211 protein-coding genes, 5 tRNA genes and 1 other RNA gene (2 of these 217 running past the window's edge) are annotated in these 230686 nt (G+C 56.3%); 127 read left to right on the forward strand and 90 right to left on the reverse strand.

The genetic code is table 11. The features are described 5' to 3' along the window. The 3 genes from NQ230_RS03910 to zupT all read right to left on the reverse strand — a co-directional run. Positions 1 to 1192: the start of a fimbria/pilus outer membrane usher protein gene (locus NQ230_RS03910; protein ID WP_257260076.1), read on the reverse strand. It extends 1247 nt beyond the left edge of the window; only the first 1192 of its 2439 coding nucleotides appear in the window; the start codon lies at positions 1190 to 1192; its stop codon lies beyond the left edge, outside the window. 74 nt (positions 1193 to 1266) lie between these two features. Next, positions 1267 to 1827 carry a fimbrial protein gene (locus tag NQ230_RS03915; protein ID WP_121424688.1) on the reverse strand — a complete coding sequence of 187 codons (561 nt, stop codon included), beginning with the start codon at positions 1825 to 1827 and terminating at the stop codon, positions 1267 to 1269. Between the two features lie 273 nt (positions 1828 to 2100). Further along, complete coding sequence (gene zupT / locus NQ230_RS03920) at positions 2101 to 2874, reverse strand: zinc transporter ZupT (RefSeq protein ID WP_257260078.1); 774 nt, start codon at positions 2872 to 2874, stop codon at positions 2101 to 2103. Positions 2875 to 3070: 196 nt separating this feature from the next. Here zupT and ygiD point away from each other — a divergent pair, with 196 nt between their 5' ends. Further along, complete coding sequence (ygiD, locus tag NQ230_RS03925) at positions 3071 to 3859, forward strand: 4,5-DOPA-extradiol-dioxygenase (protein ID WP_257260079.1); 789 nt, start codon at positions 3071 to 3073, stop codon at positions 3857 to 3859. A 79-nt stretch (positions 3860 to 3938) separates the two neighbouring features. Here ygiD and NQ230_RS03930 read toward each other — a convergent pair whose 3' ends face one another. From NQ230_RS03930 to tolC, 3 genes are all read right to left on the reverse strand, one after another. Then, positions 3939 to 5099: a glutathionylspermidine synthase family protein gene (locus tag NQ230_RS03930; RefSeq protein ID WP_257260080.1), complete on the reverse strand. Its 1161-nt coding sequence runs from the start codon at positions 5097 to 5099 to the stop codon at positions 3939 to 3941. 2 nt (positions 5100 to 5101) lie between these two features. After that, on the reverse strand, positions 5102 to 5770 hold the full coding sequence (locus NQ230_RS03935; RefSeq protein WP_023309204.1) for a DUF1190 family protein: 669 nt from the start codon (positions 5768 to 5770) through the stop codon (positions 5102 to 5104). A gap of 194 nt (positions 5771 to 5964) precedes the next feature. Next, positions 5965 to 7443, reverse strand: a complete 1479-nt coding sequence (tolC, locus tag NQ230_RS03940) for an outer membrane channel protein TolC (protein ID WP_121424684.1) — start codon at positions 7441 to 7443, stop codon at positions 5965 to 5967. A gap of 204 nt (positions 7444 to 7647) precedes the next feature. Here tolC and nudF point away from each other — a divergent pair, with 204 nt between their 5' ends. Genes nudF through parE form a run of 5 tightly spaced genes read left to right on the forward strand, consistent with a single transcriptional unit; the run spans position 7648 to position 12056 of the window. Then, positions 7648 to 8280, forward strand: coding sequence for an ADP-ribose diphosphatase (nudF, locus tag NQ230_RS03945; protein WP_023333429.1), 633 nt, complete (start codon positions 7648 to 7650; stop codon positions 8278 to 8280). Beyond that, positions 8277 to 8699, forward strand: a complete 423-nt coding sequence (locus NQ230_RS03950) for a DUF1249 family protein (RefSeq protein ID WP_003862516.1) — start codon at positions 8277 to 8279, stop codon at positions 8697 to 8699. The genes nudF and NQ230_RS03950 overlap by 4 nt, the downstream gene beginning before the upstream one ends. A 27-nt stretch (positions 8700 to 8726) precedes the next feature. Beyond that, a complete protein-coding gene (cpdA, locus tag NQ230_RS03955; RefSeq protein ID WP_029740697.1) occupies positions 8727 to 9554 on the forward strand; it encodes a 3',5'-cyclic-AMP phosphodiesterase in 828 nt (275 codons plus the stop codon). After that, a complete protein-coding gene (gene yqiA / locus NQ230_RS03960; protein ID WP_008502976.1) occupies positions 9554 to 10135 on the forward strand; it encodes an esterase YqiA in 582 nt (193 codons plus the stop codon). The genes cpdA and yqiA overlap by 1 nt, the downstream gene beginning before the upstream one ends. 28 nt (positions 10136 to 10163) lie before the next feature. Then, on the forward strand, positions 10164 to 12056 hold the full coding sequence (gene parE / locus NQ230_RS03965) for a DNA topoisomerase IV subunit B (RefSeq protein ID WP_257260091.1): 1893 nt from the start codon (positions 10164 to 10166) through the stop codon (positions 12054 to 12056). 49 nt (positions 12057 to 12105) lie between these two features. Here the strand turns inward: parE and NQ230_RS03970 are convergent, their stop codons facing one another. Next, positions 12106 to 13311 carry a ComEC/Rec2 family competence protein gene (locus NQ230_RS03970; RefSeq protein WP_257260092.1) on the reverse strand — a complete coding sequence of 402 codons (1206 nt, stop codon included), beginning with the start codon at positions 13309 to 13311 and terminating at the stop codon, positions 12106 to 12108. Positions 13312 to 13499: 188 nt separating this feature from the next. After that, positions 13500 to 15641 carry a TonB-dependent siderophore receptor gene (locus tag NQ230_RS03975; RefSeq protein ID WP_257260093.1) on the reverse strand — a complete coding sequence of 714 codons (2142 nt, stop codon included), beginning with the start codon at positions 15639 to 15641 and terminating at the stop codon, positions 13500 to 13502. Positions 15642 to 16028: 387 nt separating this feature from the next. Here NQ230_RS03975 and NQ230_RS03980 point away from each other — a divergent pair, with 387 nt between their 5' ends. The 5 genes from NQ230_RS03980 to NQ230_RS04000 are packed head-to-tail and all read left to right on the forward strand — an operon-like array spanning position 16029 to position 20702. Continuing rightward, positions 16029 to 16841 (forward strand): ABC transporter ATP-binding protein, encoded by an 813-nt coding sequence (locus tag NQ230_RS03980; protein WP_257260094.1) that lies wholly within the window; start codon positions 16029 to 16031, stop codon positions 16839 to 16841. Beyond that, the gene (locus NQ230_RS03985; RefSeq protein ID WP_121424681.1) at positions 16838 to 17821 is read left to right on the forward strand and encodes a FecCD family ABC transporter permease; all 984 of its coding nucleotides are present in this window, start codon (positions 16838 to 16840) and stop codon (positions 17819 to 17821) included. Before NQ230_RS03980 ends, NQ230_RS03985 begins: the two co-directional genes overlap by 4 nt. Next, on the forward strand, positions 17818 to 18858 hold the full coding sequence (locus tag NQ230_RS03990) for a FecCD family ABC transporter permease (protein ID WP_257260095.1): 1041 nt from the start codon (positions 17818 to 17820) through the stop codon (positions 18856 to 18858). The genes NQ230_RS03985 and NQ230_RS03990 overlap by 4 nt, the downstream gene beginning before the upstream one ends. Positions 18859 to 18867: 9 nt before the next feature. Then, a complete protein-coding gene (locus tag NQ230_RS03995) occupies positions 18868 to 19818 on the forward strand; it encodes an iron-siderophore ABC transporter substrate-binding protein (RefSeq protein ID WP_257260097.1) in 951 nt (316 codons plus the stop codon). Beyond that, on the forward strand, positions 19815 to 20702 hold the full coding sequence (locus NQ230_RS04000; RefSeq protein ID WP_257260099.1) for a MurR/RpiR family transcriptional regulator: 888 nt from the start codon (positions 19815 to 19817) through the stop codon (positions 20700 to 20702). Before NQ230_RS03995 ends, NQ230_RS04000 begins: the two co-directional genes overlap by 4 nt. 92 nt (positions 20703 to 20794) lie before the next feature. Here the strand turns inward: NQ230_RS04000 and NQ230_RS04005 are convergent, their stop codons facing one another. From NQ230_RS04005 to qseB, 4 genes are all read right to left on the reverse strand, one after another. Then, entirely contained in the window at positions 20795 to 21109 is a 315-nt protein-coding gene (locus NQ230_RS04005) for a putative quinol monooxygenase (RefSeq protein WP_032640570.1), read from the reverse strand. A gap of 31 nt (positions 21110 to 21140) precedes the next feature. Further along, the gene (locus tag NQ230_RS04010; RefSeq protein WP_047650114.1) at positions 21141 to 21722 is read right to left on the reverse strand and encodes an NAD(P)H-dependent oxidoreductase; all 582 of its coding nucleotides are present in this window, start codon (positions 21720 to 21722) and stop codon (positions 21141 to 21143) included. 105 nt (positions 21723 to 21827) lie between these two features. Next, positions 21828 to 23177 carry a quorum sensing histidine kinase QseC gene (gene qseC / locus NQ230_RS04015; RefSeq protein WP_257260101.1) on the reverse strand — a complete coding sequence of 450 codons (1350 nt, stop codon included), beginning with the start codon at positions 23175 to 23177 and terminating at the stop codon, positions 21828 to 21830. After that, positions 23174 to 23833, reverse strand: coding sequence for a quorum sensing response regulator transcription factor QseB (qseB, locus tag NQ230_RS04020; RefSeq protein WP_121424677.1), 660 nt, complete (start codon positions 23831 to 23833; stop codon positions 23174 to 23176). The genes qseC and qseB overlap by 4 nt, the downstream gene beginning before the upstream one ends. Positions 23834 to 23972: 139 nt before the next feature. On the opposite strand from qseB, the gene NQ230_RS04025 reads away from it, so the two are divergent. The 5 genes from NQ230_RS04025 (at position 23973) to NQ230_RS04045 (ending at position 31448) form a co-directional block, all read left to right on the forward strand. Further along, a complete protein-coding gene (locus tag NQ230_RS04025; RefSeq protein ID WP_023309189.1) occupies positions 23973 to 24374 on the forward strand; it encodes a YgiW/YdeI family stress tolerance OB fold protein in 402 nt (133 codons plus the stop codon). Positions 24375 to 24492: 118 nt separating this feature from the next. After that, complete coding sequence (gene parC / locus NQ230_RS04030; RefSeq protein WP_023333414.1) at positions 24493 to 26751, forward strand: DNA topoisomerase IV subunit A; 2259 nt, start codon at positions 24493 to 24495, stop codon at positions 26749 to 26751. Between the two features lie 165 nt (positions 26752 to 26916). Continuing rightward, positions 26917 to 27654, forward strand: coding sequence for a 1-acylglycerol-3-phosphate O-acyltransferase (plsC, locus tag NQ230_RS04035; protein ID WP_121424676.1), 738 nt, complete (start codon positions 26917 to 26919; stop codon positions 27652 to 27654). 58 nt (positions 27655 to 27712) lie between these two features. After that, on the forward strand, positions 27713 to 29125 hold the full coding sequence (ftsP, locus tag NQ230_RS04040; RefSeq protein WP_032659948.1) for a cell division protein FtsP: 1413 nt from the start codon (positions 27713 to 27715) through the stop codon (positions 29123 to 29125). Positions 29126 to 29276: 151 nt separating this feature from the next. After that, positions 29277 to 31448: a YgiQ family radical SAM protein gene (locus NQ230_RS04045; protein ID WP_063145582.1), complete on the forward strand. Its 2172-nt coding sequence runs from the start codon at positions 29277 to 29279 to the stop codon at positions 31446 to 31448. Positions 31449 to 31532: 84 nt separating this feature from the next. On the opposite strand, the gene dkgA is transcribed toward NQ230_RS04045, so the two are convergent. After that, positions 31533 to 32360: a 2,5-didehydrogluconate reductase DkgA gene (gene dkgA / locus NQ230_RS04050; protein WP_063145581.1), complete on the reverse strand. Its 828-nt coding sequence runs from the start codon at positions 32358 to 32360 to the stop codon at positions 31533 to 31535. A 105-nt stretch (positions 32361 to 32465) separates the two neighbouring features. Further along, positions 32466 to 33629, reverse strand: a complete 1164-nt coding sequence (gene yqhD / locus NQ230_RS04055) for an alcohol dehydrogenase (RefSeq protein WP_121424674.1) — start codon at positions 33627 to 33629, stop codon at positions 32466 to 32468. 195 nt (positions 33630 to 33824) lie between these two features. On the opposite strand from yqhD, the gene NQ230_RS04060 reads away from it, so the two are divergent. Further along, the gene (locus NQ230_RS04060; protein WP_159514909.1) at positions 33825 to 34724 is read left to right on the forward strand and encodes an AraC family transcriptional regulator; all 900 of its coding nucleotides are present in this window, start codon (positions 33825 to 33827) and stop codon (positions 34722 to 34724) included. Positions 34725 to 34772: 48 nt separating this feature from the next. Here the strand turns inward: NQ230_RS04060 and yghB are convergent, their stop codons facing one another. Then, a complete protein-coding gene (gene yghB / locus NQ230_RS04065) occupies positions 34773 to 35432 on the reverse strand; it encodes a DedA family general envelope maintenance protein YghB (RefSeq protein WP_159514908.1) in 660 nt (219 codons plus the stop codon). 143 nt (positions 35433 to 35575) lie between these two features. Further along, the gene (gene metC, locus NQ230_RS04070; protein ID WP_257260109.1) at positions 35576 to 36763 is read right to left on the reverse strand and encodes a cystathionine beta-lyase; all 1188 of its coding nucleotides are present in this window, start codon (positions 36761 to 36763) and stop codon (positions 35576 to 35578) included. Positions 36764 to 37014: 251 nt separating this feature from the next. Between metC and exbB the strand changes: the two genes are divergently transcribed. Together exbB and exbD are read left to right on the forward strand one after the other, a co-directional pair. After that, positions 37015 to 37746 (forward strand): tol-pal system-associated acyl-CoA thioesterase, encoded by a 732-nt coding sequence (exbB, locus tag NQ230_RS04075; protein ID WP_100166417.1) that lies wholly within the window; start codon positions 37015 to 37017, stop codon positions 37744 to 37746. A gap of 4 nt (positions 37747 to 37750) precedes the next feature. Further along, positions 37751 to 38176: a TonB system transport protein ExbD gene (gene exbD, locus NQ230_RS04080; protein WP_159514905.1), complete on the forward strand. Its 426-nt coding sequence runs from the start codon at positions 37751 to 37753 to the stop codon at positions 38174 to 38176. A gap of 37 nt (positions 38177 to 38213) precedes the next feature. Here the strand turns inward: exbD and NQ230_RS04085 are convergent, their stop codons facing one another. Next, positions 38214 to 38435, reverse strand: a complete 222-nt coding sequence (locus NQ230_RS04085; RefSeq protein ID WP_147430008.1) for a hypothetical protein — start codon at positions 38433 to 38435, stop codon at positions 38214 to 38216. Between the two features lie 15 nt (positions 38436 to 38450). Between NQ230_RS04085 and NQ230_RS04090 the strand changes: the two genes are divergently transcribed. Next, positions 38451 to 39902 (forward strand): methyl-accepting chemotaxis protein, encoded by a 1452-nt coding sequence (locus tag NQ230_RS04090; RefSeq protein ID WP_193940467.1) that lies wholly within the window; start codon positions 38451 to 38453, stop codon positions 39900 to 39902. Here the strand turns inward: NQ230_RS04090 and NQ230_RS04095 are convergent. Then, positions 39899 to 40348, reverse strand: a complete 450-nt coding sequence (locus NQ230_RS04095; RefSeq protein WP_257260118.1) for a cytoplasmic protein — start codon at positions 40346 to 40348, stop codon at positions 39899 to 39901. The genes NQ230_RS04090 and NQ230_RS04095 overlap by 4 nt on opposite strands. A gap of 1 nt (position 40349) precedes the next feature. Then, complete coding sequence (locus NQ230_RS04100; RefSeq protein ID WP_032659974.1) at positions 40350 to 40754, reverse strand: hypothetical protein; 405 nt, start codon at positions 40752 to 40754, stop codon at positions 40350 to 40352. Positions 40755 to 40857: 103 nt separating this feature from the next. On the opposite strand from NQ230_RS04100, the gene NQ230_RS04105 reads away from it, so the two are divergent. Further along, a complete protein-coding gene (locus tag NQ230_RS04105; protein ID WP_023309170.1) occupies positions 40858 to 41361 on the forward strand; it encodes an ESA_00282 family adhesion-associated protein in 504 nt (167 codons plus the stop codon). An 81-nt stretch (positions 41362 to 41442) separates the two neighbouring features. Beyond that, positions 41443 to 41931, forward strand: a complete 489-nt coding sequence (locus NQ230_RS04110) for a TIGR00645 family protein (RefSeq protein WP_047347852.1) — start codon at positions 41443 to 41445, stop codon at positions 41929 to 41931. Between the two features lie 121 nt (positions 41932 to 42052). Here the strand turns inward: NQ230_RS04110 and NQ230_RS04115 are convergent, their stop codons facing one another. Continuing rightward, the gene (locus tag NQ230_RS04115) at positions 42053 to 43093 is read right to left on the reverse strand and encodes an aldo/keto reductase (RefSeq protein ID WP_257260121.1); all 1041 of its coding nucleotides are present in this window, start codon (positions 43091 to 43093) and stop codon (positions 42053 to 42055) included. Between the two features lie 219 nt (positions 43094 to 43312). On the opposite strand from NQ230_RS04115, the gene NQ230_RS04120 reads away from it, so the two are divergent. The 3 genes from NQ230_RS04120 (at position 43313) to NQ230_RS04130 (ending at position 46238) form a co-directional block, all read left to right on the forward strand. Further along, positions 43313 to 44860, forward strand: a complete 1548-nt coding sequence (locus NQ230_RS04120; protein ID WP_121424666.1) for a methyl-accepting chemotaxis protein — start codon at positions 43313 to 43315, stop codon at positions 44858 to 44860. Between the two features lie 138 nt (positions 44861 to 44998). After that, positions 44999 to 45601: a helix-turn-helix transcriptional regulator gene (locus NQ230_RS04125; protein WP_257260124.1), complete on the forward strand. Its 603-nt coding sequence runs from the start codon at positions 44999 to 45001 to the stop codon at positions 45599 to 45601. Positions 45602 to 45608: 7 nt separating this feature from the next. Beyond that, positions 45609 to 46238, forward strand: coding sequence for a helix-turn-helix domain-containing protein (locus NQ230_RS04130; RefSeq protein WP_257260126.1), 630 nt, complete (start codon positions 45609 to 45611; stop codon positions 46236 to 46238). Positions 46239 to 46298: 60 nt separating this feature from the next. Here the strand turns inward: NQ230_RS04130 and NQ230_RS04135 are convergent, their stop codons facing one another. Then, a complete protein-coding gene (locus NQ230_RS04135) occupies positions 46299 to 46631 on the reverse strand; it encodes a glycine zipper domain-containing protein (RefSeq protein WP_257260128.1) in 333 nt (110 codons plus the stop codon). Between the two features lie 160 nt (positions 46632 to 46791). Then, on the reverse strand, positions 46792 to 47658 hold the full coding sequence (gene yghU / locus NQ230_RS04140; RefSeq protein WP_159514896.1) for a glutathione-dependent disulfide-bond oxidoreductase: 867 nt from the start codon (positions 47656 to 47658) through the stop codon (positions 46792 to 46794). 245 nt (positions 47659 to 47903) lie between these two features. On the opposite strand from yghU, the gene NQ230_RS04145 reads away from it, so the two are divergent. The 6 genes from NQ230_RS04145 (at position 47904) to gss (ending at position 55333) form a co-directional block, all read left to right on the forward strand. Then, positions 47904 to 49493, forward strand: coding sequence for an ABC transporter substrate-binding protein (locus NQ230_RS04145; RefSeq protein ID WP_193940463.1), 1590 nt, complete (start codon positions 47904 to 47906; stop codon positions 49491 to 49493). 45 nt (positions 49494 to 49538) lie between these two features. Next, positions 49539 to 50492: an ABC transporter permease gene (locus tag NQ230_RS04150; RefSeq protein ID WP_010435561.1), complete on the forward strand. Its 954-nt coding sequence runs from the start codon at positions 49539 to 49541 to the stop codon at positions 50490 to 50492. A gap of 5 nt (positions 50493 to 50497) precedes the next feature. Continuing rightward, positions 50498 to 51343: an ABC transporter permease gene (locus NQ230_RS04155; protein ID WP_029740724.1), complete on the forward strand. Its 846-nt coding sequence runs from the start codon at positions 50498 to 50500 to the stop codon at positions 51341 to 51343. After that, positions 51336 to 52313, forward strand: coding sequence for an ABC transporter ATP-binding protein (locus NQ230_RS04160; protein WP_257260131.1), 978 nt, complete (start codon positions 51336 to 51338; stop codon positions 52311 to 52313). The genes NQ230_RS04155 and NQ230_RS04160 overlap by 8 nt, the downstream gene beginning before the upstream one ends. Then, positions 52310 to 53287 carry an ABC transporter ATP-binding protein gene (locus NQ230_RS04165; RefSeq protein ID WP_257260132.1) on the forward strand — a complete coding sequence of 326 codons (978 nt, stop codon included), beginning with the start codon at positions 52310 to 52312 and terminating at the stop codon, positions 53285 to 53287. The genes NQ230_RS04160 and NQ230_RS04165 overlap by 4 nt, the downstream gene beginning before the upstream one ends. Before the next feature lie 183 nt (positions 53288 to 53470). Beyond that, positions 53471 to 55333, forward strand: a complete 1863-nt coding sequence (gene gss / locus NQ230_RS04170; RefSeq protein ID WP_257260134.1) for a bifunctional glutathionylspermidine amidase/synthase — start codon at positions 53471 to 53473, stop codon at positions 55331 to 55333. 52 nt (positions 55334 to 55385) lie between these two features. Here gss and pgaD read toward each other — a convergent pair whose 3' ends face one another. Genes pgaD through pgaA form a run of 4 tightly spaced genes read right to left on the reverse strand, consistent with a single transcriptional unit; the run spans position 55386 to position 61525 of the window. Then, entirely contained in the window at positions 55386 to 55820 is a 435-nt protein-coding gene (gene pgaD, locus NQ230_RS04175) for a poly-beta-1,6-N-acetyl-D-glucosamine biosynthesis protein PgaD (RefSeq protein ID WP_063930486.1), read from the reverse strand. Beyond that, positions 55817 to 57148 carry a poly-beta-1,6-N-acetyl-D-glucosamine synthase gene (gene pgaC, locus NQ230_RS04180; protein WP_257260135.1) on the reverse strand — a complete coding sequence of 444 codons (1332 nt, stop codon included), beginning with the start codon at positions 57146 to 57148 and terminating at the stop codon, positions 55817 to 55819. Before pgaC ends, pgaD begins: the two co-directional genes overlap by 4 nt. Next, positions 57141 to 59078 carry a poly-beta-1,6-N-acetyl-D-glucosamine N-deacetylase PgaB gene (gene pgaB / locus NQ230_RS04185; RefSeq protein ID WP_257260136.1) on the reverse strand — a complete coding sequence of 646 codons (1938 nt, stop codon included), beginning with the start codon at positions 59076 to 59078 and terminating at the stop codon, positions 57141 to 57143. Before pgaB ends, pgaC begins: the two co-directional genes overlap by 8 nt. 8 nt (positions 59079 to 59086) lie before the next feature. Continuing rightward, complete coding sequence (pgaA, locus tag NQ230_RS04190) at positions 59087 to 61525, reverse strand: poly-beta-1,6 N-acetyl-D-glucosamine export porin PgaA (RefSeq protein WP_257260137.1); 2439 nt, start codon at positions 61523 to 61525, stop codon at positions 59087 to 59089. A gap of 673 nt (positions 61526 to 62198) precedes the next feature. Between pgaA and NQ230_RS04195 the strand changes: the two genes are divergently transcribed. Beyond that, positions 62199 to 62726 (forward strand): helix-turn-helix domain-containing protein, encoded by a 528-nt coding sequence (locus tag NQ230_RS04195; RefSeq protein ID WP_045403948.1) that lies wholly within the window; start codon positions 62199 to 62201, stop codon positions 62724 to 62726. A gap of 333 nt (positions 62727 to 63059) precedes the next feature. Further along, on the forward strand, positions 63060 to 63473 hold the full coding sequence (locus NQ230_RS04200; protein ID WP_257260138.1) for a hypothetical protein: 414 nt from the start codon (positions 63060 to 63062) through the stop codon (positions 63471 to 63473). 140 nt (positions 63474 to 63613) lie between these two features. Here NQ230_RS04200 and NQ230_RS04205 read toward each other — a convergent pair. Both NQ230_RS04205 and NQ230_RS04210 read right to left on the reverse strand, forming a co-directional pair. Beyond that, a tRNA-Phe gene (locus NQ230_RS04205) sits at positions 63614 to 63689 on the reverse strand. 95 nt (positions 63690 to 63784) lie between these two features. After that, on the reverse strand, positions 63785 to 64501 hold the full coding sequence (locus NQ230_RS04210; protein WP_023309150.1) for a DUF554 domain-containing protein: 717 nt from the start codon (positions 64499 to 64501) through the stop codon (positions 63785 to 63787). A 181-nt stretch (positions 64502 to 64682) separates the two neighbouring features. Here NQ230_RS04210 and NQ230_RS04215 point away from each other — a divergent pair, with 181 nt between their 5' ends. After that, positions 64683 to 66818, forward strand: a complete 2136-nt coding sequence (locus NQ230_RS04215; RefSeq protein ID WP_257260140.1) for an ornithine decarboxylase — start codon at positions 64683 to 64685, stop codon at positions 66816 to 66818. 107 nt (positions 66819 to 66925) lie between these two features. Here the strand turns inward: NQ230_RS04215 and NQ230_RS04220 are convergent, their stop codons facing one another. Together NQ230_RS04220 and NQ230_RS04225 are read right to left on the reverse strand one after the other, a co-directional pair. After that, on the reverse strand, positions 66926 to 67618 hold the full coding sequence (locus NQ230_RS04220; RefSeq protein ID WP_213822002.1) for a response regulator: 693 nt from the start codon (positions 67616 to 67618) through the stop codon (positions 66926 to 66928). Continuing rightward, positions 67608 to 69233, reverse strand: a complete 1626-nt coding sequence (locus NQ230_RS04225) for an ATP-binding protein (RefSeq protein WP_257260141.1) — start codon at positions 69231 to 69233, stop codon at positions 67608 to 67610. Before NQ230_RS04225 ends, NQ230_RS04220 begins: the two co-directional genes overlap by 11 nt. A gap of 345 nt (positions 69234 to 69578) precedes the next feature. Between NQ230_RS04225 and NQ230_RS04230 the strand changes: the two genes are divergently transcribed. From NQ230_RS04230 to citG, 8 genes are read left to right on the forward strand one after another with little or no spacing between them, the layout of a single operon-like run. Next, positions 69579 to 70940 carry a 2-hydroxycarboxylate transporter family protein gene (locus tag NQ230_RS04230; protein WP_014885210.1) on the forward strand — a complete coding sequence of 454 codons (1362 nt, stop codon included), beginning with the start codon at positions 69579 to 69581 and terminating at the stop codon, positions 70938 to 70940. Positions 70941 to 70957: 17 nt separating this feature from the next. Beyond that, on the forward strand, positions 70958 to 71821 hold the full coding sequence (locus tag NQ230_RS04235) for a fumarylacetoacetate hydrolase family protein (RefSeq protein WP_257260142.1): 864 nt from the start codon (positions 70958 to 70960) through the stop codon (positions 71819 to 71821). A gap of 10 nt (positions 71822 to 71831) precedes the next feature. Further along, on the forward strand, positions 71832 to 72854 hold the full coding sequence (gene citC, locus NQ230_RS04240) for a [citrate (pro-3S)-lyase] ligase (RefSeq protein ID WP_217480278.1): 1023 nt from the start codon (positions 71832 to 71834) through the stop codon (positions 72852 to 72854). A 16-nt stretch (positions 72855 to 72870) separates the two neighbouring features. Continuing rightward, complete coding sequence (gene citD, locus NQ230_RS04245) at positions 72871 to 73164, forward strand: citrate lyase acyl carrier protein (protein WP_159514873.1); 294 nt, start codon at positions 72871 to 72873, stop codon at positions 73162 to 73164. After that, positions 73161 to 74036: a citrate (pro-3S)-lyase subunit beta gene (gene citE / locus NQ230_RS04250; protein WP_029740740.1), complete on the forward strand. Its 876-nt coding sequence runs from the start codon at positions 73161 to 73163 to the stop codon at positions 74034 to 74036. The genes citD and citE overlap by 4 nt, the downstream gene beginning before the upstream one ends. Positions 74037 to 74046: 10 nt before the next feature. Next, complete coding sequence (citF, locus tag NQ230_RS04255; protein WP_257261312.1) at positions 74047 to 75564, forward strand: citrate lyase subunit alpha; 1518 nt, start codon at positions 74047 to 74049, stop codon at positions 75562 to 75564. A gap of 2 nt (positions 75565 to 75566) precedes the next feature. Beyond that, the gene (citX, locus tag NQ230_RS04260) at positions 75567 to 76106 is read left to right on the forward strand and encodes a citrate lyase holo-[acyl-carrier protein] synthase (protein ID WP_159514872.1); all 540 of its coding nucleotides are present in this window, start codon (positions 75567 to 75569) and stop codon (positions 76104 to 76106) included. Then, positions 76084 to 76887, forward strand: coding sequence for a triphosphoribosyl-dephospho-CoA synthase CitG (gene citG, locus NQ230_RS04265; RefSeq protein WP_257260146.1), 804 nt, complete (start codon positions 76084 to 76086; stop codon positions 76885 to 76887). Before citX ends, citG begins: the two co-directional genes overlap by 23 nt. Before the next feature lie 79 nt (positions 76888 to 76966). Here citG and NQ230_RS04270 read toward each other — a convergent pair whose 3' ends face one another. From NQ230_RS04270 to mutY, 4 genes are all read right to left on the reverse strand, one after another. Continuing rightward, positions 76967 to 78223, reverse strand: coding sequence for a nucleoside permease (locus NQ230_RS04270; RefSeq protein WP_121424617.1), 1257 nt, complete (start codon positions 78221 to 78223; stop codon positions 76967 to 76969). Between the two features lie 289 nt (positions 78224 to 78512). Next, positions 78513 to 79589 carry a membrane-bound lytic murein transglycosylase MltC gene (mltC, locus tag NQ230_RS04275; protein WP_047646327.1) on the reverse strand — a complete coding sequence of 359 codons (1077 nt, stop codon included), beginning with the start codon at positions 79587 to 79589 and terminating at the stop codon, positions 78513 to 78515. 56 nt (positions 79590 to 79645) lie between these two features. Continuing rightward, the gene (locus NQ230_RS04280; RefSeq protein WP_023309138.1) at positions 79646 to 79918 is read right to left on the reverse strand and encodes an oxidative damage protection protein; all 273 of its coding nucleotides are present in this window, start codon (positions 79916 to 79918) and stop codon (positions 79646 to 79648) included. Between the two features lie 26 nt (positions 79919 to 79944). Beyond that, a complete protein-coding gene (gene mutY / locus NQ230_RS04285) occupies positions 79945 to 80997 on the reverse strand; it encodes an A/G-specific adenine glycosylase (RefSeq protein ID WP_213822015.1) in 1053 nt (350 codons plus the stop codon). 144 nt (positions 80998 to 81141) lie between these two features. Between mutY and trmB the strand changes: the two genes are divergently transcribed. From trmB to NQ230_RS04300, 3 genes are read left to right on the forward strand one after another with little or no spacing between them, the layout of a single operon-like run. After that, entirely contained in the window at positions 81142 to 81861 is a 720-nt protein-coding gene (trmB, locus tag NQ230_RS04290) for a tRNA (guanosine(46)-N7)-methyltransferase TrmB (protein WP_023333355.1), read from the forward strand. Continuing rightward, a complete protein-coding gene (locus NQ230_RS04295) occupies positions 81861 to 82187 on the forward strand; it encodes a YggL family protein (RefSeq protein WP_014885198.1) in 327 nt (108 codons plus the stop codon). Before trmB ends, NQ230_RS04295 begins: the two co-directional genes overlap by 1 nt. Positions 82188 to 82243: 56 nt before the next feature. Then, positions 82244 to 82960: a YggN family protein gene (locus NQ230_RS04300; protein WP_257260149.1), complete on the forward strand. Its 717-nt coding sequence runs from the start codon at positions 82244 to 82246 to the stop codon at positions 82958 to 82960. 75 nt (positions 82961 to 83035) lie between these two features. Here NQ230_RS04300 and NQ230_RS04305 read toward each other — a convergent pair whose 3' ends face one another. The 6 genes from NQ230_RS04305 to NQ230_RS04330 form a co-directional block, all read right to left on the reverse strand. Beyond that, complete coding sequence (locus NQ230_RS04305; protein ID WP_193940432.1) at positions 83036 to 83398, reverse strand: endonuclease domain-containing protein; 363 nt, start codon at positions 83396 to 83398, stop codon at positions 83036 to 83038. A gap of 63 nt (positions 83399 to 83461) precedes the next feature. Then, positions 83462 to 84604: a radical SAM family heme chaperone HemW gene (gene hemW, locus NQ230_RS04310; protein ID WP_121424614.1), complete on the reverse strand. Its 1143-nt coding sequence runs from the start codon at positions 84602 to 84604 to the stop codon at positions 83462 to 83464. Further along, positions 84597 to 85190, reverse strand: a complete 594-nt coding sequence (locus tag NQ230_RS04315) for an XTP/dITP diphosphatase (protein ID WP_048979374.1) — start codon at positions 85188 to 85190, stop codon at positions 84597 to 84599. The genes hemW and NQ230_RS04315 overlap by 8 nt, the downstream gene beginning before the upstream one ends. A gap of 3 nt (positions 85191 to 85193) precedes the next feature. Next, a complete protein-coding gene (yggU, locus tag NQ230_RS04320) occupies positions 85194 to 85490 on the reverse strand; it encodes a DUF167 family protein YggU (RefSeq protein ID WP_257260151.1) in 297 nt (98 codons plus the stop codon). Beyond that, positions 85487 to 86053 (reverse strand): YggT family protein, encoded by a 567-nt coding sequence (locus tag NQ230_RS04325; RefSeq protein ID WP_121424612.1) that lies wholly within the window; start codon positions 86051 to 86053, stop codon positions 85487 to 85489. The genes yggU and NQ230_RS04325 overlap by 4 nt, the downstream gene beginning before the upstream one ends. Positions 86054 to 86074: 21 nt before the next feature. Further along, positions 86075 to 86776, reverse strand: a complete 702-nt coding sequence (locus NQ230_RS04330) for a YggS family pyridoxal phosphate-dependent enzyme (RefSeq protein WP_257260154.1) — start codon at positions 86774 to 86776, stop codon at positions 86075 to 86077. A 17-nt stretch (positions 86777 to 86793) separates the two neighbouring features. Here NQ230_RS04330 and NQ230_RS04335 point away from each other — a divergent pair, with 17 nt between their 5' ends. Next, positions 86794 to 87774 (forward strand): type IV pilus twitching motility protein PilT, encoded by a 981-nt coding sequence (locus NQ230_RS04335; protein ID WP_121424610.1) that lies wholly within the window; start codon positions 86794 to 86796, stop codon positions 87772 to 87774. 10 nt (positions 87775 to 87784) lie between these two features. Here the strand turns inward: NQ230_RS04335 and ruvX are convergent, their stop codons facing one another. The 8 genes from ruvX to metK form a co-directional block, all read right to left on the reverse strand. Continuing rightward, complete coding sequence (gene ruvX, locus NQ230_RS04340) at positions 87785 to 88201, reverse strand: Holliday junction resolvase RuvX (RefSeq protein ID WP_029739223.1); 417 nt, start codon at positions 88199 to 88201, stop codon at positions 87785 to 87787. Then, positions 88201 to 88761, reverse strand: coding sequence for a YqgE/AlgH family protein (locus NQ230_RS04345; RefSeq protein ID WP_008499752.1), 561 nt, complete (start codon positions 88759 to 88761; stop codon positions 88201 to 88203). Before NQ230_RS04345 ends, ruvX begins: the two co-directional genes overlap by 1 nt. An 87-nt stretch (positions 88762 to 88848) precedes the next feature. Further along, positions 88849 to 89796: a glutathione synthase gene (gene gshB, locus NQ230_RS04350; RefSeq protein ID WP_159514863.1), complete on the reverse strand. Its 948-nt coding sequence runs from the start codon at positions 89794 to 89796 to the stop codon at positions 88849 to 88851. A 19-nt stretch (positions 89797 to 89815) separates the two neighbouring features. Continuing rightward, positions 89816 to 90547, reverse strand: a complete 732-nt coding sequence (gene rsmE, locus NQ230_RS04355; RefSeq protein WP_257261313.1) for a 16S rRNA (uracil(1498)-N(3))-methyltransferase — start codon at positions 90545 to 90547, stop codon at positions 89816 to 89818. A 51-nt stretch (positions 90548 to 90598) separates the two neighbouring features. Next, positions 90599 to 91306, reverse strand: a complete 708-nt coding sequence (gene endA, locus NQ230_RS04360; RefSeq protein ID WP_121424609.1) for a deoxyribonuclease I — start codon at positions 91304 to 91306, stop codon at positions 90599 to 90601. A gap of 94 nt (positions 91307 to 91400) precedes the next feature. Next, the gene (locus NQ230_RS04365; RefSeq protein ID WP_045888327.1) at positions 91401 to 91898 is read right to left on the reverse strand and encodes a SprT family zinc-dependent metalloprotease; all 498 of its coding nucleotides are present in this window, start codon (positions 91896 to 91898) and stop codon (positions 91401 to 91403) included. Between the two features lie 58 nt (positions 91899 to 91956). Continuing rightward, on the reverse strand, positions 91957 to 93354 hold the full coding sequence (galP, locus tag NQ230_RS04370) for a galactose/proton symporter (protein WP_023309123.1): 1398 nt from the start codon (positions 93352 to 93354) through the stop codon (positions 91957 to 91959). A 415-nt stretch (positions 93355 to 93769) separates the two neighbouring features. Further along, positions 93770 to 94924: a methionine adenosyltransferase gene (gene metK / locus NQ230_RS04375; RefSeq protein WP_010435443.1), complete on the reverse strand. Its 1155-nt coding sequence runs from the start codon at positions 94922 to 94924 to the stop codon at positions 93770 to 93772. 425 nt (positions 94925 to 95349) lie between these two features. Between metK and yqgG the strand changes: the two genes are divergently transcribed. The 4 genes from yqgG to speB all read left to right on the forward strand — a co-directional run bounded on the left by yqgG (position 95350) and on the right by speB (position 98855). Then, positions 95350 to 95493, forward strand: coding sequence for a small protein YqgG (gene yqgG, locus NQ230_RS23030; protein ID WP_420095149.1), 144 nt, complete (start codon positions 95350 to 95352; stop codon positions 95491 to 95493). Between the two features lie 94 nt (positions 95494 to 95587). Then, on the forward strand, positions 95588 to 95719 hold the full coding sequence (gene yqgB, locus NQ230_RS04380) for an acid stress response protein YqgB (RefSeq protein ID WP_127312443.1): 132 nt from the start codon (positions 95588 to 95590) through the stop codon (positions 95717 to 95719). A gap of 8 nt (positions 95720 to 95727) precedes the next feature. After that, positions 95728 to 97704: a biosynthetic arginine decarboxylase gene (speA, locus tag NQ230_RS04385; protein WP_047650174.1), complete on the forward strand. Its 1977-nt coding sequence runs from the start codon at positions 95728 to 95730 to the stop codon at positions 97702 to 97704. 230 nt (positions 97705 to 97934) lie between these two features. Continuing rightward, positions 97935 to 98855 (forward strand): agmatinase, encoded by a 921-nt coding sequence (gene speB / locus NQ230_RS04390; protein WP_014071686.1) that lies wholly within the window; start codon positions 97935 to 97937, stop codon positions 98853 to 98855. Between the two features lie 52 nt (positions 98856 to 98907). On the opposite strand, the gene NQ230_RS04395 is transcribed toward speB, so the two are convergent. Then, positions 98908 to 100176 (reverse strand): OprD family outer membrane porin, encoded by a 1269-nt coding sequence (locus tag NQ230_RS04395; protein ID WP_257260162.1) that lies wholly within the window; start codon positions 100174 to 100176, stop codon positions 98908 to 98910. A gap of 209 nt (positions 100177 to 100385) precedes the next feature. Then, positions 100386 to 101144, reverse strand: coding sequence for a metalloprotease LoiP (gene loiP, locus NQ230_RS04400; protein ID WP_021242066.1), 759 nt, complete (start codon positions 101142 to 101144; stop codon positions 100386 to 100388). Positions 101145 to 101416: 272 nt separating this feature from the next. Here loiP and tkt point away from each other — a divergent pair, with 272 nt between their 5' ends. The 7 genes from tkt to NQ230_RS04435 all read left to right on the forward strand — a co-directional run bounded on the left by tkt (position 101417) and on the right by NQ230_RS04435 (position 109786). Further along, positions 101417 to 103408: a transketolase gene (tkt, locus tag NQ230_RS04405; RefSeq protein WP_159514860.1), complete on the forward strand. Its 1992-nt coding sequence runs from the start codon at positions 101417 to 101419 to the stop codon at positions 103406 to 103408. Between the two features lie 328 nt (positions 103409 to 103736). Beyond that, a complete protein-coding gene (gene epd, locus NQ230_RS04410) occupies positions 103737 to 104756 on the forward strand; it encodes an erythrose-4-phosphate dehydrogenase (protein ID WP_121424607.1) in 1020 nt (339 codons plus the stop codon). Positions 104757 to 104805: 49 nt separating this feature from the next. After that, entirely contained in the window at positions 104806 to 105969 is a 1164-nt protein-coding gene (gene pgk, locus NQ230_RS04415; RefSeq protein WP_121424606.1) for a phosphoglycerate kinase, read from the forward strand. Between the two features lie 92 nt (positions 105970 to 106061). Further along, a complete protein-coding gene (gene fbaA / locus NQ230_RS04420) occupies positions 106062 to 107141 on the forward strand; it encodes a class II fructose-bisphosphate aldolase (RefSeq protein WP_029739216.1) in 1080 nt (359 codons plus the stop codon). A gap of 186 nt (positions 107142 to 107327) precedes the next feature. After that, positions 107328 to 108182 (forward strand): small-conductance mechanosensitive channel MscS, encoded by an 855-nt coding sequence (gene mscS, locus NQ230_RS04425; RefSeq protein WP_024906566.1) that lies wholly within the window; start codon positions 107328 to 107330, stop codon positions 108180 to 108182. Between the two features lie 145 nt (positions 108183 to 108327). Continuing rightward, the gene (argO, locus tag NQ230_RS04430; RefSeq protein WP_021242063.1) at positions 108328 to 108963 is read left to right on the forward strand and encodes an arginine exporter ArgO; all 636 of its coding nucleotides are present in this window, start codon (positions 108328 to 108330) and stop codon (positions 108961 to 108963) included. Positions 108964 to 109054: 91 nt separating this feature from the next. Further along, the gene (locus NQ230_RS04435) at positions 109055 to 109786 is read left to right on the forward strand and encodes an oxidative stress defense protein (protein ID WP_008499728.1); all 732 of its coding nucleotides are present in this window, start codon (positions 109055 to 109057) and stop codon (positions 109784 to 109786) included. 42 nt (positions 109787 to 109828) lie between these two features. Here NQ230_RS04435 and argP read toward each other — a convergent pair whose 3' ends face one another. Then, positions 109829 to 110722 (reverse strand): DNA-binding transcriptional regulator ArgP, encoded by an 894-nt coding sequence (gene argP / locus NQ230_RS04440; RefSeq protein ID WP_003860089.1) that lies wholly within the window; start codon positions 110720 to 110722, stop codon positions 109829 to 109831. Between the two features lie 127 nt (positions 110723 to 110849). Between argP and rpiA the strand changes: the two genes are divergently transcribed. Further along, complete coding sequence (gene rpiA / locus NQ230_RS04445; RefSeq protein WP_014885151.1) at positions 110850 to 111509, forward strand: ribose-5-phosphate isomerase RpiA; 660 nt, start codon at positions 110850 to 110852, stop codon at positions 111507 to 111509. A gap of 266 nt (positions 111510 to 111775) precedes the next feature. Beyond that, the gene (gene serA, locus NQ230_RS04450) at positions 111776 to 113008 is read left to right on the forward strand and encodes a phosphoglycerate dehydrogenase (protein WP_211446504.1); all 1233 of its coding nucleotides are present in this window, start codon (positions 111776 to 111778) and stop codon (positions 113006 to 113008) included. A gap of 96 nt (positions 113009 to 113104) precedes the next feature. Here serA and NQ230_RS04455 read toward each other — a convergent pair whose 3' ends face one another. The 3 genes from NQ230_RS04455 to zapA form a co-directional block, all read right to left on the reverse strand. Beyond that, complete coding sequence (locus NQ230_RS04455) at positions 113105 to 113701, reverse strand: 5-formyltetrahydrofolate cyclo-ligase (protein ID WP_257260168.1); 597 nt, start codon at positions 113699 to 113701, stop codon at positions 113105 to 113107. Between the two features lie 24 nt (positions 113702 to 113725). Next, positions 113726 to 113909, reverse strand: a non-coding RNA gene (gene ssrS, locus NQ230_RS04460) — 6S RNA. 41 nt (positions 113910 to 113950) lie between these two features. Next, positions 113951 to 114280, reverse strand: coding sequence for a cell division protein ZapA (gene zapA / locus NQ230_RS04465; protein WP_006811891.1), 330 nt, complete (start codon positions 114278 to 114280; stop codon positions 113951 to 113953). A gap of 168 nt (positions 114281 to 114448) precedes the next feature. On the opposite strand from zapA, the gene NQ230_RS04470 reads away from it, so the two are divergent. The 8 genes from NQ230_RS04470 to NQ230_RS04505 all read left to right on the forward strand — a co-directional run bounded on the left by NQ230_RS04470 (position 114449) and on the right by NQ230_RS04505 (position 124481). Further along, positions 114449 to 115027 carry a YecA/YgfB family protein gene (locus tag NQ230_RS04470; protein ID WP_257260170.1) on the forward strand — a complete coding sequence of 193 codons (579 nt, stop codon included), beginning with the start codon at positions 114449 to 114451 and terminating at the stop codon, positions 115025 to 115027. Positions 115028 to 115058: 31 nt separating this feature from the next. After that, positions 115059 to 116372, forward strand: coding sequence for a Xaa-Pro aminopeptidase (pepP, locus tag NQ230_RS04475; RefSeq protein ID WP_257261314.1), 1314 nt, complete (start codon positions 115059 to 115061; stop codon positions 116370 to 116372). After that, positions 116369 to 117547, forward strand: coding sequence for a 2-octaprenyl-6-methoxyphenyl hydroxylase (gene ubiH, locus NQ230_RS04480; RefSeq protein ID WP_257260177.1), 1179 nt, complete (start codon positions 116369 to 116371; stop codon positions 117545 to 117547). The genes pepP and ubiH overlap by 4 nt, the downstream gene beginning before the upstream one ends. 12 nt (positions 117548 to 117559) lie before the next feature. Beyond that, a complete protein-coding gene (gene ubiI, locus NQ230_RS04485; protein ID WP_257260178.1) occupies positions 117560 to 118762 on the forward strand; it encodes an FAD-dependent 2-octaprenylphenol hydroxylase in 1203 nt (400 codons plus the stop codon). 397 nt (positions 118763 to 119159) lie between these two features. Then, positions 119160 to 120254 (forward strand): glycine cleavage system aminomethyltransferase GcvT, encoded by a 1095-nt coding sequence (gcvT, locus tag NQ230_RS04490; RefSeq protein WP_159514856.1) that lies wholly within the window; start codon positions 119160 to 119162, stop codon positions 120252 to 120254. A gap of 23 nt (positions 120255 to 120277) precedes the next feature. Further along, a complete protein-coding gene (gene gcvH, locus NQ230_RS04495; protein ID WP_257260180.1) occupies positions 120278 to 120667 on the forward strand; it encodes a glycine cleavage system protein GcvH in 390 nt (129 codons plus the stop codon). A gap of 126 nt (positions 120668 to 120793) precedes the next feature. Then, positions 120794 to 123667, forward strand: coding sequence for an aminomethyl-transferring glycine dehydrogenase (gene gcvP / locus NQ230_RS04500; protein WP_257260181.1), 2874 nt, complete (start codon positions 120794 to 120796; stop codon positions 123665 to 123667). A 70-nt stretch (positions 123668 to 123737) separates the two neighbouring features. Continuing rightward, the gene (locus NQ230_RS04505) at positions 123738 to 124481 is read left to right on the forward strand and encodes an SDR family oxidoreductase (protein ID WP_257260182.1); all 744 of its coding nucleotides are present in this window, start codon (positions 123738 to 123740) and stop codon (positions 124479 to 124481) included. 74 nt (positions 124482 to 124555) lie between these two features. On the opposite strand, the gene bglA is transcribed toward NQ230_RS04505, so the two are convergent. Next, the gene (gene bglA, locus NQ230_RS04510) at positions 124556 to 125989 is read right to left on the reverse strand and encodes a 6-phospho-beta-glucosidase BglA (RefSeq protein ID WP_252033567.1); all 1434 of its coding nucleotides are present in this window, start codon (positions 125987 to 125989) and stop codon (positions 124556 to 124558) included. Between the two features lie 116 nt (positions 125990 to 126105). Continuing rightward, positions 126106 to 126837 carry a MurR/RpiR family transcriptional regulator gene (locus NQ230_RS04515; protein ID WP_121424592.1) on the reverse strand — a complete coding sequence of 244 codons (732 nt, stop codon included), beginning with the start codon at positions 126835 to 126837 and terminating at the stop codon, positions 126106 to 126108. Between the two features lie 265 nt (positions 126838 to 127102). Between NQ230_RS04515 and trhA the strand changes: the two genes are divergently transcribed. After that, positions 127103 to 127762, forward strand: coding sequence for a PAQR family membrane homeostasis protein TrhA (gene trhA / locus NQ230_RS04520; protein WP_023333307.1), 660 nt, complete (start codon positions 127103 to 127105; stop codon positions 127760 to 127762). 74 nt (positions 127763 to 127836) lie between these two features. Here the strand turns inward: trhA and ygfZ are convergent, their stop codons facing one another. After that, positions 127837 to 128817 carry a tRNA-modifying protein YgfZ gene (ygfZ, locus tag NQ230_RS04525; RefSeq protein ID WP_121424591.1) on the reverse strand — a complete coding sequence of 327 codons (981 nt, stop codon included), beginning with the start codon at positions 128815 to 128817 and terminating at the stop codon, positions 127837 to 127839. A gap of 294 nt (positions 128818 to 129111) precedes the next feature. On the opposite strand from ygfZ, the gene sdhE reads away from it, so the two are divergent. Beyond that, positions 129112 to 129378, forward strand: coding sequence for an FAD assembly factor SdhE (gene sdhE, locus NQ230_RS04530; RefSeq protein WP_010435322.1), 267 nt, complete (start codon positions 129112 to 129114; stop codon positions 129376 to 129378). Further along, the gene (locus NQ230_RS04535; protein ID WP_021242050.1) at positions 129359 to 129769 is read left to right on the forward strand and encodes a protein YgfX; all 411 of its coding nucleotides are present in this window, start codon (positions 129359 to 129361) and stop codon (positions 129767 to 129769) included. The genes sdhE and NQ230_RS04535 overlap by 20 nt, the downstream gene beginning before the upstream one ends. A 6-nt stretch (positions 129770 to 129775) precedes the next feature. Here NQ230_RS04535 and fldB read toward each other — a convergent pair whose 3' ends face one another. Further along, complete coding sequence (gene fldB / locus NQ230_RS04540; RefSeq protein ID WP_023333304.1) at positions 129776 to 130297, reverse strand: flavodoxin FldB; 522 nt, start codon at positions 130295 to 130297, stop codon at positions 129776 to 129778. Between the two features lie 101 nt (positions 130298 to 130398). Here fldB and xerD point away from each other — a divergent pair, with 101 nt between their 5' ends. The 5 genes from xerD to lysS all read left to right on the forward strand — a co-directional run bounded on the left by xerD (position 130399) and on the right by lysS (position 136492). Continuing rightward, a complete protein-coding gene (xerD, locus tag NQ230_RS04545) occupies positions 130399 to 131295 on the forward strand; it encodes a site-specific tyrosine recombinase XerD (RefSeq protein ID WP_023309098.1) in 897 nt (298 codons plus the stop codon). Positions 131296 to 131323: 28 nt separating this feature from the next. Then, positions 131324 to 132037 (forward strand): bifunctional protein-disulfide isomerase/oxidoreductase DsbC, encoded by a 714-nt coding sequence (gene dsbC, locus NQ230_RS04550; protein WP_029740340.1) that lies wholly within the window; start codon positions 131324 to 131326, stop codon positions 132035 to 132037. 5 nt (positions 132038 to 132042) lie between these two features. After that, positions 132043 to 133776, forward strand: coding sequence for a single-stranded-DNA-specific exonuclease RecJ (gene recJ / locus NQ230_RS04555; RefSeq protein WP_121424590.1), 1734 nt, complete (start codon positions 132043 to 132045; stop codon positions 133774 to 133776). Positions 133777 to 133866: 90 nt separating this feature from the next. After that, positions 133867 to 134965 (forward strand): peptide chain release factor 2 gene (prfB, locus tag NQ230_RS04560; protein WP_096151315.1). Its coding sequence is split into 2 segments (ribosomal slippage): positions 133867 to 133941 and positions 133943 to 134965, totalling 1098 coding nucleotides; the frame shifts between segments, so codons are not numbered across the junction. Positions 134966 to 134974: 9 nt separating this feature from the next. Then, positions 134975 to 136492, forward strand: a complete 1518-nt coding sequence (gene lysS / locus NQ230_RS04565; RefSeq protein WP_096151316.1) for a lysine--tRNA ligase — start codon at positions 134975 to 134977, stop codon at positions 136490 to 136492. A gap of 38 nt (positions 136493 to 136530) precedes the next feature. On the opposite strand, the gene idi is transcribed toward lysS, so the two are convergent. Then, complete coding sequence (idi, locus tag NQ230_RS04570) at positions 136531 to 137073, reverse strand: isopentenyl-diphosphate Delta-isomerase (RefSeq protein ID WP_257260191.1); 543 nt, start codon at positions 137071 to 137073, stop codon at positions 136531 to 136533. Between the two features lie 163 nt (positions 137074 to 137236). On the opposite strand from idi, the gene actS reads away from it, so the two are divergent. The 3 genes from actS to NQ230_RS04585 all read left to right on the forward strand — a co-directional run bounded on the left by actS (position 137237) and on the right by NQ230_RS04585 (position 139044). Continuing rightward, the gene (actS, locus tag NQ230_RS04575) at positions 137237 to 137980 is read left to right on the forward strand and encodes an amidase activator ActS (protein ID WP_121424589.1); all 744 of its coding nucleotides are present in this window, start codon (positions 137237 to 137239) and stop codon (positions 137978 to 137980) included. A gap of 80 nt (positions 137981 to 138060) precedes the next feature. Beyond that, positions 138061 to 138134: transfer RNA gene (locus tag NQ230_RS04580), tRNA-Gly, on the forward strand. Positions 138135 to 138729: 595 nt separating this feature from the next. After that, positions 138730 to 139044 carry a hypothetical protein gene (locus NQ230_RS04585; protein ID WP_015673660.1) on the forward strand — a complete coding sequence of 105 codons (315 nt, stop codon included), beginning with the start codon at positions 138730 to 138732 and terminating at the stop codon, positions 139042 to 139044. Here NQ230_RS04585 and NQ230_RS04590 read toward each other — a convergent pair. The 9 genes from NQ230_RS04590 to NQ230_RS04630 form a co-directional block, all read right to left on the reverse strand. Further along, on the reverse strand, positions 139041 to 139847 hold the full coding sequence (locus NQ230_RS04590; RefSeq protein WP_257260195.1) for a DUF4225 domain-containing protein: 807 nt from the start codon (positions 139845 to 139847) through the stop codon (positions 139041 to 139043). The genes NQ230_RS04585 and NQ230_RS04590 overlap by 4 nt on opposite strands. Positions 139848 to 140031: 184 nt before the next feature. Beyond that, on the reverse strand, positions 140032 to 140457 hold the full coding sequence (locus NQ230_RS04595; protein WP_023617774.1) for a hypothetical protein: 426 nt from the start codon (positions 140455 to 140457) through the stop codon (positions 140032 to 140034). Then, a complete protein-coding gene (locus tag NQ230_RS04600; protein ID WP_228117537.1) occupies positions 140435 to 140779 on the reverse strand; it encodes a polymorphic toxin type 44 domain-containing protein in 345 nt (114 codons plus the stop codon). Before NQ230_RS04600 ends, NQ230_RS04595 begins: the two co-directional genes overlap by 23 nt. A 65-nt stretch (positions 140780 to 140844) precedes the next feature. Then, positions 140845 to 141336: an Hcp family type VI secretion system effector gene (locus tag NQ230_RS04605; RefSeq protein ID WP_088204235.1), complete on the reverse strand. Its 492-nt coding sequence runs from the start codon at positions 141334 to 141336 to the stop codon at positions 140845 to 140847. Between the two features lie 177 nt (positions 141337 to 141513). Beyond that, on the reverse strand, positions 141514 to 142584 hold the full coding sequence (locus NQ230_RS04610; RefSeq protein ID WP_257260197.1) for an ABC transporter ATP-binding protein: 1071 nt from the start codon (positions 142582 to 142584) through the stop codon (positions 141514 to 141516). Beyond that, complete coding sequence (locus NQ230_RS04615; RefSeq protein WP_023309073.1) at positions 142577 to 144346, reverse strand: ABC transporter permease; 1770 nt, start codon at positions 144344 to 144346, stop codon at positions 142577 to 142579. Before NQ230_RS04615 ends, NQ230_RS04610 begins: the two co-directional genes overlap by 8 nt. An 80-nt stretch (positions 144347 to 144426) precedes the next feature. Then, entirely contained in the window at positions 144427 to 145515 is a 1089-nt protein-coding gene (locus NQ230_RS04620) for an ABC transporter substrate-binding protein (RefSeq protein WP_023309072.1), read from the reverse strand. A gap of 168 nt (positions 145516 to 145683) precedes the next feature. Then, positions 145684 to 146379 (reverse strand): response regulator, encoded by a 696-nt coding sequence (locus NQ230_RS04625; protein ID WP_257260198.1) that lies wholly within the window; start codon positions 146377 to 146379, stop codon positions 145684 to 145686. Next, positions 146363 to 148003, reverse strand: a complete 1641-nt coding sequence (locus NQ230_RS04630) for an ATP-binding protein (RefSeq protein WP_257260199.1) — start codon at positions 148001 to 148003, stop codon at positions 146363 to 146365. The genes NQ230_RS04625 and NQ230_RS04630 overlap by 17 nt, the downstream gene beginning before the upstream one ends. 176 nt (positions 148004 to 148179) lie before the next feature. Here NQ230_RS04630 and yjdI point away from each other — a divergent pair, with 176 nt between their 5' ends. Both yjdI and NQ230_RS04640 read left to right on the forward strand, forming a co-directional pair. Beyond that, a complete protein-coding gene (gene yjdI / locus NQ230_RS04635) occupies positions 148180 to 148410 on the forward strand; it encodes a 4Fe-4S mono-cluster protein YjdI (protein WP_008499689.1) in 231 nt (76 codons plus the stop codon). Between the two features lie 10 nt (positions 148411 to 148420). Next, positions 148421 to 148693 (forward strand): GNAT family N-acetyltransferase, encoded by a 273-nt coding sequence (locus NQ230_RS04640; RefSeq protein WP_008499687.1) that lies wholly within the window; start codon positions 148421 to 148423, stop codon positions 148691 to 148693. 27 nt (positions 148694 to 148720) lie between these two features. Here the strand turns inward: NQ230_RS04640 and NQ230_RS04645 are convergent, their stop codons facing one another. Continuing rightward, positions 148721 to 149332 carry a LysE family translocator gene (locus NQ230_RS04645; protein ID WP_252033541.1) on the reverse strand — a complete coding sequence of 204 codons (612 nt, stop codon included), beginning with the start codon at positions 149330 to 149332 and terminating at the stop codon, positions 148721 to 148723. 115 nt (positions 149333 to 149447) lie between these two features. Between NQ230_RS04645 and NQ230_RS04650 the strand changes: the two genes are divergently transcribed. After that, the gene (locus NQ230_RS04650; protein ID WP_029742214.1) at positions 149448 to 149900 is read left to right on the forward strand and encodes an Lrp/AsnC family transcriptional regulator; all 453 of its coding nucleotides are present in this window, start codon (positions 149448 to 149450) and stop codon (positions 149898 to 149900) included. A gap of 55 nt (positions 149901 to 149955) precedes the next feature. Here the strand turns inward: NQ230_RS04650 and NQ230_RS04655 are convergent, their stop codons facing one another. Beyond that, positions 149956 to 151185 (reverse strand): amino acid permease, encoded by a 1230-nt coding sequence (locus NQ230_RS04655; RefSeq protein WP_257260201.1) that lies wholly within the window; start codon positions 151183 to 151185, stop codon positions 149956 to 149958. A 119-nt stretch (positions 151186 to 151304) separates the two neighbouring features. Then, a complete protein-coding gene (locus tag NQ230_RS04660) occupies positions 151305 to 151766 on the reverse strand; it encodes a multidrug/biocide efflux PACE transporter (RefSeq protein WP_023333288.1) in 462 nt (153 codons plus the stop codon). A gap of 105 nt (positions 151767 to 151871) precedes the next feature. Between NQ230_RS04660 and NQ230_RS04665 the strand changes: the two genes are divergently transcribed. From NQ230_RS04665 to NQ230_RS04695, 7 genes are all read left to right on the forward strand, one after another. Then, positions 151872 to 152738, forward strand: coding sequence for a LysR family transcriptional regulator (locus NQ230_RS04665; protein WP_159514843.1), 867 nt, complete (start codon positions 151872 to 151874; stop codon positions 152736 to 152738). A gap of 93 nt (positions 152739 to 152831) precedes the next feature. Beyond that, positions 152832 to 154010 (forward strand): acetyl-CoA C-acetyltransferase, encoded by a 1179-nt coding sequence (locus NQ230_RS04670; protein WP_257260203.1) that lies wholly within the window; start codon positions 152832 to 152834, stop codon positions 154008 to 154010. A gap of 235 nt (positions 154011 to 154245) precedes the next feature. After that, complete coding sequence (kduI, locus tag NQ230_RS04675) at positions 154246 to 155082, forward strand: 5-dehydro-4-deoxy-D-glucuronate isomerase (protein WP_063144683.1); 837 nt, start codon at positions 154246 to 154248, stop codon at positions 155080 to 155082. 63 nt (positions 155083 to 155145) lie between these two features. Beyond that, a complete protein-coding gene (gene kduD, locus NQ230_RS04680) occupies positions 155146 to 155907 on the forward strand; it encodes a 2-dehydro-3-deoxy-D-gluconate 5-dehydrogenase KduD (protein ID WP_193940405.1) in 762 nt (253 codons plus the stop codon). A gap of 313 nt (positions 155908 to 156220) precedes the next feature. Further along, positions 156221 to 157636 carry an arabinose-proton symporter AraE gene (araE, locus tag NQ230_RS04685; protein WP_193940404.1) on the forward strand — a complete coding sequence of 472 codons (1416 nt, stop codon included), beginning with the start codon at positions 156221 to 156223 and terminating at the stop codon, positions 157634 to 157636. A gap of 217 nt (positions 157637 to 157853) precedes the next feature. Further along, positions 157854 to 158978: an LPS O-antigen length regulator Wzz(fepE) gene (gene wzz(fepE), locus NQ230_RS04690; protein WP_257260206.1), complete on the forward strand. Its 1125-nt coding sequence runs from the start codon at positions 157854 to 157856 to the stop codon at positions 158976 to 158978. 90 nt (positions 158979 to 159068) lie between these two features. After that, complete coding sequence (locus NQ230_RS04695) at positions 159069 to 159761, forward strand: aspartate/glutamate racemase (RefSeq protein WP_257261315.1); 693 nt, start codon at positions 159069 to 159071, stop codon at positions 159759 to 159761. Here NQ230_RS04695 and NQ230_RS04700 read toward each other — a convergent pair. Continuing rightward, on the reverse strand, positions 159756 to 160682 hold the full coding sequence (locus NQ230_RS04700; protein WP_257260207.1) for a LysR family transcriptional regulator: 927 nt from the start codon (positions 160680 to 160682) through the stop codon (positions 159756 to 159758). The genes NQ230_RS04695 and NQ230_RS04700 overlap by 6 nt on opposite strands. Before the next feature lie 121 nt (positions 160683 to 160803). Between NQ230_RS04700 and lysA the strand changes: the two genes are divergently transcribed. Then, positions 160804 to 162066 carry a diaminopimelate decarboxylase gene (lysA, locus tag NQ230_RS04705; RefSeq protein WP_257260208.1) on the forward strand — a complete coding sequence of 421 codons (1263 nt, stop codon included), beginning with the start codon at positions 160804 to 160806 and terminating at the stop codon, positions 162064 to 162066. Here lysA and NQ230_RS04710 read toward each other — a convergent pair. Next, the gene (locus NQ230_RS04710; protein ID WP_159514837.1) at positions 162036 to 163073 is read right to left on the reverse strand and encodes a LacI family DNA-binding transcriptional regulator; all 1038 of its coding nucleotides are present in this window, start codon (positions 163071 to 163073) and stop codon (positions 162036 to 162038) included. The genes lysA and NQ230_RS04710 overlap by 31 nt on opposite strands. A gap of 300 nt (positions 163074 to 163373) precedes the next feature. Between NQ230_RS04710 and NQ230_RS04715 the strand changes: the two genes are divergently transcribed. From NQ230_RS04715 to NQ230_RS04730, 4 genes are all read left to right on the forward strand, one after another. Further along, complete coding sequence (locus NQ230_RS04715) at positions 163374 to 164699, forward strand: PTS sugar transporter subunit IIC (protein WP_193940401.1); 1326 nt, start codon at positions 163374 to 163376, stop codon at positions 164697 to 164699. A 7-nt stretch (positions 164700 to 164706) separates the two neighbouring features. Further along, positions 164707 to 166134 carry a glycoside hydrolase family 1 protein gene (locus NQ230_RS04720; protein WP_257261316.1) on the forward strand — a complete coding sequence of 476 codons (1428 nt, stop codon included), beginning with the start codon at positions 164707 to 164709 and terminating at the stop codon, positions 166132 to 166134. Between the two features lie 77 nt (positions 166135 to 166211). Continuing rightward, entirely contained in the window at positions 166212 to 166985 is a 774-nt protein-coding gene (locus tag NQ230_RS04725; RefSeq protein ID WP_024909303.1) for a GntR family transcriptional regulator, read from the forward strand. After that, a complete protein-coding gene (locus NQ230_RS04730; protein WP_193940399.1) occupies positions 166982 to 167458 on the forward strand; it encodes a GNAT family N-acetyltransferase in 477 nt (158 codons plus the stop codon). Before NQ230_RS04725 ends, NQ230_RS04730 begins: the two co-directional genes overlap by 4 nt. Here the strand turns inward: NQ230_RS04730 and galR are convergent. Next, positions 167419 to 168435: an HTH-type transcriptional regulator GalR gene (galR, locus tag NQ230_RS04735; protein WP_193940398.1), complete on the reverse strand. Its 1017-nt coding sequence runs from the start codon at positions 168433 to 168435 to the stop codon at positions 167419 to 167421. The two genes, NQ230_RS04730 and galR, sit on opposite strands and share 40 nt — an antisense overlap. 625 nt (positions 168436 to 169060) lie before the next feature. Between galR and aas the strand changes: the two genes are divergently transcribed. Together aas and lplT are read left to right on the forward strand one after the other, a co-directional pair. Next, positions 169061 to 171220, forward strand: coding sequence for a bifunctional acyl-ACP--phospholipid O-acyltransferase/long-chain-fatty-acid--ACP ligase (aas, locus tag NQ230_RS04740; RefSeq protein WP_257260211.1), 2160 nt, complete (start codon positions 169061 to 169063; stop codon positions 171218 to 171220). Further along, positions 171213 to 172406 (forward strand): lysophospholipid transporter LplT, encoded by a 1194-nt coding sequence (gene lplT, locus NQ230_RS04745; protein WP_257260213.1) that lies wholly within the window; start codon positions 171213 to 171215, stop codon positions 172404 to 172406. Before aas ends, lplT begins: the two co-directional genes overlap by 8 nt. Positions 172407 to 172500: 94 nt before the next feature. Here the strand turns inward: lplT and NQ230_RS04750 are convergent, their stop codons facing one another. The 3 genes from NQ230_RS04750 to mutH all read right to left on the reverse strand — a co-directional run bounded on the left by NQ230_RS04750 (position 172501) and on the right by mutH (position 174712). Further along, complete coding sequence (locus NQ230_RS04750; protein ID WP_038417288.1) at positions 172501 to 173541, reverse strand: NADP(H)-dependent aldo-keto reductase; 1041 nt, start codon at positions 173539 to 173541, stop codon at positions 172501 to 172503. Positions 173542 to 173672: 131 nt separating this feature from the next. After that, complete coding sequence (locus tag NQ230_RS04755) at positions 173673 to 173891, reverse strand: YgdI/YgdR family lipoprotein (RefSeq protein ID WP_008499668.1); 219 nt, start codon at positions 173889 to 173891, stop codon at positions 173673 to 173675. 128 nt (positions 173892 to 174019) lie between these two features. Further along, complete coding sequence (mutH, locus tag NQ230_RS04760; RefSeq protein WP_121424569.1) at positions 174020 to 174712, reverse strand: DNA mismatch repair endonuclease MutH; 693 nt, start codon at positions 174710 to 174712, stop codon at positions 174020 to 174022. A gap of 683 nt (positions 174713 to 175395) precedes the next feature. Between mutH and rppH the strand changes: the two genes are divergently transcribed. The 12 genes from rppH (at position 175396) to recD (ending at position 193725) form a co-directional block, all read left to right on the forward strand. Then, positions 175396 to 175926, forward strand: a complete 531-nt coding sequence (gene rppH / locus NQ230_RS04765) for an RNA pyrophosphohydrolase (RefSeq protein ID WP_013098553.1) — start codon at positions 175396 to 175398, stop codon at positions 175924 to 175926. 12 nt (positions 175927 to 175938) lie between these two features. Beyond that, positions 175939 to 178185: a phosphoenolpyruvate--protein phosphotransferase gene (gene ptsP / locus NQ230_RS04770; RefSeq protein ID WP_257260217.1), complete on the forward strand. Its 2247-nt coding sequence runs from the start codon at positions 175939 to 175941 to the stop codon at positions 178183 to 178185. Positions 178186 to 178378: 193 nt separating this feature from the next. Next, positions 178379 to 179254, forward strand: coding sequence for a prolipoprotein diacylglyceryl transferase (gene lgt / locus NQ230_RS04775; RefSeq protein WP_023309046.1), 876 nt, complete (start codon positions 178379 to 178381; stop codon positions 179252 to 179254). 6 nt (positions 179255 to 179260) lie between these two features. Continuing rightward, a complete protein-coding gene (gene thyA / locus NQ230_RS04780; protein ID WP_014885081.1) occupies positions 179261 to 180055 on the forward strand; it encodes a thymidylate synthase in 795 nt (264 codons plus the stop codon). Positions 180056 to 180239: 184 nt separating this feature from the next. Further along, positions 180240 to 180701 (forward strand): prepilin peptidase-dependent protein, encoded by a 462-nt coding sequence (locus NQ230_RS04785; protein WP_121424567.1) that lies wholly within the window; start codon positions 180240 to 180242, stop codon positions 180699 to 180701. Then, positions 180695 to 181255, forward strand: coding sequence for a prepilin peptidase-dependent protein (locus NQ230_RS04790; protein WP_159514831.1), 561 nt, complete (start codon positions 180695 to 180697; stop codon positions 181253 to 181255). The genes NQ230_RS04785 and NQ230_RS04790 overlap by 7 nt, the downstream gene beginning before the upstream one ends. Continuing rightward, positions 181252 to 181653, forward strand: coding sequence for a DUF2509 family protein (locus tag NQ230_RS04795; protein ID WP_159514830.1), 402 nt, complete (start codon positions 181252 to 181254; stop codon positions 181651 to 181653). Before NQ230_RS04790 ends, NQ230_RS04795 begins: the two co-directional genes overlap by 4 nt. Then, a complete protein-coding gene (locus tag NQ230_RS04800) occupies positions 181638 to 181961 on the forward strand; it encodes a prepilin-type N-terminal cleavage/methylation domain-containing protein (RefSeq protein WP_159514829.1) in 324 nt (107 codons plus the stop codon). The genes NQ230_RS04795 and NQ230_RS04800 overlap by 16 nt, the downstream gene beginning before the upstream one ends. A 12-nt stretch (positions 181962 to 181973) precedes the next feature. Next, positions 181974 to 185348, forward strand: a complete 3375-nt coding sequence (recC, locus tag NQ230_RS04805; RefSeq protein ID WP_257260223.1) for an exodeoxyribonuclease V subunit gamma — start codon at positions 181974 to 181976, stop codon at positions 185346 to 185348. Positions 185349 to 185486: 138 nt separating this feature from the next. Continuing rightward, positions 185487 to 188369, forward strand: a complete 2883-nt coding sequence (gene ptrA, locus NQ230_RS04810) for a pitrilysin (protein ID WP_257260225.1) — start codon at positions 185487 to 185489, stop codon at positions 188367 to 188369. Further along, on the forward strand, positions 188366 to 191908 hold the full coding sequence (gene recB / locus NQ230_RS04815) for an exodeoxyribonuclease V subunit beta (RefSeq protein ID WP_257260227.1): 3543 nt from the start codon (positions 188366 to 188368) through the stop codon (positions 191906 to 191908). The genes ptrA and recB overlap by 4 nt, the downstream gene beginning before the upstream one ends. Next, positions 191905 to 193725, forward strand: coding sequence for an exodeoxyribonuclease V subunit alpha (recD, locus tag NQ230_RS04820; protein WP_213822076.1), 1821 nt, complete (start codon positions 191905 to 191907; stop codon positions 193723 to 193725). The genes recB and recD overlap by 4 nt, the downstream gene beginning before the upstream one ends. A gap of 34 nt (positions 193726 to 193759) precedes the next feature. On the opposite strand, the gene argA is transcribed toward recD, so the two are convergent. Then, the gene (gene argA / locus NQ230_RS04825; protein WP_063144705.1) at positions 193760 to 195091 is read right to left on the reverse strand and encodes an amino-acid N-acetyltransferase; all 1332 of its coding nucleotides are present in this window, start codon (positions 195089 to 195091) and stop codon (positions 193760 to 193762) included. 227 nt (positions 195092 to 195318) lie between these two features. Here argA and amiC point away from each other — a divergent pair, with 227 nt between their 5' ends. Further along, a complete protein-coding gene (gene amiC, locus NQ230_RS04830; protein ID WP_029740496.1) occupies positions 195319 to 196572 on the forward strand; it encodes an N-acetylmuramoyl-L-alanine amidase AmiC in 1254 nt (417 codons plus the stop codon). An 88-nt stretch (positions 196573 to 196660) separates the two neighbouring features. On the opposite strand, the gene NQ230_RS04835 is transcribed toward amiC, so the two are convergent. From NQ230_RS04835 to NQ230_RS04845, 3 genes are all read right to left on the reverse strand, one after another. Beyond that, positions 196661 to 196737: transfer RNA gene (locus NQ230_RS04835), tRNA-Met, on the reverse strand. 44 nt (positions 196738 to 196781) lie between these two features. Further along, a tRNA-Met gene (locus NQ230_RS04840) sits at positions 196782 to 196858 on the reverse strand. Positions 196859 to 196892: 34 nt separating this feature from the next. Then, positions 196893 to 196969, reverse strand: a tRNA-Met gene (locus NQ230_RS04845). 208 nt (positions 196970 to 197177) lie between these two features. On the opposite strand from NQ230_RS04845, the gene mltA reads away from it, so the two are divergent. Both mltA and tcdA read left to right on the forward strand, forming a co-directional pair. Further along, positions 197178 to 198275, forward strand: a complete 1098-nt coding sequence (gene mltA, locus NQ230_RS04850; RefSeq protein WP_121424558.1) for a murein transglycosylase A — start codon at positions 197178 to 197180, stop codon at positions 198273 to 198275. A gap of 75 nt (positions 198276 to 198350) precedes the next feature. Then, the gene (gene tcdA, locus NQ230_RS04855) at positions 198351 to 199157 is read left to right on the forward strand and encodes a tRNA cyclic N6-threonylcarbamoyladenosine(37) synthase TcdA (protein WP_257260229.1); all 807 of its coding nucleotides are present in this window, start codon (positions 198351 to 198353) and stop codon (positions 199155 to 199157) included. On the opposite strand, the gene csdE is transcribed toward tcdA, so the two are convergent. After that, entirely contained in the window at positions 199148 to 199594 is a 447-nt protein-coding gene (gene csdE, locus NQ230_RS04860) for a cysteine desulfurase sulfur acceptor subunit CsdE (RefSeq protein WP_257260230.1), read from the reverse strand. The two genes, tcdA and csdE, sit on opposite strands and share 10 nt — an antisense overlap. Next, positions 199594 to 200799 carry a cysteine desulfurase CsdA gene (gene csdA / locus NQ230_RS04865; protein ID WP_257260234.1) on the reverse strand — a complete coding sequence of 402 codons (1206 nt, stop codon included), beginning with the start codon at positions 200797 to 200799 and terminating at the stop codon, positions 199594 to 199596. Before csdA ends, csdE begins: the two co-directional genes overlap by 1 nt. Before the next feature lie 192 nt (positions 200800 to 200991). Here csdA and NQ230_RS04870 point away from each other — a divergent pair, with 192 nt between their 5' ends. The 4 genes from NQ230_RS04870 (at position 200992) to rlmM (ending at position 204014) form a co-directional block, all read left to right on the forward strand. After that, positions 200992 to 201219: a YgdI/YgdR family lipoprotein gene (locus tag NQ230_RS04870; protein WP_008499648.1), complete on the forward strand. Its 228-nt coding sequence runs from the start codon at positions 200992 to 200994 to the stop codon at positions 201217 to 201219. Between the two features lie 349 nt (positions 201220 to 201568). Further along, complete coding sequence (gene gcvA / locus NQ230_RS04875) at positions 201569 to 202486, forward strand: glycine cleavage system transcriptional regulator GcvA (protein ID WP_023309032.1); 918 nt, start codon at positions 201569 to 201571, stop codon at positions 202484 to 202486. A 39-nt stretch (positions 202487 to 202525) separates the two neighbouring features. Beyond that, a complete protein-coding gene (locus tag NQ230_RS04880; RefSeq protein WP_023309031.1) occupies positions 202526 to 202921 on the forward strand; it encodes a DUF423 domain-containing protein in 396 nt (131 codons plus the stop codon). Beyond that, positions 202914 to 204014 carry a 23S rRNA (cytidine(2498)-2'-O)-methyltransferase RlmM gene (rlmM, locus tag NQ230_RS04885; RefSeq protein WP_121424556.1) on the forward strand — a complete coding sequence of 367 codons (1101 nt, stop codon included), beginning with the start codon at positions 202914 to 202916 and terminating at the stop codon, positions 204012 to 204014. Before NQ230_RS04880 ends, rlmM begins: the two co-directional genes overlap by 8 nt. A 109-nt stretch (positions 204015 to 204123) precedes the next feature. On the opposite strand, the gene xni is transcribed toward rlmM, so the two are convergent. From xni to queF, 5 genes are all read right to left on the reverse strand, one after another. After that, positions 204124 to 204879, reverse strand: coding sequence for a flap endonuclease Xni (xni, locus tag NQ230_RS04890; RefSeq protein WP_159514822.1), 756 nt, complete (start codon positions 204877 to 204879; stop codon positions 204124 to 204126). A gap of 112 nt (positions 204880 to 204991) precedes the next feature. Continuing rightward, on the reverse strand, positions 204992 to 206359 hold the full coding sequence (sdaB, locus tag NQ230_RS04895) for an L-serine ammonia-lyase II (RefSeq protein WP_023333255.1): 1368 nt from the start codon (positions 206357 to 206359) through the stop codon (positions 204992 to 204994). 65 nt (positions 206360 to 206424) lie between these two features. Continuing rightward, a complete protein-coding gene (locus tag NQ230_RS04900) occupies positions 206425 to 207720 on the reverse strand; it encodes an HAAAP family serine/threonine permease (protein WP_024909280.1) in 1296 nt (431 codons plus the stop codon). Positions 207721 to 208234: 514 nt separating this feature from the next. Next, entirely contained in the window at positions 208235 to 209599 is a 1365-nt protein-coding gene (ppnN, locus tag NQ230_RS04905; protein ID WP_023309027.1) for a nucleotide 5'-monophosphate nucleosidase PpnN, read from the reverse strand. A gap of 116 nt (positions 209600 to 209715) precedes the next feature. Further along, the gene (queF, locus tag NQ230_RS04910) at positions 209716 to 210558 is read right to left on the reverse strand and encodes an NADPH-dependent 7-cyano-7-deazaguanine reductase QueF (protein WP_159514819.1); all 843 of its coding nucleotides are present in this window, start codon (positions 210556 to 210558) and stop codon (positions 209716 to 209718) included. A gap of 69 nt (positions 210559 to 210627) precedes the next feature. On the opposite strand from queF, the gene syd reads away from it, so the two are divergent. The 8 genes from syd (at position 210628) to NQ230_RS04950 (ending at position 218982) form a co-directional block, all read left to right on the forward strand. After that, the gene (syd, locus tag NQ230_RS04915) at positions 210628 to 211173 is read left to right on the forward strand and encodes a SecY-interacting protein (RefSeq protein WP_148768935.1); all 546 of its coding nucleotides are present in this window, start codon (positions 210628 to 210630) and stop codon (positions 211171 to 211173) included. A 631-nt stretch (positions 211174 to 211804) separates the two neighbouring features. Further along, entirely contained in the window at positions 211805 to 212134 is a 330-nt protein-coding gene (locus NQ230_RS04920) for a YqcC family protein (protein ID WP_121424820.1), read from the forward strand. After that, entirely contained in the window at positions 212131 to 212907 is a 777-nt protein-coding gene (truC, locus tag NQ230_RS04925; RefSeq protein ID WP_023309023.1) for a tRNA pseudouridine(65) synthase TruC, read from the forward strand. The genes NQ230_RS04920 and truC overlap by 4 nt, the downstream gene beginning before the upstream one ends. 24 nt (positions 212908 to 212931) lie before the next feature. Next, positions 212932 to 213381 (forward strand): flavodoxin, encoded by a 450-nt coding sequence (locus NQ230_RS04930; RefSeq protein ID WP_121424550.1) that lies wholly within the window; start codon positions 212932 to 212934, stop codon positions 213379 to 213381. 335 nt (positions 213382 to 213716) lie between these two features. After that, positions 213717 to 215072 carry a galactarate/glucarate/glycerate transporter GudP gene (gudP, locus tag NQ230_RS04935; protein WP_257260244.1) on the forward strand — a complete coding sequence of 452 codons (1356 nt, stop codon included), beginning with the start codon at positions 213717 to 213719 and terminating at the stop codon, positions 215070 to 215072. Next, positions 215072 to 216412: an enolase C-terminal domain-like protein gene (locus NQ230_RS04940; RefSeq protein WP_257261317.1), complete on the forward strand. Its 1341-nt coding sequence runs from the start codon at positions 215072 to 215074 to the stop codon at positions 216410 to 216412. The genes gudP and NQ230_RS04940 overlap by 1 nt, the downstream gene beginning before the upstream one ends. A 15-nt stretch (positions 216413 to 216427) precedes the next feature. Next, positions 216428 to 217765 carry a glucarate dehydratase gene (gudD, locus tag NQ230_RS04945; RefSeq protein ID WP_257260245.1) on the forward strand — a complete coding sequence of 446 codons (1338 nt, stop codon included), beginning with the start codon at positions 216428 to 216430 and terminating at the stop codon, positions 217763 to 217765. A gap of 77 nt (positions 217766 to 217842) precedes the next feature. Further along, complete coding sequence (locus NQ230_RS04950) at positions 217843 to 218982, forward strand: glycerate kinase (protein ID WP_121424548.1); 1140 nt, start codon at positions 217843 to 217845, stop codon at positions 218980 to 218982. Positions 218983 to 219071: 89 nt separating this feature from the next. Here NQ230_RS04950 and barA read toward each other — a convergent pair whose 3' ends face one another. Beyond that, positions 219072 to 221831, reverse strand: coding sequence for a two-component sensor histidine kinase BarA (barA, locus tag NQ230_RS04955; RefSeq protein ID WP_121424547.1), 2760 nt, complete (start codon positions 221829 to 221831; stop codon positions 219072 to 219074). A 57-nt stretch (positions 221832 to 221888) separates the two neighbouring features. Here barA and rlmD point away from each other — a divergent pair, with 57 nt between their 5' ends. The 5 genes from rlmD to eno all read left to right on the forward strand — a co-directional run bounded on the left by rlmD (position 221889) and on the right by eno (position 229573). After that, on the forward strand, positions 221889 to 223187 hold the full coding sequence (gene rlmD / locus NQ230_RS04960) for a 23S rRNA (uracil(1939)-C(5))-methyltransferase RlmD (protein ID WP_121424546.1): 1299 nt from the start codon (positions 221889 to 221891) through the stop codon (positions 223185 to 223187). Between the two features lie 51 nt (positions 223188 to 223238). Then, positions 223239 to 225470 (forward strand): GTP diphosphokinase, encoded by a 2232-nt coding sequence (gene relA / locus NQ230_RS04965; protein WP_023309015.1) that lies wholly within the window; start codon positions 223239 to 223241, stop codon positions 225468 to 225470. A gap of 69 nt (positions 225471 to 225539) precedes the next feature. After that, the gene (gene mazG, locus NQ230_RS04970) at positions 225540 to 226331 is read left to right on the forward strand and encodes a nucleoside triphosphate pyrophosphohydrolase (protein WP_193940377.1); all 792 of its coding nucleotides are present in this window, start codon (positions 225540 to 225542) and stop codon (positions 226329 to 226331) included. Between the two features lie 223 nt (positions 226332 to 226554). Continuing rightward, positions 226555 to 228192, forward strand: a complete 1638-nt coding sequence (pyrG, locus tag NQ230_RS04975) for a glutamine hydrolyzing CTP synthase (RefSeq protein WP_257260250.1) — start codon at positions 226555 to 226557, stop codon at positions 228190 to 228192. A gap of 82 nt (positions 228193 to 228274) precedes the next feature. Next, complete coding sequence (gene eno / locus NQ230_RS04980; protein WP_023309012.1) at positions 228275 to 229573, forward strand: phosphopyruvate hydratase; 1299 nt, start codon at positions 228275 to 228277, stop codon at positions 229571 to 229573. Between the two features lie 53 nt (positions 229574 to 229626). Here eno and NQ230_RS04985 read toward each other — a convergent pair whose 3' ends face one another. Next, positions 229627 to 230686, reverse strand: the 3' portion of a protein-coding gene (locus NQ230_RS04985; protein ID WP_257260254.1) for an SDR family oxidoreductase. 50 nt of this gene lie beyond the right edge of the window; only the last 1060 of its 1110 coding nucleotides appear in the window; its start codon lies off the right edge, out of view; its stop codon occupies positions 229627 to 229629.

Consider the following 230686-nt stretch of genomic DNA (forward strand, 5'->3'; position numbering starts at 1 on the left):
TCCCGGCGGCGACGGACCGATAATGATCGCCATCGGCGAGCGTACCGCCATAGAGGGAGGTTTGTGACAGCATCCCCCAGGAGAATTCCCCGCTCAGAAACGCGTTATCTTCAACGTCATGCGAGGCGTCCTTGCGCGCTTTCCCGGTCGCCAGCTTGTAACGAACCTGACCTTTGCGGGTTAAAAACGGCACCGATTCTGCAGAGACCTGGAAGGTGCTAACGCGCCCATCTTCTTCCGTCACCTTAACGTCCAGCGTACCCTGGACAGACTGGTTAAGATCCTGAATCACAAAGGGACCAGGCGGGACTTTGCTCTGGTAAATCACGCGATCGGCAAGGCTGACGGTAACCGTGGCGTTGGTTTGCGCGATGCCGGTAATTTGCGGCGCGTAACCGCGTAGCGACCACGGCAGCATACGCTCATCGCTAATCAGGGATGCACCGGTATAGGTGAAAGCATCAAAAATGGCAGACTGGAAATCCGTTTCGCCAAGGGTTAATTTCGCCCCAAGCGACGGCAGGGGACGGAACATATAAACGCGTGAAAAGCGTCCATCATGTTCGGAACCGGCACTGGTATGCGTTTGCGTGTACTGATAATCGCTGCGCAACCGCCACGCGCCCATATTTGCACCCGCGGTGCCGTAGGTGTTGGCGTTGTCCGTGCCAGAGCCATTATTGGGCTGGTAATGACTGGCGAACAGGTTGTAATCCAGCAATACGCCAGGCACGCCGTTGTCCCAGGTGGATGGCGGCATCCAGTCTGCGGCACGGTACTGTAGCCATGCCTGCGGGACGGTCACCTTGAGCGTCTGGCTGGCCTGGTCAAAGGTAAACTTAATATCGGGTCTGGATGAAAAATCAATGCATCCCTCTTTTTCTGGCAGGGCGCTGCGAATGGAGTCCTGCAGAGCAAAGGTATCGGCCAGTTCAGGTGGAATACAGACCTGTACCTGATCATTCATTTCTCGCCAGCGAAGCTGCCAGCCGTTTGCCAGCGGAATATCATTAATAGAAACCGTAACAAAATAGTTACCTGGCGTAACGGCGATTTGATCTTTGAAAAGAGATAAGTCAACGCTACCGCGATGATCTTTATCAATTGCATTAATGTTAAATTCAGTCGCGGAAGCAGTTTTCGTCATTAACAGGGACGTAATAATGATTATCCATTGTAATTTGTATGTCATCGTCCTGTTACTCGAAAAATATAGAATGCCGGCTGCATTACATGCCAGCCGGTTTATACCGTGATGCGAAGTTATTATTTATACGCCAGAACGTAGTTAGCGGTGGCTTCAACCTGACCCGCCGTAGCGGTTTTGCCTGACAGTACTTCCATTAACGCTTTGAAGTGCAGCGTTTGCGTGGTGGAACCAGCCAGCAGATCCACTTCGTTTGCCGCACCCAGCGTAATGTTGGCTTCGGCGTTATCCAGAAGACGAACACCCACGTTCTGTGCGCCACTTGCGTAGGTGTTGGTCATCAGGCTGGTATCCGTCGCGTCTGTTGCTGAGCTGGTGAAGGTGACATCGACTTTGGTAATTGGCGTGTCCGTTTCATCCGCCGGATCGTCAAGCTGGCAGTTTTCCAGGTTGATATCAACCGGAACAGCGGTAGACTTTTTGTTGGCGTTGATGACGGCAGTGGTCACTTCACCGAGATCGACTTCTTTATCAACGCTGTCTGGTGCAATACTGCAAGGCGCATCAATAACAACGCCTTTGAATTTGATTTTGCCCGAACCCTGGTCGTCAGCAAAGGCAGAACCCGATACAATCGCAGCCATAGCAACGGCTAACAGAACTTTTTTACCCATATACATGAAAATATCCTTTTTCAAATGAATTCATAAACTGAATATTAAATTTCAGAATACTCGTAAAGTATACGGTCTAAAGAGGAGGGAATGCGATTAAATTGGCTAAAACTCATTTTAAGGGAATATTAAATTATAAGCCTGGATTATTCTAAGCAGCGCATATGATTACTGTTTTATTCTGAGATAGTCTAAATAATTAAACAGAATAAAAATAGTGTAGATTATCTTCGACAAAATAAAGAAATAATGCCTCCGCGTTTAACGGAGGCAAAATGCTCAACCGATACCTGCTGTTTGCAGCAACACCAGGCTCAGGCCCATCACCGACATCCCGCACAGTACGCCATAGCTGGGGTTATTGTTCGGGTCGATCTCTTTTGCCAGCGGCATCAGTTCATCCACAGAGAGGGCGACCATAATCCCCGCGACCGCCGCCATAATGGCTGCCATCACCACCGGAGATACCAGACTTCCGAGGATCAACCACGCCAGCACGCCTCCAAGGATTTCAGCCATCCCGGAAATACCCGCCCAGAACACCGCGGTGCGTTTTGAGCCCGTGGCGGCATACACCGGTCCGGCGACGGCCAGTCCTTCAGGAATATTGTGTAAGGCGACCGCCAGCGCGATGCCAAAGCCCATCTCAAGATTGCTGCTGGCCGTTACGTAGGTCGCGACCCCCTCCGGGAAGTTATGCAGGCTGATGCCAAGCGTTAACAGCACGGCGGTACGCTTGATATTGCGCGGCATCGGCACCACGTTTTTCTGCATTAAATCCTGCGGATGCGCGTGCGGTAGCATGCGATCGAGGGCAAAGTATCCCAGCAGGCCAAAGACAAACATGCCGTAACCCAGCAGCGGAGACATGCCTTCTGTGCCCAGTGCGGCAGGCAGCATCTCCATCAGCGAGATGAGCAGCATGATCCCGGCGGCAAAACCCAGTGAGAAGGCCAGTACGCGGTTAGAGGGCTTTTGGCCGAGCACGCCGAGGATCGCACCGATAAAGGTCGCGGCGCCCGCCAGTATGGTCAGGATCAAGGGGACTGACATGCATTGCTCCTTATGATAATGATTCTCATTAATATAAATGATTCATTTCTGGCAAAGCGAGGGGGGAACCCCGGCTTTACACATTCCTTACATTCAAATTTCCTGATGATGATCTTCACGCTTATCTGCGTTCATCTTTGCCTGATTGCGCGTAATGTAGCACCATTAAATTGACACCTTCTGTAAGGATATCACCATGACTTCTTCCCGTATGCCAGCCCTGTTTTTAGGCCACGGTAGCCCAATGAACGTTCTGGAAGACAACGTCTATACCCGAGCCTGGCGTCATCTGGGCGAGACGCTGCCGCGTCCGAAAGCGATCGTGGTGGTGTCTGCACACTGGTTTACCCGTGGTACGGGCGTGACCGCCATGGACGCGCCAAAAACCATTCATGATTTTGGCGGCTTCCCGCAGGCGCTGTACGATACGCATTACCCGGCACCCGGCTCGCCTGAGCTGGCTCAAAAGCTGGTTGATTTGCTGGCACCTGTCCCCGTCACGCTGGATAAAGAAGCCTGGGGCTTTGACCATGGCTCATGGGGCGTGCTGATCAAAATGTATCCTGATGCGGATATCCCGATGGTGCAGTTGAGCATCGACAGTACCAAACCGGCCGCCTGGCATCTGGAGATGGGCCGCAAGCTGGCAACCCTGCGTGATGAAGGCATCATGCTGGTGGCAAGCGGTAACGTGGTGCATAACCTGCGCACGGCACGCTGGCACGGTGAGAACACGCCGTACCCGTGGGCGACCTCGTTTAACGACTACGTCAAAGCGAACCTGACGTGGCAAGGTCCGGCTGAGGAGCATCCGTTAGTGAACTATCTGGATCACGAAGGCGGTTCGCTCTCTAACCCGACGGCGGAACACTTCCTGCCGCTGCTTTATGTATTAGGCGCATGGGACGGTCAGGAGCCAATTACCATTCCGGTTGATGGTATTGAGATGGGCAGTTTGAGTATGTTGTCGGTGCAGGTAGGGTGAAAACATGCCCGGTGGCGCTACGCTTACCGGGCCTACAAAACCGTAGGCCGGGTCAGGCGAAGCCGCCACCCGGCAGATCTTACTCCACAAAGATGTGCGGATAGAACCGTGACAGATCCTGCGTGATCAGCGCGCGATCTTCGCGAATGCCAATCCCGGCCGGCAGATCGTTGATGAGCCAGCTGCCAATCAGCGTATAGCTGTCGCCAAACTTCGGCAGCTGATAGAACTCCTGTACGATCATCCCCTCCTCGCCGTACGGTCCTTCAACCGCTTCCAGCGTCTTACCGTTCTCGATAATCGAGACGTTTGCGCCTTCGCGGGAGAAAATCGGCTTCACGACGTACTTATCCAGCTGCGGATGGTCATCTTCCGCAAAGTACGCCGCCAGCAGGTTCGGATGGTTCGGGAACATCTCCCACAGCATCGGCAGCAGGGCTTTGTTAGAGATAATGCTCTTCCATGCCGGCTCCAGCCAGCGCACGCCAGCATCTTCCAGCTTGGTGGAGAACATCTCGCGCAGCATGTATTCCCACGGGTAGAGCTTGAACAGGTTGCTGATCACCTGGTCCTGCATATCCGTAAACTGACCTTTTTCACCCAGGCCGATATCCTCGATATAGAGGAACTCGGTCGCCACTTCCGCTTCGGCGGCGCAGTCCTGCAGATACTGAACCGTGCCACGGTCTTCTTCCGTGTCGCGGCAGCAGGCGAGATGCAGCAGGTTGAAGCCATGCTGTTCGCGCAGCTCGGCAAAACGCTCAATCAGCTTTTCCTGCAGGCTGTTAAACTGGTCGCTGCCTTCCGGCAGGTTTCCAGCATTGGCCTGGTCTTCCAGCCAGATCCACTGGAAAAACGCCGCTTCGTACAGAGAGGTTGGCGTATCGGCGTTGTTTTCCAGAAGCTTCGGTTCACCTTTGCCGTCCCACGCCAGATCCAGGCGAGAGTAAAGCGAAGGTTGATTCGTTTTCCACGACTGACGCACAAAGCCCCAGGTGTGCTTCGGAATGCGGAACTTTGCCATCAGCTCGTCGCTGTCGATGACCTTTTCCACGACCTTCAGGCACATCTGGTGCAGCTCGGCGGTCACCTCTTCCAGTTTTTCCACCTGGGCCAGCGTGAGCTTGTAATAGGCGTCTTCACACCAGTACGGCTCGCCGTACATGGTGTGGAAGTTAAAACCGTACTCGGTGGCTTTTTCACGCCAGTCCGGGCGCTCGGTGATACTGACTCGTTCCATGATCAGCCGCCCATTGAGCGAGTAGAGGAGGTACCTGTCGCACTGCGCTGCATGCTGGTCTGCTTCGCCACAGATTCACCAAACCCGCCGCGGGTGATGGTGCTGGTCGTCGCGGGCTTCGGCGCCATCGCCGTTTTCGGTACCGTCACGGTGCGGCCAGGGGTCGCTGCGCCGTAGCCTTTGCCGCTGGCATCGGTATATTGACCGTAAGCCGGGCTGGCCGGGTTTTTCGAGCTAAACAGCGGCTGCTGCTGGTAGCCTGCACCGCCGCCCATCAGACGACCCATCATGTAGCCTGCCATCAGCGGCATCCAGAAGCTGCCGCTGGACTGAGCCTGCGCCTGATTTTCAGGGGCGGTGCCTGCCTGCGCCGGTGCCTGCTGGCACTGACCTTCACCAAACTCCGCCACGCAGTCTTCGCGTGAGGCATATTTCGGTGCGGTACGTTCCGCTTCTTTCAGCGCGCTCGTATAAGCGGTTTTACATTCGGCGGCTTTGCCGGTTGCGGCGGAGCAGTCGTCTGCGTTTTGATACAGCGAAACCGTTTCGTCATTTTTCTCACAGCCTGCCAGCATAAAGACAGCCGTGACCGCCAGCGCAACAGGGGTGAGGTGACGCGCGTTCCAGCTTTTGCGGAACGAAGCGTGATTTATAGATTTTGTCCGTTTCATCTTTGTCTTCCAGGACCCAGTGGTAATAACGCTCAGGATAGAGGATGAGTGGTTGAAAATGAAGCGAAGAGGGGCGGAATCAGGGGGATCTTTACGTTGGCTTACGTTCGGGTGTGATTTTGCGCCGGGTGGCGCTGCGCTTACCCGGCCTACGATTAAGTAGGCCCGATAAGCGAAGCGCCATCAGGCAATGCTTAGTTACGGAACGGATTATTGCCTTTGCTGGCAGGCGCGGTGGTACGCGCGGCGGCAGGCTGTGCAGCAGGGGTATTGCCGTTAGCGTTGAAGTTATCAACCGCGGCAACCTGCTCCGGGTTCTCAGGTGCAACGCTGTCCGGTGAGGTGGAGACCGGTTTGCCCAGCGCGCTGTTCAGCATCTGCAGGTCTTGCTCGTTCAGCGTACCCAGAGCCTGCTTAATGTTCAGCTGGTTAATCAGGTACTGGTAACGTGCGCTGGAGAGCTGCTGCTTCGCGTTGTACAGCGTGGTGGTCGCATCGAGCACGTCAACGATAGTACGTGTACCGACCGAGTAGCCCGCTTCCATCGCGTCCAGAGAGCTCTGGGCAGACACAACGGCCTGTTTATAGGCGTTGATGCTGCTGATCGAGGCGTTCACGTTGTTGAAGGAGGAACGCACGGTCTGCACCACGTTGCGGTGGGCGCTTTCCAGCTGCTCGCTCGCGCCAACAAAGTTGTACTGCGCCTGTTTCACCTGAGAGTTGACCTGACCGCCCTGGTACAGCGGCAGGGAGAAGCTCAGACCCACTTTGTTCTGGCCCATATTGCTGTCGTCGTACTGGGACGTATTGGTTTTAGAGCCGCTATAGGTCGTATCAGAGACACCGGTAGACGCGCTCAGGCTCAGAGTTGGCAGATGGCCATCCTGCGCCTGACGAATTTGCTCGCGGGCCAGGTCCTGGCTCAGACGCGCCTGCAGTAAACTCAGGTTGCGGTTTTCCGCCTCTTTCAGCAGGGCGTTAACGGCCTGCGGTTTATCCGTTTTAAAGCTGTCCACGTTCAGCGACGCCAGCTCAGGATAGTAATTCCCGGTGACCTGACGCAGGGATTCCAGCGCGTTATCAAGGTTGTTACGCGCGGTCACTTCGTTGGCCAGCACGGTGTCGTACTGTGAACGGGCGTTCTGCACGTCGGTGATCGCGACCAGGCCCACGTTGAAGCGCTGGGTGGTCTGATCTAACTGGCGGTAAATCGCCTGTTTCTGCGCTTCGGTGTAGGAGAGCGCGTCAATGGCGCTCAGCACGTTGAAGTACGCCGTGGCGGTGTTCAGGATCAGCGTCTGCTGGTCGGTCTGATAGGTCACATCCTGGATACCCGCGCTCTTTTCCTGCAGGGTCAGGGCGCGCCATTTGGACATATCAAACAGCGTCTGTGTCAATTGCAGTGAGGCGCTGGTAGCATTGGAGTTAACGCCGTTAGCGTCGCGGAAACCGTTGCTGTAGGTATAATCTGCACCTAACCCTAACTGTGGCAGCAAGGGGCTACGCGCTTCGTTAATCTTTTCAAACGCAGCATCACGATCGGCCGCTGATTTACGTAAATCAGGGTTGCCCAGACGTGCCTGCTGGTAGACCTGTAACAGGTTTTCCGCCTGGCTCATTGCACTGAAGCCCGTCAGGCTCAGGCCGATAAGGATGGGGAGCAATTTCTTCATTTGCATTCCTTGTTGTGAAGCAGTATTAGCGCTGATCTAATTAAAAAATAATTGCCGATTCTAACAGAATCTTCCATACCAAAAGGTTGGCGTTACGTGCCATCTGGCGGTAATTTGCACCAATCTACCATATAGCCTTGCAAACGGCAGCCAAACAGCCTTGAAATTCACACTTTCATCACCATTGCTACCAGGACTCGACTCATGCAGAAACCAGAAAAGTTGCCCGTGACATTCGCCAAAAACGATGTAGAAATTATTGCACGAGAAACGCTTTATAGCGGTTTTTTTTCAATGGATCTTTACCGTTTCAGGCATCGTCTGTTTAACGGGGAAATGAGCGGTGAAATCAGACGCGAAATTTTTGAACGCGGGCATGCGGCAGTCTTGCTACCCTTTGACCCAGTGCGTGACGAAGTTGTGCTGGTGGAGCAGATCCGCATTGCCGCTTATGACGTGAGTGAGAGCCCGTGGCTGTTGGAAATGGTGGCCGGGATGATCGAAGAAGGTGAGTCGGTTGAAGACGTCGCCCGGCGCGAGGCGCTGGAGGAGGCGGGGCTGGTGGTAGGCCGCACCAAACCGGTGCTGAGCTATCTGGCAAGCCCGGGGGGCACCAGCGAGCGCTTGTCCATTATGGTGGGCGAAGTGGACGCCACGACGGCGGAAGGGATCCACGGTCTGGCAGATGAAAACGAAGATATTCGGGTTCATGTGGTGAGCCGGGAACAGGCTTATCAGTGGGTAGAAGAGGGGAAAATCGACAACGCAGCGTCTGTCATCGCCCTGCAATGGCTACAGCTGCATTATCAGACATTACGAAACGAGTGGAAAAAATGAAGCGCTATACGCCTGACTTCCCAGAAATGATGCGCCTGTGCGAAACCAATTTCGCACAGTTGCGCCGCCTGCTGCCGCGTAACGACGCACCCGGCGAAACGGTAAGCTATCAGGTGAGCAACGCGCAGTATCGGTTAACGATAACGGAATCAACGCGCTACACTACGCTGGTGGAGATTGAGCAAACGGCCCCGAGCATTAGCTACTGGAGCCTGCCGTCGATGACGGTGCGCCTCTATCACGACGCGATGGTCGCTGAAGTGTGTTCAAGCCAGCAGATCTTTCGCTTCAAAGCGCGTTATGATTACCCGAATAAAAAGTTGCATCAACGCGACGAAAAGCATCAAATTAACCAGTTTTTAGCCGACTGGCTAAGATATTGTTTAGCACATGGAGCAATGGCGATTCCGGTTTGTTAGCGTCATAAACCTACCTAAGGACACCATTTGGAAAGCCTGTTGAACCTGACTGTTGCTGGTGGGGCGCCAGTCAGGATATTACAAATCACCGATACCCACCTTTTTGCCGAAAAGCATGAGACGCTACTGGGGGTCAACACCTGGGAGAGTTATCAGGCGGTGCTTAGCGCCATTCACGCTGAAAACCGTGCATGCGATCTGATTGTCGCAACGGGCGATCTGGCGCAGGATCAGTCCTCCGCGGCCTACCAGCATTTTGCTGAAGGCATCGCGAGCTTTAGCGTGCCTTGCGTCTGGCTGCCGGGAAACCATGACTTCCAGCCTGCCATGTTCAGTTCTCTTCAGGATGCGGGGATTTCTCCGGCGAAATGTGTTTTTGCGGGTGAACAGTGGCAGATCCTGCTGCTGGACAGCCAGGTATTTGGCGTCCCGCACGGTGAGTTAAGCGAATTTCAGCTCGACTGGCTTGAGACCAAACTGGCTGCTGAACCTGAACGCCACACGCTGCTGTTGCTTCATCATCACCCTCTGCCGGCGGGCTGCAGCTGGCTCGATCAGCACAGCCTGCGCAACTCCGCGGCGCTGGACCGCGTGCTGGCGAAGTTCCCCCGGGTGAAAAATCTGCTATGTGGGCATATTCACCAGGAGCAGGATCTCGACTGGAACGGACGCCGCATGCTGGCGACGCCGTCGACCTGCGTTCAGTTTAAGCCGCACTGCGCCAACTTTACGCTGGATACCATCGCGCCAGGCTGGCGCTGGCTGGAACTGCATGCCGACGGCACGCTGACCACGGAAGTCTGCCGTTTGACCGGTGCAAAATTCCGCCCGGATACCGCTTCAGAAGGCTATTGATGTCTACGCTCCTTTATCTGCACGGATTCAACAGCTCGCCGCGCTCCGCAAAAGCGACACAGTTTCGCCAGTGGCTGAGCGAGCATCACCCCGACGTTGAGATGATTATCCCGCAGCTGCCGCCTTACCCGGCAGAGGCCGCGGAGATGCTGGAATCTATCGTGCTTGCGCACGGCGGCGAAACCTTCGGCGTCGTCGGTTCATCCCTGGGCGGGTACTACGCCACCTGGCTTTCACAATGCTTCATGCTGCCCGCCGTTGTGGTTAATCCGGCGGTTCGGCCATTTGAGCTGCTGAGGGACTTTCTTGGCGAAAACGAGAACCCCTACACCGGCCAGCAATATGTGCTAGAGTCACGCCATATTTACGATCTCAAAGTTATGCAGGTCGACCCGCTTGAGGCGCCGGATCTCATCTGGCTGCTGCAACAGACGGGTGATGAAGTGCTGGATTACCGCCAGGCAGTGGCGTATTACGCCTCCTGCCGCCAGACTATAGAAGAGGGCGGAAACCATGCTTTCACGGGCTTTGAGAATCATTTCACCCAGATTGTCGATTTTCTTGGACTGCACAGCCACTGACAATCAATGCGAATTGCTAGTTTAAATCATGACGCAAACCTATAACGCTGATGCCATTGAGGTCCTCACCGGGCTTGAGCCGGTTCGCCGCCGCCCGGGGATGTACACCGATACGACGCGCCCAAACCATCTGGGCCAGGAAGTTATTGATAACAGTGTTGACGAAGCGCTGGCGGGGCATGCCAAACGCGTTGACGTTATCCTGCACGCCGATCAGTCGCTGGAAGTCATCGACGACGGGCGCGGCATGCCGGTGGATATCCACCCGGAAGAGGGCGTGCCTGCCGTTGAACTGATCCTCTGTCGTCTGCACGCGGGCGGTAAGTTCTCCAACAAGAACTACCAGTTCTCCGGCGGTCTGCACGGCGTGGGCATTTCCGTCGTGAACGCCCTGTCCAAACGCGTGGAAGTCAACGTTCGTCGCGACGGTCAGGTCTATAACATCGCGTTTGAAAACGGCGATAAGGTGCAGGATCTGCAGGTTGTCGGCACGTGCGGCAAACGCAACACCGGCACCAGCGTCCACTTCTGGCCTGACGAAAGCTTCTTCGACAGCCCACGCTTTTCCGTTTCTCGCCTGACGCACCTGCTGAAAGCCAAAGCGGTGCTGTGTCCGGGCGTGGAAATCACCTTTACCGATCACGTTAACAATACCGCACAAACCTGGTGCTACGCCGATGGTCTGAACGACTACCTGTGCGAAGCGGTAAACGGCCTGCCAACGCTGCCGGAAAAACCGTTTGTCGGTAACTTTAGCGGCGATACCGAAGCCGTGGACTGGGCGCTGCTGTGGCTGCCGGAAGGTGGCGAGCTGCTGACGGAAAGCTACGTTAACCTGATCCCGACCATGCTCGGCGGTACCCACGTCAACGGCCTGCGTCAGGGGCTGCTGGACGCGATGCGCGAGTTCTGCGAATACCGCAACATTCTGCCGCGCGGCGTGAAGCTGTCGGCGGAAGATATCTGGGATCGCTGCGCCTACGTGCTCTCCGTGAAGATGCAGGATCCGCAGTTTGCCGGTCAGACCAAAGAGCGTCTGTCGTCACGTCAGTGCGCGGCATTCGTCTCCGGCGTGGTGAAAGATGCCTTTACCCTGTGGCTGAACCAGAACGTTCAGGCGGCAGAGATGCTGGCTGAAATGGCCATTTCCAGCGCCCAGCGTCGTCTGCGCGCCGCGAAGAAGGTGGTGCGTAAAAAGCTGACCAGCGGCCCCGCGCTGCCGGGCAAGCTGGCAGACTGTACCGCGCAGGATCTCAACCGTACCGAGCTGTTCCTTGTGGAAGGGGACTCGGCGGGTGGATCGGCCAAGCAGGCGCGCGATCGTGAATATCAGGCGATCATGCCGCTCAAGGGTAAGATCCTGAACACGTGGGAGGTCTCTTCTGATGAAGTGCTGGCCTCGCAGGAAGTGCACGATATCTCGGTGGCGATCGGCATCGATCCGGACAGCGACGATCTGAGCCAGCTGCGCTACGGCAAGATCTGTATCCTCGCGGATGCGGACTCCGACGGTCTGCACATCGCCACGCTCCTGTGCGCGCTGTTTGTGAAGCACTTCAAAACGCTGGTGAAAAACGGTCACGTCCACGTGGCGCTGCCGCCGCTGTACCGTATCGACCTCGGCAAAGAGGTTTACTACGCGCTGACGGAAGAAGAGAAAGTGGGCGTGCTGGAACAGCTGAAGCGCAAGAAGGGCAAACCGAACGTGCAGCGCTTTAAAGGGCTGGGCGAGATGAACCCGATGCAGCTGCGTGAAACGACGCTGGATCCGAACACGCGCCGCCTGGTGCAGCTGACGATCAGCGACGAAGACGAACAGCAAACCAATGCCATGATGGATATGCTCCTTGCCAAGAAGCGTTCGGAAGACCGACGTAACTGGCTGCAGGAGAAAGGCGATATGGCGGATATTGAAGCATAAGTGCACCACCAAATAAGGTGTTTCTTAGGGTAAGTAGAAACACCTTATTTTAATATTTCACACAGTAACACCAACTCAGCCTGGCCTTTTCTTCAGGTACCCATTCTCCATTAAAAGAGGTCAGCTTAATTGTCTGGCCGCCTTTCTTGTCAGGGTGTCGGCAATTTGTACACAAACGTCTTGCTTTTGGAATGTCTAAAAAATCTGTACATGGACGTGATGATTGACTTCCGTATTGGTTATAATCACTTCTTACGAATATCGTTTTAGCATCAAAGTTAATATACTCCCGAAGAACTTCATAAACTTCCTTGTTGTTTCCAGAACCATGATGAGGGGCGGTAATTAGGTAAGTGGTATCCAGGAAAATTAATGATTTTTTATATTGATTAAAACTGAAGTTAGAATCAGCGCAAAATAAAACACCAGCACCATCATCTTCCTTTGGAGAATAAAAAACGAGGCTTTCTTTATTAATCGTGCTCAAGTATAAGAATTTTAATGGGGGGATTTTTTGTGCCTTGATTGTGTATATTTCTTGGCTATTTACGGGGAGTAGAAATGGTTCGCCACCCCGAGTCAGTCCATTTGCAGAATATTCAAATAAGCGAATCATAACACCTTTATTAAATGCTGCAATTGCAAGGTTACGAATGGATTCTGCTGTTTTGAATGCCTGTCGTGAAAGGCTCATCAAATGATGATTAGCAAAGAATAATCGATTATAAATGTTTATCACATGTTGCTGGTATTTTGGTTTTTTTACTTCGAAATGATTGAAATAGTTGTCCCTTAATTCTTCAAAGAAGGATGATGCTGCAATTTCTTCATCTGCCATGTCTTTATCATTCTCAGAATAAATAGGCTCTTCTTGATTATTCTGAAAGTATGGCTCCAGATCCTCCAGATAAGAATATTCACCTTCTAAATTCTGGAGGTCATTAATTAATTCATAATAAAACTCATCAGGAAAAAACACGAGTTTTTTTATATTCGAGGTTAAGCCGGCAGGGACCCACAATTGATTACAAGTGGTGACGGGGTCTTTCAGAAACTCTGATAGCCCGTTGACATGATCAGCATCCCCGTGTGAGCAAACCATAATGTCAACATGGCTACCCCCTGTTTCCCTTATAAAGTTTGATGTAAAATGATTATGTTTTAGCCCCCCATCAAAGAGTATTTTTGTATTCTCATTTATTTCAAGATAAAAGCTGTCACCTACGCCGACATTAAAGGCAATAAATTTTTTCACATTTTAGTCCTCTGTTTTTTATTATCACTTTTGCTATTATCGGCATAGATGGCACATCTCTTTAATGGATTAGTTAAGGTTGTTTTAATTATAGTGTCTTGATAAGAAGCAACTGCACCTTAATGAGTTGGGGGTTCAACTTTTGGGGCGCAGTCCAGATGCAAGGCTGTTTATACCTGATGATGAAATCAAAACTCCATCTTCACCGTAAACTGCATTTCGCGCGGATCGCCAATCTGGTTGCCCAGGTTGTTGGTCGCAATGGACGATGTGTAGTAGGTCTTATCAAACAGGTTTTTCACGTTCACCTGCAGCGTCACCGGATACTGCAGCTTCATCTTATACGCCGCAAACGCATCCGCCACGAAATAGCCCGGCAGATAATAATCCGCACCGTTGGTTGCGGAACGACGGCTTACGCCGTGCCCGCCGCCGCCCAGCGTCAGGGTATTCCCGGCAAACGCATTGTGAATATCGTAGGTCAGGAACAGGGAGCCGGTATGGCGCGGCACGTTCGGCAGCGGTTTACCTGCATAGTCCGGGTCTTCCAAAACCTTCGCGTCGGTATAGCCGTAGCTGGCGATAATGTTGGTGTTCTCGGTCAACGATCCGGCAAGATCCACTTCCACGCCCTGAGAGCGCACGCGGCCCGCGGTTTTGGCGACGGTTTCATCTCCAATGCTCTCGGTGTACAGCACGTTGCGCTTGTGGATATCAAACAGCGCGATATTGGCGGTAATGCCGTCGAACAGGTCAAACTTAGCGCCGATTTCATACGCGTTCGACGTTTCCGGCGGCAGGTCGCCGATGTAGCTCGCAATGGACGACTGCGGCATAAACGTCTGGGAGTAGTTGGCAAACAGCGAGACCGCCGGGGTGAGCTTATAAACAAGACCCAGCTTCGGCGTCCACTGGTCGTCGCGGCTGTCGGTGTTCACGTTAAACGGACGTCCTTTCCCCGCGTACTGGGTGTAATACTGGTAGCGCAGTCCGGCAACGGCGATCCACTTATCGGTCAGATACAGCGCGTCCTGCGCGTAGGCGGAGTAGCTCTCCTGCTTGATGGTTTGATCGCTGTCGGATGCCGAGACGGTGGTGCACTTGCCGAGGCTGCCGTAGCTCGGGTTGTAAATATTGAAATCCTTAACGTTCTTACAACGGATCATGTCCGTACGCAGCAGATCGTAATTCTCATACGACACGCCGGTCAGGATCTCATTGTAAAAGCCCGCGATGTCCACGTTCCCCTGCAGATCCGCTCGCGTCGTGTGCATACGCTGGGTCGAGCCCTGGGTCGCATCCACGCGGCGGGTCAGGTTGCCGGTTTTTGAATCGTAGGCCATCACGCGGGCCTGGTTATCGCTGTACTTATCCTGGCTGTAGCTGTAGTCAAACTTCGCGGTCCACTGGCTGTTGAGCCGATACTCCGCGTTGAGCTGAGCGAGATCGGACTGCCCGTCGGTCACGTTAAACGGCTCATCGAAGCGGGTTTTGCGATTCACGTCGACGGCTTTTTTAGTGTTGAGATCGAAGATCGTTCCGCGATCGAACGGTGTTTTATAGTCGCGATGCGAATAGAGCACGGTCACGGTGGCATCATCGCCAAACCAGGTGAGCGACGGAGCGATAAAGGTGCTGCGTTCGGTGCCGAAATTACGCCAGTAATCCTCGTCCTGATATTCGCCCGTCAGGCGATACGCCAGGCGCGTGCCGTCAATCGGGCCGGTAACATCGATCTGTCCGGTGCCGCCGCCAAAGCTGGAAGAGGTGGCAGAAATTGAACCGCCGAAGGTCTTCTCCGGGCGTTTGGTGACGACGTTAATCAGGCCGCCCGGATCGAGAATGCCATAGAGCGTTGAGGCCGGGCCTTTCAGCACCTCCACGCGCTCGGTTGCGGCATTAAAGCTGCGCGGCAGGACGGTGCGCAGGCCGTTGGTCATGATCGAGCCGTCGCGGTTCGCGCCAAATCCGCGGCGCACGAAGGCATCCTGCGTACCGCCCAGGGTATTGGTCTGCACCACGTTGCTGACGTTATAAAGCGCTTCATCCAGCGTGGTGGCGTGCTGATCCGCCAGCACTTTATCGCTGACGGTATTGACCACCTGCGGGATGTCCAGCATCGGCATGTTGGTTAACGTAGCGGTGGAAGTATTCAACGGCTGATAGCCATTTGTGGCCTCCGCCGCAGTAGTTGGATCGGCGGTGACGGTAAGCGTTTCGCCGTCTTTAGCCGCGGTGGTGCCTGCTGCCTGCACCAGCGGCGCCATAAACAGCAGTGAAAAGAGCGCGCGCCCTTTTACCCCAGAGAGTGAAGGTGTGAACGTAGCCATTACATCTGTTATCCCGAAATATCCCGCGAATGACGTTTCGCGGAAAAATGTGTGAGTCATTGCCCTTTTACGGTCTGTCCGTTAGCCACGGCGGGCATCGAACATGTAATTGAGAATCATTCAATCATGCGGGAATGTAGTAGTAAATGGAAAAAAGAAAAAATCAGCTACAGCGTATAACCGGGCGTATAAGCGCAGCGGGATAATCATTAACTTCTTGAAATAAATGTTTTTGAAAGCCGTTCTGTGTTCATTTTCTCTCAGGCTTACCCCTGGTTTTATCAGGGTGTTTCTTCTCTTGACTACTACATGGCGCAGCGTCAAACTCTCAAAAGAGAATGATTTTTATTTATATTTGTTGCGTTTTTTTATTACGTTGGCATTCACGTGGCACACAACACAAAACAACCGGGACTGGTTCTGGAGAACCTCTCTGCGGGCTATCAGAAAAAAATCATCGTTGATGATATCTCCCTTGCTATCCCACAGCAGAAAATAACCGTTCTGGTGGGTGCGAACGGCTGCGGAAAATCCACGCTGCTAAGCACCATTGCGCGTTTGCTCCAGCCGCTTGGCGGCGCGGCAGTTCTCGACGGCAAGGCGATCCACGAGCAGCCGACCAAAGCCGTCGCCCGCAAGCTGGGTATCCTGCCGCAGTCTCCGCTGCTGCCGGAAGGGTTAACCGTCTTTGAACTGGTCTCGCGCGGGCGTTTTCCCTGGCAGAACTTTATGCGCCAGTGGAGCGACGAGGACGAACTGGCGGTGGAAGAGGCCCTGCGCCTGACCGGCACGGCGGAGTTTGCCCATATGCCGGTGGAAAGCTTGTCCGGCGGCCAGCGTCAGCGCTGCTGGATCGCCATGGCGCTGGCGCAGCAAACGCCGTATATCCTGCTTGACGAGCCCACGACGTTTCTCGATCTCCGCTATCAGGTGGAGATCCTGGAACTGCTGCACACCCTGACCCGCCAGCACGGGCGTACCGTGGTGGTGGTGCTGCACGATCTCAACTTTGCCGTGAACTACGGCGATTCGCTGGTCTTTTTACGCCAGGGAAAAGTTGAAGGCGTATTGCATGAGGGCGATGCCTGCACGCCGGAGCTGATCAAAGCGGTGTTTGATGTGGACGTGCATATGTCCATAAACCCGTTGACCGGCAAGCCGTTCTTTATGCCGTTTCGCCAGGGCACGGTTCAGCCATGATGCGCTCCTCTCTGGCCTTCCCGATCTTCGCATTGCTGCTGGTACTGGGGGCGATTATGCACCTGGGCATCGGCGCACGCTTTATCGCCCCGCAGACGGTGGTGGAGGCATTCTTCCATTTCGACCCGCGCAATTTCGACCATAGCGTCATTATCAAATTACGACTGCTGCGCCTCTGCGCCGCGATGGTGACGGGCGCCGCGCTCGGCGTGGCGGGCGTGCTGCTGCAGTCCGTGATCCGCAACCCGCTCGGCGAGCCGCATATTCTGGGGCTCAACGCCGGGGCCGCGCTGGCGGTGGTGATCGCCAGCGCGCTTGGGCTGTCGCTGCCGTTTGGTCGCCCGCTCGTTGCCGCCGCCGGTGCCGCCGCGCTGTTTTTGCTGGTGCTGATGTTTTCCTCGTCCGGTCGCACCGGGCTTACGCCGATGAAGATCACGCTGTGCGGCGTGGCGATGTCGGCGTTTGCCTCGTCGATTACCGCCGCGGTGTTAATTCTTGATGAACAGACGCTGCTCGCCATGCGCACCTGGCTGGCAGGAGACCTGGCAGGGGTCAGCGTGCAGACGCTCCAGAGCGCCCTTTGGGCGGCGGCAGCCGGTTTTGTTCTCGCTATCGGACTGTCGCCCTCGCTCAACATGCTGGCGCTGGGAGACCGGATGGCGCAGGGGCTCGGCGTGTCGCTGCTGAAAACTCGCCTGCTCGCCCTGCTGGCCATCGCGCTGCTCTGCGGTGCGGCCGTGTCTATCGCCGGGCCGATTGGCTTTATCGGCCTGGTCGTGCCGCAGCTCATTCGCCGTCTGGCGTCGGTCGATTTACGCGTGATGGTGCCGCTGTCTGCCCTGTGTGGCGCGCTGGTTCTGCTGCTGGCGGATATCGCCGCCCGCACGCTGTTTACGCCCTGGGAGCTGGCAACCGGCATTATGACGGCCCTGGTCGGCGCGCCCGTGTTCATCTTTATGGCATCGAGGATGTTCAAATGAACCGGGCCGGATTCCGCGCGATCCGAATTGGCCGTGTATCGGCGCTGGTTCGCCCGCGGGCGCTGGCGTGCCTGACGCTTTTAGCGCTGGTGGCGCTAAGCCTGCTGGGCTTTGGCCTGACGCACGGTTCTCTGCCCATTCCCACCTCCGCCATCGGGCGGGCGCTGTTTTCTCCTGAGAGTCTGACGGCTGAGACGCGCTACATCGTGATGGATATCCGCCTGCCGCGCCTGCTGATGGCGGTGCTGTGCGGGGCGATGCTCGGTATGGCGGGGGCGGCGATGCAGTCCATCACCCGCAATGGCCTGGCTGACCCCGGGCTTATCGGCGTGAAGGAGGGCTGTAGCGCGGCGGTACTGCTGCTGATTTTTCAGTTCCCGGCGCTGGGCCTGGCCTGGCGTCCGCTGGTCGGTATGGCCGGTGGGCTGCTTACCGCGCTGCTGGTCATCGCCCTGGCGCGCGATATCTCGCGCCCGCGATTCATCCTGATCGGCATCGGCGTGTCATGGGCCTTTACCGCGGCAATGGGCGTCTTTATGACCACGGCGGACGTGCGGGACGTGCAGACGGCGATGCTGTGGCTGGCGGGAAGCCTGCATGCGGCGAACTGGACGCTGGTGGGGTTAGCCGCGCTCTGGGCTGCCCCCGCGTTTGCGCTGCTGCTGTTTACCGTGCGGGCAGCGGACGTGGCGTTGCTCGGCAATCATGCCGCAGCGGGCCTTGGCGTACGCACAACCCGGCTGGCGCTGCTGCGGGTTCTTGCCCCGGTGGTGCTGACGGCGGCCTGCGTCTCCTGCGTGGGGAGTATTGGTTTCGTGGGGCTGATTGCCCCGCATATGGCTCGCCTGCTGCTGCGCGGTGGGCAAACCGCGCTCCTGACGGGAAGCGCCGCGCTGGGCGCGCTGCTGGTGCTGCTGGCGGATAACGTCGGACGTCTGGCATTCCTCCCGCTGCAGCTGCCGGCGGGAATTGTGATTTCATTGATTGGCGGACCGTTTTTCCTGCTGCTGCTCTGGCAGCGTCGGGACAGATTTTAGGGGACTATAATGCGCGTAGTGTTTTCAATGCTGTTGCTGGTAGGGTTCGCGGTGAGTGCGGCGGAGCCTACGCAGACGTTTACTGACGATCTGAACCGAAAAGTGGTGGTGCCGGTTCATCCGAAACGGATTGTCTCCTTACACGATCTGGATATCACCATTCCGCTGATTGAGCTAGGCGTGCCGCCGGTGGCAAGCCATGGCCGCACGCGGCCGGACGGCAGCCACTTTCTGCGCTCCAGCGGCATGTTGACCGGCGTCGACTTCGATAATTCCGACATTAAATTTATCGGCACGGCCGATATCGACATTGAAGCCATTGCCGCCGCAAAGCCTGACCTGATCATTACCGAGCCGACCCGCAACACGCCGGTGGAACAATTAGCCAAAATTGCTCCGACGGTGAGCATCGATCATCTCGACGGCGGCGCGCCGGAAATCTACCGCAAGCTGGCGCAGCTTACGGGCACGCAGGCAAGGCTAAACATTCTTGAACGCCGCTATCAGGAGCAAATCAAGGCGCTGAAGGCGACCATCGACACGCGCAAAATCACCGTGTCGGTGATTCAGGCTAATCAGGGGAAAATCAACGCCATGCACAGCTACCACTCGCTGGGCCGCGTGCTGCGTGATGCCGGGTTTACCTTCCCGCCGCTGATTGAGTCTATTCCGGAAGGGGGGCGGATTGACGTCAGCGCCGAGCGTCTGCCTGATCTGGATGCCGATTTCGTCTTTGCCACCTGGCGCGGGGATACGGGCGGTAAACCGCAGGACGAGCTGGCGGCGATGGATGCGGTCATGCCGGGCTGGTGTCAGTTCCTGAATGCCTGTCGAACCGGGCACTACGTGCTGATCTCGCGTGAAGAGGCCATCTCGAATTCGTTCGCGTCTTTAGGGCTGATGGCCGCGCAGGTGCAGTCGCAGATTGCCGGGCGTCCGCTGCCGGAGGCGACACGGTGATCCGCAAAGAGAAAGGGCGCGTGGATGTCTACGGCGACCGCTTTCGCGCGCGCGCGCATCAGCTGACGCCGCGTCTGCTGCAGGTTGCACGCTATATCCATGACAACCGCGAAGCGGTGATGGAACAGACCGCAATGGAGATTGCGGTGGGGTTGAAAACCTCGGATGCCACGGTAGTTCGCGCCATTCAGGCGCTGGGTTTCGCCGGGCTGCGCGATCTCAAGCAGACGCTGGAGCAGTGGTTTGGTCCGGTGGTCACCTCCAGCGAAAAGATGTCCACCACGGTGAATACGCTCGCCAGCGACGTCAACGCGAGCATTGATTTCGTGCTGGAGGGGCATCAACACACCTGCGAAGTGTTATCCGAGCCCCACAACCGCTACGCGATGGCGCAGGCGGTCTCTCTGCTGGCGCAGGCGAGGCAGGTCGCCATATTTGGCATTGGCGCCTCCGGCATTCTGGCCGAGTACACCGCCAGGCTGTTCAGCCGTATGGGGTTACCCGCCACGCCGCTTAACCGTACCGGGATAGGGCTTGCCGAGCAGCTGATTGCGCTTCAGCGCGGCGACGTGCTGGTGATGATGGCGCAGAAATCCGCGCACCGGGAGGGGCAAACCACGCTGCGTGAAGCAAAACGTCTGGGCATTCCAACTATCCTGCTGACCAACGCCCTCGATTCGCGCTTCAGCAAGGAGGCCAGCGTGGTGATCCACGTTCCGCGCGGCGGCGAAAAAGGCAAAATCCCGCTCCACGGCACGGTGCTGCTGTGTCTTGAGATGATTATTTTATCCGTGGCCTCCACCGAGCCGCAGCGCACCATCAAGTCGATGAAGCGCATCAACGAGTTACATCGTGGGTTAAAACCGGGGAAGAAAAGCAGCTAAAACAAAGCCCGGTGGCGCTAGCGCTTACCGGGCCTACGGTTCAGGTTTTGTAGGCCGGGTAAACGCAGTGCCACCCGGCAAATGCCACGAACTTAAACCCCTTGCTCCAGAATACGGATGTGGGTTTCCAGCACGTCACCCTTCACCGCGTCGCTCCACGCTTTCATGTGCGGAGTCTGCAGGTGCGCTTCAAGATGCGCGACGGTTTCCCACTGCTCAACCATGATGATCGAGTCTGGCGCGGTCGCCTGGAAGCTGGCGTCAGTGGCGGCATCGACCATCGGCGCGTAGCCGTGGCAGCCTTCTTCTTTCAGTACGGTCGGGATAATTTTCGCGAACTGATCCAGCACCGCCTGACGGTGATGTTGACCTGGACGAGTACGGATTTCTGCGATAACGGTAAGCATGTTTACTACTCCTTTAATTCCAGGCTACCAGTTAAGCAAAAATTTCCGCGAGATGCTTGCGATATTCTGCGATATAGCTCGGGACGTCAGGCATTTTAATCACGTCGTTGACGATAAAGGTCGGCAGCGGATCCATGCCCAGGAACTGGTTAGCCTTGTGGAACGGCAGGTAAGCGCCGTCAACGCCAACGCCTTCGAAGAACTGATCTTTCTCGGTGAAGGCTTCCAGCGGGGCGTTCCAGGTCAGCGAGAGCATATATTTTTTGCCCTGAATCAGGCCGCCCGAGCCGTATTTTTTGGAGGCGTCAGAGCGGGTGCGGCCATCGCTGGCATACAGTGAGCCATGACCTTCGGTGAACACGTCGTCCATGTATTTTTTCACGGTCCACGGCGCGCCCATCCACCAGCCTGGCATCTGCCAGATCACCACGTCTGCCCACAGGAAGTTCTGCACTTCGGCTTTCACGTCGTAGTTGCTGTCCGCGCGCACGACCTTAACATCATGCCCGGCGTCGCGCAGGAAACCGTCCGCGACCTCGGTCAGGGTGTCATTCAGCTGGCCTTTAGAGTGCGCAAATTCTTTTGCACCGTTGATAATCAGAATGTTGCTCATTATTTGTCCTCGATGATGAGAGTATGGCGAGTATTCTACGCGCGAGGACGGTGCGGTAAAATGAGCAAAATGTGCAAAGTCTTTTGCATTAAACGCAATAATCCCTTACCAGCTGACCTTCGCTTCAAAACCGCCTTCAGGGGCATTGCTCAGCGAAACGCGCATCCCGTGCAGGGTGGCGACGCGTTTGACGATGGATAATCCCAGCCCGCTGCCCGTGGCATCCTGGCCCGGCGGACGGTAAAAGCGCTCGCCGATGCGCGCCAGCGCGTCCGGTGAAATGCCGGGACCGTTGTCGCGCACGGTAAAGCTACGCGCGTCCAGCGTCACGTCCACCACGCTGCCGCGCGGGCTGTAGCGAATCGCATTATCCAGCAGGTTGCGCACCAGCAGGCTCAGGAGCAGCTGCTGGCCCGTGCGAGTAACCTCTGGTGCAGGGATGTTCAGACGAACATCAATGCCCGCCTGCTGCGCCGGATGATAAATATCCATCACCGCGGACTGCAGTAAATCGGCCATAACAATCGGCTCGACGCCTTCCAGGTTATCCAGCGAATCCAGGCGCGACAGCGTGAGGAGCTGATCCACCAACCGGGAAGCGCGGTCAATGCCCGCATGCAGCTGCGTCAGCGCCTTTTCCCGCGCCTGAGGATCGTCATGAGAGAGCTGCGCCACGTCAGTTTGCACCTTCAGAGCCGCCAGCGGGCTGCGTAACTCGTGGGCGGCATCGGACGTAAAGCGGCGCTCGCGGGTCATCATCGCCTGGGTGCGTGCAAAGAGATGATTCAGCGCGTCGAGCAGGGGGCGCACTTCCGTAGGGACACCCTCCGTCGGCAGGTTATCGGTGGCATCCGGCGAGCGCGAGCGCAGGGTCTGCGCCAGCTTTTTCAGCGGCTTCAGTTCACGGCTCAACAGCAGGATCAGCAACAGCAGCATTACGGGTAGCGCCACCAGCCACGGCGTAAGCTGTGAGCTGACCACGTCCAGCGCCATCTCCTGACGGTACTCCCACTCCTGGCCGACCACCACGCGGTATTTCCCGTCGGGTGAGGTCAGCCATAAAAAACGCCATTCGTCGTTGTCGCCCTGCAGCTGCCCGTTATCGAACCCGTCGCGGCGATAGTGGTACGGGATATCACGCCCGTTTTCGCCGTCGTTGAGGATCATTTTGCCGTCGACGGCGTAAATGGCGAAGGCCAGCGCGTCATCGTCCAGACGACCATGCTTCACTTTTTTCGGGATCTCGCGCATCCGCTCGGGAGCGCGGATCTCGTCCAGATCCATCGTCAGCAGCCGTTTCGCAAACAGCATCTGCTGGGTATCGAACAGCTTGTCGAGCTTGTGGGTCGTTTGCTGCCAGGCGACAACACTGGCGGCAAACCAGGCTGCCAGAGAGAGCACCAGGAAAACCAGCGTCAGGCGCAGCTTAAGGCTCAGGCGTTGCGTCAGCTTCATGCGTCACCCAGGGTATAGCCGATGCCGTGCACGGTGCGGATAAACTCGCTGCCAAGCTTGCGGCGCAAATGATGGACGTGAACCTCGATGGCGTTGCTGGAGACGTCGTCGTCCCAGGTATAAAGCTTTTCCTCGATCAGCTTTCGCGGCAGCACCCGGCCCGCGTTACGCATTAACAGCTCCAGCAGCGCGAATTCTTTCGGCTTGAGCGTCAGCGGCTCACCCTCCAGCGTGGCGACGAGACGGGTCGGATCGAGCGTGACCTTCCCGTGACGTAGCTCGCTACGCGCCTGCCCGTGGCTGCGGCGGACCAGCGCTTCGAGGCGGGCACCCACTTCAATCAGCGCGAACGGCTTACAGAGATAATCATCCGCGCCCAGACGCAGCCCCTCGACGCGCTGGTTAAGCGCATCCCGCGCCGTCAGAATCAGTACCGGCTCGCTGCGCCCGCTTTCGCGCCACGCGCGAAGGATCTCCAGACCGTCAATTTCCGGCAGCGTCAGATCCAGCACCACGGCATCATAGGGTGCAGAAAAGAGCGCGGCCTGACCGGTTTTACCGTCGGTAAACCAGTCCACGCTAAAGCCCATTTTGCTTAACCCCGCCTTGATACCGTCGCCGATTAACCTGTCGTCTTCTACCAGTAAAATGCGCATGTTCCCTCCTTGATGCCGTCAGTAAACCCTCTGCAAGCGCCTGCTGTACAGCAATAATAAATAAATTTTTCCCTTAAGAAGTTGTTAAGGATTACCCTGTTAAATGGATTGCGAAACGACATTAAAGGGAGAGATGAAGATGAAAAAATTCGCTGCTATTGCTGCCATCATGATGATGACCACCGCGCCGGTCTTTGCTGCTCAGGGCGGTTTTACTGGCCCATCGGCCACACAGACCCAGACGCAAACTCAGCAGGGCGGTTTTGTCGATAACAACGCCAACCTCACCACCGCGGCAAAAGTGAAAGACCTGAAGGACGATGCCTGGGTGAAGCTGCGCGGGAACATTACCGAGCGCCTGTCCGATGACCGCTACACCTTCCGCGATGAGTCCGGCACGGTGGTCGTTGAGATTGACCACAAGCGCTGGAACGGCGTGACCGTCACTCCGCAGGATAAAGTTGAACTGCAGGGTAAAGTCGATAAAGACTGGAACGAGTTTGAAATCGACGTGAAGCAGGTTATTAAGCTGAACAAATAACCCGAAAAGGGCCGCCTGTGCGGCCCTTTTTCTTTGTGACTCAATTCATCAGATGAGGTAGTATCTGCGGCAATATTGCCTGAAACCCTTCGGTTTCTGAGTTGAGGAATCACACATAATGAGCGATATGGCAGAGCGCCTCGCGCTACATGAATTCACGGAAAACGCCTACCTGAACTACTCCATGTACGTCATCATGGACAGGGCGTTGCCGTTTATCGGGGATGGCCTGAAGCCCGTTCAGCGCCGCATCGTCTATGCGATGTCCGAACTGGGGCTGAACGCCACCGCCAAGTTCAAGAAATCCGCCCGTACCGTCGGCGACGTACTGGGTAAATACCATCCGCACGGCGACAGCGCCTGTTATGAAGCGATGGTGCTGATGGCGCAGCCGTTCTCTTACCGCTACCCGCTGGTGGACGGGCAGGGGAACTGGGGGGCGCCGGACGATCCAAAATCCTTCGCGGCGATGCGTTACACCGAATCCCGTCTCTCTAAATACGCCGAAGTGCTGCTCGGCGAGCTGGGTCAGGGAACCGTTGACTGGGTGCCAAACTTCGACGGTACGATGCAGGAGCCGAAAATGCTGCCTGCGCGTCTGCCGAACATCCTGCTGAACGGCACCACCGGTATCGCGGTCGGTATGGCGACGGACATTCCGCCGCACAACCTGCGTGAGGTGGCGAAAGCCGCCATTACCCTGATCGAGCAGCCGAAAACCTCGCTGGACGAGCTGCTGGATATCGTGCAGGGGCCGGACTACCCGACCGAAGCCGAAATCATCACCTCGCGCGCGGAAATCCGCAAAATCTACCAGAACGGTCGCGGCTCCGTGCGCATGCGCGCGGTGTGGAACAAAGAGGACGGCGCAGTGGTGATCACCGCGCTGCCGCATCAGGTTTCCGGTGCCAAAGTGCTGGAGCAGATTGCCTCCCAGATGCGCAATAAAAAGCTGCCGATGGTGGACGACCTGCGCGACGAATCGGATCACGAGAACCCGACCCGTCTGGTGATTGTGCCGCGCTCGAACCGCGTGGACATGGAGCAGGTGATGAACCATCTGTTCGCCACCACCGATCTGGAAAAAAGCTACCGCATCAACCTGAACATGATTGGCCTCGACGGACGCCCGGCGGTGAAAAACCTGCTGGAGATCCTCACCGAATGGCTGACGTTCCGCCGCGATACGGTACGCCGCCGTCTGAATTACCGTCTGGAGAAAGTGCTTAAGCGCCTGCATATTCTCGAAGGTTTGCTGGTAGCGTTCCTCAACATCGACGAAGTGATTGAGATCATTCGTACTGAGGACGAGCCGAAGCCGGCGCTGATGTCGCGCTTTGGCATCAGCGAAACCCAGGCCGAAGCGATCCTCGAACTGAAGCTGCGCCATCTCGCCAAACTGGAAGAGATGAAGATCCGCGGCGAGCAGAACGAGCTGGAAAAAGAGCGCGATCAGCTGCAGGCGATCCTCGCGTCCGAGCGCAAGATGAACACCCTGCTGAAGAAAGAGCTGCAGGCCGATGCAGACGCCTTCGGCGACGACCGTCGTTCTCCGCTGCACGAGCGCGAAGAAGCGAAGGCGATGAACGAGCACGACATGCAGCCGTCCGAGCCGGTGACCATTGTCCTGTCGCAGAGCGGCTGGGTGCGTAGCGCCAAAGGCCACGATATCGACGCGCCGGGGCTGAGCTACAAAGCGGGCGACAGCTTCAAAGCGGCGGTGAAAGGCAAGAGCAACCAGCCGGTGGCGTTTATCGATTCCACCGGCCGCAGCTACGCCATCGACCCGATCACGCTGCCTTCCGCGCGCGGGCAGGGCGAGCCGCTCACCGGCAAGCTGACGCTGCCGCCGGGCGCGACGGTTGACCATATGCTGATGGAAGCCGATGACCAGAAGCTGCTGCTGGCGTCCGATGCGGGCTACGGCTTTATCTGTACCTTTAACGACCTGGTCTCCCGTAACCGTGCCGGTAAGGCGCTGATTAGCCTGCCGGACAACGCCCACGTAATGGCGCCGCTGGTGATTGAGAACGAAAGCGACATGCTGCTGGCGATCACTACCGCCGGACGTATGCTGATGTTCCCGGTCAGCGATCTGCCGGAGCTGTCGAAAGGCAAGGGCAACAAGATCATCAACATCCCGTCGGCGGAAGCCGCGAAAGGCGAAGATGGCCTGGCGCACCTCTTCCTCCTGCCGCCGCAGAGCACGCTGACCATTCACGTCGGCAAGCGTAAGATCAAGCTGCGTCCGGAAGAGCTGCAGAAGGTGGTGGGTGAGCGCGGTCGCCGTGGCTCGCTGATGCGCGGCCTGCAGCGCATCGACCGCGTGGAGATTGACTCTCCTGCACGCAGCGCTGCGGGTGACAGCGAAGAGTAATGTCGTGATATCCCCCCCTCTGCCCGGAGGGGGAATTTCAATAAAATTTCCCGTAAAATCGTTGTTAATTCGTGCGTTGCGATTAACAATACGCGCTCGTAATAAAGTCCTTACCTGGCCACAGGTGAAGTATAATTGTCAGCTGTTGGGGCTTCAGAGGTCGCTATGCTATATATTGTTCGTCTTATTCTTACCGTTATCTACTGCATTCTGGTCTGTATTTTCGGCTGCATCTATTGCCTGTTCAGTCCGCGAAATCCTAAGCATGTTGCCACCTTCGGCCATATGTTCGGTCGCCTTGCGCCGCTGTTTGGCCTGAAGGTTGAGAAACGTCTGCCTGAAGGGGCGGAGAATTTCGGTAACGCCATTTATATCGCTAACCATCAGAACAATTACGATATGGTGACCGCCGCAAATATCGTTTTACCGCCGACCGTGACGGTAGGGAAAAAAAGCCTGCTGTGGATCCCGTTTTTTGGCCAGCTGTACTGGCTGACCGGTAACCTGCTGATCGACCGTAACAACCGCGCAAAAGCGCACAGCACCATTGCGGAAGTGGTGAACCATTTTAAAAAGCGCAGAATCTCAATCTGGATGTTCCCGGAAGGAACGCGCAGCCGCGGCCGCGGCCTGCTGCCGTTTAAAACCGGTGCGTTTCATGCCGCAATTGCGGCAGGTGTTCCAATTATTCCTGTGTGCGTTTCCAATACTTCGAATAAGATTAATCTTAACCGCCTGAACAACGGGCTGGTGATTGTCGAAATGCTGCCACCCGTCGATACCAGCAAATACGGTAAAGACCAGGTGCGCGAGCTGGCAGCGCACTGCCGTGATTTGATGGCTGAGCATATTGCGCTGCTCGACAAAGAAGTCGCAGAGAGAGAAGCCGCCGGTAAGATTTAATCCGGCGTTGAAGGGAAAACGAATTCCCGCGTTGTTAGTCGTTTCAGATGGAGCTTATATGTCACTCAGTCGGCGTCAGTTTATTCAGGCTTCCGGGATCGCCCTTTGTGCGGGTGCGATGCCGCTGACAGCCAGCGCCGCCGGGCAGCAACAGCCGCTGCCTATTCCGCCATTAATTGAATCTCGTCGCGGTCAGCCGCTTTTCCTGACGCTGCAGCGCAGCCACTGGTCCTTCACCCAGGGGACGCGTGCGCCGGTCTGGGGTATTAACGGACGTTATCTTGGGCCGACCATACGCGTGTGGAATGGCGATGACGTTAAGCTCATCTACAGTAACCGCACCCCTGAAAATGTCGCCATGACCATCAGCGGCCTACAGGTGCCTGGCCCATTGATTGGCGGCGCGGCGCGAATGATGTCACCCAGCGCCGACTGGGCGCCCGTTCTGCCGATTCGCCAGAGCGCAGCAACCCTGTGGTATCACGCCAACACGCCTAACCGCACGGCGCAGCAGGTCTATAACGGCCTGGCCGGGATGTGGCTGGTGGAAGATGAGGTCAGCAAATCCCTGCCGATCCCGAACCACTACGGCGTGGATGACTTCCCTATTATTATCCAGGACAAACGTCTGGATAATTTCGGTACGCCGGAATACAGCGAGCCGGGCAGCGGCGGCTTCGTCGGCGATACGCTGCTGGTCAACGGCGCGCAAAGCCCGTATGTCGAGGTCTCGCGCGGCTGGGTGCGCCTGCGTCTGCTCAACGCCTCCAACTCGCGCCGCTATCAGCTGCAAATGAGCGATGGTCGTCCGCTGCACGTGATTTCCGGCGACCAGGGCTTTTTACCGGCGCCGGTTTCCGTCAAACAGCTGGCGCTCTCGCCGGGTGAACGTCGCGAAATTCTTGTGGATATGACCAACGGGGATGAAGTGTCGCTGACCTGCGGTGAAGCGGCGAGCATTGTTGACCGTATTCGCGGGTTCTTTGAACCGTCGAGCATACTTGTCTCGACCCTGGTGCTGACCCTGCGCCCGACCGGTCTGCTGCCGCTGGTAACCGATAGCCTGCCAATGCGTCTGCTGCCGCAGGAGATCATGAGTGGCTCGCCGGTGCGCAGCCGTGATATCAGCCTGGGTGACGATCCGGGGATCAACGGCGCGCTGTGGGACGTCAACCGTATCGACATTACCGCGCAGCAGGGCACCTGGGAGCGCTGGACGGTGCGTTCAGATATGCCGCAGTCGTTCCATATTGAAGGTGTGTCATTCCTGATCCGCAACGTTAACGGCGCGATGCCGTTCCCGGAAGATCGCGGCTGGAAAGATACCGTCTGGGTGGACGGCCAGGTCGAACTGCTCGTCTACTACGGTCAGCCTTCGTGGCCGCACTTCCCGTTCCTGTTCCACAGCCAGACGCTGGAGATGATGGACAGGGGCTCCGTGGGGCAGATGCTGGTGAATCCGGCACCGTAAAACGAGTCGGGTGGCGGCTTCGCCTTACCCGACCTACAGGCCCGTAGGCCCGGTAAGCGTAGCGCCACCGGGCAATAAATACCCCTTCATTTCCCACATTGATCCAGCGTATAATCCCGCTCCTTTTGTCTATTTTTTCTTCGGAAGTATTATGAGCGCAATTTCCCTGATCCAGCCGGATCGTGACCTCTTCTCCTGGCCCCAGTACTGGGCGGCCTGCTTTGGACCGGCGCCGTTCCTGCCGATGTCCCGTGAAGAGATGGACCAACTGGGCTGGGACAGCTGCGACATCATTCTGGTCACGGGCGATGCCTACGTTGACCATCCGAGCTTCGGTATGGCCATCTGTGGCCGTATGCTTGAAGCGCAGGGCTTCCGCGTGGGGATCATCTCCCAGCCTGACTGGAACAGCAAAGACGACTTTATGCGTCTGGGTAAACCGAACCTGTTCTTCGGCGTCACCGCCGGTAACATGGACTCGATGATCAACCGCTATACTGCCGACCGTAAGCTGCGCCATGACGACGCCTACACGCCGGATAACGTGGCGGGTAAACGCCCCGACCGCGCGACCCTGGTCTATACCCAGCGCTGTAAAGAAGCCTGGAAAGACGTGCCGGTGATCCTGGGCGGCATCGAGGCGAGCCTGCGCCGCACCGCGCACTACGACTACTGGTCAGATACCGTTCGCCGCTCGGTGCTGGTGGATTCCAAAGCCGACATGCTGATTTACGGTAACGGCGAGCGTCCGCTGGTGGAAGTGGCGCACCGTCTGTCGCAGGGTGAACCGGTGAGCAGCATCCGCGACGTGCGCAATACCGCGATCATGGTGAAAGAGGCGCTGCCGGGCTGGAGCGGGGTGGATTCCCGCATCATTGATATGCCGGGCAAAATCGACCCGATCCCGCACCCTTACGGCGAAGATCTGCCGTGTGCCGATAACAAGCCGGTTGAGCCGAAAAAAGCGGAAGCGAAGGCTATCGTCGTGCAGCCGCCGCGCCCGAAGCCGTGGGAAAAGACCTACGTGCTGCTGCCGACCTACGAGAAGGTGAAAGCCGACAAGGTGCTCTACGCGCACGCGTCCCGTATTCTGCACCATGAAACCAACCCGGGCTGCGCCCGCGCGTTGATGCAGAAGCACGGCGAGCGCTTTATCTGGATCAACCCGCCAGCGATCCCGCTCTCCACCGAAGAGATGGACAGCGTCTTTGCGCTGCCGTACAAGCGCGTGCCGCACCCGGCGTACGGCAACGCCCGTATCCCGGCGTACGAGATGATCCGCTTCTCGATCAACATCATGCGCGGCTGCTTCGGCGGGTGCTCGTTCTGCTCCATTACCGAACACGAAGGCCGTATTATCCAGAGCCGCTCTGAAGATTCGATCATCAATGAGATCGAAGCGATTCGCGACTCGGTGCCGGGCTTTACCGGCGTGATTTCCGACCTTGGTGGCCCAACCGCGAACATGTACATGCTGCGCTGCAAGTCGCCGCGCGCGGAGCAAACCTGCCGTCGCCTCTCCTGCGTCTACCCGAGCATTTGCGAGCACATGGACACCAACCATGAGCCGACGATCAACCTCTACCGCCGCGCGCGCGACCTGAAGGGCATCAAGAAGATCCTCATCGCTTCCGGGGTGCGTTACGACATCGCTGTGGAAGATCCGCGCTACATCAAAGAGCTGGCGACGCACCACGTCGGCGGCTATCTGAAGATTGCGCCGGAGCACACCGAGGAAGGCCCGCTGTCGAAAATGATGAAGCCGGGCATGGGCAGCTACGATCGCTTTAAAGAGCTGTTCGACACCTATTCGAAGCAGGCGGGCAAAGAGCAGTATCTGATCCCGTACTTCATCTCCGCCCACCCGGGCACGCGCGATGAGGATATGGTGAACCTGGCGCTGTGGCTGAAGCAGCGTCGCTTCCGCCTGGATCAGGTGCAGAACTTCTATCCGTCACCGCTCGCCAACTCGACGACCATGTATTACACCGGCAAGAACCCGCTGAGTAAGATTGGCTATAAGAGTGAAGAGGTGGTGGTGCCGAAAGGGGATAAACAGCGTCGTCTGCATAAGGCGCTGCTGCGTTACCACGATCCGAAAAACTGGCCGCTGATCCGTCAGGCGCTGGAAGAGATGGGTAAAAAACACCTGATCGGCTCGCGCCGCGATTGCCTGGTACCGGCCCCGACGCTGGATGAGATGCGCGAAGCGCGTCGCCAGAACCGCAATACGCGCCCGGCGCTGACCAAGCACACGCCGATTGTGCATCAGCGTTCGAACGGTAATTCGAGTGTGAAGAAGCCCGTGAAGCGCAAAGCATAAATAAAAAACCCCGGCAAGCCGGGGTTTTTTATGTAGACACGTAGGCCGGGTAAGGCGAAGCCGCCACCCGGCTTTTTTACGCGATTACCCGCCAAACTGATCCGGGTCCGGCCCAAGCCGCTTACCTTTATCCAGCTTCGCAATCTCACCCAGCTCATCTTTATCCAGCCGGAAATCCCAGACGTCGAAATTCTCGGCGATGCGCGACGGCGTGACCGATTTCGGAATGACCACCAGGCCGTTGTCCAGATGCCAGCGAATGACGATTTGCGCCGGGGTTTTACCGTATTTATCCGCCAGCTCACGGATAATCTTTTGATCAAACACCCCTTCGCCGCCCTGCGCCAGCGGGCTCCAGGACTCGGTCTGGATTTTATGCGTGGCGTTCCAGGCATGAAGCTGGCGCTGCTGCATCAGCGGGTGCAGCTCGATCTGGTTAATCACCGGCGCAACGCCCGTCTCGTCAATCAGCCGCTGCAGGTGGTGAACCTGGAAATTACAGACGCCGATGCTTTTCACCAGCCCCTCTTTCTGCAGTTCAATCATCCCTTTCCAGGCATCAACGTAGTGATCGATAGCCGGAACCGGCCAGTGCATCAGCCAGAGATCGACGAAATCGAGCTGGAGCTTTTCCAGACTCTCCTGCAGGGCTTCGCGGGGGCGTTTTTGATCGTCGTTCCACAGTTTCGTGGTGATGAATAACTCATCGCGGGGGACGCCGGCGCTGGCCAGTGCCTTACCCACGCCGTCCTCGTTTTTGTACGCGGCGGCGGTATCAATCGACCGATAGCCGACTTCCAGGGCTTTATGAATGGCGGAGACGACCTCGTCGTTACCGGCTTTCCATACACCTAGCCCCAGCTGGGGCATCACGTTGCCGTCCTGCAGCTTGATTACGGTTTGGTTTGCCATTTTTCCTCCTTCAGGTACGCATCGCCGGAGGGTTCCTCCGGCGATGGGGTGTGCATTAAGTCTGGACGAAATGTCAAAAAACGAAAGTCGGGAGGGCAAAAACGCTTAGCGCGCCGCTTCGTAAATGCGACGGCTCACGTCCAGCGTAATGTCGCCGTGCTCGCCCAGGTGGGTCATGCCGTGCTCTTCAAGTTTTGCCAGCAGGGCAGGGATGGAGCTGCCATCCAGACCGTAGCCTGACAGACGCGTTGGCACGCCCAGACCTTCAAAGAAGCTGCGGGTTGCTTCGATGGCGGCATCAATACGCGCATCGTCAGAACCCTCGGTGATGTTCCACACGCGCTCGGCGTACTGCAGCAGCTTGGCGCGCTTGGTATCGCGTTTTTCGTTCCACAGGGCAGGCAGCACAACGGCCAGCGTTTGAGCGTGGTCCAGACCGTGCATTGCCGTCAGCTCGTGTCCCAGCATGTGGGTTGCCCAGTCCTGCGGCACGCCAGCACCGATCAGGCCGTTCAGCGCCTGCGTTGCCGCCCACATGACGTTGGCGCGAACGTCGTAGTTTTCCGGCTCTTTCAGCGCTTTCGGGCCGTCTTCGACGAGCGTCAGCAGAATGCCTTCCGCGAAGCGATCCTGGATTTTGGCATCGACCGGATACGTGACGTACTGCTCAACGGTGTGAACAAAGGCGTCGACCACGCCGTTAGCCACCTGACGCGCGGGCAGGGTGTAGGTGTAAACCGGGTCCAGAATAGCGAATACAGGCTGAACGTGTTCGTTCATGAAGGCCTGTTTGTCGCCGGTGGTTTTACGGGAGATCACCGCGCCCTTGTTGGATTCAGAGCCGGTCGCCGGCAGGGTCAGCACGGAGCCCATCGGGATGGCGCTTTTAATGTCGCTGCCGCGGGTTTCCAGAATGTGCCACGGATCGATGCCGTCAGCGTAGTGCGCTGCTGCCGCGATGAATTTGGTGCCGTCCAGTACGGAGCCGCCGCCGACGGCCAGCAGGAAGGTGATGTTTTCTTCGCGGGCGATTTTCACCGCGTTCATCAGCGTTTCGTAAGACGGGTTTGGCTCGATGCCGCCGAACTCACGCACGTCCAGACCGTCCAGCGCGCTATATACCTGATCCAGCACGCCGGTTTTTTTCACGCTGCCGCCACCGTAGGTGATCAGTACGCGGGCGTCAGCAGGGATCTGCGCGCGCAGATCGGCGATAGCGTCTTTACCAAACAGGATGCGGGTTGGGGTGTGAAGATTAAAGTTGTTCATTGCTCGTTCCCTTTAGTGGGTGAAAAACCGTGGTGGCGCAGAGGGCTACCTGATGCTGCACATTGTGGCCGCCCGGGGCTATCCTCTCAATGCACATTCCTGCCGATGTCTTGCCCATTTCTACAGAGCGCTGGAGAAAGCGCGGAAAAGCACGCACACTGTTAACGTCGTAAACCGTGCCCGGAGTAACGTAATATGAACCGTGAAGCGATCTGCCATCAGCTCACTGCGCAGATTAAGAGACTGATAGATAACGAAAATGGCGTCAGTGGCCTGCTTCCTGACATTCGCCTGCTTTATGGCACGCAGCCCGGGACGCGCACGCCGGTCATGTACCAGCCGGGCATCGTTTTTCTCTTCTCGGGCCATAAAATTGGCTATATCAACGAGCGCGTGTTCCGCTACGACACCAATGAATATCTGCTCCTGACAGTACCTTTACCCTTCGAATGTGAAACCTTCGCGACAGAGGCCGTTCCGCTGGCCGGTATTCGCGTCAACGTCGATATTCTTCAGCTGCAGGAGCTGCTGATGGAGATAGGTGAAGACGAGTTCTTCCAGCCTTCGATGGCGTCGAGCGGGATTAACTCGGCGACGCTGTCGGAGGAGATCCTCTGCGCCATTGAGCGTCTGCTGGACGTGATGGAGAGGCCGCTGGACGCGCGTATTCTGGGCAAGCAGATTATCCGCGAAATTCTCTACCATGTGCTGCTGGGCCCAGGGGGCGGGGCTTTACTGGCTCTGGTGAGCCGACAGACCCACTTCAGCCTGATAAGCCGCGTGCTCAAGCGTATTGAAAGCCAGTACACGGAAAATCTCAGCGTCGACCAGCTGGCGGCGGAAGCGAACATGAGCGTCTCGGCGTTTCACCATAATTTTAAATCGGTGACCAGCACCTCGCCGCTGCAGTACCTCAAAACCTACCGTTTGCATAAGGCGCGGATGCTGATGATCCACGACGGCATGAAGGCCAGCGCGGCGGCGATGCGGGTGGGTTACGAAAGCGCGTCGCAGTTCAGTAGGGAGTTTAAGCGCTATTTCGGCGTTACGCCGGGAGAAGATGCATCACGCATCCGAACGATGCAGGGAGCCTGACGAAAAACGTAGGCCGGGTAAGCGATAGCGCCACCCGGCTTTGTTGAATTATGCGCTGCAGTACTTCTTCTTAATCACTACCGCAATAGTCCCCACCAGTCCCGCGACCAGCAGGAACATCGGCAGCACCATCAGGAAGGTCATCACCTGATCTTCGTGGTGTTTCACAAAGGGGATCATATTCAGCGCGTAGCCGAGGGTGGTGACTACACCCACCCACAGCAGTGCGCTCAGCCAGTTGAAGAACTGGAAGCGGCGGTTTGACAGACCGGAAATGCCCGCCATCGTAGGCAGAAGCGTGCGAACAAACGCCAGGAAACGCCCCGCCAGCAGCGCCAGCAGGCCATGCCGGTCGAACATGCAGGTCGCACGCTGATGATATTTATGCGGCAGCTGCGCCAGCCAGCCTTTCACGACGCGGGTATTCCCCAGCCAGCGGCCCTGCAGATAGCTCAACCAGCAGCCCAGGCTGGCTGCGGAGGTGAGAATAACCATCGTTGACGTGAAGTCCATGACGCCTTTGCCGATTAACGCCCCGGCAAGTAAAAGCAGGCTGTCACCGGGTAAAAAAGAGGCTGGCAGTAATCCATTTTCCAGAAACAGAGTTGCGAACATCACGAGGTAAACGATACCGACGACGTGAGGATCCGCCAGCGCGGCAAAGTCGTGTTGCCAGAGCGCCGCGATAATATCTTGAATAACAGCCATGGACTTTCCTGTGGAACAGCAGATATAGCGCTATTGTACTCCCTTATTCGCCCGTCGGGTTTGATCCCGGGCGCAACTCATGCAGACTTTTCTGCTTGCGGTGTCCACAAAAGCGTCCAGGGAGTACATTTTCAGCCAGCACTCTACACGATACGCTCGAACCCTGCTGCTAAATCGGCAATCAGATCGTCAACATTTTCTAAACCGATATGCAGTCGAATCAGGGTACCGCTGAAGTCCACTTCTCCGCCGGGACGCAGAGCCGCAACCTGTTCCGGCTGGTTAGGCAGGATCAGGGATTCAAAACCGCCCCAGGAGTAGGCCATGCTGAAGAGGGTAAAATTATCCAGATAGCTCGCCAGCTCGTCGTTATTCAGCCGTTTTTTCAGCACGAACGAGAACAGCCCGCTGCTGCCCGTAAAGTCACGTTGCCAGAATTCGTGGCCTTTACTGCCCGGTAGCGCGGGGTGATTAACGCGCTCAACCAGCGGATGCTGCGCCAGCCATTCGGCCACTTTCAGGCTGCTTTTATGGTGCTGACGCAGGCGAACGCCCAGCGTGCGGATACCGCGGCTGGTCATGTAGGCCGTGTCCGCGTCCACCATCTGGCCCATCAGGTAGGCATTTTCACGCAGCTGATCCCAGCAGCGCGCGTTGGAGACCGCAGTGCCAATCATGCCGTCAGAGTGGCCTATCAGGTACTTCGTCGCCGCCTGAATCGAGATATCAATGTCGAATTCCAGCGCCTTAAATAGCACGCCTGCCGCCCAGGTATTGTCGATCATGATAATCGCCTCCGGCGCTTTGCTGCGCACGGCCTTCACGATGGCAGGGACGTCGTGCACTTCCATGGTGAGTGACCCCGGAGATTCCAGGAACACAATGCGCGTGTTTGGCTGAATAAGTTCGGCAATGCCTTCACCGATCAGCGGGTCAAACCAGCCGGTGGTCACGCCGAGCTTGCTGAGGATTTTGGTGCAGAAGTCCTGGCTGGGCTCATAGGCGGTGTTGGTCATCAGGATGTGATCGCCCTGTTCCACAAACGCCAGAATGGTGTTGGCGACCGCCGCCGCGCCGCAGGGGAATAATGCGCAGCCCGCGCCGCCTTCCAGCTCGCACATCGCCTCCTGCAGAGAAAAATGGGTTAGCGTGCCGCGACGGCCATAAAACAGCCCGCCTTTCGCGCGGTTGCGCGTGGCGATTTTTTTCTCCTCAACGGTATCAAACACCAGCGAGGAGGCTCGTTGAATCACGCTGTTGACCGATCCCTGCGTATATTTTTTGCTGCGTCCTGCCTGTACCAGCGTGGTATCAAGATGCTTTTTTGTCATGTTCGCTAACCCTGTTTTTATACGTCTGGACGTCCAGACTACCACGATTGAAAAAAACTGCACCCCGAGGCTTATCGAATAAGCAGAAAATATTAGCAAAAATTCGCATAAGAAATTTTTACTGCGTAAGCGCAAGGAAAGTGAACGAAAATTGCGGCACCATGTAAATACTAATGAGAACGACTATCAATTCGACGACGTTTTGATATTATTACGCTCAGATTTTGTGATTTGCGTCCTGGAGATACAGAGTGGGTAATAATTTGATGCAGACGGATCTCTCCGTTTGGGGCATGTATCAGCATGCTGACATCGTGGTTAAGATTGTGATGATCGGCCTGATTCTGGCGTCCGTTGTCACCTGGGCTATCTTCTTCAGCAAGAGCGCCGAGCTGCTTTCGCAGAAGCGCCGCCTTAAGCGCGAACAGCAGCAGCTGGCCGAAGCCCGCTCTCTGGATCAGGCTTCTGATATGACCTCATCCTTCCACGCGAAAAGCCTGACCAGCATGTTAGTTAATGAAGCACAGAACGAGCTGGAACTCTCCGCAGGCAGTGAAGATAACGAAGGCATTAAAGAGCGTACCGGTTTCCGCCTGGAGCGTCGCGTTGCGGCCGTGGGGCGCCATATGGGCCGCGGCAATGGTTATCTGGCGACCATCGGTGCGATTTCTCCGTTCGTCGGCCTGTTCGGTACGGTCTGGGGCATCATGAACAGCTTTATCGGTATCGCGCAGACTCAAACGACTAACCTGGCGGTCGTGGCGCCGGGCATCGCGGAAGCGCTGCTGGCGACGGCAATCGGTCTGGTTGCGGCTATCCCGGCGGTGGTTATCTACAACATCTTCGCGCGTATGATTGGCAGCTACAAAGCCACGCTGGGTGACGTTGCCGCGCAGGTTTTGCTGCTGCAAAGTCGCGATCTCGACCTGAATGCCAGCTCGGTTAAGCCGGTGCATGCGGCGTCTAAACTGCGCGTAGGTTGATTGTATGGCGATGCGTCTAAACGAAAATCTGGACGATAACGGCGAAATGCATGAAATCAACGTGACGCCGTTTATCGACGTTATGTTGGTTCTGCTGATTATCTTCATGGTAGCTGCGCCGCTGGCGACGGTGGATGTGAAGGTGAATCTGCCTGCCTCTTCCAGCCAGCCCCAGCCGCGCCCGGAGAAGCCTATCTACCTGTCGGTGAAGGCGGATAAATCCATGTTCCTTGGGAACGACCCGGTGACGGCCGACTCCGTCATCCCGGCGCTGGAGCAGCTTACCGGCGGTAAGAAAGACACCACGGTCTTCTTCCGTGCGGATAAAACCGTTGATTATGAAACCATGATGAAGGTAATGGACACGCTGCATCAGGCGGGTTACCTGAAGATTGGACTGGTCGGCGAAGAGAAAGCGTCCTCGAAGTGATAAAGAAGCTGGCGAAAGCCGGCTTTTTTGTTTGTTGCTATGTTAAATCGTTATTATTTTCTGCTGTATATCCCCATTCTTCATATTTATTTATCAATAAAGCCATAATTAATAATCCATTGATAGTTAAGTAAATATCAGTATTCGGCTGCGCCATTAAAATATATCGTTTGCTGAAATGGCGTCGTGGAATATCCCCACTACGCTTAAAAAAGATAATAAAAAACAGACCTTCTTCGAAGGATCTTTTCACCTGCACAGCAAGAGACTCCCTATGGCTACGATGACATGGCTGTATCCGCACGCGCCTCAAAACGACCAGTTTTCGCTTTCCTCAATTCGACGACGCGCCGACAGGCTCATTCTGGTGCTTATCTGGTCGCTGTGGGGGATCTCGCTGGGTGTCGGATATATGAACGAGAATATTGTGCAGGGGGCTATTGTCGGTACCTCTCTGGCCAGTCTATCGACGCTGCTGACACTGCTGTTTCCCGGCGCGCTGCTGCTCCGCTTGAGCTCTGCGTTTGTGCTAATGGCCTTTTCCGCGTTGCTCATTCATCTGGGCGAGGGGGAAACCGAATACCATTTCTCAGTTTTCGTCCTGCTTTCCGCGCTGCTTGCCTGGCGAGACTGGCGGCCCCTGGTGATGGGGGCGGCGGTCATCGCGTTACATCATCTGGTGTTTAACTATCTGCAGGAGAACGACCTTTACGGCGTCGTGGTGTTCATGCACACCGGCTTTCATATGGTGGTTTTTCATGGTCTGTTTGTGGTGGTCCAGACCGCGATCCTGGTCCTGCTGGCGATACGAATGGAGCAGGACGCCCGCTCTGCGAGCGAGGTGGCAGGGCTCGCGGGCGTGATTAACCGCGAACCTGGGTACCTCACGCTTGCCGTCGATGCGGTGCCTGCAGAGTCTCCTTTTGCCCGCACGTTCAGCCTGACGCTTGGCACCATGCGCGCCACGCTTGAGCAGGTCAGCGCCAATATTGGGCAACTGCTGGAGGCATCCCGCGCGTTAGGACAGCGCAACAGCGCGCTGTCGGAACGTACCGATCACCAGGCAAGTTCGCTGGCAACGGCGGCCAGTGCGATGGAACAGTTAAGGGCCGTCGCTACCCTGACCAGTGAAAAAGCCAGTCAGGTCAGGGAGGTGGCGTTCAGCACCAGTAACGTGGCGGAGCAGGGGGGGCATAACGTACGGCAGGCGATTGCAGCGATGGAGCACATTCGCGAGGAGTCGCAGCGTATTTACGCCATTCTGGAGCTGATCGACGGGATTGCGTTCCAGACAAATATTCTGTCGCTCAACGCCTCGGTCGAGGCTGCAAGAGCGGGCGAACATGGTAAAGGCTTTGCTGTGGTTGCCTCAGAAGTGCGTGTATTGGCCCAGCGCAGCGAGGGGGCGGCAAAAGATATCCGCCAGCTTCTGACCACATCGCAGGCGACCACGCTGCAGGGCGTCGAACAGGTTGAGCACGCCGGTATGACAATGAAGTCGATCATTGAGAGTATCGAAGGGCTTCGCTCTCTGCTGGAAGAGCTGTCGCAGATGAGCGAGCAGCAGCGGGCAAGCATTGCGCAGATGAACGATAGCATTGCCAGCATCGATGCCAGCGTGCAGGAGAATGTGCGTCACGTTGCGCAAACATTGCAGGTGGCCGACGCGCAGCGGCAGCAGACGGGTCAGTTAAAAGAGGCGATTGCCGTATTCAGATTTAACTAGCTTTTTGGTTCGGAGGGGGCGCTGGTGCCAGACGCCAGCGCGTCCTCATCCAGCGCAACGCAGGTGACGTTTGAAGTACGGTACTCACCGTCTGACAGCTTGCGCGTCAGGCGCAGGGTGGCGATTTCTCTGGCAAGCAGATACTGATAATTGGCCTCAAGACGTCCGAGAAGCTTCTCTTTCAGTTCTGGCCGCTGTTCAATGATGGCGTTCATCACGGCACCGTAAATTTCTTCTTTGACCTGTAGCGGATAAATATCGCGGCGATTCTGCCATTTCAGACGAACCAGCGTCGCCGGGATCGATACCAGGTCTTGTGTAATACGCGTCATCTCGTCATTTTTTGTGTTTCTTAGTGCGTCGAGATTTTGCTTTAAGATAAATTCATCACTTTTTTTATCATCTAAAGTCAAATAAACGTCGTTATTTTTAACTTCTTTTTTCACGTTAATCTTCCCCCAGGCTATAAAAAATTGGGTTGTTTTTCTCGCGTGTAATTAAGTTAAGCCAAATTTCATTGCCCGCCTCATTAATTTCTTCGGTTTTTTCGGCTATTATTTGACTTAGTTTCTGGGCATCTATTTCACCTTCGGCCTGCAGGTCATTCAGCAGGTGGACAAAGGCTTCGATTTTTATGGCGCGAAATAAGCGGTCTTTTATATGGCGATCGTGCTCTTCCAGCAACATATTTCGGGATTTGCCAGTTCGGGAAACACCAATTAATATATCGGGCTCGAAATCAGAGAGCTTTCTTTTCCCCTGAGTGAAACTGGCCTCTTTTTCTGCTTCCGTCGGTTGCTGTTCCACAGGCGTGATGTGGTACTTAGCCGGGACGAGATAGTCGGGCAGCATTTTTAATTTCCTTTAATTTCAACAGGGTGGGGTTGGTAAAGGCGTGAGATTCGTTGACAATATCATGAGGCAATTTTAAAATCAAAAAAAATGGAGCCTACCCATGAACAGCATCTTTTTTACGGTCATCACATTACTATTACTGACCGCTGGTGTTCTTTTATTGATGCAGGAGTTCAATAAAACGAAAGTGTCGAAAGACACCAGTGAACCCCCGCAACCTGAACTGATGACAAAAGAGGAAGGTGAAGACCATTTCTCTGTATTGATGAACTCCGTTACGCCTGTCTGGTACTGGCGGGTGAACCACGAATATATCGACTTTTTACACGCGACAATTAAACGCATGAAAATGTCGGAAATTAATGACACGCCCGGTCTGTTTGAGGCGCAGCGTCGCTGTAGCGACCTGAATTCAGCAGTGTATAAATATTATGACAATATCAAAAAGCGCTGTCTTAACGGCGAGAAGGTCTCTTATTCCGATCTGGACGTATTAAATTTGCGGCAGTGTTTTCGTGAGTTCAGCCTGGAAGCCTATCCTGAGCTGGTGGCGCTTGTCTGGCCGGAGTACGCACGTCCCGAGGTTAACCCGGACAACGTCTGAGTGACGTACCGTTGAGTTATTGCAAACAGTCAGCGCCGTTGAGATATACTGGGCGCTGGTTTCTTTTGCAAACAGGACTTTATGGAACGCTTTTTTGAAAATGCCATGTACGCCTCTCGCTGGATACTGGCCCCCGTCTATTTTGGCCTTTCGCTGGCACTTGTCGCGCTGACGATTAAGTTCTTTCAGGAAATCTGGCATGTTCTGCCGAACATTTTTTCCATTGCCGAAGCGGATTTGATTCTGGTTCTGCTGTCGCTGGTGGATATGACCCTGGTGGGCGGGCTGCTGGTGATGGTGATGTTCTCCGGCTACGAGAATTTTGTCTCCCAGCTTGATATCGACGAGCGTAAAGAGAAGCTCAGCTGGCTCGGCAAAATGGATGCTTCGTCGCTGAAGAATAAGGTGGCCGCGTCGATTGTGGCGATCTCCTCTATCCACCTGTTGCGCGTGTTTATGGACGCGAAGAACGTGCCGGATAACAAACTGATGTGGTACGTCATCATCCACCTGACGTTTGTGCTGTCTGCGTTTGTGATGGGGTATCTGGATAAGATCAGTAAGAAGTAAAGTACACTTACCCCTCACCCTAACCCTCTCCCCAAAGGGGAGAGGGGACTGCTCGGTGCGGCCTTTCTCCCTCTCCCCTTTGGGGAGAGGGCGGGGTGAGGGGGGAGGGCATCAGACCGCACTATTTATCCGACGACGCCTGCCACAGATTTAACTCCCCATCCGCAACATGCTGGTCAATCCGCTTGAGTTCGTCTTCCGTAAAGCGCAGGTTTTCCAGCGCCTGAACATTCTCTTCCAGCTGTTCCGGGCGGCTTGCGCCAATCAGCACGGACGTCACTCGCGCATCTTTCAGCAGCCAGCTTAGCGCCATCTGCGCCATGGTTTGACCACGGGCATGCGCCATCTCATTCAGTAAACGCAGACTGCTCAGGTTGGCCTCAGTCAGCATCTTCTGCGTCAGGCCGCGCGCTTTATTCCCTTCGCGCTGCATGCGGGAACCCTCAGGAATACCGTTCAGGTATTTTCCGGTTAGCAGACCCTGCGCCAGCGGGGTAAAGGCAATACACCCCGTACCGTTTGCTTCCAGCGCATCCAGCAAGCCGGTCTTATCGACCCAGCGGTTAAGCAGGTTATAAGACGGCTGGTGGATCAGCAGCGGGATCTTCCACTCGCGCAACAGCTCGGCCATTTTTTGTGTGCGCTCGGTCGAGTAGGAGGAAATGCCCACATACAGCGCTTTGCCGCTCTGCACGGCGTGGGCCAGCGCAGAGGCCGTCTCTTCCATCGGCGTGTTTTCATCCACGCGGTGGGAGTAGAAAATGTCCACGTACTCGACGCCCAGACGCTTCAGGCTCTGGTCGAGGCTGGCGAGCAGATATTTGCGTGAACCGCCCGAACCGTACGGCCCTGGCCACATGTCGTAACCCGCCTTGGTGGAGATAATCAGCTCGTCGCGGTACGCGGCAAAGTCCTCACGCAGCAGGCGGCCGAAATTTTCTTCCGCGCTACCTGCCGGCGGGCCATAGTTATTGGCGAGATCGAAATGGGTGATGCCGAGGTCGAAGGCTTTTCGCAGCAGTGCGCGCTGGGCATCAAGAGGCTGGACGTGGCCGAAGCTATGCCACAGTCCCAGTGACAGGGCGGGCAGGCGCAGACCGCTCTTTCCACAGTAGCGGTACTGCATATGTTCATAGCGGGTAGCGTCAGGGTACCAGGACATGATGTCTCCTTTTCTTATCGATAATTTTTTGAAACGTCGTTTTCATTCTGAACTTATCACATCACAAAGAGTGAAGATAATGGTTAACGGTAGCTGTGCGACCAGTGAAGCCACGCTAATTAAAAATGATCACAAAACGTTATAATTTCCCTCGTTCCTGCCGATAACGAGAGTAGTACTCGCCTCTGGGCGAACTCACCCTCACGGCAAGGAAGACTTATGAATATGCTCCGTAATTTCACGATCCGCTTCGTCATGCTGACGATTCTCGGGATCTTTTGTTTAATGTGGGCGGGTGTTGGCTTGTACAGCACCTGGTCCCTTTCTCGCGTAACGGATGGCAATGAAGTCGATCGCCAGCTGGTTAAACAGATGACGGTACTCAGCCAGGGCAACGATCAGTATTTCCGCTTTGTGACCCGTCTGAGCCGCGCAATGGAAGTTAAAGCCGCAGGCGGCACGCCGGATTTGGCCTCTGCCCAACAGGCGCTGGATAACATGGGCAAGAAACTGGCCGAGATGAAAGCCATTTCCCCTGGCCCAATGGATGAGCAGGTCTCTTCCCGGGTGATCGGCACCTGGCAGGCGCTGCTCGAACAGGGCGTCACGCCGCAAATGCAGCAGGCAAAGCTGGAGTCTCTGGAAGGGTATCGTCAGCAGGCCAACAACGTCACGCCACCGCTGAGCCGGGCATTCGGCGCGGCCGCTGAGGAATTTAACAATGCTGCCGCGAAGTCGCTCGACAGCACCCGCGTGGTGGTGGACGGCCTGACCAGCATGACCCGCACGGTGATAATCGTCGCCACGATTATCGGCCTGCTGATCCTGCTCTTCACCGACCGCTACCTGGTGGCGATGCTGGTCAAACCGCTGGACCGCATTCGCCAGCAGTTCCGCCAGATTGCCCAGGGCGATCTCAGCCAGCCCATTGAGCCGTTTGGCCGCAACTGCGTGGGGCAACTGGTGCCGCTGCTGAGCGCCATGCAGGACAGCCTGCGCGAAGCGGTCAGCACGATTCGCTCCGGCAGTGAAAATATCTGGCGCGGCGCGACGGAAATCTCCAGCGGTAACAACGATCTCTCTTCCCGTACCGAAGAGCAGGCGGCTGCGCTGGAAGAGACGGCAGCCAGCATGGAACAGCTGACCGCCACGGTGAAACTGAACGCGGAAAGCGCGCGTCAGGCCAGCCAGCTGGCCGATGTGGCCTCAACCACCGCCAGCCGCGGCGGCTCGCTGGTGGAAGAGGTGGTAACTACCATGAGCGGGATTTCGGAAAGCTCGAAGAAAATTGCTGAAATCACCAACGTGATCAACAGCATTGCCTTCCAGACCAATATCCTGGCACTCAATGCGGCGGTTGAAGCGGCGCGCGCGGGTGAACAGGGGCGTGGTTTCGCGGTCGTGGCAGGTGAAGTTCGCAACCTGGCAAGCCGCAGCGCCAACGCGGCCAAAGAGATTGAGGGACTGATTACCGACTCCGTTTCCCGCGTAGAGCAGGGGGCGCAGCTGGTGAGCGACACCGGCACCACCATGGATGCGATTTTGCGTGACGTGACGGAGGTGACGACCATCATGAAGCAAATCGCTTCCGCCTCCGAAGAGCAAAGCAAGGGCATTTCGCAGGTCGGGATTGCCATTACCCAGATGGACGGCGTGACCCAGCAAAACGCCTCGCTGGTGGAAGAGGTTTCCGCGGCGGCGGCGGCGCTGGAGCGCCAGACCGAAGATCTTCAGCGCTCGGTGCAGAAGTTCCGCCTGACGGCATAACGCGCTAAGGCCGCACTATGCGGCCTTATTGCCGATGTTTATGGAAAACGTAATATCCAATATTGGACACCCTCTACATTGAATAAATCCGTCTGAGAATTATCCTGTACCCAAAAAACATAGTCAGGATATCTTGCGATGGATAGCACTCCTTCGGTTAACCGGGTCATTCTTTTCGAGCCTCGGGCATTAGTACGCGATGGGATATGTTTCATTTTACGCAATCAAAAGTGTGAGATTGTCCACTGTTCGTCTTTGGAACAACTTACCGAAGCGCTTTGCGATCAAACCGAGGCCCGAAAGTTCCTCTTTGCAGGTATCGGCGGTCTTGGAAATATGCTCCCAGGCTTTATCCGCATCTTGCATTATACCCGGTCAATGCCATTGACCTCTTTTGCTTATTTGCCCTCTCAGGATGCGTTGTTAGCAAAGATGTTTATGGGAGCAGGGGCCGATTTTTGCATTCTGGAAGGTGATCCTGGAAGCTCGCTGCTCACGCAGCTTAGTGAGCCCGAAGACACTCAACGTCGCGATGAGCGACTCTCATCAGCAGAGCTTAATGTGTTGTTAGATTACGCATGTGGCATGCAAACGCGGGAAATTGCTAAACATCGCAAGTGTAGCTACAAAACGGTATTTACTTTTAAGCGTAATGCCCGCCTGCGGCTGAACATAGAGAACGGTTCCGGATGGAGACGCTTAATGTTACTTCTTTCTCAGCTCATCTCACTTTATGAATGAGGCGTCTATGCTTGCATTTCAGGTATGCTATATTGCTGATCCAGGTATTTACCTGTCTGGTATACGAAAATGTCTGGACAATGTTGTTCGCCATCAGCCGGGCTGGGGGTACTGTTTGTCCCCTTATCTTTTTAATGAAAATGACGATATACATCTTCTTATTATAGATGCTACCCCCTACAAAACGATTAATGATATTCCGGTTGCTGTGTTGGTTTTATTAAAACGTAAATCAACGTTAATACTGGTTAAAGCATTACAGAAAACGCTCCTTGAACAACTTGAGAAAGCGCATTCCTGCTCTGTGTTATGTGTCGATGAAATGACTTTCCACATGTGGGATATCATTGAAACGATGACGCATAATAAACGTTACCTTAGCCCTTTGGTGATGCGTGTCGGACAACAACGTGACCCAGAAGAAGACATTGTGCTCACGCCTTCTGAATACCGAATCATGAAATATTACGCCCAAGGCTTTAGTGGGGTTGAAATGTCGAAACGCTTATTCCGGAGCGAGAAAACGATCAGCAGCCATAAACGCAGGATCATGAAAAAGCTTGGGGCTAAGACTGACATTGAGCTTAGCCGAAAAATTTATACGCTGAGAAATAAGCTACGTTCTGTGGGCGTCTGATCCCGAGAGAGGGGTAAAGCGAGGAGCGCCGGGTTAAGTTCGATTACCCGGCGAAGTTTATCAGTGCGTCGCTTCACCAATCAGCGCGCCTGAACCGGCACCAACGGCCGCACCTTTCAGCACGCTCTTGCCGGTAACCGCCGCGGCACCTGCGCCCACTGCAGCACCTACCGCACCACCTTTACGCGCGGCTTTGCCTTTCTCACCGTTTTTGAACATGGCACCGGCGCCTGCGCCCACGACGGCACCGCCAACGGTCGATTTCAGATCTTTGCCCGTGGCCGCGCCAATGGCAGCCCCTGCTACCGCGCCAGCGGCGGTTTTGTCGATGGCCATTCCCGAGGTGGAAAAAATGAGGGCGCTGATAACCAGCGTTGTTTTAATAAGTTTCATAACAGATCCTTTGTGACTGCTGTCGGTTGAGACGTCATTTCTCACTATCTGACGCGAGAAAAACGTCCAGATAGTGCCAGCAATACCGACTCAACCTTTAAGCTAATCATGCCCTGGATAAGGATCTTTGCTGCCGGGCGGCGAACCGCCCGGTCAGTCGTCACGCCTGACGTTTGTCTTCGGTATTCGTCTCGAAGTCGCTCGCCGCGTGGCGTTCGTGAAGCTGCTCGTTCAGCTCGCCGCTGGTGCGGTTAACGATGCGTCCGCGCTTAACGGCATGGCGGTTCGCCACGTCTTTCGCCCAGCGCTGCACGTTAGCGTACTTCTCTGCATCCAGGAACTCGGCGGCGTTATACACGCTGCCCAGCGCCACGCAGCCGAACCACGGCCAGATGGCGATATCTGCGATGGTGTACTCTTCACCCGCCACGTAGCGACCGCGCGCCAGCTGTTTATCCAGCACGTCGAACAGGCGTTTGGCTTCCATGGTGAAGCGGTCAATCGCGTACTCAATTTTCACCGGGGCATAGTTGTAGAAGTGGCCAAAACCGCCGCCGAGGAACGGCGCCGCGCCCTGCAGCCAGAACAGCCAGTTCAGCGTCTCGGTGCGTCCCGCCGGATCCTTCGGCAGGAAGTGGCCGAATTTCTCTGCCAGGTAGAGCAGGATATTGCCGGATTCAAATACGCGCGTTGGCGGGTTCGTGGAGTGATCACGCAGCGCCGGTATTTTCGAGTTCGGGTTCACGTCTACAAACCCGCTGGAGAACTGATCGCCCTCGCCAATGCGGATCAACCAGGCGTCATACTCCGCGCCCGTCACGCCCAGCGCCAGCAGCTCTTCGAGCATGATCGTCACTTTCTGACCGTTCGGAGTCCCCAGAGAGTAGAGCTGCAGCGGGTGGGAGCCCACGGGCAGTTCTTTCTCATGCGTCGCGCCGGAGATCGGGCGGTTGATGTTGGCGAACGCGCCGCCGCCGTTCTTTTTCCATTCCCACACTTTTGGTGGCTGATACGTGTTGTCTGACATGTTGGCCTGCCTTTTGAGTGATGTGTTGAGGCAGTGTAGCAGGAGATTTGTGAAGCGTTTAACGAACTGAGCGTAATCGATCTGCCGCTATTCCTTCCGGCGCTTATATATATCAAATCCGGCATAAGCTTAATCGAAAATCGCATTTTCATAATTAATGCGTAAACCGATAAAGCTGCATATGATGCTTCAACATAAATAAAAGATGCAGTAATAAACACTTTATAAGGCAAGGAGTTAGTGAGATGCGCAAGCTTCTGTTATCGGCAGTGGTGGTTTCGCTCGCGTTAGGCCTGGCTGGCTGTGATGATGCGAAAAATAAAGAGACAAACAGTGCGGCTGCGGCAAAAAGCGACGCGCCAAAAGAGGGCGGTTCGCTGATTATCGGTATTACCTCCGGCGACCCGTTAGCCGTTAATCCGCTCTATGCCAGTGACCGTACGACGTTAACGATCATGCAGGCGCTCTATGCCCCGCTGTACAGCTTTAATAACGGCAACATTGAGTGGGGCCTGGCGGAAAGCCTGACGCCCTCCGCCGACAACCTGAGCTACACCCTGACGTTAAAACCCAACCTCAAATGGCAGGACGGACAGCCGCTGACGGCGGACGACGTGGTCTTCACCTTCAATAAGCTGCTGGATGCCAAGCAGCACAGCTTCTTCCGCAGCATGTTTACCTACGGCGGCAAGCCTGTTGAGGTGAGCAAGGTTGATGAGCGCACTGTTAAGTTCACCTTACCGCAGGTCAGCGCTGCATTTACCGGAACTCTGGTACAGATCTACCCGATCCCGCAGCACGTGTTCGCCGGTGAAGGCGACCTGGAAAAGAGCACCAAAAACGATGCGCCGGTCGGCTCCGGGCCGTTCAAATTTAAAGAGTATCGCGCCGGGCAGTATTACGCCCTGACCCGTTTTGACGATTACTGGAACGGCAAAGCGAAGCTTGATTCGGTCACCTACCGTTTCGCCAAAGACAGCAACGCCGCCAACCTGGCGCTGCAAAACGGTGAAATCAACCTCAAGATGGTTGACCCGCAGGATGTGAACCGCCTGAAAAATACCGGTAAGTTTGACTTCGTGGTCTATCCGGAAGGCCGTCTGGCCTATATGACGTTCAACCAGAACGTGCCGGTGATGAAGAGCAAAGCGCTGCGTCAGGCTATCGCGTATGCCATCAACAAAGACGAGCTAACCCAGACCGCGTTTACCTCGCTGGACTACGCTAAACCGGCGACCTCTTTCCTGACGCCAGATACGCTTTACAAGACGGATGACGTTGAACAGTACAAATTCGATCTGCAAAAAGCCAAAGACCTGCTGAAGACGTCCGGCGCGCCGGACAACCTCAAGCTGCGCCTGGCGTATGTGAACACCAACAAAACCCAGGAGAGCATGGCGCTCTACATTCAGCAGGCGCTGAAGGGCATTGGGGTGAACGTGGAGCTGATGCCGCTGGACTCCAACGCCATGTCTCAGCGCAGCCTCGATATGAACAACACCGCATGGGAGCTGAACCTGGGCGGCTACATCATGGGCTCAGAGCCGGACGGTTATAAATCGCTGTTCATGAGCAACGAAGCCTATAACTACGCGCACTACAAAAATCCGCAGTTTGATGCCCTGTGGGATAAAGGCGCGGTGGAAACCGACGCTGCGAAACGTGCCGATATCTACAAGCAAATTCAGCAGACCGTGGCGAACGACATGACCTACTACCCGATTGCCTACACCAATGCGACCGTCGCGGTGGACAAGCGCTTCGGCGGCACCCAGGAGGCAGAGCCGAAACCGGTCTATCTGTTCCAGGATCTGTCAAAAATCTATCAGAAATAAGTGATTGCCCCGGCCGTCAGGCCGGAGCTTTTGTAAGGGCACGTCGTGAACACACTCCTCACGCGTCGGCTGCTGCAACTGCTGCCGATGCTGTTCTTTATTTCACTGGTGGCGTTTTTGCTGGTCAAGCTCGCGCCCGGCGATCCGGTGGCGGCGTACATTACGCCGCGCATGGCCCCGGAAGATATCGAACGTATTCGCCAGAGCCTGGGGCTGGATAAGCCGCTGGTCACGCAGTACGTCCTGTGGCTGAAAAACGTCCTGCAGGGCGATCTCGGCTATTCGCTGATTTACCACCGCCCGGTGCTGGAAATGATCGGCGAACGCATTCCGGCCACGCTGGGGCTGATGGGCGCGTCGCTGCTGATGGCGATCGTGCTGGCGATCCCGCTGGGCCTGCTGGCGGGGGCATTTAAGCACCGCTGGCTGGATCACCTGCTGAATCTGTTCGCCTATATCGGCATTTCTGTTCCGATATTCTGGTTCGGCATTTTGCTCATCACCGTTTTTGCCGTGCAACTTAACTGGTTCCCCAGCATGGGGATGCGCACCATCGGCATGGAGGACAACGGGTTGGATCTGCTGCGTCACGGCGTGCTGCCGTGTATTGCCCTCACGTTCTACAACCTCTCCAGCTATGTGCGCTACATCCGCTCCAACACCATCTCGCAGCTCTCGGCCGACTACGTGCAGACCCAGCTTGCCTACGGCGCGACGCGTTCCAGTATTCTGTTCCGCCACGTGCTGAAAAACGTCTTGCTGCCAGTGATTACCCTGTTCGGCCTGTCGTTCGGTGAGCTGATTGTGGGCGCCTATGTGACGGAAAGCGTCTTCTCCTGGCCGGGGATGGGGCTGCTCGGGATCCAGTCGATCGCCTCGCTGGACTACCCGCTGATCATGGCGATCATCATGCTCTCGTCGATGATGCTGATCGTCGGTAACCTGATCGCCGACGTGCTTTATCGCTTCGCCGATCCCCGCATTCGTACGCTGAGGTAGCCCGGATGAGCAGACGCTGGCAGCAGGTTCGTCACCAGCTGCGCCGCAACCGTCCGGCGCAGTTCTCCCTGTTTGTGCTTTTTATTTTCGTTGTCGCCGCGCTCTGCGCGGGGTTAAGCCCGTACGATCCGGATCGGATGGCGCTCGGCGCGCGCACGTTGCCGCCGGATGCCGCGCACTGGTTCGGTACCGACGAATACGGCCGCGACTACTTTACCCGCGCGCTGTATGGCGGCCAGATCTCCCTGATGGTCGGTTTTCTGGCGATGCTCTTTTCCACGCTGATCGGCACGGTGGTAGGAACGGTGAGCGGCTATTTTGGCGGCTGGCTGGATAACCTGATGATGCGCGCCGTGGATATCCTGATGGCCATTCCGGCCTTCTTCCTGCTGCTGGTGGTGAATGCTTACCTCAAGCCGGGCGTGGATAACATCATTCTGATTATCAGCCTGCTGACGTGGATGAACATGTCGCGTCTGGTGCGTGCTGAAACCCTGTCGGTGAAAGAGCGCGAGTACGTGCTTTATGCCCGCGCGTCGGGGGAGCATCCGCTGCGCATTATCGCGCGCCACATCATTCCCGGCGTGCTGCCGACTATTATCGTGGCGGCCACGCTCAATATCGCCTCGGCCATCCTGATGGAGTCAACCCTCAGCTTCTTAGGGCTGGGCGTGCAGGCACCTGCGGCGTCGTGGGGAAGCATGCTTAACAACGCGCAGTCTTATATTGGCGAAGCGTCGTGGCTGGCGATGTTCCCCGGCATTCTGATCCTGCTGACGGTGTTCAGCTTTAACGTGCTGGGCGATGTGTTCCGAACCGCCTTTGAGCCGGGAGCGAATCGCGATGAGTAACTTATTAGCGCTTGAGAACCTGCAAACCACGTTCCGCACCCGCGAGGGCGAGGTTCACGCGGTGCGTGGCGTGAGCTTTCAGGTTCAGCCGGGCGAACTCGTCGGTATCGTCGGCGAGTCGGGCTGCGGGAAAAGCGTCACCTGTAAGTCGATTATCCAGCTTCTGGGGAGCAACGGGCGGATAACCGGCGGCAGCATCCGCTTCCAGAATGAAGATCTGGCGCAGAAAACGCCCGCGCAGATGCGCGCCATTCGCGGCAACGAGATCGCGATGATTTTTCAGGATCCGATGACCGCCCTGAACCCGGTGTTGACCATCGGCAAGCAGATGTCTGAGATCCTGATGCGCAACAAAGGGCTGGCCAAAAAAGCGGCCAAAGCGGCGGCGATCGCCATGCTGGAACAGGTAGGGATTGCCGAGGCGGAACGCCGGTACGACCAGTATCCCCACGAGTTCAGCGGCGGGATGCGCCAGCGGGTGATGATCGCGATTGCGCTCTCCTGCAACCCGAAGCTTCTGATTGCCGATGAGCCGACCACCGCGCTGGACGTGACCATTCAGGCGCAGATCCTGCGCCTGCTGAAAAGTCTGCAACAGCAGACCCGGACCGCGATTTTGCTGATCACTCACGATCTCGGCGTGGTGGCGCAGGTCTGCAGCCGCGTGGTGGTGATGTACGGCGGGCTGGTGATGGAGGAGGGGAACGTGGAGGACATTTTTTATCGCCCTGCGCATCCTTACACCCAGGGGCTGCTGGCCTCGCTGCCGCGCCCGGATGAGGTGAATCAACGTTTATCGCCGATTGAAGGTTCGCCGCCTGGCCTGCTTAACCCGCCGCCGGGCTGTCCGTTCGCGGAACGTTGCCCGAAGCGCATGCCCCAGTGTGAACGGCAGCCCGCATTTTACACCGCCGGAGAGGGCCATCGCGCCGCCTGCTGGCTATGGGCTGATAAGGAGATTCAGGCATGAGTGAACACCAGGCGCCATTAGTGAGCGTTCGCGATCTGCGCAAGCACTATCCGCTCAACGGCGGTTTGCTGCGTAAAGGCGTGGCCGTAAAGGCGGTTGACGGCGTGAGCTTTGATATCCAGCCCGGCGAGACGTTTGGCCTGGTGGGGGAGTCCGGCTGCGGAAAATCCACCCTCGGGCGCGCCATCCTGCGCCTTTTCGATATCACCTCGGGCGAGATCCACTTTGCCGGGCAGGCGATCGCCCACGCCCGTGAAAAAGAACTCAAGCCGCTGCGTAAGCGGATGCAGGCGATTTTTCAGGATCCCTACTCCTCGCTCAACCCCGGTATGACGGTGCGACAGCTGGTGGCCGAACCGATGCAGATCCACGGCTACAGCCGTGAAGAACAGCGGGAACGTACGGAAACGCTGCTCTACAAAGTCGGGCTGAAGCACGAACACCTTGAACGGTTCCCGCATGAGTTCAGCGGCGGGCAGCGTCAGCGCATCAGTATTGCCCGCGCGTTGTCCGTGCATCCTGAATTTGTACTGTGCGATGAGCCGCTCTCGGCGCTGGACGTCTCGGTGCAGGCGCAGGTGGTAAATATTCTGCAGGATCTGCAGCAGGAGCTGGGGCTAACCTATCTGTTCATCGCCCACGATCTCTCCATGGTGCGCCATATCTCCAGCCGCATTGGGGTGATGTATCTCGGTAAACTGGTGGAGATGGCCCCGGCGAATGAACTGTATCAGCGTCCGGCGCACCCTTACACCCGCGCGCTGCTGGCGGCGGTTCCCCAGCCCGATCCGCGCATCCGCAATCTCGAAGACGCCACCCTGCGCGGCGATATTCCCGGCCCCACGTCCGTGCTGCCGGGCTGTAAGTTCTGCAGCCGCTGCCCGCACGCCATGCCGGTTTGCCAGACGCAGGAGCCTGCCATGCGGGAGATTGCGCCAGGGCATTTCGCGGCGTGCTGGTTGTTTAAGATTTAAGCCTTAAACGTGTCGGGTGGCGCTTCGCTTACCCGACCTACAGGTTTTGTGTTTCGTCGGCCGGGTAAGGCGAATTATTTGCCAGGCAGGTGTATGATAAATCCACCTCTGTCAGGTTAATTACAACGTGCAGACGACGACAACCCATAAAAAATTGCCGCCTGCCTGTTTTAGGTTGGATACATGCGTAAAGGAAAGTTAAGCAGTGATGCGCCATTCGGGACGTTGTTAGGCTATGCGCCCGGTGGCGTGGCGATTTACTCTTCAAATTACGGCAGTCTGGACCCGCGCAGCTACCCGGAAGATGCGGATTTCCGCAGCTATATCGGCAACGAATACATGGGCCACAAGTGGCAGTGCGTTGAGTTTGCCCGCCGTTTCCTGTTTCTCAACTATGGCTTCGTGTTTACCGACGTCGGCATGGCGTGGGAAATCTTCTCCCTGCGCTTTTTGCGTCAGGTGGTGAACGATAACATTCTGCCCCTTCAGGCTTTTGCCAACGGTTCGAAACGCGCGCCGCGCGCCGGGGCGCTGCTGATCTGGCAAAAGGGCGGCGAGTTTCACGAGACCGGCCACGTGGCGGTGATCACCCAGCTTCTCGACGATAAGGTGCGTATTGCGGAGCAGAACGTGATTCACTCCCCGCTGCCGCTCGGGCAGCAGTGGACGCGCGAGCTGCGTCTGAGCGTGGAGAACGGGTGTTATACAATCCATGACACCTTCAACGACACGGAGATCCTCGGCTGGATGATCCAGACCGACGACACGGAACACAGCATTCCCCAGCCGGAAATCGACGGCGAACTGCTGAAAATCAGCGGCGCGCGGCTGAAAAACAGGCGTCAGTTCGACGGTAAATGGCTTAACGAAAATGACGCGCTGCAGCAGGCGTATATCCGCGCGAACGGCCATGTGATCAACAAAGATCCCTGCCAGTACTTCACCATTACCGAAAGCGCCGAGCAGGAGCTGATCAAGGCCACCAACGAACTGCACCTGATGTACCTGCACGCGACGGACAAGGTGCTGAAAGACGACAGCCTGCTGGCGCTTTTCGACATCCCGAAAATCCTCTGGCCGCGCCTGCGCCTCTCCTGGCAGTGGCGTCGCCACCATATGATCACCGGTCGTATGGATTTCTGCATGGATGAGCGCGGCATTAAGGTCTACGAGTACAACGCCGACTCTGCGTCCTGCCATACCGAGGGCGGGCTGATTCTCGAAGAGTGGGTGAAAAACGGCTATCGCGGCAATGGACATAACCCGGCGGAAGGGCTGCTGGAAGAGCTGACCGGCGCATGGAAGCACAGCCACGCGCGGCCGTTTGTCCACATCATGCAGGACAACGATGTCGAAGAGGACTATCACGCGCTCTTTATTCAGCGTTCGCTGATGCAGGCCGGTTTCGAAACCAAAATCCTGCACGGGCTGGAGGCGCTGAGCTGGGATACCGCCGGACAGCTGATTGACGACGAAGGCCGTCACGTCAACTGCGTGTGGAAAACCTGGGCGTGGGAAACGGCGATAGAGCAGATCCGCGAGGTCAGCGAAACCGAATACGCCGCTGTGCCGATCCGCACCGGACATCCCGAGGGCGAGGTGCGACTGATTGACGTCCTGCTGCGCCCGGAGGTGCTGGTCTTCGAACCACTGTGGACCGTGATCCCCGGCAACAAGGCGATTCTCCCGGTTCTGTGGCAGCTGTTCCCGAACCACCGTTACCTGCTCGACACCGATTTTGAGGTTAACGATCTGCTGAAGCAGACCGGCTATGCCGTCAAGCCGATTGCCGGACGCTGCGGCAGCAATATCGATCTCATCAGCGCCCAGGACGAACTGCTGGATAAATCCAGCGGCAAGTTTGTCGACCGTAAAAACATCTACCAGCAGCTGTGGTGCCTGCCGAAGGTCGACGGCAAGTACATACAGGTCTGCACCTTTACCGTGGGCGGGAACTACGGCGGAACCTGTCTGCGCGGCGATGACTCGCTGGTGGTGAAGAAAGAGAGCGATATCGAGCCGCTGATTGTGGTTAAAGATAAGTAGTTGACTCCCGCTATAAAAAAGCCCCCGCAGGGCATCCTGCGGGGGCTTTTCGTTACTGTTCTTCCTCTTCCAGCTGCTCGCTGATCTTCAGATCGATGATGCGGCCAATCTGGTCATGGTACACCGTCAGCAGGTTGTACTGGCTCATCTCGGAGATGATCTGCGGTGAGACATTAAAGCTGCGGGCCAGCTCCTCCTGGTGAAAATAGCCCGGCTGACGCCGCCTCACGTGGGCGCGGCGGCGGTTGTACTGATACCACAAAATCAGCAGCCAGCCGTTGAGCGCGGCGAACAGCAAATAGATCAACACCGTATTAAAGGACGCGATAATCACGCCCCAGCGGTGGTCGCTCTCATCGGTTAGCTGCATCCAGAGCCTGGCATACAGGAAAAACAGAAATCCTCCCCACGCCACCAGCGTTAACGCGGCATCGAAAAGACGTGGCAATAGCCGATGCTCGGTCAAAATTAAGGTATTTTCGTTCATTGAATGCTTCCTTTTCCCCGGTCCGGACTGATCCAGCGCGCGCGGGCGCGCTGGCGTTTAAGCATGACTTTTGGAAATGCGACGAGGGTAGTAAACAGGCCAATCATCCAGTACACCATCGGGAACCAGATCACCCAGAAAAGCGAGCTGGCCACTTTTCGTTCATAGCGTCGCTCGATGTACAGGCTGACCAGAAACTGCAGCAGGCACATCACGCCCAGCAGCAGCCCGGTAAACTCCGGTGGGAAAAGGCTCTCCACGGTCAGCCTGGCGGGAACAGGCGCAACCTGGCTGAGGAGGAACAGCAGCACCGTCATCGCGTACGCGAAGGCCCACAGCGTTGACAGCGCGTACTCCATAAACAGCGGCCACATGCGGTGATGCTCCCAGCGCACAATCCTGCGCAGGTTGACCAGAAACACCTCCGCGCCGCCCTGGGCCCAGCGCAGACGCTGTTTCCACAGGCCCTTCAGCGTCTCCGGCATCAGGATCCAGCACAGCGCCCGCGGCTCAAAAAAGATATCCCAGTGGCGCAGCTGGAGCTTCCAGCTGATGTCGATGTCTTCGGTGATCATGTCCGGGCTCCAGTACCCGACGTCCGCCAGCGCCTGTCGGCGAAAGGCGGCGATGACGCCGGAGACGGTAAAGACCCGGCCATAGATCCGCTGCGTCCGCTTGATGAGTCCAATGATGGAGGAGAACTCGCCCACCTGAATGCGGCCAATCAGCGTGGAGCGCGTGCGAATGCGCGGGTTCCCGGTGACCGCCCCAACGTGGGGGTACTGAATCAGCGGGGCCACCAGATAAGCGGCGGTATCGCGATCGAGCAGGGCGTCGCCGTCAATGCAGACCAGCAGATCGCCCCGGGCCGCCGCCGCCCCAGCTTTGAGCGCCAGCGCTTTCCCCTGATTTTCCGCGAGGTTAATCACCCGCAGACGAGGCTGTTCCTGCGCCAGCGCCTGCAATACCTCCGCCGTGTTGTCAGACGAACCGTCGTTGATGGCGATAACTTCTATATTTTCATACCGCTGATCCAGCGCGGCGCTGATGGTCTCCCGGGCATTTCGTCCCTCGTTGAAACAGGGGATAAGAATGGAGATGAGCGGCTCACCCGCGAGCGTCGGGGCGGGCGTGTCTTTATCCCACGACCAGTGGCGTTCAAGCTGATACCAGAAATAGAGGCCGCCGGTTATCCAGAGCATCGACATGAACAGCGGCCAGAAGAACACAAAATCCAGAATCAGTTCGCCGGTAAAGAGGGCGGCCACGCCTAACGGCAACCCGAATACCAGACATAAAATAGAGAATGCGATAATGCGATCAGTCATTGTCAGGGTACCAGTACGAAGAAAATTCAGGCCTGATGCGTGAGATATCAGGTTGGTTGTTGAGGAAGTCGTCGGGGTAGTAACCGTAGTTTTTGACGCCGTTCAGCTGGAGCACGCGCATCCACTGCGCAAGCTGGCTATCGGCAACGGCGCGCTGCGGTTTCTGTTCCCAGTCCTTGGCCTGCAGCTCGAAAATGGTTTTATCGAGCGCGCCGGGGCGCGTGGCGACCGCGTTAACCAGACGCGTCAGCCAGGCATCGCTCTCGTCTGCCGGGACGGACTCCATCAGCGGCATGGCCATCGGTACCGTCCAGTCATACTCCGCCAGAAAATCATCAAGATTCTGCGCGAACCGCGCTTCGCTTTCGGGCTGCAGAATGGGTAAGGCGAACATGTTGCGCGCGGTTTTTATGTGCGGGCCACGGATATGCTTTACCGCCAGGCTCAGGGCGTGGGTAAACCCGATAAGCGTCTGGCTCTTCTGGCGAGTCGTGTCCTGTCCGGCATCGTCCACGTCCGTCAGCACCGCGTCGTCATGGAACAAAATCCCATTGAAGCTGGCATAGCGGGCCAGATCTTCATAGATGTCCGTCACCTGCTGGCGCACCTGCGGGTCCCACGGGGCGAGCCGGATATAGGGCTCGGTGGCTTCGCGCAGCTGGCCGGTTTGACGATCCCGGCGCTGCACGCGCGGCAGGGAAGGATCGAGATCGAACGAGAGCACCGGCATCCACGCGAAGACTTTTACCCCCGCGCGGGTTTGCAGCTGCCAGGCGACAAAATTAAAGAGATCGGCCCGGACCGGCAGACGACGGTTGGGGAAATAGAGCGCCTTGATCCTGCCGTCGCCCTGCGGGTCGGCAAACGCCTGCAGGAAAACATGGCTGATTTTCATGTCATAGACCCGCTGGATCAGCCTGTTGATGTTTTGGGTCTGCTGGGCCGGATCGGGATCGTAAACGTAGTCGAGATCGACGTGCATGACGCGCACGGGATCGCGCTCCTGAACCTGGCTGACCGTGCTGGCAAACGCCTTGAGCGAGGGATTACCGGCGATCAGCAGGCGGGGGATGTTGCCCAGATCCTGCACATTCCCCAGCCCGTCCTCAAGGGTGAAGGCCAGCTGATAACCCTGCTGTCTGGCGATAGCGAGCGACGTACCGCTGGCGGCGCCGTAGGGCCAGACCCAGGCGCGCGGCGCTTTGCCCGTCACCTGCGTGATTTTTTCAGTCACTTTGCGAACGTCATCGCCGATCCGCTGGCTGAACTGCTGGTCGGTTTCATAGCGGCCCGTGGCTTTGTCATAAAAGCGGTTGGCAATGGCCGGCTCGCGGCTGCCCTGCGGGTTGGCCGGAATGCCGTAATGCGAGGCCCAGGTATGCGATCCGATCTCAATCAGCGGGGACTGGCTAAGCTCGCGCACCATGTCCCAGGTCGCGAAGCGATCCCGGGGCGTCATCAGGCCGCCGAAGTTAACTTTTTGATTTGCTGGCGTATCCACCCAGCTGCCCACCGGCGCCCACAGCGCAGGGACGTTCCACGCCTGAAGCAGCGGCCAGACGCGGGTGTAAAAGCTGCTGTAGCCGTCGTCAAAGCTGAGCAGAACGGCTTTTGGCGGCAGCGTTTTTTTGCCGTCATGGGCATCGAGAATGTCCTGCACGCTGATGGCGTGATAGCCGTTGTGCAGAAGCCAGCTTATCTGCTCGTTTAAGGCGCTGGTGCGAACGGAGAGATAGCGCTGATCGGCAGCATCGTCTTCGACGTCATGGTAGGCCAGCACCAGAAACTGGTTCTTCGGCCAGGGTTTACTTGCCTCCAGCTGCGGCCGATCTTTGGGCGCAATGAACGAAATCGCCTGCGCGCAGACGCTCGCGCTGAGGCAGAGCCAGCCGAGGAGTATCAGGCTCACGGAAAAACGTGTGTTCAGCATATTCATCCTTAAAAGCGTAAAGTCGCGTCAAACGTGACGGAGAGGTTGCTCTCGCGTTTGCCGTCGTAAGGGCGTTTATCCCAGTTCAGCATCACGCCGGTATCAATAACGTTGTTCCACTGAACGCGTTGTCCGTAACCCAGCAGGGCGATGGCGCCAGTGGACTGATTTTTCTGCCAGTAGCTGCCGCCTCCCGCCACGAACTGCTGGCTCCAGAGGGTGTCGTAATGGCGGACCATTTCATGGTCAACGGCCAGGGCAGCCGTCACGGACAGATCCCGCGCCGGGTTGTAGTAGAGCGTGTCCCGCAGGCTGTTTTTACTGGCGGCAATCCCCGGTTCGAGATCCAGCGTCAGGGACGGGGTCTGCCAGAGACGCTCCTTGCCCGTGAGGGTGTATTCCTGGCGACGGTTATGGTCGGAGAAGCGGCTGAGGGCGGCGCTGAACTGGTACTCACTCCGCTCGTTTTGGTACCAGCGCACCCCGCCTTCACCCCGGTTGGCGCTAATTCCGTTGCGTAAGGCCCGAAGGGGCGTGGTGCGCGACAGGCGCTCAAGGCTGCCGCTGACCTGCCAGCTATCGGTCACAAAGTATGTTGTTGCGAGGCGAGCGCCCGGCTTGTTTTCACCGTGATAGCGGTTGCTGGAAAGCTCGGCTTCGAGCTGCAGGTCGCGTGGCCGCCATTCGACGCCGCCCAAAAGGTGACGGCTGGTGCCTTTGCCCTCATCGAAATTACTCTGCGCGTAGCGGGTGCCCGCAAACAGCCGCCAGCTGTCCGCTACGGGTGGGCCATAGAGCGTGGCGTCCCAGCTCAGGTCGTGCGTCCCGCTGACGGGGCTATCGGAGTGCAAATCCTTGCTTGCGTTGAGGCGCAGTTCGGACATGTGGTGGACCGTTCTGAGCCTGTCGAGACGCCTGGCGCTGCGATCGTTGGGCGCGCGCGCCAGCACGTCGTCGGCCAGTAAATCCATCTGTCGCCACTCCTGAAGATCCATCGCGACGTAGGCCTGCTGTTGCTCCAGCTCTGCATTGGACGGCTCCAGCGCCTCCGCCGTTTTCAGCTTTTGCTCGGCCGCGCGCGGCAGGCCCCGCGCCTGAAGCAGGGTGGCGTAGTCAATCTGTAACCCCTGATTGCCCGGCGCCGTTGTCGCAAGACGGTGCGCCAGCGTTTCGGCTTCCGGCAGGGCATTCGTCGCCAGCAAATAGTTAAAGCGGAGCGACTGCCCGGTAAGCCACCGATCGTTCGGCTGAGGGGTAGGGGAGCCGAAATCGTAACGGGTCCAGGGGACGTTGCGGGTCTGGCGCTCAACGTACTGGCGGGCGGACTGATACTGTCCCGTATCCAGCCAGGCGTAGAAAAGCGCGTGCTCCTCGTCCTCCGGGTCGGAAGCGTATTGCGGGTAGCGTTGCAGAAGCGCGAAGGCGGCGGCCGCGTTTTTCTCCTGCAGATACGCGGAGATGACCCAGCCGATTGCCCAGCCCGGCACCGGATGCCGGGCTGCCGTAAGATCCTGATATTCGCTAATCACCTGTGGGTAATCCGCATGGGCGTATAGCGCGCCAAGCCTGTCGATACGCGCAAGGACGACGTCTTCCGCCGCCTGCGGATCGTTTTGCCAGCGAGCAAGCAGGGCGTCGTAACGATTCAGCGCAGATTGCGCAAGCTGCAGGCGCTCCTTTTCTGTTCTGCCAGGCACATCGGCAAGGCGAACCCGTTCGGCGGCGGCATTACGCTCAAGACGGCGACGCTCCGCGGGGGGCAGCGTCACGCTTTGTGAAAGCTGAAGCGCGGGGGTATTCACCCGGTTATCCGTAAGCGCGTCGATCAGTTCGCTGAGGAGCGCTTTATTCTCGGGTGCGATATTCAGCGCGCGGGTTTCTGCCAGAAGCCGATCCCAGCTTTTCCCCTGGCGTAACCAGACATACGAGAGCGTCTGAAGATGCGCCTGAGAGGGATTTTCCGCCACCAGCCGTCGGGCTTCCTGCAGGGCAAGCGCATCCATGCGGGCATCGGCCAGGGTTTTGATATAGCCGATACGATAATCATCGTTATCCGGCGCAAGGCTACGCGCCTCTTTCCAGAGCGCCAGGGCCGGCTGCCACGCTTTTTGATTTCGCCTGGACTGCGCGACGGCAGCAACGCCGCGAGCGGGCAGCGGCATATAAATGCCGTAACGCTGCCAGACCTGAATAACCTCGTCATCATGACCCGCCCAGGCTGCAACCTGTAACCAGTCCGCAACTTGTTCAGGCGTCAGGGCATGCTGCTGCTGATAACGCTGAAGATAATCGAGAAACGGCGAGTAATTACCGTTACGCGCCTGTTGAATCTGTTGCTCATAAACGGATTCAGTCGCCTGAGCCAGAACAGGAAAGAGGAATAACAGAAACAATAATGTTGGGGCGCGATAAAAGAATAACGTATTGAAGCGAAGTGAACTTTCCATATCTATTTGCCATTTGTTTATCATGAATCCATTGCATAACACGGCCGCCTTTAAACTCAGGGGTTAAAGGCCATAAATGAGAACATTAAATCTGAATGCAGTGATGTTACGGGGTACTTACCTAAAGGTAATTATGGATCCTTATCTCAGTGGACTGGGTGAAAGCTAATGTACACCTGATATGTTGCCGGATAAATATGCTTAAAAGCGGCTGAGTAGTTTTGAGATAATTCTGTAATGAGCAGGTTTTAATGATTATTTTGAATTGGTGATTTAATCATAACTCACTGAAATAAAATCATTTTATTTTTATTGTGACAGTTTTGTATATATTTTCAATGCTGTTTATCTGACTCAATTAAAGTACTTTCTGGTGCATGTTTGGGAAGTTTCATGACAAAAATTCTTAATGTTTAGAGAAGTGACTTTTCTGAGATTGTTTTTTATTTATAATTAATGGCAGCCATTGAATGATAGTCTACAGGAAGTCTTTCTCATCAATGTCTGTATTGAGGGATGTCCAAAGCCGGAATACATTTATCGTTAATATAACAGCGCTATAAAACGAAGGCGGCCTTCTTTCCGAGGGATCGTTCTTGCTTTAATCTAAAAGGGATGGTTAGTGGCAACTTCAATAGTGTTAGTGACTCAGGATCGCTACCTTGTCAGGGGGATGCGGATATTTTTTCCGGATATTATCCTGCTCGACTCGATTGACAGAAACATATTTGATAACGGTGCAGATGAATATTCTGTATTGATTGATAGCCGTTCTCCGCTCCGTTTATATGATTACCTGATACGCCATCCGGCCCGAACGAAAAAAACGATCTGCTGCGTTATGCTTGATATGCGACACCGCGAGGAGAATCTGCTCAGTATGAAGTTATTTATGAACACGTCGCTCACCGCGCCGGATATGGCCTCGCTGTTTAATCTGGTGCTCAATATGAAGGGCAGGCGCCTGACCACGAAGTGGCTGCTTAACTTACGGCTTAGCACGCACGAAGCGATCATGCTGCGGCTGCTGAGGGCAGGGATGCCGATGGAAGCCATTGCCGATGAGCTGAATACGTCGGTGAAAAGCCTCTATCGCAAACGCACGGCGCTCTCGGAACGTCTGGGGGCGGAGAACTTCAACGAGGCGTGTTTGTTTATCTTTAAAAACAAACTGCTGGACGCAGGTGGGAACGATCCCTAGTGAGGGGAGAAACCAAAAACATAGAACTGACTTGCGGACGGTATTCTGAGTTTTAAGACAACTGGACGGTGAATTATTTTGAACCGGAGCTGTTTTGGTTTCAGTTTCGGCTCAGAAAAAAATTCCGCGATCGGCAGTACAAACCGCTATCTACCGGCAGATATAAGGTGGCAGAAAATGAGCGGGTGGCGGTTGGATTTTGGGGGAGAGGAAACGCGTATTATAATGAAAAACGAATAGTATCTTCTGCTCTTTAACCCCGTTTATGAACTGCCAGAGGCTAAGCCATGTGTTTTATCCTGAGCGGGTGATACCAGAAGGAGACTCCTGGAAGTGATTGAAAAATTTAAAAGGACGTTAGAAATGAATAAATATCTGTCTGGTCTGTGTGTTGTTTCTTTTTTTTATTTTTCCTCAATAGGTTACGCGCACTCTGCGGGTCCAAATAAAGTTCAGGTTAGTATCGAACCCAGCAACTTTAATAGAGGATATATCCCGGTAATTTCTGCTGCAGATGAAATCGAGGCTTCTGTTTTCAGGGAGTCGGATCTACAGGATAGCCTGAGGCAGATGAAGTCCGACAACCGTAAAGTCGATGAGCTAACTCAGAAGGTTTTACAGCTTGAGAGAAAGAATTCTGAGCAGGAGAGTAAGATCGAGCGATTGCAAAGAAGCCTTGATGACATGAAGCGGAGCAACGACAACCTTTCAAATCAGGTCAGCAATTTATCCGGCAAAATAAAGTGATAAAAAAGAGCCACCGCCTGTATTAACTTACCGGGCTATTAGCGTAAGCGTGCCTGCATTAAAGCCACGCTTATCAGCGCCCAGAAATCGGCCGTAGCCATATAGCAAAAACCCAGCCATAGGCTGGGTTTTCTAAATAGTGGTGCCCGGACTCGGAATCGAACCAAGGACACGGGGATTTTCAATCCCCTGCTCTACCGACTGAGCTATCCGGGCAACGGGGCGCATTAAACCCGATCTGCCCCCTGCCGTCAACGAAAAATGTTGTTTTCGTTACAGACTGCGCAATCTCTCACCATTTCGCCGCATCCTTAAGCGAAAAAGTGCGTCCAGAGCGCGGAGAGCGGCATGGCGAGCAGCAGTGCGGGCAGCATGTTCACCACGGCAAACATCTTAATCCCACAGATGCGCAGCCCGGTAGCCAGCAGCAGCAGGCCGCCGACGGCGGTAAAGTCTGCCATCATCGCCGGCGTGGTGAGCGGGAGAATCAACGTGGCGCAGGTGGCGAGAGCCAGCTGAATAAGCAGCATCGGCACGGAAATCGCGGCAACGGCAACGCCGAGCGTGGTGGCAAAAATAGTGGCCGTAAAGAAATCAAGAAACGCCTTCGCAATCAATATGCTCGGGTCGCCCGTCATCCCCTCCTGCATCGAACCAAAAATCCCGGTGCCGCTGGCGCAAAACAGAATGATGATGGCGACGTAGTTCTGAATAAACGACTCGTGCGTGCCGTGTTTCGCCTTGCCGCCCGGTCGGGCAATCAGGTTTTTGGCTTTACTCACCGCGCTGTTAATGCCTTTTTCCAGATAGCAGAACTCGCCAATCAGCGCGCCGAGCAGGGTGGCCAGCACCATCACCGGCAGGTTGGCGCATTTGATGACTAAAAGAATACCGATCCCTAACGATGCCAGGCCGAATATCGAGGGCATGGAGGTGCGAATACGCTCCGGCAACCGCTGGCTCAGCACGGCGCCGAGTACGCCGCCCAGCAATACGGCGCCTGCGTTAATAAATGGCCCGATAACCAAAGTTAACTCCTGTTATTTAATCATTGATATTGCATTATTATGGCACGCCAGGGCTGCGCGGGCCTTAGCTTTGGGTGGTTTCGTGCATACTGATTCCTTCTTGCACCTCAAAATAAAAGGTGACATTATTGCGCGAATTTTCTCCTCCCTGTCTCACCGCTCGGTGAGGGTAACTGCGCCTATGAAAACCATGAAAATTGCCGTCAGCCGCGAGCTGGCCTCCACCGTGTCTACGCACCGAGAAAAGGTGACGCTGGACAGCACTGATTTTACCGATGTGGCGGCCGTGGTCATCACAACAGCTGAAAGTCGCAGCGGCATTCTTGCACTGCTGAAACGCACGGGCTTTCAGCTACCGGTGTTTATTTTCTCGCAGGAGCCAACGGACGTTCCTGACGGCGCCACCGCGGTTATCTCCGGTAAAGCTCAGGAGTTTCTGGAACTGGAGAGCGCTGCCAGCCGCTACGAAGAGAACCTGCTGCCGCCGTTTTTCGACACCCTGAGCCAGTATGTGGAGATGGGCAACAGCACTTTCGCCTGTCCGGGCCACCAGCACGGGGCGTTTTTCAAAAAACACCCGGCAGGGCGACAGTTCTATGATTTCTTCGGCGAGAACGTGTTTCGCGCCGACATGTGTAACGCCGACGTGAAGCTGGGCGATCTGCTGATCCACGAAGGGTCCGCCAAGCACGCGCAAAAGTTCGCGGCGAAAGTGTTCAACGCGGATAAAACCTACTTCGTGCTGAACGGCACGTCGGCGGCCAACAAGGTGGTGACCAACGCGCTGCTGACCCGCGGCGACCTGGTGCTGTTCGACCGCAATAACCATAAATCTAACCACCACGGGGCGCTGATCCAGGCGGGCGCCACGCCGGTTTATCTTGAGGCCGCGCGTAACCCGTTTGGCTTTATTGGCGGGATTGACGACCACTGCTTTGACGATGGGTATCTGCGGGAGCTGATCCGCGAGACGGCGCCGGAGAAGGCCGACGAGGCGCGTCCGTTCCGCCTGGCGATCATTCAGCTTGGCACCTACGACGGGACGATCTACAACGCCCGTCAGGTGATCGACAAGATCGGCCACCTCTGCGACTACATCCTCTTTGACTCCGCCTGGGTGGGCTACGAGCAGTTTATTCCGATGATGGCGGAAACGTCCCCGCTGTTGCTGGAGCTGAACGAGAACGATCCTGGGATTTTCGTGACCCAGTCGGTGCACAAACAGCAGGCCGGGTTCTCGCAAACGTCGCAGATCCATAAAAAGGATAACCACATCCGCGGTCAGGCGCGTTTCTGCCCGCACAAGCGGCTGAACAACGCGTTTATGCTGCACGCCTCCACCAGCCCGTTTTATCCGCTGTTCGCGGCGCTGGACGTGAACGCCAAGATCCACGAAGGTGAGAGCGGACGCAGGCTGTGGGCGGAGTGCGTCGAGCTGGGCATTGAGGCGCGCAAGGCGATCATTGCCAACTGTCATATGATCAAACCGTTTATCCCACCGGTGGTGGCGGGGCGGCCGTGGCAGGACCATCCGACGCACGCCATCGCCAGCGAGCTGCGCTTCTTCAGCTTTGAGCCGGGGGCTAAATGGCACGGGTTTGAGGGCTATGCCCGCGAGCAGTATTTTGTCGACCCGTGCAAGCTCCTGCTGACCACGCCGGGTATCGATGCCGAAACCGGGGAGTACACGGATTTCGGGATCCCGGCGACGATTCTGGCGCACTACCTGCGCGAAAACGGCATCGTGCCGGAGAAATGCGACCTCAATTCGATCCTGTTCCTGCTGACGCCTGCCGAAAGCAGCGAGAAGCTGGCGCAGCTGGTGGCGATGCTGGGCCAGTTTGAACAGCATATAGAAGACGACACGCCGCTGGCGGACGTGCTGCCGACGATCTTCCAGAAATACCCGGTGCGCTACCGGGATTACACCCTTCGCCAGCTGTGCCAGGAGATGCACGATCTCTACGTCAGCTTTGACGTCAAGGATCTGCAGAAGGCGATGTTCCGCAAGGAGAGCCTGCCTGAGGTGGTAATGAACCCGCAGGATGCAAACCGGGCCTATATTCGCGGAGAGGTGGAGCTGGTTCGCATACGGGATGCCGCAGGTCGCATTGCTGCTGAAGGGGCGCTGCCCTATCCGCCGGGCGTGCTGTGCGTGGTGCCGGGTGAGGTCTGGGGCGGGGCGGTACAGCGTTACTTCCTGGCGCTGGAGGAGGGCGTCAACCTGCTGCCGGGCTTCTCGCCGGAGCTGCAGGGGGTTTACAGCGAGAAGGATGCCGACGGGATTAAGCGGCTGTATGGGTATGTATTGAAGTAGAACCCCTCACCCTAACCCTCTCCCCAAAGGGGAGAGGGGATTGCACGGGGCCGTCTTTTCACCCTCGCCCCTTTGGGGAGAGGGCCGGGGTGAGGGGTAGGGTTTCATCAAACCGCACTACGCTTGTACATCCTCCTCGGATGCCCAATCTTGCCGTACAGCATCTCCACCGTCAGAAAGCCCGACTCTACGCAGTGCTCCAGATAGCGCCGGGTGGTGGTTTTGCTTAATCCCGTTTCGCTCACCACCTCATCAACGGTAAAGCAGTGCGTTGCCTTGTCGTTGAACAGCGTCTGCACCCGCGCCAGCGTATTTTCCTCAATGCCTTTACTGCCGTTGTCCAGGCGGTAATTTTTCGCCTGTAGCTGATAGAGCGAATCCACGTTCTGCTGGTCGACAATCTTCCAGACCCGTTGCTGTTCGGCAAACTGCACAAACCGCTCCAGCGACTGGCTGAGCCGCTTCCAGGAGACGGGTTTGAGGATGTAGTCGAACGCGCCGTTGCGAATCGCCTGACTGCAGGTGTCCATATCGCTGGCGGCAGTAATAAAAATCACCGAGCAGTTGGCGCGTGCCAGCATGGGGTTATTGATAAGCGAGATACCTTTGCCGTCCGGCAGATAGTTATCCAGCAGCATCAGCTGCGGCTGTTTGCTTTCAAGCGCAGCCTGGGCCGCAGCCAGCGACGAGGCAATGCCCACGAGCCTCAGACGCGGATGTTTGCTTATCAGCTCCGCGTGCAGCTGTGCCAGTTCGTTCTCGTCTTCAACAATCAGTACGTCAATAAGTTCATGTTGCATAGTCGGTGTCTTCCAGTTGCCGGGCGGTTCCCGTGGCCGGGATAAACAAGGAGAAAATGGCGCCGCGCGGGGTATTATCGGCAACTTCTATCGCGCCGCCAGCCTGTGTGACATAGCTTTCGATCAGATACAGGCCAATCCCATGATCGCCGCGCGTTTTGGTGGTGATGCCGCGTTCAAAGATCCGGTCACGGATCGCCGGTGCAATGCCAACGCCCTGGTCGGCCACTTCAATAATCAGCTCCTGTTCGCTGAGTTTTATCAGCACTTCTACCGGAGCATGAGGAAGCGGCGATCGCTGCGTCGCTTCGATGGCGTTATCCAGCAGGTTGCCAATAATTGAAATCAGCTCTTGCTCCCCAAGGGGCAGGAACGGTCTGTCCAGCCGACAGGCCGGGTCGAAACTGAGCTCGACGCCTTTCTCCCGCGCGCGGGCGGCTTTCCCGAGCAGCAGGCCGCACAGGGTCGGGGAGCTAAAGCGCGAAGAGATGAAGTCCAGCAGCTCCTGAGCATGCTCCGATTGCGCCTGAATGTAGCCAATGGCTTCCTCATAGCGGCCCATATGCAGCAGGCCGGAGAGGGTCGTCATCCTGTTTAACTGCTCATGACGCATAATGCGGAGGTTATCGACATAGCGTTTGACCTGGCTGAGCTGGGCGCTCAGCGAGTCGATCTCGTTGCGATCGCGGAAGGTGATCACCCAGCCCTGCAGCGCCCCCTCAAGCATGATGTGCACCCGGCTGGCAATTACCGTGAGATCGTTAAAACGGCAAATCTCGTCATGGGTATCTTTCGCCAGCATCGTCTGCGTGTCGAAGAACGGGACCGGATCGATCACCTGGCTTATCAGCTGTCCGCGCAGCTCGCGGGCCGGCTGGCTCAGACCCAGCAGCTTGCGCGCCGCCTGGTTGATGACTTCAATCCGCCGCCGATCGTCAATGGCAATCACCCCTTCATAAATAGACTCCATCATCGCCTTCTGCTGGCGCACCAGCAGGCCGATCTCTCTTGGCTCAAGAGAGAAGATCTGCTTCTTGATGCTGCGGGTAAAGAACCAGGAGAAGATAAAGAGAGCGATCAGCAGCAGCACGGCGGCAATCAGGATATTGACCACCTTACTGACGGTAATGGTATCAAGGTAGCTGGTGAGATAGCCTACCGAAACAATGCCGACCACCTGTCCGGCAGCGTTAAAAATGGGGGCTTTACTGCGCAGCGAAATGCCCAGCCCGCCTTTGCGGATGGTGGTGGTGCTTTTACCCTGCAATACGGCTTCATTGTCTCCGCCCACCAGGGTAGTGCCCACTCTGTCGGCAAAGACGGAGTGAAAAAGATGCTGCCCTTTATTATCACCAATCACAATAAAGCTGGCGTCGCTGTGCGCAGAAATCTTCTGCATAAAATCATGGATGGCGGAGATATTCTTTTGTTCAACTTCATTACGCAATGTCGGAATAAGCGCAATCTCTTCAGCCTGTATTTTGGCTCGCGTACTCATTTCCTGATAAAGCTGTTTGCCGACATCGGCATAATAATATCCGCCCAGTAGCGCAAAAAGTACTGAGAAAAAGGCAACCAGCGAAATAAACAACTTGATCTGGAAAGAGACTTTCATAACTATCACGCGAGGTAGCAGCAAAGATCGTCAATATATCATCTTTTTTCGCGCGGACGCCCGCTTTGCCGAAAACTTGTGATCCCTTGCACAGCGGGCGCTGTAAAAGAGTTCTCCTGAAGGCTAACGTGCTTCGGGCTGTGCGAACAAATGTTATTTGTTTGTTCAATTCGGAAAAGAAACCATAAAAACCACGGCAATAAATAAGGTATAAATCACATTAAATAAAAGAAACCATTAAAACCATAGCTGCCATTAAAACTTCGCTTTTAATATGCCATCCCTCACATAAAGTAAGCCTTTGTGACTCTAAGCTGAACGCACAAAATAACCAAGGGGCTTATTATGAGCACAACTGACGATTCTTTCTCTGTTACCCACGACCCGATTGAAATTCAGCGACCTTCGCTCAAAGAGCGCTGGTGGCATATTATGGATACCTGGAAAATCGGGATTATTCCTCTGCCACTGTTCGTTCTGGCGGGCGCGCTGATTGCGATTGATTGCCTGGGCGGAAAGCTGCCGAGCGATATCGTGGTGATGGTGGCCACGCTGGCCTTCTTCGGCTTTGCCTGCGGCGAGTTTGGCAAACGCCTGCCGATTGTCGGCAAGCTCGGCGCGGCGGCGATTTGCGCCACCTTTATCCCTTCCGCGCTGGTCTACTATGGCCTGCTGCCGGACGTGGTGGTCGAGTCCACCACTAAGTTCTACAAATCCACCAACATTCTCTATCTCTATATCTGCTGCATTATCGTCGGCAGCATCATGAGCATGAACCGCACGGTGCTGATTCAGGGCTTCCTGCGCATCTTCTTCCCGATGCTGTGCGGCGAAATCGTCGGCATGCTGGTGGGGATGGGCGTGGGCCTGGCGCTGGGCCTTGAGCCGTTCCAGATCTTCTTCTTTATCATTCTTCCGATTATGGCGGGCGGCGTCGGGGAAGGGGCGATCCCGCTTTCCATCGGCTATGCCACCCTGCTGCACATGGACCAGGGCGTGGCGCTCGGCCGCGTGCTGCCGATGGTCATGCTCGGCGGTCTGACGGCAATCATCATCTCCGGCTGCCTGAACCAGCTTGGTAAACGCTACCCGCACCTGACCGGTGAAGGCCAGCTGATGCCTAACCGCGCGAATGCCGATACCACCGTCTCTCAGCCTGCGTTTTCCGGCAAAGCGGACGTCACCACTATCGCCTCCGGCGCGCTGCTGGCGGTGCTGCTCTACATGCTGGGCATGCTTGGCCACAAGCTGATTGGCCTGCCTGCCCCGGTCGGCATGCTGTTTATGGCGGTGCTGGTGAAGCTCTGCAACGGTGCCTCTCCGCGCCTGCTGGAAGGCTCGCAGGTGGTGTACAAATTCTTCCAGACCTCCGTGACCTACCCAATCCTCTTCGCCGTCGGCGTGGCCATCACCCCGTGGCATGAACTGGTGGCGGCGTTCACCGTCAGCAACCTGCTGGTGATTGTCAGCACCGTTTCCGCACTGGTAGCCACCGGCTTCTTTGTCGGCAAAAAGATTGGTATGCACCCGATTGATGTCGCCATCGTCTCCTGCTGCCAGAGCGGCCAGGGCGGTACCGGCGACGTGGCGATCCTGACCGCAGGCAACCGCATGAGCCTGATGCCGTTCGCCCAGATTGCTACCCGTATCGGTGGGGCGATTAACGTCTCTATCTCACTGCTGATTCTGGGCAACTTCCTCGTTTAAGTTTTCAGGAAAGAACAATGAAACTCGCAAGCTTTTTATACCAGGGAAAACGCAGCTACGGCATCGTCCAGGCCGACGGCGTGATTGATTTAGGCCGCCGTCTCGGCGACCGCTACGGCGACCTCAAGGCGCTGCTGCAGGGCAACGGGCTGGCGCAGGCCACCCGCTACCTGAACGACGCCGTGGACGTGCCGCTGAGCGCCATCACCTTCTTGCCGGTGATTGTGCAGCCGGAAAAGATCCTCTGCGTGGGCATGAACTACGCCGACAAGCGCAAGGAGTTTGACCAGCATAACCCGGCCCCGACGCTGTTTGTCCGCTTCCCGGATTCACAGACCGGCCACAACGAGCCGGTGCTGAAGCCGCGCCACTCCAGCGAATTCGACTACGAAGGCGAGCTGGCGGTGATCATCGGCAAAGGCGGGGAGAACATCAGCCGCGACGACGCCCTGCGCCACGTTGCGGGCTACAGCTGCTACATGGACGGCTCCGCCCGCGACTGGCAGCACACCTGGTTTACGGCCGGTAAAAACTGGCGTCAGACCGGCGCGTTCGGCCCGTGGATGGCGACGGCCGATGAGATCCCGGACCCGCACCAGCTTGCGATCCGCACCTGGCTGAACGGCCGCATGGTGCAGGAAGACAACACCAGCAGCATGATCCACAAGGTTGCAGAGCTGATCGAGTACATCAGCACCTTTACCCGCTTAAGCCCGGGCGACGTGATCATCACCGGCTCTCCTGGCGGCGTGGGTAAAAAGCGTAACCCGCCGCTGTTTATGAAAGAGGGCGATCGCATTGAGGTGGAGATCGAGCATATCGGTCATCTGAGCAACGTGATTGTGGAAGCGCCAGCCGTCGGGCTTGTGGCGGCACACTGAGAAAGGCGGCATGAACAGTCAACCCATCGATTTTCGCCACACGCTGGTGGCGAAACACCCGGAACGCTTAAGCCAGATCCGTTACCTGCTGGCAGACAGCGGCCTTGGCCTGGACAACGACATCACGCTGTTTGTCGAAGCCTGGTCCGGCTCGCAGCTGGTGGGTTGCGCAGGGCTTGCTGCCAACGTCATCAAATGCGTGGCGGTCAATGAACAGCTTCGCGGCGAGAACCTCAGCGCGCGGCTGCTGGCAGAGGTGGAAAATGCGGCGCTGGAGCGAGGCCATTTTCACCTCTTCCTCTGCACCCGGCCGTGCAACCGGGAGCGCTTTGCCCGCAGCGGCTTCTGGCCGATTGCCCAAAGCGGGAACAACGCGGTGCTGATGGAGAACACCCCGCAGGGGATCGAGCGCTACTGCCGTTCCCTGCGCGCGAAGCGCAGGTGCGGGGAGAACATTGGCGCGATAGTGATGAACGCCAATCCGTTCACCCTCGGCCACCGCCATCTGGTGGAGCAAGCGGCGACGCGGTGCGATGCCCTGCATCTGTTCGTGGTGCGTGAAGACGCCTCGTTCTTCCCGTTCAGCGCGCGTCTTGAGATGGTGCGCGCGGGCGTGGCGCATCTGCCGAACGTGGTGGTGCATGAAGGCTCGCAGTACATCATCTCCCGCGCCACCTTCCCGGCCTACTTCCTGAAGGAGACCGGCAAAGTGCAGCAGGCGTGGAGCGAGATTGACGTGCTGATTTTCCGGGACTTCATCGCCCCGGCGCTCGGCATCACGCACCGCTTCATCGGCTCGGAGCCGTTCTGCGATATCACCCGCCAGTACAACCAGACGCTGCACGACCTGCTGGCCTCGCATATTGAGGTGGTGGAAATGCCGCGCATCAAGGCCACCGGCAACGCTATTTCAGCGTCCGAAGTGCGCCGCTTACTGAAGACACAGCAGTTTTCCCGGATCCGGGAGATTGTCCCGGACTCCACCTTCGCGCATCTCGAAACGCATTACCGTGCGAGTGCGGAAGTCGCTTAACTACCAGGAATTTATCATGAAAATTGTAAGGGAGGCGCTGGCCGGAACGCAGGAGTCCAGCGACCTGATGGTGAAAATCGCTCCCGCTCACGGCGAGCTGGAGATAGTCATCCACAGTGAAGTGATTAAGCAGTTTGGAGAGCAGATTCGCCAGGTGGTCAACGACACGTTGCGCGCCATGAACGTGCGCCAGGGATTAATCATTATTGAAGACAAAGGGGCGCTGGACTGTGTTATCCGCGCCCGCCTGCAAAGCGCGCTGATGCGTGCCGCCGATGAACAGGGCATCAACTGGGGGGCGCTGAAATGAGCAAACTCCGCCGCAGCATGCTGTTCCTGCCGGGCGCCAACGCCGCCATGCTCTCAACCGCCTTTATCTACCGTCCCGACTCCATCATGTTTGACCTTGAGGACGCCGTCGCCCTGCGTGAGAAGGACACCGCACGCATGTTGGTGTTCCACGCGCTTCAGCACCCGATGTATCAGGATATCGAAACCGTGGTGCGTATTAACCCGCTCAGCACGCCGTTTGGCCTGCTGGATCTGGAAGCCGCCGTGCGGGCTGGCGTGGACGTGATCCGCCTGCCGAAAACCGACACGCCGGACGATATCTACGAGCTGGAAGGCCACCTTGAGCGTATCGAGCGCGAGTGCGGCCGGGAGGTCGGTTCCACCCGCGTGATGGCGGCGATTGAGTCGGCCATTGGCGTCATCAACGCCGTGGCGATTGCCCGCAGCTCTCCGCGCCTCATCGGCATCGCGCTGGCCGCCTTTGACTACGTGATGGACATGCAGACCGAGCGCGGCGACGGCACCGAGCTGTTCTACGCCCGCTGCGCCGTGCTGCACGCCGCCCGCGCGGCGGGCATCGACGCCTTCGACGTGGTGTGGTCAGACGTTAACGACGAGGCCGGGTTCCTGCGCGAGGTCGATCTGATCCGCAAGATGGGCTTTAACGGCAAATCGCTGATTAACCCGCGCCAGATTGACCTGCTGCACAACGCCTATGCCCCGACTCAGGAAGAGGTGGATCACGCCAGAAGGGTGATTGAGGCGGCAGAAGAGGGCGAGCGTAACGGCCTGGGCGTGGTGTCGCTCAACGGCAAAATGGTGGATGCACCGATTATTAACCACGCGCAGGTGGTGCTGGAGCGCGCGGCGGCCTCCGGCGTGCGTCGGTAAGGATGAGATGATGAATCAGACAGAACTTCTTCATGTGAATTTTCCCCATCTGCGGGACTTAAAACCCTTTGATACCGCCCACAGCGCCACGCCGTGGCTGGCGGACAGCGACGCGAAGCACAGCCGCAAGCTCTGCGCCTCTGTTGAAGAGGCGGTTAAGCGCTGCGGCCTGCAGGACGGGATGACCATCTCCTTCCACCATGCGTTTCGCGAAGGCGACAGGGTGATCAACACCGTCGTGGCGCTGCTGGCGCGGATGGGTTTTAAAAACCTGACGCTGGCCTCCAGTTCGCTGATGACCTGCAACGACGCGCTGATCGAGCATATCGAAAGCGGCGTCATCACCCGGATTTACACCTCGGGGATGCGCGGCAGACTGGCGGACGCCATCTCCCACGGGCTGATGGACGAGCCGGTGCAAATCCACTCCCACGGCGGGCGCGTGAAGCTGCTCCAGGACGGCGAGCTGAATATTGACGTGGCGTTTCTCGGCGTGCCGTGCAGCGATGAGTTTGGCAACTCCAACGGGACGCACGGTAAATCGTGCTGCGGGTCCCTGGGCTACGCGATGGTGGACGCGCACTTTGCCCGCAAGGTGGTGCTGCTGACCGAAGCCCTGGTGCCGTTCCCCAACATGCCCGCCAGCCTGGTGCAGGACCAGGTGGACTACATCGTGCAGGTTGAAAGCGTAGGCGACCCGGCGAAAATCAGCGTCGGCGCGGCGCGCGTCACCAGCAACCCGCGCGAGCTGATGATTGCCCGCTATGCGGCGGACGTCATTGAACACTCCGGCTACTTCAAACCGGGCTTCTCGATGCAGACCGGCTCCGGCGCGGCGGCGACAGCCTGCACGCGCTTTATGGAAGAGAAGATGGAGCGCAGCGGCGTGAAGGCGCGCTTTGCGCTCGGCGGCATCACCGGCAGCCTGGTGGATCTGCACGAGAAGGGGCTTATCGAAAAGCTGCTCGACACCCAGTGCTTTGACGGCCAGGCGGCGGCCTCGCTGGCGCGCAACCCGAACCACGTGGAGATCTCCACCAACGTTTACGCCAACCCCGGCAGCAAGGCGGCAAGCTGCGACCAGCTCGACGTGGTGATCCTCAGCGCGCTGGAAATCGACGTCGATTTCAACGTCAACGTGATCACCGGCTCCGATGGGGTGATGCGCGGCGCGTCCGGCGGACACTGCGACGTGGCCGCCGCGGCGAACCTGACCATTGTGGTCGCGCCGCTGCTGCGCAGCCGTATTCCGACGGTCGTGAAGCGGGTTACCACGCGCCTCACGCCGGGCGAAAGCATCGACGTGCTGGTCACCGACCACGGCATTGCGGTCAATCCGGCGCGCCCGGAGATCCGCGAGCGGCTGCTGGAAGCCGGGCTTAGCGTTGTGGATATCACCGCGCTTTACGAGCGGGCGATTTCCCTGACGGGCGTACCGAAACCGATTGAATTTACCGACAAAATCGTCGGGGTGATCCGCTACCGCGACGGCAGCGTGATCGACACCGTGCGACAGGTAAAGGAGTAGTTATGACAACAGCGACACCCGTGCGGGCGGGTGTCAGCCTGGACGAACTGCTGGCGGCGAAAGATCGCCGCGCGGCGCGCCAGGCTGACATGCTTGAGCACTATCAACAACCGGTGATCTCCCTCACGCTGGTCACGCCAGGGGAAATCAAAGACAGCCTGCGCTATCGCAATACCATGGGCGTGGCGCTGCAAATGTGCGACCAGCTGCTGTGGGAAAACCGCTGGCAGGTGCTGGACCGCCAGGTGCTGTGGCTCCCCACCGGGCCAGAAGCCCTGTGGTGCGTGGCCCATCCGGCGGCGGAAATCAAAGCGCACTGTGCGGATCTGGAGCAGACGCACCCGCTCGGCAGGCTGTGGGATCTGGACGTGATCTGCCCTCAGCACGGCCACGTCGGGCGTCAGTCGCTGGGGGCGAATCTCAGACGCTGCCTGATCTGCGACGAGCCCGCTCACGCCTGTTCCCGTTCGCGCAATCACCCCGTTGAGAAGGTGGTTTCCCGCGTGGAGAAGATGATTGATGACTGGTTTGCTCGCGACTAAACCGCGCCCGGCTGACGTGCCCGCGCTTGCCGAAGCGGCGCTGTGGCAGGAGCTGGAGCTGACGCCCAAGCCGGGGCTGGTGGACAAGCTTAATAACGGTTCCCATCGCGATATGGACCACGCGCTGTTCGTCCGCAGCATCGCGGCGATTACGCCGTGGTTTTCGCGCTTTGCCGAGCTGGGTAGTGCGCATGCGGATAAACCCGCTGACGCACAGCTGCGGATTATCCGCCCGATGGGGATGGCATGCGAGCAGGCGATGTACGCCGCGACGAACGGAGTGAACACCCACAAGGGCGGGATTTTTGCCCTGGGTTTACTGTGCTTCGCTGCCGGACGTGTGAAAAATATCTCTGCGGACAACCTCTGCTGTGAGGTGAGTAACATCTGCAGCGGGCTGGTATCGCGTGAGCTGGCCGCGCGCAGCGGACAGGCGACGGCGGGCGAGCGGCAGTTTCAGCAGTACGGCCTAACCGGCGCGCGCGGTGAGGCGGAAAGCGGCTTTGCGACGGCGCGTAGGGCGCTGGCGCAGTGGAACGGACACTCTCTCCACGGCCTGCTGCTGCGCCTGATGGCGGTTAATCAGGACAGCAATCTCGTGTCGCGCGGCGGCATTGAAGGGCTGCGCTACGTTCAGGGCTACGCGCGGGAATTACTGGCTAACGGCTGGGATCGCGAGGCGTTGCTTAAGATGGATAAGGCATTGATTGAACGCAATCTGAGCCCGGGCGGCAGTGCGGATTTGCTGTCGGTGGGGTGGGTGCTGTCTGCAATAAAATAGCCGGGTGGCGGCTTCGCCTTACCCGGCCTACGGTCTGCTTTTGTAGGCCCGGCAAGCGCAGCGCCACCGGGCACAACAATCAATGCGCAATAGGCTGCGCACCGTGCGGTTCACGCACGTGCTTGTACTTGAACAGCGCGATGAACGCGAAGAACAGCACCAGCGAGTACGCCGCGAAGATCAGCCACACGGGCTGCCAGTTGGTGATGCCGTTGGTGGTGTACATCTCAACCACTTTACCGCTCACCACGCCGCCCAGAATACAGCCGAAGCCGTTGGTCATCATCAGGAACATACCCTGTGCGCTGGCGCGGATTTCAGGCTTCACCTCTTTTTCCACAAACACCGAACCGGAGATGTTGAAGAAGTCGAAGGCGCAGCCGTAAACAATCATCGACAGCACCAGCAGCACGGTGCCGAACGCGCTCGGGTCACCGTAGGCGAACAGGCCGAAACGCAGCATCCATGCCGCGATACTGATCAGCATGACGTTTTTGATGCCGTAGCGGCTCAGGAAGAACGGGATGGTCAGGATGAACAGCGTCTCAGAGATCTGAGAGATGGACATCATCACCGACGCGTGCTCGACGATAAAGCTTCCGGCAAACAGCGGGTTGTTATCGAAGCTGTGCAGGAAGGTGTTACCGAACATGTTGGTGATCTGCAGTTCAGCGCCCAGCAGCATGGAGAAGATAAAGAAGATCGCCATGCGCTTGTTTTTAAACAGCGCGAACGCGTCCAGGCCGAGCATGGCGCTCCAGCTCTGGTTTTTCTGCTGGTTAGACACCGGAATGTGCGGCAGCGTCAGGGTGAACAGCGCCAGCACCACGGAGAGCGCCGCACCGATATAGAGCTGCATATGGCTCAGTTCAAAGCCCGCGAAGCTCACGCCCCACATCGCCATGATAAAGCCGATGGTGCCCCAGATACGGATTGGCGGGAAGTCGGTCACGATGTCCATGCCCGCAGACTTGATGCGGTGGTAGGAGATGGTGTTGATCAGGCCAAGCGTTGGCATATAGGCCAGCGAGTTAAGCAGGATCACCATGAACATCGCCCCCGGCGTGGTCACCTGGGCTGCCATAAACAGCGTCCCCGCACCCACCAGATGGCAAAGCATGTACAGCCACTTCGCACTCAACCATTTATCCGCCACGATACCGAGCAGCGTTGGCATGAAGACAGCCGCAATACCAAGCGAGCTGTATACGGCACCGATTGACGCACCGTCGAACTTGAGCGTCACAAACATATAGGAGCCGAGTGTAGTCAGCCAGCTACCCCACAGGCAGAACTGCAGAAACGACAATATTTTAAGCTGCAGCTTAAGGTTCATGTTACTTTCCTCACAAGTGAGCGGGAGATATGTTGTTTTGGGAACATTCAGGGTTGTTATTTGATGCAATTCTATCAGTTGGCAACGATATGTTTTGTTACCTCCCGCAAAAAAATGCAATCCACATTAATTTGCAGTTTGGATTGTGATGCAAATAACATTTTCGTATGGGTGGGGGATGGAGCGATGCGGTTTGTTCCCCTCACCCTGCCCTCTCCCCAAAGGGGAGAGGGTGTTCAAGTTCCCTCTCCCCTTTGGGGAGAGGGTTAGGGTGAGGGGTGTTGGTTTTCTAGCGACGACGATAGTTCTTCTGCGCCGTATTCACCTTATACAGATAGCGGCGTGATTCCGCAGACGGGTGGCGGGTGGTGAGGGTTGAGTAGACATCTCCCGGCGCCATGCTGTTGATGATGTTCGCGGCCTGCACTTTGTCATTTGAGAAGACGCGCAGCACGCTGCCCGCACCGCCGTTATAGGCGGTGATCACCGCATAGCGGCGCGACGTTGGGTTATCAATGCCGCCCAGGTAGACATTGTTCAGCATCGCCAGGTAGGCCGTGCCGGTATCAATGTTGCTCTGCGGATCGAACAGATAGCTGCGGCTCGGCGTGCCGGATTTCCCCTGCGCGCGGAAGACGTCTTTCCCGGCGCTGTGCTGCACAACCTGCATCAGCCCCAGGGCGTCGGAACGGCTTACCGCGTAAGGGTTGAACGAGGATTCGGTCTGCATAATCGCCAGGATCAGCGACTCATCCACGCCGTACTTACGCGAGGCCTGACGCACCATCCCAATGTACTTATGCGCACGCTTGTCGAGGTGGTTCGGGACGAGGTTGATGGTGACGCTGTAGATAATCTTCAGACCGTTAGAGCGGCTTTTCAGGCGCGTCTGCAGCAGGTAGTCGGCAAATTTCGTGGCGCGACCTTCCCAGCGGATCGGTTGACCGGTCTGATCGACAACCTGGCCGTACAGGAACGGCTCTTTCGAGATCGTGATATCGTCGGCATCGGAGTAGAGATCGATAGATCCCGGATCGTCACCCATCAGCAGGGTTTTGATAATCGCCTGACGGAGTCGTGCCGCAGGGTCGGTGCCTGCGATGGTCTCAACCGTGATCGTACCCTCATCAAAGTTGATGTGGCTACGAGTCTGATAGGCATCGGTGTACTTAACGTAGTCCTTAGGTCCGGCAATAAGAACTTCGTTAAATCCCCATATATTCTCGATGTTGTGGGCAAACTGCCCCATCAAAATGTCAAAACCGTTGGTGTCCTTGATCCAGGCTTCGTTGTAATCTTCGCCTTTTTTTGACGAACACGAGACAAGCAACGGCGCAACAAGGGCTAGCGCTAAAAGTTTTTTCATCATTCCGGGAGTGCGTGTTGTGTTTGCTTTAACGGCGGGGTTTCCCCCGCGCGCTGTTATTTTTCCGGTGGCGTATAGCCTTCGATGTGCACGTCTTTGCCTTCGAACAGGAAGCTCACCATCTCCTGCTCCAGCAGCTTGCGGTGTTCCGGGTTCATCATGCTGAGTTTTTTCTCGTTGATCAGCATGGTCTGCTTTTTCTGCCACTGTCCCCAGGCTTCTTTGGAGATTTCATTGTAGATGCGTTTACCCAGATCGCCCGGATAAAGCTGGAAATCCTGGCCTTCAGCGTCACGCTGCAGGAAAGTACAAAAAATCGTTCTGGCCATACTCATTCCTCTTTTTCTTGTCGATGCTAAACCATTGCACCGGCACGTAATTGTTGTAACAGGCGCTCCACGGGAGCCGCCAGTCCGACTGATGGCGGTTGCGCTAAGTTATACCAGAGAGCGGTGCCTTCATCCATGCACGAGGCAAATGACGACACGGGAAGCCACATGGGTACAATATCCAGGTGGAAATGGCTGAAGGTATGGCGAAACGCGGTCAGCTGCGTCAGGTTATCGGCAGCAATCCCGCGCTGTTTAAGCCATTCACGCAGCAGGTCTTCATTTTCAAACTGTGGGAAGCAGTATAGACCACCCCACAGGCCGCTCGGTGGACGCTGGGCGAGGAATACCTCGTCGCCGTGCTGCATCAGCAGCATATAGCCGGTGCGCTCCGGCAGCGTCTGTTTGGGTTTCTTACCCGGATATTGCGCCCATGAATGGTTGGCATACGCCACGCAGAGATTATTCACCGGGCAGAGTTCGCATTTTGGTTTTGAGCGCGTGCAGACCATCGCGCCGAGATCCATCATCGCCTGGTTGAAACGCTCGACGCCGTTGGCCGGGGTGACCGCTTCACTTATTTCCCACAGACGTTTTTCAACGTCCTTCTTCCCCGGCCAGCCGTCGACGGCATAGCAGCGTGCCAGCACGCGCTTCACGTTGCCGTCGAGGATCGGGAAATGCTTGCCTAAAGACAGGGAGAGAATAGCGCCTGCAGTTGAACGTCCGACGCCGGGGAGATCGGCCACCTCGTCGAAGGTTTCCGGGAATGTCCCGTTGTGGCGCGTGGCAACCTGCTGTGCGGCCTTGTGAAGGTTACGCGCGCGGGCGTAATAGCCCAGGCCGGTCCACAGGTGCAGCACTTCGTCTAATGGCGCATTCGCCAGATCGGTCACCGTCGGGAAGCGCGCCATAAAACGCTCGAAGTATGGGATCACCGTGGCGACCTGCGTTTGTTGCAACATCACCTCGGAGAGCCATACTTTGTAAGGCGTTTTTTCAATTTGCCAGGGCAGGGTTTTACGCCCGTATTTGTCGTACCAGTCCAGCACCTGGGCTGAAAATTGAGAGGCTTGCATGGTCATCGATTCGCATAATCAGGGACGCAGATTGCAGCACAGCGTCAATCTGCTGTAAACCGGATCTTTCCCATGCTTGCATAGAAGCCTTAACTTTGGATAATGCCCGTTTCCCGAACATTCTCACAAGCAGACAACTCTTTTATGAAAAACGACGTCATTTCACCGGAATTTGATGAAAACGGTCGCCCGCTGCGCCGTATTCGCAGCTTTGTCCGCCGTCAGGGCCGCCTGACAAAAGGGCAGCAACATGCGCTGGACAACTACTGGCCGGTGATGGGCGTTGAGTTCAGCGAGCAGCCTCTGGACTTTACTGAGCTGTTTGGCCGCGAAGCCCCCGTCACGCTGGAGATCGGTTTTGGTATGGGCACCTCGCTGGTGACCATGGCGAAAGCCCGCCCGGAGCAGAACTTCCTCGGTATCGAAGTCCACTCTCCGGGCGTGGGGGCATGCCTGGCAACGGCCCATGAAGAGGGCGTTGAGAACCTGCGCGTAATGTGTCACGACGCGGTGGAAGTGCTGCATAAAATGATTCCTGACAATTCTTTAACCATGGTTCAGCTCTTTTTCCCTGACCCGTGGCACAAAGCACGTCATAATAAACGCCGTATCGTTCAGGCACCGTTTGCCGAGCTGGTGAAAAGTAAGCTGAAGCTGGGCGGTGTCTTCCATATGGCGACCGACTGGGAACCGTATGCGGAACATATGCTGGAAGTGATGTCGTCGCTGGATGGGTATAAAAACCAGTCTGCGAGCAACGACTATGTACCGCGTCCGGAATCGCGTCCGGTAACGAAATTTGAACAGCGTGGCCATCGTCTTGGTCACGGTGTATGGGACTTAATGTTCGAGAGGGTGAAATAATGGCAAAGAATCGTAGCCGTCGTCTGCGTAAAAAGATGCACATCGAAGAATTCCAGGAAGTGGGCTTCTCCGTTGCGTGGCGTTTCCCGGAAGGCACCAGTGTAGAACAGATCGATCAGGACGTTGACGCGTTCATCAATGACGTGATTGAGCCAAACAAGCTGGCCTTCGACGGTAGCGGTTACCTGGCATGGGAAGGTCTGATCTGCACCCAGGAAGTGGGTAAATGCACCGAAGAACATCAGGCGCTGGTACGTAAATGGCTTGAAGACCACAAGCTCGAAGATGTCCGCGTCAGCGAACTTTTCGACGTTTGGTGGGACTAACAAAGCAGTAAAGGGCCAGCATTAGCTGGCCCATTTTGTCTGAGGGAGTGTTTAAGATGCGCAAAACGTTGCTGGCTGTTGCTTTGATGGCAACCGGATTCACCGCCCATGCGGATTATCAATGTAGCGTCACCCCGCGTGATGACGTGGTGTTAAGCCCGCAAACCGTGCAGGTCAAAGGCGAGAACGGCAATCTGGTGATTACGCCAGAAGGGAACGTCACCTATAACGGCAAGCAGTACAACCTGACTGCCGCACAGCGTGAGCAGGCGAAAGACTATCAGGCCGATTTGCGTACCGCGCTGCCATGGATTAATGAAGGCGCGCTGACCCGCGTTGAGAAAAGCCGCGTGGCGCTGGATAAGATCATCACCAAAGAGGTGGGGGAGAGCAGCAATATGCGCACCCGCCTGACGAAGCTCGATAAGCAGCTTAAAGAGCAGATGAACCGCATTATCGAGACGCGCACCGACGGCCTGACGTTCCACTACAAGGCGATTGATCAGGTCCGTGCTGACGGGCAGCAGCTGGTGAATCAGGCGATGGGCGGCATCCTGCAGGACAGCATCAACGAGATGGGTGCCAAAGCAGTGCTGAAAGGCGGCGGTAACCCGCTGCAGGGCGTGCTGGGCAGTCTGGGCGGCTTGCAGACCTCCATTCAGAACGAGTGGAAGAACCAGGAAGATGATTTCCAGCAGTTCGGCAAAGACGTGTGTAAACGCGTGGTGTCGCTGGAAGATAGCCGGAAGGCGCTGGTGGGGACGCTTAAGTAAGATCTCTGCACGCTGGACCCCTCACCCTAACCCTCTCCCCAAAGGGGCGAGGGGATGGTTTGCTCCCTCTCCCTTTCAGGGAGAGGGCCGGGGTGAGGGTTGAGGCGCTTGCAGTGTTTCAAGGATCTTTTCCAACACAGCCTCTTCGTTATTCCAGAGTTCGTTGTTCCAGAATCGAATAACGAGCCAGCCCTTTTGGTTTAACCACAACGTCCTTTGACGATCGTATTCCTGCTTTTCATCATGTTGCCCGCCATCCAGCTCAACGGCCAGACGAGCCGCGCAGCAGGCGAAATCCAGAATGTAGTGACCTACAGGATGCTGTCGACGAAATTTATAATTTTCGAAACGGCGGCTGCGCAGTAGATACCAAAGCCGCCTTTCTTCTTTTGTCAGCTCACGTCTGAGCTGTTTTGCATAAGAACGAGTAATTTCCATCCCCACACTCTGCCAGCCTTTCCCTCAGCCGGCAGAACGGGATGCAAAATCCTGAATCAGCCTTCAGGATTCTTCGGCGAGGAACAGCTCAAGAAGGGAGTTTAAGAACAGTTTGCCGTGCTCGGTGATCTGCCAGTATTCCTCACACTCGGTGAGATACCCCTGCGCCAGCGCCTCGTCGATCTGCGGGCGAATCACCGACTCCGACAGCCCGGTATAACGCACAAATTCCGCGCGCGGCGCAGCTTCCAGCAGACGGAAGCGGTTCATAAAGAACTCAAACGGCTTATCCGCCGCCTCAACGTCGTGCTGACGCTCCAGGTAGCGGCCTTCCATATACCCGCGCGGGTGGCGGGTTTTGGCGGTGCGCAGAATGCGCCCGTCCGGGAAGGTCACCTTGCCGTGCGCGCCGCAGCCAATCCCCAGATAGTCGCCAAAGCGCCAGTAGTTCAGGTTGTGCTGGCACTGATAGCCCGGCTTCGCGTACGCGGACGTTTCATACTGCTGATAGCCCGCAGCGGTTAGAAGCCTGTGGCCCTGCTCGAAGATATCCCACAGCGCGTCGTCGTCCGGCAGCACCGGCGGGCGCGAGCCAAACAGCGTGTTTGGCTCGATGGTGAGCTGATACCACGACAGGTGCGGTGGGTTCAGCTCGATCGCCTGGCGCAGGTCGTCCAGCGCCTCTTCCAGCGACTGATCCGGCAGGCCGTGCATCAAATCGAGGTTGAAGCTGCGAAGATTAAGCCCGCTCGCCAGGTTTGCCGCGCGCTTCGCCTCTTCCGGGCCGTGAATGCGACCCAGACGTTTTAGCTTCGGCTCGCTAAAGCTCTGCACGCCGATGGAGATGCGGTTCACGCCCGCGCGCTGATAGTCGACAAAACGGTCGGCTTCAACGGTGCCGGGGTTGGCTTCCATCGTAATTTCCGCATCCGCCGCCAGGTTCAGGCGCGCACGCACGCCGTCCAGCAGCGTCTGCATCGCCGGGCCGGACAGCAGGCTAGGCGTACCGCCACCAATGAAAATGGTCTTAACTTCACGTCCCTGTGCGTAAGCGACATCGGCGTCCAGGTCGGCCAGCAGATGCGCAACGTAGTCATCGTGCGGCACTTCGCCCTTCAGCGCGTGCGAGTTGAAATCGCAGTACGGGCATTTCTGCACGCACCACGGGATGTGAATATAAAGACTCAGAGGCGGCAAATTAGCCATTACGCAGTGCTTCCAGTAACAGTTTCAGCGCGCGTCCACGGTGGGAAATCGCGCTTTTCTCTTCGCGGGTCAGTTCCGCAGCGGTTTTGCCCTCGGTCGGGACAAAGAAAATCGGGTCGTAGCCAAAGCCGCCGTTGCCAGCCGCTTCACGGGTAATCACACCCGGCCAGCTGCCGTGGCAGACGATCGGCGTCGGGTCTTCTGCGTGACGCATATAGACCAGCACGCAGTGGAACTGCGCGGTGCGTTGCTCGTCCGGGACGTCTTTCAGAGCGACAAGCAGCTTTTCCAGATTCTGCTGGTCGGTGGCGTCAACGCCGGAGTAGCGCGCGGAGTAAATCCCCGGCGCGCCGCCGAGAAAATCCACGGCCAGGCCGGAGTCGTCGGCAATTGCTGGCAGGCCGGTAATCTGCGCGGCGTGGCGTGCTTTTAGGATCGCGTTTTCGATAAACGTCAGCCCCGTCTCTTCGGCGGACTCCACGCCAAGATCGGTCTGGGCGACCACGTCCAGCCCAAAATCATTTAATAGCGAGGCCAGCTCGCGCACTTTACCGGCGTTGCCGGTCGCGAGAACAACTTTCTGCATGGTTTAGTCCTGTTCTTTCAGAGCCGCGACTTCCGTCGGGATAGATTGCGGATTAAGGATTTTTACCTGTTTATGTCGCCCAAGTTCACCTTTTTCAATGATGACCTGGCTTTTGGCGACGCGAAACTGTTTTGCCAGATATTTGGTCAGATGCGCGTTCGCCTGGCCGTCAACCGGCGGGGCGGTGATGGCGACTTTTAACTCGTCGCCGTGCAGCCCGACAATACTGTCACGGCTGGCTTTGGGCTGAATATACAGCCGCAAGACCAGCCCGTCAGCGTAGGTGCTTACTGCACTCATAGCGCCATCCACAGCCCCGGCAGCAGCATGTTGCCCGTGGACTGTAACAGCTCAGCGATCCCCATGTTGACCACATAGAGCAGCAGAACCAGGATCATCGGGGAAAAATCGATGCCGCCCATAGACGGAAGCAGGTTACGGATCGGACGCAGCAGCGGCTCGGCCAGCTGAATCAAAGCATACTCCACCGGGCTACGCCCCTGGCTCACCCAACTCATAATGGCCATGACCAGCAGCACCCAGAAAATCAGCAGGCCGACGGTTTTGACCAGAATCAGGACCGCGGCAATCCAGATAATCGGCTGGAAGGTAATGACCATAAACAGCACGATTGCTTTGATAACGCTCAGAATAAACGCCACCAGCAGAGACGAACTGTCGATGGGACCCATGGCCGGGATAATACGGCGCAATGGTCCGACAATAGGCTGCGTGATTTTCACGACAAACTGCGAGAACGGATTGTAAAAATCACAGCGGGCCCACTGCATCCAGACGCGCAGCAAAAGCGCCATCGTATACAGCTCAAGCACAGTTGAGAGTAGGAAAGTCAACGTCTTCATGGCGTTCCTCAGGTTTCCTTATTATTTTGAGTAGTCGCGCGCACCGAAAATTGCCGTGCCGATGCGCACCATAGTGCTGCCTGCCGCGATGGCGGCTTCCATATCATCCGACATGCCCAAAGAAAGCGTGTCTACCGTGTTATAGCGCGCTTTAAGCGCCTCAAATGCTACAGCCATTTGCTGTGCCACGGCAAACTGCCTTTCATAACTTGACTCAGGCGCCGGAATGGCCATCAGCCCGCGCAGGGTTAATCGCGGCAGTTCTGCCACCTCTGCGGCCAGCGCGTCCAGTTCGCTCAGCGCAATGCCGGACTTGCTGTTTTCGTCGCTGATGTTGATTTGAATCAGCACGTTAAGCGCAGGCATGTCTGCCGGACGCTGGTCGTTCAGACGGGTAGCAATGCGCAGACGGTCAACGGTATGGCACCAGTCGAAGTGCTCTGCCACCAGACGGCTTTTGTTCGACTGCAGCGGGCCAATAAAGTGCCATTGCAGACTCGTCTTCCCCTGTTCCTGGAAGTAGCGAATTTTATCCACGCCTTCCTGCACGTAGTTTTCACCAAACGCTCGCTGTCCTGCATCAATGGCTTCTGCGATGGCGCTCGCAGGCTTGGTTTTGCTGACTGCAAGCAGCGTAATTTCTTCTGAAGCCCGGCCGCAACGCGTTGTAGCGGCTGAGATTTTGTCCCGGACCTGTGCCAGGTTATGCGCAATGTCGTTCATTTTCCGAGGAGTAGTCTATGGATGTGGAAGAAATTGTGGCCCTTAGTGTAAAGCATAACGTCTCCGATCTACACCTGTGCAGTGATTCACCACCGCGCTGGCGCAGATTAGGCCGGCTTGAGCCTGCTCCCTTTCCACCTCCCGACGTTGGGGCGTTATTAAAAGCGTGGCTCAACGATGAGCAGCAGGGAACATGGTGGGCGAACGGGCAGGTGGACTTTGCCGCGACGGTGACGGGAGGCCAGCGTCTGCGCGGCAGTGCCTTTAAGCAGATGAGCGGTATCTCTGTGACGCTGCGGCTGTTGCCGCGTACCTGCCCGCAGCTCGCTTCGCTGGGCGCGCCGCGGGCAATCCCGGAACTGTTATCCAATGACGCCGGGCTGATTCTGGTGACAGGGGCAACCGGCAGCGGTAAATCCACTACGCTGGCGGCGATGGTCGATTTTCTTAACCGCCATGCTGACGGCCATATCCTCACGCTTGAAGATCCGGTGGAGTTTATCTACCAGAGCGAGCGTTGCCTGATCCAGCAGCGGGAGATAGGCCAGCACAGCCCGTCATTTGCCGACGCGCTGCGCAGTGCCTTACGCCAGGATCCGGACGTTATTCTGCTGGGGGAGCTGCGCGACAGCGAAACGATCCGCCTGGCGCTGACGGCGGCGGAGACCGGACATTTGGTGCTGGCGACGCTGCACACGCGCGGGGCATCGCAGGCGATTGAACGGCTGGTCGATACGTTCCCGGCGCAGGAGAAAGATCCGGTGCGTAACCAGCTGGCCGGCAGCCTGCGGGCGGTGCTGGCGCAAAAGCTGCTTCCCGATCTACAGGGCGGGCGCGTCGCGTTGTATGAACTGCTGGTGAACACCGCAGCGGCGGCGAATCTTATTCGTGAAGGGAAAACGTGGCAACTGCCCGGCATCATCCAGACCGGTCAGCAGGCAGGAATGCAGAACTTTGACCAGAGTCTGGCGGAGAGACGGGCGCAGGGGCGACTGTAGGCCCCTCTGTTTAAAAGCCCTGGTCGAAATAGCTTTCGAGGATGATGACGGCAGAAGCGGAGTCCACGCTGCCTTTGTTGAGCGCACGGAAGCCGCCGTGCTCAAACAGGCCAGCACGCGCTTCGACGGTGCTAAGACGCTCGTCGTGAAGCTTCACGGAGACGCCAAAACGGCCATGGATTTTATTGGCGAACTTACGCGCCCGGGCGGTAAGCGGTTGTTCAGTGCCGTCCATGTTCAGCGGCAGCCCAACAATCACGTCATCCGGCTGCCACTCTTTGAGCAGACGCTCGATAAGATTCCAGTCTGGCGTGCCGTCATTAGCCTTCAGGGCCGTGAGCGGACGCGCGGTACCGGTGATGCGCTGACCCACGGCGACGCCAATGCTTTTGGTACCAAAATCGAAGGCCAGAAGCGTTCCGCTCATCAGGCGTGCCCCGCTACGCCAGGCATGGTCAGGATATCAATGCCAATCAGCTTCGCCGCGTCACGCCAGCGATCGGCGATAGGGGTTTTAAACAGGATATTCATGTCCGCAGGTGCGGTCAGCCACGCGTTATCGAGGATCTCTTGCTCAAGCTGGCCTTTCTCCCACGACGAATAGCCCAGTGCCACCAGCACTTCAGAAGGCTGCTCTGCGGTGCCCAGCGTTTCGAGCACGTCACGCGATGTCGTGATAACGGTGTTGTCGGAGATGCGAATGCTGGAAGAGAATACCGGCGGCGTATGCAGGATAAAACCGCGATCTTCTGCAAGAGGTCCACCCAGCATCACGGGTTTATCAAGCCGGATTTCCGGCAGTCGCGCTTCAGCCGGGATTTTCAGCTTGTCCAGAATTCCTTCAACCTGAAGATTTTCCAGCGGTTTATTGATGATAATGCCCATCGCGCCGTCTTCATTGTATTCACAAATGTACACCACAGCGCGGCGAAAAATCGGGTCCTGGAGAGCAGGCATGGCAATAAGAAAGTGATGCTGTAAATTCATTGTCAGAGGTACTGTTTCCTGGTTTAAAAAGCGACAGCGCCCAGTATGGGGACAAACACAGGCGCTGTCACTAATAGTATTGTTAGGTTATTTCTGTAAACGTTTTTCGATAGCGTCCATCAGCATTCCGGTGATCGAAATCGGGAATTCCGCTTCAATTTCACGAATGCAGGTCGGGCTGGTGACGTTCACTTCGGTCAGGCGATCGCCGATGATATCCAGGCCAACGAAGATCAGGCCTTTGGCTTTCAGCGTCGGGCCAACGCGACGGGCAATTTCCCAGTCGCTTTCGGTCAGCGGGCGCGGCTCGCCGCGGCCACCGGCTGCCAGATTACCTCGGGTTTCGCCACCCTGCGGAATACGTGCCAGGCAGTATGGAACCGGTTCGCCATCCACTACCAAAACGCGTTTGTCGCCGTCTTTGATCGCCGGAATATAGTTCTGCGCCATGCAGTAACGCGTGCCGAGTTCGGTCAGCGTTTCGGCAATCACGCCAATGTTCGGATCGCTCTCTTTCACGCGGAAAATCGACGCGCCGCCCATGCCGTCCAGCGGCTTCATGATGATATCGCCGTGCTTCTGCCAGAATTCCTTCAACTGCGCTTTGCTGCGGGTCACCAGGGTTTCCGGCGTCAGTTCAGAGAACCAGGCGGTGTAGAGCTTCTCGTTGCAGTCGCGCAGGCTCTGCGGCTTGTTGACGATCAGCGTGCCTTTCTCTTCTGCACGCTCAAGGATGTAGGTGCTGTAGATGTATTCAGTGTCGAACGGCGGATCTTTACGCATCAGGATGACGTTGAGATCGGCCAGGGCAATGTCCTGCTCGGTGCCGAACTCGTACCATTTGTCGTAGTTCTGCTCGACGTTAACGATGCGGGTGCGCGCGCGCGCTTCACCGTTGATCAGGTAAAGATCGTTCATCTCCATATAGTGGAGTTCATAGCCGCGACGCTGCGCTTCCAGCAGCATGGCGAAGCTGGAATCTTTCTTGATGTTAATGTTTGCGATGGGGTCCATCACGATGCCGAGCTTGATCATGTTCTTCTCCGTTAATGCTTCAACCCAGATCGCCAAACCGTACCTGTAGCGCGGTAATGGCCGTGAGTGCCGTTGTCTCAGTGCGCAGAACGCGAGGTCCCAACAGAATATCAGTAAACTGGTAACGTGCCGTCATCGCAATTTCGTCCGCCGACAGGCCGCCTTCGGGGCCAATCAGCAGGCGTACGCGCTCGACGGGCAGGGGCAGCGTATTGATGCTGGCGCTGGCGCGCGGATGAAGATTGAGCTTCAGCCCTTTCTCCTCTTCTGCACACCAGTCCTCCAGAACCATCGCCGGGCGGATCTCCGGAATACGGTTACGGCCGCTCTGTTCGCAAGCCGCAATGGCGATTTTCTGCCACTGCTGGATCTTTTTGTTCAGACGTTCCGCATCCAGTTTAACGCCACAGCGCTCAGAAAAAAGTGGCGTAATGAGGCTTACACCCAGTTCAATGGATTTCTGAATGGTGAACTCCATTTTCTCACCGCGCGACATCACCTGGCCCAGATGGATGTGCAGCGGTGATTCCCGGTCATCCACTTCGCCACGCAGCACGTTAACGTGTACGCTTTTTTTATCCGACCGCGTGATTTCCGCGTCGAAAACCTGGTTCGAGCCGTCGAACAGCTGGATAGCCTGACCTGCGCCCATGCGCAGCACGCGGCCAACGTGGTTGGCGGCGTCATCAGACAGGGCGATTTCGCGGCCTGCGGTAATCAGTTCAGGATGGTAAATGCGGGGAATGCGCATAGTCAGAAATTCCATGTGTCATGCGATATAAGCGAATTGCCGTAGTGTAGGTTAGCTCTTTTGCGCCTGGCAAGCCCGCTGGACGTAAGGGTTGTGATTCCCCTGGACTCTGGCGATGCGCTCGTCGCGCTGGCATTCCCACTCCGTCACCGGGTACTGCTTGTCCCAGGCGTTGAACAGCTGCGTCTGCTGGCGTGAAAGGTTGAGGTCATAACGGTCACGCATATAGAAGTAGGTGCGGGCAATACTGCCGCGCGCGCGGGCAGGGGGCTCGGCGACTTTCTCTTTAAAATCAACCTTCATACCGCACTGGCCGTACTGGCCTTCACCACCGTTCCACTGGCTGTACATGAAATTACCGCGGTCACCGTTCACTTCGCCAACCGCAGGCTGCAGGTTATGCATATCGCTTTCCATCTGGCGGTAAACCGGATCTTTGGAACAGTTTTTACGTCCGCCGTCCTGCCAGCACTGGCGCTGGTGGCCAAACTGCCAGGCCGGAACGACATGTTCCCATTCGATGCGGCTGGCGCGGTTTTCGTTTTTACGCACCTTATAGCCGCAGGACTCAAGGTCAACGACCCCTTTTTTACCCTGCCAGTTAATTTTGCAGCCGCAGTAGAAATCACCCGGCACATCGGCGTTCACCTTCACGCCTGCTGCCTTAGCCTGGGAAAAACTGTTGATACCGTCGGCCAGAGCATGGCCTGAGAGCGCCGTCGTCAGAAAGGCGACCGCGAGAGAAAAATTACGGGACATCTTACACTCCGTGTCAAAACGAGCCCGCAACGTAACGAATGTTGTTCCTGTATGCAATCAGTCAGATCAGGAAAGTTCCTGAAAGTTCAGATGATTATTCCGCAACCAGCGGCTCGCCGCATTTGACGCAGCGGTAAGTCGCCTCGCCGCGCACCACGCGATTATGGCGGCGGACGGTAAGCTGATGCTGCTGACACTGGCAGCGGTAGGGGAAGGTATTGCGGCGCACCGATTCCAGTTCGAACTGATGGGTACGGCGTGCCGGAACGCCGAGCACCGCTTCCATCATCCACTTCCACTCTTTCCCGTGGGGCGCGACGCGTCCGAAGTGTTTCCACACCAGCAGATGCGCCAGCTCGTGCGGTACCACTTCCTCGATAAACGCCTGCTGGTTTTCCATCATCAGCACCGGGTTAAGGCGTATCTCATAAGGCTCGAGCCAGGCGGTGCCGGCCGCGGTGCCGCGCTGCTGATAAACGATCTTAGGTTCAGGGTAATTGCGACCGAGCTTCAGGTTCGCCTGGGCGAGTTTTTCCCGCAGGCAGCGCATAACGGCTTGCTGAAGGGCGATGGGGAGACGGGGTGCTTTCATAGGAGCAGAGCATAAAGCGCGAAGCGGGGAGGCGCAAGAGGCGCCTCCCGCATGAGGATCAGTCGTGGGCGCCGATTTCGCGCAGAGGACGACCTTTCATCAGGTTACGTTCAATATGTTCCAGAGAAACGTGTTTGGTTTCTGGAACCAGCCAGATAGTCAGCACAATAAAGAAGATATTCAGACCGGCGTAGACCCAGAAGGTGTTCGCGTTGCCCAGGGTATTGAGCATGGTCAGGAACGTTGCGCCGACGATCATGTTGGCAATCCAGTTGGTTGCGGTAGAGCAGGTGATACCAAAATCACGCCCTTTCAGCGGCTGGATCTCAGAGCACAGCACCCAAATCAGCGGGCCAGCGCTCATCGCAAACCCGACGATAAACATCAGCAGCATGCCGACGGCAAAGTACTGGGCGGTTGGTGAGTGAATGCCCACATGCATCATGGTACCGAGGACACCCATACCGGCCGCCATCACCAGGAAGCCCAGCGTCAGGGTTGGCTTACGTCCCCAGCGGTCCACCAGACCGATGGCGATAAAGGTCGCCAGCACGTTGGTCAGACCCACGATGACGGTCCCCCACATCTGCTCGGTGGTGTTGGTGTAGCCCGCCAGCTCAAAGATTTTTGGCGCGTAATACATGATGACGTTCATCCCGGTGAACTGCTGCATCACCTGAAGCAGCACGCCGAGGAACACCGCGCGGCGGAAGTTGCTGTTCTCTTTAAACAGCGCCCAGCCGGACTGTTTGACCTTCAGGCTTTCGCGGATCTCTTCCAGCTCGTTTTTCGCTTCGGCGCTGGTGTCGCGCAGGCGCATCAGTACGCGTTCGGCATCGTGGAATCGACGTTTTGCGGCAAACCAGCGCGGGCTGTCCGGAAGGAAGAAGACGCCAATCAGCAGCAGAATGGCCGGGATGATGATCACGCCGAGCATCCAGCGCCATGCGCCGCTGTAGCTAAACGCGGTATCGGAAAGGTACGCGCCCAAAATACCGATGGTGATCATGAGCTGATACATCGAAATCATACTGCCGCGGATTTTCTCCGGCGCGATTTCAGACAGGTAAAGCGGAGCGGTATAGGACGCCACGCCCACGGCCAGGCCGAGCAGCACGCGGGAAACCAGCAGAACCTCTACGTTAGGCGCTGCGGCAGAGAAGAGTGAACCGGCAACGAACAGGATCGCGCCGATCATCAGGCTCTTTTTACGCCCGAGCTTGAAGGAGAGCCAGCCGCTGCCGACGGCCCCGACGGCCGCGCCAAACATCATGGAGCTGACCACCCACTCCTGGGTGTGAGCACTGATCTGGAACTCGTCAGTGATGAAAGGTAATGCACCGGCAATCACGCCGATATCCAGGCCAAAAAGTAATCCTGCCAGGGCGGCGAGGAAACAGACGAAGAATGTCATCGCCTTGTTGGACGTACGCCCCTGTTTTTTATTGTCAGGCATTATGCCCTCCAGTTGGGTTATCAGTTTTATTGATGTAAAGGGTAGGTGAGTGACCCGTAAAAATATGTGAGATTAATCACATAGGTGTAATCGGTTACACTAACGTGAAACCGTAAAAATAATTAAGGCTTTGAAAATATAGAGGTAAACGAGGTGATACGCATCGCGTTTGTTAGAATTTCGGACTTAACTGAAATGAAATGTAACAGCAGAAGAAAGACGATCAGGCAAAGAGATTATTCTGAAAGCGGGATATATTCGGCATGGTGTAATCGGTTTCAAATATTGCCGGGTGGCGGCTGCGCCTTACCCAGCCTACAAACACCTCAAAACCCGTAGGTCGGGTAAGGCGCAGCCGCCACCCGACACAAAAAAGGCCAGCACAAAGGCTGGCCTGTTTAACGCTGTCAGTCGATTACTTCAGACCGGCAGCTTCACGCAGCAGGGCGGCTTTGTCGGTTTTTTCCCATGGGAAATGTTCACGACCAAAGTGACCGTATGCCGCGGTTTCTTTGTAGATTGGGTGCAGCAGATCCAGCATCTGAATCAGGCCGTATGGACGCAGGTCGAAGAACTCGCGCACCAGCAGCGTCAGCTGTTCTGAAGGCACTTTTTCAGTACCAAAGGTTTCAACCATGATGGAGGTTGGCTCAGCCACGCCGATAGCGTAGGAAACCTGGATCTCACAGCGGTCAGCCAAGCCGGCAGCAACGATGTTTTTCGCAACATAACGTGCAGCGTACGCCGCAGAACGGTCAACTTTAGACGGATCTTTACCGGAGAACGCACCGCCACCGTGACGCGCCATGCCGCCGTAGGTATCAACGATGATTTTACGACCGGTCAGACCGCAGTCACCCATTGGGCCGCCGATAACGAAGCGTCCGGTTGGGTTAATGAAGAATTTGGTCGCAGAGCTCAGCCATTCGGTCGGCAGAACCGGCTTGATGATCTCTTCCATCACCGCTTCCTGCAGGGATTTCTGATCGATATCTTCGGAGTGCTGGGTAGACAGAACCACCGCGTCAATACCGACGATTTTACCGTCGTCGTACTGGAAGGTGACCTGGCTTTTCGCATCCGGGCGCAGCCACGGCAGGGTGCCGTTTTTACGCACTTCGGCCTGACGCTGCACCAGACGGTGCGCGTAGGTGACCGGTGCTGGCATCAGCACGTCGGTTTCGTTGGTTGCATAGCCGAACATCAGGCCCTGGTCGCCCGCGCCCTGTTCCAGCGGATCGGCACGGTCAACGCCCTGGTTGATGTCTGGAGACTGTTTGCCAATTGCGCTCAGTACCGCGCAGGAGTTGGCATCAAAGCCCATATCAGAATGCACATAGCCGATCTCACGCACCGTGTTACGGGTGATCTCTTCGATATCAACCCATGCGCTGGTGGTGATCTCACCGCCGACCAGAACCATGCCGGTTTTGACATAGGTTTCACACGCTACGCGCGCTTTTGGATCCTGCGCCAAGATCGCATCCAGCACCGCATCGGAGATTTGGTCAGCAATTTTATCAGGATGTCCTTCTGATACGGACTCGGACGTAAACAGGTGTTTTGCCATGTTTTATTTCACCTAAGAGGAATTTGGTTAGCTCAAGCTGCTGTGTGGAATAGCCAAAGGAGATAATTCTACCAAGGCCTGCAGGTTTTTGACACTGGCAGTATGAGTGTTAATCAGTATAGATGGATTAACATCTGGATGGCTATTTTAGGTCACTTCTTCGCCCGATTTCCAGTTTTTTTTGACTAACCTCTCACTCAGTTGAAATTGCGGCTGGCAATAATTCCTGACGGCCCCGGCAACACGCACATTTATCTTTTGCTTTTTACCCCTGTTCTCGGTATAAAACGCGGCGCGCGGCTCATATAAAATAAGCGCTCGATGAACTCATCGTGTCGCCACTTCCAGCCGGGTTAAGCAGTGAACTTTTAGCTTTGGCTTGTGGTCCGTTTCAGCAGAGGCGGCCGTGGAGGTGATACGAGATAATGAACCATCGTTTTCCGCACATTCAGCGCAGCCGTTCTGGCGCGCATTTGATTCCCGCAACCCGCATTTCTAGTCTGCAAACCTGCCGATGTTATACCCATCTCGGCGCTTCTCAGGATTCAAGGGCCGGTTACGCTCTGTGAAAACTGAACAAGGGCGCTCTTGTTAATACAAGAGTTTTCTCGTGGTTTCGCCGAACCTTGTCATACAGAGTTCGGATACGTGTTTTACAATGATATGAATAAGAAACCGGTCGCACGGTCTGGTTTTCAGCATACTCTGCTGGGAAACGGAGCCGTTTATGGGTTGTTATCGCCGTATAACGCTGCGATAGTAGTCAACTGTTTTACACTTAATACAAAGAGTTGAGGTTCGCTATGTCTGACGACATGTCTTCTTTTTCGCCTTCGTCAGCGGGCGAACAGGGTGTACTACGTTCTATGCAGGAGGTTGCGATGAGCTCCGAGGAAGCCAGCAAGATGCTGCGCACTTACAATATTGCCTGGTGGGGCAATAACTACTACGACGTTAACGAGCTGGGCCACATCAGCGTCTGCCCGGATCCGGACGTCCCTGAAGCGCGCGTGGACCTTGCTAAACTGGTGAAAGCCCGTGAAGCTCAGGGTCAGCGTTTGCCTGCACTGTTCTGCTTCCCGCAGATCCTGCAACATCGCCTGCGTTCTATCAACGCCGCCTTCAAGCGCGCGCGTGAGTCCTACGGCTATAAAGGCGACTATTTCCTGGTTTACCCGATCAAGGTGAACCAGCACCGCCGCGTGATTGAATCCCTGATCCACTCCGGCGAGCCGCTGGGCCTGGAAGCTGGCTCCAAAGCGGAGCTGATGGCGGTTCTGGCGCATGCGGGCATGACCCGTTCGGTGATCGTCTGTAACGGTTATAAAGACCGTGAATACATTCGTCTGGCGCTGATTGGCGAGAAGATGGGCCACAAGGTCTATCTGGTTATCGAAAAGATGACCGAAATCGCCATCGTGCTGGAAGAGGCCGAGCGTCTGAACGTCATCCCACGCCTTGGCGTGCGTGCGCGTCTGGCGTCACAAGGTTCCGGTAAATGGCAGTCCTCCGGCGGCGAGAAATCCAAGTTCGGCCTGGCGGCAAACCAGGTTCTGCAGCTGGTGGAAATCCTGCGCGAGCGCGGTCGTCTGGACAGCATTCAGCTGCTGCACTTCCACCTCGGCTCGCAGATGGCCAATATTCGCGACATCGCCACCGGCGTGCGTGAATCCGCGCGTTTCTACGTGGAGCTGCACAAGCTTGGCGTGAATATTCAGTGCTTCGACGTGGGCGGCGGCCTCGGCGTGGACTACGAAGGGACCCGCTCGCAGTCTGACTGCTCGGTGAACTACGGCCTGAACGAATACGCGAACAATATCATCTGGGCGATCGGCGATGCCTGTGAAGAGAACGGCCTGCCGCACCCGACGGTGATCACCGAATCCGGTCGCGCGGTGACCGCGCACCATACGGTGCTGGTCTCTAACATCATCGGCGTTGAGCGTAGCGAAATCTCAGAAGCGACGCCTCCGGCAGACGATGCCCCGCGTTCCCTGCAAAGCATGTGGGAAACCTGGCAGGAGATGCACGAGCCGGGCACGCGTCGTTCCCTGCGTGAATGGCTGCACGACAGCCAGATGGACCTGCACGACATTCACGTGGGTTATTCTTCAGGCACCTTCAGCCTGCAGGAGCGCGCGTGGGCGGAGCAGCTTTATCTGAACATGTGCCATGAAGTGCAGAAGCAGCTCGACCCGAGCAACCGCGCGCACCGTCCGATTATCGACGAGCTGCAGGAGCGTATGGCGGATAAGATTTACGTCAACTTCTCGCTGTTCCAGTCGATGCCGGATGCCTGGGGTATCGACCAGCTGTTCCCGGTTCTGCCGCTGGAAGGGCTGAACCACGCGCCGGAACGTCGTGCGGTGCTGCTGGACATCACCTGTGACTCTGACGGCGCTATCGACCACTACGTTGACGGCGACGGTATTGCGACGACGATGCCAATGCCGGAGTACGACCCGGAGAACCCGCCGATGCTGGGCTTCTTTATGGTCGGCGCGTATCAGGAGATCCTCGGCAACATGCACAACCTGTTCGGCGATACCGAAGCGGTGGACGTGTTCGTGTTCCCTGACGGTAACGTTGAAATCGAGCTGTCCGATGAAGGTGACACCGTGGCGGACATGCTGGAATACGTTCAGCTGGATCCGAAAAAACTGCTTACCCAGTTCCGCGACCAGGTGAAAAACACCGGTCTGGACGATGCGCTCCAGCAGCAGTTCCTGGAAGAGTTTGAAGCGGGTCTGTACGGGTACACCTACCTGGAAGACGAGTAGCCGCTGATGCCCGGTGGCGCAGCGCTTACCGGGCCTACGAATGTAGGCCGGATAAGGCGAAGCCGTCATCCGGCAGAATGCTATACTCACTTGAACCCGTATGCATTACCGGCGATAATTCGCCCCAATAAGCGATTTACGAATCAATCCCTTCCTCGTCGGGTTTAACGACGCGGAGGGGATTTTTTTTCATCTGTTTTTAATGTATCGACTTTAAAAGAGGTCAGGACATGAGCACTTTAGGTCATCAGTACGATAACTCTCTGGTATCTAACGCGTTTGGTTTTTTACGCCTTCCGATGAACTTCCAGCCTTACGACAGCGACGCTGACTGGGTGATCACCGGCGTACCGTTCGACATGGCAACGTCCGGTCGCGCGGGTGGTCGTCACGGCCCGGCAGCAATCCGTCAGGTTTCCACGAACCTGGCCTGGGAGCATAACCGCTTCCCGTGGAACTTCGACATGCGCGAGCGCCTGAACGTGGTGGACTGCGGTGACCTGGTGTATGCCTTCGGCGACGCGCGTGAGATGAGCGAAAAGCTGCAGGCGCACGCCGAGAAGCTGCTGGCTGCCGGCAAGCGCATGCTCTCCTTCGGCGGCGACCACTTCGTGACCCTGCCGCTGCTGCGCGCCCACGCGAAGCACTTCGGTAAAATGGCGCTGGTGCACTTCGATGCGCATACCGACACCTACGCGAACGGCTGCGAGTTCGACCACGGCACCATGTTCTTCACCGCGCCGAACGAAGGTCTGATCGATCCTAACCACTCCGTGCAGATCGGTATTCGTACCGAGTTCGACAAAGACAACGGTTTCACCGTGCTGGACGCGGGCCAGGTTAACGATCGCGGCGTGGATGACATCATCGCTCAGGTGAAGCAGATCGTGGGTGATATGCCCGTGTATCTGACCTTCGACATCGACTGCCTGGATCCGGCATTTGCACCGGGCACCGGTACGCCGGTCATCGGCGGTTTGACCTCAGATCGTGCCATCAAGCTGGTGCGCGGTCTGAAGGATCTGAACATTGTCGGGATGGACGTGGTGGAAGTGGCGCCTGCGTACGATCAGTCCGAGATCACTGCGCTGGCCGCAGCGACCCTGGCGCTGGAAATGCTCTATATTCAGGCTGCTAAGAAAGGCGAGTAAGCCTCGCCTGGCGTGAAAAAAAACCTCTCTCTTGAGAGGTTTTTTATTGCCTTTAGAACACGTTAAACGGGTATTCCACGTAAGCGCGGATCTCATCCCCGCCCACGTTGTACTCGCTGGCGTTGCTGGAGACACGCAGGACGGAGTAGCGCAGGCGCAGCGTCAGGTCTTTCGCCGGACCGTCCTGTACCTTGTACTGGATCTGGTTAAACCACTCGTGCTCTTTACCGTTGCTGGTTTCAGAGGTTTTGATGTTATCGCCGCGCACGTAGGCGGTGGTCCAGCTCAGGCCCGGTAAGCCAAGGCCGCTAAAGTCCAGACCGTAGGATGCCTGCCAGGAACGTTCATCTTCGCCGTTAAAATCAGACCAGTAGGAGTTCGCCAGCCAGATGGTGTTACCGCCGTCACCCACGCCACCCTTGTCGCGATAGCCGCCGTAGTTGTAGCCGGTGCTGCCGCTGCTCTGCTGGTAAGCCACTTTGAACGTGTGAATGTCCCAGATGTAGCTCGCCGCCAGGCTCCAGATGGTGTTGCTGCGGCCCGTGTCGAGGCTGTCCGCGTAACCCTGATCCAGACGGGAGTTATAGCCGTTGAAGTCGAGTACCAGCTGCTGCCCGGTGCTGAACGGCTGTTTGAAGTTCATGCCCAGGTACTGCTTGTTCATCACCTCTTCATTATGAGAGGCGTACAGCGCGCCGCTGAACTGGTCGTTAAACTGATAGCTCGCACCGCCGAAAGAGAGGCTCTTCAGTCCGCTGTCGTGGCGGTCATCGCTTTTACGCTGCTCGTCGGTGAAGTAACCGGCGTTGACTTCCAGACCGTCGATCTCTTTCGAGGTGAGCATGGTGCCGGTGTAGCTTTCAAACAGCAGGCGGGAGCTGTCTGCATTGATGATAGGCAGCTCAGGACGCTGATTTCCGTAGCTCAGCACGGTGTTTGATATGCGCATTTTGGCGGTAGCGCCAAACTTTGCCAGATCGGATTTTGCCCGGCCATCATCTTCCTGTTTAAAGAAGTCGATGCCGCCTGCGCCGCTTTTGCCACGGCCGCCGTCCAGGCGCACGCCGTATTGAGCAATACCGTCCACACCAAAGCCCACCAGCCCTTCGGTATAGCCGGATGCAAACGTGGCGATGATCCCCTGACCCCATTCGGCTTTGTCCTGCTGGCCCTGATGGTAGTCGCGGCTGATATACGCATTGCGTAAAAACAGATCCAGATGGCTGTCGTCAATAAAACCCTGGCTGTCGGATTGCTGGCTTGCAGCGGCAGGTAATGTGGCAAATAAACTTAAAGCAATTAATGATAATTCTTTTTTCACGGAGGGAACGTCTCTGTCTGGATATATTAATTTGAATAACTGCGGGGTGATAATTACCGGAAATATTAATGATTGCAATAAATATGTGACCAGACGTTTCAATGTGACAGGACAGATTTGGCGGGGCTTTCAGAGGTGTTATCGATACGTGCTGTTAAGTTAACAATTCATGCGAAATAAAAGGGAGGCAAAACTGCCTCCCGGTAAAATTATTTAATTCCGTCTGCGGCCATGCGGTCGCGAATATGCTGCGCGCGTTCTTCTGAGGCAGGGTGATCGTCAAACATGGAGCTTTGGCGTCCCGCTTCCAGCTTGGCCAGTTTTTCGAAACTGGTGGCTAAACCTGATGGATTAATGCCGCGTTTGCGCAACAGATCGTAGGAGTAGTCATCCGCCTCGGACTCCTGGCGCTGTGAGAACTGAGAGTTAACCAGCTTTTCACCCACGTCGCCAAGCTGTGACTGCGACAGGCTGCCAACGATACCGCCCGCTGACGCCGCCGCTGCGCGGATGGCATTGGTGCCCAGGGCAACCTGCATCCCTTTCTTCACGTGGCCCAGGGCAACGTGGCCCATTTCATGGCCGATGACCGCTTCCACTTCGTTGTCGGTCATCATGTCCATCAGCCCGCTATAGACGCGGATACAGCCGTTCGCCATCGCGAAGGCGTTCACGTCTTTCGCCATGTACACCTTGTAGTTCACCGGCTGGCCGTTGATGTTGTCGCCCAGCGCGGACGCAATCTTATTCAGACGCTGCGTGTAGGTACTGTTAGCCGGCGCAAGCGTGGCTTTTCCGTCCATATCTTTACAGGCCTGGTCGCTCAGCGCTTTCACCTGCGCATCGCTCAGGGAATAGGCCTGAAAGGCCTCTGCGCCTGACGTCATCAGACCGTTAGAATCCATATTCTGACAGCCGCTCAGCAGGAGCGTTGTACCCAGGGCCAGCACTATTGCACGCATTTTCATGAGGTTGCTTCCGTACTCGTTAATCTGAATAAAATCCGAAAAATGCACCGTCAGCGAAGCCGGTGTCGAGCTAAGTATAAGGAATATCGACAGAGCCGGGCGAGTAGATTGCGCAACATGCGAGCATGATCCAGAGATTTCTTAACAAGCAAAAGAATGCTCCATGTACATGACTTGCGGCTTGGGTTACATTGTTGGCACTTTTTTCCGGCGTAGCCCAAAACGCGCTGTCGTCAAGGGCATGGCCTTTAACAGTCCGATCTGGAGTTAAAATGTCCTCACGTAAAGAGCTTGCTAATGCTATTCGTGCGCTGAGCATGGACGCAGTACAGAAAGCCAAATCCGGCCACCCAGGGGCTCCTATGGGTATGGCTGATATCGCCGAAGTCCTGTGGCGTGATTTCCTGAACCACAACCCGCAGAACCCGTCATGGGCTGACCGCGACCGCTTCGTGCTGTCCAACGGCCACGGCTCAATGCTGATCTATAGCCTGCTGCACCTCACCGGCTACGATCTGCCAATTGAAGAGCTGAAAAACTTCCGTCAGCTGCACTCTAAAACTCCAGGTCACCCGGAAGTGGGTTACACCGCTGGCGTAGAAACCACCACCGGCCCGCTGGGTCAGGGTATTGCTAACGCTGTGGGTATGGCGATTGCTGAGAAGACGCTGGCGGCGCAGTTCAACCGTCCTGGTCACGACATCGTAGACCACTTCACCTATGCGTTCATGGGCGACGGCTGCATGATGGAAGGCATTTCTCACGAAGTGTGCTCCCTGGCAGGTACCCTGAAGCTGGGCAAACTGGTTGCGTTCTATGACGACAACGGTATCTCCATCGACGGCCACGTTGAAGGCTGGTTCACCGACGACACCGCAGCACGTTTCGAAGCCTACGGCTGGCACGTTGTGCGTGGCGTTGATGGCCACGATGCTGACTCGATTAAACGTGCAGTGGAAGAAGCGCGCGCTGTGACGGACAAACCGTCCCTGCTGATGTGCAAAACCATCATCGGCTTCGGCTCCCCGAACAAAGCGGGTACTCACGACTCCCACGGCGCGCCGCTGGGCGACGCGGAAATCGCACTGACCCGTGAAGCACTGGGCTGGAAACACCCTGCATTCGAAATCCCATCTGAGATCTACGCTCAGTGGGATGCAAAAGAAGTAGGCCAGGCGAAAGAAGCGGCCTGGAACGAGAAGTTCGCTGCCTATGCGAAAGCGTTCCCGCAGGAAGCGGCTGAATTCACCCGTCGTATGAAAGGCGACATGCCGTCCGACTTCGACGCGAAAGCGAACGAGTTCATCGCTAAGCTGCAGGCGAACCCGTCTAAAATCGCGAGCCGTAAAGCGTCTCAGAATGCGATTGAAGCGTTCGGTCCTCTGTTGCCTGAATTCCTCGGCGGCTCCGCTGACCTGGCGCCATCTAACCTGACCCTGTGGTCCGGTTCTAAAGCGATCAACGAAGACACTGCCGGTAACTACATCCATTACGGTGTACGTGAATTCGGTATGACTGCGATTGCCAACGGTATCTCCCTGCACGGTGGTTTCCTGCCGTACACCTCTACCTTCCTGATGTTCGTGGAATATGCACGTAACGCCGTGCGTATGGCCGCGCTGATGAAACAGCGTCAGGTGATGGTCTACACCCACGACTCCATCGGTCTGGGTGAAGATGGCCCAACTCACCAGCCGGTAGAGCAGGTGGCTTCCCTGCGCGTGACCCCGAACATGAGCACATGGCGTCCATGTGACCAGGTTGAATCCGCGGTAGCGTGGAAATACGGTGTTGAGCGTCAGGACGGTCCAACCGCGCTGATCCTCTCCCGTCAGAACCTGGCACAGCAGGAGCGTACGCCTGAGCAGCTGGCGAACATCGCTCGCGGTGGTTACGTGCTGAAAGATTGCGCGGGCCAGCCAGAGCTGATCTTCATTGCCACCGGTTCTGAAGTTGAACTGGCTGTTGCCGCGTGGGAAAAACTGACTGCCGAAGGCGTGAAAGCGCGCGTGGTTTCCATGCCGTCTACCGACGCGTTCGACAAGCAGGATGCCGCTTACCGTGAATCCGTGCTGCCTAAAGCGGTTTCCGCTCGCGTGGCAGTGGAAGCGGGTATCGCTGACTACTGGTTCAAATACGTGGGCCTGAACGGTGCCATCGTCGGTATGACCACCTTCGGTGAGTCTGCTCCGGCAGAGCTGCTGTTCGAAGAGTTCGGCTTCACCGTTGAGAACGTTGTCGCGAAAGCGAAAGAACTGCTGTAATTGCTGTTTTGCCCGGTGGCGCGCTAGCGCTTACCGGGCCTACAAATGGCACGAAAGTAGGCCGGGTAAGCGCTAGCGCGCCACCCGGCTTTTTTGTAGACATTATTCCACCTAAAATGTGACGCAAGTCATATAGCTCGCTTATTCATCTGGACAGACATTCCTTTTATTCCCCGATTCGCTTATTCTTGCTGAAGCGTTTCAGTCGATTAAATGTTCGACAATTGACCAATCAATCGCAGTTTGTGACAGCAAGGATTCCCCTTCGGGCGTAGCTGGATTACTCTTTCAGCCACCTCAAACTCAGGGATTGCTTTGCAGGAGATCTATGACCGTACGCGTAGCGATTAATGGCTTCGGTCGCATCGGACGTAATGTGGTTCGTGCTTTGTATGAATCCGGACGTCGGGCGGAAATAACCGTGGTGGCAATCAATGAACTGGCGGATGCTACGGGCATGGCGCATTTGTTGAAATATGACACCAGCCATGGACGCTTTGCCTGGGATGTTCGCCAGGAAAGAGATCAGCTGTTTGTCGGCGACGATGCCATCCGCGTACTGCATGAGAGCAGCATCGCCGGGCTACCGTGGCGTGAGCTGGGTGTGGATGTGGTGCTTGACTGTACCGGTGTCTACGGCAACCGCGAACATGGCGAAGCACATCTGGCTGCCGGCGCGAAAAAAGTCCTGTTTTCTCATCCCGGCAGTAACGACCTCGACGCGACCGTCGTGTTTGGCGTCAACCAGCATGAGCTGCAGGCCGAACACCGCATTGTTTCCAACGCCTCCTGTACCACCAACTGCATTATTCCGGTCATCAAACTGTTAGACGATGCGTATGGCATTGAATCCGGCACCGTGACCACGATTCACTCCGCCATGCACGATCAGCAGGTTATCGACGCCTACCATCCGGATTTACGACGCACTCGCGCGGCGAGCCAGTCAATCATTCCGGTGGATACTAAACTGGCGGCAGGGATCACCCGAATTTTTCCGCAGTTTAACGACCGGTTTGAAGCGATTGCCGTGCGTGTCCCAACGATTAACGTGACCGCGATCGACCTCAGCGTGACGGTGAAAAAACCGGTAAAAGCCTGTGAAGTCAACCTGTTGCTGCAAAAAGCGGCACAGGGGGCATTTCATGGTATAGTTGACTATACGGAATTACCGTTGGTCTCAGTAGATTTTAACCACGACCCGCACAGCGCCATCGTCGATGGCACGCAAACGAGAGTCAGTGGCGCACACCTTATCAAGACGCTGGTCTGGTGTGATAACGAATGGGGCTTTGCTAACCGAATGCTCGACACCACGTTAGCAATGGCCGCTCAAGGTTTCAGGTAAGACGCATTGTGCGTCTGCAAAACTTTAAGAATCAACGAGAGGATTCACCATGTCTGTAATTAAGATGACCGATCTGGATCTGGCTGGTAAACGCGTTTTCATCCGTGCCGATCTGAACGTACCGGTTAAAGATGGCAAAGTGACCAGCGACGCGCGTATCCGTGCATCTCTGCCAACCATCGAGCTGGCTCTGAAGCAGGGCGCGAAAGTGATGGTCACCTCCCACCTGGGTCGTCCAACTGAAGGCGAGTACAACGAAGAGTTCTCTCTGCTGCCAGTGGTTAATTACCTGAAAGACAAACTGTCCAGCCCGGTTCGCCTGGTGAAAGATTACCTGGACGGCGTTGAAGTTGCTGCCGGTGAACTGGTTGTTCTGGAAAACGTTCGCTTCAACAAAGGCGAAAAGAAAGACGACGAAACCCTGTCTAAAAAATACGCTGCGCTGTGCGACGTATTCGTAATGGATGCTTTCGGTACGGCTCACCGTGCACAGGCTTCAACCCACGGTATCGGTAAATTCGCAGATGTTGCTTGCGCCGGTCCTCTGCTGGCTGACGAACTGGAAGCGCTGGGTAAAGCACTGAAAGAACCTGCTCGTCCAATGGTGGCTATCGTTGGTGGTTCTAAAGTTTCTACCAAACTGACCGTTCTGGATTCCCTGTCTAAAATCGCTGACCAGCTGATCGTTGGCGGTGGTATCGCGAACACCTTCGTTGCCGCTCAGGGCCACAACGTGGGTAAATCCCTGTACGAAGCAGACCTGGTTGACGAAGCCAAACGCCTGCTGACCACCTGCGATATCCCGGTTCCGTCTGACGTTCGCGTAGCGACCGAGTTCTCCGAAACCGCAACCGCGACCCTGAAATCTGTAAACGACATCAAAGATGAAGAGCAGATTCTGGACCTGGGCGACGTTTCTGCACAGAAACTGGCTGAAATCCTGAAAAACGCAAAAACTATCCTGTGGAACGGTCCTGTTGGCGTGTTCGAATTCCCGAACTTCCGCAAAGGTACTGAAATCGTTGCTAACGCAATCGCAGACAGCGAAGCGTTCTCTATCGCAGGCGGTGGTGACACCCTGGCGGCAATCGACCTGTTCGGTATCGCTGACAAAATCTCCTACATCTCCACTGGTGGCGGCGCATTCCTCGAATTCGTGGAAGGCAAAGTACTGCCAGCAGTAGCAATGCTCGAAGAGCGCGCTAAGAAGTAAGCCATTCAAGGGCAGGGAAACCTGCCCAATTTTCAGCGCGCTTTTAAGAGCTCGCACCTTTTCTAACGGCCGAAGATACAGGACTAAGCAACATGTCTAAAATTTTTGATTTCGTAAAACCTGGCGTTATCACTGGTGATGACGTACAGAAAGTGTTCCAGGTAGCTAAAGAAAACAACTTCGCTCTGCCAGCAGTTAACTGCGTGGGTACCGACTCCATCAACGCCGTACTGGAAACTGCTGCTAAAGTTAAAGCTCCAGTTATCGTTCAGTTCTCTAACGGCGGCGCTGCGTTCATCGCAGGTAAAGGCGTGAAGACTGACATTCCTCAGGGTGCTGCAATCCTGGGTGCTATCTCTGGTGCGCACCACGTACACCAGATGGCTGAACACTACGGTGTTCCAGTTATCCTGCACACTGACCACTGCGCGAAGAAACTGCTGCCGTGGATCGACGGTCTGCTGGACGCGGGTGAAAAACACTTCGCAGCTACCGGTAAGCCACTGTTCTCTTCTCACATGATCGACCTGTCTGAAGAGTCTCTGCACGAAAACATCGAAATCTGCTCCAAATACCTGGCGCGCATGGCCAAAATGGGCATGACCCTGGAAATCGAACTGGGTTGCACCGGTGGTGAAGAAGACGGCGTGGACAACAGCCACATGGACGCTTCTGCACTGTACACCCAGCCAGAAGATGTTGATTACGCTTACACTGAGCTGAGCAAAATCAGCCCACGCTTCACCATCGCAGCGTCCTTCGGTAACGTACACGGCGTTTACAAACCAGGTAACGTGGTTCTGACCCCGACCATCCTGCGTGATTCTCAGGAATACGTTTCTAAGAAACACAACCTGCCGCACAACAGCCTGAACTTCGTCTTCCACGGCGGTTCCGGTTCTTCTGCTCAGGAAATCAAAGACTCCGTAAGCTACGGCGTAGTGAAAATGAACATCGATACCGACACCCAGTGGGCAACATGGGACGGTATCCTGCAGTACTACAAAACCAACGAAGCTTACCTGCAGGGTCAGCTGGGCAACCCGAAAGGCGAAGACCAGCCGAACAAAAAATACTACGATCCACGCGTATGGCTGCGTGCTGCCCAGACTTCTATGATTACTCGTCTGGAGCAGGCATTCAAAGAGCTGAACGCGGTAGACGTTCTGTAATTTGAGCTGCTAACAGCATCAGAAGGCCCGCAAATGCGGGCCTTTTTTTATGCTTTTTCAATACCCTGCCGGGCCGGTTTTTGTGATCTGTTTGGCAATACTTGCGCTTTTTGTTTACCCTTTACGGACCTGCCTGTCTCCATGGGGGATGGATTTTGTGTTTTGGTTTAACAAAAGGAAGAATAAATGGAACAACTCGATGTTGTAGACAGCATCAATAACGCCGGTAACTGGCTGGTGCGTAACCAGGCGCTGCTGCTGAGCTATGCCGTGAACATTGTCGCGGCGATTGCCATCATCATCGTCGGGATGATCGTGGCGCGTATCGTATCGAACGCGGTTAACCGCGTAATGCTGGCCCGTCACATTGACGCCACGGTGGCTGACTTCCTCTCCGCACTGGTGCGCTACGGCATTATCGCCTTTACGCTGATTGCGGCGCTGGGCCGTGTGGGCGTGCAGACCGCCTCCGTCATTGCCGTTCTCGGTGCCGCCGGTCTGGCTATTGGTCTGGCGCTGCAGGGCTCGCTTTCAAACCTGGCGGCAGGCGTTCTGCTGGTCACCTTCCGTCCGTTCCGCTCCGGCGAATACGTTGACCTTGGCGGCATTGCCGGGACCGTGCTGCAGGTGCAGATTTTCTCAACGACCATGCGTACCGTCGATGGTCGCATCGTGGTCGTGCCGAACGGGAAAATCATTGCGGGCAACATCATTAACTTCTCCCGTGAACCGGTGCGTCGTAACGAACTGATTATCAGCGTGGCGTACGACTCCGACATCGATCAGGTGAAGTCGCTGATCAGCAACATCATTGCGTCAGACGATCGCATTCTGAAAGACAAAGAGCAGACGGTTCGCCTGAACGAGCTGGGCGCGTCCTCGATTAACTTCGTGGTGCGTATCTGGAGCAAGAGCAGCGATCTGCAAAACGTGTACTGGGACGTGCTGGAACGCATTAAGCGCGACTTCGACGCCAACGGCATCAGCTTCCCGTACCCGCAGATGGACGTAAACGTCAAAAAAGTTAAAGAAGCAGAATAACGTCACCCGCAGGCCCGGTAAGCGCTAGCGACACCGGGCTTTATTTTTATAAGCACTGCTAATCCCCAATTAATATTATCCATTTCCTCTAATGTGATTCGCGCAGTATAGTCACCTTCCAGAACAATATTGTGAGAATTTCGTCATGTTATCCTATTACTTTCAAGGGCTTGCTTTAGGTGCGGCCATGATCCTTCCCCTCGGCCCGCAAAATGCATTCGTGATGAACCAGGGTATTCGCCGCCAGTATCATCTGATGATTGCCCTGCTGTGCGCGGTAAGCGATTTACTGCTGATCTGTGCCGGGATTTTTGGCGGCAGCGCATTGCTGATGCAGTCTCCCTGGCTGCTGGCGCTGGTCACCTGGGGCGGCGTGGCGTTTCTGCTCTGGTATGGTTTTGGTGCCCTGAAAACGGCGATGAGCAGCAACCTCGAACTGGCGAGCGCGGAAGTCATGAAGCAGGGCCGCTGGAAGATTATCGTCACCATGCTGGCGGTCACCTGGCTTAATCCGCATGTTTATCTGGACACCTTCGTGGTGCTGGGCAGCCTGGGAGGGCAGCTGGACGTTGAGCCGAAACGCTGGTTTGCGCTTGGCACGGTCAGCGCCTCTTTCCTCTGGTTCTTCGGTCTCGCCATTCTTGCCGCATGGCTGGCACCTCGTCTGCGTACGGCCAAAGCCCAGCGCATCATTAATACGCTGGTGGGGCTGGTGATGTGGTTTATTGCTTTTCAGCTGGCAAAAGAGGGGATTCACCACGTTCAGGAATTGTTCAACTAATCCTTGTCTTATGGACAACTGAACAAGACCCGCTAAGCTTGCTGGCATGCGCCCTGTTAATGGGCACTCTTCGCAACATGGAGGAATAACAGTGAAGTTTAAGGTGATGGCCCTGGCGGCATTAGTAAGTTTTGGTGCGGTGTCGGTGCAGGCAAGTGAACTGCCGGATGGCCCGCACATCGTCACTTCAGGCACCGCAAGCGTGGACGCGGTCCCCGATGTTGCAACGTTGGCAATTGAAGTCAATGTCGCTGCGAAAGATGCGGCAACTGCCAAGAAGCAGGCTGACGATCGTGTTGCGCAATACCTCTCTTTCCTCGAGCAGAACGGTGTAGGTAAAAAGGATATCAACTCCGCGAACCTGCGTACTCAACCTGATTACGACTACCAGAATGGTAAAAGCATCCTGAAAGGCTACCGCGCCGTGCGTACCGTTGAGGTGACCGTGCGTCAGTTGGATAAGCTTAACTCGCTGCTGGATGGCGCGCTGAAGGCGGGTCTGAACGAAATTCGTTCCGTGTCGCTGGGCGTTGCGCAACCGGAGAAATACAAAGACGAAGCGCGTAAAGCGGCGATTGATGATGCCATTCACCAGGCGGAACAGCTGGCTTCTGGCTTTAAGAGCAAGCTCGGCCCGGTTTATAGCGTGCGTTACCACGTCTCTAACTACCAGCCAAGCCCGATGGTACGGATGATGAAGGCTGATGCAGCCCCGGTTTCTGCTCAGGAAACTTACGAGCAGCCAACCATTCAGTTCGACGATCAGGTGGATGTGGTCTTCCAGCTGGAGCCTGTGGCAGCACAGCCGAAACCGGCTCAGTAATCTGTAGGCCGGGTAAGGCGAAGCCGCCACCCGGCTTATTTTTTAATCCTGCCTCAACACCTTGTGCCCAAACGCCAGCAGCGCGTCGGTGACGTTGCGCATCATGCGGCTTTCCGGCGCAAAACGGTGCCAGTAGAGCATCCGACGCTGATACAGCCCCGGCGTCAGGTCAATCAGCTCACCGCTTTTCAACTCTTTCTCAATCTGCAGATGCGGGATCATGCAGCAGGTGGTGCCCTGACGCGCAAGCTGCACAAAGGCTTCTGACGAGTTAACGATATGGCACGGCACGCTGCCCGGCGGCAGATCGAAGTTTTGCTGCAGGAATGCCTGGTGCATATCGTCCAGATGGTCGAACGCGACGGCGGGGGCTTTCAGCAGCGCGGCGCGCGTGACGCCGTTCGGGAAGTAGCGCTCGGCAAAGGCTTTTGAACCCACAAACAGGTAGTCCAGCGCACCCAGCTGATCGACAAGACAGCTTGGCAGCGCCTGAGGCTGGATACTGACCGCCCCAACCACTTCACCGCGACGCAGGCGTTCCTGGGTTCGGGTTTCATCTTCAACCTGTAAATTCAGGCGGATAGGGGAGTCCGCTAATACCGGCGCAAGGGCCGGCAGCAGCCAGGTCGCCAGACTGTCGGCGTTGACCGCCAGAGAGAGCAGCAGCGGCGTAGAGCCCGTTTGTTCGTCACCCAGCCACTCGTCTTCCAGCAGTTCAACCTGGCGCAGCAGGGCGAGGAGCTTTTGCCCCTGCTCGGTAGGACGTGGCGGCACGGTACGCACCAGCAGCGGCTGGCCGAACATGTTTTCAAGCTGTTTGATACGCTGTGATACGGCGGACTGGGTGATGCAAAGCTTTTGCGCCGCGCGCTCAAAACCGCGTTCACGAATAACTGCATCAAGTGCCTGTAGTGTTCTGTAGTCCGGACGTTTCATTGCTCTGGCTGGCTCCTTAATTTTGCTTATTCTGCACTATGACACAATTTTCCCTTCGTGGCAGACGAATTCCATTCGACGTGTTCTATAATGCGCCCTGAGTTTTCACACCACAGGCAAAACGATCATGACGCAGGATGAACTGAAAAAAGCAGTAGGATGGGCCGCTCTCCAGTACGTGCAGCCGGGTACCATTGTCGGTGTCGGTACGGGATCAACCGCGGCACACTTTATCGATGCACTGGGCACGATGAAGGGGCAAATCGAGGGCGCGGTTTCCAGCTCTGATGCTTCCACGGAAAAGCTGAAAAGCCTCGGCATTACCGTTTTCGATCTCAACGAAGTGGATCGTCTGGGGATTTACGTTGATGGCGCGGATGAAATCAACGGCCACATGCAGATGATCAAAGGCGGCGGCGCGGCGCTGACGCGCGAAAAAATCATCGCCTCCGTTGCGGACAAGTTCATCTGCATCGCGGACGCCTCCAAGCAGGTCGACATTCTGGGTAACTTCCCGCTGCCGGTCGAAGTGATCCCGATGGCGCGTAGCGCGGTTGCCCGTCAGCTGGTGAAGCTGGGCGGTCGTCCGGAATATCGTCAGGGCGTCGTCACCGACAACGGTAACGTGATCCTCGATGTTCACGGTCTGGAAATTCTCGACGCAATTGCGCTGGAAAATGCCATCAACGCTATCCCAGGCGTAGTGACCGTAGGGCTATTCGCCAACCGTGGCGCGGATGTGGCGCTGATTGGCACCGCTGACGGCGTGAAAACCATCGTAAAATGATCTGACGGGGGGAGCCCTCCCCCCGCTAAAAAATTTTTGAAAAGCTAAATTCGGTGACTTGTGTCACGTTTTTCAGCCTCTTTTGCCGATCCTGCCGCGTTTGTAAATTTCCATAGCATTTTCCTCTGGCATTTTGCTCTGGATGACTTTTCTTCAGAGTGCCGACGCAAACGTTCATATTGCTGCAATAGTTTTTTTTGATATGTTGGCTACAGCGGATTCATATCCAGCACAACATCAGTTCAGACAAAAACAGGGTCGGGGAAATGGCAAAGGTATCACTGGAAAAAGACAAGATTAAATTCCTGCTGGTTGAGGGCGTGCATCAAAAAGCAATCGATAGCCTTCGTGCGGCAGGTTACACCAACATCGAATTTCACAAAGGCGCGCTCGATACCGAAGAGCTGAAAGCGTCCATCCGTGATGCCCACTTCATTGGCCTGCGATCCCGTACTCATCTGACTGAAGACGTTATTGCCGCGGCGGAAAAGCTGGTGGCTATCGGCTGCTTCTGCATCGGAACCAACCAGGTTGACCTGAATGCTGCCGCCAGACGCGGTATTCCCGTCTTCAACGCCCCGTTCTCCAACACCCGTTCCGTGGCGGAGCTGGTGATTGGCGAGCTGCTTCTGCTGCTGCGCGGCATTCCAGAAGCGAACGCCAAGGCGCACCGCGGCGTGTGGAACAAGCTGGCGTCTGGCTCTTTCGAAGCGCGTGGTAAAAAGCTGGGGATTATCGGCTACGGCCACATCGGTACGCAGCTCGGTATTCTGGCGGAATCCCTGGGTATGCACGTATTTTTCTACGATATCGAAAGCAAGCTGCCGCTGGGCAATGCGACCCAGGTTCAACACCTGTCTGACCTGCTGAACATGAGCGATGTGGTGAGCCTGCACGTACCGGAAAATGCCTCCACCAAAAACATGATGGGCGCGGAAGAGCTGGCGCTGATGAAGCCGGGCTCGCTGCTGATCAACGCCGCGCGCGGCACGGTTGTCGATATCCCAGCACTGGCGGATGCGCTGAAGCGTAAGCATCTGGCGGGCGCGGCCATCGACGTATTCCCGACGGAGCCAGCCACCAACAGCGATCCGTTTACCTCTCCGCTGTGCGAGTTCGACAACGTGATCCTGACGCCGCACATCGGCGGTTCTACTCAGGAAGCGCAGGAGAATATCGGCCTGGAAGTGGCGGGTAAGCTGAGCAAATACTCCGACAACGGGTCTACGCTCTCTGCCGTCAACTTCCCGGAAGTGTCTCTGCCGCTGCACGGTGGTCGTCGTCTGCTGCACATCCACGAAAACCGTCCGGGCGTGCTGACCGCGATTAACCAGATCTTTGCCGAGCAGGGCGTCAACATTGCCGCGCAGTATCTGCAAACGAACTCGCAGATGGGCTACGTGGTTATTGATATCGAAGCGGATGACGATGTGGCCGAAAAAGCGCTGCAGAGTATGAAGGCGATTCAGGGGACGATTCGCGCGCGTCTGCTGTACTGATGGTGTGGTTTGTGGTGTCGGGTGGCGGCTGCGCCTTACCCGACCTACGCTGAGAATTTGTAGGCCGGGTAAGCGTAAGCGCCACCCGGCTTTATTCTACCAGACCCAGATTTTGCTGGGCGTCACTACCGCCGGCAGCGGCACATCCCACTTCTCCCCCGGCAACGCCTCCACGCCCTGACAATCATGCGCATAGCCCACCGGCTGCAACCCGTACTGCTGCCAGTTTTGCAGCGTCCGGTCGTAAAAGCCGCCGCCCATCCCTAAACGCTGGCCCTGTTCATCAAACGCCACCAGCGGCGTAATCAGCACATCCAGCTGTGACAGCGGCAGCACGTCGCGCACGTCGAGTTTCGGCTCGGTGATTTTCAGGCGATTCACCACCAGCTCGCTGTGCGGGTGGTAGTGCAGAAACAGCAGATTACCGTCGCTAAACGGGTGCAGCACCGGCAGATAGACCTTCTTCCCGGCGCGCCAGAGCTGTTCTATCAGCGGTTGGGTATCCAGCTCTCCATCAAACGACAGAAACAGCGCAACGGTGTGCGCCATCACGACAGGGGGATACGCCATCATACGGGCGGCGGCCTGCTGGGCAAAATGCGCTTGCTGATCGGAGGTTAACGCACGGCGGCGCTGACGAATTAACTGACGGATGTCCTGGCGTGAAGCAGAAACTTCAGGGAATTGAGTCATGGTAGTCGGTAGAAGAAAAGAGAGGGAATCTCCGAGATGCCGCCGCAGGCTGTAACCCTTGAACCCTTGGTTCAAGGTGAATGTGTCGTCATAGTTTTAAGGCTTCTCGGACGGACCGAGCATGCTCACCAACCATGGAGCGCCACATTCTTGTGGTATGAAATATCGGCTCAGGGGACTGGCCCGCTTGCGAACATCTCAGAGAAATTTTGTCTTCACAGTTACTCTACCATAGTCAACTGAGAAGTGTTATTCAAACTTTGGTCCCGGTCTTTCGGGATTGCGACCTTGATCAAGCAATGCCTGTTCTATGGTCTGCTGGAGCATTTTAATGCGCTGCTCCATGCTTGCCGCGTAGTCGCGGGTCTTCGCTTTTTCCTGAGTCAGTTCATAGCTGATGTTCAACGCGGCGATGAAAACCAGCTGCTCAGTATTTGTGACTCTAGTGCGTTCTTTTAGATCTTGCAACCGCTGATTCAAATCGTCCGCTGCCTGATTCAAAGCATCCCTTTGTTCAGGCGGACAATTCACTCGCAGTGAACGGCCAAAAATCTGGAGATCGACGGGTTGTGCAGACATGCCACCTTCCTGCTGATTGACTGCGCTGCCTTCGCTTACTGCCCCGGGGGCTGCGAAGGGGCGACACTATAGCTACCCTGATGTGAAGATACAAGCCCTTTTCTGGTATCACCAGGGTCCAAAGTGGTAGCATATCATGAAACTTCCCCCCTTTGATGACGAATGCTCATGTCTATACAGAACGAAATGCCTGGTTACAAGGATTTAAACCAGTTACTGAACCAGCAGGGAATCGGTTTAACCCCTGCCGAAATGCACGGTCTGATCAGTGGCATGCTGTGCGGCGGAAACAGCGACAGCTCCTGGCAGCCGCTGATCCACGACCTCACGAACGAAGGGCTGGCGTTTGGTCACGAACTGGCAGAAGCGCTGCGTAAAATGCACGCGACGACCAGCGATTCGTTGGAAGACGATGGCTTCCTTTTTCAGCTTTATCTGCCTGAAGGGGACGACGTCAGCGTGTTCGATCGTGCCGATGCGCTGGCCGGCTGGGTAAACCACTATCTGCTGGGGCTGGGCGTGACGCAGCCTAAACTGGATAAAGTGACCGGCGAAGCGGGTGAAGCGATCGACGATCTGCGCAACATTGCCCAGCTCGGCTACGATGAAGACGAAGACCAGGAAGAGCTGGAAATGTCTCTTGAAGAGATTATTGAGTATGTGCGCGTGGCGGCACTGCTGTGCCACGATAACTTCACGCGCTCACAGCCGACCGCGCCGGAAGTCCGCAAGCCAACCTTACACTAAGAAAAATAACGCACAGGAGGGTGTCATGGTTATCTCGAGTCAAGAGTATTCCCGCCGCCGTCAGGCGCTGCTGGCAACAATGCAGCCGGGCAGCGCCGCGCTGATTTTTGCTGCGCCCGAAGTTACGCGCAGCGCCGACAGCGAATATCCCTATCGCCAGAGCAGCGATTTCTGGTACTTCACCGGCTTTAACGAGCCGGAAGCGGTGCTGGTGCTGATTAAGAGCAATGACACCCACAATCACAGCGTAATTTTCAACCGCGTGCGCGATCTGACGGCTGAAATCTGGTTTGGCCGCCGCTTAGGCCAGGAGGCCGCCCCGGCGAAGCTGGGCGTTGACCGTGCGCTGGCGTTTAGCGAAATCAACCAGCAGCTCTATCAGCTGCTTAACGGCCTCGACGTGCTCTATCACGCGCAGGGAGAATATGCTTACGCCGATGAGATTGTTTTCACCGCGCTGGATAAGCTGCGCAAAGGCTCGCGGCAGAACCTGTCCGCGCCCGCTACGCTGACGGACTGGCGTCCGGTGGTGCATGAGATGCGCCTGTTCAAGTCAGAAGAAGAGCTGAATTTGATGCGTCGTGCGGGCGAAATCAGCGCGCTGGCGCACACCCGCGCCATGGAGAAGTGCCGTCCCGGGCTGTTCGAATACCAGCTGGAAGGTGAAATTCACCACGAATTTAACCGCCACGGCGCGCGTTATCCCTCCTACAACACCATCGTTGGCGGCGGGGAAAACGGCTGCATTCTGCACTACACCGAGAACGAAAGCGCGCTGCGCGACGGCGATCTGGTGCTGATTGACGCCGGCTGCGAATTTCAGGGCTACGCGGGGGATATCACCCGCACCTTCCCGGTGAACGGTAAATTCTCACCGGCACAGCGCGCGATTTACGACATCGTTCTCGACTCGCTTGAGACGGCGCTCAGGCTGTATCGTCCCGGAACGTCCATGCAGGAAGTGACCGGTGAAGTGGTGCGGATCATGATTACCGGTCTGGTGAAGCTCGGCATTCTGAAGGGCGACGTCGACACCCTGATTGCTGAAAATGCGCATCGACCGTATTTCATGCACGGCCTGAGCCACTGGCTGGGGCTGGATGTACATGACGTTGGCGCGTACGGCACGGACCGTTCGCGCGTGCTGGAGCCGGGCATGGTGTTAACCGTGGAGCCGGGGCTGTATATCGCGCCGGATGCCGACGTGCCTGAAGAGTACCGCGGCATTGGCATTCGTATTGAAGACGACATCGTGATTACCGAAACCGGTAACGAAAACCTGACCGCGAGCGTCGTGAAAAACGCTGACGATATCGAGGCGCTGATGGCAGCGGCACGCGCATGAGCGTGATTATCGTTGGCGGCGGCATGACCGGGGCCACGCTGGCGCTGGCCATTTCGCATTTGACGAAAGGCCAGCTTCCGGTGCACCTGGTGGAAGCCGTCGCGCCGCAGGCAAAGAATCATCCCGGTTTTGATGCCCGCGCCATTGCCCTGGCGCAGGGTACCTGCCAGCAACTGTCCCGCATTGGCATCTGGCAGGCCATCGCCGATTGCGCGACGGCAATTAACACCGTTCACGTAAGCGATCGCGGTCATGCTGGCTTTGTGACGCTGGACGCGCAGGATTACCGTATCGACGCGCTGGGTCAGGTTGTTGAACTCCACGACGTTGGCCTGCGTCTGTTCCGTCTGTTACAGGATGCGCCGGGCGTCACGCTTCACTGTCCGGCGCGCGTGGCCAGTTTTAGCCGCAGCGAAGATGCGGTCAGCGTAGCCCTCGATAATGGCACCGTTCTCGACGGTCAGCTTCTGGTGGCGGCGGACGGCTCGCGTTCGGCGCTCGGCACGCAGTGCGGCGTCGAGTGGCGACAGCAGCCTTACGGGCAGGTTGCGGTCATTGCGAACGTCTCTACCGCAGCAGAACACCACGGCCGGGCGTTTGAACGCTTCACGCAGCACGGTCCGCTGGCCATGCTGCCGATGTCGGACGGGCGCTGTTCCCTCGTCTGGTGTCACCCGCAGGATAAGGCTGAAGAGGTAAAAGCTTGGTCAGACGAACGTTTTTGCACCGAGCTGCAAAAGGCCTTTGGCTGGCGGCTGGGGCGTATTACCCATGCGGGGAAACGTGCGGTCTATCCGCTGTCGTTAACCACCGCATCGCAGTCTGTTTCTCACCGCGTGGCGCTGGTCGGCAACGCCGCGCAGACATTACATCCGATTGCCGGACAAGGATTTAACCTTGGGCTGCGTGATGTCATGAGCCTGGCGGAATCGCTGGCGCAGGCATGGGGCGAGCAAAAAGACTGTGGCGCATACCCGGTACTCAGCCATTACCAGAAGCGACGTCAGGCCGATAAAGAGGCGACGATTGGCGTCACCGACGGCTTAGTCCATCTCTTTGCCAATCGCTGGGCACCGCTGGTTGCAGGTCGCAACCTCGGGCTGATGGCGATGGAATTATTCATTCCGGCACGTGACGTGCTGGCGCAGCGGACTCTTGGTTGGGTCGCGCGTTAAGGAGTTATCACCGTGCAAAATGTTGATGTCGCCATCGTTGGCGGCGGTATGGTCGGACTGGCGCTGGCCTGTGGTTTACAGGGCAGCGGCCTGCGCGTGGCGGTGCTGGAGCAAAAGCAGCCTCAGCCCGTTGCGCCAGATGCTCCGCCGGAACTCCGCGTCTCGGCGATCAATGCCGCCAGCGAGAAATTGCTGACGCATCTTGGCGTCTGGGCAGATATTGTGGCGCAGCGCGCCAGCTGCTATCACGGCATGGAGGTGTGGGATAAAGACAGCTTTGGTCATATTGCTTTTGATGATGAAAGCATGGGCTATAGCCATCTGGGTCATATCATCGAAAACGCGGTGATCCACCACGCGCTGTGGCAGAAAGCACAGCAGTGCAGCGATGTGACCCTGATTGCGCCAGCGCAGATCCAGCAGGTGGCATGGGGTGAAAACGAGGCGTTTATCACCTTACAAAGCGGCGACATGCTGACCGCGCGTCTGGTGGTCGGTGCTGACGGTGCCAACTCCTGGCTGCGGAATAAAGCCGATATCCCGCTGACCTTCTGGGATTACCGCCATCATGCTCTGGTGGCAACGATCCGCACCGAGGAGCCGCACGGCGGCGTGGCGCGGCAGATTTTCCACAACGACGGCATTCTGGCGTTCCTGCCGCTTGCCGATCCGCACCTGTGCTCGATTGTCTGGTCCCTGGTGCCGGAGCAAGCCCAGCAGATGCAGGAGGCGACGCCGGACGCCTTTAACCAGGCGCTGTGCGTGGCGTTTGATAACCGCCTTGGCCTGTGCACGCTTGAAAGCGAGCGTCAGGTATTCCCGTTAACCGGCCGCTACGCGCGTCAGTTTGCCGCGCACCGTCTGGCGCTGGTGGGGGATGCGGCTCACACCATTCATCCGCTGGCCGGGCAGGGCGTCAACCTTGGCTTTATGGACGCGGCGGAGCTGGTTGAGGAGCTACGCCGCCTGCACCGCGAAGGGAAAGATATCGGCCAGCATCTGTATCTGCGTCGCTACGAGCGCAGCCGCAAGCACAGCGCGGCGATGATGCTGGCGGGCATGCAGGGCTTCCGCGAGCTGTTTGCCGGGGCGAATCCGGCGAAAAAACTGCTGCGCGACATTGGCCTCAAGCTTGCTGATACCCTTCCGGGTGTTAAACCCCAGCTCCTCCGTCAGGCAATGGGTCTTAACGACCTGCCGGACTGGCTACGTTAATTTAGACCCCTGTCACACTTTCTTTTCCCGGCCTCTGCGCCGGGGAAATTCTCTCGTTTGAAATATTCTAATTTCACATCATTTTTCGCATTAGATAATCTAATGTCGTGTTTTTCTCGCTACGGAAATTCGGCCCGTTTTTCCGCACGAAATATCACCATGTGCTAAATCCTGTTAGATCATTGTTAATTTTGTGCGGGGTTAATCGCATTTTTCCAGTGAATAACTCTGTAGGCTTTTTAGCGTTTTTTGGTCATAAGCTAATGTGATGACCCGTTTTACCTTATGGTTAACCGCCGGTTTCGGTGGTAAGTTCAGGTAAAAGAGAACGTTTGCGTCGGCACTCGGGAACGGGGCCGATACCGGGTTTCACGGTGAATTTTTCAACGAGGACAAGATGGCTCAACAGACTCCTTTGTACGAACAACACGTGTTATGCGGCGCCCGCATGGTGGACTTCCATGGCTGGATGATGCCGCTGCACTACGGCTCGCAGATTGATGAGCACCACGCGGTGCGCACCGATGCCGGTATGTTCGACGTGTCCCATATGACGATTGTCGATCTGCGCGGTAGCCGCACCCGGGAGTTTTTGCGTTATCTGCTGGCAAATGACGTCGCCAAACTGAAGACGCCGGGTAAAGCGCTCTATACCGGCATGCTGAATGCCTCGGGCGGCGTGATTGATGACCTTATCGTCTATTACTTCACTGAAGATTTCTTCCGCCTCGTTGTAAACTCCGCCACCCGCGAAAAAGACCTCTCCTGGATCACCCAACACGCCGAACCTTATGCCATCGACATCACCGTCCGTGACGATCTGTCGCTGATCGCCGTGCAGGGACCGAACGCGCAGGCGAAAGCCGCGTCTCTGTTTAACGACGAGCAGCGCAAAGCAACCGAAGGCATGAAGCCGTTCTTCGGCGTGCAGGCGGGCGATCTGTTTATCGCCACCACCGGCTACACCGGTGAAGCGGGCTACGAAATTGCCATGCCGAACGAGAAGGCCGCTGATTTCTGGCGTGCGCTGGTGGAAGCGGGCGTGAAGCCTGCGGGTCTGGGCGCGCGCGATACGCTGCGTCTGGAAGCGGGGATGAACCTCTACGGTCAGGAGATGGACGAAGGCGTCTCTCCGCTGGCCGCCAACATGGGCTGGACCATCGCATGGGAACCGGCTGATCGTGACTTTATTGGCCGTGAAGCGCTGGAGATGCAGCGCGAGAAGGGCACTGAACAGCTGGTGGGGCTGGTGATGACCGAGAAGGGCGTGCTGCGCGGTGAACTGCCGGTGCGTTTTACCGATGCTGACGGCAATCCTCGTGAAGGCGTGATCACCAGCGGGTCCTTCTCCCCAACGCTGGGCTACAGTATTGCACTGGCACGCGTGCCGGCGGGTATTGGCGAAACGGCGGTGGTGCAAATCCGCAACCGCGAAATGCCGGTCAACGTAACCAAACCGATTTTTGTTCGCGCCGGTAAGCCGGTCGCCTAATCATTTTTATCAGGAGAACTTCAATGAGCAATGTGCCAGCAGAACTGAAATACAGCAAAGAACATGAGTGGCTGCGCAAAGAGGCGGACGGCACTTACACCGTAGGGATCACCGAGCACGCGCAAGAGCTGCTGGGCGACATGGTGTTTGTTGACCTGCCTGACGTGGGCACGACCGTTAGCGCGGGAGACGACTGCGCTGTGGCGGAGTCCGTAAAAGCGGCTTCTGACATCTACGCTCCTGTGAGCGGCGAAATCGTTGCCATCAACGACGCGCTGAGCGATTCGCCAGAGCTGGTGAACAGCGAGCCTTATGAAGGCGGCTGGATCTTCAAGATCAAAGCCAGCGACGAATCTCAGGTTGCCGCGCTGCTGGATGCGACCGCGTACGAAGCATTGTTAGAAGACGAGTAAGCCATTATCCCTCTCCCCTTTGGGGAGAGGGTAGGGTGAGGGGAACAGACGACACCCTCACCCCAGCCCTCTCCCTAAGGGAGAGGGAGAAAACACATTCACTGCACGTTTCAGGAACCATCGCTCATGACACAGACTTTAAGCCAGCTTGAAAACCGTGGCGCCTTCATTGAACGTCACATTGGGCCGGATGCTCAGCAACAGCAGGAGATGCTGAAGACAGTTGGCGCGGATTCATTAAACGCACTGATCGGCCAGATTGTGCCAAAAGACATCCAGCTTGCCACGCCGCCTCAGGTGGGGGAAGCCACTACGGAATTCGCCGCGCTGGCGGAGCTGAAGGCTATCGCAGGCCTGAACAAGCGCTATAAGTCTTACATTGGCATGGGCTACACCAACGTGCAGTTGCCGCCGGTTATCCTGCGCAACATGCTGGAAAACCCGGGCTGGTACACCGCTTACACCCCCTATCAGCCAGAAGTGTCTCAGGGCCGTCTGGAAGCGCTGCTGAACTTCCAGCAGGTGACGCTGGATCTGACCGGTATGGATATCGCTTCCGCCTCGCTGCTGGATGAAGCGACCGCTGCCGCCGAAGCGATGGCGATGGCAAAACGCGTGAGCAAGCTGAAAAATGCCAACCGCTTCTTCGTCGCGGCGGACGTGCATCCTCAGACGCTGGACGTGGTGCGCACCCGCGCAGAGACCTTCGGCTTCGACGTGATCGTCGACGACGCCGACAAAGTGCTGGATCACCAGGACGTCTTCGGCGTGCTGCTGCAGCAGGTCGGCACCACCGGTGAAGTACACGACTACGGCGCGCTGATTGCCGAGCTGAAGTCCCGCAAAGTGGTTGTCAGCGTTGCCGCCGATTTTATGGCGCTGGTGCTGCTGACGGCGCCGGGCAAACAGGGCGCGGATATCGTATTCGGTTCAGCGCAACGCTTCGGCGTGCCGATGGGCTACGGCGGCCCGCACGCGGCGTTCTTCGGCGCGAAAGATGAATTCAAACGCTCCATGCCTGGCCGTATTATCGGCGTATCAAAAGATGCTGCCGGTAACACCGCGCTGCGCATGGCGATGCAGACTCGCGAGCAGCACATCCGCCGCGAGAAAGCGAACTCCAACATCTGTACCTCCCAGGTGCTGCTGGCCAACATCGCCAGCCTGTACGCCGTGTTCCACGGCCCGGCAGGCCTGAAGCGCATTGCCAGCCGCATTCACCGCCTGGCCGATATTCTGGCCTGCGGCCTGCAGCAGAAAGGCCTTAAGCTGCGCCACGCTCACTACTTCGACACCCTGTGTGTGGACGTGGCAGACAAAGCGGCCGTGCTGGCGCGCGCGAATGCGGCAGAGATCAACCTGCGCAGCGACATCCACAACGCCGTCGGCATTACGCTGGATGAAAGCACCACCCGCGACGATATCCTGAACCTGTTCAGCGTGTTGCTGGGCGACGCGCACGGTCTGGATATTGACGCGCTCGACAAAGAGGTCGCGCTCGACAGCCGCTCAATTCAGGAAAGCATGCTGCGTAACGATGCGATCCTGACGCATCCGGTCTTTAACCGCTACCACAGCGAAACCGAGATGATGCGCTACATGCACTCTCTGGAGCGCAAGGATCTGGCGCTGAACCAGGCGATGATCCCGCTGGGCTCCTGCACCATGAAGCTCAACGCCGCGGCAGAGATGATCCCGATCACCTGGCCTGAATTCTCCGAGCTGCACCCGTTCTGCCCGCCAGAGCAGGCGGAAGGTTATCACATGATGATCAACCAGCTTTCCGACTGGCTGGTGAAATTGACCGGTTATGACGCGCTCTGCATGCAGCCGAACTCCGGCGCGCAGGGCGAATACGCGGGCCTGCTGGCGATCCGTCACTATCACGAAAGCCGCAGCGAAGGTCACCGCGATATCTGCCTGATCCCAAGCTCCGCCCACGGTACCAACCCGGCCTCTGCCCAGATGGCGGGTATGGAAGTGGTGGTCGTTGCGTGCGACAAGAACGGCAACATCGACCTGGCCGACCTGCGTGCGAAAGCCGAGCAGGCGGGTGACAAGCTCTCCTGCATCATGGTGACCTACCCGTCTACCCACGGCGTGTACGAAGAGACCATCCGTGAAGTGTGCGAAGTGGTGCACCAGTTCGGCGGTCAGGTTTACCTCGACGGCGCAAACATGAATGCTCAGGTGGGCATTACCTCTCCGGGCTTTATCGGCGCGGACGTGTCGCACCTGAACCTGCACAAAACCTTCTGCATCCCGCACGGCGGCGGCGGCCCGGGCATGGGCCCAATCGGCGTGAAAGCGCACCTGGCACCGTTTGTGCCGGGCCACAGCGTGGTGCAGATTGAAGGCATGCTGACCCGTCAGGGCGCGGTCTCTGCGGCACCGTTCGGCAGCGCTTCTATCCTGCCAATCAGCTGGATGTACATCCGCATGATGGGCGCGGAAGGGCTGAAGCAGGCGAGCCAGGTGGCGATCCTGAACGCCAACTATATTGCGACTCGCCTGAAATCCGCCTTCCCGGTGCTCTATACCGGCCGCGACGGTCGCGTGGCGCACGAGTGCATCCTCGACATTCGTCCGCTGAAAGAGCAGACCGGCATTAGCGAGCTGGACATTGCCAAGCGTCTGATCGACTACGGCTTCCACGCGCCTACCATGTCGTTCCCGGTTGCGGGCACGCTGATGGTGGAGCCAACGGAGTCCGAAAGCAAAGCCGAGCTGGACCGCTTTATCGACGCGATGCTGGCCATCCGCATGGAGATCGACCGCGTGCAGGACGGCGAGTGGACGCTGGAAGATAACCCGCTGGTTAACGCCCCGCACACCCAGCACGAAATGGTGGCAGAGTGGAACCACGGTTATTCCCGCGAGTTGGCGGTCTTCCCGGCAGGCGTGGCAAACAAATACTGGCCGACCGTGAAGCGTCTCGATGACGTCTACGGCGACCGTAACCTGTTCTGCTCCTGCGTGCCGATGAGCGAATACCAGTAATATTGCTGATGTAGTAACGTAGGCCGGGTAAGGTGAAGCCGCCACCCGGCTTTTTTATTGGGAGAAACGAATGGCAATTGCACTGGTCACCGGCGCGAGCCGGGGCATTGGGAAAGCCACCGCGCTGCTGCTGGCGCACGAAGGCTACACCGTGGCGGTGAACTATCATCACAACATTAAAGCCGCGACGGACGTCATCAAGCAGATTGTGGATGCGGGGGGTAAAGCGTTTGCCGTCCGCGCGGATATCAGTGATGAAGCCCAGGTGCTGGCGATGTTTGACAGCCTCGATCGTGAAGGCGAGCCGCTTCGTGCGCTGGTCAATAATGCGGGCATTCTGTTTGAGCAATCCACTATCGAGAATCTCTCCGCTGAGCGCATTAACCGCGTTCTGGCGACCAACGTCACTGGCTACTTTCTCTGCTGCCGGGAAGCGGTTAAACGCATGTCCTTCAAACATGGCGGCAAGGGTGGGGCGATAGTGAATGTCTCCTCTGCGGCGTCCCGCCTGGGCGCGCCGGGTGAATATGTGGATTATGCCGCATCCAAGGGGGCGGTGGATTCGCTGACAACCGGGCTATCGCTGGAGGTGGCGGCGCAGGGCATTCGCGTCAACTGCGTACGTCCGGGGCTGATTTATACCGATATTCATGCGTCCGGCGGAGAGCCGGGGCGGGTGGATCGCGTTAAGTCGCTGCTGCCGATGCAGCGCGGCGGCCAGCCGGAAGAGGTGGCGCAGGCGATTGTCTGGCTGCTGAGCGAGAAGGCGTCGTACGTAACGGGCAGTTTTTTAGAGTTGGCCGGTGGGAAATAAGCCGGGTGGCGGCTTCGCCTTACCCGGCCTACTATTCGTGTAGGCCCGGTAAGCGCAGCGCCACCGGGCAAAAATTACAGCGCCTCGCCGTTGCTGGCAATCACGCCTTTATACCACTCGAAGCTCTTCTTACGCGAACGCGACATGTCGCCCGTGCCGTCGTCGTGCTTGTTCACGTAGATAAAGCCGTAGCGCTTGCTGTACTGGCCGGTGGTGAATGACACGCAGTCGATGCAGCCCCACGGCGTATAGCCCATCAGATCCACGCCATCGTGCGTCACGGCTTTGATCATCTCTTCCACGTGGGCACGCAGGTAGTCGATGCGATAGTCGTCGTTGATGCTGCCGTCTTCTTCCACCTTATCGTAGGCGCCGAACCCGTTTTCCACGATGAACAGCGGCTTCTGATAACGTTCGTACAGTTCACACAGGGCATAACGCAGGCCCACCGGGTCAATCTGCCAGCCCCAGTCGGACGCCTTCACGTGCGGGTTCGGCACGCTGCCTTCGAAGCCGGAAATGGCATCGCCGGTACCGCCTTCTGCTTTCACCGCGTTGGTCATGTAGTAGCTGAAACCTAAGTAGTCGCAGGTACCTTCACGCAGGGTCTGCTCGTCGCCTGCCTCCATTTTGATGGAGAAGCCGCGGCGCTCCCACTCGTTCAGCACGTAGGACGGGTAGTAACCACGCAGCTGGACGTCGGTAAAGACATAGCGCTCGCGCATCGATTCCTGGGCGAACATCACGTCTTCCGGCTTGCAGGAGAATGGATAAAGCGCCACCATGGCCAGCATGCAGCCGACTTTCATCTCCGGGTTGATGCGGCGCGCGGCTTTCACCGCCAGGGCGCTGGCCACAAACTGGTGGTGCAGGACCTGGTACATCGTCTCTTCCGGATTGTCATGTTCGGTATAGACCACGCCCGAGCAGCAGTAACCGAACAGCGGCGCGCGCCAGTTACGCTGGTTATTGATTTCGTTGAAGGTCATCCAGTATTTGACCTTGTTTTTGTAGCGCTCGAAGACCACTTCCGCGAAGCGCACGAAGAAATCGACCACTTTACGGTTGGTCCAGCTACCGTACTCCTGCACCAGGTGCAGCGGCATTTCGAAGTGGGAGAGGGTGATCACCGGTTCGATGTTGTATTTCAGCAGCTCGTCGAACATGTCGTCGTAGAACTTCAGCCCCTCTTCGTTTGGCTGCGTTTCGTCACCTTTCGGGAAGATGCGCGTCCAGGCGATAGAGGTGCGGAAGCACTTGAAACCCATCTCGGCAAACAGCTTGATGTCTTCTTTATAGTGGCCGTGGAAGTCGATGGCCTCGTGGTTTGGGTAGTATTTACCCGGCACTACTTCCTGCGTGATTTCGCGCGGGACGCCGTGCGCGCCGCCGGTCAATACGTCGCAAATGCTTGGCCCTTTGCCGCCTTTGTTCCAGCCGCCTTCAACCTGGTGAGCCGCAACCGCGCCGCCCCATAAAAAATCTTTTGGTAAGGTCAATTTTTTCATCGCTGCTATTCTCAATAAATGGCTTATTGGCATCGAGTCTAGCAAAGCGATATTAAATGTCACGATATAACAATTCACAGTAAATGTGATTTGTTACATCAAAAAAACAGGGTGTTTTATTCTGTGAGTTTCTTCGCCAGCTTACGTCCGAGAGATTCCAGAATATAAATGACGGGAATTTGCGTGGTGATGTCGTAGACGCCTGCAATACGCGTCTGAGGAACATGCCAGGAGAGATTAAAATCCGCCAGCTTTGCCAGACGCGAGTGCTCGTGGCTGGTAATAGAGAGCACCTTGCAGTGATGCAGGCTGAACTGGCTGGCGAAGCGCAGGATTTCCTCGGTCTCGCCCGAAACCGAGAGCACAATCGCCAGCGCATTTTTCGCCATATCATTGGTGACCGGGAAATAAGGGTCGTCAATATGGTTACTGAATTTGCCAATATTAGAAAAGAAGCGTGCGCCATATTTTGCCAGAGAACCCGATGTCCCGGCACCGACAAATATAATTCGCTCGGACGATAAAATAATATCTACCGCATTATCCAATAACGCGTCGAACTCTTCATTATTCACGCTTTTAAAAAAGCTGATAATTTCGCTGGCGCCGAAGTTTGTCTGCTGGGACTCGTTCTGCTCAAGATAAAGCTTAAAGCGCACGCGGAATTCAGAATAGCCTTCGCAGTTAAGCTTGCGGCAAAAGCGCAGGATAGTGGTGGTTGAGACGTCTGCCGCATCCGCCAGCTCGCGGATGGTCATGTACATGACTTTGTCACGATTTTTTATGACATAGTTGTAGACCATCATCTCCAGGTTATTGAGACTGGCAATGGCGGAGTGGGTGAACATACTCACAATGGCATAACTCTCATTCTGACCTCATCGTCACATCATAACATGCACCCAGACGGCAGGATCCATTTTTATGCTCTTGATTCATAATGATTAAATTTTTATGTGAACAATTGTTAGGTGAAAGATTTCTTTATATCTATGATTTTTAGGTATAAATTTTGAAATGAATTTTTTTTAGCTAACAGGTGTTCACTGGAATCATTCTCAGTTAGCATAGTTATGCGATGAATAATCATCTTTTGTTTTCCCGGAGTTTTGTATGGTGAGCAGACCATTAATCGCACAGGGATATTCGCTGGCTGAGGAAGTAGCCAACAGCATCAGCCACGGCATTGGCCTGGTGTTTGGCATTGTCGGTTTAGTGTTATTGCTGGTGCAGGCGGTGGACGCCAATGCCAGCGCGATGGCCATTACCAGCTACAGCCTGTATGGCGGGAGTATGATCCTGCTGTTCCTGGCGTCGACACTGTATCACGCGATCCCGCATCAGCGGGCCAAGACGTGGCTCAAGAAATTTGACCACTGTGCTATCTATCTTCTTATTGCAGGCACCTACACACCGTTTTTGCTGGTGGGGCTCAACTCGCCGCTGTCGCGTGGCCTGATGATTGTTATCTGGAGCCTGGCACTGCTGGGGATCCTGTTTAAGCTGACCATAGCGCACCGCTTTAAGGTGCTGTCACTGGTCACCTATCTGACCATGGGCTGGCTGTCGCTGATTGTGGTGTATCAACTGGCGGTCAAACTGTCGGTAGGGGGCGTAACGCTTCTGGCCTTAGGCGGCGTGGTGTACTCGCTCGGCGTGATTTTCTACGTCTGCAAGCGCATCCCTTACAACCATGCCATCTGGCACGGCTTTGTGCTGGGCGGCAGCGTATGCCACTTTTTGGCGATTTATCTGTATGTGGGGCAGGTGTAGTTTTTTACACCGTGCGGGCGGTTGCCCTCACCCCGGCCCTCTCCCACAGGGAGAGGGAGGACACCTGTAAACGATTACTCTTCTAACGAATACGGCAGCGGCTCAATACTCAACGTATTCGCATCGTCACGCACGCGGAACACGCTGTCGGCTTCCATGTCGTTGTTCATGACGGCTTGAACCAAAAGACGTCCATCATCCAGCTGTACGGCGGCTAACACGGTGCCGGTGCGGCGCCAGTTATCACCCATCTTCAGCTCTAAGTCTTCACCCGCTTCAGGTACACGGCTGGCATGGCCCGCCAGCGTCCAAAGCGCACGTTTGTTTGCGCCGCGGAATTTTGCACGCGCCACCATCTCCTGACCGGTGTAACAGCCCTTTTTAAAGCTGATGCCCCCCAGCGCCTGCAGGTTGGTTGCCTGAGGAATAAACTGCGCGCTGTTTGCGGCGTCAATCACCGGCAGACCTGCTTCGATGTTCAGCGCCAGCCACTGCTGACTGTTGTTGAGCTGTGCTTCGCCGCGCAGCGCTTCGGTCACGCGTTCGGCAGTTGCCGCATCAGTGACTAACAAGAAACGCTCCGCCGGGTGTTCAAACCACAGGATGGAGGTTGCGCCTTCGCTGACCACCTGCTTTTCTGCATCCGGCAGTTCGCTGAAGAGATTTTTCAGGGCCGCACGGGCCTGGAAACCGGCCACACCCAGAAGGACATGTTCGTCGTCCGGGGTGATCGTGACTTTGGAAAAGACCGCGTATTTTTTCAGCTCTTTGAGCTGGGCCTCTTGCAGGCTGCGGCGCTCAATAAAGGCAAAACCGTCCTGACGGCGGAAGATACGCAGGTTGCTCCACATTTTACCTTTTGGGTCGCAATGCGCGGCCAGCAGGTGCTGGTGTTCTGTCATCTGGCTGACGTCGGCGGTCACCTGGCCCTGCAGGTATTTTTCGGCGTCGGCACCGGTGAGCGTTGCCAGCGCCCAGTCATCAAGAGAAATAAGCGTCAGCGGCAGACGCGCAGAGGCGGCGGGCTGGCGAGGAGAAAATGGTGTAAATGCCATAACGATATCCTGAATTGCTTAACGCTTTGATAATGCCTAATGGTAAAAGAGCCTGCAGGCAATGCAAGCGCTTTCAACAGACCATTTGTGCCATAAACCGGTTATGCGTAGCGCTACGCAAAATAATGTAATCCGCTGTCTTTGTAGGGATTATTCTGGAAGCCTGCTCGGCGATCGCAATATTCCAGTAATGAAACGGTCAAAAACACGTTACACTAGCTGGTGTCCCCGTAGAGAAATAAAGAACACTGAACGGGGTACCGACTGTGCCAAACGTAATGCAGGAAACTGAACATGGATATTAACAACAAGGCCCGTATTCACTGGGCGTGCCGTCGCGGCATGCGTGAACTTGATATTTCCATCATGCCTTTCTTTGAATATGAGTATGACAGCTTAAGCGATGACGATAAGCGTCTGTTTGTTCGCCTGCTTGAGTCTGACGATCCGGATTTGTTCAACTGGCTGATGAACCACGGCAAACCCGCCGACACCGAGTTGCAACGGATGGTGCAATTAATTCAAACACGGAATCGGGAACGTGGTCCTGTGGCAATCTGATCTTCGCGTCTCGTGGCGCTCGCAGTGGATGTCTTTATTGCTCCACGGCCTGGTTGCGGCCTTTGTGTTACTGATGCCGTGGCCGCTGAGCTATACGCCGCTGTGGCTGCTGTTACTGTCGTTTGTCGTTTTTGACAGCGTACGCAGCCAGCGTCGCATTAATGCCCGTCAGGGAGAGATTAAATTACTGATGGATTCCCGCCTGCGCTGGCAGGGTAAAGAGTGGGATATTCTCGGTATGCCCTGGATGCTCAACTGCGGCATGATGTTACGGCTACGCAAGGTGGACGGCGGGCGTTGCCAGCATCTGTGGCTGGCGGCTGACAGTATGGATGCTGCCGAATGGCGAGACCTGCGCCGGATGCTGTTGCAACAAACGACGCAGGGGTAGCGCGCGTTAGCTAAACTTTTCGGCCATTTCGCCCAGGATCTGCTCGCACCAGCTTTGCAGGCGCTCATCGCTGAGATCGTACTGATTGGTTTCATCCAGCGCGAGTCCAACAAACAGCTCGCCGTCGGCAATAATCGGTTTTTTACTGGTGAACTCGTAACCTTCGGTTGGCCAGTAGCCGATAAACGACACCCCTTTCGGCGCCAGTTTATCGTGCAGCATGCCGAGCGCGTCCAGGAACCATTCCCCGTAACCCAGCTGATCCCCCATGCCGTACATGGCAATGATTTTGCCGTCGAGGTTGAGCGTATCGAGCTGGTCCCAGATAGCTTCCCAGTCTTCCTGTATCTCGCCGAAATCCCATGTCGGGATGCCGAGGATCAGCACGTCATACTGCTCCATCAGCGTAAGCGCGTCATCTTTCAGGTTATGCAACGTCACCAGTTCCGGGCCAATGATGTCGCGAATTTTCTCTGCCGCCATTTCGGTGTAGCAGGTGCTGGAACCATAGAACAGACCAATATTCATCGCGTAACTATCTCAATTCTTGCTTTGACTATGCGCGTAGTGTACCAGAAACCGGTCGCAATCAGGCATAATGGCCTGACTGCAGAATCAAAGGGGCTGATGTGGAAAAGGATCTCGCACTGATCGAACAGTTTCTCGACGCGCTGTGGCTGGAGAAAAATCTGGCCGAGAATACCCTCAGCGCCTACCGTCGCGATCTCACCATGCTGGTGGAGTGGCTTGCGCACCGGGGGTTATCCCTTGCGAGCGCTCAGCGTGATGACCTGCAGGCGCTGCTTGGGGAACGTATCGCAGGGGGCTATAAAGCCACCAGTTCCGCGCGTTTGCTCAGCGCCATGCGTCGGCTGTTCCAGCATCTCTACCGTGAGAAGATTCGTGAAGACGATCCCAGCGCGCTGCTGGCATCCCCTAAGCTTCCGCAGCGGCTACCGAAAGATCTCAGCGAAGCACAAGTTGAGAGATTATTACAGTCACCGGCTGTTGACCTGCCGCTGGAGTTACGCGATAAAGCCATGCTTGAGCTATTGTATGCTACCGGCTTGCGCGTTTCGGAACTGGTTGGCCTGACGATGAGCGACATCAGCCTGCGTCAGGGCGTGGTGCGCGTCATCGGTAAAGGAAACAAGGAGAGGCTGGTTCCGCTGGGGGAAGAGGCGGTTTACTGGCTGGAAACCTACCTGGAGCACGGTCGTCCGTGGCTGCTCAATGGTACGTCTATCGACGTCCTGTTTCCGAGCCAGCGCGCCCAGCAGATGACGCGGCAAACGTTCTGGCATCGCATCAAGCATTACGCCACACTGGCGGGTATCGACAGTGAAAAGCTTTCGCCGCACGTATTGCGTCACGCCTTCGCGACGCATCTGTTAAACCACGGCGCTGATTTACGCGTGGTGCAGATGCTGCTGGGGCACAGCGATCTTTCCACAACGCAAATTTACACCCATGTCGCGACGGAACGCCTGCGGCAGCTACACCAACAGCACCACCCTCGTGCGTGAGTGCCGACGAATTGTAACAGGATCACATATGAAAAAGTCTTTCGCGCTGTTCACCCTGCTGGCAGCCTCATTTACCGGTTTCGCCCATGCGGACGACGCCGCCATCAAACAGTCGCTGGCTAAGCTTGGCGTCACCGGTAGCGATATTCAGCCTGCACCGGTTGCCGGCATGAAAACGGTGCTGACCAACAGCGGGGTGCTGTACGTCACCGAAGACGGCAAACACATTATTCAGGGGCCAATGTACGACGTGAGCGGCGCGCAGCCGGTGAACGTCACCAACCAGCTGCTGATGAAAAACCTGAACGCGCTCGAGAAAGAGATGATCGTCTATAAAGCGGCGCAGGAAAAACACGTCATTACCGTCTTCACCGACATCACCTGTGGCTACTGCCACAAGCTGCATGAAGAGATGAAAGACTACAACGCGCTGGGCATTACCGTGCGTTACCTGGCCTTCCCGCGCGCGGGCGTGCAGAGCCAGCCAGAGCAGGACATGAAGGCGATCTGGTGTGCGAAAGACCGCAACAAAGCGTTTGACGACGCCATGAACGGCAAAGGCGTTAAGCCAGCCTCCTGCGACATTGATATTGCTAACCACTATGCGCTCGGCGTGCAGTTTGGCGTGAGCGGTACCCCTGCGATTGTCCTGAGCAACGGCTATGTCGTTCCGGGCTATCAGGGACCGAAAGAGATGAAAGAGTTCCTCGACGCGCACCAGAAACAGTTTGGTGGTAAATAATCCGCGTGAAAGCCCCAATAAAATTGCGCCGCCGCGAGGCGGTTGAACCGGTTGATTTGCCAGACGATCTCCCGGCGCTGCTTAAGCGTCTCTACGCCAGCCGCGGCGTGCGTCGCGCGGAGGATCTTGAACGCAGCGTGAAAGGGATGCTGCCCTGGCAGCAGCTGAGCGGTATCGAAAAAGCTACCGAAATGCTCTACAACGCGCTTCGAGAGGGAACGCGGATTGTGGTGGTAGGTGATTTCGACGCCGACGGCGCAACCAGCACCGCGCTGAGCGTGCTCAGCCTGCGCGCGCTGGGCTGCGATAACGTCACGTATCTGGTGCCGAACCGTTTTGAAGACGGCTATGGTCTCAGTCCGGAAGTGGTCGATCAGGCCCACGCCCGTGGTGCACAGATGATCATGACCGTCGATAACGGGATCTCTTCCCATGCGGGCGTCGATCATGCTCACGCTTTGGGGATCCCGGTGCTGGTCACCGATCACCACCTGCCGGGCGAAACGCTGCCGGATGCGGAAGCGATTATTAACCCCAACCTGCGCGACTGCGGTTTCCCGTCGAAATCCCTCGCGGGCGTGGGCGTAGCGTTTTATCTGATGCTGGCGTTACGTACCCTGTTACGCGATAAGGGCTGGTTCGACTCTCGCGGTATTGCCGTACCGAACCTGGCCGAATATCTCGATCTGGTGGCGCTGGGTACCGTCGCGGACGTGGTGCCGCTTGATACCAATAACCGCATTTTGACCTGGCAGGGCTTAAGCCGCATCCGGGCAGGCAAGTGCCGTCCGGGGATCAAGGCGCTGCTGGAGATTGCCAACCGCGATCCGCTCAAGCTGGCGGCAAGCGATTTGGGCTTTGCCCTCGGGCCGCGTCTTAACGCAGCTGGAAGGCTGGACGATATGTCCGTCGGCGTGGCGCTGCTGCTGTGCGATAACATTGGTGAAGCACGCGTGCTCGCCAACGAGCTTGACGCGCTGAACCAGACCCGCAAAGAGATTGAGCAGGGGATGCAGGCCGAAGCGCTGACCCTGTGCGAAAAACTTGAGCGCAGCGGCGATACGCTGCCGGGCGGCCTGGCGATGTACCATCCTGAGTGGCATCAGGGCGTGGTCGGCATTCTGGCGTCGCGCATTAAAGAGCGTTTCCACCGTCCGGTGATCGCGTTCGCCCCCGCGGGTGACGGTACGCTGAAAGGCTCCGGCCGTTCGATTCAGGGTCTGCACATGCGCGATGCGCTGGAGCGTCTCGATACGCTTCACCCGGGTCTGATGATCAAGTTCGGCGGCCATGCGATGGCGGCGGGCCTGTCGCTGGAAGAGGCGAAGTTCGACGAGTTTCAGCGGCTGTTTGGTGAACTGGTCACCGACTGGATTGACCCGGCCCTGTTGCAGGGGGAAGTGGTGTCCGATGGCGAGCTTTCACCGCTTGAGATGACGATGGACGTGGCGCAAATGCTCCGCGATGCCGGTCCGTGGGGGCAGATGTTCCCGGAACCGCTGTTCGACGGGCGTTTCCGCCTGCTGCAGCAGCGTATCGTCGGCGAACGTCATCTGAAAGTGATGGTCGAGCCTGTGGGCGGTGGTCCGCTGCTGGACGGCATCGCCTTCAACGTTGACACCTCTATCTGGCCTGACAACGGCGTGCGCGAGGTTGAGCTGGCGTACAAACTGGATATAAACGAGTTTCGCGGTAACCGCACCCTTCAGATCATCATCGACAATATCTGGCCAATTTAGCGGCAGTAATCTCTATAAAAAAGGGCGTGGATTCGGTACAATCCCGCTCTTATCACCGCATTTTGACAAGTCCATAAAAGAAAACAGACCATGTTTGAAATTAATCCGGTAAAAAACCGTATTCAGGACCTCACGGAGCGCTCTGACGTTCTTAGGGGGTATCTTTGACTACGATGCCAAGAAAGAGCGTCTTGAAGAAGTAAACGCCGAGCTGGAACAGCCGGACGTCTGGAACGAACCTGAACGCGCACAGGCGCTGGGTAAAGAGCGTTCCTCTCTCGAAGCTATCGTAGATACGCTGGATCAAATGGCCCAGGGGCTGGAAGATGTTTCCGGTTTGCTGGAGCTGGCCGTCGAAGCCGACGACGAAGAAACCTTTAACGAAGCCGTAGCAGAACTCGACGTGCTGGAAGAGAAGCTGGCGCAGCTGGAATTCCGCCGTATGTTCTCCGGCGAATACGACAGCGCTGACTGCTATCTCGATATTCAGGCTGGTTCTGGCGGCACCGAAGCGCAGGACTGGGCCAGCATGCTGACGCGTATGTACCTGCGTTGGGCAGAAGCGCGCGGCTTCAAAACCGAAATTATCGAAGAGTCTGAAGGTGAAGTTGCGGGTCTGAAATCCGTCACCATCAAGATCATTGGCGATTACGCCTACGGCTGGCTGCGTACCGAAACCGGCGTTCACCGCCTTGTGCGTAAGAGCCCGTTCGACTCCGGTGGCCGTCGTCATACCTCCTTCAGCTCCGCGTTTGTTTACCCGGAAGTTGATGAAGATATTGATATCGAAATTAACCCGGCGGACCTGCGTATCGACGTTTACCGCGCATCCGGCGCGGGTGGTCAGCACGTTAACCGTACGGAATCGGCGGTGCGTATTACCCACATTCCAACCGGGCTGGTAACACAGTGCCAGAACGACCGTTCCCAGCATAAGAACAAAGACCAGGCCATGAAGCAGATGAAAGCGAAGCTTTATGAACTGGAGATGCAGAAGAAAAATGCTGAGAAACAGGCGATGGAAGACAACAAGTCCGATATCGGTTGGGGCAGCCAGATCCGTTCTTACGTCCTTGATGACTCCCGCATCAAAGACCTGCGTACCGGGGTTGAAACCCGCAACACGCAGGCGGTGCTGGACGGCAGCCTGGACCAATTTATCGAAGCAAGTTTGAAAGCAGGGTTATGAGGAACCAACATGTCTGAACAACAAGCACAGGGCGCTGACGCGGTAGTCGATCTTAACAACGAACTGAAAACCCGCCGCGAGAAGCTGGCAGCGCTGCGCGAGCAGGGCGTGCCGTTCCCGAACGATTTTCGTCGTGACCATACCTCAGACCAACTGCACGCTGACTTCGACGCTAAAGAGAACGAAGAGCTGGAAGCGCTGAACGTTGAAGTGGCCGTTGCAGGCCGCATGATGACCCGTCGTATCATGGGTAAAGCCTCCTTCGTGACCTTGCAGGACGTAGGCGGCCGTATTCAGCTGTACGTTTCCCGTGACGACCTGCCGGAAGGCATCTACAACGAGCAGTTCAAGAAGTGGGACCTGGGCGATATCCTGGGCGCGAAAGGTAAACTGTTCAAAACCAAAACCGGTGAACTGTCTATCCACTGCACCGAGCTGCGTCTGCTGACCAAAGCCCTGCGCCCGCTGCCGGACAAGTTCCACGGCCTGCAGGATCAGGAAGCGCGCTACCGTCAGCGCTACCTGGATCTCATCTCTAACGATGAATCCCGCAAGACCTTCAAAATTCGCTCCCAGATCATGGCCGGTATCCGCCAGTTCATGGTGAACCGCGACTTTATGGAAGTGGAAACCCCGATGATGCAGGTGATCCCTGGCGGCGCGTCTGCGCGTCCGTTCATCACCCATCACAACGCCCTGGACCTGGACATGTACCTGCGTATCGCGCCGGAACTGTACCTGAAGCGTCTGGTGGTCGGTGGTTTCGACCGCGTGTTCGAAATCAACCGTAACTTCCGTAACGAAGGCATCTCCGTTCGTCATAACCCAGAGTTCACCATGATGGAACTCTATATGGCGTATGCGGATTACAAAGATCTGATCGAGCTGACCGAATCCCTGTTCCGCACCCTGGCGCAGGACATTCTGGGCACCACCGAAGTGCCTTACGGTGAAGAAGTCTTCGACTTCGGCAAGCCGTTCGAAAAACTGACCATGCGCGAAGCGATCAAGAAATACCGTCCGGAAACTAACATGGCGGATCTGGATAACTTCGACTCTGCGAAAGCGATTGCCGAAAGCATCGGTATCAAGGTTGAGAAGAGCTGGGGTCTGGGCCGTATCGTGACCGAAATCTTCGAAGAAGTGGCCGAAGCGCACCTGATTCAGCCGACCTTTATCACCGAATACCCGGCTGAAGTCTCTCCGCTGGCGCGTCGTAATGACGAGAACCCGGAAATCACCGATCGTTTCGAATTCTTCATCGGCGGCCGTGAAATCGGCAACGGCTTTAGCGAGCTGAACGATGCGGAAGACCAGGCTCAGCGTTTCCAGGACCAGGTTGACGCGAAAGCGGCAGGCGACGACGAAGCGATGTTCTTCGACGAAGACTACGTGACCGCGCTGGAACACGGCCTGCCGCCAACGGCGGGTCTGGGCATCGGTATCGACCGTATGGTCATGCTGTTCACCAACAGCCACACCATCCGCGACGTGATCCTGTTCCCGGCGATGCGCCCGGTGAAGTAAGGCGTTAAGATGTAAAAAAAGCCCCGAAAGGGGCTTTTTTATTGCGCCGCGAAGGCTTTTAGTTTTTCGCGGGCGGTCGTCGCTTCCATGACCATCCACGGGCTAAAGGCCCAGGGCGTCGCGTCCAGCGCGCGGAATAACGCGTCCAGCTCAACCCACTGATAGTCCATCACTTCGTCTTCGTTTATCGTTACGTCGTTAGTGATGCGGGCAGCGAATACCGGGCAAATCTCGTTTTCCACGATCCCGGACGGGTCGGTTTCCCGATAGCGAAATTCAGGGGCGACGGCGGTGATATTGGACAGCTCAGCGCCCACTTCAAAGCGGCAGCGGCGGATTATCGCCTGTATCGTCTCTTCGCCGGACTGCGGGTGGCCGCAGACGGAGTTGGTCCAGACGCCGGGCCAGGCTTTTTTGCTTAAGGCGCGCCGGGTGATCAGACATTCGCCGTTTGCGTTAAAAAGCCAGGAAGAGAACGCCAGATGCAGCGGGGTATGTAAGGTGTGCGCGGCGTATTTTTCCTGAGTGCCAATCACCATTCCCTGGTCGTTTACCAAAATAACGTGTTCTTGAATACTCATTGATGCTCCAGTGCCAAAATGCCGAGTGGTTCAGCACCATCAGCCGGATCATTATACGGCATTCTTATACGAACGGTTTGGCTCGTAGAGCGGAAAAGGGCATGACCCATATTCGTTTTGGCTGTTATCATAGTGCGCCATTCACGCTGACCGAGGATCTGTTTTGTTTGCAGGAAGCCTGACGAGAAACCCCATCACCGCCATTTTTTGCCTGACGCTGACGCTATTACTGGCGGGCTGTTCGGGGAGCAAATCGTCGGATATGGGTAGCTATTCCGGTTCGGTCTATACCGTTAAGCGCGGGGACACCCTGTATCGAATTTCGCGCGCGACGGGGACCAGCGTGAAGGATCTGGCGCGGCTGAACAATCTCTCACCGCCCTACACCATCGAGGTGGGGCAGCAGCTGAAGGTTAGCGGCGGATCTTCCGCGGGTAAAAAATCCTCTTCGAAAGGCAAAACCGCCAAAGTGACGCCGTCCTATCAGGTACCGCAATCGTCATGGCCGCCGGTTGGACAGCGCTGCTGGATTTGGCCTGCCAGCGGTAAAGTGGTCGCCCCTTACTCACTCTCTGAAGGTGGCAACAAGGGTATTGATATCGCCGCTGCGCGCGGTACGCCGGTTTATGCCTCCGGGGCAGGGAAGGTGGTGTATGTCGGTAATCAGCTGCGCGGTTACGGTAACCTGATCATGATTAAGCATGGTGAAGACTACATCACGGCCTATGCGCACAACGACACGATGCTGGTCAACAACGGGCAGAACGTCAAAGCCGGGCAGAAGATTGCCACCATGGGCAGCACCGGTACGGACGCGGTGAAGCTGCATTTCCAGATTCGCTATAAGGCGACGGCCATCGATCCGCAGCGTTATCTTCCTGCGCCAGGCAGCAAACCGAAGTGCTAAGTGATTATTTTATCGCCGGTTAGTTGCGAAGAGGCTTGTATGAAGGTGTGTAAGGTCTATAATGCCTTACGCACCTCAAAGCGGGCGTAGTTCAATGGTAGAACGAGAGCTTCCCAAGCTCTATACGAGGGTTCGATTCCCTTCGCCCGCTCCAGTATCCTGATAAATCAATAAGTTATGATTTATTAGTGAGTTACGTTGTCCCGCTTTAGCAAGGACAACTTAAACTTCCCATTGTTCTACGCCCGCACCTGTCGCGTTATTGATCTGTGGTACAAGGGAGCACATCATCACGCTTGCGGTGGTTCCAGGTTCTTACCGCGACAGCAAAACAACGAACAAAAAGCCGCATACCTGGCATAACTCCCGAACAGATTGATCATACGCTTAAGCCCGATGTGCGGCCTTGTGGCTGCGTAAACAGGTTTATAGTGGTAAACGTACCTGCACACGATATGCAGGCCCTGCCAGCGCTTCGCTCACGCTCCGAAAGGTACACGAGCACCCTGATAAGGTGTGATCCCTCTGAGAATCTGATTTGGTCACTGGTGACTTTCGCAAAGCGAAACCAACCAGGTTGGCCTGATGCAGTCGCTATGCTCCGCTTGTTGCTTGTACCACTAACGGGGCTTTATGGCTTCTATTGTCTGAAATCTGATACATTGCACAAACATCATGTGGATTACTGTATAGTTCATCACATATGATTATGTGTGCCATTGCCAGTTAAGAAATGCGGAGAGGACAATATGGATGTTACTGATGAGGCTTTGTTGAGTTCTGGCTTTACACCATCGGATTTGAAGAAGATAAAGAACAACGTTGAAAGCTATGGTGGAACGTTGGGGAATGCAATCAGGGACCTGGCCAGGCGATTTATTCTTGCCGTGTGGGTTGTATCCGGTTGCCTTGCTGTATTCATTTTTCTTGTGATGTTCGCATCTGAGCAGAGTGTTTTCTCTGGTGCAATTGGCCTTTCTTGTGGCGCAGCGGTTGCAATTTTTATACAACCGCCTGTACTTGCTTATAAATCTTGGCGATTCTGTAGAGCGAACAAATCTTAATTAATACTGTTATCAGTAGCCAGAAGATCAAAAATGACTTTCGCTTTAACACCATATCCAGCGATTTTCATCGTTAGCTTAGGCTTGCTCATTGTGTCAACTTTTCGGTAGTAATCACGCGGCAGCCAACGGAATAATCGCCAAGCTCCGGGTTTCCTTGCTAAGCCGAAGATACTATAGACACTCGCCCCTAGAGTCACCGTATTATAAAGAGCTAATCCACTTTTTGGGCTAAACCCCATAAATTGTGCGGTCTCCATTGCGCCATCAGCAAAAATTCCTTCCGATTTGGATTGTTCACCATAGCGAAGATGGCTTGCTTCTTTTGTTATACCGTTAATACCATCAACAAATAAAACTGCTCCTGCAAGAACTCCAACAGGGGTCATAGTGGACATCATAACCATCCCACCAAATAATGCTGCTCCAGATACCACTATATGGATTGCCGAAATCACGTATCCGACGATTTTATTGTTTTCCCTGACAAACTCGACCTTTGCATAAAGTTGGGCGGCTCTGGTTCTTAACAAGCGTTCTTGTTCTTGCAGATTATCTGTTTCGGCACGCAGATTTTTGATGCATGAAATGCATTCTTCATCGGTTTTGGCCCGTCGTGCAGTTTCAAATTCTTTCTCTACGACCTGCCTTATCTCTTCGACAAACTTGATACGTGTTATCCCATCTTGCAAATAGAATGCTGATAGCCGATTTGCAGTTTCGACGAGTTTCCGGGCTTCCAGATTTACCATGGTATCTGACCATGTTCTGTTCCACCCCCTGTTGAGCAGCGCAATATCCATTAAAGACTCCTTCCCAAAATGTGTCTGGTCATTTTACGTGCAATAAGGTCGAAGACAACAGGAAACACTTTCACAACCCTCCCCCGTGGGGGGCCGTCTCTTTATTCTCCCAGTTTACATCCTCCTGCTTAAAATATCCTGGTGTTGCCACTGCGTCACACCAGCGTGAAAGCTGGCTATGCTCTTAGAAAGGTATGGCTGTGAGGTAGACAGGTACTGAGTAGATTGAATCATGCACTCTATAAGCCGCCTGGTTGTGAAAGGTGTAGATGGTTCCCTTCACTGACAGATAGATCGCATCATTTTCGACTTTCCTCAATGCGTTTTTGTCCGTAGTGATCATGAAAGGCTCGTCATCGTCCTTCAGACTCTTAATAAATGATTTATCGTCTTTGTTAGCATCATACAAATAGAAACGGTAGGAAAAGCCTGTGGTGGCGCCTGCACTCGCTTCCGTGATGAATAGATTAGCCTGGTTGTTTACTTTCACCTTCTTGATAATCTCTTGCTCAAGTGGTGAGAAGTGCAGCATGTTGTAAACCCCAAAGGCGATAACAATCAACGGTATCAGAAGAAGATACCGTCTCTTAAAAACCTGTGCGTTTTGCATAGTCGATACCCGCTCTTATCCAATATTGGTCATTAGGATCATCGCCGTAAGGCGTTGAGCCATACCAATTACCAAAAGCCGCATCAGTTGTTCCTGCGCGACTTTGCGCCCATCCTGCGCCCCTAAGTAATACTTCGTCAGGAATCCCCGCAGCGTGACCAACAGCCCCGTAATGGAAGTTTCCAAAACTCTCGAACTGTCTATCGCGCTGTTTGTAATCCCATGGTCCATGCCCTCTTACCTGCTGATAAAACCATGCATAGGTGAGGGCTGACGGGCCACGATGAAAGCGAGCCATCATCATATTACTGACGATATTCACGCCTGGCGGGGCGAAAGAGGACACATCAAACGGCGGGTGAGGTGATGCCGCTAATGTTGGGTATCTCACGCTTGCGCTCTCTCATTCCATGCATCGGTGAACTGCACGTTACCATCGCAGTATTTCCATGTGATTTTTTCATAACGAAGTTCTACGCACTCAAGGTGGGTATGCTTCTCTTTGGTCGGATCTTTGGTGTCGTGCATCACTGGCGAAACGCCGACAACTTTTACGCCTTCAAGCAGGAAGTTGAAGTATTCCGCTTCCTGTCCTGCGTCGTTGATCTTGTACCATTTGAACTCAGCAGATTTTAGCGTCTGACCAGTGGCTACGGCTTTATAGAGGTAGGGGGATGAACTATCAAACTCTTTTTGAATTAGCACAGCTGAGTGCTTGCGGGTTCCTGTGATCTTTCCCGTCATTCCGTCCGTTGGAATGCTGAGATTATGGGAAAATCCGGTGATCTCAATGCTGCCCTCACGATCTTGAACGTCTACAGAGCCTTTAATGTCTGCGCCGCCGTCATCTTTAAGCCATAGGTAAGCTGGAATAGCCATTTTTCTTTTCCTCATGTTGTTATACAAATTCATAAGGAAATTGTACCGACAGGGAAAGTGGGTGGTAAATAAGCGTATCAAATTCAAAGCGTTATATTTTATTGAGTTTGAGTTAAGTTAAACTAAATACATTTCTAATGTAAAAAGGCCGCATCCCGCAGCCTTTTCCTCTTAAATTCACCCTTTCGGAAACACCCAAACATGCTTCTCCGGCAGCGAAAGATGGCAGTGCTGCGGATCCCGAACCTCATGCCCATAAGCACGAATGACAAAATCATCACCCACGGTGCGGAACAGGTACTCCCACCGGTCGCCGAGATACATGCTGGTGAGCAGCGGTAGCTCAAGCTGATTTTCCCCTGGCCCCTCAACCACCGCGACGCGCTCGACGCGGATCACCGCCGTGGCTTCTTTACCGCTCTGCACCCCTTCACCGGCCTGGCCCCACAGCACCCAGCCTTTCCCTTCAATACGCGCTTTGCCGTCGCGTACTTCGGTGACCTTGCCGTGCAGGCGATTGTTGCTGCCCATAAACTCGGCGGTAAACAGCGTCTTCGGCGAGCCGTACATCTCCTGCGGCGTACCCTGTTGCTCAATTTTGCCGTTGTTCAGCAGCAGGATGCGGTCGGAGATGGACATCGCTTCGTTCTGGTCGTGCGTCACCATGAGCGCGGATAACCCGAGCTTGATAATCAGTTCGCGGAGGAACACGCGGGCCTCTTCTCGCAGCTTGGCGTCGAGGTTAGAGAGCGGTTCATCCAGCAAAATCACCGGCGGGTTGTAGACCAGCGCACGTCCAATCGCCACGCGCTGCTGCTGCCCACCGGAGAGCTGGTGCGGGTGACGTTTGCCAAGATGGCCCAGACCAAGCTGGTCCAGCACGTCCTGCACGCGCTGCTGGATCTCTTTGGCCGGGACTTTGCGCAGCTTGAGCGGATAGGCCACGTTCTCAAACACGGTTTTGTGCGGCCACAGGGCATAGGACTGGAACACCAGCCCCAGGTTACGCTCCTCCGCCGGGATCTCACTGCGCGGCGTGCCGTCGTAAACTTTATTGTTGCCAATGACAATCGACCCCTGTGTCGGTTTTTCCAGACCCGCGACGGCACGCAGCAGGGTGGTTTTGCCGCTGCCGGAGGGGCCTAACAGGGAGACCACTTCGCCGCGCTTCAGGTTCATGGAGACACCTTTTAAAACAGGATTGTCGCCGTAGGTTAAGTGCAGATCGTCAACCGCTAATTCAATCATGTATTTTCACTCCGAAACGAAGGGCAATGCCCAGACCTACCACGACCAGCAGGATGTTAATGAAAGAGAGCGCCGCCACGATATCGATGGCACCCGCGGCCCAGAGGGAAACCAGCATCGAGCCGATGGTCTCCGTGCCGGGTGAAAGCAGGTACACACCCGTTGAATATTCGCGCTCAAAGATCAGGAACATCAGCAGCCACGAACCGATAAGACCGTAGCGGGAGAGGGGGATGGTGACGTGGCGGGTGATCTGCCCGCGCGTCGCCCCGGTGCTGCGCGCCGCTTCTTCAAGCTCCGGCCCCACCTGCAGCAGCGTGGAAGAGATAAGCCTCAGCCCGTAAGCCATCCACACCACGGTATAGGCCAGCCAGACGCTGAAAATGGTGCTGCGCAGCGAACGCAGCCAGACGATGACGTTTTCGCGCATCCAGTCGGTCCATGCGAACCCGGAAAGCCAGCCGGATTTCAGGGAGTTATCCAGCCACATCGGCAGGAACAGGAATACCCACAGGAACGCCAGACCCGCCAGCAGGCCAGGCACGGCGCGCGGCACCAGCACGCTGTAGTCGAGGAAACGCGTGGTGTTATCCGGCTTGCGGTGCATGGCAATGCCGACAAACAGGTAGCACACCACGGCCAGCGCGCCGCCAATCACGCCAATCGCCATGGAGTTGACGATAGCGCGCAGCAGGTTGGGCTGCGCCCAGATGGTGCGGAAGGTGTTCAGAGAAAGCTCGTCCCACAGCGAAACGCCCACGCCCCAGTTGGAGATAAACGCGCGCAATACCACGCCGAGCAGCGGAACGCCGATGGTGACGGTGAGCCAGAAGGCAATCACTCCGCCAGCCACCCAGCGCCATTTACCCAGCGGCAGCGCGCGGGCCTGCGAGGCCTTGCCCTTCATGGTAACGAAGCGGTTGGCGGTGCGCATCAGGCGACGCTGGAGCATCACCAGCGGGATGGTGATGCAGATCAGCACCACGGCAACCGCTGCCATCAGGTTATAGGATGGGGTGCCCATCTTGTTCGTCAGTTTATAGAGATAGGTCGCCAGTACCATGTTGCCTTCCGGATCGCCGAGGACCAGCATCAGGCCGAACACTTCCAGCCCGAGGAAGAACAGCAGCACGGTGGCGTACAGAATGGACGGGCGCACCATCGGCAGGCTGACGGAGGTCATCACCTGCCAGGGCGACGCGCCCGCGGTGCGCGCGGCTTCTTCCACATCGGAGCCCACGCTGCGCAGCGCTGACGAGATATACAGATAGGCGTGCGGGACGTGCGTCAGGCCGGCAATGACCACAATGCTCGACATGTCGTAGATATTCCACGGCACAAAGCCAATCAGCGCCTGAGCCCACTGGGAGAGAAAGCCCACCGGACCGGCGGCCACCACGTAGCCAAAGCCCAGCACCATCGGTGAAACGAAGATCGGGACCAGGATCAGCGGCTCAATCAGCCGGCGGCCGGGCAGGTCGGTACGCACCATCAGAAACGCCAGCACGCCGCCCAGCGGAATGGAGATAAAGACCAGCCCGAAAGCAAGAATAAAGCCGCTTTTCAGGGCTTTATAAAAATCAGGGTCGGTGAAAATAAACTCAAATGATTCAAAGCTCCACTCTTTTGACGGCGAAAAGAACGGGGCGGACAGGAAGCTCTGTATCACGATAAACGACAGCGGGGTGTAGATAACCAGGGCGGTTATCAGCACGACGATGCCTCGCGGCAGGCTTTGCCACTTTCTGCGTAATGTATTCATGGGGTATCCCTGGTGTTGCAGCCCAGAAAAACGAACTCAGTCGATAAGGGAGCGCGGCGGCCTGCGCCGCGCTCAGACGCTTATTTACCGGCGGCGGTACGCCACTCTTTGATGTACTCCAGGCGTTTTTTCGGCTGCAGGTATTCCAGCAGCGTTTCATCAACCGGAATTGGCTTCAGCGCGTTGCCGAGGATTTTGGTCAGGCCGTCGATATCATTTTTCCCTTCGATATCGTTACGAATGGAGGGAATGTCCGCCTGATTGGCCAGAATGTTTTGCCCTTGTTCAGACAGCACATAGTCCAGCCACAGCTTCGCGGCGTTGCTGTTTTGCGATTGCTGGCTGATGAACGACACGCGAGACAGCACCAGGGTGTAATCTTTTGGATAGGAGATGCCGAGCGACGGATCGTTCTTCGCACGCGCTTCCGCGTAGGAACCGAGGATGTTGAAGCCGATCAGGTTTTCACCGGAGGAGACGCGCTCCATCATGGTGCCGGTAGACGACTGCACCGATAAGCCACCTTTGGCGACGTCGGCCAGGGTCTTAAAGTAATTAGGATCGGCGTTGTGATCCTGAACCGAGAGCATAAAGCCCAGACCCGATTTTTCGATGTCGTAGGTGGTGACTTTGCCCTTGAATTTGTCCGTCTGGCTGGCAATCAGCTTCGCCAGCGCGGCGTGAGAATCCGGCACGTCGCCGGCCGGGATCAGGCGCTTGTTGTAGATAAAGACCACCGGCTCATAGGTGGTGCCGTAAGCCTTATCCTTCCAGACCGCCCATTTCGGCAGCTGGCTTTGCTCCGGAGATTTGTACTCCATGGCGTAGTCGGTGGCGAGCTTCAGGCCCGTGTCCATAGAGGAGCTCCAGACCACGTCGCCGCTCACACCGCCGGAGGCCTGTTCGCTGATAAAACGGTTGTACAGCTCGGTGCTGTTCATGTCGTTGTATTCAACTTTGATGCCCGGGTAGGTTTTTTCGAAGCCCTGAATCAGCGGCCCGGCGGCTTTGATGTCAGTGGTGGAGTAAATAACAACCTTGCCCTCTTTCGTTGCGGCATCAACCACTTTTTGATACTCAGCAGGATAGCCCTGCGGCAGGGCAGACAGTGCAGAAGCAGAGAACAGTACAGTAGCGGTAAGCAGAGAAATTCGGAACGTGTTCGACATTATAGTTAACCTTTTAGTTACATTTGAGGAACTAATTGTCAACATAGCGTAAAGCGCGCCTCCGGCAATAGGGAGGCGCGGGCAATGATTCCGAAGTGTGATTGTCGCCGTCGTTTCAGCAATTAACACCATAAAATCCACGAACGTTAGCTTACGAACGGTTCTGGATTACGGTTTATCGGGCGCTTTGCGGTATAACCTTCGCGGATGACCAATATTGCCATACAGCATTTCGACGCTGATTAGCCCGCTCTCCACGCAGTATTCAAGGTAGCGACGCCCCGTGGTTTTGCTGATCCCCACGTTATCCACCACCTCTTCAACCGACATGGCGTTGTCGGGATGCTCGGCGAACAGGCGTTTAATCCGCTCCAGCGTTTGGGGCTCAATGCCTTTCGTCGACGGCGTAATGGAGGCTTCCGCGGCAGGCAGATTAAACAGGCGATCCAGCGCATGCTGGTCGACCACCTTCACCTGCTGCACGGTGTGGATGAAGCGCATAAAACGCTCCAGCGAGGCGTGCAGGCGCTGGAAAAAGACCGGCTTAATCAGGTAGTCAAACGCGCCGCTGCGCATGGCGTGGCTGCAGGTCTGCATATCGCTGGCGGCGGTGATGAAGATCACCGAGCACTCATAGCTTTTCAGCAGCGGGTTATCGATGAGCTCCACGCCTTTACCATCCGGGAGATAGTTGTCCAGCAGGATAAGCCGAGGATGATGCTGACGAATCAGGCTGCACGCCTGCTCAATCGACGCGGCGATGCCCACCACGCGCAAATGAAAATTTTGCTCAATATACTCGCGATGCAGCTCCGCCAGGTGCGGCTCATCCTCAACGATCACAACGTCAAGTGGTCGGGTCATGCTGTTGCCCATTCGGTATAAACACAGAAAAAATAGTGCCCTGCGGCGTGTTGTCGGCAATCTCAATACTGCCACCAGCCTTGTCGATATATCCTGCCACCAGAAACAGGCCAATACCGTGCTCGGTACCCACAATATCGTTTTCGCTGTCGGGTTTGCTGCTGAACCCATGGCGGAAAATATGCGGCTTCATCGCATCGTCCACCCCGCAGCCCCGATCGGCTACCTCGATCAGCAGTTCCTGGTTACGGTCAGAAATATAGAGTTCTACAGGCGCGTGGACCGGCGCGTTGAGGGTCGCCTCCACGGCGTTATCCAGCAGATTACCAATAATGGACATCAGCTCCGTTTCACTCAGCGCGGCAGGCATGCGGGTGAGCTGGCAGGCGGGATCAAACAGCAGCTCGATGCCTTTTTCGCGCGCGCTGACGTATTTTCCGAGCAGCAGCCCGCACAGCGCCGGTGAGACAAAATGGGCAGAGACAAAATCCAGCACGCGCTGCGCGCCTTCTGACTGCACCTGGATGTAACGGATCGCCTCGTCATAGTGTTTCATCTGCAGCAACCCCACCAGCGTGGCGGTCCAGTTCAGCTGTTCGTGGCGCATAATGCGCAGGTTATCCGCATAGCGTTTGATCTGACTAAGCTGGCTGCTGAGCGTGTTAATGTCATTTTTGTCGCGAAAGCTGTACACCCAGCCGCTTTCAACGCCCGGTTCGACCTCAATCGCTACGCGGTTGACGATCACCTCGCGCTGGTTCAGCACCGCAATCTGGTCGTGGCTCCCGCTGCTCACCGAGGCGTAGCGCTGGGATAAAAAGCCCGGCGACGTCTGCAGAATGTCTTCCAGCGGTTTACCGATAAGTTCTTTCTCACTTTGCCGAATATCCAGCATTTCTCGTGCCGCGCGGTTAATTAAAATCAGCTGCTTCTCACCGTTGACGGCAAATACCCCTTCGTACATGGCTTCTAATAGCGCGCGCTGCTGTAAAACCAGCTGAGCGATATCTTTTGGCTCCAGTCGGAACATCTGTTTTTTGAGGTTGCGGGTAAACAGCCAGGAGAAAATAAACAGCAGGAGCAGAAGGCCTGCGCCGTACAACCCGGACTGCCAGAGAATGCGGGCGTTAATGTTGGCAATATAGGAGGTCAGATAGCCGACCGAGACAATACCAATCACCTGATGCTGCGCGTTGAAGATGGGGGCTTTGCTGCGTAGCGACACGCCAATCCCGCCCTGACGCACGGAAATAATGGTTTTCCCCTTTAACACCTCCGCATTATCCCCGCCGATCATCGGTAAATTAATACGCTCCGGGGATTCCGAATGATAAAGGTGCTGTTCCTCGGTATCGCCAATCACAATGTAGCTGGCATCGCTTTCGGCGCGCAGCGGCTGAATTAACCGGGCTATTCCCGGAATATCTCTGGCCGCTACCATTGCCGCCAGACCCGGCATCAGCGCGATCTGGCTGGCCTGAACCCGGGCGCGCTGGCCGAGATCGTGATGGAGCTGTCGGTCAATAAAATGAAACAGGATTGTTCCCAGCAGAACTAACAGCAGGCAGGAGAAGCACACCAGCGCTAAAAACAGCTTTACCTGAAAAGAGAGTCTGCGTTTCATTCAACCTGCGGAAGTTATGTAAAAGTGACATTTGCCGAGCCTGACATGTGGCAATAGCGGACGCAATCTGGCGAGAAAAGAGTTGTGACCTGGCTTTTCGTTTTCGGCGTTATAGCCATCAGGATCCCGTGGGGCTATGATTCATTCAGCACGATAATAATTACAGAGGCAATGTCATGGATAAAGAACTACTGGATGCGGGCTACCGGGCCTATACCGGCGAGAAAATTGACGTTTACTTCAATACCGGGATCTGCAAACACTCAGGTAACTGCGTGCGTGGGAGCGCAAAGCTGTTTAATCTGAAACGTAAGCCGTGGATCATTCCCGATGAAGTGGACGTTGAAACGGTTGTACGCGTGATTGATACCTGCCCGAGCGGTGCGCTGAAGTATCGCCAAAAATAAGCGAGGAACCATGGATATTCTGGAAGGCCATAACAAGTTTTACGTGAATGATGCGAACGGCAACCAGGTCGCGGAGATTGTCTTCGTGCCGACCGGCGAGCACCTGAGCATTATCGAGCACACCGACGTGGATGAGAGCCTGAAAGGGCAGGGCGTCGGTAAACAGCTGGTGGCGAAAGTGGTGGAGAAGATGCGCGGTGAGAACCGCAAAATTATTCCCCTGTGCCCGTTCGCGAAGCATGAGTTTGATAAAACGCGGGAATATGACGATATTCGGGCGTAAATAACACCGGCGATGGCCGGTGTTTTTTCATCTCGCCTGCTCAAATAGCAATATCAACGCGATCAGCACCATTATCCCTCCTGATGCCATGCTTACCAGACGCGCCGCCTGCGGCCGGGTCGCCAGCACCGCTTTCGAACCATACCCCACCAGCAGATAGACCAGCGTACAGGTGATAAGGTGCATCACGCCAAGCGCGGACATTTGCATTGCTATCGACCAGCTTCCGGTCGGGTCGGTAAACTGCGGAAGCAGCGCCAGGAAAAGCAAAAAAACTTTCGGGTTAAGACCGCTAATACAGAGTCCTTTCACCGCCCACTGTCTCCAGTTTCCCGCATGGTGGGTGGCCTTTTCCGGTGCGGCAGGGTGACGCAACAACCCGATGCCAAGCCACAGGAGATACAGGGCCCCCGCGATGGTCAGCCCGGTTAACGCCAGCGGATGTTGAGCAATCACTACCCCCACGCCAGCCACCACAACCAGCGTGGCTAACAGATGCCCGGACATCAACCCCATCACCGCTGGCACCACGCGTCGCCCGTTAATTCCGGCGCTAATGGCGTAGGCCCAGTCGGCGCCTGGCGTCATGATAAGCAGAAAAGAAACCACCCAAAAGCCGGCCACAATACTCATTTCCATCGTCCTGAAGACTCCCGCAGTGCGTCAAAGGTTGAGAAAAAGAATATCGCTAACCCTGCGAAATAGGCTTTCAATGTTATGCTCATAACACCGTGAAATTGAGAAAATCTTCCACATGGATAGCATCGATCGAAAAATTCTTGCTGAGCTACAGTCTGATGGCCGCTTATCCCTGACCGAGCTGGCTGAAAGAGTGAATCTAAGCCTCTCGCCGTGCCATCGTCGCGTGCGGGCGCTGGAGCAAAGCGGGGCCATAACGGGATACCGGGCCAGCCTCGACCCCGCCAAAATGGGATTCAACTTCCTGGCAATAGTGTTTGCGACGCTGAAGGAGGGGGACAGAAAGGCGGTTAGCGCGTTTGAAGCGGCGGTGGAGGAAATTCCGCAGATCGTGCTGGCACAGCGCCTGTTTGGCGATCCCGATTATCTGATGCACGTCGTGACCCGCGACCTGTCGGCTTTCCAGAAGCTCTACGACGAGAAGCTCTCCGCCATGCCTGGCGTGCAGCATCTTCGCTCAACGCTTGTCATGAAAACGGTGGTGCAGGACAGGCCTTTTCCACTGTAAGCAGCAGGCCAAAACTGAATGTCCTGCCCGGCAGAGCGCCGGGCAGGAAAGGGAATTAGCCGACAAACATCACCGACACGCACAGCACGCCGACGATCAGCGTCAGCAGGTTGCCAATGGAACGGTACTGTTTCAGCGAGGGGATCAGATACGTCGACAGCGTCGGCATGATAAACAGGATCATGGCGATAAGCGGGCCGCTGATGGCGTAAATCATCGAAATGGCGTTCGGGTTAATGCAGCAGACGGCAAAGGTGATTAACGACACCCCCATAATGGAAATCGCGCGGTTAAAGGCGCGGCTCTTTTTCACGCCCACCTGATTGAGCGACGACTTCACGATCTCCGTCGCCCCTTCAATCACCCCAAAATAGGTGCCGAGGAACGATTTCGACATCGCAATAATCGCCACGATAATCCCGGAAATGCCCAGCCACGCCGGTGAAGAAGGCATCATCGACAGCGCGGACAGGATCGTTACCCCTTGCTCTTTGGCGGCCACAATGTACGACGGCGGGATAGAGAGCAGGCAGCTGAAGACAAAAAACAGCACGCTCAGGCAGATGATCAGGTACGCCACCTTCATGATTTTCTTGCATTTATCCATGGCGCCGTCGGCAAACTTCTCGCGGCGATCAACGGCAAACGTTGAGATAATCGGGGTATGGCTGAACGCAAATACCATCACCGGAATCGAAATCCATACCTGATGCAGCGTATGACGATCGACGGTCATCTGGCTGGTCAGCAGCGAGGGTTGCCAGCTTCCGGTCAGGTAGAGCGAGACAAACAGAAAATAGGCAATCAGTGGAAATACCAGGAAGCCCATCACTTTTATCGTGATATGGCGTCCCATCAGGAAGATCAGATTCAGCACCAGCACCACGCCCAGGCTGACCAGCACGCGAACGACGGTATCCACCGTCAGGTGTTTTGCCAGCTGCTCCGTGAGCGAGTTGGTGATGGCCACCGCATAAATCTGCACCACCACAAAGAAGGCGATGAAATAGAGCGTGGTGATCAGATTGCCAATTTTCCTGCCGTAGTAGTGCGAGACGGCGCCGGTGATCCCTTCATTGCCTTTTGTTTTTGACGACAGGATAAATTGCGCCAGCGCTCTGTGCGGCCAGTAGGTTAAGGGGTAGGCCACGAGGGCGGTAATAAACAGGACGATAGCGCCTGCGGAGCCCAGCTGGATGGGCAAGAACAGCGTTCCTGCGCCCACGGCCGTGCCATAGAGAGCGAAACTCCAGAGAGTCTCATCTTTTGACCAAATTTTCGACATTAGAGCAACGTATCAACTATCAAACCATCGGAATGGCGTGCAATTTACCATAGTTATGCACGGAGAGCGCAGTTGCTTCGAAGGAGTTTGGCCGGAACGGGCGTCCGGCCAAAGGCGGTTTAGCCTGCCAGGGCGCGCCGTTGCTGGCGACGCTTAAGAAATTTCTCGCGCAGGCAATCGTATGCCCAGTTATAGAACATGGTGTACGGCAGGAAGAACAGGAAGAAACCTATTTCCAGCGTGAATGCCTGAAGCAGGGTGACTCCCAGCACGGCGGCGACAATCGACACGCCAATCACGATAAACCCGCATTCGAACCCCAGCGCATGCAGCGCGCGCACTTTTGCCGTACGTTTGACGCGCTGAACCGGCCAGAAACGGTCGAAGCCGAAGTTATAAATAATGTTCCACAGCATGGCGGTGGTGGCCAGAATAATGGTCAACCCACCCATCTCCACCACGGAACGCTGCATGAGCCACGCCGCCGTAGGGGCGAGGATCGCCGTCGCAATCCCTTCAAAACAGACAGCATGAAAGATCCGCTCCGGCAGTTTACGTTGGAGTGCATCCTGATGTTGCATAGTCATAGACCTCATTAATTCGCCGGTATGGGCGTTGATGCAGCCTATTTTCATCGCTAAAGTTGATATAATAAAGATGGTATCCATCGCTAAAGTAGATAGGTTATGCGCTATTCACCCGAAGCCCTTAATGCGTTTGTCGAGACCGTTGCGGCGGGCTCGTTTTCTGCCGCCGCACGCCGGCTGCGTAAAAGCCAGTCGACTATCAGCACGTCCATTGCCAATCTTGAGGCCGATCTCGGTTTCGAGCTGTTTGACCGCTCGGCGCGCCAGCCGGTATTAACGGTCCAGGGAGAACAGGTGCTGGGCTACGTGCAGGCCATCCTGGCCGCCAGCACGCGGCTGGATGAGCTGGCGGTGTCGTTAACGGCGCAAACGGAGGCGCGTCTGACGTTTGTCCTTTCCGATACCCTCAATCCGGACGTGCTGGAAGATATGATGAAACAGTTTGACGCGCGTTTTCCCCATACGGAATTCGAATGTCTGATTGGCGAGGAAGAGGACGTGATCGATCTGCTGCAAAAGGAGCGCGCGCAGGTTGGCCTCACCGAAGCGCGAGACGGTTATCCTACGGATATTGGCGCTATACGCCTGCCGATGCAGACCCGCATGGCGATCTATGTCGCGACCACGCATCCGCTGGCCGGACAACATGACGTTCAGCGTGACGAGCTGCACGGCTGGCGAGAGCTGCGGCTGAGCACCTATCTTGAGCGCGAGGCTGAGATCGCGCGCGGGCCCGTCTGGTCAGCACCAAATTACCTGTTACTCTTGAGTATGGCGGTACAGGGATTTGGCTGGTGCGTATTGCCCTGTGCGCTGGTGGATGAATTTGCCGCCGCGAAATCCCTGGTACAGCTCGATGTTCCCGGCTGGCCGCGGGCGATCGGCATCGATCTGCTGTGGAATAAACGATCCCCTCCCGGCGTTGCCGGAAGCTGGCTGCGGCAGTATCTGCAGGATGCGCGCTGATCCTTGTGATTAAACTCACTATTTTTAAACAATTAAGATAATTGCCAGTAACAATCCTCTACTATCGTCATGTCATTTAACACAGAGGTCGTGATGAAAGATGTCGTAATAGTGGGTGCGTTGCGTACAGCTATCGGCTGTTTTCAGGGAGCGCTTGCGCGTCACTCGGCGGTTGACCTGGGGAGCGTGGTGGTAAAAGCGCTGGTGGAACGTAGCGGGATCCCAGCACATGAAGTTGATGAGGTGATCCTGGGACAGGTTCTCACGGCCGGTGCCGGGCAAAACCCTGCGCGTCAGGCAGCGCTGAAGGGCGGGCTGCCCAATACCGTCTCCGCCATTACCATTAACGACGTCTGTGGCTCAGGATTAAAAGCGCTTCATCTCGCGACGCAGGCCATTCAGTGTGGTGAAGCGGATGTGATTATTGCGGGCGGGCAGGAGAATATGAGCCGCGCGCCGCACGTGTTGACCGACAGCCGTACCGGCGCACAGCTGGGCAACAGTCAGCTGCTCGACAGCCTGGTGCATGACGGGCTGTGGGATGCGTTCAATGACTACCATATGGGCGTGACGGCGGAAAACCTGGCGCGCGAATACGGCATCAGCCGTGAGGTGCAGGATGCCTATGCGCTAAGCTCGCAGCAAAAAGCGCGTGCGGCGATTGATTCCGGTCGTTTTCGCGACGAGATTGTCCCGGTCAGCACGCAGCGTCAGAGCGGCGAGTCTATCGTCGTGGATACCGATGAACAGCCGCGCACCGACGCCAGCGCGGAAGGCCTGGCGAGGCTGAACCCTGCGTTTGAAATGCAGGGCTCGGTGACGGCGGGAAATGCCTCTTCCATTAACGACGGCGCTGCCGCCGTTATGATGATGAGCGAAAGCAAAGCCCATGAGCTCGCTCTCCCCGTGCTGGCCCGCATTAAGGCGTTCGCCAGCGTGGGGGTTGATCCTGCGTTAATGGGGATCGCACCGGTCTACGCGACCCGCCGCTGTCTGGAACGCGCTGGGTGGCAGCTTTCGGATGTGGATCTGATCGAAGTGAACGAAGCCTATGCCGCGCAGGCGATCTCCGTCGGAAAAATGCTGGAGTGGGATCCCCTGCGGGTCAACGTTAACGGCGGCGCGATCGCGCTGGGTCATCCTATCGGCGCATCCGGCTGCCGGATCCTGGTTTCGCTGGTCCACGAAATGAAAAAGCGCAATGCCCGAAAAGGGATTGCCACGCTCTGTATAGGCGGCGGGCAAGGGGTGGCGCTGGCCATCGAACGCTAACCTCTCCTCATTGAAAATGACCTCCTCCGGGAGGTTTTTTTTCGTGTCCTTTTTCTTCCTGCGGTTTAATTGTGATCCGAACATCATTTTCGTCATAAACAAAAATAAAAATGAAACGTTGTTTTAAATATAATTGAAAAGCCCGCTTTATGCCGATAGTATGTGTTCATTATGAAAAACGGAACGCTGTTTCGTTTATTTCCGCCTTCGGGCATGACCACATCTGGAGGTTACCGTGGACGTCAGAGAAAGCATCCACAGTGCGCACGCCAAAACGCTGGATACTCAGGGGCTGCGCAATGCATTTTTAGTCGAGCAGGTATTCGAGGCCGACAGGTACACCATGGTTTACAGCCATATCGATCGCATTATCGTGGGCGGGATTATGCCCGTCACGAACAGCGTCTCCGTGGGCGGCGAGGTCGGTAAACAGTTGGGCGTGAGCTATTTCCTCGAGCGTCGCGAGCTGGGTGTAATTAACATCGGCGGGCCGGGCACCATCACCGTTGATGGACAGTGCTATGAAATTGGCCATCGCGAGGCGCTGTACGTGGGTAAAGGGGCGAAAGACGTGGTCTTTGCCAGTATCGACGGCAGCAAGCCTGCGAAGTTTTACTACAACTGCGCGCCGGCTCACTCCACTTACCCAACCAAAAAAGTGACCACGGCAGACGTCGCACCCGTGACGCTGGGCGACAACCTCACCAGCAACCGTCGCACCATCAATAAATACTTCGTGCCGGACGTGCTGGAGACCTGCCAGCTCAGCATGGGATTGACCGAGCTGGCGCCGGGCAACCTGTGGAACACCATGCCGTGCCATACCCACGAGCGCCGCATGGAAGTCTACTTCTACTTCAATATGGATGAGGACGCCTGCGTGTTCCACATGATGGGACAGCCGCAGGAAACGCGCCATATCGTGATGCACAACGAGCAGGCGGTGATTTCACCGAGTTGGTCTATTCACTCCGGCGTAGGGACGAAAGCCTACACATTTATCTGGGGAATGGTGGGCGAAAACCAGGTCTTCGATGATATGGACCACGTTGCGGTCAGCGATCTGCGCTAGTCGCGGGCGGTGAAGCATAAACCTGCCTGTGAGTGACAGGCTCTGAAAGAGTAAGGAATAAACATGATTCTGGATGCATTCTCTCTGCAGGGGAAAGTGGCTGTGGTTTCCGGGTGCGACACCGGGCTGGGTCAGGGGATGGCGTTAGGCCTGGCGGAAGCGGGCTGCGATATCGTCGGAATTAATATCGTTGAACCGACTGACACCATCGAACGCGTGACGGCCCTGGGCCGCCGTTTCCTGAGCCTGACCGCTGACCTGCGTAAAATCGATTCCATTCCTGAACTGCTGGACCGCGCGGTGGCTGAATTCGGTCATATCGACATTCTGGTGAACAACGCCGGGCTGATTCGTCGCGAAGACGCGATCAGCTTCAGCGAGCGCGACTGGGACGACGTGATGGATTTGAACATCAAGAGCGTATTTTTTATGTCCCAGGCGGCGGCGAAGCATTTTATTGCGCAGGGGAAAGGCGGCAAGATCGTTAATATTGCCTCTATGCTCTCGTTCCAGGGCGGCATCCGCGTGCCGTCTTACACCGCGTCCAAAAGCGCCGTAATGGGCGTGACCCGCCTGCTGGCAAACGAATGGGCGAAACATAATATCAACGTGAATGCGATTGCGCCGGGCTACATGGCGACCAACAACACGCAGCAGCTGCGTGCAGACGAAGAGCGCAGCGCGGCGATCCTGGAGCGTATTCCTGCGGGACGCTGGGGCCTGCCGAGCGATCTGATGGGGCCGATTGTCTTCCTGGCCTCCCCGGCATCGGATTACATCAACGGTTACACCGTGGCTGTAGACGGCGGCTGGCTGGCGCGTTAATTTCACCTGTATTAAGAACCTCTGCCCATGGGCGGAGGTTTTTTTTGCGCAAAAATTGGCTTAATCCATATCGCTAAAGATGAAAAATCCATACTGAAAAATCATGAATGACGGCAATCACACTTTTATTGCTTAAATATTAAGTGATTAGTAAAAATACGTGATTATTCGCCACAAGTTTAAATTGTAATGTCCATCACAGAACCGTATGCCGTAGCGGAATAATCCATAACTTCGCGATTTCCGGCCTGACACTTTTCCTCGCTTTCTCGTAATTTCAGTTAACGAATTTTGCTGTTGAGGCAGGAAAAATATGACATCGATAAATGACTCTACCCTAATGCCCGCTGCGCTGCGTGATACGCGCCGCATGAACCAGTTTGTCTCCATTGCCGCCGCCGTGGCGGGCCTGTTGTTTGGACTGGATATCGGCGTCATTGCCGGAGCGCTGCCGTTTATTACCGATCACTTTACCCTCAGCAACCGTCTGCAGGAGTGGGTGGTGAGCAGCATGATGCTCGGCGCGGCCATCGGCGCGCTGTTTAACGGCTGGCTGTCGTTCCGCCTGGGGCGCAAATACAGCCTGATGGTCGGGGCGGTCCTGTTCGTCGCGGGGTCGATCGGCTCCGCGTTTGCGACAAACGTAGAAGTGCTGCTGCTCTCCCGCGTGCTGCTGGGCGTAGCGGTGGGGATTGCCTCCTACACCGCGCCGCTTTATCTCTCCGAAATGGCGAGCGAGAACGTGCGCGGCAAGATGATCAGCATGTATCAGCTGATGGTCACGCTGGGCATCGTGCTGGCGTTCCTGTCTGACACCTACTTCAGCTACAGCGGCAACTGGCGCGCGATGCTGGGCGTGCTGGCCTTACCGGCGCTGGTGCTGATCGTCCTGGTGGTTTTCCTGCCAAACAGCCCGCGCTGGCTGGCGCAAAAAGGGCGCCACGTGGAGGCAGAAGAGGTCCTGCGCATGCTGCGCGATACCTCGGAAAAAGCGCGCGAAGAGCTGAACGAGATCCGCGAAAGCCTGAAGCTGAAGCAGGGCGGCTGGGCGCTGTTTAAGATCAACCGCAACGTGCGCCGCGCGGTCTTCCTCGGCATGTTGCTGCAGGCGATGCAGCAGTTCACCGGGATGAACATCATCATGTACTACGCGCCGCGCATTTTCAAAATGGCCGGGTTCACCACTACGGAACAGCAGATGATCGCGACTCTGGTGGTCGGGCTGACCTTTATGTTCGCCACGTTCATTGCGGTATTCACCGTGGACAAAGCCGGGCGTAAACCGGCGCTGAAAATTGGTTTTAGCGTAATGGCGATTGGCACGCTGATCCTCGGCTACTGCCTGATGCAGTTTGATAACGGCACGGCCTCAAGCGGGCTTTCCTGGCTTTCTGTCGGGATGACCATGATGTGTATCGCAGGTTACGCGATGAGCGCCGCGCCCGTGGTGTGGATCCTGTGCTCCGAAATTCAGCCGCTGAAATGCCGTGACTTTGGCATCACCTGTTCCACGACCACCAACTGGGTGTCGAACATGATCATCGGCGCGACGTTCCTGACGCTGCTGGATTCAATTGGTGCCGCCGGAACCTTCTGGCTCTACACGGTGCTGAACGTCGCGTTTATTGGCGTCACGTTCTGGCTGATCCCGGAAACCAAAGGCGTGACGCTGGAACACATCGAGCGCAAGCTGATGGCTGGGGAAAAACTGCGGAACATCGGCGTGTGATGTTTTTGCCCGTCCGAAGGCTGGAATACATGGCGTAACTGGAAAGGGAAAGGTGGCTTAATCACAGTAATAATGTGATTAAGCTCACTACTAACTCTGGTAGGAAGTAGACACAGAGAGGGAACTGGCATTAGGATTTTTCTTATGTTGCTGTATTATCGGTCCACCGCAATCAATTGTGAAAAGATGCGTTGCATCCAGAAAAAGAAGAATCGCTATGTCAGAAATGGATTTCAAAAAAAGCACAGACCTCGACTTTCCCCGTTATGCCGCCCCGGCTGTAAGCGTAAAAGAGATAGATCTTCTGGGACTGTTTGAAGTCCTTCTGGCAGCGAAAAAACGTATCGTCGCCATTGTTTTTGCTTTCGCGCTGGTGGGGCTGGCCGTTTCATTTTTACTGCCGCAAAAATGGACCAGTAAAGCGGTGATCACCCCGGCAGAACAGCTGCAGTGGAACCCGCTGCGCCAGATGATGGTGGCGTTACAGGTGCTTGATGTGGACGTGAAGATTACCCGTCCGCAAGTCTTTGACCTGTTTATTAAAAAGTTCCAGTCACTGTCATTGCTTGAAGAGTACATGGCAACCTCTCCTTACGTGATATCGCAGCTGAAAGCTGTCGAGGTGGACCCGCTTGAGCTGCATCGCGCTATAGTCAACATCTCAGACCGAATGAAAGCGGTGAATGACGTACAGGGTAAAGACGCGGATAACGCACCTTATGTTTCCTGGACATTGAGCTTCTCTGCACCGACAGCAAACGATGCGCAAGCCGTCCTGGAGGGATACATCGATTATATCGCGGCTATTGTTGAAAAAGAGACGGTGCAGAATATTCGCGACCAGATCGCCCTGAAAACGAACGTCGTTGAGCAGCAGCTGGAACTGGATCGTGTCCGTTTGACCAATATTCACAATACCAACCTGCAGCGACTGAATTATTCGCTGGCAGTGGCAAATGCCGCAGGCATCAAGAAGCCGGTTTACAGCAACGGGCAGGCGATAAAAGATGACCCGGATTACTCCGTTGCGCTCGGAGCGGACGGTATCGCGCAGAAGCTGCAGATCGAAAAAAATCTGAAGGATGTGACTGAGCTGAATGCAGAGTTCCAGAACCGGGAATACTACCTGGCGCAGCTGAAAAAGCTCTCTTTTGCCGATGTTAAGCTTGAGCCATTCAGGTATCAGCTTTCGCCCTCCATGCCGGTGAAAAAGGATGGTCCGGGCAAGGCCCTGATTGTCGTTCTGGCGGCGCTTCTGGGGGGGCTGTTTGCCTGCGGTAGCGTTTTACTGCGCGAGGCGATGCTCACCCGTACTTCGCCGCCAGAGCCGGTGGCGAAATAAAAACTGCAGTTGAAAAAAGGCGCTGAACAGAGCGCCTTTTTTTATGCGCATCGGTTATGTTAAAAAAGAGACCAAAGATAAGGAGGGATGATGAAAACGATCGGCCTGTTAGGTGGAATGAGCTGGGAATCGACAATCCCTTATTACCGCCTGATTAACGAAGGGGTAAAGCAGCGTCTGGGTGGTCTGCACTCCGCAAGCCTGCTGCTGCACAGCGTTGATTTCCATGAGATCGAAGCCTGCCAGTCGAGCGGCGAGTGGGATAAAGCCGGGGAGATCCTGGCCCAGGCGGCGCTGGGGCTGGAGCGCGCCGGCGCAGAGGGTATCGTGCTCTGTACCAATACCATGCACAAAGTGGCGTCGCATATTGAGGACCGCTGCGCGCTGCCGTTTCTGCATATCGCGGACGCGACCGGGCGTGCGATTACGGCCTCCGGAATGCGCCGCGTAGCGCTTTTAGGCACACGCTACACCATGGAACAGGATTTTTATCGCGGACGTTTGCACAGTGAATTTGGAATCGAAAGCCTGATCCCTGATGAAGACGATCGGGCGCGCATCAATCAGATTATCTTTGACGAGCTCTGCCTCGGTACCTTCAACGACTCTTCCCGGGCGTATTACGTCAGCGTCATCGATAAACTCGCGCAGCAGGGGGCCGAAGGGGTGATATTCGGCTGCACCGAGATCGGTTTGCTGGTGCCCGTCGAGCGAAGCCCCGTCCCGGTGTTCGATACCACCGCCATCCATGCCGCGGATGCCGTGGCGTTTATGCTGTCATAACGGGTTTTGCAGGTCAGGTAAGCGAAGCGCCACCTGACGCGCGTGCTCCGTTAAGTGTTCGGTGAACGCGTCCACCAGCGCGGAGGCCGGACGGTGCAGCGGGCGGATCAGGCTCACGGTGAACGGGACGGAGACGCTAAAGCGACGGATGACGATCCCGCTTCCGGCATAGTCCAGCGCCGTGAGCGGATTCACCACCGCGACGCCGACGCCTGCACGCACCATCGCGCAAATCGAAGCCGCGCTGTGCGTTTCCACCACCATTCGCCGTTTGACCTGATGCTCGGCAAACAGCGTATCCAGCAGCTGTCTGTAGCTGTCGGTCTGCGACAGGCTAATGTAGTTTTCCCCGTGGAAATCCTCCGGTGTGAGCACCGCCTTACCGGCAAGCCGATGCCCGGCGGGCAGAACGCACACTTCATCTAACGAGAGCAACTCCGTGCGCGCCGTTCCCGCTGGCGTGGAGAGGGTTTCGGTCAGGCCTAAATCATGGCGCTGAGCCGAAAGCCACTCTTCAAGCAGGGGGGATTCCTGAGGCACGATGGTGAGGTTGACCTCCGGGTATCGGGCCAGAAAGGGTTGAAGCAGCATCGGCAAAAAAGATTGCGAAAAGACGGGCAGGCAGACGATCGACAGCTCGCCCTGGCGAAACTCGCGCAGGCTTTCCGCAGCGCTCACTATTCTGTCCAGTCCGTACCAGGAGCGCTGAACTTCCTCGAACAGGCGTAACCCCTGCACCGTCGGGTGAAGTCTGCCGCGGGTGCGTTCGAACAGCTTCAGCCCCAGCACTTTCTCGAAGCGCGCCAGCTCGCGGCTCACCGTCGGCTGCGAGGTATGCAGCATCTGCGCGGCTTCGGTGAGATTGCCGGCGGTCATCACGGCGTGAAAAATCTCGATATGGCGTAAATTGACGGCGGGCATAGGGCACCTGAATGCAGATTACTGTCCATATCATTTTTGCATAGACTCGCGATAAAACGATATTTTTTATTCTCTTCGCGCTGTGGCGTAATCATGAAAACGCATTTATCCGGAGAAGACCATGCCACGCCCGCTGAACCAGACTGATACCGATTTGAACGCTGACAACCTGCTGCGCCTGCCCGCCGAGTTTGGCTGCCCGGTGTGGGTCTACGACGCGCAGATCGTTCGCGAGAAGATCGCCGCCCTGCATCAGTTTGACGTGGTGCGCTTTGCCCAGAAGGCCTGCTCCAATATCCATATTCTGCGCCTGATGCGTGAGCAGGGCGTGAAGGTCGACTCCGTCTCACTGGGCGAAATCGAGCGTGCGCTGGCGGCCGGATTCGATCCGAAAGCCGACGACGACGCGATCGTCTTTACCGCCGACGTGATCGACGATGCGACGCTTTCGCGCGTCCACGAGCTGCAGATCCCGGTGAACGCCGGTTCTGTGGATATGCTGGAGCAGCTGGGTCAGGTTTCTCCCGGCCATCGCGTCTGGCTGCGCGTGAATCCGGGCTTTGGTCATGGTCACAGCCAAAAAACCAATACCGGCGGCGAAAACAGCAAGCACGGGATCTGGTATGCCGATATGCCCGCCGCGTTGGAGGTATTACAGCGCTATAGCCTGAAGCTGGTGGGTATTCATATGCACATTGGATCTGGCGTCGATTACGGCCACCTGGAGCAGGTGTGCGGCGCGATGGTGCGCCAGGTTATCGACTTCGGTCAGGATCTGGAGGCGATCTCTGCCGGTGGCGGCCTCTCCATTCCCTATCGCGAAGGCGAAGAGGCGATCGATACCGATCACTATTACGGTCTGTGGAGCGCCGCGCGCGATCAAATTGCCGCGCATCTTGGTCACGCGGTGAAGCTGGAAATTGAGCCGGGTCGTTTCCTGGTGGCGGAAGCCGGTGTGCTGGTTTCGCAGGTGCGCAGCGTGAAAGATATGGGGTCTCGCCACTTCGTATTGATTGACGCAGGCTTTAACGACCTGATGCGTCCGTCCATGTACGGCAGCTATCACCACATTACCGCCCTGGCTGCCGACGGCCGCGACTTAACGCAGGCGCCGCGGGTTGAGACGGTCGTTGCGGGACCGCTGTGCGAATCGGGTGACGTGTTCACTCAGCAGGAAGGCGGCAAAGTGGAGACCCGCGCGCTGCCAGAGGTCAAACCGGGTGATTATCTTGTGCTGCATGATACCGGTGCCTACGGGGCGTCGATGTCATCTAACTACAACAGCCGCCCGCTGCTGCCGGAAGTGCTGTTTGATAACGGCAAGGCACGGCTGATCCGTCGTCGCCAGACCATTCAGGAACTGCTGGCTTTAGAACTCATCTGATGAAAGTACGGCCCCGTTGTGACCGAATCGCGTAAGACCAGCGTGCCGGTAAACGGCGGGATGGCATCGACCGGCTGGTTTTTTGCCAGCCGGATCGCCTGATCGATGGCCGTGACAATCATATTGTCGATGGGCAGATAAACCGACGAGAGCGCAGGCTCCAGCCATTTCGCGCTTGGGGCATCGTCAAAGCCGAACAGTGAAATATCCTGCGGAATTTTAAGCCCCGCCTGGTGTAACGCTTTGGACGCACCCAGCGCCATATCGTCGTTACAGGCAAACAGGGCGCTAAACGGCACGCCGTTGGCAATCAGCTCCTTGCATAGCTCGTATCCCTGCGTCATACCCGCATCACCGTACTTTATTCGACGCTCGTCCAGGCGGATGCCGTGCTTTTCCAGCGCCTTGCGATAGCCCATCAGCCTCGCTTTCCCGGTTGGGGTATGGATCGGAACGGTGATACAGGCGATCTCCCGATGTCCCTGGCCGATCAGGTAATCCACGGCCTTAAACGCGGCATCCTGCTGTTCGAAGAACACACAGCGATCCGGCGCCTGGCTCACTTCACGGTTAATGACCACCAGCGGCGTTTTCACGGTGTCCATCAGTTTGACGATCGCTTTCTCGCTCATGTAGCGCGTGTAAAGCACGATGGCATCGCACTGGCGATCGGCCAGCATCTGCACCGCCTGTTCTTCCTGTTCCGGCGCGTCGTGGCCATCGGTGACGATCAGCTGTTTCCCGTGGGTTTCGGTCTGCCGCGACGCCTGCTGGAGAAGACGACCAAAGTAAAAGCCGTCGAAGGTGGAGACGACCAGACCAATGCTGTTGCTGGTCTGGTTAGCGAGTGAACGCGCGAGAAAGTTTGGGCGATAGCCCAGCTCTTCCATCGCCGCAAACACCTGCTGACGCGTACTCTCTTTAACCTGACCCGTGCCGTTCAGCACGCGCGATACCGTGGCCTTCGACACGCCCGCACGCAGTGAGACATCCAGCATTGTTGCCATTCTACATTCCTGCTTCCACGTAATGGTCTGCAGTTTAACACAGACCTCACGGCGTATAAGCGATGCGGGAAGCGCAAAAACTCCGCCACGATCACGCTTTTTGGCAACGACCTGACAGCACGGAATTATCGTCGTTAAGTGGCATGCCAAAATGGTCAAAAATACTCATCTGGAATACCTCTTGCTCCGTTGAGAGCTTAATCACAGAACAGAAAGCCCCATAAAGCTATTTTTGGTATGCCAATAGTATCCGGCTGTACACCTTATTCAATAAAAGCCCTTTTACTGAGGTATTACCCTATGGCATTACAGGAAAAACTGATCGACGCTCTGGGCAGTTTTGCCACCAAATTCAACAGCTATCGCTACATCATGGCGATCAAGTCTGCTTTTATTACCTTAATGCCGGTCATCATCGTTGGGGCATTCTCCGTGCTGATCTCCAACATGGTGCTGGATCCGAAAAACGGCCTGGCGAGCTTCCAGTCGCTGTCGTTTCTTGCCGCGCTAAAGCCGATCACCAGCGCGCTAAACTACGCCACGCTTAACTTCCTCAACATCGGCGCGGTGTTTTTGATTGGCGTGGAGCTGGGGCGGATTAACGGGATCAAATCCCTGTTCCCCGGCCTGCTGGCGGTGATCTGCTTCATCTGCGTGACGCCGACCACGGTGGAAATGCTGGTAGACGGCGAAATGCACGTGGTGAAAGACGTGCTGATGCGCCAGTTCTCCGACACCCGCAGCCTGTTCCTCGGCATGTTTATCGCCATTCTCTCCGTCGAGGTCTACTGCTGGCTGGAAAACCGCAAGGGGCTGAAGATTAAGATGCCGGATACCGTACCGCCTAACGTGGCGGCATCGTTCTCGGCCCTGATCCCGGCGATTATCACCACCACGGCGATTGCCACGTTTGGCTTCGTTTTCCACCAGCTTACCGGCATGTATCTCTACGACGCGGTCTACCAGGTGGTGCAGCAGCCGCTGGAGCGCGTGGTGCAAAGCCTGCCGGGCATTCTGCTGCTGATGTTTGTCGCCCAGCTGTTCTGGGTGATTGGTATTCATGGCAACCAGATGATCAAGCCGATCCGCGAGCCGCTGCTGCTGGGGGCGATCACCGTTAACATGAGCGCCTTTGAGCAGGGCAAAGAGGTGCCGAACATCATCACCATGCCGTTCTGGGACGTGTATATGAGCATCGGGGGGTCAGGGTTGACCATCGGCCTGCTGATCGCGGTGATGATCGCCACCAAACGTAAAGAGATGAAGGAGATCGCCAAGCTCTCTATTGGCCCCGGCATTTTCAACATTAACGAGCCGGTGATCTTCGGTATGCCAATCATGCTCAACCCGATCCTTGCCATTCCGTTCATCATTACGCCGCTGGTTACTGGCTCTATCGGTTACTTTGCGACGGTAACCGGTTTTGCCGGCAAAGCCGTCGTGATGGTGCCGTGGACCACACCGCCGCTGATTAACGCCTGGCTTTCCACCGCAGGCTCAATGGGGGCGGTGATAACTCAGCTTATTTGCATTGTCACTGCCGTCATTATCTATCTGCCGTTTGTGAAGATTGCCTCACGCCGTGCGGATCAGGCCGCGCTGCAGCAAGCTACCGATAACGCCTGAGGTGATGATGAGCATAAAAAAGATAACCCTGCCGCAGGATTTTATTCTCGGCGCAGCGGCGTCAGCCTGGCAAACCGAAGGCTGGAGCGGCAAAAAACCGGGCCAGGATTCGTGGATCGATCTCTGGTACAAAAACGATCGTCACGTCTGGCATAACGGCTATGGACCGGCGGTGGCGACCGATTTTATCAACCGCTTCCGCGAAGATGTCGCCCTGATGAAGCAGGCGGGGCTGACGCACTACCGGACCTCGATAAACTGGTCACGGTTTTTGACCGACTATGAAGACGTGACGATAGATGAGGAGTACGCCGCGTATTACGCCGCCCTGTTCGATGAAATGCACCGCCAGGGTATTGAACCGATGATCTGCCTGGAGCATTACGAACTACCTGGCGTGCTGCTTGAGAAATACGGCGGCTGGGCGTCGAAGCATGTGGTTGAACTGTTTGTCCGCTACGCGGAAAAGGTGTTCGAACGCTTTCACGGCAGCGTCACCCGCTGGTTTACCTTCAATGAGCCGATTGTGGTACAGACCCGTGTTTATCTGGATGCGCTGCGCTGGCCGTACGAGCAGAACACCGGCACCTGGATGCAGTGGAATCACAACAAGGTGCTGGCGACGGCGAAGGTTGTGAAGCTGTTTCGGGAGAAAGGGTATGACGGTTCCGTAGGCTGTATTCTCAACCCGGAAGTAACCTATCCGCGGTCGCGTGCGCCGCACGACGTGCGGGCGGCGGAGATGTACGATCTTTTCTACAACCGTGTCTTTCTCGACCCGCTGGTGCACGGGCGCTATCCGCAGGCGCTCTTTACCCTGCTGGAGCAGCACCAGGTGGCGTGGGCCTATACGGATGACGAACTGGCGCTGATTGCCGACAACACCGTCGACGAATTAGGGATCAACCTCTACTACCCGCACCGGGTAAAAGCGCCTTCCCGCGCCTGGCATCCGGAGACCCCGTTCCACCCGGCGTATTACTACGAGCCGTTTGAGCTACCGGGGCGACGGATGAACAGATCCCGCGGTTGGGAGATTTATCCGCGCATTATCTACGACATGGCGATGCGGATTAAAAAGGAGTACCGCAATATCGACTGGTTCGTGGCGGAAAGCGGAATGGGCGTTGAAAACGAAGCGCAGTTCCGCAACCGTGACGGCGTTATCGAAGATACGTACCGGATCGATTTTATCAGCGAGCACCTCTACTACACGCTGCTGGCGCGCGAGGAGGGGGCGAACTGCCACGGCTATATGCTGTGGGCCTTTACCGACAACGTCTCGCCGATGAACGCCTTCAAAAACCGCTATGGGTTAATTGAAATCGATCTAGAAAACAACCGCGCCCGCCGTGCGAAAAAATCGGCCACCTGGTTCCGTCAGTTGCGCGATGAGCGCGTTCTGACGCTCAGCGTTGACGATGAATGGAAGTAAGCGTTCTGATAAAATAGCGTACAAACTGGCCGGGAGGACGCCCGGCCTGCGCATTAACTGAAAAAACAGGTGAAAACGTGGATAAGGCTGTCATCCTGCCGGAAAAAAAACAGTACCAGGAAATTGGCGAGGATTTACGGGCGCAAATTATCCAGGGGCATTATCCCGTTGGGTCGCGCCTGCCGCCGGAGCGCAACATTGCCGAGACCTATGGCGTAAGCCGCACTATCGTGCGCGAGGCGCTGCTGATGCTGGAGCTGCAGGGCACGGTGGATATCCGTCAGGGCTCGGGTGTTTACGTCATGCGCATCCCCGACGAACATGAAAATGAGGAAGAGCGTTTCCTTAACAGCGACGTGGGCCCGTTTGAGATTTTGCAGGCTCGCCAGCTGCTCGAAAGCAACATCGCAGCTTTTGCCGCCAAAATGGCGACGCGGGCGGATATCGATAATCTGCGCCGCATCATCGAGCAGGAACAGCGCGCCATTGCCGCGGACGACAACAGCCAGGACAACAACAAGATGTTCCACCTGGTGCTGGCGGGCGCAACGCAAAATCAGATGCTGCTGGCAACAGTGGAAAGTATCTGGCACCACATGGACAGCAGCCCGCTGTGGCAGCAGTTTAACGTCCATATTGCCAGTCGTGCGTATCGCCTGAAGTGGCTCGGCGACCGGCAAACCATTCTTGCTGCCCTGCGCCGTCGCGACGTGATGGGGGCCTGGCAGGCCATGTTCCAGCATCTGGAAAATGTGAAAAAAAGTTTGCTGGAGCTGTCTGATGAAGATGCGCCGGATTTCGACGGTTATCTGTTTGAGTCAGTTCCTCTTTTTCAGGGGAAACTGATATGAAGATCCTCCCGCTGTACGCCGCGCCGCAGTTTGCGGAGCAGGTGATCGACTGGATCTGGCAGGCCTTCGGTGACGGCCTGCCGCGTGAATTTTTCCAGAGCGTTATCGATCACAGCCAGACGCCTGAAGCGCTGCCGATGACGTTTATTGCCGTTGAGGATGAACGTCTTCTGGGCACCGTCGGATTATGGCGCTGCGATCTCATCACGCGTCAGGATCTTTATCCCTGGCTGGCGGCGCTGTACGTGGATGAGGCGGCGCGAGGAAAAGGACTCGCGGGTAAGCTTCAGGAGCATGTTATTGCGTATGCCGTGCAGGCCGGGTACACCGAGCTGCATCTGTGGTCTGCCTGCCGCGACTTTTACGAACGTTACGGCTGGCAGTATATCGGTGATGGGCTGGAATACCCCAACACGCGGGTTCACCTCTACCGTTATTCGCTTTGCGCTTCCGCAAGAGAGGCAACGGAGTGACGGCGAACCAGCGTCGGGCTAAACAGATGCGTAATTTCCGGCGGCTGGCGCTGTTCAGCCAGCGCTAACGCCAGCTCGGCGGCCTGCGTTGCCATGGTGATAATCGGGTAGCGCACGGTGGTCAGACGCGGGCGCACGTAGCGAGAGACCAGCACGTCATCGAAGCCAATCAGCGAAATTTCTGCCGGTACCTCAATCCCGTTGTCATTCAACACCCCCATTGCCCCTGCGGCCATCGAGTCGTTATAGCTGGCAACCGCCGTGAAATTCCGTCCGCGACCCAGCAGCTCGGTCATGGCCTGTTCACCGCCGCTTTCATCCGGTTCACCGTAGGCCACCAGGCGATCGTTACACGGCAGTCCGTTTTCGCGCAGGGCATCGTAGTAGCCCTGCAGGCGGTCTTCTGCATCAGAAATTGGGTGATTAGAACAGAGATAGCCAATCCGGGTGTGACCCTGCTGAATCAGATGACGGGTCGCAAGCCATGCGCCGTAGCGGTCGTCGAGCGCCACGCAGCGTTTTTCAAACCCGGGAATTATGCGGTTGATGATGACCATCCCGGGGATCTGCTTCATCAGATGAATCAGTTCGGCATCCGGGATCATTTTGGCGTGTACCACCAGCGCCGCGCAGCGGTGGCGGATCAGCTGCTCGATGGCCTGGCGTTCTTTTTGTTCATTATGATAGCCATTGCCGATCAGCAAAAAATTGCCTGTCTGATAAGAAACCTGTTCAACGGCTTTCACCATCGCGCCGAAAAAGGGATCGGAGACATCTCCCACCACCAGACCAATGGTTTCTGTGGACTGCTGGGCGAGTGCGCGGGCATTGGCATTAGGATGATAATTCAGGGATTCCATGGCGGTTTGTACCGCCTGGCGCGATGCGTCACTGGCTTTCGGTGAGTCGTTAATCACGCGGGAGACGGTTGCCACCGACACTCCTGCCAGACGGGCCACATCCTTTATTGTCGCCATTCATTACCTTCTTATTGGGGGTAAGCGTTTACACACCAATTAGTGTTGCGGAAAAGCGGCGCGCATTCAAGGGGAGCGGATTTCCGCTCTCCACAAACGTGACGCAGGACAACCCTGGCGGTGTAATCGTTACACGCGCAGTCATGTCTGAAGAATGTCAATCTGAACCTTTGGTTACACTTTGCCTCAGGCTGTTGCGATTGTCCGATGGCGGTGACGTCAAAGAGGTTGATACAGTCGAGATCCCAGAGGTATTGATAGGTGGAATCAACTCCGGTTGATTAACACGCTTTACACCAACCTGCGTTTTTACGCAGGTTTTTTTTTTGCCTGACAGTTCAACCTGTAACAGCAACAGAGAATATTCACACCTGGTTGCACTTCGGCTCATTCCCTTGCGTTTTCCTGCTGGCGAAGCGCAGGGTGAACGGCCAGAATCAAGATCCCAGAGGTATTGATTGGTGAGAATTCTTAGTACGGTTTCGTACTCATCTCTTGCACCAACCTGCGCGGATGCGCAGGTTTTTTTTCGCCTCCACTTTTGCTGTCGCTCCCGTATCACTTCTCGTGTAATCTGCCACCATTTACTATCAACCCTCCACACTGGCTGGCAAAGGGAGTTGAGATGCTATTTGGGTTCTTCCGTACACTATTCCGTATTCTCTTTCGCATCCGCGTTACTGGCGATGCCCAGGCGCTTCGCGGCGAACGCGTTCTTATCACACCAAATCATGTTTCCTTTATAGATGGCATCCTGCTGGCGCTGTTTCTGCCCGTGCGCCCGGTGTTTGCGGTCTATACCTCTATTAGCCAGCAGTGGTACATGCGCTGGCTCACGCCGCTGATTGATTTTGTGCCGCTCGACCCGACAAAGCCGATGATGATTAAGCATCTGGTACGTCTGGTCGAGCAGGGTCGTCCGGTGGTCATTTTCCCGGAAGGGCGTATTTCAGTGACCGGTTCGCTGATGAAAATCTACGACGGCGCGGGGTTTGTCGCGGCGAAATCAAAAGCGACCGTGGTGCCGCTGCGCATTGAAGGCGCAGAGCTGAGCCATTTCAGCCGCCTGAAGGGGCGGGTGAAGCAGCGTCTGTTCCCAAAAATCACGCTGCATATTCTGCCGCCAACGTCGTTACCGATGCCGGACGCGCCGCGTGCCCGCGATCGCCGTAAAATCGCCGGAGAAATGCTGCACCAGATTATGATGGAAGCGCGCATGGCCGTGCGTCCGCGCGAAACGCTGTACGAATCTCTGCTTTCCGCGCAGTACCGCTATGGCGCGAAGAAAAACTGCATCGAAGACATCAACTTTACTCCGGATACCTATCGCAAACTGCTGACCAAGACCCTGTTTGTGGGCCGTATTCTTGAGAAGTACAGCAAGAAGGGCGAGAAAATTGGCCTGATGCTGCCTAACGCGGGCATCAGCGCGGCGGTGATTTTTGGTGCGGTTTCCCGGGGGCGCATCCCGGCCATGATGAACTACACGGCGGGCGTGAAAGGGCTGACCAGCGCCATCACCGCGGCCCAGATTAATACCGTCTTTACCTCTCGTCAGTTCCTGGACAAAGGCAAGCTCTGGCATCTTCCCGAGCAGCTCACCCAGGTGCGCTGGGTCTTCCTGGAGGATCTGAAAGCGGACGTCACCACCGGCGACAAGCTGTGGATTTTTGCCCACCTGCTGATGCCGCGTCTGGCACAGGTCAAACAGCAGCCGGAAGATGACGCGATTATCCTCTTCACGTCGGGATCGGAGGGCAACCCGAAAGGCGTCGTCCACAGCCACAAGAGCATTCTGGCGAACGTTGAGCAGATTAAAAGCATCGCCGACTTTACCGCGGATGACCGTTTTATGTCTGCGCTGCCGCTGTTCCACTCTTTTGGCCTGACGGTGGGGCTGTTTACGCCGCTGCTGACCGGCGCAGAAGTGTTCCTCTATCCAAGCCCGCTGCATTACCGCATTGTGCCGGAGCTGGTGTATGACCGTAACTGCACCGTGCTGTTCGGCACCTCAACGTTCCTCGGCAACTACGCGCGTTTCGCCAATCCGTATGACTTCTATCGCGTGCGGTATGTGGTGGCCGGTGCGGAAAAACTGCAGGAGAGCACGCGTCAGATCTGGCAGGACAAGTTCGGCCTGCGCATTCTCGAAGGCTATGGCGTTACCGAGTGTGCTCCCGTGGTCTCGATTAACGTACCGATGGCGGCGAAGCCGGGTACGGTGGGCCGAATTCTGCCGGGAATGGATGCGCGTCTGCTGGCCGTGCCGGGCATTGAGGACGGTGGCCGTCTGCAGCTGAAAGGGCCAAACGTGATGAACGGTTATCTGCGCGTGGAAAACCCAGGCGTGCTGGAGGTCCCGACGGCGGAAAACGTCAACGGCGAGATTGAAACCGGCTGGTACGACACCGGTGATATTGTCCGTTTTGATGAACAAGGCTTTGTTCAGATTCAGGGACGTGCGAAACGCTTCGCCAAAATCGCCGGTGAAATGGTCTCTCTGGAAATGGTTGAGCAGCTGGCGACGGCCGTGTCCGCAGATAAGATGCATGCGACGGTGGTGAAGAGCGATGCCAGCAAAGGCGAGGCGCTGGTGCTGTTTACGACCGACGGCGAGCTTAAGCGCGACAGGTTACTGAGCTATGCGCGTGAACACGGTATCCCTGAACTGGCAGTGCCGCGCGATATTCGCTTCCTGAAGCAGCTCCCGGTGCTGGGTAGCGGGAAGCCCGATTTCGTGAGCCTGAAAGCCATGGTTGAAGAGGCGGAACAGCAAAATGCGTGAGTCAGTACACACTAACACATCGCTCAGATCGAAAGGCATGATGGCCGTTATCGCCGCACAGTTTCTCTCTGCGTTTGGTGATAACGCGCTGCTGTTTGCCACTCTGGCGCTGCTGAAGGCCGAATTTTACCCCGACTGGAGCCAGCCGATCCTGCAGATGGTGTTTGTGGGCGCTTACATTATTTTTGCTCCGTTCGTTGGGCAGGTGGCAGACAGCTTCCCTAAAGGACGGGTGATGATGTTTGCCAACGGTCTCAAGCTGCTGGGTGCCGCCAGCATTTGCTTTGGCTTCAACCCGTTTATTGGCTACACGCTGGTGGGCATTGGCGCCGCCGCCTACTCTCCGGCGAAGTATGGCATTCTCGGAGAACTGACCACGGGCGATAAGCTGGTGAAAGCCAACGGCCTGATGGAGTCGTCAACCATTGCTGCCATCCTGCTCGGATCCGTGGCGGGCGGCGTGCTGGCCGACTGGCATGTCCTGGCGGCACTGGGCGTATGCGCGGCGGTGTATGGCGGCGCGGTCGTGGCGAACCTGTTTATTCCCAAACTGCCTGTGGCTCGCCCGGGGCAATCCTGGCGCTTTAAACCGATGACCGGCAGTTTCTTTACCGCCTGTCGCGTGCTGTGGCGTAACGGAGAAACGCGTTTCTCCCTGATGGGAACCAGTATGTTCTGGGGCGCGGGCGTCACGCTGCGCTTCCTGCTGGTGCTGTGGGTGCCCGTGGCGCTGGGGATTACTGACAACGCGACGCCGACCTATCTGAATGCGATGGTGGCCATCGGCATTGTGGTGGGGGCAGGCGCGGCGGCGAAGCTGGTGACGCTCGAGACGGTAGCACGCTGCATGCCCGCAGGGATCCTGATTGGCGCCGTGGTGCTGATTTTCTCGCTGCAACATGCGTTATTGCCTGCCTATGTCCTCCTCATTCTGATTGGTATTCTGGGCGGTTTCTTCGTGGTGCCGCTGAACGCGTTGCTGCAGGAGCGTGGCAAGCAGACCGTCGGGGCGGGGAATGCCATCGCGGTACAAAACCTGGGTGAAAACCTGGCGATGCTGTTGATGCTGGGGCTCTACTCGCTGGCGGTGAAAGTTGGCGTGCCGGTGGTGGGGATTGGCGTCGGGTTTGGTGGGCTCTTCGCGCTGGCGATTGCGGGATTGTGGATCTGGCAGCGTCGGCGTTGATATATATAGCCGGGTGGCGGCTTCGCCTTACCCGGCCTACGTTTGCGCACCTGTAGGCCCGGTAAGCGCAGCGCCACCGGGCAAAAGCATCAGGTTACGGCGCAGGGTACGTATAAACCTGATGCACCGCTTCAATCTCCGCTAACACCTCTTCACTCAGGTTCAGGTGGAAACTCTCAATATTGGTTTTCAACTGTTCCATCGTGGTCGCGCCCAGCAGGGTGCTGGCAACAAACGGCTGACGACGCACGAAGGCCAGCGCCATCTGCGCAGGGTCAAGGCCGTGACGCTTTGCGATATCCACATAGGCTGCAACGGCTTTTTGCGTTTGCTCGCCGCTGTAGCGGGTAAAGCGGCTAAAGAGGGTATTTCGCGCCCCGGCCGGTTTCGCGCCGTTCAGGTATTTCCCCGTCAGCGTGCCAAAGCCGAGACAGGAATAGGCGAGCAGTTCCACTTCTTCATATTGCGTCACTTCGGCCAGACCCACCTCATAGCTACGGTTAAGCAGGCTGTACGGGTTCTGGATGGTGACGATACGCGGCAGATCGTGTTTATCTGCAAGGTGCAGATAGCGCATTACGCCAAAGGCCGTTTCGTTAGAGACGCCAATGTAGCGGATTTTTCCCGCGCGCTGGCACTCGGTCAGCGCTTCCAGCGTTTCCAGCAGCGTTACGGCGGGGGCGCTCTCATTCCAGCTGTACCCGAGCTTACCAAAGCAGTTGGTTGGGCGCTGCGGCCAGTGCACCTGATACAGGTCAAGGTAGTCGGTTTGCAGGCGCTTCAGGCTGGCGTCCAGTGCGGCGCGGATATTCTTGCGATCGAGGATCTGATTCGGGCGGATCCCGGTATCGTTGTTGCGCGCGGGACCGCTGACTTTTGAGGCAATCACCAGCTTTTCACGGTTGCCGTGTTTTGCCAGCCAGTTACCGACGTAGGTTTCGGTGAGTCCCTGCGTTTCCGGACGGGGAGGAACAGGGTACATCTCCGCGACATCAATCAGGTTAATCCCCTGGCTGACCGCGTAATCGAGTTGTGCATGGGCATCGGCTTCGCTGTTTTGTTCACCAAATGTCATCGTGCCCAACCCCAGTTGGCTTATTTCCAGTGCGCTGTGGGGGATACGGTGATAATGCATAGCCGGCTTCCTCAGTAGACTTATAGACCGCGTCAGGGCGTGCCCGACAAAGGAATATAAACATGGCAGAGGGGAAGCAAAAGGGGAAGAAAAAAATCAAAAAGGCCAGCAAGCGACTGACCTCTCTCTGTTTATCGCTCGATAATTTGCGATACTTCGTCGCGATTGATCTGCATTTTATTGCCTTCCTGGTCGCGGTAGCTGACCAGACCGGTATCATCGTCGACTTCGGGTTTGCCGTCGGTCAGGATCATTCGACCGTCTTTTGTCGCCATAACGTAATCGCTGCTACAGCCCGATACGGCAAACGCTAAACCGACTGCTGAAACTAACACTGCCCATTTTTTCATCGTTATCGTCCTCATCTGGCGCGTATCAAATCATAGTTTAGTTTTAACCCGATATTGCAACAGGAGGAAGCGGTAAAATCTTAAAAAGCAGTCGATTATGTTTGGGAGCTCGCAAAATAAGTAAAAAACTATGTTTTTAACAGAAAATGACGTGCCAGGAGTGCGCCGGTGAAATTCTTTTTGAGATAAAAACCGCGCGGCAACGTCAGTATCGGCTCGCCCTGCGCGCCGATTGCCTCGGTAAGCGCTTTACTGTTGGCCGCTTTCGGGCGCAATTGTAATACTTCTCCGTGTCGGGCGGTGATGCGCTCTACCTGCCCAAGCACAATCATGTCCATCAGCTCCTCCCAGTCCAGCCGCAGCTGATGCTCTTCATCGTCGTTCGGGCTCCAGAGCAGCGGCGCGCCAACGCGACGCTCAGCCAGGGGGATCTGACGCTCACCTTCAACCGGTACCCACAGCACGCGCTTCAGCTTGTGGCGAACGTGGCTGGTTTCCCACGTCACGCCGGTGTTGCCGGTTAATGGCGCAACGCAGACGAAGGTGGTCTCAAGGGGCTTGCCCTGGCGGTCTACAGGGATGGTTTTTAACTCCACGCCAAGTGCTGAAAAATCCTGCTCGGGTTTGCTCCCTGCGCTGGCGCCCAGCCACAGTTCAAGCAGCATGCCGATCCAGCCTTTATCCCGCTTCAGATCCTTCGGGATCTGAAGCCCTGCCATTGCCGCCAGTTCGCCAAGCGAAAAGCCTGCCAGACGCTGTGCCTGCTGTAGCAACTGGCCTTCGCTGGACGGCGGTGAGAGCAAGGGTGTAAGCGGATGCATGAAGGTAACCTTTTGATTAAAAAATAAACGAAGAAATTGTCCCCTGTGGATAGAGTTTAACTATTTCTGTACCAATATTCCATGTCTATGATTTATAGGTTTTTTTATTGGTTTGAAATCGTTTCACCTGAATCAGAAAACCGGTTGTTCAAATCTGGTCACTGACAATGAACAGGATCTTACACCATGTTATCCACAGAAAAATGGGATAACTGGGCATAACCCTAACTACTGTTTCAATTTACAGCCTTGACGTGCGATGAAAATCGAATTTTCAAACAAATTGTGACTAACTTATTGGCACAATCTGTGGATAAAACCGACGCTGTTCGATCTTTCATCAGTACGACGATCCCTGATGTGACGATCGTCACGCTATTCTGTGTTATGCCCATGAAATTGCATGTAACACTATGAAAATAAGTGCATTATTGAATTCAGGTAAAAGAGGGGACTCGGCGGTGTTTCAGGTTGTTCATCGGTAATCAGACACTTCTTCACAACTATATCCACAGAAAAGGTGAATAAAATTCCCTTCACTGACGCTCATCTGTTTATAACTCAGCACTTATTTGTGAGTTATTCAAATGTTATTAGGTTGCAGCCCTGTAAGAGAGTGGTTTACCGCCTCCCTGTAGTGTGAAACAATCATTCATATATAAGGTTTAGTTTGGGGTAGTCCGGTGATTGATGACGATGGCTACCGCCCGAACGTAGGAATAGTAATTTGTAATCGTCAGGGCCAGGTAATGTGGGCCCGGCGATATGGTCAGCACTCCTGGCAGTTCCCGCAAGGCGGGATCAATCCGGGAGAGTCCCCAGAACAAGCGATGTACCGGGAGCTTTTTGAAGAGGTCGGTTTAAGCCGAAAAGATGTTCGCATCCTGGCTTCGACCCGCAACTGGTTGCGTTACAAGTTACCGAAACGTTTGGTGCGTTGGGACACAAAGCCGGTTTGTATCGGCCAGAAACAGAAGTGGTTTCTGTTGCAGTTGGTGGGCAACGATTCAGACATCAATATGCAAACCAGCAGCACGCCGGAGTTCGATGGCTGGCGCTGGGTGAGCTATTGGTATCCTGTTCGTCAGGTCGTGTCATTTAAACGCGATGTTTACCGTAGGGTGATGAAAGAGTTTGCAAGTGTGGTAATGCAGCTTCAGGAGATCCCGCCTAAGCCGCAGAGCGCACCTGCATGGCGACGTAAAAGAGGTTAAGCTACGCAAATCATGCTCACCCGCTTGCGAGAAATAGTCGAGAAGGTGGCCAGTGCTCCGCGTCTGAACGAGGCGCTGAATATTCTGGTCACTGACATCTGTCTTGCGATGGAGACCGAGGTCTGTTCGGTGTATCTGGCCGACCACGATCGGCGCTGCTATTACCTGATGGCGACCCGTGGTTTGAAAAAACCACGTGGACGCACCGTAACGCTCGCCTTTGATGAAGGTATCGTCGGTCTGGTTGGTCGGCTGGCGGAACCCATCAACCTTGCTGACGCGCAAAAACACCCCAGCTTTAAATACATCCCTTCCGTAAAAGAAGAGCGCTTCCGCGCTTTCCTTGGCGTGCCGATTATCCAGCGCCGCCAGCTGCTCGGCGTGCTGGTCGTCCAGCAGCGCGAGCTACGTCAGTACGATGAAAGCGAAGAGTCTTTCCTCGTCACGCTGGCCACGCAGATGGCGGCGATCCTCTCCCAGTCTCAGCTTGCCGCGCTCTTTGGTCAGTATCGCCATACGCGCATTCGTGCCCTTCCGGCATCGCCAGGCGTGGCGATAGCGGAAGGCTGGATGGACGCCACCCTGCCGCTAATGGAGCAGGTTTACGAAGCCTCAACGCTTGATGAAGCGCTTGAGCGCGAGCGTCTTACCGCCGCGCTGGAAGAGGCGGCGAATGAATTTCGTCGTTACAGCAAGCGCTTTGCCGCAGGCGCACAAAAAGAGACGGCGGCCATCTTCGACCTCTATTCGCACCTGCTCTCCGATGCGCGTCTGCGTCGTGAGCTTTTTGCGGAAGTGGACAAAGGCTCGGTCGCAGAGTGGGCGGTTAAGAAGGTCATCGAAAAATTTGCCGATCAATTTGCGGCACTGACCGACGGTTACCTGAAAGAGCGGGCTGGCGATCTCCGCGCCCTGGGACAGCGCCTGCTGTTCCATCTCGATGACACCATTCAGGGGCCGAATGCCTGGCCAAAACGGTTTGTTCTGGTCGCCGATGAACTCTCGGCAACGACGCTGGCTGAGTTGCCTCAGGACCGGCTGGCCGGTGTGGTGGTGCGCGATGGTGCCTCCAACTCACACGCCGCCATTATGGTGCGCGCGCTGGGTATTCCAACCGTTATGGGCGCGGATATCCAGCCGTCGGTACTGCACCGCCGTACGCTGGTGGTTGACGGCTATCGCGGTGAGCTGCTGGTCGATCCTGAGCCGGTTCTGCTCCAGGAATACCAGCGTCTTATCAGCGAAGAGAATGAATTAAGCAAGCTGGCGGAAGATGACGTTAACCTCCCCGCACAGCTGAAGAGCGGTGAGCGGATCAAAGTCATGCTCAACGCCGGTTTAAGCCCGGAGCATGAAGAAAAGCTTGGCAGCCGCATCGACGGTATTGGCCTGTACCGTACTGAAATTCCGTTTATGCTGCAGAGCGGTTTCCCCTCCGAAGAGGAGCAGGTGGCGCAGTATCAGGGGATGTTGCAGATGTTTAACGACAAACCTGTCACCCTGCGAACGCTGGACGTCGGGGCGGATAAACAGCTGCCCTATATGCCAATCAGCGAAGAAAACCCGTGCCTGGGCTGGCGTGGGATCCGCATTACGCTCGACCAGCCGGAGATCTTCCTGATCCAGGTGCGTGCGATGCTGCGCGCCAACGCGGCGACGGGCAATCTCAGCATCTTACTGCCGATGGTCACCAGCATTGATGAGATCGACGAGTCCCGGCGACTGATCGAACGTGCCGGCCGTGAAGTGGAAGAGATGATCGGCTACGCGATCCCGAAACCACGTATCGGGGTGATGCTTGAAGTGCCGTCAATGGTCTTTATGCTGCCGCAGCTGGCAAACCGCGTTGATTTTATCTCTGTCGGCACGAACGACCTGACGCAATATATCCTGGCCGTCGACCGTAACAATACCCGCGTCGCCAGTATCTACGACAGCCTGCATCCGGCGATCATTCGCGCCTTAGCGATGATTGCCCGAGAAGCGGAGCAGTACGGCATTGATTTACGCCTGTGCGGCGAAATGGCGGGGGATTCAATGTGCGTTGCGATCCTGATTGGTCTGGGATTCCGCCATCTGTCGATGAACGGTCGCGCCGTCGCCCGCGTGAAGTACCTGCTGCGGCATATCGACATCAATGATGCCCGCGAGCTGGCTGAACGCAGCCTTGACGCGCAGCTGGCAGCTGAGGTTCGTCATCAGGTCGCGGCGTTTATGGAACGACGCGGTATGGGTGGCCTGATCCGCGGCGGCCGCTAATCGTCTTTCGCCCTCTCCCTGTGGGTGAGGGCGCCAGCGCGCATAAAACCCTATACACATCTTTTACATCTCTGGCGCATCCTCCGCGCCCGCCTTGTGCTATGATTCGCAACTTTGGAGCCTCTGCTTACAGCAGAATCGCATTTCTACCGCTGTCCACTTTCAGCGGAATAACAACATCTTGTGGTGACAGATGAACAGTGGTTATCTGCATTTTCCGGAATTTGATCCGGTCATTTTCTCAGTAGGACCTGTTTCGCTTCACTGGTACGGTCTGATGTACCTGGTGGGCTTCATTTTTGCCATGTGGCTCGCTGGCCGTCGCGCCAGCCGTCCGGGCAGCGGCTGGACTAAAAACGAAGTTGAAAACCTGCTGTATGCGGGCTTCCTCGGCGTGTTCCTCGGTGGCCGTATTGGGTATGTGCTGTTCTATAACTTCCCGGTATTCCTGAATGATCCTCTCTATCTGTTCCGCGTCTGGGACGGCGGCATGTCCTTCCACGGCGGCCTGATTGGGGTGATCCTGGTGATGGTGATTTTTGCCAAACGCACCAAACGCAACTTCTTCCAGGTTTCAGACTTTATCGCACCGCTGATCCCGTTTGGTCTCGGCGCTGGCCGTCTGGGCAACTTTATTAACGGTGAGCTGTGGGGTCGCGTCGATCCGAGCGTGCCGTACACGATGCTCTTCCCGGGCTCTCGTGCAGAAGATATCGCGCTGCTGCCATCACATCCGGAGTGGCAGTCCATTTTCGATACCTACGGCGTGCTGCCGCGCCATATGTCTCAGCTGTACGAACTGGCGCTGGAAGGCGTGGTGCTGTTTATCATCCTCAACCTGTTTATCCGCAAACCGCGTCCGATGGGCGCTGTCTCCGGCCTGTTCCTGATCGGCTACGGCGCATTCCGTATTATCGTCGAGTTCTTCCGTCAGCCAGATGCACAGTTTACCGGCGAGTGGGTACAGTACATCAGCATGGGGCAGATCCTCTCCATTCCGATGATTGTCGCGGGTGCCATTATGATGATTTGGGCGTATCGTCGCCGTCCACAGCAACAAATTTCCTGAGGAACCATGAAACAGTATCTTGAATTGATGAAAAAAGTGCTCGATGAGGGCACGCCGAAAAACGACCGCACCGGCACCGGTACGCTCTCCATTTTTGGCCACCAGATGCGCTTCAATCTGCAAGAAGGCTTCCCGCTGGTGACGACAAAGCGCTGCCATCTGCGCTCGATCATTCATGAACTGCTCTGGTTCCTGCAAGGCGATACCAACGTTGCGTATCTGCACGAAAATAACGTCTCAATCTGGGACGAGTGGGCAGATGAAAACGGCAACCTGGGCCCGGTTTACGGCAAGCAGTGGCGAGCATGGCCAACGCCTGATGGCCGCCATATTGACCAGATCACCACCGTGATGAACCAGCTGAAAAACGATCCGGATTCGCGCCGAATCATCGTTTCCGCCTGGAACGTCGGCGAGCTGGATAAAATGGCGCTGGCACCGTGCCACGCGTTCTTCCAGTTCTATGTGGCGGATGGAAAGCTTTCCTGTCAGCTCTACCAGCGCTCTTGTGACGTGTTCCTCGGCCTGCCGTTTAACATTGCCAGCTATGCGCTGTTAGTCCACATGATGGCGCAGCAGTGCGACCTCGAAGTGGGTGATTTTGTCTGGACCGGTGGGGATACCCATCTTTACAGCAACCATATGGAACAGACGCATCTCCAGCTGACCCGCGAACCGCGAGCGCTGCCGAAGCTGATTATCAAACGCAAACCGGCATCAATCTTCGACTACCGCTTTGATGATTTCGAGATTGAGGGTTACGACCCGCACCCTGGCATCAAAGCGCCTGTCGCTATCTGATGCGATAAAGCGTGACACAACCGGTGCTGTTTAGCGCCGGTTTTTTTTTGCCGTTATCCCGTTTCCCGAGGCGCTATCCACAAAGCGTGCAACGCGCTGCAACTCTCCCAATTCTCCTGATAACGCCTCGTAAAACGAGGATCCGTCGCTCGTCATCTTCACGGCGCTTCGCCACACTTCCGGTATGAAAAAAGAGAACGGTTTTACGCTTATCGAAACGCTGGTCGCGGTTTCTCTTGTCGTTATCCTCAGCGCCTCAGGACTGTACGGCTGGGACAGCTGGCAACGGCAGCAGCGGCTGTGGCAAACCGCCAGCCAGGTGCGAGATTACCTGCTGTTTTTGCGCAACCATGCCAACCGCCACAACCGCGACCATCTAATTACCCGTCAGCGAGTGGGAGACCAGGACTGTCTGGCGAGCTCAGCCGTGCAGGGCTGTGATAAGGGCAGTCCCTTTGTGCTGATTCCGCTCTGGCCTGAGGTCGAGGTCAGTGAGGTCACGCCGTCGCTGGCGTTCTATGGATTAAGGGATACGGCATGGGCGGGGCGGATACGCGTTCAAAGCCGTGCCGGAGCATGGCTGATTGTTGTCTCAAATGGAGGACGCATCAGGATGTGTAAGGTCTCGGAGGGCGGTTCATGTTGATGAGGCAGCGCGGTTTCTCACTGACTGAAGTTTTGATTGCCACGGCGATAAGCAGCCTTTTGCTGATAAGCGCATCGCGTTTTTTACCCGGATTGCAGCGGGTAGTTTTACTGCAATCCGACCAGAGAGAGCTGGAGGAAGAGGTCTGGCAACACCTGTTTGCCCTGGGCAAGCAGCTTCAGCGTGCGGGGTACTGTGCGGGAAACTGTCAGGGACAGGCGCTGGTGACCGCGAGGACTGGAGGCTGCGTCATCGTGCGGTGGGATGCCAACAGTAACGGCAACTGGGATAACACGGCATCAGAAAATGACAGCACCGGTTTTCGTCTGGAATCTGGCGCGCTGGAAACCCAGCGTGGAGCGACGTCGTGTGAAGGAAAAGGATGGGAAAAGCTCACCGACCCGGACAGGCTTACGATCGCGCATTTTGTGGTGAGGAAAGTGGAGCATGCCGGTTTTGCGCCAGAGGTGACTATCGAACTGGCCGCGATGCGTAAAGGCGGACAAGGGGAGCCCTGGCAGGCTTCTTATACGGTTACGGGGTATAACCTGTGAATCGTCAACGCGGAATGTCTTCCCTGGCACTGGTTCTGCTTTTGCTGGTGCTCGGTACCCTGATCCTCACGGGGTTCAATCAGCAGCTCACAACGTTTAGCGCGCTCGTTGGCGGCGAGAGGCGCTCGCTTCAGCAGCAGGCGACGGTACAGTCCGCGCTTGAGTGGGGGCGGGTTCAGAGCTGGTCGTTAGAGCCACAGGTTCAGTGCAAAAAGACATCGGCGTGGCGAGTTTGTTTGCGCCAGCTGAGTGAGGCGCGCGTGCTGCTGATTGCCGGAGACAGCGGCATGCTGCTCTGGCGAGCAGGAGAGATTGTCGACGGGAAAATTCGCTTTTCACCTCACGGCTGGAGTGATTTTTGTCCCCTTAAGGAGAACGCGCTATGTCAGCTGCCGTGAGCAGAGAAAAAGGGTTTAGCATGGTGGAGGTCCTGCTGGCGATGATGCTGCTGGTGATGGTCGTGACGGCTCTGTCGGGTTATCACCGGGCGCTGGCGGCACGGTTTAGCGTGTTTAACCAGTATCGCCAGCTCTGGCACCATGCTTGGAATCAGTCTCAGCTCTCAACAAATGTTCTCCCGGCAGGCTGGCAGGCCAGTCGGGGGCAGACAACGCACGCAGGATGTGTCAGCATCACGGTCACACTTATTTCTCCTCTGGGGCGGCGCGGTGAGATAACGCGTCTGCATTGCCCGGTTAGCCAGTAGTCGGGAGCGTCTATGTTAAGGGTCTACCACTCAAATCGTCTGGACGTGCTGGAAGCACTGATGGAATTTATCGTTGAGCGCGAGCGGCTTGACGATCCTTTTGAGCCCGAAATGGTGCTGGTGCAGAGCACCGGTATGGCACAGTGGCTGCAAATGTCGCTTTCCCGTAAATTTGGCATAGCCGCGAATATTGATTTCCCGCTGCCCGCGAGCTTTATCTGGGACATGTTCGTTCGCGTGTTGCCGGACATCCCGGAGCAGAGCGCCTTTAACAAGCAGAGCATGAGCTGGAAGCTGATGGCGCTGCTGCCGGACATGCTGCAGCGCGATGAATTCGCCATGCTGCGCCACTACCTCAATGACGATACCGATAAGCGCAAGCTGTTCCAGCTGGCGTCGCGCACTGCCGATCTCTACGACCAATACCTTGTTTACCGTTCTGACTGGTTAATTCGTTGGGAAGCGGGTGAGTTGATTGAAGGGCTACCGGAGGCGCAAATATGGCAGGCACCGCTGTGGAAAGCGCTGGTAGCGTATACGGAGAAACTTGGCCAGCCAAAGTGGCACCGTGCCAATCTTTACGATCGGTTCATCTCGATACTTGAAAATGCGTCGGAGCGCCCGGCCCGACTGCCGTCACGCGTCTTTATCTGCGGGATATCCGCATTACCCCCTGTCTACCTGAAGGCGTTACATGCGCTGGGTAAGCATATTGATATCCATATTTTGTTTACCAACCCTTGCCGACAATACTGGGGGGATATCCTCGACGAACGTTGGCTTGCCCGGCTGGTTACCCGCCAAAGAAAACGCCTTTTTGAAGAGCGTGCCGTCCCGCTGTTTAAAGACGGCTCGACTGCCGGGCAGCTTTTCGATGAAGACGGTATCCAGAACCTGCCCAATCCGCTGCTTGCCTCATGGGGGAAGCTGGGGCGTGACTACATTCACATGCTTTCAGACATCACTTCATCAGGGGAAGGCGACGTGGATGCCTTTGTCGAGATTACCCCCGATAGCCTGCTTCACCATATTCAGCTGGATATTCTGGATCTGGAAAACCGTGCCGTGATGGGCGTAACGGCGAATGAGTTCGAGCGTAGCGACAGCAAGCGGAAGCTGGACGCTGACGATCGCAGCATTACGATCCATGTTTGCCATAGCCCACAGCGTGAGGTCGAAGTGCTTCACGACCAGCTGCTGGCGATGCTGCAGGACGATCCCGAACTGACACCACGCGATATTGTGGTGATGGTGGCGGATATCGACAGCTACAGTCCCTTTATTCAGGCCGTCTTTGGCAGTGCGACGGGCGAGCGATACCTGCCTTACGCTATCTCTGACCGTCGTGCCCGCCAGTCGCATCCGGCACTGCAGGCATTTATCACTCTGCTTTCACTGCCGGATAGCCGCTTTATCTCCGAAGATGTCCTGGCGTTATTGGATGTTCCCGTGCTGGCTGCACGCTTCAACATCAATGAAGAGGGTCTGCGCTACCTTCGCCAGTGGGTGAATGAGTCCGGCGTTCGCTGGGGGATCGATGACGATAATGTTCAGGAATTCGAACTCCCCCCAACCGGGCAGCACACGTGGCGATTTGGCCTGACGCGTATGCTGCTGGGCTACGCCATGGAGAGCAGCCAGGGCGAGTGGAACGAGGTACTGCCTTACGATGAGTCCAGCGGGTTAATTGCTGAGCTGGTGGGGCATCTAGCGTCACTCCTGATGCAGCTTAACTGCTGGCGACACGAGCTGCTGCAGCCGCGTCCGCTTGACGCGTGGCTTCCGGTTTGCAGGGCGTTGCTTAATGATTTCTTCCTGCCAGACAGTGACACCGAAGCGGCAATGGCGCTCATTGAAACGCAGTGGCAGGCTATCATCGACGAAGGCGTGAATTCCCACTATCAGGAGGCCATCCCGCTGTCGCTGTTGAGGGATGAGCTGACGCAGCGGCTCGATCAGGAGCGAATCAGCCAGCGTTTCCTGGCTGGCCCCATCAATATCTGCACCCTGATGCCAATGCGTTCTATCCCGTTTAAAGTGGTCTGTCTGCTTGGCATGAACGACGGCGTTTATCCCCGCGCGCTGGCGCCGTTGGGGTTCGATTTGATGAGCGCAAATCCAAAACGTGGCGACCGTAGCCGCCGTGATGATGACCGCTACCTCTTCCTTGAGGCGCTCATTTCTGCCCAGAATAAGCTCTATATCAGCTATATCGGCCGTTCTATTCAGGACAACAGCGAGCGTTTTCCCTCCGTTCTGGTGCAGGAGCTGGTGGACTATATCGGCCAGAGCCACTATCTGCCGGGGGATGAAGAGCGCAACTGCGATGAAACCGAGCAGAGGGTGAAAGCCCATATCACCTGTTTCCACAGCCGCATGCCGTTTGACCCGGTGAACTACACGGCCAGCGAGCGCCAGAGCTATGCACAGGAGTGGCTACCGGCGGCGAAAAGGGAGGGGAATGCGCACACGGATTTCATTCAGACGCTTGACCCGCTGCCCATTAAAACCCTGACCTTCGAACAGCTTCAGCGGTTTTGGGCGCATCCGGTGCGGGCCTTCTTCCAGCAACGATTGCAGGTCAACTTCCGTTCTGAAGAGAGCGAAATTCCTGATGCGGAGCCTTTTACGCTGGAAGGGCTGGAGCGCTATCAGCTAAACCTCCAGCTGCTGAATGCGCTGGTTGAAGAGGAAGATGCTGACAAACTTTACCGCCGCTACCGTGCTGCAGGGCAGTTGCCCTATGGGGCGTTCGGGGAAATTGTCTGGGAGGCGCAGTGTCAGGAGATGACCGCCCTGGCGGAGCGCGTGAGAGCGTGTCGGCAGCCGGGCAAAAGTATTGAAATCGATCTCAACTGCAGTGGCGTAGAGCTCACGGGCTGGTTAACCCAGGTTCAGCCGGACGGGCTGCTGCGCTGGCGGCCCTCTATGCTGAGCGTTTCACAGGGGGTGCAACTCTGGCTGGAACATCTTGTCTACAGTGCGGGTGGTCATAAAGGTGAAAGCCGGATTTTCGTGCGCAAAGACGGCGAATGGCGCTTCCCGCCGATGGAGTCTGAAGAGGCGTTACGGTACCTGTCTTTGTACATTGAGGGCTACCGTCAGGGAATGAACAAACCGCTCCTGTTACTGCCGGAAAGTGGCGGAGCGTGGATAAAAGCCTGTTATGACGCGCAGAATGATGCGATGTTAACGGATGAGGCTTCGCTGCAGAAAGCACGCAGTAAATTCATGCAGGCCTACGAAGGTAACATGATGGTGCGTGGCGAAGGTGAAGATGTGTGGTATCAGCGCTTATGGCGAACCCTTGAGCCAGAGTACTTCGAGGCAATCACGGAAGAGGCGCAGCGCTACCTGCTGCCGTTGTTTAAATTTAATCAGTCCTGAGCGCTGTATAAAAATTGCGCAGCATGAGGTGTTCATTTATGATGCACTTCTTATCACGGACTGATGTACCCAATAAAGAGATGTTGGCGTGTCCAGCACGCAATGTGTTAATGATGTAGCCGTGATAAAGAGGTCGTAATGCCAGGCAGCACCTTGTTTAAAGCGTTTGTTTTGTTTGTCGCCCTCTGGGCACCTGTCACTCAGGCAGACTCCGGTTGGCAACCCGTTCAGGAAACTATTCGTAAAAGCGAAAAAGATACCCGTCAATATCAGGCTATTCGTCTTGATAACGGCATGACCGTACTGCTGGTTTCCGATCCGCAGGCGGTGAAATCCCTTTCGGCATTAGTGGTGCCGGTTGGATCGCTGGAAGATCCTGACGCTCATCCTGGGCTTGCACACTATCTGGAACATATGACGCTGATGGGGTCAAAAAAATACCCGCAGCCAGATAGCCTGTCCGAATTTCTGAAAATGCATGGCGGCAGCCACAATGCCAGCACGGCACCGTACCGCACGGCCTTTTATCTTGAAGTCGAAAATGATGCGCTGGAAGGCGCGGTCGATCGCCTTGCTGATTCCATCGCCGCCCCCTTGCTGGATAAAAAATATGCCGATCGTGAACGCAATGCGGTGAATGCCGAACTGACAATGGCCCGCACGCGAGACGGTATGCGCATGGCCCAGGTCAGCGCTGAAACCATCAACCCTGCGCACCCGGGTTCGCGTTTCTCCGGCGGTAACCTGGAGACGTTAAGCGACAAACCGAACAGCCCGGTGCTTGATGCCCTGCACGCGTTTCGCGATAAATACTACTCTGCCAACCTGATGAAAGCGGTCATCTACAGCAATAAACCGTTGCCAGAACTGGCAGGCATGGCGGCTAAAACGTTTGGCCGGGTGCCGAATAAAAATATCGATCTGCCGCAGATAGACGTACCGGTTGTCACGGACGCGCAAAAAGGGATCGTTATCCACTACGTACCGGCGCTGCCGCGCAAAGTGCTGCGCGTGGAATTCCGCATCGATAACAACACCGCACAGTTTCGCAGTAAAACCGATGAGCTGGTGGCCTACCTGATAGGTAACCGTAGCCCGGGTACGCTTTCTGACTGGCTGCAAAAACAGGGGCTGGTGGAAGGTATTCGCGCCGATTCCGATCCGGTTGTGAACGGCAATAGCGGCGTGCTGGCGATCTCCGCCACCCTGACCGACAAAGGGCTGGCAAACCGTGATGAAGTGGTGGCGGCGATCTTCAGCTACCTCTCTCTACTGCGTGAAAAAGGCGTCGATAAGCGCTATTTTGATGAACTCGCCCACGTGCTGGATCTCGATTTCCGTTACCCGTCCATTACCCGCGACATGGATTACGTAGAGTGGCTGGCGGATACTATGATCCGCGTGCCGGTGGAACACACCCTCGACGCGGTGAATATTGCCGACCGGTATGACGCCGAGGCGGTAAAATCCCGGCTGGCGATGATGACGCCGGAGAATGCCCGCATCTGGTACATCAGCCCGAATGAACCGCATAACAAGACGGCGTATTTTGTCGATGCCCCCTATCAGGTGGATAAAATCAGCGCGCAGACCTTCGCCGACTGGCAGAAGAAGGCCGGGGAGATTGCGTTGAAGCTGCCGGAGCTGAACCCCTATATTCCGGATGACTTCTCGCTGACCAAAACGACTCAAGATTACCCGCACCCGGCGCTTATCATTGATGAGCCGACGCTGCGCGTGGTGTATACCCCCAGCCGCTATTTCGCAAGCGAGCCAAAGGCCGATGTCAGCGTGGTGCTGCGTAACCCGAAAGCGATGAACAGCGCCAAAAATCAGGTGATGTTCGCGCTCAATGACTATCTCGCCGGAATTGCGCTCGATCAGCTTAGCAATCAGGCGGCCGTGGGTGGGATCAGCTTCTCCACCAACGCCAACAACGGTTTGATGCTCAATGCAAACGGCTATACCCAGCGTTTGCCTCAGCTGTTCCAGGCACTGCTGGAGGGGTATTTCAGCTACACGCCGACGGAAGAGCAGCTTGAGCAGGCCAAATCGTGGTATGCGCAGATGATGGATTCTGCGGAGAAGGGTAAAGCCTACGATCTGGCGCTTATGCCAGCGCAAATGCTGTCGCAAGTTCCTTATTTCCAGCGTGAAGACCGCCGCGCGCTGTTGCCTTCGATCACCTTAAAAGACGTGCTGGCTTACCGTGACGCGCTGAAAACCAACACGCGCCCGGAATTCCTGATCGTCGGCAACATGAGTGAGGATCAGGCCAAAACGCTGGCGGAGAATGTGCGCACTCAGCTCGGTTCGAAGGGCGACGAGTGGTGCCGCAATCAGGACGTGCTGGTTGAGAAAAAACAGAACGTGATTTTTGAAAAGACGGGTAACAGCACGGATTCCGCGCTGGCCACGGTATTTGTGCCAACGGGCTATGATGAATTCGCCAGCTCGGCGCAGAGTGCCGTGCTGGGGCAAATTATTCAGCCGTGGTTCTATAACCAGTTGCGTACAGAAGAGCAGCTTGGCTACGCGGTGTTTGCCTTCTCCATGAACGTAGGCCGACAGTGGGGTCTGGGTTTCCTGCTGCAAAGCAGCGATAAACAGCCGGCGTATCTCTGGCAGCGTTACCAGGCCTTCTTCCCGCAGGTGGAAGCAAAACTGCGCGCCATGAAGCCGGAAGAGTTTGCTCAGATCCAGCAGGCCGTCATCGCGCAGGTGATGCAGCCGCCGCAGACGCTGGGTGAAGAAGCCTCGCAGCTGAGCAAAGATTTCGATCGCGGTAATCTGAAATTTGATTCGCGTGATAAAGTAGTGGCCGAGATAAAACAGCTGACGCCGCAGAAGGTTGCCGACTTCTTCCATCAGGCGGTCATTAAGCCGCAGGGTATGACCATTCTGTCCCAGGTTTCCGGTAGCCAGAACGGGAAAACGGAGTACGTGAACCCGAAAGGCTGGAAGGTCTGGAAGAGCGTCAGCGCGCTGCAGCAATCTATGCCCTGGAGTAAGAAAGAATGACCGATACCGCTGAGTCCCTTGATCCCTTACGTTTACCTCTGCAGGGTGAACGATTGATTGAAGCCTCAGCGGGAACGGGAAAAACCTTCACCATTGCCGCTCTCTATCTGCGTCTGCTGCTGGGGCTTGGCGGTAACGCGGCTTTTCCACGCCCTTTGAGCGTGGAAGAGCTGCTGGTGGTCACCTTCACCGAGGCTGCCACCGCTGAGCTGCGGGGCCGTATTCGTACCAATATCCACGAGCTGCGCATCGCCTGTCTGCGTCAGAGCACGGATAACCCTCTCTACGCGAGCCTTCTGGAAGAGATTGCCGATAAGCAACAGGCAGCCCAGTGGCTGCTCCTCGCCGAACGGCAGATGGATGAAGCGTCCGTCTTCACCATTCACGGTTTTTGCCAGCGCATGCTGAGCCTGAATGCGTTTGAATCCGGCATGCTGTTTGAACAGCAGCTTATTGAAGATGAATCCGTGCTTCGCTATCAGGCCTGCGCGGATTTCTGGCGTCGCCATTGCTACCCCTTACAGCGCGATATCGCCGAAGCGGTACATGCGTTGTGGAAGGGCCCGGAGGCGCTGCTGCGCGCTATCGATCGTTATCTGCAGGGGGAAGCGCCGGTCATCAAATCCCCGCCGCCTGCGGATGAAACCCTGGCCTCACGGCATGAAAAAATCATCGCGCAGATTGCCGACATCAAGCAAAAATGGATTGAGTCCGTTGGCGAGATTGACGCAATCATCGAAAATTCCGGGATTGACCGACGCAAGTTTAACCGCGGCAACCAGGGGAAATGGATCGACAAGATCAGCGCCTGGGCGCAGGAAGAGACGCGAGGCTATCAGCTCCCGGACGCGCTGGAAAAATTTTCCCGACGTTTCCTGGTTGAACGGACCAAAGCCGACGGCATTGTGCCTGAGCATCCCCTGTTTGTGGCGATTGAAACCCTGCTGGCTGAGCCCTTAACGCTCAACGATCTGATAATCACTCGCGCCATGACCGAAATTCGAGAAGCCGTCGCGCGTGAAAAACGCCGCCGGGGTGAGCTGGGGTTCGACGATATGCTGAGCCGCCTCGATGCGGCGCTGTGCAGTGAGAACGGCGAAGCGCTTGCCGCCGCGATTCGCACCCGTTTCCCGGTGGCGATGATTGACGAATTTCAGGATACCGACCCTCAGCAATACCGCATTTTCCGCCGTATCTGGCGCCAGCAGCCCGGCACCGCGCTGTTGTTAATCGGCGATCCGAAACAGGCCATTTACGCCTTCCGCGGTGCGGATATTTTCACCTACATGAAAGCCCGCAGCGAGGTTGACGCGCACTACACGCTCGACACCAACTGGCGCTCCTCTCCCGGCATGGTGGAAAGCGTCAACGCACTCTTCAGCCGTATGGATACGGCGTTTATGTTCAGGGAGATCCCGTTTCAGCCGGTAAAATTCGCCGAGAAAAATGCCTCGTTGCGCTTCGAGTTCAACGGCGCGACGCAGCCTGCCATGAACTTCTGGCTGCTGGACGGGGAAGGCTGCGGCGTTGCCGACTATCAAAATGCCATGGCCCAGCACTGTGCCGCACAAATCCGCGACTGGCTCAGTGCGGGCACGCGCGGTGAAGCGCTGCTGTGGAAAGGGGATAAATCTGCCCCCGTAAAGGCATCCGATATCACGGTGCTGGTGCGCAGCCGTCAGGAGGCAGCACTCATCCGCGACGCCCTGACGTTACTGAATATTCCCTCCGTCTACCTCTCAAACCGCGACAGCGTCTTTGAAACGCTGGAAGCGCAGGAGATGTTATGGCTGCTACAGGCCGTGCTGGCTCCGGAGCGGGAAAGCACGCTGCGTAGCGCACTGGCGAGCGCGATGCTCGGGCTGAACGCGCGGGATATCGATGCGCTCAACAATGACGAAGCCGCGTGGGATGCCGTGGTAGAAGAGTTTGTTCGCTACCGCGAAAAATGGCAGAAGCGCGGCGTGATGGCGATGGTGCGCGAGCTCATGGCACAGCGCCACATTGCCGAGAATATGCTGGCGACAGCGGGCGGCGAGCGCCGTTTGACCGATATTTTGCACATCAGCGAGCTGCTGCAAGAGGGGGGTACGCAGCTGGAGAGCGAGCACGCCCTCGTGCGCTGGCTGGCGCAGCAGATTGCCGACCCGAACAGCAATTCGTCCAGCCAGCAGATGCGCCTTGAGAGCGATAAACATCTGGTGCAGATCGTCACCATTCACAAATCGAAAGGCCTGGAATATCCGCTGGTCTGGCTGCCGTTTATTGCCAATTACCGCGTGCAGGATCAGGCCTTTTACCACGATCGCGAGTCTTTTGAGGCGGTGCTCGATCTCAGCAACGCGGAGTCCAGCGTTGAGCTGGCAGAGGCCGAGCGTCTGGCGGAAGACCTGCGCCTGCTCTACGTCGCGCTGACCCGTTCGATCTGGCACTGTAGCCTGGGCGTTGCGCCGCTGTTCCGTCGCCGTGGCGAAAAGACCGGGGAGAGCGATTTTCATCTGAGCGCGCTTGGGCGGCTTATTCAGCACGGCGAACCCAAAGACGCGGCGGGCCTGCGCCAGTGTATCGAATCCATTTGCTCTGAGCATGTTGCCCTGCATATTCCTTCGCTGCCCGACAACAGCCGCTGGCACATGCCGGAGCCGCACGAGTCAGATCTCCATGCCCGTCGGGTGGTACGCACGATTGCCGACGACTGGCGCGTCACCAGCTACTCCGGTTTACAGCAGCACGGGCAGAGTATTGCGCAGGATCTGATGCCAAAACTGGACGTGGATGCCGCAGGAGCCGGTAGCGTACCCGTTGAGCCGGTGCTTACCCCGCACCAGTTCCCGCGCGGCGCCTCGCCGGGCACGTTTTTGCACAGCCTGTTTGAAGAGCTGGATTTTACCCAGCCGGTTTCCGAAGAGTGGGTACTGAAGATGTTACAGAGCGGCGGCTACGACGCACAGTGGCAGCCGGTTCTCACCGACTGGATCCGCGCTGTACTGCACGCGCCGCTCACAACGCAGGGGATCTCGCTGAGTCAGTTGACCGCCAAAAATAAGCAGGTGGAGATGGAGTTTTATCTCCCCATCACCAGCCCGCTCAGAGCCGAGGCGCTTGATGCGCTTATCCGCGAGTACGATCCGTTATCCGCCGGGTGCCCGCCGCTGAACTTCCGCCAGGTACAGGGGATGCTCAAAGGCTTTATCGACCTGGTTTTCCGCCACGAAGGGCGCTACTACCTGCTGGATTACAAATCGAACTGGCTGGGTGAAAGCAGCGAAGCCTACACGCAGGACGCGATGGCCTCTGCCATGCAAATGCATCGCTACGATCTGCAGTACCAGCTTTACACTCTGGCGCTGCACCGTTACCTGCGTCATCGCATGGCCGATTACCGCTACGAAGCGCATTTTGGCGGCGTCATTTACCTGTTCCTGCGCGGAGTGGATGCTAACGACCCGCGTTCCGGCGTCTTTAGTACGCGTCCGGCTGCGGAACTGATTGAAAAAATGGATAACCTGTTTGCTGCAAGCACGGAGGAGGTGGCATGACGATGCAGGCGCTACTGCTGGACGCGGTTGAACAACGATTACTGCGCCACCTGGATGTGCAGTTCGCCATGATGGTGGCAGGTGAGGAGCCTGCCGTCATGCTTGCCGCCGCCATTCTGAGCAAAGACGCGGGGGAGGGGCACGTGTGTCTGCCGCTGTCGCGTCTGGCGGTGGATGAGAAGATGCCTCCGGCTTTACAGGCGTGTTTCGCGCTGCTGGGTGACGCAGTGGACTGGCAGGCGATATTACTCGGCTCGCCTGCCGTGAGCGGAGCCGATACCGGGACGCCGATGATCCTTGTCGGCGAACGTTTGTATCTTAACCGGCTGTGGCGTAACGAACTGACGGTTGCGCGTTTTTTCAGCGAGACCAACGCCCCGCTTCCCTGCGATGAAGCACAGCTCCGGCAAACGCTGGATACGCTGTTTACCTCTGACGACGCGACAGACTGGCAGAAAGTGGCGGCAGCCGTGGCCTTAACGCGACGGATCTCGGTGATTTCTGGCGGCCCGGGCACCGGGAAAACGACCACCGTGGCAAAACTGCTTGCCGCGCTGATTCAGCTATCGGGTGAGCAAAAGTGCCGAATTCGCCTGGCGGCCCCCACCGGTAAAGCGGCGGCACGTTTGACGGAATCGTTAGGCGGCGCGCTGCAAAAACTGCCCCTAACCGGGGATCAGCTTGCGCTTTTCCCCAATGAAGCCAGCACGCTGCACCGTTTGCTTGGCGCACAGCCGGGTAGCCAGCGTTTGCGCTATCATGCCGGTAACCCGCTGCACCTTGATGTTCTGGTGGTGGATGAAGCGTCGATGATTGACCTGACGATGATGTCGCGTTTGATCGATGCGCTCCCGCCGCACGCGCGCGTTATTTTCTTGGGCGATCGCGATCAGCTTGCCTCCGTAGAGGCCGGGGCCGTGCTGGGGGATATCTGCACCTATGCCAGCCTGGGATATACCGCTGAACGCGCGCAGGAGCTGGCCCGTCTCACCGGATGTTCGCTCACCTCTGAAAACCATTCTCTTGCAGGGGCGCTGCGCGACAGCCTGTGTCTGCTGCAAAAAAGCTACCGTTTCGGCAGCGACTCCGGCATCGGCCAGCTTGCGGCAGCGGTGAACCGGGGCGACCGGCGCACCACCGCGGCGGTATTTGACGGAACCTTTACGGATATTGAGAAAAAATCGCTGCAAAGCGGGGAAGAGTATCAGGCGATGCTTGATGACGCCCTGCAGGGGTATCAGCACTTTCTGGCGGGCGTACAACAGCAAAGTACGCCGGAGCAGGTCATTGCCGCGTTTGGTGAATACCAGCTGCTCTGTGCGCTGAGGGAAGGCCCGTTTGGTGTCCGGGGTCTGAACGACAGGCTGGAACAGCTGCTGGCGCAAAAACGCAAAATTAACCGTACCCCGCACTCGCGATGGTATGAAGGGCGACCGGTGATGATCTCCCGCAACGACAGCGCGCTGGGGTTGTTTAACGGGGATATCGGGATTGCGCTAGACTGCGGCCAGGGCCTGCGCGTCTGGTTCCAGATGCCGGACGGGAACGTGAAGTCTTTCCAGCCCAGCCGTTTGCCCGAGCATGAAACCGCCTGGGCGATGACGGTGCATAAATCCCAGGGCTCCGAGTTTAACCATGCGGCGCTGATCCTGCCCACGCAGCTTTCACCCGTCATTACCCGCGAGCTGATCTATACCGCCATTACGCGCGCACGTCAGCGCCTGTCTCTGTATGCCGATGAACGGGTGCTGGTGCAGGCGATCGCCACCCGCACGGAACGCCGAAGCGGGCTGAGCGCGATATTTGAGTCACTCTGAACGATAGCCCTCGCCGGACGGTGAGGGCGCCGTATCATCCCAGATCGGCCATCAGCACTTTTGAACGACGCTGATAGTTGTACATCTCTTTCTTCGTTTCCGGCAGAGAATCGATATCCACCGGTGTGAATCCGCGCTCCTGGAACCAGTGAATGCTGCGCGTCGTCAGGACGAACAGCTTGCTTAGCCCCATCTGGCGCGCCTGTACCGCCACGCGCTCAAGCAGCATTTCGCCGCGTGAAGAGCTGCGGTAATCAGGATGCACCGCCACGCAGGCCATTTCACCGATCTTCTCTTCCGGGAACGGATAGAGCGCGGCGCAGGCAATGGTCAGGTTATCGCGCTGAATAATGGTGAATTTGTCGATCTCCATCTCCAGCTGTTCGCGTGAGCGACGCACCAGAATACCCTGCTGTTCCAGCGGGCGGATCAGCTCCAGAATGCCGCCGATGTCGTTGATGGTGGCGCGGCGGATTTGCTCCGCACTCTCCATCACAATCTGTGTACCAATACCGTCGCGGGAGAACAGCTCCTGCAGCAGGGCCCCGTCTTCCTGATAGCTGATCAGATGGCTGCGGCGCACGCCGCTGCGGCAGGCCTTCACGGCGCCACGCAGGAAGCGGACGGTGCCTGAGTGGTAATCGCCTTCGGCTTCCAGCGCCTCCACGCGAGCCTGGGCTTCGTTTGGGAAGAGTTCCGGTACGATTGTTCCTTCATCGTTCACGACGCCCTGGGAGGAGCAGAACCCAATCATTTTTTCCGCCTTCAGCTTGATCGCCAGCTGCGTGGCAATCTCTTCGGACGTCAGGTTAAAGCTTTCGCCCGTTACAGACACAGCAACCGGGCCCATCAGCACGATGGCTCCGCTGTCCAACTGGCGATGAATAGCTTCTTCATCAATACGACGAATGCGGCCGCTGTGGCAGTAATCCACGCCATCGTCCACGCCGAGCGGCTGGGCAATGATAAAGTTGCCGCTCACGACGTTGATATGCGCCCCCTGCAGCGGCGTATTGTTCAGGCTCATGGAGAGACGCGCGGTAATATCCAGCTGCAGCAGACCCGCCGCCTGTTTCACCAGCTCAAGGGTTTTGGCATCGGTAACGCGGGTATGCTTGTGGTAAATCGGCTCGTGGTGGTGAGCGGCCAGGTTGGCGTCGATCTGCGGACGCGCGCCATACACCACCACCAGGCGGATCCCGAGGCTGTGCAGCAGGCCAATGTCATTGACGATGCTGGAAAAATTTTCATGCTCAATGGCTTCGCCGCCAAGCATGATGACAAACGTTTTTCCCCGATGGGCGTTGATATAGGGAACAGAATGGCGGAATCCCTGGACCAGTTCGGTTCTACGTTCCTTCACCATGGCACAACCCTTAATGAATGTTTATTCGTAATTTCTGTATTTTTATTCGATTGTGGTCGCGTGTGCAAGCGCAAATTTTCTGCGACCCACAGAAATTGGTAAGTAATCCGTGCGTTAGCGTATGATTGTTTACCCTTTTATAGATGACAGTTTATGCGTCATTCGTTAAAGTTTTCGGTCAATTTGGACATTTTGTATATCAGTCAGTGTTCTTGCTCGGGAGAAGCATGTCGGGATCCAATTCAGCAATAAGCCGCCGCCGTTTGTTAAAAGGGGCCGGGGCAATGTGGTTGCTTAGCGTCAGTCAGGTCGGTCTTGCCGCCACGAGTCAGGTGGTGGCGGTGCGTGTCTGGCCGTCGTCGACCTATACGCGCGTGACGGTCGAATCCAACCGCGTGCTGAAATATAAGCAATTTGCCCTCAGCAACCCGGAACGCGTGGTGGTGGATCTCGAAGGCGTTAACCTCAACTCCGTGCTGAAGGGGATGGCGGCGCAGATCCGCGGCGACGATCCGTTTATTAAATCGGCGCGCGTCGGGCAGTTTGATCCGCAAACCGTGCGCATGGTGTTTGAGCTTAAACAGAACGTTAAGCCGCAGCTGTTCGCCCTGGCGCCCGTCGCGACGTTTAAAGAGCGTCTGGTGATGGATCTCTACCCGGCTAATGCGACGGATATTCAGGATCCGCTTCTTGCCCTGCTGGAGGATTACAACAAGGGCGATTTGCAGCGTCAGGTTCCACCTGCGCAAAGCGGTCCGCAGCCGGGGAAAGCAGGGCGCGATCGTCCGATTGTGATCATGCTCGATCCCGGCCACGGCGGCGAAGACTCCGGCGCGGTGGGGAAATACCGCACGCGTGAAAAAGACGTGGTGCTGCAAATTGCCCGTCGTCTGAAGGCGTTGATTGATAAAGAAGGCAATATGCGCGCCTATATGACGCGCAATGAAGATATCTTTATTCCGCTGAAGGTCCGGGTAGCGAAAGCGCAGAAGCAGCGCGCCGATTTGTTCGTGTCGATCCATGCGGATGCGTTTACCAGCCGCCAGCCAAGCGGCTCGTCGGTGTTTGCGCTCTCAACCAAAGGCGCGACCAGTACCGCAGCAAGATTTCTGGCTGACAGCCAGAACGCCTCTGACCTGATTGGTGGCGTGAGCAAAAGCGGCGACCGCTACGTCGACCACACTATGTTCGATATGGTGCAGTCGCTGACCATTAACGACAGCCTGAAGTTTGGTAAAGCGGTGCTGGGCAAGCTGGGCAATATCAATAAGCTGCATAAAAACAGCGTTGAACAGGCCGGGTTTGCGGTACTCAAGGCACCGGATATCCCGTCCATTCTGGTCGAAACCGCGTTTATCAGTAACGTTGAAGAGGAGCGCAAGCTCAAGACGGCAAAATTCCAGCAGGAAGTGGCGGAGTCGATTCTGGCGGGGATACGGGCGTATTTCTCAGACGGGGCGACGCTGGCGCGACGCGGGTAAATCTTTCAGCCGGGTAAACGCCCGGCAAATTGACAAACGACAGATACAAAAAAACACCCTTAAGGGTGTTTATTGTTTTTAGAAGTATTGGTTGCGGGGGCCGGATTTGAACCGACGACCTTCGGGTTATGAGCCCGACGAGCTACCAGGCTGCTCCACCCCGCGTCCGTCTTTCTACTCGTGTAGAAACTTACTTCTTCAAATTTGATTGGTTGCGGGGGCCGGATTTGAACCGACGACCTTCGGGTTATGAGCCCGACGAGCTACCAGGCTGCTCCACCCCGCGTCACCGTACTGCTTATACTTCATCAAATTTTAATTGGTTGCGGGGGCCGGATTTGAACCGACGACCTTCGGGTTATGAGCCCGACGAGCTACCAGGCTGCTCCACCCCGCGTCCGTGGATGCGCACTATACTCGGATAGGTTTGTGATGCAACCCCTTTTTCACATAAATCATGATTTTGTATGCAAATTGAACGACATGGCTTTGTTTGGACTATTTTTTGCGCAAAATTTGCCAAAGGGCATGCGATCGCATTTCATTAGCCCTGGCGGTTTGTTATCTTCATCACGCGGAAATGGGCAACTTAAAGACGAGATATAATGAAAGGACGTTGGGCGAAGTATCTGATGGCGGGCGCAATGGTAGCGATTCTTGCGGCCTGTTCTTCCAAACCGACCGATCGCGGTCAACAGTATAAAGACGGGAAGTTATCCCAGCCTTTCTCTTTAGTTAATCAGCCTGATGCTGTCGGCGCACCGATTAATGCCGGTGATTTCTCCGAGCAGGTATACCAGATCCGCAACGCGTCGCCGCGTCTGTATGGTACCCAGAGTAGCGTGTATAGCGCGGTCCAGGATTGGCTGAAAGCAGGCGGCGATACGCGCAACATGCGCCAGTTTGGTATCGATGCCTGGCAGATGGAAGGGGCCGATAACTACGGCAACGTTCAGTTTACCGGCTATTACACCCCGGTTATCCAGGCACGACACTCCCGTCAGGGCGAGTTCCAGTATCCTATTTACCGTATGCCGCCAAAACGCGGTCGTCTGCCGTCTCGTGCTGAGATCTACGCCGGTGCGCTGAGCGAAAACTACGTTCTGGCATACAGCAACTCCCTGATGGATAACTTCATCATGGACGTTCAGGGCAGCGGCTACATTGATTTTGGCGACGGTTCGCCGCTTAACTTCTTCAGCTATTCCGGTAAAAACGGCCACGCCTATCGCAGTATTGGCAAGGTGCTGATCGACCGCGGCGAAGTGAAGAAAGAAGATATGTCGATGCAGGCTATCCGCGAATGGGGCGAGAAACACAGCGAAGCCGAGGTGCGTGAGCTGCTGGAGCAGAACCCGTCGTTCGTCTTCTTCAAACCGCAAAACTTCGCGCCGGTGAAAGGGGCGAGTGCCGTTCCGCTGATTGGCCGCGCGTCGGTAGCATCGGATCGTTCGATTATTCCTGCTGGCACCACGCTGCTGGCTGAGGTCCCTCTGCTGGACAACAACGGCAAGTTCAACGGCCAGTATGAGCTGCGCCTGATGGTGGCGCTGGACGTCGGCGGGGCGATTAAAGGCCAGCACTTCGACATCTATCAGGGTATTGGCCCTGACGCAGGCCATCGCGCGGGCTGGTATAACCACTACGGACGCGTGTGGGTACTGAAGGCGGCGCCGGGTGCTGGAAACGTATTCAGCGGCTGATTGTGGTATTCTGAGCGCAATACGGATTACTGTTCAGGGTGAGGAAAACCTCACCCTTTTTACATTTGAGGTTTTATGTCTGTGGTAATCAGCGACGCCTGGCGCCAGCGTTTTGGCGGAACGGCACGTTTATATGGTGAAAAAGCCCTGCAGCTGTTTGCGGATGCGCATGTCTGCGTCGTGGGCATTGGTGGTGTGGGGTCGTGGGCGGCAGAAGCGCTGGCGAGAACCGGTATTGGCGCAATCACGCTGATTGACATGGATGACGTTTGCGTCACCAACACCAACCGTCAAATCCACGCCCTGCGCGATAGTGTCGGTCTGGCGAAATCTGAGGTCATGGCGGAGCGTATCCGTTTGATCAACCCGGAGTGCCGCGTGACGGTGATCGACGACTTTGTGACGGCAGATAACGTCGCGGAGTACATGAGCAAAGGCTACAGCTATGTGATTGACGCCATCGACAGCGTGCGGCCAAAAGCGGCGCTGATCGCCTACTGCCGTCGCTACAAGGTGCCGCTGGTCACGACGGGCGGCGCGGGCGGGCAAATCGATCCGACGCAGATCCTGGTGGCCGATCTGGCGAAAACCATTCAGGATCCGCTGGCTGCCAAGCTGCGTGAGCGCCTGAAGAGCGACTTTAACGTGGTGAAGAACAGCAAAGGCAAGCTGGGCGTCGACTGCGTGTTCTCAACCGAAGCGCTGGTCTACCCGCAGGCGGACGGGTCAGTCTGCGCAATGAAAAGCACGGCGGAAGGGCCAAAACGAATGGATTGCGCCTCCGGGTTTGGTGCGGCCACCATGGTGACCGCCTCATTCGGCTTTGTGGCGGTGTCTCACGCCCTCAAGAAAATGATGGCGAAGGCGGAACGTCAGGCTTGAGCCTGACGTGCGGCATCCAGTACCGCGTCGCTGAGCGCGATCAGCCCCTGACCGCGCGAGGCGCTGAGCTGCGCGCGCAGCCCAAGCTCATCAAATAACGCCAGCGGCGAATGTGCCAGCAATTCCGCCGCGCTTTTCCCTTCCACAGCGGTCAACAATACGGCCAGCAGGCCCCTGACGATGCGGCCTTCGCTGTCGCCGAAGAAGTGCAGCTTCTCGCCGGAGACGCTCACACCCAGCCAGACGCGGTTTTCACAGCCTGCGATCTCTTTCGCCTGCGCTTTGAGATCGTCTGAAAGCACAGGGAGCTGTTTACCCAGCAGGATCAGCTGACGATATTTATCTTCCCACTGTTGGAGCGGGGCGAAGGTCTGTCTTAGGGTCTCTTCTGTGATGACCGTGCCAAACGGATGTCCGGCTAATGCAGCGTTAGTCATTAATCCACCAGTATTTCAAGGGCGCGGTCAACGGCGGCAACCAGCGCGTCGACATCGCTTTGGGTATTATACGGCGCAAACGAGGCGCGCAGCGTACCGTTAACGCCGAGCGCCGCCAGCAGCGGCTGGGCGCAGTGCTGTCCGGCACGCAGGGCAATGCCGTACCCGGCCAGCAGCGTCACCATGTCGCTATGGTGAACGCCCGCAAAATCAAAGGCGAGCAGGCTGGAGTCCTGAACGCGGAACGAGCGGAATCCCGGGCGCTTTTTGAGTTCTTCCTCTGCCAGCGTCGCCAGCCCCCGGCTCCAGCTTTCAGCCTGGACAATGTCGATTTCTGCCAGCCACTCCAGCGCCGCGCTTAAGCCAATCACCCCCGCCACGTTCGGCGTACCGGCCTCCAGACGATAGGGAACGTCCTGCGTTTTGAAGCCATCGAACGACACTTCGGTAATCATTTTGCCGCCACCGAGCCACGGCGTCATTTTTGCCAGCAGCTCTGGCTTGCCGTACAGCGCTCCTATACCGGTTGGCCCGTAGAGCTTATGTCCCGAGAAGGCATAGAAGTCGATATCAAGCGCCTGCACATCAGCGGGGAAGTGCACCACCCCCTGAGCGCCGTCGACCATCACCACCATCCCGCTGGCATGGGCGATGCGAATGGCCTGAGCCAGATCAGGGCAACCACCCGTGACGTTCGACATCTGTCCGAGCGCCAGAATGCGGCTGCGGGGAGTAATCAGCTCGGGGAGGCGGGCCACATCGGGCAGAAGGTCTGCACCCAGTGGGAGTTTCACCACGCGCGCACCCGTTTGCTCGGCCACCATCAGCCATGGCACCAGGTTGGCATGATGTTCCGCCTCGCTGACGACGATCTCATCGCCCGGCTGAAGCAGCGGGCGCGCGTAGCACTGGGCCACCATATTGATGGCCTCGGTCGTGCCGCGCGTCCAGACGATGTTTTTCCCGCTTTCGGCATTGATCAGGCGCGCGACCTGATCGCGTGCGGCTTCGTAGCGCGCGGTTAAACGCTGCGCTTCGGCAAACTGGCTGCGATGCACGTTCCCGGCGCTCAGGCTGTAGAACTGCTGCGTGGCCTCAATCACCGCCTGTGGCTTAAGGGCGGTGGCGGCGCTATCCAGATAAATACCGGCATCGGCCAGGGCCGGGAACTGTGCGCGGAACTGCGCAGGACTGAAAGCGTTCATGGGATTCCTCATTTCAATATAGCGATCGTCGCGCAATTTCAGCGGCAGGGCAAGGAGGTTGATATCTATCAGAATTGTCTGCTTATCCTTACGACCTCAAAAAAGCAGGTTATGCTAAATAGTGTTAGGCGGATGTTTTAGCCTGTTATAAATCGAGGTTTGAATAGCATTAATTGCTAAAGGAGAATAATCATGAATAAGACAGCTGCAATCATTTCTGCCTGTGCGTTTACTTTTGCCCTGAGCGCCTGTTCTGGTAACAACTACGTGATGCACACCAACGATGGTCGTTCTATCGTTTCGGAAGGGAAACCGACTACCGATAATGATACCGGGATGATTTCGTACAAAGATGCTAACGGGAACAAGCAGCAGATCAACCGCACGGACGTGAAAGAGATGAAAGAGATCGAGCACTAACGGATCGCAGGCGAAAAAAAAGCACCGCAAATTGGCGGTGCTACATTAATCACTATGGACAGACAGGGTAAATGTACAGGAAGTGAAAAATTGGTAGCGTTGCTACCGTGGTCTGAATCGCAGACCAATTGCAAACACAACAACACAACATCACAACCGTAAGCCAAAAGCCCTTCAGAACACGCATTCCGAAAAAAGCTCTTCGTTCCGGCTCAGGAAGTGCCGCCACTATAGGTATTTGCTGGTAGTTCCTCAACGGACAAATTATAATGGCTCAGATAAAAAAAACTAATAGGTTAAACGTTGTTTCCTGTTTGTTAAAATCCGTTAACATCTAAGCCAGATAACCATGTCAAAGCGATTGCCACCCCTCAATGCATTACGTGTTTTTGATGCAGCAGCACGTCACCTGAGCTTTACCCGCGCAGCAGATGAGCTTTTTGTGACACAGGCCGCAGTAAGTCACCAAATCAAGTCTCTGGAGGATTTTCTGGGCCTTAAGCTGTTTCGTCGACGCAACCGTTCGTTGCTGTTGACCGAAGAGGGGCAGAGCTATTTTCAGGATATTAAAGAGATTTTTTCCCAGCTTACGGAAGCCACGCGTAAGCTGCAGGCTCGCAGTGCAAAAGGTGCCCTGACTGTCAGTTTATTGCCCAGTTTTGCCATTCATTGGCTGGTGCCCAGACTCTCAAGCTTTAACTCAGCTTATCCGGGGATCGACGTTCGAATCCAGGCGGTAGATCGCCAGGAGGACAAGCTGGCCGATGACGTCGATGTTGCCATTTTTTATGGTCGCGGTAACTGGCCGGGCTTGCGTGTTGAAAAATTATACGCAGAATATCTCCTGCCGGTCTGTTCTCCCCTGCTGTTAACAGGTGAAAAGGCGCTGAAGTCACCCGCTGACCTGGCTCAGCATACGCTTTTGCATGATGCCTCTCGCCGCGACTGGCAAACTTATACCCGTCAATTAGGTCTTACACATATAAACGTGCAGCAGGGACCCATCTTTAGCCACAGTGCGATGGTGTTACAGGCTGCCATTCACGGGCAGGGCGTGGCGTTGGCGAACAACGTCATGGCGCAGTCCGAAATTGAGGCAGGCCGCCTGGTTTGCCCTTTTAATGATGTACTGGTCAGCAAGAATGCGTTTTATCTGGTTTGTCATGACAGTCAGGCAGAACTGGGTAAAATAGCCGCTTTCCGGCAGTGGATACTGGCGAAAGCGGCAACCGAGCAAGAAAAATTCCGCTTCAGGTATGAGCAATAACGTTTGTGTGCCGGGCACGCATCAATTCAGGACTTAAACATGACCAGCCGATTCATGCTGATTTTTGCCGCGGTGAGTGGCTTTATTTTTGTTGCACTGGGCGCCTTTGGCGCACATGTATTAAGCAAGTCTTTGGGCGCAGTAGAGATGGGCTGGATCCAGACCGGCCTTGAATATCAGGCCTTCCATACGCTGGCGATTTTTGGGCTGGCGGTGGCGATGCAGCGTCGTATCAGTATCTGGTTTTACTGGAGCAGCGTTTTTATGGCGCTGGGTACCGTGTTGTTCAGCGGTAGCCTGTACTGCCTTGCGCTCTCACATCTGCGCCTGTGGGCGTTCGTTACACCTGTCGGTGGCTTCAGCTTCCTGGCGGGTTGGGTATTAATGTTTATCGGAGCTATCCGTCTGAAACGCAAGGGCGTTGTTCATGAATAAGGTTGTTTTATATTGTCGCCCGGGGTTTGAGAAAGAGTGCGCCGCGGAAATTACCGATAAAGCGGCGAAGCGCGAAGTCTTCGGCTTTGCCCGCGTAAAAGAGAACGCGGGCTATGTGGTATTCGAGTGCTATCAGCCTGAAGACGCCGACAAGCTGGCGCGCGAGCTGCCGTTCAGCTCGCTGATCTTCGCTCGCCAGATGTTTGTCGCGGGTGAGCTGCTGAAGGATCTTCCGCCGGAAGACCGCATCACGCCAATTGTTGGCATGCTGCAGGGCGTGGTGGAGAAGGGCGGCGATCTGCGCGTTGAAGTGGCGGATACCAACGAAAGTAAAGAGCTGATGAAGTTCTGCCGTAAGTTCACCGTGCCGCTGCGTGCGGCGCTGCGTGATGCGGGCGTGCTGACGAACTACGAAACGCCGAAGCGTCCGGTGGTGCATATCTTCTTTATCGCACCGGGCTGCTGCTATACAGGCTATTCTTACACCACCAACAACTCTCCCTTCTTTATGGGCATTCCGCGTTTGCGCTTCCCGTCCGATGCGCCAAGCCGTTCCACGCTCAAGCTGGAAGAGGCGTTCCACGTCTTTATCCCGGCAGATGAGTGGGATGAGCGTCTGGCAAACGGCATGTACGCCGTCGACCTTGGCGCGTGCCCGGGCGGCTGGACCTATCAGCTGGTGAAACGCAATATGTGGGTATCGTCCGTTGATAACGGTCCAATGGCGCAAAGCCTGATGGACACCGGACAGGTCACCTGGCTGCGTGAAGACGGTTTCCGCTATCGCCCGAACCGTAACAACATCTCGTGGATGGTGTGCGATATGGTAGAGAAGCCGGCAAAAGTCGCCGCGCTGATGGCCTCCTGGCTGGTGAACGGCTGGTGTCGTGAGACCATTTTCAACCTCAAGCTGCCGATGAAAAAGCGCTATGAGGAAGTGTCGCAGAACCTGGCGTACATTCAGGAACAAATGGACGAAAACGGTATTAACGTAGAGATCCAGGCGCGTCAGCTGTATCACGACCGTGAAGAGGTGACGGTGCATATTCGTCGCTGGTGGGCTGCGGTCGGCGGACGTCGCGACGAGCGATAGTGCGCTGATTGCCCCTCACCCCGGCCCTCTCCCCAAAGGGGCGAGGGGGAAAAGACCGCACCGTGCAGTTCCCTCTCCCCCATGGGGAGAGGGTTAGGGTGAGGGGATATTAACGCTCTAATCTCAGCTGCTGTAAATTCCCGTCCAGCTGTAAATCCGTCTGTAGCGTTGCGATTTCCCGGCAGATAAAGGCCATCTCTTTATGCGCCTCCAGCTTCTTGCGCCACTTTTCTGGTACCTCATCCAGACGGGCGTAAATCCCTTCCAGACTCTGAAAATCGGTCAGCAGCAGTGCGGCGCTCTTCGGCCCAATACCGGCGACACCCGGCACCTTGGAGCTGCTGATGCCTGCCAGCCCCCAGTAATCCGGCAGTTGCTCAGGCGAGACGCCGAACTCGCTGGCGATAAACGGCGCGTCCAGCCAGCGTTTTTGAAAATAGTCGCGAATGCGGATAGTCGGGGAGAGCAGCTGGCAGTAGCCTTTGTCAGTTGAAACGATAGTGGCCTGATACCCGGCACTTGCCACCTTTACGGCGAGGGTGGCCGCGAGATCGTCGGCTTCGTTTCCGTGTGCGCCCCAGCAGGGGACGCCCCGCTGTTCAAATGCAGCGCGCAGCATGGGCAATTCAGCGTGAAGATCGTCCGGCATCGGTGCGCGTCCGGCTTTGTAGTCCGGCAGACGCTGGTGTCGCCAGCCCGTGTTGCGGGCTTCGTCATCAAATACCGCGACCGCGTGGGTGGGCTCACTGTGGCGAATAAGCTGTTCCAGCGCGTGCAGGCAGGTGTCTTTACAAGGCGTCCCCTGTACCGCATGGATACGGCGAATCAGGTTAAGAGCATCGACGATAAGTAAATGAACGGCCACAGATAATCTCCCTTCTATCTCATGCGTGAAGGGTAACACTGTCAGCAGCGTGAAACTATGAATGGTGGGGAAAACAGGAAGAAGCCTCGCAAAACGAGGCTTCCTGAGAGGCTTAATCGCAGGTCACGATCTTCATCGCAAGGCCGCCGCGAGAGGTTTCGCGGTATTTGGCGTTCATATCTTTACCGGTTTCGTACATGGTTTCGATAACCTTATCGAGACAGACGCGCGGCTCGCTGGTGCGGCGCAGCGCCATACGTGCCGCGTTCACCGCCTTCACGGAGGCAATCGCGTTACGTTCGATGCACGGCACCTGTACCTGTCCGGCAACCGGGTCACAGGTCAGTCCCAGGTTATGTTCCATGCCGATTTCCGCAGCAATGCAAACCTGTGTCGGGCTCGCACCCAACAGTTCGGCCAGACCCGCCGCCGCCATGGAGCACGCCACGCCGACTTCACCCTGACAGCCCACTTCCGCACCGGAAATGGACGCGTTCATCTTATACAGCGAACCAATCGCACTGGCGACCAGCAGGTAGCGTGCCAGTGAGTTCGCGTTCACTTCACGGATAAACTTGTCGTAGTACGCCAGCACCGCCGGAACGATGCCGCAGGCACCGTTAGTCGGCGCGGTGACCACACGGCCCCCTGCGGCGTTCTCTTCGTTCACCGCCAGGGCGAACATGTTGATCCAGTCTACGACGGCCATCGGGTCCGTTGTCGTTTTGTCGGTGCTCACCAGCATACGGCGCAGTGCTGCAGCACGACGCGGCACGCGAAGCTTGCCAGGCAGAACGCCTTCGGTGGTGATCCCACGCTCAATACCGCCGCGCATCACTTCCCAGACGTTAGTGAAGTGCTGTTCGAGCTCTTCTTTGCTGTGCAGTGCCAGCTCGTTTTTCATCATCAAGCCGGAAAGGGAAAGGCCCGTCTCCTGGCAGTGACGCTGAAGATCCGCCGCCGTTTTGTACGGATACGGCACCTCGACAGAAGCGTTATCGGTTTGACCAAAGTGGTCTTCGTCGACGATAAAACCGCCGCCGATAGAGTAATACGTCTGGCTGTATACCGCTTTGTCGCCAGCCAGCGCGGTAATGCGCATGCCGTTTTCGTGCAGCGACAGGTTGTCCGCATGGAAATTCATGCAGTGGTCAACCGGGAATTCAACCTCATGCTCACCGTTCGCTAGCAGCAGGCGACCGTGGGTGTTCACATCCTGGATGAAGCCAGGGATCGCATCAATATCAACGGTATCCGGCAGATTTCCCGCCAGGCCCATGATAATGGCGATATCGGTATGGTGGCCTTTCCCGGTCAGGGAAAGCGAGCCGTATACATCGACAACCACGCGGGTAATGTCATGCAAGATGCCGCGTGCAATCAAGTCATCCGTGAACTGCTTACCGGCTTTCATTGGTCCGACGGTGTGAGAGCTGGAAGGACCAATACCGATTTTGAAGATATCGAATACGCTAATCATGATGCGTCCATTGCTTTCAGTCAGAGAGGGAGGAGTGCGCCGTCCGAAGACGGCGCGGGTGATAATCAGAACATGGTGTACAGGGAGTAGAAGATCGCAGAGATTGCGATAAGACCCATGATAACCACAAAGACGTTGCTCACATGACCGCTGTACTTGCGCATAGCAGGGACTTTCTGAATCGCGTACATCGGCATCAGGAACAGAATCATCGCGATGACCGGGCCGCCCAGGGTTTCAATCATGCCCAGGATGCTTGGGTTCAGCGTTGCTACCGCCCAGGTGGTGAGCAGCATGAACAGTGCAGTGATTTTGTTCAGCTTGTTGATTTCAATGCTCTTGCCTTTACCGCGCAGAGATTTAATCACCATACCGTTGAAGCCTTCACGTGCGCCGAGGTAGTGGCCCAGGAAGGATTTGGTGATGGCGATAATCGCGATGATAGGCGCCATCCACGCAATGACCGGTGCGTTAAAGTGGTTCGCCAGGTAAGACAGAATAGAGATGTTCTGCTCTTTCGCTGCCGCCAGATCCGCCGGGGAGAGGCTCAGTACGCAGCTGAAGACGAAGAACATCACGGTCAGTACCATCATGATGTGAGCGCGTGCCAGGATGCTGGAGCACTTCTTCTCTGCGCCATTACCGTACTCTTCACGTTTCGCAACGGCGAAAGAGGAGATGATTGGGGAGTGGTTGAAAGAGAACACCATCACCGGAATCGCCAGCCAGAGGGTCATCAGCAGGCCGTTACCGGTTGCCGATGCGCTGCTCAGGGACAGGGTTTCCAGCGCTGCGCCGTTCCACTGTGGGATCAGGTAGCAAGCCAGCACCATCAGAGCAATAACGAACGGGAAGACCAGTACGCTCATTGCTTTCACAATCATCTGCTCACCGAAGCGCACGATGGTCATCATGCCCACAATCAGGATCAGAGACAGAATCGCACGCGGAGGCGGCGTCATGTGCAGCTGGTGCATCATGAAGCTTTCAACGGTGTTGGTGATCGCCACGCTGTAGACCAGCAGAATAGGGTAAATCGCGAAGAAGTAGAGCAGGGTAATCAGTTTACCTGCGCCAACGCCAAAATGCTCTTCAACAACTTCAGTGATGTCTTCGCCCGGGTTTTTACCGGACAGCACGAAGCGGGTCAGACCGCGGTGTGCAAAGAAGGTCATCGGGAAAGCGATGATAGCCATAATGATCAGCGGGATCAGACCGCCGACGCCTGCGTTGATAGGAAGGAACAGTACACCAGCGCCGATTGCCGTGCCGTAAAGGCCAAGCATCCACATGGTATCCGTTTTGCGCCAACCACTTCGGGATTCAATCGAAGCAACGGTGCTGGTTTGAGTGGTTTCCATCTATATCTCCTGGAGGAAGCGAATTGTCAGGTTTTTTAGTCAAATCCGATGAAAAAGTGCCTGACGGTAATATGAAATTCGTTCAGTGACGGTTTTTTAATAATTTTCACCCGTAACTATTGGCGGGCGGAAAGATACATTCTAGTTATGAATCTATCAGTGATCCTGATCCCAAATGCAATAATCCACTTATGATGTGGGCATCTTTAGACCATTTATCTGTTAAAAAAACATCAAAGAGAATTTACGGGCGCGAAGGCTACCACCAACGACATGTGAGCTGAAAGACCGACCCGTGATATAGGTGTCTTTAGCTGTAAAGATTTGGGTTTTTAGGATTTTCTGGCGGGTAATTTGGATTAAGGCTGATAACTTACGGTTGTAAAAATGAGGTAATCGTTTGCGTTTGTGAATAGTTTGTAAAAGACATAAGTGATGCCTATGAATTGCTTCGGTAAAAAAAAACCGGGACGCGCGAGAGGGCGACCCGGTTTTGATGAGACGCTGCTAAGCGTTAGGTGCAGATTTCGTAGCAAGGAATGTAGGCGGATCCTGGCAGCTTCATGCGGTGCTGAGCGACGAAGCCTTGCAGCATGTCGTCCATACGGCGCATCATCTCCGGGTCGCCGTGGATCTTGTACGGACCGTACTGTTCAATGGCGCGGATGCCCATCTCTTTGACGTTGCCCGCCACAATCCCGGAGAAGGCACGACGCAGATCGGCCGCCAGAACTTCCACCGGCTGGTCGGGGTAGAGTTTCAGGTTCGCCATATTTTCATGCGTTGGCTCGAACGGGATCTGCAGGTCCGGCGCGATGCGGATTGACCAGTTAAAGCTGTACGCATCGCCGGTATCGCGACGGTTCTCTTTCACCAATGGCATCGCTTTTTTCATCTGGCGAGCCACTTCTGCGGCATCGTCAATGATGATGCGATAGTGACGACGCGCGGCTTCACCCAGCGTGTGCACGATAAACTCGTCCAGCACGCGGAAGTAGTCGGCGCTCTCTTTCGGCCCGGTAAGGATCAGCGGCAGAACCTGATCTTTGTTGGCCGGGTTCATCAGAATACCCAGCAGATAGAGCAGCTCTTCCGCCGTTCCCACGCCGCCCGGGAAGATGATGATGCCATGAGCGATACGGACAAACGCTTCAAGACGTTTTTCGATATCCGGCATGATAATCAGCTCGTTAACCAGCGGGTTAGGTGGCTCAGCGGCGATGATGGACGGCTCGGTCATGCCGATAAACCGTCCCTCTTTGTAACGCTGCTGCGCGTGACCGACTGCCGCACCTTTCATTGGTGCTTCCATTGCACCCGGACCACAGCCGGTACAGATATTCAGCTCGCGCAGGCCGAGCTGGGTGCCCACCCGACGGGCATAAAGGTATTCGGTTTCGTTAATGGAGTGACCGCCCCAGCAGACGACCATGTTCGGCGCTTCACCCACGTGCAGGGCACGGGCGTTACGCAAAATGGAGAACACCAGGTTGGTGATATGGACCGAGCTTTCCAGGTCGAGATGCTGAAAACGGCCTGCGTTGTGGATCTGCCCGTTAACAAACAGAATGTCGCGCAGCACGGCAAACAGGTTAGCCTGAAGTGAACGAATGATGCGCCCGTCGACAAAGGCCTCTTCCGGCGGGTTGATGACTTCAAGCTTCACGCCACGCTCGCGGCGCAGCACGTTGATATCAAAGCTTTCGAAGCGGGACAGCAGTTCTTTACTGTTATCTGTCAGGCTTCCGGAGTTCAGTACGGCAAGTGAACAGTTACGAAACAGTTGATAAAGATCGCTGCTGGCCGTGCGCTTAAGCATGTCCACTTCCAGCTGCGACAACATATCCATTGAGCCAAGCGGGCTAATATGTGTAATCAAGTGAGCTCCTTACGGGACGATTATCGTCTTTCCCTGTTGATTACAATAGCCCTGGCGCGTGACGTTTCACAACCTAAAGCGCGGAAGATACCGCGCATATTGTGAAAATATTTATATTATTGACGCACCAGCCGTCCCGTCGCAGGTACAAAATCGGTGTTGGTGCGCCACGGGTTGATGTCCAGCCCGCCGCGGCGGGTGTAGCGCGCATAAACGCTCAGTTTTTCTGGCTGGCAGAAACGCTGAATATCGCTAAAGATACGCTCCACGCACTGCTCGTGGAATTCGTTGTGATGGCGGAACGACACCAGGTAGCGCAGCAATTTTTCCCGGTCGATTTTCGGGCCGCGGTACTGGATCTGCACCGAGCCCCAGTCCGGCTGGTGGGTGATCAGGCAGTTGGATTTCAGCAGATGGCTGACCAGCGTCTCTTCGACTACCTTTCCGCTCGCCGCGTTTTCGAGATAATCGGCGCTGAATTCATAATTCTCCACCTCGATATCCTGATCGTCGATGCAGGTCCCGTTGAAGTGGGCGACCGGCTGCCCTTCCAGCTCGTGCAGGCGATACAGTGAAACGCTTACCTTTCCCTGCGCGCAGGCGCTTAAATCACGCTCCAGGGTGTGCTGAACGTCATCCCAGCTGTTGAATTTTGTCTGGTTAAAACTGTTGAGATAGAGCTTAAAGCTTTTGGACTCGACGAGATTAACGCTGGCGTAATCCAGCTCAACGTGGCCCACCGCCACCTGCGGCAGACCGCGTGCGTTAAGCCAGGAGAGTTCGTACAGCGTCCAGATATCGCCGCCGACAAACGGCAATGCGTCCGCATGCAGACCCAGAGGATCGCGATTCAGGCTGCGCGGCACGCCCTGCAGCAGGCCTGCATCGTAGGTATCGCGGTAATCGGTCGATTTACCCAGCGTTAAGCCGGTTAACGCCTGATGATTTTCGTAAGACATGTTTCATAGCCACTTTACAGGTACACTTATGGGCTGAGTTTATCCTGTCTGACAAGAAGAGAGAAATCGGTGGACATCGAAACTGCAAATGCCCTCACTACCTTCACGACCCGCTATTGCGACGCATGGCATGAAAAGCAGGGCTCGTGGCCGCAAAGTGCTGATTTATATGGCGTACCCTCGCCGTGCATTATCTCTTCGCTTGAGGATTACGTTATCTGGCAGCCGAAGCCCAATACCGGCGAGCAAAATGTAAATGCGGTTGAACGGGCAATGGACATTGTGGTACAACCAGCGGTTCACGCGTTTTATACTACTCAGTTCGCAGGGGATATGCCCGCGCGCTTTGCTGATATCACGCTGACGCTGTTGCAGACCTGGAGCGAAGACGATCTGCAGCGTGTTCAGGAAAACCTGATTGGTCATCTGGTCACGCAAAAACGCCTTAAGCTTTCTCCGACGCTCTTTATTGCCACGCTGGACAGCGAACTGGATGTGTTATCCGTCTGTAACCTGTCAGGTGAAGTGGTTAAAGAGACTATCGGTACCCGCAATCGCGAGACTCTCGCCCCCTCTCTTGCGGACTTCCTCACCCGACTTGAGCCACTTCTGTAATCCATGATGCTATAGCGCGTGTGAGAGATCTCTTACAAGGTTTGTGAGAGATCGCTGGAACATTCAGTATTACCTTATTTAATTCAGATTAATATCACTCTATTTTTCAATGGATTAGTGGTTCATTGCATCGTTTTTAGGGATTTCTTACGGCTTACAACCCCGTAAGGGTGGGTTGTAAGACGAAGCGGAATAGCGGATTCTATCTCCGTCGACAGGACGCCGACACGAGAAACGAACATCAGGATGATGGCGTATCTCACTCAGGACTCGTCAGGATGGCGCTGCAGGAAGGCTTCAGGATGAAGCAAAGTGGATAACGCAGGATGCGTAAGGGACACCTCCAGGAAGGAGAACGAGAGCCGGTCAGGATGGTCGGTGGGTCAGGAAGGCCAGGACGTTTCAGGATGAAACAAACACGTCAGGAAGATGTGTGCAGGATGCAACGGTTTACGGATGACCAGGCCTTCGGGCTTCAGGAAAAGTTGTCACGGATGAGCAGGGAGCACGAATTGTAGCTGGAATGCTGCGGAACGAACCGGGAGCACTGTTTTTACAGTGCTCCCTTTTTTTATTTCTGCCTTCCGCAATGCTATGCTGCGCGCCGTTCATTTTTTCAGTTGAGGTTACTATGACGCAACACGATAGCGTTCGTGCTCAGTTGCACGCCATCGAAGCCCTTTTGCGCCAACATCAGCTGTGGCAGGAGATCGCGCCGCAGCCAGAAGCGTTCGCGAGCACCCAGCCCTTCTGCCTGGATACGCTGGCCCCGTTTGAGTGGCTGCAGTGGGTGTTAATTCCACGCATGCACGCCCTGCTTGAGGGCGGTCACCCGCTGCCGCAGGCGTTTGCTGTCTCTCCCTACTATGAAATGGCGCTCGAGGCAACGCACCCTGCGCGCGACGTGATGCTGGTCGAACTGGAAAAACTGGATGCCCTGTTTGCCGGTGACGATGCATGACGCTTGAGATCCTCTATCAGGACGAGTGGCTGGTGGCGGTAAATAAACCGTCAGGCTGGCTGGTACACCGCAGCTGGCTCGATCGTGATGAGAAGGTGGTGGTGATGCAGACCGTTCGCGACCAGATTGGTCAGCATGTTTTTACCGCCCATCGTCTCGACAGGCCGACCTCCGGCGTGCTGCTGATGGGGCTTTCCAGCGAGGCGGGACGCCTGCTGTCACAGCAGTTCGAACAGCATCAGATGCAAAAGCGCTACCATGCGATCGTCCGCGGCTGGCTGACGGAAGCCGCCACGCTGGACTATCCGCTGGTGGAAGAGCTGGACAAAATCGCCGATAAATTTGCCCGCGATGACAAAGGTCCGCAGCCCGCCGTGACGGATTATCGCGGCATGGCGACGACCGAAATGCCGGTGGCAACCAGCAAATTTCCGACCACACGCTACAGCCTGGTTGAGCTTCTGCCTAAAACCGGGCGCAAGCACCAGCTGCGACGCCACCTTGCCCACCTGCGCCACCCGATTATTGGCGACAGCAAACACGGTGATTTGCGCCAGAACCGCAGCGCGGCCGAACACTTTGGCTGCCATCGTCTGATGCTGCACGCCAGCGAGCTGAGCCTGACGCACCCGTTTACCGGCGAACCGCTGACTATCCGTGCGGGGCTGGACGACGTCTGGATGCAGGCGCTGTCACAGTTTGGCTGGCTGGGACAACTCCCCGAAAATGAAAGGGTTGAGTTTGTATCGGGCAACGTTCAGGATGAACGGTAAACGCATTCATTATGGGAAAATATCATGGCTGAAGTAGGCATTTTTGTCGGCACAATGTACGGCAACTCGCTGCTGGTTGCGGAAGAGGCTGAGGCAATACTCGCCAGCCAGGGCCATAAAGCCACGGTCTATGAAGACCCGGAACTGGCGGACTGGCAAAAGTATCAAGATAAATACATTCTGGTGGTGACCTCCACCACCGGGCAGGGCGATCTGCCCGACAGCATTGTGCCGCTGTTCCAGGGCATTAAAGACCAGCTTGGCTATCAGCCGAACGTGCACTACGGCATCATTGCCCTGGGCGACAGCTCTTACGCCAACTTCTGCGGCGGCGGCAAGCAGTTCGATGCGCTCCTGCAGGAACAGAGCGCCCAGCGCGTCGGCGAGATGCTGCTGATTGATGCCGGGGAGCACCCGGAGCCAGAAAGCGAATCAAACCCGTGGGTGGAGAACTGGGCCTCACTTCTCAAATAACCCGCTGCCCGGCGGCGCTTCGCTTGCGCGGGCCTACGGGTTTTCCAGGCCGGGTCAGGCGGAGCCGCCACCCGGCAACGAAGCCGCAGCAAATCCTCAATTCCGTGAACCACCTTCCACTCCCTTGGGCTTATGCCATAAACAACCTCTCATACACCCTTCAATACTGTGTTTCTGCACGGTGAGAGAACGTGTCACTCCTTCATATACTTTCCCGGTCACTATAAAACGGCTTCAGGCCGTACCAAAACGACAAAACACAAGTCTCATTCTGATTACCCTACCGGTGCTGTACAGAATGAACCAGGCGAAAGCTATGTTTCAGGAGTGCAACAATGAGTACATTAAGCCACGCAGCGAGCAGCGCTGAAAAGCGCACCAACGCCCGCTACTGGATAGTGGTGATGCTTTTTATCGTCACGTCCTTTAACTATGGTGACCGCGCCACGCTGTCGATTGCCGGTTCGGAAATGGCAAAAGATATCGGCCTTGATCCCGTGGGCATGGGTTACGTTTTCTCCGCATTCTCATGGGCCTACGTCATCGGGCAAATTCCTGGCGGCTGGCTGCTGGACCGTTTTGGATCTAAACGCGTCTATTTCTGGTCCATCTTTATCTGGTCGATGTTTACCCTGTTGCAGGGTTTCGTCGATATCTTCAGCGGCTTCGGCATTATCGTGGCGCTTTTCACGCTGCGCTTCCTGGTAGGCTTAGCGGAAGCGCCTTCCTTCCCGGGCAACAGCCGAATTGTGGCGGCATGGTTCCCGGCGCAGGAGAGGGGAACGGCGGTGGCGATTTTCAACTCAGCACAGTACTTCGCAACGGTGATCTTCGCGCCAATCATGGGCTGGCTGACACATGAGGTGGGCTGGTCACACGTCTTCTTCTTCATGGGCGGGCTTGGGATCGTCATCAGCTTCGTCTGGCTGAAAGTGATCCACGAACCCAACCAGCATCCTGGCGTGAACAAAAAAGAGCTGCAGTACATCGCGGAAGGCGGAGCGCTGATCAACATGGATCAGAAATCCGCAAAAGCAAAAGTCCCGTTCAGCCAGAAATGGGCGCAGATCAAGCAGCTCGTCGGCTCGCGCATGATGATCGGCATCTATCTGGGCCAGTACTGTATTAACGCCTTAACCTACTTCTTCATCACCTGGTTCCCGGTGTACCTGGTGCAGGCGCGCGGCATGTCGATTCTGAAAGCGGGATTTGTCGCCTCGGTCCCGGCAATCTGCGGCTTCGTCGGCGGCGTGCTCGGCGGGGTGATTTCCGACTGGCTGATGCGCCGCACGGGGTCACTGAACATCGCGCGTAAAACGCCGATTGTGCTCGGCATGCTGCTCTCCATGACCATGGTGTTCTGTAACTACGTCAATGCCGAATGGATGATTATCGGCTTTATGGCGATGGCCTTCTTCGGCAAAGGCATTGGCGCGCTGGGCTGGGCGGTGATGGCGGATACGGCACCGAAAGAGATCAGCGGCCTGAGCGGCGGTCTGTTCAACATGTTCGGCAACATCTCCGGGATTGTGACGCCAATCGCTATCGGCTACATCGTTGGCACCACCGGCTCCTTTAACGGTGCGCTGATTTATGTCGGGGTACATGCGCTGGTGGCGGTGCTGAGTTACCTGGTGCTGGTGGGGGATATCAAGCGCGTCGAACTTAAACCTGTAGCGGAGCGTGGATGATGACAACGCAATCGAGTCCAACCGTCACGGAGATGAAGGTCATCCCGGTGGCCGGGCAGGACAGCATGCTGCTCAATATTGGCGGTGCGCATAACGCCTGGTTTACCCGTAATATCGTCGTGCTGAAAGACAGCGCAGGGAATACCGGCGTGGGCGAGGCCCCCGGCGGAGAGGTGATTTACCAGACGCTGGTCGATGCCATTCCGCAGGTCGTGGGCCAGGAGCTCGCCCGTCTGAACAAGGTGGTTCAGCGGGTGCATAAGGGCAATCAGTCGGCAGACTTTGATACGTTCGGTAAAGGTGCCTGGACGTTTGAACTGCGGGTCAACGCGGTCGCCGCCCTGGAGGCCGCCCTGCTCGATTTACTGGGTAAGGCGCTGAATGTTCCGGTTTGCGAGCTGCTGGGGCCCGGCAAACAGCACGATGCGGTTACCGTGCTGGGCTATCTGTTCTACGTGGGCGATCGCAATAAAACCGATCTCCCCTATCTGGCGCGATCCACGGGCGATCACGACTGGTATCGCCTGCGCCACCAGGAAGCGCTCTCCAGCGACGCGGTGGTGCGGTTGGCCGAGGCGGCGCAGGATCGCTACGGCTTTAAGGATTTCAAGCTGAAGGGCGGCGTGCTGCCCGGCGAGCAGGAGATTGAAACGGCCCGGGCGCTGAAAAAACGCTTTGCGGATGCACGGATCACCGTCGATCCCAATGGTGCATGGCTGCTGGATGAAGCGATTAGCCTGTGCAAAGGGCTGGGGGATGTCCTGACCTATGCGGAAGACCCCTGCGGCGCGGAGCAGGGCTTCTCGGGCCGTGAAGTCATGGCCGAGTTCCGTCGCGCCACCGGGCTGCCTGTCGCGACCAATATGATCGCCACCAACTGGCGTGAAATGGGTCACGCGGTGATGCTGAACGCCGTTGACATACCGCTGGCGGACCCGCACTTCTGGACGCTTTCAGGCGCAGTGCGCGTGGCGCAGCTGTGCGATGACTGGGGGCTGACCTGGGGCTGTCACTCGAACAATCACTTTGATATTTCGCTGGCGATGTTTACCCACGTTGGCGCGGCGGCGCCGGGTAACCCGACCGCCATCGACACCCACTGGATTTGGCAGGAAGGGGAAGCCCGCCTGACGAAAAATCCGCTGGAAATCATCAACGGCAAGATTGCCGTACCGGATGCGCCGGGCCTGGGCGTGGAGATTGACTGGGATCAGATCCATAAAGCCCATGAGGCGTATAAAAAGCTACCGGGCGGCGCGCGTAACGACGCGGGCCCGATGCAGTACCTGATCCCCGGCTGGACATTTGACCGTAAGCGCCCTGTTTTCGGACGTCACTGATAAAAGGATTGAACGATGAGTACTTTTTCTACCCCAGTAGTTACCGCCATGCAGATCGTTCCGGTTGCGGGCCATGACAGCATGTTGATGAACCTGAGCGGCGCGCATGCGCCATTCTTTACCCGCAACATTGTCATTATCAAAGACAATTCCGGCCATACGGGCGTGGGCGAAATTCCGGGCGGGGAGAAGATCCGCCAAACGCTGGAAGATGCCATTCCGCTGGTGGTGGGCAAAACGCTGGGTGAGTACAAAAATATCCTCAACACCGTGCGCAACACCTTTGCCGATCGCGATGCCGGAGGGCGTGGTCTGCAGACCTTCGATCTGCGCACCACCATTCACGTGGTGACCGGGATTGAATCCGCCATGTTGGATCTGCTGGGCCAGCATCTGGGCGTTAACGTTGCGTCGCTGCTGGGCGAGGGTCAGCAGCGCAGCGAAGTGGAAATGCTGGGCTATCTGTTCTTTGTCGGCGACCGCAGGCTGACGCCGTTGCCTTATCAGAGCCAGCCGGATGAACAATGCGACTGGTACCGACTCCGCCACGACGAGGCGATGACCCCGGACGCGGTGGTGCGCCTGGCGGAAGCCGCTTATGAAAAATATGGTTTTAATGATTTCAAACTGAAAGGCGGCGTGCTGGCCGGTGAGGAAGAGGCGGAAGCCGTCACCGCGCTGGCAAAACGTTTCCCGCAGGCACGCGTGACGCTGGATCCGAACGGCGCATGGTCGCTTAAGGAGGCCATTGCGATCGGTAAACAGCTGAAAGGCGTGCTGGCGTATGCGGAAGATCCGTGTGGGGCTGAGCAAGGCTTCTCAGGACGTGAAGTCATGGCGGAATTCCGCCGCGCAACGGGGCTGCCGACCGCGACCAATATGATTGCGACCGACTGGCGTCAGATGGGACACACCCTGTCCTTGCAGTCTGTTGATATTCCGCTGGCGGACCCGCACTTCTGGACGATGCAGGGGTCGGTGCGCGTGGCGCAAATGTGCCATGAGTTTGGCCTGACCTGGGGCTCGCACTCTAACAACCACTTCGACGTGTCGCTGGCGATGTTCACGCACGTTGCCGCCGCCGCGCCGGGCACGATTACCGCTATCGATACGCACTGGATCTGGCAGGAAGGTAACCAGCGTCTGACTAAGCAGCCGTTTGAGATCAAAGGTGGCATGGTGCAGGTGCCTTCTACCCCGGGGCTGGGAGTTGAGCTGGATATGGACCAGGTCATGAAGGCCAACGAGCTGTATCAGAAACACGGTCTGGGCGCGCGCGACGACGCGATGGCGATGCAGTATCTGATCCCGGACTGGACATTCGACAATAAACGCCCGTGCATGGTACGATAAACGCATTGGGACCGCTCCCATTGGCGGTCTTTTACGTGGTGTATGCTTAACGTAACGACTATGCGTAAGGATGGCTTATGAAAATTGTTATCGCACCGGACTCGTATAAGGAAAGTTTGAGTGCGCTTGAGGTTGCGACAGCGATAGAACGTGGTTTTCGCGAGATCTTCCCCGAGGCGGTTTACGTCAAACTGCCGGTCGCGGACGGTGGCGAAGGGACGGTTGAGGCGATGATCGCGGCAACGCAGGGACGCATTGTGCATGTTCCGGTGACCGGCCCGCTGGGTGAGCGCGTGGAAGGGTTTTATGGCTTATCCGGTGACGAGCAGAGTGCCTTTATTGAAATGGCGGCGGCAAGCGGCCTGGAGCTGGTCGTCCCTTCGCAGCGTAATCCCCTGAAAACCACCTCGTGGGGCACGGGCGAACTTATTCGTCACGCGCTGGATGCGGGCGTTAAGCATATCATCATCGGCATCGGCGGCAGCGCCACCAATGACGGCGGAGCAGGGATGGTGCAGGCGTTGGGGGCAAAGCTGCTGGACGACAGCGAACAGCCCCTTGGGCAGGGCGGAGGCGAGCTGGGAAAACTCGCGCGTATCGACCTGAGCGGGCTGGACAGACGTCTGGCTGAGTGCCGGATAGAAGTCGCCTGTGATGTGACGAATCCGCTCACCGGTAAGGATGGCGCGTCAGCCGTATTTGGCCCGCAAAAGGGTGCCACTCCCGAGATGATCGTTACCCTGGACAACGCGCTGGCACAATATGCGAGAGTCATTGCCCGGGATCTGGATATCGACGTGCTAAACCTTGCTGGCGGCGGCGCGGCGGGTGGCATGGGGGCCGCGCTGTACGCCTTTTGCGGCGCGCAGCTGCGCCAGGGCATTGAGATCGTGACCGATGCGCTACACCTGGCCGACCAGGTGGCCGATGCGGATCTGGTGATCACGGGAGAAGGCCGCATCGACAGCCAGACGATCCACGGCAAAGTCCCGGTGGGCGTGGCGAGAGTGGCAAAACGCTTTAACAAACCCGTTATCGGCATTGCAGGCAGCCTGACGGCGGACGTTGGCGTGGTACACGATCACGGCATTGATGCGGTGTTTAGCGTGATCTACACCATCTGCTCGCTGGAAGACGCGCTTGAAAATGCCAGCGAGAACGTCAGGATGGCCGCAAGGAATATCGCGGCGGTGCTGAAAGTGGGGCAGGCATTTTAGCTGTGATTGCCGGGTGGCGGCTTCGCCTTACCCGGCCTACGTCAGAGCACCTGTAGGCCCGGTAAGCGCAGCGCCACCGGGCTTTTACCTCAGCTCCCCAATACCTTCATCGCTTCCCGCGTCACGTTATCCATTTCATCCAGCAGCTCCAGGAATTCCGGTTCAAGCTCCGATTCCGGCGTACCGGCACGCAGCTGCTGCTCCAGCAGCTGGCAGAGGTTTTTCAGCCGCGGCACGCCGCTGTACCCGCAGCTACCGTGCAGCTTGTGGATTGCTTCCAGCAGATCTTCCGGGTTTTCACCCACCAGCTGCTCTTCCACCTTATTGCGAATCTCCGGCAGAAACGCGACCAGCATTTGCAGCATTTCGCGGGCTAAATCGGGTTTCCCTGCCGCCTGGCGCAGGGCAAGCTGCCAGTCAAAGGTCGCGTTCTGGTTGACGCTGATTTCAACCGGCTCGCTGGATACCGTGTACGTCCCGCCAATATGACCCGGCTTATAGCGTAACAGCAGGTTGTGAAGTTTCTCTTCATCGATTGGCTTCGCCAGATAATCATTCATTCCGGCGCTCAACAGCTTCTCTTTCTGACCGGCCATCGCGTGCGCGGTGACCGCAATGACCGGCGTTTGCTGCTGATGCGGCAGCTGGTGGATCAGCTCGCAGGCCCGAATGCCATCCATGCCCGGCATTTGAATATCCATCAGTATCAAATCAAACTGCATCTGCTTAGCCTGTTCAACCGCCTGCGCGCCGCTGGTGCACAGCTCCACATGCTGAACCTGGTCTTCAAGCAATACGCCAATGAGCTTCAGGTTGGCCGGATTATCATCCACCGCCATCACGCTCATCGGCAATTTTTGCTCATCGTCAATCAGCGGGAGGGCATGCTGGCTAAGACGGCAATACTCCGTGAGCGCGGGCAGCAGGCGGGTCGCGGTGAGCGGTTTCAGCAGACACGCGGCGGCCCCGTCATTTTTCAACTCTTCTGCATTGAGCTGGGCATGGCAGGGCAGCGCCAGCAGCAGATAGTCGGTCATTGACGCGGCTTTCGCCAGCCGCTCCTGCTGCATAGTCAGTTCGCCGGTAAAGGTGACCGGGATCCCCATCAGCAGAATGTCGTAGTGCTCAACGGCAAGCGCTGAGAAGGTTGGGCTGTAGACCACCTCCAGCGGCGTGGTGCTTAAAATATCGAGCGCGCACTGCGCTGCCGCCGCGTTAGGTTCGACGTAGGCCAGACGCTTGCCTTTCAGGCAGTCCGTCACCGGGCCATCGGTCAGCACGTTCGGATTGAGGTCCAGATTAATGTGGAACCAGAAGGTTGAACCGCGATTCGGCTGGCTGTGGAAAGAGATATCGCCGCCCATCTCGTTCACCAGGCGCTGCGTGATCACCAGCCCCAGGCCGGTACCGCCATGACGGCGGGAGATACTGGCGTCCGCCTGACGGAACGCCTGGAACAGACGCGACTGATCCCGCTCCGGAATCCCGATGCCGGTATCGCGGATCTGGACTTCAATCTGCACCTTATTGCTGCTGATCGAGCGTTTTTCTACCAGAATGTCGATGTTACCGCTTTCGGTGAATTTAATGGCGTTCCCGACAAGGTTGGTAATGACCTGCTGCAGACGCAATGGATCGCCAATAACGTTATCCGGCACGTCGTTTTTAATGTTGAGCGTCAGCTCAAGGCCTTTGTCGTGCGACGAGTGCGCGAGCAGCGTCACCACCTCATCGAGCGTACTGCGCAGCGGGAAAGGAATACTCTCCAGGATCAGCTTGCCCGCTTCCAGCTTGGAGAAGTCCAGCACGTCGTTGATGATCGCCAGCAGGTTGTTGGCCGAGCGTTCAATGGTGTGCAGGTGATCGCGCTGAGTCGGGTTGAGCTCGCTTTTCAGGGTCAGGCGGGTGAAGCCGATCACGCCATTGAGCGGCGTACGCAGCTCGTGCGACATATTGGCCAGGAATTCCGACTTAATACGTGCCGCTTCCTGAGCGCGCTTTTTCGCCAGATCCAGCTCAACGTTCTGAATCTCCATCTGCTCCAGCGTTTCGCGCAGGTCGGACGTCGCCTGATCAACGTTGTGCTGCATCTCTTCGTGATACGCCGCCAGCGACATGGCCATCGAGTTGATGCCGTTCTTCAGCATATCCAGCTCGCCCAGCATAAACCCTTCCACCCGGCTGTCGAGCTGTCCCCGGCGGATGCGGTCAACCGTGTTAACCATGTTGCGGATGGGGCCCGTCACGTCGCGCATCAGGCGCCAGCCGAAGATCAGCGCAATGCCAATGCAGAACAGCATCATCACGCCAGAGATGAAGATTTCTTTATACTGCTGTAGCCGGACCGACTTGAGATCCAGCTCCAGCGCTACATATCCCAGCATATTGTTGCTGGATTTGGCGTCGGACTGCGCAGACTCATCGGGTGAATAGCTTTCAGATACGATCGGCGTGCGCAGGATCATGATATCGCCGCGCCGCAATACGGTGAGATGGCGAGGGAACGGCGTACCGTCCGGGATCTTCAGGGCCGCCGGATCGAGATGAAAATTCGAGGTGACAAACAGGCGGTTATGTTCGTCGTAAACGGAAATGGCGCGTACGATGTCCGAGTGGCGGCGGTGGAGTACGCTGATTAACTGACCAATGGATTCGCGGTTTTGCAGGTTCATGCCGTACTCGCTGGAAACGGCAAGCGGTTCGATAATGCTGGCGCCTGCATCCTCCAGCTGTCGCTGCAAATCGTTATAGCGGTGCACCACAAAGAAGATACTCAGCAGCAAACCGATGAGAACGGTGGGGGCGAGGATCAAAATCATCATGCGCGCGCGCAGGCTGTAGTTGGTCATGGCGTTCCGTTATGGGACAATTAAGATAATTATGTTTATGTGAGAAAAATCTCGGCGATGGCGCAATTCTACTCTGCAAAGCGACGCGTGACGACGCGTCAAATCATCACTGTTGAAGCCACGGACCTCGATCCGTTTGGTCAGGGAGTGGCACGTCACAATGGTAAGGCTCTGTTTATAACAGGTTTACTGCCAACAGAACGAGCAGAAATTACGCTGACGGAAGATAAACGCCAGTTCGCGCGCGGACAGGTTAAGCGTCGTCTCAACGATAGCCCGGAGCGCGTGAAGCCCCGCTGCCCACATTTTGGCGTTTGCGGGGGCTGCCAGCAACAGCATGCGAGCACAGAATTACAGCAAAAAAGCAAAAGCCGCGCGCTGGCGCGTCAGCTTAAACACGACGTTAACGAAATTCTCGCCGATGAGCCCTGGGGCTACCGTCGGCGCGCCCGCCTGAGCCTCAGCTATCAGCCAAAAACGGCGCGGCTGGAGATGGGGTTTCGCAAGGCCGGCTCCAGTGACATCGTCGATGTGCAGCAGTGCCCCATTTTGGTGCCCCATCTTGAGGCGTTGCTTCCGGATGTGCGCACCTGTCTCTCCGGGCTGGACGGCGTTCGCCACCTTGGGCATGTCGAACTGGTCATGGCAAACAATGGACCGCTGATGGTGCTGCGCCATACCGCGCCGCTGTCGAAAAAAGATCGCGAAAAACTGGAACGCTTTTCGCATTCCCACGACCTGGCGCTTTTTCTTGCACCACAAAGCGAGATACTTGAGCAGGTTACCGGTGAGGCGCCCTGGTATGCGTCAAACGGGCTACGCTTAACGTTCAGCCCGCGGGATTTCATTCAGGTGAATGATGGCGTAAACCAGCAGATGGTTGAGAAAGCGCTGACGTGGCTGGATGTTCAGAAAAGCGATCGAGTGCTCGATCTGTTCTGCGGAATGGGCAACTTCACGCTGCCGTTGGCGCGAAAAGCGGCCAGCGTCGTCGGCGTGGAAGGCGTTGAGGCGCTGGTGGCTAAAGGGCAGGAGAACGCACAGCAGAACGGCTTGCAAAATGTGACATTCTTTCATCAAAATCTTGAGGAAGATGTCACCCAACAGCCGTGGGCAAAACAGGGCTTTGATAAAATTTTGCTCGACCCGGCGCGTGCCGGTGCCCCGGGTGTGATGGCACATATTATTAAACTCGCGCCGAAGCGTGTGGTCTATGTTTCCTGTAATCCGGCAACGCTTGCCCGGGACAGTGAGGCATTAATCAGCGCGGGTTACCAGATTCAGCGTCTGGCAATGCTGGACATGTTCCCGCACACTGGTCATCTGGAATCGATGGTGTTGTTCGAGCACATCTAATTTGTTTGGCTTGTCGACTTCGACAGGCCCTGGTCCCTAAAGGAGAGGACAATGGTTGCGGTAAGAAGTGCACATCTCAATAAAGCTGGGGAATTTGACCCACAAAAATGGATCGCAAGTCTGGGAATTTCCAGCCAGCAGTCGTGTGAACGCTTAACCGAAACCTGGGCCTATTGTCTGCGCACCACGCAGGGGCATCCGGATGCCGATCTTCTCCTGTGGCGCGGCGTGGAGATGGTTGAAATCTTATCCATGCTGAACATGGACATCGAAACGCTGCAGGCCGCGCTTCTCTTCCCCCTCGCGGATGCGGACGTGGTCAGCGAAGACGTGCTGCGCGACAGCGTCGGGAAATCCGTCGTCGCGCTGATCCACGGCGTGCGGGATATGGCGGCCATCCGCCAGCTTAAAGCTGCCCATACCGATTCCGTCTCTTCAGAACAGGTCGATAACGTTCGCCGGATGCTGCTGGCCATGGTGGATGATTTCCGCTGCGTGGTCATCAAGCTTGCCGAACGTATTGCCCACCTGCGTGAGGTGAAGGATGCGCCGGAAGACGAGCGCGTGCTGGCCGCCAAAGAGTGTACAAACATCTATGCGCCGCTGGCGAACCGCTTAGGGATTGGTCAGCTGAAATGGGAGCTGGAAGATTACTGCTTCCGCTATCTGCACCCGGCGGAATATAAACGTATTGCCAAACTCCTGCATGAGCGCCGTATCGACCGCGAGCACTATATCGAGGAGTTTGTCGGCGGGCTGCGCCAGGCGATGAAAGAAGAGAACGTGCGCGCCGAAGTCTACGGTCGGCCTAAGCATATCTACAGCATCTGGCGCAAAATGCAGAAGAAACACCTCGCCTTTGACGAGCTGTTTGACGTGCGCGCCGTGCGGATCGTGGCGGAGCGTCTGCAGGACTGCTACGCCGCGCTGGGGATAGTACACACTCACTTCCGTCATCTGCCCGATGAGTTCGATGACTATGTCGCCAACCCCAAACCGAACGGCTATCAGTCTATCCATACCGTTGTGCTTGGCCCTGGCGGCAAAACGGTCGAGATTCAGATCCGCACTAAACAGATGCACGAAGACGCCGAGCTGGGCGTCGCCGCGCACTGGAAATACAAAGAAGGCACCTCCGGCGGGGCGCGTTCAGGACATGAAGACCGCATTGCCTGGCTGCGCAAGCTGATTGCGTGGCAGGAAGAGATGGCTGACTCCGGCGAGATGCTCGATGAAGTGCGCAGCCAGGTCTTTGACGATCGCGTCTATGTCTTTACCCCGAAAGGGGACGTTGTCGACCTGCCTGCGGGCTCTACGCCGCTCGATTTTGCCTACCACATCCACAGCGATGTGGGACACCGCTGCATCGGGGCGAAAATCGGCGGACGCATCGTACCGTTCACCTATCAACTGCAGATGGGTGACCAGATTGAAATCATTACCCAGAAGCAGCCCAACCCGAGCCGTGACTGGCTTAACCCTAACCTGGGCTACGTCACCACCAGCCGCGGGCGCTCGAAAATTCACGCCTGGTTCCGTAAACAGGACCGCGACAAGAACATCCTTGCTGGTCGCCAGATCCTCGACGACGAGCTGGAGCATATCGGGATAAGCCTGAAAGAGGCGGAGAAATTCCTGCTGCCGCGCTACAACTTCAACGAGCTTGACGAGCTGCTAGCGGCCATTGGCGGCGGTGATATCCGTCTGAATCAGATGGTGAACTTCCTGCAGGCGCAGTTCAATAAGCCAAGCGCGGCAGAGCAGGACGCGGCGGCGCTGAAGCAGCTGCAGCAGAAGACCTACGCGCCGCAGCAGCGCAGCAAAGACAATGGCCGCGTGGTGGTCGAGGGCGTGGGCAATCTGATGCACCACATTGCCCGCTGCTGCCAGCCGATCCCAGGCGACGATATCGTCGGCTTTATCACCCAGGGACGCGGGATTTCGATTCACCGTTCCGACTGCGATCAGCTTGCCGAGCTGCAGTCGCATGCGCCGGAGCGCATCGTGGAAGCGGTCTGGGGTGAGAGCTATTCCGCCGGCTATTCGCTGGTGGTGCGCGTCACTGCCAACGACCGCAGCGGCCTGCTGCGCGACATCACCACCATTCTCGCCAACGAGAAGGTCAACGTGCTGGGCGTTGCCAGCCGCAGCGATACCCGCGAGCAGCTTGCCACCATCGATATGACCATCGAAATCTACAACCTGCAGGTGCTGGGCCGCGTGCTCGGCAAACTGAACCAGGTGCCGGATGTGATTGACGCGCGTCGTCTGCACGGCGGATAAGATTTCCCTCTTTTGTAGGCCGGGTAAGGCGTAAGCCGCCACCCGGCGTTTTTTTATCAGGACATAACCATGACTCAAATCGACCGCCTGCTCGGCATCATGAAACGCCTGCGCGACCCGGAAAACGGCTGTCCGTGGGACAAAGAGCAGACTTTCGCCACCATCGCCCCGTACACCCTTGAAGAGACCTATGAGGTGCTGGACGCTATTTCCCGTGAAGATTTTGCCGACCTGCGCGGCGAGCTGGGCGATCTGCTGTTCCAGGTGGTGTTCTATGCGCAAATGGCGCAGGAAGAAGGGCGCTTTAACTTTGACGATATCTGCGCTGCTATAAGCGACAAGCTGGAGCGCCGTCATCCCCATATCTTTGGCGATGCCACCGCAGGGAACAGCGCCGAGGTGCTGGCCCGCTGGGAGCAGATCAAAAGCGCCGAGCGGGCGGAAAAATCCCAGCACTCGGCGCTGGATGATATTCCGCTGAGCCTGCCCGCGCTGATGCGCGCGCATAAAATCCAGAAACGCTGCTCCGCGGTGGGGTTTGACTGGACCTCTCTCGGCCCTGTGCTGGATAAAGTGCACGAAGAGATTGATGAAGTCATGCACGAAGCGCAGCAGGCGGTGGTGGATGAAGCAAAGCTTGAGGAAGAGATGGGCGACCTGCTGTTTGCGACCGTCAACCTTTCTCGCCACCTGGGTGTAAAAGCGGAAACCGCCCTGCAAAAAGCCAACATAAAATTCGAACGACGCTTTCGCGAAGTTGAGCGGATTGTCGCCTCGCGAGGCCTGGAAATGAGCGGAATTGACCTCGAGGCAATGGAAGAAGTCTGGCAGGAAGTAAAGCGCCAGGAACATGATCTCTAACGAGATTTTGCGATCAAGCGCAATTTGTGTGATTTTTTAAATGACAAGCGCTTGATTTGCGTCAAAAACATTTACCCAAAAGGGGCTATTTTCTCACTCCTTATGTTTGTCATGGCCTGGAATGGAGACGGAGAATGAAAGTTTGTGGCGCTCGCCGTGTTCGGGTATACTACTTTCCCGTCCTGGTTATTCCATCGTTTCACCCTAACTTCTCAGGTTCAGCATGACAACGAACTATATTTTTGTGACCGGCGGGGTCGTATCCTCTCTGGGTAAAGGCATTGCCGCAGCCTCCCTCGCAGCCATTCTTGAAGCCCGTGGCCTCAATGTGACCATGATGAAACTGGATCCGTACATCAACGTCGATCCGGGTACCATGAGCCCAATCCAACACGGGGAAGTGTTCGTTACTGAAGACGGCGCTGAAACCGATCTGGATCTTGGCCACTACGAGCGTTTCATCCGCACCAAAATGACCCGTCGTAACAACTTCACGACTGGCCGCATCTACTCCGACGTTCTGCGTAAAGAGCGCCGTGGGGACTACCTGGGTGCAACCGTTCAGGTTATCCCGCACATCACTAACGCAATCAAAGAACGCATTGTTACGGGTGGCGAAGGCCACGACGTGGTGCTGGTTGAAATCGGCGGTACCGTGGGTGATATCGAATCCCTGCCATTCCTGGAAGCGATTCGTCAGCTGGCGGTAGATATTGGCCGTGAAAACGCGCTGTTCATGCACCTGACCCTGGTGCCGTACATGGCCGCCGCAGGCGAAGTGAAAACCAAGCCGACCCAGCACTCTGTGAAAGAGCTGCTCTCAATTGGTATTCAGCCAGATATCCTGGTTTGCCGCTCCGATCGCGCGGTTCCGGCGAACGAACGTGCGAAAATTGCATTGTTCTGTAACGTGCCTGAAAAAGCCGTTATTTCAATGAAAGATGTCGATTCCATTTATAAAATCCCGGGCCTGTTGAAATCTCAGGGCCTGGACGATTATATTTGTAAACGATTCAGCTTGAACTGTCCGGAAGCTAACCTGTCTGAATGGGAACAGGTTATTTATGAAGAAGCCAACCCGGCAGGCGAAGTGACTATCGGTATGGTCGGCAAGTACATTGAACTGCCGGATGCCTATAAGTCAGTGATCGAAGCGCTGAAACACGGTGGTCTGAAGAACCGTGTCTCTGTGAACATCAAGCTGATTGATTCGCAGGATGTTGAAACGCGTGGCGTTGAAATCCTGAAAGATCTGGATGCTATCCTTATCCCTGGCGGCTTCGGCTACCGTGGTGTAGAAGGCAAGATCGCTACCGCGCGCTATGCGCGTGAAAACAATATTCCATACCTCGGCATCTGCCTGGGTATGCAGGTTGCGCTGATCGAATTTGCGCGCAACGTAGCGGGAATGGAAAACGCGAACTCTACGGAATTTGTGCCAGACTGTAAGTACCCTGTGGTGGCGCTTATCACTGAATGGCGTGACGAAGAAGGTAACGTCGAAGTCCGTACCGAGAAGAGCGATTTGGGTGGCACCATGCGTCTTGGCGCACAGGCCTGCCAGCTGTCTGACGATAGCGTGGTTCGCAAGCTGTATGGCGAGCCGGTCATCACCGAGCGCCATCGTCACCGCTATGAAGTCAACAACATGTTGTTGAAACCTATTGAAGCCGCGGGCCTGCGTGTTGCGGGCCGCTCCGGGGATGATCAGTTAGTCGAGATCATTGAAGTGCCAAACCATCCGTGGTTTGTCGCCTGCCAGTTCCACCCGGAATTTACTTCAACGCCGCGTGACGGGCATCCGCTGTTTGCAGGCTTCGTGAAGGCCGCCAGCGACTACCAGAAGCGTCAGGCGAAGTAAAAAAAGTTAGAACGGCAACGCGTACCTTTGGTACGCGTTGTTTGTCTGGAGTTTTAGTTTAACTTGTACTGAGGAAAATCTAATGTCCAAAATCGTTAAAGTCATCGGTCGTGAAATCATCGACTCCCGTGGTAACCCGACCGTTGAAGCCGAAGTTCACCTGGAAGGTGGTTTCGTTGGTATGGCTGCTGCTCCATCAGGTGCTTCTACTGGTTCTCGCGAAGCGCTGGAACTGCGCGATGGCGACAAATCCCGCTTCCTGGGCAAAGGCGTACTGAAAGCGGTTGGCGCTGTAAACGGTCCGATTGCTCAGGCAATCCTTGGCAAAGACGCCAAAGACCAGGCTGGCATCGACAAGATCATGATCGATCTGGACGGTACTGAAAACAAATCTAACTTCGGTGCGAACGCAATCCTGGCTGTTTCCCTGGCGAACGCCAAAGCGGCTGCTGCTGCGAAAGGTATGCCACTGTTCGAGCACATCGCTGAACTGAACGGCACCCCAGGCAAATACTCCATGCCTGTACCAATGATGAACATCATCAACGGTGGTGAGCACGCAGACAACAACGTTGATATTCAGGAATTCATGATTCAGCCAGTTGGCGCGAAATCCCTGAAAGAAGCGGTACGTATGGGTTCTGAAGTGTTCCACAACCTGGCTAAAGTTCTGAAAGCTAAAGGTATGAACACTGCTGTTGGTGACGAAGGTGGCTATGCGCCAAACCTGGGTTCTAACGCAGAAGCACTGGCTGTTATCGCAGAAGCAGTAAAAGCTGCTGGCTACGAGCTGGGCAAAGACATCACCCTGGCGATGGACTGTGCAGCATCTGAATTCTACAAAGACGGTAAATACGTTCTGGCTGGCGAAGGCAACAAAGCGTTCACCTCCGAAGAGTTCACTCACTTCCTGGAAGACCTGACCAAACAGTACCCAATCGTGTCTATCGAAGACGGTCTGGACGAGTCTGACTGGGCTGGCTTCGCATACCAGACTAAAGTACTGGGCGACAAAATCCAGCTGGTTGGTGACGACCTGTTCGTAACCAACACCAAGATCCTGAAAGAAGGCATCGAGAAAGGCATCGTTAACTCCATCCTGATCAAATTCAACCAGATCGGTTCTCTGACCGAAACTCTGGCAGCGATCAAAATGGCAAAAGACGCTGGCTACACCGCTGTTATCTCTCACCGTTCTGGCGAAACTGAAGACGCTACCATTGCCGACCTGGCTGTGGGTACCGCTGCAGGCCAGATCAAAACCGGTTCTATGAGCCGTTCTGACCGTGTTGCTAAATACAACCAGCTGATTCGTATCGAAGAAGCGCTGGGCGAAAAAGCACCATACAACGGTCTGAAAGAGATCAAAGGCCAGGCATAATTGCTTAAGCCTTAAAATGAAAATGCCAGTCGAATGACTGGCATTTTTTTTGGCTATTTAAAATCGACCGCCATTTGCTCCGGAATGGTCAGCCCCTGGGTGGTCTGCACGCAGCGGGCGATGTAGTCCGTAAACCGGGGTGGCTTCGGCATCCCCATGCTCAGCAGCTTATCGTTGCTGAAGCGCACGTTAAGCGTGGCAAACGCACCGTATAAACGCATGGCTTTCAGCATCAGACGTTCGTTGCACGGCCCAAAAATATGCTTCAACTCGCGGCGCATTCTGACCAGCGTTTCGTAGCTGACCTGCGCATATTTATCCCCGACGGGGGCTTTCTCCAGCGCCTGCGCCATGGCCTGATCGATATCCGCAAAGCGAACGCTGTTCTCTTCTCCCGCAGAAATGTGTACCACTTCTCCCGGAAGCGCGTTGCTGTTGAGCAGCATTAACATCGCGTCGGCGCAATAATCCACCGGAACAACGTCGATCCGGTCTTCCATTGAGCACATAAACTTCTGCAGCATCAGGCCCATGCTAAAGACCCAGAAAATGCTGCTCGAGGGTGTGCAGCCGTGACGGGTATGGCCGACGACGATGGACGGACGGGCGATAAGCAGCGGCAGGTTCGGACACTCCTGGCGCATCAGCTGTTCGATGGTTGACTTCGAAAACGTGTATTCCACCAGGTGTTCAGCATTCTCTCTGAATTCAGCGCTTTCGGCGACCAGTGAATCCTGCTCTGGCGTGCATGACATCGCGGTGCCGACGTGGAGGAAACGCTGCAGTCCTGTGACCTGCTCCATACGGCGCGCCAGCGCGAGCGTACCTTCAACGTTGACCTTCCAGATCAGCGGGTTATTACCAAATGAGGCAACGGCCGCACAGTTAACGACATGCGTGACCCGATCCAGACGGGGATCGTGCAGAAAGGCTTCAGGCTGGCTGAGGTCGCCAATCAGGATATTATCCACCTTCAGGGAGGCCAGTTTGTCCTCAGGAACGTTGAACTTGCGCATATTCTCCAGCACGCGCTCCAGCCCGCTCTGCGGATCGCCGGCGCGCGCAAGCAAAAGGAGTTCTACGGACTGATCGTTGGTCAGGATTTTTTCAAGA

Origin of the sequence: Enterobacter asburiae (assembly GCF_024599655.1) — a bacterium.
GTDB classification, from domain to species: domain Bacteria; phylum Pseudomonadota; class Gammaproteobacteria; order Enterobacterales; family Enterobacteriaceae; genus Enterobacter; species Enterobacter asburiae_D.

Excerpts from the sequence above, each read along its gene's own strand:
- NQ230_RS03915 (WP_121424688.1), bottom strand. The coding sequence starts at position 1,827 with ATGTATATGGGTAAAAAAGTTCTGTTAGCCGTTGCTATGGCTGCGATT.
- zupT (WP_257260078.1), bottom strand. The coding sequence starts at position 2,874 with ATGTCAGTCCCCTTGATCCTGACCATACTGGCGGGCGCCGCGACCTTT.
- ygiD (WP_257260079.1), top strand. The coding sequence starts at position 3,071 with ATGACTTCTTCCCGTATGCCAGCCCTGTTTTTAGGCCACGGTAGCCCA.
- NQ230_RS03930 (WP_257260080.1), bottom strand. The coding sequence starts at position 5,099 with ATGGAACGAGTCAGTATCACCGAGCGCCCGGACTGGCGTGAAAAAGCC.
- NQ230_RS03935 (WP_023309204.1), bottom strand. The coding sequence starts at position 5,770 with ATGAAACGGACAAAATCTATAAATCACGCTTCGTTCCGCAAAAGCTGG.
- tolC (WP_121424684.1), bottom strand. The coding sequence starts at position 7,443 with ATGAAGAAATTGCTCCCCATCCTTATCGGCCTGAGCCTGACGGGCTTC.
- nudF (WP_023333429.1), top strand. The coding sequence starts at position 7,648 with ATGCAGAAACCAGAAAAGTTGCCCGTGACATTCGCCAAAAACGATGTA.
- NQ230_RS03950 (WP_003862516.1), top strand. The coding sequence starts at position 8,277 with ATGAAGCGCTATACGCCTGACTTCCCAGAAATGATGCGCCTGTGCGAA.
- yqiA (WP_008502976.1), top strand. The coding sequence starts at position 9,554 with ATGTCTACGCTCCTTTATCTGCACGGATTCAACAGCTCGCCGCGCTCC.
- parE (WP_257260091.1), top strand. The coding sequence starts at position 10,164 with ATGACGCAAACCTATAACGCTGATGCCATTGAGGTCCTCACCGGGCTT.
- NQ230_RS03975 (WP_257260093.1), bottom strand. The coding sequence starts at position 15,641 with ATGGCTACGTTCACACCTTCACTCTCTGGGGTAAAAGGGCGCGCGCTC.
- NQ230_RS03985 (WP_121424681.1), top strand. The coding sequence starts at position 16,838 with ATGATGCGCTCCTCTCTGGCCTTCCCGATCTTCGCATTGCTGCTGGTA.
- NQ230_RS03990 (WP_257260095.1), top strand. The coding sequence starts at position 17,818 with ATGAACCGGGCCGGATTCCGCGCGATCCGAATTGGCCGTGTATCGGCG.
- NQ230_RS03995 (WP_257260097.1), top strand. The coding sequence starts at position 18,868 with ATGCGCGTAGTGTTTTCAATGCTGTTGCTGGTAGGGTTCGCGGTGAGT.
- NQ230_RS04005 (WP_032640570.1), bottom strand. The coding sequence starts at position 21,109 with ATGCTTACCGTTATCGCAGAAATCCGTACTCGTCCAGGTCAACATCAC.
- NQ230_RS04010 (WP_047650114.1), bottom strand. The coding sequence starts at position 21,722 with ATGAGCAACATTCTGATTATCAACGGTGCAAAAGAATTTGCGCACTCT.
- qseC (WP_257260101.1), bottom strand. The coding sequence starts at position 23,177 with ATGAAGCTGACGCAACGCCTGAGCCTTAAGCTGCGCCTGACGCTGGTT.
- qseB (WP_121424677.1), bottom strand. The coding sequence starts at position 23,833 with ATGCGCATTTTACTGGTAGAAGACGACAGGTTAATCGGCGACGGTATC.
- NQ230_RS04025 (WP_023309189.1), top strand. The coding sequence starts at position 23,973 with ATGAAAAAATTCGCTGCTATTGCTGCCATCATGATGATGACCACCGCG.
- parC (WP_023333414.1), top strand. The coding sequence starts at position 24,493 with ATGAGCGATATGGCAGAGCGCCTCGCGCTACATGAATTCACGGAAAAC.
- plsC (WP_121424676.1), top strand. The coding sequence starts at position 26,917 with ATGCTATATATTGTTCGTCTTATTCTTACCGTTATCTACTGCATTCTG.
- ftsP (WP_032659948.1), top strand. The coding sequence starts at position 27,713 with ATGTCACTCAGTCGGCGTCAGTTTATTCAGGCTTCCGGGATCGCCCTT.
- NQ230_RS04045 (WP_063145582.1), top strand. The coding sequence starts at position 29,277 with ATGAGCGCAATTTCCCTGATCCAGCCGGATCGTGACCTCTTCTCCTGG.
- dkgA (WP_063145581.1), bottom strand. The coding sequence starts at position 32,360 with ATGGCAAACCAAACCGTAATCAAGCTGCAGGACGGCAACGTGATGCCC.
- yqhD (WP_121424674.1), bottom strand. The coding sequence starts at position 33,629 with ATGAACAACTTTAATCTTCACACCCCAACCCGCATCCTGTTTGGTAAA.
- NQ230_RS04060 (WP_159514909.1), top strand. The coding sequence starts at position 33,825 with ATGAACCGTGAAGCGATCTGCCATCAGCTCACTGCGCAGATTAAGAGA.
- yghB (WP_159514908.1), bottom strand. The coding sequence starts at position 35,432 with ATGGCTGTTATTCAAGATATTATCGCGGCGCTCTGGCAACACGACTTT.
- metC (WP_257260109.1), bottom strand. The coding sequence starts at position 36,763 with ATGACAAAAAAGCATCTTGATACCACGCTGGTACAGGCAGGACGCAGC.
- exbD (WP_159514905.1), top strand. The coding sequence starts at position 37,751 with ATGGCGATGCGTCTAAACGAAAATCTGGACGATAACGGCGAAATGCAT.
- NQ230_RS04090 (WP_193940467.1), top strand. The coding sequence starts at position 38,451 with ATGGCTACGATGACATGGCTGTATCCGCACGCGCCTCAAAACGACCAG.
- NQ230_RS04100 (WP_032659974.1), bottom strand. The coding sequence starts at position 40,754 with ATGCTGCCCGACTATCTCGTCCCGGCTAAGTACCACATCACGCCTGTG.
- NQ230_RS04105 (WP_023309170.1), top strand. The coding sequence starts at position 40,858 with ATGAACAGCATCTTTTTTACGGTCATCACATTACTATTACTGACCGCT.
- NQ230_RS04110 (WP_047347852.1), top strand. The coding sequence starts at position 41,443 with ATGGAACGCTTTTTTGAAAATGCCATGTACGCCTCTCGCTGGATACTG.
- NQ230_RS04115 (WP_257260121.1), bottom strand. The coding sequence starts at position 43,093 with ATGTCCTGGTACCCTGACGCTACCCGCTATGAACATATGCAGTACCGC.
- NQ230_RS04120 (WP_121424666.1), top strand. The coding sequence starts at position 43,313 with ATGAATATGCTCCGTAATTTCACGATCCGCTTCGTCATGCTGACGATT.
- NQ230_RS04125 (WP_257260124.1), top strand. The coding sequence starts at position 44,999 with ATGGATAGCACTCCTTCGGTTAACCGGGTCATTCTTTTCGAGCCTCGG.
- NQ230_RS04130 (WP_257260126.1), top strand. The coding sequence starts at position 45,609 with ATGCTTGCATTTCAGGTATGCTATATTGCTGATCCAGGTATTTACCTG.
- NQ230_RS04135 (WP_257260128.1), bottom strand. The coding sequence starts at position 46,631 with ATGAAACTTATTAAAACAACGCTGGTTATCAGCGCCCTCATTTTTTCC.
- yghU (WP_159514896.1), bottom strand. The coding sequence starts at position 47,658 with ATGTCAGACAACACGTATCAGCCACCAAAAGTGTGGGAATGGAAAAAG.
- NQ230_RS04145 (WP_193940463.1), top strand. The coding sequence starts at position 47,904 with ATGCGCAAGCTTCTGTTATCGGCAGTGGTGGTTTCGCTCGCGTTAGGC.
- NQ230_RS04155 (WP_029740724.1), top strand. The coding sequence starts at position 50,498 with ATGAGCAGACGCTGGCAGCAGGTTCGTCACCAGCTGCGCCGCAACCGT.
- NQ230_RS04160 (WP_257260131.1), top strand. The coding sequence starts at position 51,336 with ATGAGTAACTTATTAGCGCTTGAGAACCTGCAAACCACGTTCCGCACC.
- NQ230_RS04165 (WP_257260132.1), top strand. The coding sequence starts at position 52,310 with ATGAGTGAACACCAGGCGCCATTAGTGAGCGTTCGCGATCTGCGCAAG.
- gss (WP_257260134.1), top strand. The coding sequence starts at position 53,471 with ATGCGTAAAGGAAAGTTAAGCAGTGATGCGCCATTCGGGACGTTGTTA.
- pgaD (WP_063930486.1), bottom strand. The coding sequence starts at position 55,820 with ATGAACGAAAATACCTTAATTTTGACCGAGCATCGGCTATTGCCACGT.
- pgaC (WP_257260135.1), bottom strand. The coding sequence starts at position 57,148 with ATGACTGATCGCATTATCGCATTCTCTATTTTATGTCTGGTATTCGGG.
- pgaB (WP_257260136.1), bottom strand. The coding sequence starts at position 59,078 with ATGCTGAACACACGTTTTTCCGTGAGCCTGATACTCCTCGGCTGGCTC.
- pgaA (WP_257260137.1), bottom strand. The coding sequence starts at position 61,525 with ATGGAAAGTTCACTTCGCTTCAATACGTTATTCTTTTATCGCGCCCCA.
- NQ230_RS04195 (WP_045403948.1), top strand. The coding sequence starts at position 62,199 with ATGCGGATATTTTTTCCGGATATTATCCTGCTCGACTCGATTGACAGA.
- NQ230_RS04215 (WP_257260140.1), top strand. The coding sequence starts at position 64,683 with ATGAAAACCATGAAAATTGCCGTCAGCCGCGAGCTGGCCTCCACCGTG.
- NQ230_RS04220 (WP_213822002.1), bottom strand. The coding sequence starts at position 67,618 with ATGCAACATGAACTTATTGACGTACTGATTGTTGAAGACGAGAACGAA.
- NQ230_RS04225 (WP_257260141.1), bottom strand. The coding sequence starts at position 69,233 with ATGAAAGTCTCTTTCCAGATCAAGTTGTTTATTTCGCTGGTTGCCTTT.
- NQ230_RS04230 (WP_014885210.1), top strand. The coding sequence starts at position 69,579 with ATGAGCACAACTGACGATTCTTTCTCTGTTACCCACGACCCGATTGAA.
- NQ230_RS04235 (WP_257260142.1), top strand. The coding sequence starts at position 70,958 with ATGAAACTCGCAAGCTTTTTATACCAGGGAAAACGCAGCTACGGCATC.
- citC (WP_217480278.1), top strand. The coding sequence starts at position 71,832 with ATGAACAGTCAACCCATCGATTTTCGCCACACGCTGGTGGCGAAACAC.
- citD (WP_159514873.1), top strand. The coding sequence starts at position 72,871 with ATGAAAATTGTAAGGGAGGCGCTGGCCGGAACGCAGGAGTCCAGCGAC.
- citE (WP_029740740.1), top strand. The coding sequence starts at position 73,161 with ATGAGCAAACTCCGCCGCAGCATGCTGTTCCTGCCGGGCGCCAACGCC.
- citF (WP_257261312.1), top strand. The coding sequence starts at position 74,047 with ATGAATCAGACAGAACTTCTTCATGTGAATTTTCCCCATCTGCGGGAC.
- citX (WP_159514872.1), top strand. The coding sequence starts at position 75,567 with ATGACAACAGCGACACCCGTGCGGGCGGGTGTCAGCCTGGACGAACTG.
- citG (WP_257260146.1), top strand. The coding sequence starts at position 76,084 with ATGACTGGTTTGCTCGCGACTAAACCGCGCCCGGCTGACGTGCCCGCG.
- NQ230_RS04270 (WP_121424617.1), bottom strand. The coding sequence starts at position 78,223 with ATGAACCTTAAGCTGCAGCTTAAAATATTGTCGTTTCTGCAGTTCTGC.
- mltC (WP_047646327.1), bottom strand. The coding sequence starts at position 79,589 with ATGAAAAAACTTTTAGCGCTAGCCCTTGTTGCGCCGTTGCTTGTCTCG.
- NQ230_RS04280 (WP_023309138.1), bottom strand. The coding sequence starts at position 79,918 with ATGGCCAGAACGATTTTTTGTACTTTCCTGCAGCGTGACGCTGAAGGC.
- mutY (WP_213822015.1), bottom strand. The coding sequence starts at position 80,997 with ATGCAAGCCTCTCAATTTTCAGCCCAGGTGCTGGACTGGTACGACAAA.
- trmB (WP_023333355.1), top strand. The coding sequence starts at position 81,142 with ATGAAAAACGACGTCATTTCACCGGAATTTGATGAAAACGGTCGCCCG.
- NQ230_RS04295 (WP_014885198.1), top strand. The coding sequence starts at position 81,861 with ATGGCAAAGAATCGTAGCCGTCGTCTGCGTAAAAAGATGCACATCGAA.
- NQ230_RS04300 (WP_257260149.1), top strand. The coding sequence starts at position 82,244 with ATGCGCAAAACGTTGCTGGCTGTTGCTTTGATGGCAACCGGATTCACC.
- NQ230_RS04305 (WP_193940432.1), bottom strand. The coding sequence starts at position 83,398 with ATGGAAATTACTCGTTCTTATGCAAAACAGCTCAGACGTGAGCTGACA.
- hemW (WP_121424614.1), bottom strand. The coding sequence starts at position 84,604 with ATGGCTAATTTGCCGCCTCTGAGTCTTTATATTCACATCCCGTGGTGC.
- NQ230_RS04315 (WP_048979374.1), bottom strand. The coding sequence starts at position 85,190 with ATGCAGAAAGTTGTTCTCGCGACCGGCAACGCCGGTAAAGTGCGCGAG.
- yggU (WP_257260151.1), bottom strand. The coding sequence starts at position 85,490 with ATGAGTGCAGTAAGCACCTACGCTGACGGGCTGGTCTTGCGGCTGTAT.
- NQ230_RS04325 (WP_121424612.1), bottom strand. The coding sequence starts at position 86,053 with ATGAAGACGTTGACTTTCCTACTCTCAACTGTGCTTGAGCTGTATACG.
- NQ230_RS04330 (WP_257260154.1), bottom strand. The coding sequence starts at position 86,776 with ATGAACGACATTGCGCATAACCTGGCACAGGTCCGGGACAAAATCTCA.
- NQ230_RS04335 (WP_121424610.1), top strand. The coding sequence starts at position 86,794 with ATGGATGTGGAAGAAATTGTGGCCCTTAGTGTAAAGCATAACGTCTCC.
- ruvX (WP_029739223.1), bottom strand. The coding sequence starts at position 88,201 with ATGAGCGGAACGCTTCTGGCCTTCGATTTTGGTACCAAAAGCATTGGC.
- NQ230_RS04345 (WP_008499752.1), bottom strand. The coding sequence starts at position 88,761 with ATGAATTTACAGCATCACTTTCTTATTGCCATGCCTGCTCTCCAGGAC.
- gshB (WP_159514863.1), bottom strand. The coding sequence starts at position 89,796 with ATGATCAAGCTCGGCATCGTGATGGACCCCATCGCAAACATTAACATC.
- rsmE (WP_257261313.1), bottom strand. The coding sequence starts at position 90,547 with ATGCGCATTCCCCGCATTTACCATCCTGAACTGATTACCGCAGGCCGC.
- endA (WP_121424609.1), bottom strand. The coding sequence starts at position 91,306 with ATGTCCCGTAATTTTTCTCTCGCGGTCGCCTTTCTGACGACGGCGCTC.
- NQ230_RS04365 (WP_045888327.1), bottom strand. The coding sequence starts at position 91,898 with ATGAAAGCACCCCGTCTCCCCATCGCCCTTCAGCAAGCCGTTATGCGC.
- galP (WP_023309123.1), bottom strand. The coding sequence starts at position 93,354 with ATGCCTGACAATAAAAAACAGGGGCGTACGTCCAACAAGGCGATGACA.
- metK (WP_010435443.1), bottom strand. The coding sequence starts at position 94,924 with ATGGCAAAACACCTGTTTACGTCCGAGTCCGTATCAGAAGGACATCCT.
- yqgG (WP_420095149.1), top strand. The coding sequence starts at position 95,350 with ATGAACCATCGTTTTCCGCACATTCAGCGCAGCCGTTCTGGCGCGCAT.
- yqgB (WP_127312443.1), top strand. The coding sequence starts at position 95,588 with ATGAATAAGAAACCGGTCGCACGGTCTGGTTTTCAGCATACTCTGCTG.
- speA (WP_047650174.1), top strand. The coding sequence starts at position 95,728 with ATGTCTGACGACATGTCTTCTTTTTCGCCTTCGTCAGCGGGCGAACAG.
- speB (WP_014071686.1), top strand. The coding sequence starts at position 97,935 with ATGAGCACTTTAGGTCATCAGTACGATAACTCTCTGGTATCTAACGCG.
- loiP (WP_021242066.1), bottom strand. The coding sequence starts at position 101,144 with ATGAAAATGCGTGCAATAGTGCTGGCCCTGGGTACAACGCTCCTGCTG.
- tkt (WP_159514860.1), top strand. The coding sequence starts at position 101,417 with ATGTCCTCACGTAAAGAGCTTGCTAATGCTATTCGTGCGCTGAGCATG.
- epd (WP_121424607.1), top strand. The coding sequence starts at position 103,737 with ATGACCGTACGCGTAGCGATTAATGGCTTCGGTCGCATCGGACGTAAT.
- pgk (WP_121424606.1), top strand. The coding sequence starts at position 104,806 with ATGTCTGTAATTAAGATGACCGATCTGGATCTGGCTGGTAAACGCGTT.
- fbaA (WP_029739216.1), top strand. The coding sequence starts at position 106,062 with ATGTCTAAAATTTTTGATTTCGTAAAACCTGGCGTTATCACTGGTGAT.
- mscS (WP_024906566.1), top strand. The coding sequence starts at position 107,328 with ATGGAACAACTCGATGTTGTAGACAGCATCAATAACGCCGGTAACTGG.
- argO (WP_021242063.1), top strand. The coding sequence starts at position 108,328 with ATGTTATCCTATTACTTTCAAGGGCTTGCTTTAGGTGCGGCCATGATC.
- argP (WP_003860089.1), bottom strand. The coding sequence starts at position 110,722 with ATGAAACGTCCGGACTACAGAACACTACAGGCACTTGATGCAGTTATT.
- rpiA (WP_014885151.1), top strand. The coding sequence starts at position 110,850 with ATGACGCAGGATGAACTGAAAAAAGCAGTAGGATGGGCCGCTCTCCAG.
- serA (WP_211446504.1), top strand. The coding sequence starts at position 111,776 with ATGGCAAAGGTATCACTGGAAAAAGACAAGATTAAATTCCTGCTGGTT.
- NQ230_RS04455 (WP_257260168.1), bottom strand. The coding sequence starts at position 113,701 with ATGACTCAATTCCCTGAAGTTTCTGCTTCACGCCAGGACATCCGTCAG.
- zapA (WP_006811891.1), bottom strand. The coding sequence starts at position 114,280 with ATGTCTGCACAACCCGTCGATCTCCAGATTTTTGGCCGTTCACTGCGA.
- NQ230_RS04470 (WP_257260170.1), top strand. The coding sequence starts at position 114,449 with ATGTCTATACAGAACGAAATGCCTGGTTACAAGGATTTAAACCAGTTA.
- ubiH (WP_257260177.1), top strand. The coding sequence starts at position 116,369 with ATGAGCGTGATTATCGTTGGCGGCGGCATGACCGGGGCCACGCTGGCG.
- gcvT (WP_159514856.1), top strand. The coding sequence starts at position 119,160 with ATGGCTCAACAGACTCCTTTGTACGAACAACACGTGTTATGCGGCGCC.
- gcvH (WP_257260180.1), top strand. The coding sequence starts at position 120,278 with ATGAGCAATGTGCCAGCAGAACTGAAATACAGCAAAGAACATGAGTGG.
- gcvP (WP_257260181.1), top strand. The coding sequence starts at position 120,794 with ATGACACAGACTTTAAGCCAGCTTGAAAACCGTGGCGCCTTCATTGAA.
- NQ230_RS04505 (WP_257260182.1), top strand. The coding sequence starts at position 123,738 with ATGGCAATTGCACTGGTCACCGGCGCGAGCCGGGGCATTGGGAAAGCC.
- bglA (WP_252033567.1), bottom strand. The coding sequence starts at position 125,989 with ATGAAAAAATTGACCTTACCAAAAGATTTTTTATGGGGCGGCGCGGTT.
- NQ230_RS04515 (WP_121424592.1), bottom strand. The coding sequence starts at position 126,837 with ATGTTCACCCACTCCGCCATTGCCAGTCTCAATAACCTGGAGATGATG.
- trhA (WP_023333307.1), top strand. The coding sequence starts at position 127,103 with ATGGTGAGCAGACCATTAATCGCACAGGGATATTCGCTGGCTGAGGAA.
- ygfZ (WP_121424591.1), bottom strand. The coding sequence starts at position 128,817 with ATGGCATTTACACCATTTTCTCCTCGCCAGCCCGCCGCCTCTGCGCGT.
- sdhE (WP_010435322.1), top strand. The coding sequence starts at position 129,112 with ATGGATATTAACAACAAGGCCCGTATTCACTGGGCGTGCCGTCGCGGC.
- fldB (WP_023333304.1), bottom strand. The coding sequence starts at position 130,297 with ATGAATATTGGTCTGTTCTATGGTTCCAGCACCTGCTACACCGAAATG.
- dsbC (WP_029740340.1), top strand. The coding sequence starts at position 131,324 with ATGAAAAAGTCTTTCGCGCTGTTCACCCTGCTGGCAGCCTCATTTACC.
- lysS (WP_096151316.1), top strand. The coding sequence starts at position 134,975 with ATGTCTGAACAACAAGCACAGGGCGCTGACGCGGTAGTCGATCTTAAC.
- idi (WP_257260191.1), bottom strand. The coding sequence starts at position 137,073 with ATGAGTATTCAAGAACACGTTATTTTGGTAAACGACCAGGGAATGGTG.
- NQ230_RS04585 (WP_015673660.1), top strand. The coding sequence starts at position 138,730 with ATGGATGTTACTGATGAGGCTTTGTTGAGTTCTGGCTTTACACCATCG.
- NQ230_RS04590 (WP_257260195.1), bottom strand. The coding sequence starts at position 139,847 with ATGGATATTGCGCTGCTCAACAGGGGGTGGAACAGAACATGGTCAGAT.
- NQ230_RS04595 (WP_023617774.1), bottom strand. The coding sequence starts at position 140,457 with ATGCAAAACGCACAGGTTTTTAAGAGACGGTATCTTCTTCTGATACCG.
- NQ230_RS04605 (WP_088204235.1), bottom strand. The coding sequence starts at position 141,336 with ATGGCTATTCCAGCTTACCTATGGCTTAAAGATGACGGCGGCGCAGAC.
- NQ230_RS04610 (WP_257260197.1), bottom strand. The coding sequence starts at position 142,584 with ATGATTGAATTAGCGGTTGACGATCTGCACTTAACCTACGGCGACAAT.
- NQ230_RS04615 (WP_023309073.1), bottom strand. The coding sequence starts at position 144,346 with ATGAATACATTACGCAGAAAGTGGCAAAGCCTGCCGCGAGGCATCGTC.
- NQ230_RS04620 (WP_023309072.1), bottom strand. The coding sequence starts at position 145,515 with ATGTCGAACACGTTCCGAATTTCTCTGCTTACCGCTACTGTACTGTTC.
- NQ230_RS04625 (WP_257260198.1), bottom strand. The coding sequence starts at position 146,379 with ATGACCCGACCACTTGACGTTGTGATCGTTGAGGATGAGCCGCACCTG.
- NQ230_RS04630 (WP_257260199.1), bottom strand. The coding sequence starts at position 148,003 with ATGAAACGCAGACTCTCTTTTCAGGTAAAGCTGTTTTTAGCGCTGGTG.
- yjdI (WP_008499689.1), top strand. The coding sequence starts at position 148,180 with ATGGATAAAGAACTACTGGATGCGGGCTACCGGGCCTATACCGGCGAG.
- NQ230_RS04640 (WP_008499687.1), top strand. The coding sequence starts at position 148,421 with ATGGATATTCTGGAAGGCCATAACAAGTTTTACGTGAATGATGCGAAC.
- NQ230_RS04645 (WP_252033541.1), bottom strand. The coding sequence starts at position 149,332 with ATGGAAATGAGTATTGTGGCCGGCTTTTGGGTGGTTTCTTTTCTGCTT.
- NQ230_RS04650 (WP_029742214.1), top strand. The coding sequence starts at position 149,448 with ATGGATAGCATCGATCGAAAAATTCTTGCTGAGCTACAGTCTGATGGC.
- NQ230_RS04655 (WP_257260201.1), bottom strand. The coding sequence starts at position 151,185 with ATGTCGAAAATTTGGTCAAAAGATGAGACTCTCTGGAGTTTCGCTCTC.
- NQ230_RS04660 (WP_023333288.1), bottom strand. The coding sequence starts at position 151,766 with ATGCAACATCAGGATGCACTCCAACGTAAACTGCCGGAGCGGATCTTT.
- NQ230_RS04665 (WP_159514843.1), top strand. The coding sequence starts at position 151,872 with ATGCGCTATTCACCCGAAGCCCTTAATGCGTTTGTCGAGACCGTTGCG.
- NQ230_RS04670 (WP_257260203.1), top strand. The coding sequence starts at position 152,832 with ATGAAAGATGTCGTAATAGTGGGTGCGTTGCGTACAGCTATCGGCTGT.
- kduD (WP_193940405.1), top strand. The coding sequence starts at position 155,146 with ATGATTCTGGATGCATTCTCTCTGCAGGGGAAAGTGGCTGTGGTTTCC.
- araE (WP_193940404.1), top strand. The coding sequence starts at position 156,221 with ATGACATCGATAAATGACTCTACCCTAATGCCCGCTGCGCTGCGTGAT.
- NQ230_RS04695 (WP_257261315.1), top strand. The coding sequence starts at position 159,069 with ATGAAAACGATCGGCCTGTTAGGTGGAATGAGCTGGGAATCGACAATC.
- NQ230_RS04700 (WP_257260207.1), bottom strand. The coding sequence starts at position 160,682 with ATGCCCGCCGTCAATTTACGCCATATCGAGATTTTTCACGCCGTGATG.
- lysA (WP_257260208.1), top strand. The coding sequence starts at position 160,804 with ATGCCACGCCCGCTGAACCAGACTGATACCGATTTGAACGCTGACAAC.
- NQ230_RS04710 (WP_159514837.1), bottom strand. The coding sequence starts at position 163,073 with ATGGCAACAATGCTGGATGTCTCACTGCGTGCGGGCGTGTCGAAGGCC.
- NQ230_RS04715 (WP_193940401.1), top strand. The coding sequence starts at position 163,374 with ATGGCATTACAGGAAAAACTGATCGACGCTCTGGGCAGTTTTGCCACC.
- NQ230_RS04720 (WP_257261316.1), top strand. The coding sequence starts at position 164,707 with ATGAGCATAAAAAAGATAACCCTGCCGCAGGATTTTATTCTCGGCGCA.
- NQ230_RS04730 (WP_193940399.1), top strand. The coding sequence starts at position 166,982 with ATGAAGATCCTCCCGCTGTACGCCGCGCCGCAGTTTGCGGAGCAGGTG.
- galR (WP_193940398.1), bottom strand. The coding sequence starts at position 168,435 with ATGGCGACAATAAAGGATGTGGCCCGTCTGGCAGGAGTGTCGGTGGCA.
- aas (WP_257260211.1), top strand. The coding sequence starts at position 169,061 with ATGCTATTTGGGTTCTTCCGTACACTATTCCGTATTCTCTTTCGCATC.
- lplT (WP_257260213.1), top strand. The coding sequence starts at position 171,213 with ATGCGTGAGTCAGTACACACTAACACATCGCTCAGATCGAAAGGCATG.
- NQ230_RS04750 (WP_038417288.1), bottom strand. The coding sequence starts at position 173,541 with ATGCATTATCACCGTATCCCCCACAGCGCACTGGAAATAAGCCAACTG.
- NQ230_RS04755 (WP_008499668.1), bottom strand. The coding sequence starts at position 173,891 with ATGAAAAAATGGGCAGTGTTAGTTTCAGCAGTCGGTTTAGCGTTTGCC.
- mutH (WP_121424569.1), bottom strand. The coding sequence starts at position 174,712 with ATGCATCCGCTTACACCCTTGCTCTCACCGCCGTCCAGCGAAGGCCAG.
- ptsP (WP_257260217.1), top strand. The coding sequence starts at position 175,939 with ATGCTCACCCGCTTGCGAGAAATAGTCGAGAAGGTGGCCAGTGCTCCG.
- lgt (WP_023309046.1), top strand. The coding sequence starts at position 178,379 with ATGAACAGTGGTTATCTGCATTTTCCGGAATTTGATCCGGTCATTTTC.
- thyA (WP_014885081.1), top strand. The coding sequence starts at position 179,261 with ATGAAACAGTATCTTGAATTGATGAAAAAAGTGCTCGATGAGGGCACG.
- NQ230_RS04785 (WP_121424567.1), top strand. The coding sequence starts at position 180,240 with ATGAAAAAAGAGAACGGTTTTACGCTTATCGAAACGCTGGTCGCGGTT.
- NQ230_RS04790 (WP_159514831.1), top strand. The coding sequence starts at position 180,695 with ATGTTGATGAGGCAGCGCGGTTTCTCACTGACTGAAGTTTTGATTGCC.
- NQ230_RS04800 (WP_159514829.1), top strand. The coding sequence starts at position 181,638 with ATGTCAGCTGCCGTGAGCAGAGAAAAAGGGTTTAGCATGGTGGAGGTC.
- recC (WP_257260223.1), top strand. The coding sequence starts at position 181,974 with ATGTTAAGGGTCTACCACTCAAATCGTCTGGACGTGCTGGAAGCACTG.
- ptrA (WP_257260225.1), top strand. The coding sequence starts at position 185,487 with ATGCCAGGCAGCACCTTGTTTAAAGCGTTTGTTTTGTTTGTCGCCCTC.
- recB (WP_257260227.1), top strand. The coding sequence starts at position 188,366 with ATGACCGATACCGCTGAGTCCCTTGATCCCTTACGTTTACCTCTGCAG.
- recD (WP_213822076.1), top strand. The coding sequence starts at position 191,905 with ATGACGATGCAGGCGCTACTGCTGGACGCGGTTGAACAACGATTACTG.
- argA (WP_063144705.1), bottom strand. The coding sequence starts at position 195,091 with ATGGTGAAGGAACGTAGAACCGAACTGGTCCAGGGATTCCGCCATTCT.
- amiC (WP_029740496.1), top strand. The coding sequence starts at position 195,319 with ATGTCGGGATCCAATTCAGCAATAAGCCGCCGCCGTTTGTTAAAAGGG.
- mltA (WP_121424558.1), top strand. The coding sequence starts at position 197,178 with ATGAAAGGACGTTGGGCGAAGTATCTGATGGCGGGCGCAATGGTAGCG.
- tcdA (WP_257260229.1), top strand. The coding sequence starts at position 198,351 with ATGTCTGTGGTAATCAGCGACGCCTGGCGCCAGCGTTTTGGCGGAACG.
- csdE (WP_257260230.1), bottom strand. The coding sequence starts at position 199,594 with ATGACTAACGCTGCATTAGCCGGACATCCGTTTGGCACGGTCATCACA.
- csdA (WP_257260234.1), bottom strand. The coding sequence starts at position 200,799 with ATGAACGCTTTCAGTCCTGCGCAGTTCCGCGCACAGTTCCCGGCCCTG.
- NQ230_RS04870 (WP_008499648.1), top strand. The coding sequence starts at position 200,992 with ATGAATAAGACAGCTGCAATCATTTCTGCCTGTGCGTTTACTTTTGCC.
- gcvA (WP_023309032.1), top strand. The coding sequence starts at position 201,569 with ATGTCAAAGCGATTGCCACCCCTCAATGCATTACGTGTTTTTGATGCA.
- NQ230_RS04880 (WP_023309031.1), top strand. The coding sequence starts at position 202,526 with ATGACCAGCCGATTCATGCTGATTTTTGCCGCGGTGAGTGGCTTTATT.
- rlmM (WP_121424556.1), top strand. The coding sequence starts at position 202,914 with ATGAATAAGGTTGTTTTATATTGTCGCCCGGGGTTTGAGAAAGAGTGC.
- sdaB (WP_023333255.1), bottom strand. The coding sequence starts at position 206,359 with ATGATTAGCGTATTCGATATCTTCAAAATCGGTATTGGTCCTTCCAGC.
- NQ230_RS04900 (WP_024909280.1), bottom strand. The coding sequence starts at position 207,720 with ATGGAAACCACTCAAACCAGCACCGTTGCTTCGATTGAATCCCGAAGT.
- queF (WP_159514819.1), bottom strand. The coding sequence starts at position 210,558 with ATGTCTTACGAAAATCATCAGGCGTTAACCGGCTTAACGCTGGGTAAA.
- NQ230_RS04920 (WP_121424820.1), top strand. The coding sequence starts at position 211,805 with ATGACGCAACACGATAGCGTTCGTGCTCAGTTGCACGCCATCGAAGCC.
- truC (WP_023309023.1), top strand. The coding sequence starts at position 212,131 with ATGACGCTTGAGATCCTCTATCAGGACGAGTGGCTGGTGGCGGTAAAT.
- NQ230_RS04930 (WP_121424550.1), top strand. The coding sequence starts at position 212,932 with ATGGCTGAAGTAGGCATTTTTGTCGGCACAATGTACGGCAACTCGCTG.
- gudP (WP_257260244.1), top strand. The coding sequence starts at position 213,717 with ATGAGTACATTAAGCCACGCAGCGAGCAGCGCTGAAAAGCGCACCAAC.
- NQ230_RS04940 (WP_257261317.1), top strand. The coding sequence starts at position 215,072 with ATGACAACGCAATCGAGTCCAACCGTCACGGAGATGAAGGTCATCCCG.
- gudD (WP_257260245.1), top strand. The coding sequence starts at position 216,428 with ATGAGTACTTTTTCTACCCCAGTAGTTACCGCCATGCAGATCGTTCCG.
- NQ230_RS04950 (WP_121424548.1), top strand. The coding sequence starts at position 217,843 with ATGAAAATTGTTATCGCACCGGACTCGTATAAGGAAAGTTTGAGTGCG.
- barA (WP_121424547.1), bottom strand. The coding sequence starts at position 221,831 with ATGACCAACTACAGCCTGCGCGCGCGCATGATGATTTTGATCCTCGCC.
- rlmD (WP_121424546.1), top strand. The coding sequence starts at position 221,889 with ATGGCGCAATTCTACTCTGCAAAGCGACGCGTGACGACGCGTCAAATC.
- relA (WP_023309015.1), top strand. The coding sequence starts at position 223,239 with ATGGTTGCGGTAAGAAGTGCACATCTCAATAAAGCTGGGGAATTTGAC.
- mazG (WP_193940377.1), top strand. The coding sequence starts at position 225,540 with ATGACTCAAATCGACCGCCTGCTCGGCATCATGAAACGCCTGCGCGAC.
- pyrG (WP_257260250.1), top strand. The coding sequence starts at position 226,555 with ATGACAACGAACTATATTTTTGTGACCGGCGGGGTCGTATCCTCTCTG.
- eno (WP_023309012.1), top strand. The coding sequence starts at position 228,275 with ATGTCCAAAATCGTTAAAGTCATCGGTCGTGAAATCATCGACTCCCGT.